The sequence below is a fragment of the Streptomyces sp. NPDC002742 genome (genome assembly GCF_042888885.1).
Lineage (GTDB): Bacteria > Actinomycetota > Actinomycetes > Streptomycetales > Streptomycetaceae > Streptomyces.
This window is the reverse complement of sequence record NZ_JBIAQF010000006.1, coordinates 57,672-285,556: the sequence shown is the minus strand read 5'-3', so window position 1 is coordinate 285,556 and position 227,885 is coordinate 57,672. Positions and strand designations below refer to the sequence as shown.

The window sequence follows — 227,885 nt, the reverse complement described above, 5'->3', positions numbered from 1 at the left end:
CCACTGCCAGGACGAGCACGAGTGAGACCAGCGCCTTCACCCAAACGCTCCCCGGCAGATGCCGCCAGATCCAGCCGTACATGCCGTCCCTTCCGTCGCCGTACGCCAACAGACTAACGGCGCAGAGCCTCCGGTTTCCCTGCCTCCACAGGCTGTGTGGAATCAAGGTGTGCCCAGACGATCAACCGATGACTGTGCCCCCACTCCGGATCGCATGTGGTCAGCGTGAGATAGCGTCCCGGACGCGTATACCCGGACTTACGTGGCACAGGGTCGATCACCTCAACGTCGGAGGGAACGGTTTTGTATGGGCCTTTGTCGATCCGATACGTGAACCAGGTCGTCCCGTCCGTCAGCACCACCGCGTCGCCCCGGCGCAGCTCGGGAAAGTCCTTGAACGGATCCCCGTAGGTGCGCCGGTGACCGGCGACCGAGAAGTTGCCCTCCTGGCCGAGCTGGGCGGTGCCCCGGTAGTGGCCGAGCCCCTTCTTCAGGACCTGCGTGGCGGTGCCTTCCAGCACGGGCTTGTTCCACGTGGAACCGAGCCGCGGGATGTACATGACCGCGAACGGACCGCCGTACTTGTAGGGGCCGGGCGCCTTCGGGCTCTCGGTGGCCGTGCCGCCGGCGCCACCCGTGGCCCCCGAAGAACCCGCGGAGCCGGAGGAACCCGAAGAGCCCGGCGGGGGCTGCGGTGCCCGGGTCAGCGCTTCCCTCGACCACTGTTTCTGCAGTACGTCGATCTGGTGGTTCATCGCGCTGTCGGCCTGGAGTCCCGTCCAGAACAACACGTGGACCACGAAGAGCACGATCAGCGTGCCGACGGTGAGGCACAGCTCACTGATCGTCCTGACGACCACTCGCACCGACACAAGGACCCCCCGGCGGCAGCTCGCTCACAGGCTTCGCCCACTGCTCCGCGAAATCCGGCACCTACTCCACGGGCTTCGCGTAGTGGAGATCCACTGTGCCCGAGTAGCCGGGAAGAGTCACCGCCCCGTCCTCCTCGACTTTCCAGCCGAGCCCGTAGACGTTGACGTACACCATGTAGTTCTGGATCGCCGGAGAGGCGGCGAGCGACTTCTGGAGCTTCTGAGGGTCGCCGATGGCGGTGATCTTGTACGGGGGCGAGTAGACGCGGCCCTGGAGGATCAGGGTGTTGCCGACACAGCGCACGGCGCTGGTCGAGATCAGCCGCTGGTCCATCACCTTGATGCCCCGGGCTCCGCCCTGCCACAGGGCGTTCACGACCGCCTGAAGGTCCTGCTGGTGGATGACGAGGTAGTCGGGCTGCGGCTCGGGGTATCCCGGAAGCTTCGCCGTCGCGTTGGGCGGGGCGTCGTTGAGCGTGACCGTGACGGCCTCGCCCTTGAGCTTCTGGGTGCCCGCGTTCTTCTCCAGCGCCGCGAGCCTGGCGTCCCTGGCGGCGCTGCTGCCGTCCTCGCTGCCGGCGAGGGTGTCCACGTCGCGGCGCAGGGCGCCGTTGGACTCGTCCAGCGTCGCGTTCTTGTGGCTGCGCTCCTGAATCAGGTCGGAGAGCTTGAGCATGGACGCATCCGTACGGATGTTCGTACCCTTGGCCGTATCGAAGCTCGTGAAGAAGATGAGGCCCGCGAGGGCGAAGACGGCCACCGTGAGGACACGTACGGGCCGGAAACGGTGCGTACCGCCAGGACTGGAATCCGTCCCGGGGGAGTCGGCAGAATTGCTCAACGTACCCTTATCTCCTTCGGCGCCGCGGAAGCACTACGCTAACGGACGCCCGGGGGAGCACTCAGTGTCCCCTTGTACGCTGCCCCGGAGCCCGCCCAAGTTCCCTGCGCGGCCACGCAGCGCATCGACAGGAGAGACCCTCGTGCCGAAGTCACGTATCCGCAAGAAGGCCGACTACACGCCGCCCCCGGCGAAGCAGGCGACCAACATCAAGCTGACCAGCAACACCTGGGTGGCACCGGCCATGCTGGCCATGTTCCTCATCGGTCTCGCGTGGATCGTCCTCTTCTACGTTACGGACGGCTCCCTGCCGATCGACGCGCTGGACAACTGGAACATCGTGGTCGGCTTCGGCTTCATCGCGGCCGGATTCGGCGTTTCCACTCAGTGGAAGTGACCGTTTTCACTCACATGGAAACGCTCAGGGCGGTAGCTCTGCCCACAGCTGTCCACTGAGTTATCCACAATAGTTATCCACAGGTGGAAAAGAAAGACGATCTGTGGATAACTCATCCGCGGTTGACGCCGGTATGACTGGTCCACCGACATCCGTAAACCTGTTCGCCCCCTGCCCGACCTGGGAAAACTCGGGTCAGTGACAGGGGGCACAGCTGTTCCCGCACAGCGTGCACAAGATCCGCGACCGTCTGTGGACAACATCACTTCTCAGGTGAGCCGAAGGGGCTCTCAAGTGAGCAGGACAGTGGTCCCGACCAGCCGGGTCTCAGGTGAGCTGAGCGGTTCTGAGCAGCGTCGTGGCGACCACCGCGACCAGCATCAGCCCGGCGACCCCGTACTGGACGAGGTTCCTCCGCTCACGCGGCGCGTGAACCATCGCGTAACCGACCACCACACCGCCGACCAGGCCGCCGATGTGTGCCTGCCAGGCGATGTTGCTCCAGCCGAAGGTGATGACCAGGTTGATCACCAGCAGGGCGATGACCGGGCGCATGTCGTAGTTGAGCCGGCGCATCAGGACCGCGGTGGCGCCGAACAGGCCGAAGATCGCACCCGAGGCGCCGAGCGACTGCTGGTTGGGGGCGGCGAGCAGATAGGTGAGGGCACTGCCCGCGAGACCCGAGACGAAGTAGAGGGTGATGTAGCGGGCGCGGCCGAGGGCCGCCTCCAGCGGGCCGCCGACCCACCACAGGCTGAGCATGTTGAAAATGATGTGCATGTAGCTGCTGGGGCTGTGCAGGAACATCGACGTCAGCATCCGGTACCACTGGCCTTCGGCCACGCCCTGGACATCGCCGGAGAGCACGGCGCGGCCGAAGAGGGTGTAGCTGCTGGTGAAGGCCTCGCCCACCGAGAGCTGGACGAGGTAGATCGCCACGTTGAGGCCGATCAGCACCTTGGTGGCCAGCCGGGGGTCCGCCGCGACGGTGCCGCCCGCGAGAGTGCGGGGCCGGCTGTCCGCCGGGGCGTGGCCGGTGCCGGAGCCGCCGCGGACGCAGTCGGGGCACTGGAAGCCGACGGAGGCGCTGACCATGCACTCCGGGCAGATCGGGCGCTCGCAGCGGGTGCAGTGGACACCCGTCTCGATGTCCGGGTGCCGGTAGCAACCGGGCAGGCTCCGGGCGTCCTGCGGTCCCTGATCCCGCGGGCCCTGCGGGCTGCCGGGAGGCTGGTCCATGGGGTCCCCTCAATCTCCGTACGGCGGCTCGCACACGGTCATAGCGGTTCCGGGCGCGACGCACCGCCCCGTCCATCCTTACGGATGAACGGGGCGTTTGGTTCCCAGCGGGAGTCTTCGGGCTCAAGGGCAGGGAGCCCGGCGCGGGCTCAGCGCTCGCGGTTCTCGACGACGACCGACTCGATGACCACGTCGTTGACCGGTCGATGGGTGCGCGCGTTGGTCTCGGTGCCGACGATGGTGTCCACGACCTTCTGGCTGGCCGCGTCCGTGACCTCACCGAAGATGGTGTGTTTGCGGGTCAGCCAGGCTGTCGGGGCGACGGTGATGAAGAACTGCGAGCCGTTGGTGTTCGGGCCTGCGTTGGCCATGGCCAGCAGGTAGGGCCTGTCGAAGCGAAGGTCCGGGTGGAACTCGTCCTCGAACTGGTAGCCCGGACCACCGGTGCCGTTACCCAGCGGATCGCCGCCCTGGATCATGAAGCCGCTGATCACCCGGTGGAAGGCCGTGCCGTCGTACAGCTTGTCCGTGGACTTCACACCCGTTGTCGGGTTGACCCACTCACGTTCACCCTTGGCGAGTTCGACGAAGTTCCGAACCGTCTTGGGCGCGTGGTTCGGCAGGAGCCGGATGTCGATGTCACCTTGGCTGGTCCTCAGGGTGGCGTAAAGCTGCTCGGCCACGATGTGCCCTCCGTTGCCTTCTTTTGACTGCCCGATCCTCGCACGGACCGGGGCGCCGGGCCCCCGACCGCCACCTACGGACGCACGTGCGGACGCGGGGTCCGCAGAAAACCGGTCGAGCCTGCCCGGGACGGGAGCGAGCCGAGGCGATCCGTGGCATTGTCGACGACAAGCTCCCGTTGCCCCGTATTAATCCGCTATCCCACTTGATCGACACCTGACCGGCTCCGTCTCGGGAGTCCCCGGGAGTCGGCACCCGTGACACGGATGCCCGCCCTCACATGCCTCGGGCCCCTTGGGCGGGCATGATCCCCATAGGGGTGGAAAGGTGAACTGTGTGTCTTTGGGGGTACCTGGTATCCCCGACGTACGCCACCGAGGAGGAGGAACCCCGTGACCCGCATCGACAGCGTGCGCGCCGCGACCGGCTCGGCGAAGGACAGCGTGCTGCACGCCGCGGAAGTGGTGGCGCCTTACGCCGACACGGCCAAGGACAGGGCCTCGTACTACGCGAGCGAAGCGCGCGTACGGCTCGCGCCGAAGGTGTCGCAGGCCGCTGAACAGGCCCGCGTCCAGTACGACGTCCATCTCGCGCCGCGCCTTGAGCAGGCCCGTACCCATGTGCCACCGAAGGTCGACCAGGCCGCCCAGGAGGCGGCCGTCCGCACCCGCAGGGCGGCTCGTCAGGCCGCCGACTATTCCAAGCCGAGGATCGAACAGGCGGTGGCCGCGGCCCAGCCCGTTCGGGACGAGGCCGCGGCGCGTGGCGTGGCGGCCATCGCCGCTCTGCGCGGCCAGGTCACGCCGCAGGAGATCCAGAAGCTGCTCCGCAAGCACGAGCGGCGGGCGCGGACCGGCCGGTTCGTGAAGGGGCTGGCCGTGCTGGGGATTCTGGCCGGCGGTGCTTTCGCCGCTTGGAAGTGGTGGGACAAGCAGGCCAACCCCGACTGGCTCGTCGAACCGCCGGCCGCGACCGAGGTGCCCGAGACCGGACGCCTCACGTCGGTCGACGGCAGCGGCCAGTCCGACCTGGACCCGGAGGTCCAGGTCAAGGAAGCCGAGGAAGAGGCCGCCGAGCGCGACGACCTCCGCTGAACCCACCCCAACATCGCCGCGGGGCAGGAGACTTGACGGTCTCCTGCCCCGCGGCGATGTTTCACGTGGAACATCCGCAGGAGGGACCGAGAACGCCCTGCGGATGATTTACCCGAACAGCCCGCGATGACGTTTGCAACGGTCCTTGTGTGCAGCATCCATGGAGATGTTGTTAACGGAATGCGCCGAAACGATCACGCGATGGCCTGGGTGGCAACTAACACAAGGGTCCCGGCCGGGCATGCGGCCCGCCGACGCCACGTCGGCCGCCCGCACGGCGAAGCGGTGGACCCCGCCGTCACCGTCCCGTTTGCGCAAAGAACTGCAACGCCTGCAAAGCCACTCCTTGTGATGCACGTCACTGGCGACGCTCAGGTCGGCCCAGTTCCACCCAGGAGCTTTCCTCACCAGGGCCCGCGCGCGGGCCAAAGGGGGACATACGAAAACCGGCCAGCCGCCACTATCGGGCGTCTGGCCGGTTCGGAGTGTGGAGCCTAGGGGAGTCGAACCCCTGACATCTGCCATGCAAAGACAGCGCTCTACCAACTGAGCTAAGGCCCCGTAAGAGGAGCGTCCGACCACAGGAACCATCTGTCGACGGGCGCCGCAGACCAGAGTACCGGGTCATCCAGGGGATCTCGCAAAATATTGGGGGTCCCCGTGGACGACCACTCTCCGTAAGATGCTCGACGTGGTTCGCTGTCGCGAACCGCGGTACTTGGGGAAGCGATGGGGAGACGCAATGGACGCCGCACAGCAGGAAGCAACCGCGAGAGCCCGGGAGCTGCAGCGGAACTGGTACGGGGAGCCGTTGGGGGCGCTCTTCCGTAGGCTCATAGAGGACCTGGGCCTGAACCAGGCGCGTCTTGCCGGGGTGCTGGGGCTGTCCGCGCCCATGTTGTCGCAGCTGATGAGCGGTCAACGGGCCAAGATCGGCAATCCCGCGGTGGTCCAGCGTGTCCAGCTCCTGCAGGACCTGGCGGGGCAGGTCGCCGACGGAAGCGTCAGCGCCGCCGAGGCCACCGAGCGGATGGACGAGATCAAGAAGTCCCAGGGGGGATCGGTGCTCAGCAACACCACGCAGTCCACGACCAGTTCGGGGGCCCCGACGGTCAAGCGGGTGGTCCGCGAGATCCAGTCGCTGCTGCGCTCGGTGGCCGCCGCCGGCGACATCATCGACGCGGCGGACACCCTCGCCCCGACCCACCCGGAACTGGCAGAGTTCCTCCGGGTCTACGGTGCGGGCCGTACGTCCGACGCGGTCGCGCACTACCAGTCCCACCAGAGCTGAGCCGAGCCCGGCCGCCGACCGCCCGGCGCTGGAGGCCGTGACACCTTCCAGCCGCCGCACGTCATGCAGCCGGGACCTCGGAAGAGGTCTCCGGGCCGACCGTCGAAGGGGAGCGACGTACGACCATGGGTGAGGTCTTCGCAGGCCGGTACGAACTGGTCGACCCGATCGGGCGCGGGGGAGTCGGTGCGGTGTGGCGCGCCTGGGACCACCGGCGGCGCCGCTATGTGGCGGCCAAGGTGCTCCAGCAGAGCGACGCCCACGCCCTGCTTCGGTTCGTTCGGGAACAGGCTCTGCGGATCGACCATCCTCATGTACTGGCTCCGGCCAGCTGGGCCGCCGACGACGACAAGGTCCTGTTCACCATGGATCTGGTCGCCGGGGGTTCCCTGGTCCACCTGGTCAACGATTACGGCCCACTGCCTCCTTCCTTCGTCTGCACGCTGGTCGACCAGCTCCTCGCGGGTCTCGCCGCGGTGCACGCGGAGGGGGTCGTGCACCGCGACATCAAGCCCGCCAACGTGCTCCTCGAAGCGAGCGGCACGGGCCGGCCTCGGTTGCGTCTGTCCGACTTCGGTATCGCCATGCGGCTGGGCGAACCGCGGCTCACCGAGACCAACTACGTGGTGGGGACGCCGGGTTACTTCGCGCCCGAGCAGATGCTGGGTTGCGAACCGGATTTTCCCTCCGACCTCTTCGCCGTCGGCCTGGTCGCCCTTTACCTCCTGGAAGGCACCAAGCCCGACGCCAAGGCGCTGATCGAACACTTCGCCGATCACGGCACGCCGTCCGCTCCGCAGGGCATACCCGAGCCTCTGTGGCAGGTCTTGGCGATGCTCCTCCAGCCGGATCCGAACGCTCGCTTCCGCACCGCCACAGGGGCGCGCAAGGCCCTTGCCGCAGCCGTCGAGTTGCTGCCCGAGCCCGGTCCCGAAGACGAACTGATCGAGGTCTTCGACCAACTCGGGCCGCTGCCCGAGGGGTTCGGCCCTGAGGGTCCCCTGAATCCGGGGAACGGTTCGGACGGGGGTCCACGGACCCTGTCCTCCCGCGGACATCCGGACACCACAGCCGCTCACCCCGGACTCGACTCCGACGCAAGCTCCGGATCGGCCTTCGGCCTCGGGGCCGGCCTTGGCCTCCGTTCCGATTCCGGTTCCGATTCCGGCCCCGACTCCGGTTCGAGACACAGCTCGGGAGGCACCGGTGTCTTTTCCGCCCCGGCTCCTGTGCCCGCCCCCGGTGAGGGCTCCGGTCCCGAACCCGGCACGGGAGCGCGGGGGCCGCAGGGCTCCGTTGCGGGGGGCGTCCGGCCCGCGTCCGGCGCCGACAGCGGGCATCGCGACCTCGGCACCGGGGACGTACTCCCGAAATCCCGTCCCTCTGACGTGGAGCGGGGTTCTGCCCAGGGGCCCGTAGGGCAGTGGCACGCTCAGGACGGTGTGCGATCTCAACCCGCCGCCGGGGAAACGGGAGTTCAGCCCGACCCCGAACCCTTGCGACCTCCGTCCGCCTCCGACGGCGTACAGGATCGGCCCGTCTCCGAGGACGCTCGGGCTCTCGGCGCCCCCGCCGGCACATCTCAGGACCCCGTCCCCGGGACCTCTCCCCGACCGTCCTCGATGTCGGACACCGGCAGCTTCCATCTGCCACCGCCGAGCCCCACGAGCGGTGCCGCCTCCCAGCGACAACCACGGACCGGGTATCCCCCGCACCAGCCCCAGTACCCGCCGACGCAGCAGCCCCGGCAGGCCTGGCCGCAGGCTCAGACGCCCACTCCACCCGCTTCTGTCCCGCTGCCGCAGCCGGTGTCCGCGCCGCTCTACCCTCCGCCGTTCGACCCGACCCCGACACCTACTCCCCCCACCGCGCCGATTCCTGCGCAGGGGCCCTCCGCCCATCGGTCCCCGGCCCCGTCCGCCGGGATGCCGCAGCACGCGTACGCCTCCACCGCCTCGTACACCGCTCGGTCCGTTCAGGTTCCGCCCCGGACGTCGGCGGTTCCCGAACGCCGGGGAAGGCGCGCCCGGCCGCGTCCGGGGCCGTCCGCCAAGGTCGCGGTGCCGATGCTGGTGCTCGCGCTGGCCTGTTTCGCGGTGGGGTTCTGGGCACTGACCCAGGTCTGATGGACGCGGGACGCGGGCGCGACCGGCCGCGCAGCCCGCCCGAGAGAAGCCGCGCGCTGCTCTGTCGGCCTCCGCCCGGCCCTCGGGTCCGAGCGAGGAAGCTACGAGCCCCGTGTCGCGCCGTGCTCCCAAGGTGCCGATGCCGATGCCGGCGCCGGTGCCGACGCGGGCAGCGAGGCCGACGCCGTGTCCGCGTCCTGCGGCGCGGGCCCGAGGGTCCGTGGCGCACGGCGGCGCGCGACCACGGTCCACATGCCGAGCGTCAGCATCAGCAGGCTTCCCGTGCCGATGCCACCCGCGGCGACCAGTTTCATGGTTCCGCTCCGGCCGGCGTCACCGCTGCCCACGTGCCCGGTGCCCGCCGCGCCGTCGTCGGTCGCGCCGTCGGAGCCCCCCGCCGGAACGGTGAACGCGTCCCGGGGCGTCGCCCGCCCCGCATAGGCAGGCCCCGCCTGCGCCTCTCCGGTCACGCGTACCCGCAGTGTCAGCCCGAACGGCCCCTCGCCGAAGCTGTCGGCGACCTGCGCCGCGAGATGGACCACGAGGTAGTAGGAACCGGCGAACCGCATCCCGCTCACATGGTCGTTGAGGGCATAGCGGTTCTCGTAGGCGACGGGAGGAAGGGGGTCGAGCGCTGCCGAGCGCTGGCTGCCGTCGTATCCGGAGCCGACGTCGTCGACGAAGCCGCGAACGGGGTTGTAGAGGGACATGACGAGGGCGGTGCCCAGATGCCCCTCGCCGGCACTCGAACTTCCCAGGTCCGCGGTGGCGTAGAACTGCTGTCCCCAGTCGACCGGCACCTTGTAGAAGCGGGTCTGCCCGGGGCTGATGCCGTCCTTCCAGACTCCCTGCCCGAGCGCGACGGCCCCGCTGAAACCGGCGCCGCCGCTGCGGTGCTCCGGGGCCCCCACGAGGGCGTCGGGCGACGCGGATTTCCAGACTTCCGGGGCACTCGTGGAACCGGGCGCGTTCTTCAGGCCTGGCTCCGACACGTGGCTGATCTCCAGGTCCCACCCGCGGGACGAAGAAGGCGCCGAACCGGCCGAACCCGTCGTACCGCCCGTCGTCCCCGCCGCTCCCGTGCGTTCGACGACCACGTAGTACGTTCCCGCCGTCTGACAGACGTACTGCTCACCGCTGGTTTCACGGGACGCCCAGGCGGTGATGGGGTGCGGGCTCTGGGTGGCGCCGAAGTGGACTGTGCCGGAGAAGGAGCAGTCGCGCCCGTTGCCGTCCTGCAGGGAGACCTTGAGGCCGTCCGAGTAGGAGACCGTCGCGCCGGGCCTGGGGACGGCGGTGGCGGCGACGTACGCGTTGGAGACGGCATCGAGTTCGAGTCGGTAGTAGAGCCTGCCGGCCTTTCCCGCGACTCCGACGGAACTCTTGTACGTACGGCCCGGCTCAAGCCGTACGGCGTCGGTCGTGTCCGCCGTGCCCTCGACGGTGGTGGCGTCCTCGGCGAAGGCGTACGGCTCGGACGTTCCGTCGGCGGCCGTCCTCGCGACTTCGGCGGTGGTCCGCACACCGGCGGTCGCGGGAGTGGCCGCTTCGGCCCGGCCCGAGGGCATGAGGGGCATGAGGGGCATGAGGGGCATGCACAACGCGGCCGCCGCGGCCGTGGCCACGAGAATCCGGCCGTGCCACGACCTCGCACACCGGCCCCCTGCCCGTCGGCCCTCCGTGCGCCGCCCCATCACGCGCCACCCCTCGTCGTAGCCCCCTGGCGCCGACCATCCTGCCTCGTCGGCCACCGCGGCACCCGCGCTATCAGTGGGAGCGGCCGAAAGGGAGCGGCCGTACGACCGTCGACACCGCCCCCGCGACCGCTTCGCCCGTCTTCGTGACGCGGTCACCGGGCTCCGGGCTCCGGGCTCCGGGCTCCGGGAAACACAAAACCCCGACCGCGAGGCGGCCGGGGTCTGCTCCAAGACTGTTGTCGGTACTCACGAACCCGTGGGCACGGAGTCAGTCGCCTCCGTCCACAGATCCTGCTCGGCGCGATCCGCCTGGATCTGGCGGTACACGAGGAGCCCGCCGATGGCGGCCAGTGCGACCAGGAGAAGCTTCTTCACCGCGCGACCTCGTCTTTCGTTGACGTAGGGGACTTCTGGCGCCCGACTATACACACCGACCGATATCGATCGGTGACCTGGATCGGTCCTCAACTGCGGCCCCCCGCAAAGCGATCGGACGGGATCCGGGCGCCCCGATCTCAGGGTGATCACACGTAACAGACAGTGACTTTCGGTGGCATCTATGGACTTTCCCGGTCACTTGCAGCCATCCGGGTGGTGTTCATCTGAACATCAACGCGCCACGAGCCAAGATCCACCACTTCGCGGCCCACATACACATCATGAGGAAAGTACGCAAATCGCCCGACCCGAAAGTGAGGGGCCGTGACCCAGAACAAGGTCATGAAGCTGTGGACCGCGATCGTCACCGCCTTCCTGGCGCTGTGCACGACGCTCGGACTCATCACGACCACCGCGGCCGCCGCGGTACCGCAGGCCGGCTCGGCCCGCAACACCGAGACCTCGGTGACCGCCACGGCGATCACCCCGGCCGCGGCCTCCCGGGCCTGGTCCTACAGTCGGGCCCTGCCCCCCACGATGAAGCAACGCATCCGCGCCGAGGCCCATGGTTCCTCGCCGAGCTGCCGCCACCGCGCACCGGCGGACGACGACACGGCCGACCCGGCCGCTCCCGGCGGCCTGGAAGGCCCCGCGGACGCCGCCACCTGTTCCGGGCCCGAGACCCTCGCGGCGCCCGACACAGAGCCCCTGGGGGCCCTCGCACCCGCGGTACCGCTCCAGCGATGAGAAGCGCGCCGAGACAGGCACGGAGCACCTACGAGGACTCGTGACGACACAAAGCCCGGGACACCGTCCCCGGCCGGCCACTTCCCGAGCCTCACGGGCCCCGGCCATCCCCTGGACCCCGCGGTCCTGCTCCTCCTCGAACCTCGCGGTATCCGGCCGTTTCTCGGACCTCGCGGCCCCCGAGCCGCTCCCCCTTGGGCAGCTGCCCCATGACGCGGCCTTTCGCGAAACCCATGGCCCGTAACCCATAACCCCTCACAGACACCCTGACGTAGCGGCGAACTTGCGTACAAAGCACCCAGGGCAAAGGCCCGGCGACTCGGAAGAGTCGCCGGGCCTTCGACTTCGCGCCGCCGTGAGCGTTCCTGCGCGCCACGCTCACCGGCTCCTTCGGCAGGATGCCGGCCCGTCACACCGCCCGTGCCGCGACCACCGGCGTACCACGACCGTCGACGCCCGCACGGGCCCACGTGACCGAAGGCTCCCTCGCACCACCCGGAGCCGACGCCGATGGTGATGGCGGACCCGTCCGGCTTTCCCCGCTCACCGGTCCGCCTTTCCCGCCTCAAGGGGATCGGCCCGGCGACAGTGGTCTCATCGGATCGCCGAAATTCCGTGGTGGCGCCCTCAGCCCCCCTCGGCCTCGTGGAGCCCCCGTCACAGGGCACGCGAAAGGCCCCCAACCGTGAACGGTCGAGGGCCTTCATACTGTGGGGCTAACAGGATTTGAACCTGTGGCCTCATCCTTATCAGGGATGCGCTCTAACCAACTGAGCTATAGCCCCGCCGCGCTTTGCGGTGTGTGTCCCGCGCGCTGACCTCTGAAGATTAGCGCACGACGCGGCCAGTCCCAAAATCGATAGTCAGAGGGCGTTTGAACGGACCCTCACTCGTCCTCGGCGAGGGTCAGCTCCACACCGCCGACGAAGCCCGCGGAGAGGTTGTAGATGAACGCTCCGAGGGTCGCCAGGGCCGTCGCGAGGACCACGTCGATGACCGCGATGATCGACGTGAACATCAGCACGTGCGGGAGCGAGAGGAACGACTGCAGATCGAAGCCGTTGGATTCGTTCGAGCCCGTCGCCTCGGAGATCGTGCCGCCGACGGTCGAGAAGACACCCATCGCGTCCATGACCATCCACAGCACCGCGGCCGCCACGATCGTGCAGATGCCGAGCGCGATGGAGAGCAGGAAACTGACCTTCATCACCGACCACGGGTCGGCCTTGGACACCCGCAGCCGCGCCTTGCGCGTTCGCGGCGTCGTCCGCGCACCGGTGCGCGGACGGCGGACCGCCCCCGACGGCGGCTGCGCCGGATACGCCTGCGGCGGGTGATACGGCTGCGCCGCGGGCTGCTGCCCCTGCCGTTCGCCCGGCAGCGGCGATGCCGCCGCCGGGGGCGATACCGGCGGCGCGCTCGGGGTCACAGGCGCCCCGGCCGGGGCCGCCTGCCCGCCCGCGTACTGCTGGGCCTGCTGGCCTCGGGTGTCCGTCACAGTTCCCCCCTGGGATCCATGAGAGTCATGGGAGTCGGTCTCATTCATGGCGGTGCCACGGCCGCCGTCCGTTTCCGTACCGGTCGATCCGGCGCCCGTGGCTCCGCTCACGACGACTCACTCCTCGCGCTACTCGGCCGAGGACGGCTCGCCCTCTTCCGTACCGATGGCCTCGACGACTTCGGCGGTCTCGTCCACGACGACGTCGCCGTCGACTTCCTCCGCCTCACGACCGGCCTCGGCGTTACGAGCGATGCCGACCACGGCATCGCGCTTGCCCAGGTTGATCAGTTGGACGCCCATGGTGTCACGGCCCGTCTCCCTGACCTCGTTGACTCGCGTACGAATCACACCACCGGACAGTGTGATGGCGAGGATCTCGTCGGTCTCCTCGACCACCAGCGCGCCGACGAGGGAGCCGCGGTCCTCGACGATCTTGGCGGCCTTGATACCGAGGCCGCCACGACCCTGGACGCGGTACTCGTCGACGGCGGTCCGCTTCGCGTACCCACCGTCTGTGGCAGTGAACACGAACGTACCGGGTCGAACAACATTCATCGAGAGCAGCTCGTCGCTCTCGCGGAAGCTCATGCCCTTGACGCCCGAGGTCGCACGGCCCATCGGTCGCAAAGCGTCATCCGTCGCGGTGAACCTGATCGACTGCGCCTTCTTGCTGATCAGGAGCAGATCATCCTCCGCCGATACGAGTTCGGCTCCGATCAGTTCGTCGTCGGATCCGTCCTCCGTCTCCCGAAGGTTGATCGCGATGACGCCACCCGCGCGGGGCGAATCGTAATCCTTGAGCGGCGTCTTCTTGACCAGTCCGCCCTTCGTGGCCAGCACCAGGTAGGGCGCCGCCTCGTAGTCGCGGATCGCGAGGATCTCGGCGATCGCCTCGTCCGGCTGGAAGGCCAGCAGGTTGGCGACGTGCTGGCCGCGCGCGTCACGGCCGGCGTCCGGGAGCTCGTAGGCCTTGGCGCGGTAGACACGGCCCTTGTTGGTGAAGAACAGCAGCCAGTGGTGCGTCGTCGACACGAAGAAGTGGTCGACGATGTCGTCCTGCTTCAGTTTCGTGCCGCGTACGCCCTTGCCGCCCCGCTTCTGCGAGCGGTAGTCCTCCGTCTTGGTGCGCTTGATGTAGCCGCCCCGGGTGATGGTGACGACGATGTCCTCTTCGGCGATGAGGTCCTCGATGGACATGTCACCGTCGAAGGGCACCAGCTTGGAGCGGCGGTCGTCGCCGAACTTCTCGACGATCGCGGCGAGCTCCTCGCTGATGATGCCGCGCTGACGCACCGGCGAGGCGAGGATCTCGTTGTACTCGCGGATCTTGGCCTGGAGCTCGTCGTGCTCCTGGATGATCTTCTGGCGCTCCAGGGCGGCGAGCCGGCGAAGCTGCATCTCGAGGATCGCGTTGGCCTGGATCTCGTCGATCTCCAGGAGGCCCATCAGGCCCTCTCGAGCGATCTCCACGGTGTCGCTGCGCCGGATGAGGGCGATGACCTCGTCGATGGCGTCCAGGGCCTTCAGGAGGCCGCGCAGGATGTGCGCGCGCTCCTCGGCCTTGCGCAGCCGGAACTTCGTACGGCGGACGATGACCTCGATCTGGTGCGTCACCCAGTGGCGGATGAACGCGTCCAGGGAGAGGGTGCGCGGCACACCGTCGACGAGCGCCAGCATGTTCGCGCCGAAGTTCGTCTGCAGGTCGGTGTGCTTGTAGAGGTTGTTCAGGACGACCTTGGCGACGGCGTCCCTCTTGAGCACGATCACGAGCCGCTGGCCGGTACGTGAGCTGGTCTCGTCCCGCACGTCCGCGATGCCGCCGACCTTGCCGTCCTTGACCAGGTCGGCGATCTTCTGGGCGAGGTTGTCGGGGTTGACCTGGTACGGGAGTTCGGTCACCACCAGGCACTGGCGGTTCTGGATCTCCTCGACGTCGACGACCGCGCGCATCGTGATGGAGCCACGGCCCGTGCGGTACGCCTCCTCGATGCCCTTGCGGCCCACCACCAGGGCGCCGCTCGGGAAGTCGGGGCCCTTGATGCGCTCGATCAGGGCGTCCAGGAGCTCCTCGTGGGAGGCCTCGGGGTTCTCCAGGTACCACTGGGCGCCGGCCGCGACCTCGCGCAGGTTGTGCGGCGGGATGTTGGTGGCCATACCGACCGCGATGCCCGCCGAGCCGTTGATCAGCAGGTTCGGGAAGCGGGCCGGCAGGACCGTCGGCTCCTGGTTGCGGCCGTCGTAGTTGTCCGTGAAATCGACGGTCTCCTCGTCGATGTCGCGGACCATCTCCATGGACAGCGGCTTCAGCTTGCACTCGGTGTACCGCATGGCGGCGGCCGGGTCGTTGCCGGGAGAGCCGAAGTTGCCGTTGGAGTCCACCAGCGGCATCCGCATCGACCAGGGCTGCGCGAGGCGGACCAGCGCGTCGTAGATCGAGGAGTCGCCGTGCGGGTGGTAGGTGCCCATGACGTCGCCGACGACGCGGGCGCACTTGTAGAAGCCCTTCTCGGGCCGGTAGCCGCCGTCGTACATGGCGTACAGGACACGGCGGTGGACGGGCTTGAGACCGTCCCGCACGTCGGGCAGCGCGCGCGACACGATGACGGACATCGCGTAGTCGAGGTACGAGCGCTGCATCTCGGTCTCGAGCCCGACGGGCTCGATACGCATGGCGATGTCGCCCGCTTCAGGATTGCTCGGTGTGTTCTCGTCGGTCATTGCTGGTGAAGATCCTTTCTGACGCGGTCAGCTGAGACCGACTCAGATGTCGAGGAAGCGGACGTCCTTGGCATTGCGCTGGATGAACGCGCGGCGCGCCTCGACGTCCTCGCCCATGAGGACCGAGAACAGGTCGTCGGCCTGGGCGGCGTCGTCGAGCGTGACCTGGCCGAGGACTCGGTGCTCCTGGTCCATGGTCGTGATGCGCAGTTCCTCGGCGTTCATCTCACCGAGACCCTTGAAGCGCTGGATCGAGTCCTCGCGGACGCGCTTGCCCGCCTGGCGGCCGAGCTCGATCAGCGCGTCGCGCTCGCGGTCCGAGTACGCGTACTCGAAGTCGTCCCGGCCCCACTTGATCTTGTAGAGCGGCGGGCGCGACAGGAACACGTGCCCGGCCTCGACCAGGGGCCGCATGAAGCGGAACAGGAAGGTCAGCAGCAGGGTGTTGATGTGCTGGCCGTCGACGTCGGCGTCCGCCATCAGAATGATCTTGTGATAGCGGAGCTTCGCGATGTCGAAGTCCTCGTGGACTCCGGTGCCGAAGGCGGAGATCAGTGCCTGGATCTCCTGGTTCTGCAGGATCTTGTCGATCCGCGCCTTCTCGACGTTGAGGATCTTTCCTCGGATCGGGAGGATCGCCTGGTACTGCGGATTGCGGCCGGACTTGGCCGAACCGCCGGCGGAGTCACCCTCGACGATGAAGATCTCGCACTTGATGGGGTCGTTCGACTGGCAGTCGGAGAGCTTGCCCGGCAGGGACGCCGACTCCAGAAGGCCCTTGCGACGGGTGAGGTCACGCGCCTTGCGGGCCGCCACGCGCGCGGTGGCCGCCTGGATGGACTTGCGGATGATGTCCGCGGCCTCGACCGGGTTGCGGTCCAGCCAGTCGTTGAGGTGCTCGTAGACCGCCTTCTGGACGAAGGTCTTCGCCTCCGTGTTGCCCAGCTTGGTCTTGGTCTGGCCCTCGAACTGAGGCTCGCTCAGCTTGACCGAGATGATCGCGGTCAGACCCTCGCGGATGTCGTCGCCCGTGAGGTTGTCGTCCTTCTCGCGGAGCAGCTTCTTGTCGCGCGCGTACTTGTTGATGAGCGAGGTCAGTGCCGCACGGAAGCCTTCCTCGTGCGTACCGCCCTCGTGGGTGTGGATGATGTTGGCGAAGGAGTACACGCCCTCGCTGTAGCCGCTGTTCCACTGCATCGCGACCTCGAGGGACAGGCTCTTGTCCTTGTCCTCGGCTTCGAGGTCGATGACGGTGGGGTGCACCGCTTCTCCCTTGCGGGAGTTGAGGTACTTCACGAAGTCGACGATGCCGCCTTCGTAGTGGTACGTGACGGTCTTGACTTCGTCCTTCTCGTCGGCGCCCGCCTCGTCCGCCCCGGCAACGGCCTTCGCCGAATCGCGCTCATCAGTGAGTTTGATAGTCAAACCCTTGTTGAGGAACGCCATCTCCTGGAAACGCCGCGAGAGCGTCTCGAAGGAGTACTCCGTGGTCTCGAAGATGTCCGCGTCGGCCCAGAAGGTGACCGACGTTCCGGTCTCGTCCGTGGCCTCGTGCTTGGACAGAGGAGCCGTCGGGACGCCCAGCTTGTAGTCCTGCGTCCACCGGTGGCCGTCCGTCTTGACCTCGACGGAGATCTTGCTCGACAGGGCGTTCACGACGGAGACGCCGACGCCGTGCAGACCGCCGGAGACCGCGTAGCCGCCGCCGCCGAACTTGCCGCCCGCGTGCAGCACGGTCAGCACGACCTCGAGGGCCGGCTTGCCCTCGGACGCGACGATGCCCACCGGGATGCCGCGGCCGTTGTCGACGACGCGTACGCCGCCGTCCGGAAGGATCGTGATGTCGATCGTGTCCGCGTGGCCGGCGAGCGCCTCGTCGACCGAGTTGTCCACCACCTCGTACACGAGGTGGTGGAGTCCACGCTCACCGGTGGAACCGATGTACATGCCGGGTCGCTTGCGGACCGCGTCCAGACCCTCGAGGACGGTGATGGCACTGGCGTCGTACGAGGCTGTGACCTCGCCGTTTGCGCCGATGTCGGTGGACGGGATGTTCTCGTTGGGGTTGCCGGAATCGGCCACGAAGCGCCCTTTCTGGCACAGCACAAGCCGAACTCCCGGCGGGTGGCCGGAGCGGCTGCGGCGTGTTGCGTTGGTAAGCCTTGGTCAGCGTTGCTCGGTGCGTCCCACTAGTGGGGCGGGATTAGCTTCCAGTCTACCGGTAGCGCCGACAGTGATGGGGGTTTGCCGGTACCTGAGTCCGCATGTGCCGCCCTGAACCGGTCTCGTCCGACTCCCCATATGCGGACCAGGGCCCAAAGAGGCTTACAGCGGCACTCAGCGCTTCGGGGTGTCAACCCTTGGCTACTGACGAGTCAGGTCGACTTTCGCCATTGCGCGCGGCTGGCCGCGGCGGTCGGCGGGAGCCCGTCGCGAAGCGTCCTTCCGGGCGGCCGACGCGGACGCCGGAGAACGCCGGAAATACCTCTGACCTGGGATTATCGATGCTCTGCCAGATCAGTGGGCAGGGGTGGCCAGGTGCGGCGCGGCCCATGGACCGCCGTCATGTCGGCGAGGGAACCGCGAGTCACCCACCAACAGGGTCCTGGAGGGGGGCTGGTAACGCGCGGCGAGCGGTCGCCGACTCCGACGCACGGCGGCCGCGCGCACCACGGTCACGAGCGTCACAAGGCCGCGTTCCGCCGGGAGGGACGGCCAGAAATCCGTTCGCTGTCAGCTGGATCCGCGCCCGGCGTGGTCTCGATCACCGGGCCGACGGGCCCGCCGCCGCATGGATCGGCCACGAGCGGCGGTCCGTCGTGGTGGCGGTCCGTCGTGGATGACGGATCAGCCGCAGTCCGGACAGGCGCGACCGACGGCCCGGAATCCGTCACGACCAGCCGCGGCCGACATCCGGGACGACGGCTTGGACGTCATCCGCGGGTGTCGCGGCATCGGTCACCGGCAGGGCTGAGCGGCGTCCGCGCGGGGCCGCCGTCCACAGCCCGACCGTCGTGGAACGGTCATCCGTAGGTGTCGCCGGGACCCGTACTGCCCGGAGCACGCAGCGGACCGTAGCGGCGCGGGGGGCCCGTCGGCCCCTGGACCTTGAGCAGGCGCACCGTGCCGTGGCCGAGGTCCTGGTTCAGCCGCGCGACCAACTGCGGTGCCAGCAGACGCAGCTGGGTCGCCCAGGCGGTCGAGTCGCACTGCACCGTCAGCACCCGTTCGGCCGGGTCGTCGTCGTAGCGCAGCGGAACGCAGTGGTTGGCCAGGTCGTCGCCGACGATCTGCGGCCAGCGCCCCATCACACCGCCCACCGCGGCCGGGGCCTCCCAGCCGCGTTCACTGAGCAGCCGGTTGATGGCGGCGCCGAGCGCCATGGGGTCGCGTCCGTCGGCACCCGAGCCGGAGCGCAGGCCGCCGCCGCGCCGCGCCTGCTTCTTCTGCTGGGCCGCGTCCCCACGCGCGCGTGCCTGCTCCTTCGCGGCACGCAGCGCCACGCGTGCGAGGTCGACACCGGACGGCTCGGGGGTCTGCTTGCGTGGTGCGGCGCCGGACGTGCCCTCGGCACCCGTTCCCGATGTGTTCTCCGTCATACGCGCTCCACCCTGCCCTCGGACACGGCGTACCGCGTCCCGGCCAGTACGTCCGGTACGTCGTCGTCCACGGCGGCCGTCACGAGCACCTGCTCGCCGGGCGCGACGAGCTCCGCCAGCCGCTCCCGCCTGCGGCTGTCCAACTCCGCGAAGACGTCGTCGAGGACCAGCACCGGCTCGTTGCCCTCGGCCCTGAGCAGGTCGTACGAGGCCAGGCGCAGCGCCAGCGCGTAGGACCAGGACTCGCCGTGGGAGGCGTATCCCTTGGCGGGCAGCTGACCGAGTTTGAGCACCAGATCGTCCCGATGGGGCCCTACGAGGGTCACACCCCGCTCGATCTCCGGCTTGCGGGCCTCTTCCATGGCGGCCATCAGCTGCGCGTAGAGCTCCTCGCGGGCGTGGCCCGTGATGCCGGGCGAGGACGCCTTGTACTCCAGGGCGACGGGTCCACCGCCCGGTGCCAGCTGCTCGTAGGCCTTGTCGGCCAGCGGCTGGAGCGCGGCGACCAGGTCGAGCCGCTGGGCCAGCAGTTCGGCGCCCACGCGCGCGAGGTGCTGGTCCCACACGTCGAGCGTGGACAGGTCCATGGTGCGGCCGCCGTGCCTGCGGGCCAGCGCGGCCGACTTCAGGAGGGTGTTGCGCTGCTTGAGGACCCGGTCGTAGTCGGAGCGGACGCCCGCCATGCGCGGGGAGCGGGCGGTGATCAGCTCGTCGAGGAACCGGCGTCGCTCTCCGGGGTCGCCCTTGACCAGGGCGAGATCCTCGGGGGCGAACAGGACGGTTCGTACGATGCCGAGTACGTCACGTGGTCTGACCTGGGAGGACCTGTTGATGCGGGCGCGGTTGGCCTTGCCGGGGTTCAGCTCCAGCTCGATGAGCTGCTGGCGCTCTCCCTGGCGGACGTTGGCCCGGATGATCGCCCGGTCGGCGCCCATGCGGACGAGCGGCGCGTCGGAGGAGACGCGGTGACTGCCCAGGGTCGCGAGATAGCCGACGGCCTCGACCAGGTTCGTCTTGCCCTGTCCGTTGGGACCCACGAACGCGGTGACGCCCGGGTCCAGCGGGACCTCGACCCGGGCGTACGAGCGGTAGTCGGCCAGCGACAGATGCGTGACGTGCATGATCGTTCGCCGACCTCCCCCAGCGTGGTGTTCCGGTTCTCCCCGGGGTCCGGGTGGGCCCGGTCCTCAGGTTTCTTCCCCGGCTGTGGACAACCGGGTCACCCCGGGTGTGGAGAACCCGGGGCGTCGATCAGGCCTTCTCGACGGCGTGGCCGCCGAACTGGTTGCGCAGCGCCGCGATCATCTTCATCTGCGGCGAGTCGTCCTGCCGCGAGGCGAAGCGGGCGAAGAGCGACGCGGTGATCGCGGGAAGCGGCACCGCGTGGTCGATGGCAGCCTCCACGGTCCACCGGCCCTCGCCGGAGTCCTGTGCGTAGCCCTTGAGCTTCTCCAGGTGCTCGTCCTCGTCCAGCGCGTTGACGGCGAGGTCGAGCAGCCAGGAGCGGATGACCGTGCCTTCCTGCCAGGAGCGGAAGACCTCACGCACGTCCGTGACGGAGTCGGCCTTCTCCAGGAGCTCCCAGCCCTCGGCGTAGGCCTGCATCATGGCGTACTCGATGCCGTTGTGGACCATCTTCGCGAAGTGGCCCGCGCCGACCTTGCCGGCGTGCACCGCTCCGAAGTCGCCCTCGGGCTTGAGCGCGTCGAAGATCGGCTGCACCAGGGCGACATGCTCGGCGCGGCCGCCGTACATCAGCGCATAGCCGTTCTCCAGGCCCCAGACGCCGCCGGAGACGCCGCAGTCGACGAAACCGATGCCCTTGATGCCCAGCTCGACGGCGTGCTTCTCGTCGTCCGTCCAGCGAGAGTTGCCACCGTCCACGACGATGTCGCCGGGCTCCAGCAGGGCGGCCAGCTCGTCGACGGTGGACTGGGTCGCGGCGCCCGCGGGGACCATGACCCACACCACGCGCGGCCCCTTGAGCTTGCCCACGAGTTCTTCCAGGCTGTGGACATCGGCGAGGTCCGGGTTGCGGTCGTATCCGATGACGGTGTGACCTGCGCGGCGGATCCGCTCGCGCATGTTGCCGCCCATCTTGCCGAGGCCGACGAGACCGAGCTCCATCAGTTGTTCCTTAGGGGTTGCGACGTGGCGTGAGGGCACTCTCGTACCTGGTCCGAGCCTAGACCTGGGGGTACCACCCACGCCTTTCGGGCACCGGGGGAACTCACGCACATCTGTGGGCATACCCGCTCAGACGCATGCCCCACCCGCGGTGCGGCCCGCCGGGCCCTGGGGACCGGCGGGCTCCGGGGTCAGCCGGACAGACGCACCGGCATGATCAGGTACTTGTAGGCCTCGTCCGCCTCCGCGTCCACGGCGGGCCTGCCGCTCAGCAGCGCGGGCTTCGTGGACGTCGTGAAGGAGAGCTGGGCCACCGGCGAGTCGATGGCGCTGAGGCCGTCGAGCAGGAACGTCGGGTTGAAGGCGATCGAGACGTCGTCGCCCTCCAGCTGGGCGTCGACCCTTTCCACAGCCTGTGCGTCGTCGCTGGAGCCGGCCTCCAGGATCAGCACGCCCTGCTCGAAGCTCAGCCGCACGGGAGTGTTCCGCTCGGCGACCAGGGCCACACGCTTGACGGCCTCCACGAAGGGGGCGGTCTCGATGACGGCGATGGAGTTGAACTCCGTCGGGAACAGCGAGCGGTACTTCGGGAGGTCGCCTTCGAGCAGCCGGGTGGTCGTACGCCGCCCGGCACCCTCGAAGCCGATCAGGCCCTCGCCCGCGCCGGAGCCGGACAGCGCCAGGATCACGCTGTCGCCGCCCGTGAGGGCCTTGGCGGTGTCCAGGAGCGTCTTGGCGGGCACCAGGGCGACCGCGGACGCCTCCGGGTTCTCCGGCTTCCACAGGAACTCGCGGACCGCGAAGCGGTAGCGGTCGGTGGACGCCAGGGTGACCTTGTCGCCCTCGATCTCGATGCGGACACCGGTGAGCACGGGGAGCGTGTCGTCGCGCCCGGCTGCGATGGCCACCTGTGCTGCGGCCGAGGCGAAGACCTCACCGGGAACGGTGCCGGTGGCCGAAGGCATCTGGGGCAGTGCCGGGTACTCCTCCACAGGCAGGGTGTGGAGTGTGAACCGGGAAGAGCCGCAGACCACGGTCGCCCGTACACCGTCTGTGGAAATCTCCACCGGCCGGTTGGGGAGCGCCCGGCAGATGTCCGCGAGGAGGCGACCGGACACGAGGACCGTGCCCTCCTCGTCGATCTCCGCGTCCACGGAGACCCGCGCCGAGACCTCGTAGTCGAAGCTGGAGAGGCTCAGTGCGCCCTCCTCGGCCTTCAGAAGGAGGCCGGCGAGCACAGGCGCCGGTGGACGGGCCGGGAGGCTGCGTGCCGCCCAGGCCACTGCCTCCGCGAGTACGTCGCGTTCCACCCGGATCTTCACCGTTGCCGCCTCCGTCTGTTGCCGGCGCTCTCGCCCTGCAGGCCTTCGTCGTCTGACTCGGTGTCGCTCGGACCGCTGAGGGGAAGGACACCGGGGACCAGTCTGACGCACGGCGCTGACAGTCGGTGCCTCTCGGGGTCAAGTCGTACCGGGCGGCACTTGAGCCTCCGAGGGCGAGTTGTGCACAGCCCCCACTTCGAAACGGTTCTCAGGCTCTCTCTAGTTGGTCTTAGTAGTAGGGCCTGTGGAAACCGTGGATAACCCCGTTTTCGCAGCTCAGACGCGCTTTTTTGTCCACCGAGCCTGTGGGTGGAGGCGGTGGACAACCGGGGGTATCTGTGGACGGCGAAAAGTTCTGCACACTCGATCCACAGGTTGAGGTCACTTCTCCCCAGGGCTGTCCCCAGCTTTACCCACGTTCCCCACAGCCCAATCCGGCACCTTGATGTGACGCCTTTCACTCGACGCGGTGAGATGGCGCGGCGCGTTGCCGAACAGTGGACAGAGGTGTGGAGAAGCTGGGGATCACTGGGGACAACCGACCCCGGCCTGTGGGTCACCGGTGGACAACTTCGCGTACAGCCTGTGGATCCTTCCTTCATCCACAGGCTGTGGAGAGTTTTTGTCCACGAATCCACAGGCGGTTGACCTGGTCTGATGGTCTTTCAACAATGCTTCCTGTGGAAAAGATCTGGACAACTTCCCAGTCCCCAGGATGTGGACGGAAGAAAGTCGCCACATCTGTGGAGAGTGGCCGTAACCCGGCTCGGATTCGAACAGCAGGTGTCGGGTCGGTAGCGGTGAAAACATGGCGGGAGCGCTCGGAACGGGGGCCCGAAGCCCTCAAGAAGCGTGTCCGCGGCCCTCGGAGGAGGTTTTCGGACCTCTCCGAGCGTGCGGCTGGGCCGCTTCGAGCGCGTGCCAGGACCCGTCGGCGCATCGGCCGAGCCGGCTCCGAGCGCCGAGCTGGGGACAAGGTCCGCGCCCGGTCCCGGGTCCTTCGGCGCGTGCCGACATCTCTGGGTGCGGGTGCGGGAACGGGAACGGGAACGGCGAAGGGCGCCCCGGGAAGTCGTCCCAGGGCGCCCTCAGGCACGTACAGCCGCTTCTGGATCCGGCCGGTCACCGCTGGCCGACCGCTGACCGACGACCGCTGACCTCTGGCCCGACCACCGCTGACCGACGACCGCTGACCTTCGAGCGAGCGGGCCGATCGCGATGTCGGAGCGGGCGTCGCGGTCGGTTTTGAAGCCGAAGCGAGTGTCGCGGTCGGTTCCGAAGCCGAAGCGAGTGTCGGTGCCGGTACCGAAGCCGGTCTCCGTCAACCGTTCTTGATGCGGTTCGTGAGTTCGGTGACCTGGTTGTAGATGGAGCGGCGTTCGGCCATCAGCGCGCGGATCTTGCGGTCGGCGTGCATCACCGTCGTGTGGTCGCGGCCGCCGAACTGTGCCCCGATCTTCGGCAGCGACAGATCGGTGAGCTCGCGGCACAGGTACATGGCGATCTGCCGTGCCGTCACCAGGACGCGGCTGCGTGAGGAGCCGCACAGGTCGTCCACCGTGAGCCCGAAGTAGTCGGCGGTGGCCGCCATGATCGCGGTCGCGGTGATCTCGGGGGCCGAGTCCTCGCCGCCGGGGATCAGATCCTTGAGGACGATCTCCGTCAGACCGAGGTCCACCGGCTGCCGGTTGAGCGACGCGAACGCCGTCACCCGGATCAGCGCGCCCTCCAGCTCGCGGATGTTGCGCGAGATCCGGGACGCGATGAACTCCAGCACCTCCGGCGGGGCGTTGAGCTGTTCCTGCACCGCCTTCTTGCGGAGGATGGCGATACGGGTCTCCAGCTCGGGCGGCTGGACGTCGGTGATCAGACCCCACTCGAAGCGGTTCCGCAGCCGGTCCTCCAGCGTGACCAGCTGCTTGGGCGGCCGGTCGCTGGAGAGCACGATCTGCTTGTTCGCGTTGTGGAGCGTGTTGAACGTGTGGAAGAACTCCTCCTGTGTCGACTCCTTGTCCGCGAGGAACTGGATGTCGTCGACGAGCAGGATGTCCATCTCCCGGTACCGCTTGCGGAAGCTGTCACCCTTGCCGTCACGGATGGAGTTGATGAACTCGTTGGTGAACTCCTCCGAGCTCACGTAACGCACTCGTGTACCCGGGTAGAGACTGCGCGCGTAGTGCCCGATCGCGTGCAGCAGGTGCGTCTTGCCGAGTCCCGACTCCCCGTAGATGAAGAGGGGGTTGTACGCCTTCGCCGGGGCCTCGGCGACGGCCACGGCGGCTGCGTGCGCGAAGCGGTTCGAGGCGCCGATCACGAACGTGTCGAAGAGGTACTTCGGGTTCAGCCGCGCGGTGGGTTCGCCCGGACCAGAGGCCGGCGCGGGCTGCGTGGCCTTCGACCCGGGGGCACCGCCCGCGGACGGCAGAGAGGGGCCGCCCCTGCGTCCCTGGCCGCCGCCGGAGGGGTCCTGCAGATCACGGCGGTCGGAACGCTGGTCGTAGTCCTGGCGCTGCTGCTCGTAGGGCGAGCGGTCCATCGACTGCGGCCGGTAGTCCTGGGGCGGCGAGGCGTAGGGGTCCCGCTCGGGGAAGCCGAGGCGCTGCTGCTGCCAGCCGTAGTCGTCCTGGGAGTGGCGCGGCCAGGCACCCGGCTCCGGGCGCTGGTAGTCCGGGTACGCGGGACGGGCGGTCGGCAACTGGTCGCCCGGTGCCCCGGGCAGCGGTTCGGCGCGGCCGCCGCGGTGGTCGTCGGCGCGGTGGCGGCCGTACCCCTCGTATCCGTCGCGACGGGAGTCGTAAGGACCGCGGTCCTCGCGCCCCTGCGGCTCGTACGCGCCACCCCGGTCGTCACGGCCCTGACCGCCGCTCTCGTAACCGCCGCGGTCCTCGCGGCCCTGGCCGTCGTAGGTGCCGCGTTCGTCCCGTCCCTGGCCCTCGTACGGGTTCCGGTCGTCGCGGCCCTGGCCGCTGTCGTACGCACCTCGGTCTTCTCGGCCCTGGTTCTCGTAGGGGTCACGGCCCTGGCCCGGTCCGGCCGGGAGCTCGGGCTCCTCGTAGCGGGGAGGGGCGGGCTCGCCGGCGGAGTCGTCCACGGTGATGGCGATACGGATGGGACGGCCGCACTCACGGCTCAGTGTCTCGCTGACGATCGGCGCGAGACGGCCCTCCAGTACGTTCTTCGCGAACTCGTTGGGGACGGCGAGCAGAGCGGTGTCCGCGACCAGCGCCAGGGGCTGGCAGCGCTTGATCCAGTGTTCGTCCTTCGCCTCGACACCCTGCCCGCGGCCCTCGCCCAGAAGTTGTTCCAGTACGCGTGGCCACACTGCGGCAAGATCGGCAGGTACGTCAGCCACGGGGCACGCTCTCTCATGGGTCCCACGAACGTGTGGTTCTGGGAACAGGTTGGGATGTCAGTCGCTTGGGGCGGGGGGAACAAATCCGCTGGGGCGGTGAGAAGGGAACGAATCGGAGTTCAGCCACGGTAGTCAGGGCGACGGGTGCGGTTCAAGTTGTTGTCCCCAGCCTGTGGATAGTGTCTCCTGTCAGGGGCTGGTTTGACCGGATGGCGCAGCCGCGCGTACCGTAACCAGGTCGAGTTGTCGATGGCTGCTGCCGCCTGCCTCCGATGGGCACAGATCGCGAAGAGTGATCGGGAAGCGGTGCACTCGGGCGTAATACGAGTTTCCTCGTGGGCGCACGGTGACAGCCAGGGCGGCACCCCGCCACCACCGATTCTTTCTGGAGCCCCCTAGTGAGCAAGCGCACCTTCCAGCCGAACAACCGTCGTCGCGCCAAGACCCACGGCTTCCGCCTGCGGATGCGCACCCGTGCCGGCCGCGCGATTCTCGCGAACCGCCGTGGCAAGGGTCGCGCCAGCCTGTCCGCCTGATTACTTACAGGTCATGATCTCGTGCTGCCTACCGAGCATCGGCTGAGGCGGCGCGAAGACTTCGCGACCGCGGTACGCCGAGGACGCCGGGCCGGACGCCCGCTTCTCGTCGTCCATCTACGTAGCGGTGCACCGGACCCGCACGCGCCTGGGGAGAGCGCTCCCTCGACGCGTGCGGGTTTCGTCGTGAGCAAAGCCGTGGGCGGAGCGGTCGTTCGCAACAAGGTGAAGCGCAGGCTTCGCCATCTGATGCGCGACCGAGTCGCCCTGTTGCCCCCCGGTAGCCTGGTAGTCGTACGAGCGCTGCCCGGTGCGGGTGACGCCGACCATGAACAGCTGGCCCGAGACCTGGACGCCGCCCTGCAGCGGCTGCTGGGAGGGGGCGCGCGATGAAGTACCCACTGCTTGCACTCATCAAGCTGTACCAGTGGACGATCAGCCCGTTGCTCGGGCCGGTCTGCAAGTACTACCCGTCGTGCTCCCGCTACGGCTACACAGCCATCGACCGGCACGGTGCGATCAAGGGAACGGCACTTACCGCCTGGCGCATCCTCCGGTGCAATCCGTGGTCGCTGGGCGGTGTGGACCATGTTCCGCAACGCAAGCGTCCGCGGTGGCACGAATTGCTGCGTAACGCCTGGCGTGCACGCAAGGGCGGGACCTCCGCCGCCGAACCGGCCACCGGGGACACCACTGCCCCGGGCCCGGCCGCCGAGACCCCGTCCCATGCTCAAGGAGCTTGATTAGTGGACACGATTGCCGGCCTTTTCAGCTTCATCACGACACCTGTTTCCTGGGTCATCGTCCAGTTCCACGCCGTGTACGGGAAGATCTTCGGTCCCGATACGGGCTGGGCCTGGGGCTTGTCCATCGTTTCCCTGGTGATCTTGATCCGTATCTGCCTGATCCCGCTCTTTGTGAAGCAGATCAAGGCCACCCGGGCCATGCAGACGCTGCAGCCCGAGATGAAGAAGATCCAGGAGCGCTACAAGAACGACAAGCAGCGCCAGTCCGAAGAGATGATGAAGCTGTACAAGGAGACGGGTACCAACCCGCTCTCCTCGTGCCTTCCCATCCTGGCCCAGTCGCCGTTCTTCTTCGCCCTGTACCACGTGCTCAACGCCATCGCGACGGGCTCGACGATCGGTGTCATCAACGATTCGTTGCTGGCCAGTGCCCGTAAGGCGCACATCTTCGGTGCCCCCCTCGCAGCGAAGTTCACGGACAGCCAGAGCACGGTCGAAGCGCTCGGTGCTTCACTGACGGACGTCCGCGTCGTCACCGCGATCATGATCGTGATGATGTCGGCTTCGCAGTTCTACACCCAGCGTCAGCTGATGACGAAGAACGTCGACACCACGGTGAAGACGCCCTTCATGCAGCAGCAGAAGATGCTGATGTACGTGTTCCCGGTGATGTTCGCCGTCTTCGGCATCAACTTCCCGGTCGGTGTCCTCGTCTACTGGCTGACCACCAACGTGTGGACCATGGGCCAGCAGATGTACGTCATCCGCAACAACCCGACCCCGGGATCGAAGGCTCAGGCCGCTTACCTGGAGCGCTTGCAGAAGCACGTCACGCTCCACGGCAAGACGCGCCGCCGCAGTGAGAAGGCCATCATCAAGGCCATCGTCGCCAAGGGCCGTGACCGCAACGAGTTCGAGCGCAAGTTCATCAACAGCCTGACCAAGGCGGGCCTCGTGGCCCAGCCGGACGGTCTCGTGCTGAAGGGCGAGAGCGCGACGGTCGTCGAGTCCGAGGACGGCACCACGACCACCGCGGCCGCCGCCCCCAAGCGGCAGCAGCCGAAGCGGCAGTCCAAGTCGCAGCGCCAGTCGGGCGCGACGGCAGCCGGCACGCTCAAGGCGGAGGACGAGTCCGAGCCGAAGACCTCGCTGACCAAGTCCGACGAGCCGCAGGACGACAAGCCCTCCGCCGCACAGCGGGCTCCCGGAAGCGGGAACAAGCCCGGCGCCGGTACCCGCAGCAAGGCCCAGTCCGGACAGCGCAAGGGCCCACAGCGGCCCAAGTCCCCGTCCAAGAAGTAAGAAGGAGTCCATCCCGTGACGGAAGGCACCACCTCCGCCGCCGCTGAGGGCGACACCCTGACCCGCCTGGAGCAGGAGGGCGAGATCGCGGCGGACTACCTCGAGGGTCTGCTCGACATCGCCGATCTCGACGGCGACATCGACATGGACGTCGAGGCCGACCGCGCCGCTGTCTCGATCATCAGCGACTCGGGCGGCCGCGACCTGCACAAGCTGGTCGGCCGGGACGGCGAGGTGCTGGAGGCACTCCAGGAGCTCACGCGCCTGGCCGTGCACCGGGAGACCGGGGACCGCAGCCGGCTGATGCTGGACATCGCGGGATTCCGGGCCAAGAAGCGCGAAGAGCTCTCCGAGCTGGGTGCCAAGGCCGCCGCCGAGGTCAAGAGCTCCGGTGAGCCGGTCAGGATGGACCCGATGACGCCCTTCGAGCGCAAGGTGGTGCACGACGCGGTCAAGGCCGCGGGCCTGCGCAGCGAGTCCGAGGGCGAGGAGCCGCAGCGCTTCGTCGTCGTGCTCCCCGCCTGATCGGTACGTACGTTCCTTCGGCCCCGTCTGTTGCGCAGGCGGGGCCGAATTTTGTCAGCCTGGTAGTCCTGGTGATCAGCGCTCAGTGCGCTTAGGCAGTACGGAAGGACGGTCCCCCGTGACGGAGGCAGCGGAGCTTCCCCCGGCGCCCGAGCAGGCGCGCGAAGTATTCGGTGATCGCTTCGCGGACGCGGTCCGGTACGCGGAACTGCTGGCCGAGGCGGGTGTGCAGCGCGGGCTGATCGGCCCCCGTGAAGTGCCCCGGCTGTGGGAGCGGCACCTGCTGAACTGTGCGGTGCTCTCCGAGGTGGTGCCCGAGGGCGTGACCGTGTGCGACGTCGGCTCCGGTGCGGGGCTGCCCGGTATCCCGCTGGCACTCGTCCGGGAGGACATCAAGATCACGCTGCTTGAGCCTCTGCTGCGCCGGACGACCTTCCTCACCGAGGTCGTGGAGCTGCTCGGTCTTGACCATGTGACCGTCGTGCGCGGTCGCGCCGAGGAGGTCATGGGGAAGCTGCAGCCGGTTCATGTGGTGACTGCCAGGGCGGTTGCGCCGCTCGACCGGCTGGCGGCCTGGGGTATCCCCCTGCTGCGCCCGTACGGCGAGATGCTGGCCCTCAAGGGTGACACCGCGGAGGAGGAGCTGAAGGCCTCTGCCACGGCGCTGAGCAAGCTCGGTGCCGTGGAGACGTCCATCCTGCACGTCGGTGAGGGCATCGTGGACCCGCTGTCCACCGTGGTGCGGGTGGAGGTGGGCGAGAGCCCCGGTGGTGTGCGCTTCGCGGCGAAGCGAGCGAAGGCCGCCAGGACGGGCCGGACACGTCGCCGACGCTGATCTGGACGATGTGAGCATCGCTACTCCCGGTTCCCACGTGAGGGGGCCGGGAGTTTCTGCGTTCAGGGCCGGGAGTTATTTGTCACTCCCGCTGCATCAGCCCTGATGAGAGGACGCACTCCACGAATGCTGCCAAACCTGCATGTATCGGAGTGTCGCGCTGTGTTGGCCTGAGTGGCTGGGCATCGTGTTTCACGTGAAACGTCGCTCACTGTTGCACGGCATCATCAGTCGTGGCCGCGCCGCGGCCGAACCTCGGGACCGGAGGCCTCTCGGCTCACTCGGAAAGGGTGTGGAGTTGTCCACAGAGGTGGATTTCTCCACAGAACAACGGGCCTCGCTGGTTCACGACCCCGATGGCATGGGAGGCTCTGTTCATTGCGAGCCTGAAGTCGAGGAGAGTGAATCCTTGCGGTCCGACGCCAACATCGCGGGACCGATGACCGATCCGGTCCCCGGTCCCCGTACCGAGTCGATGGGGGAGGATGTTTCACGTGAAACACCGCCCCCGATGGACGACACTCCCATCGGTCGTGCTGCCCAGCTGGCTGTGGAGGCGCTAGGTCGCGCCGGTGAGGGCCTGCCACGGCCCGAGCAGACCCGAGTCATGGTGGTTGCCAACCAGAAGGGTGGGGTGGGTAAGACCACGACCACGGTCAACCTTGCTGCCTCGTTGGCCCTGCACGGTGGCCGGGTTCTGGTGATCGACCTCGACCCTCAGGGCAATGCCTCCACCGCGCTGGGTATCGACCACCACGCCGAGGTTCCATCGATCTACGACGTTCTGATCGACAGCAAGCCGCTATCCGAAGTCGTGCAGCCGGTCCCTGATGTCGAGGGTCTCTTCTGCGCCCCCGCCACGATTGATCTCGCCGGTGCGGAGATCGAGCTGGTGTCTTTGGTGGCGCGCGAGAGCCGGCTGGAGCGGGCGATCCTGGCGTACGAGCAGCCGCTGGACTACATCCTCATCGACTGCCCGCCGTCGCTCGGCCTGCTGACGGTCAACGCACTGGTCGCCGGCGCGGAAGTCCTCATCCCCATCCAGTGCGAGTACTACGCGCTGGAAGGCTTGGGACAGCTCCTGCGTAACGTCGACCTGGTACGAGGGCACCTCAACCCGGACCTCCACGTCTCGACGATTCTGCTCACCATGTATGACGGTCGGACGCGCCTCGCGTCCCAGGTCGCGGAGGAGGTGCGCAGCCACTTCGGTGAGGAGGTGCTGCGGACGAGCATTCCGCGCTCGGTCCGTATTTCGGAGGCTCCGAGCTATGGGCAGACGGTTCTGACCTACGATCCGGGTTCGAGCGGTGCTCTCTCGTATCTTGAGGCCGCCCGCGAAATCGCCCTCCGAGGAGTCGGAATGGCGTACGACGCGCAACAGGCCCATGTGGGCGGACAGAACGATCAGAACATGGTGGAGGGGATCCAGTGAGTGAGCGACGACGGGGTCTGGGGCGGGGCCTTGGCGCACTGATCCCTGCGGCTCCGACAGGTGAGCGTCCGGGTGTTTCGGCGAGTGGGGCGTCCGCCTCGCCTGCTGCCGGCCCCGTACTCACAGCGGAGCGTGGGGTGGCGGCGGCAAAGGTGACCACGCTGGCGCCTGTTTCACATGAAACAGAGGAGTTGTTGTCGAACGGAGCCCTGGAGACGCCTCAGGCGCCTGTCGGTGCTCACTTCGCCGAACTGCCCCTCGACTACATCACGCCGAACCCGCGACAGCCGCGCGAGGTCTTCGACGAGGACGCTCTCTCTGAGCTCGTCACCTCCATCAAGGAGGTCGGTCTTCTCCAGCCTGTCGTCGTACGCCAGGTGGGTCCGGCGCGCTACGAGCTCATCATGGGAGAGCGCCGCTTCCGGGCCTGTCGCGAGGCGGGACTTGAGGCCATCCCTGCGATCGTGCGAGCCACGGAGGACGAGAAGCTTCTCCTGGACGCGCTCCTTGAGAACCTTCACCGGGCTCAGCTGAACCCGCTGGAAGAGGCGGCGGCCTACGATCAGCTGCTCAAGGACTTCAACTGCACGCACGACCAGCTGGCGGACCGGATCGGACGGTCGCGTCCGCAGGTCTCCAACACCTTGCGTCTGCTGAAGCTCTCGCCGTCGGTTCAGCGCCGCGTTGCCGCCGGGGTTCTCTCAGCAGGGCATGCGCGGGCGCTCCTCGCCGTCGACGACTCGGAGGAGCAGGACCGCCTGGCTCACCGCATCGTCGCCGAGGGACTTTCGGTGCGGGCCGTGGAGGAGATCGTCACCCTCATGGGGTCGCGTCCGCAGACGGCCCAGCGCTCCAAGGGGCCGCGGGCCGGCAGCCGGGTCTCTCCGGCACTGAGCGATCTGGCGACACGTCTCTCGGACCGCTTCGAGACCCGAGTGAAGGTCGACCTGGGGCAGAAGAAGGGCAAGATCACTGTCGAGTTCGCTTCGATGGATGACCTTGAGCGCATCCTCGGCTCCCTCGCCCCGGGTGAGGGACCGGTCCTCCAGAAGAGCCTTCTGGACGACGACTCCGACGACTCGGAAGACTGAGTCGGCTTCCTGGGGGATCGACCTCTGCTCGGTTCACCGTGAAAGCGGGCCGTGTCCGGTGTGTACCGGACACGGCCCGCTCTTTGCTTTCTGGCAGTATCGATGGAATCGCATCGTCGATACGATGCGATTGGGTATGGCGCATCCACCTGGCAGCACCTTCATCGGGGAGGCAGGGGCCATGCAAACCGTGAGCCGTACCGGACTGGTGACCGCGGGTCTGGGCTTGGGAGCGGTCGGCGGATTCGTCGGCAGCCTGCTCAGAGAGCGGAGCCATCTGACAGCCGCCCGTGACGCTGCGGGCGAAGGAAGCGAGGAACAGCCTTCATGGGGCGTCGGCTCGTACCGCTCACGCTGGACAACCTTCCGGACCTTCCCCAGCGCTGTCGTGCGTGTGTCTTCTGGGAGCTGGACCCCGTCAGCAGTGAAGCCGCGGTAAAGGCAGGCAGACCCGGGCTGGAGAAGGAAGCGTGGATCTCTTCGGTTCTGCTGGACTGGGGATCCTGCGGCCGGGTTGCCTACGTGGACGATGTACCGGTGGGCTTCGTGCTCTACGCGCCGCCCGCCTACGTCCCCCGCTCCACGGCGTTCCCCACGAGCCCCGTGGCGCCGGACGCGGTTCAGCTCATGACCTCGTTCATCATGCCGGGCTATCAGGGGCAGGGCCTGGGACGGGTGATGGTGCAGACGGTGGCCAAGGATCTGCTCCGCCGGGGGTTCAAGGCCATCGAGGCGTTCGGAGACGCCCGGTGGAAGGAACCCGCCTGTGTGCTTCCCGCCGACCATCTGCTCGCGGTGGGCTTCAAGACCGTGCGGCCCCACCCCAGGTACCCCCGTCTGAGGCTGGAACTGCGGACGGCACTCTCCTGGAAGGAAGACGTGGAGATGGCGCTGGACCGTCTCCTTGGAGCGGTACAGAAGGAGCCTGCGCTTCGTCCTTTGTGACGGTCGGCTGACCGCACGCGTGGAGCTGGGACCGGCATCGGTGTCTCTCGGGTAAAGCGAATGGGCCACCCCCAATGGCAATGGGGTGGCCCATTCGTGTTTCACGTGAAACACACGCTGCCTGTGCGGCAGTCAACGACTACTCCGAGATGAAGTCCTCGAGGTCGCGCACGATGGCGGCCTTGGGCTTCGCACCGACGATGGTCTTGGCGACCTCGCCTCCCTGATAGACGTTCAGGGTCGGGATCGACATGACGCCGTACTTTGCGGCCGTGGCCGGGTTCTCGTCGATGTTGAGCTTGACGATCTCGATCTTGTCGCCGTGCTCGGCGGCGATCGCCTCCAACGAAGGGGCGATCTGACGGCAGGGACCGCACCAGGCGGCCCAGAAGTCCACCAGGACGGGCTTGTCGCTCTTGAGGACATCCTGCTCGAAGGAGTCGTCAGTCACGTTCTTGAGGGTGCCGGCCACGGCGGGCTCCTTAACTTGTTGGTGCGGTGGGGAGGGAGGGGGTGCGGATCAGACGGTGGCGGCCGCAGCGGCCGTCTCGCTGTCCGTGAGGGCGGCGAGGTAACGCTCGGCGTCGAGGGCGGCGGAGCAGCCGGTACCGGCTGCGGTGATCGCCTGGCGGTACGTGTGGTCGACGACGTCACCGGCGCCGAAGACACCGGTCAGGTTCGTGCGGGTCGAAGGTGCGGCGACCTTCAGGTAGCCCTCGCCGTCCAGGTCGAGCTGACCCTTGAAGAGCTCGGTGCGCGGGTCATGACCGATCGCGATGAACAGACCGGTCACCGGCAGCTCCGAGGTCTCGCCGGTCTTGAGGTTGCGCAGCGTCAGACCGGCCAGCTTGGGATCGCCCTTGATCTCGGCGACCTCGCTGTCCCAGATGAACTTGATCTTCGGGTCGGCGAAGGCACGCTCCTGCATCGCCTTGGAGGCGCGGAGGCTGTCCCGGCGGTGGACGATCGTCACGGACTTGGCGAAGCGCGAGAGGAAGGTGGCTTCCTCCATCGCGGTGTCGCCACCGCCGATCACGGCGATGTCATGGTCCTTGAAGAAGAAGCCGTCACAGGTCGCGCACCAGGAGACGCCACGCCCGGAGAGCGTGTCCTCGTTGGGCAGGCCCAGCTTGCGGTGCTGCGAGCCCGTCGTGACGATCACGGCCTTGGCGCGGTGCACCGTGCCGGCGGTGTCGGTGACGGTCTTGATCTCGCCCGTCAGGTCGACGGCGACGACATCGTCCGGGACCAGCTCGGCACCGAAGCGCTCGGCCTGGGCGCGCATGTTGTCCATGAGCTCGGGGCCCATGATGCCGTCCTGGAATCCGGGGAAGTTCTCGACTTCGGTGGTGTTCATCAGCGCACCGCCTGCGGTGACGGCGCCTTCGAAGACCAGCGGCTTCAGCGACGCGCGCGCGGTGTAGAGCGCCGCCGTGTAGCCGGCGGGCCCAGACCCGATGATGATCACGTTACGGACGTCGCTCACGGCTTGATTCCTCGTCTCTGGAGACTGCTGCGTACCGGTGGGAGCCTCTCTCAGTACTCTCACCCCACCCAACGGATCCTAAGGGGCTTCAATTCCCGCTGTGTCAGGGCACACGGAGACCGGGTATCGGACGGAGATGCCAAGTGGCGTCTGGGAAGCACACCGCTGGGCTTGGAAGCGTCAGGATGTACGAACGGGACGCTCGGGACACTGCCGGTCGATGTGCCCAGGAACCTGAAGCCGACGGGTTCAGGACCGCGCGTACGACCGTGTCAGCAGCAGCTTTCCGGGCGACGGAGAAGCTTGCTTCCCGCAGGAGGAATCGACGATGTAGGCCGTTACCTTCGTCCTGTCGGAGGCGTCGGCCACCACGAGAAGGTAGACGCCCGTTCCCCGGTACGAGCCCTCCTTGGCTGCGAGGAGTACTCCGGGGTCCCCGGTCCCCTGCTCGACACACTGGGGCACCGCGGGTGTGGGGGTGATCAAGGTCTTGACGCCGCCCGAGTCGGTTCCGCCGTCCTGCGACTCGGCGCCCCAGGGCTTCGCACTGGCCGAGCTGTCACCCGACGTCGTTTTCTTCGCGAGGAGGTCCGAGACCTCGCTCTTCAGCGTCTTCTCGGAAAAGGTGCTTGGCGACCCGGACTCTTGCCGGGTCGCTGTCTGGGAGCCCTTGCCGGAGCTGTCGCCGCCCAACGACTGCACGAGGATGGCGCCCAGTCCCAGGGCGGCGGCCGCGAAGGCGGTGGTGAGGAGGACCGTCCTGCGCCGCCCACGGCGCGTTCGGTGGGGACGCCCGGGTCCGGTGGCCGCACGAGGATGTCCCGAAGGGCTGCCGACAGCCGACGTTTCACGTGAAACAAGAGCGCGATCGCCGTCCGCTTCGGATGTCTCATCGGGAGCTGTGGCACTCAGCAAGGCTTCCGCGGCCAGGGCGGCATCGATACGCCCGGCTACATCGTCGGGCATGTGCGATGGTCCCGGGAGAGTACCCAGCAGGCTGCGGATCTCCTCCAGGGAGTCGTACACGTCGGTGCAGAGCACGCATCCATCGAGGTGCTGTCGTACGTCCTCGGTACGGGATGCCGAGAGCAGACCCTCGGTGAGGTCGGAGATCTCCGCGACGTCCGGGTGCCCGGCCTTGTCCGTCGTGGATGTCACGCTCGCCCACCTCCGCCCTTCACGGCAGCTGAATCGCCTGGCCCTGCGTCGCGGGGTCTTGATTCCTGCGGTCCCGCTGCGGGTGGGACGGATGTCCCCTGCGTCCGGTTCCGTCCGCCGCCCGACTTCTTGGTCCCCTCGCCACCAGAGTTCTCCGTGCGGAGATGGGTGAGGAGAGGAAGCAGTCTGGCTCTGCCGCGGGCACAGCGGCTCTTCACCGTGCCGGTCGGCACATCGAGGATGCGGGCTGCCTCGGCGACGGGGTAGCCCTGCATGTCCACCAGGACGAGGGCGGCGCGCTGGTCGGCCGGGAGAGTACCCAGTGCGCCTATGAGCTCGCGGTGGAGATCATTGCGCTCGGCCGGAGCGGCGGCAGACTCGTGTGGTTCGAGGAGCTGCTCCAAGTGCTGGGTGTCGTCGACGGGGGACGTCTTCCTGGACGCCGCCTTGCGGGCGCGGTCCAGGCAGGCGTTCACCGTGATGCGGTGCAGCCAGGTCGTGACGGCCGACTGGCCGCGGAAGGTGTGGGCGGCCCGGTAGGCCGAGACGAGCGCGTCCTGGACCGCGTCAGCGGCCTCCTCGCGGTCTCCCAGCGTTCGCAGGGCCACCGCCCACAGGCGGTCGCGATGGCGCCGCACAAGCTCACCGAAGGCCTCGGGATCGCCCCCGACATGGCGGGCAAGGAGGTCCTGATCGTTTGCTTCGCCATAAGCGGCTTCATCGGCCATCGGACCCCCTCCCCTCCGTCGACGATCGTCAGCCGGTGAACTTCACATCAGTGATGGCCAGGGTGTTCTAGCTGGTCACCTTGACGTCCACCACTCTGCCCCGGTACGTGCCGTCATCCGTTTGCGGTAGCTGTGTCAGCCAGACCAGCAAGTACCGTGTCTTGAGGGCTTTGGCGGGCTTGAGTGACACGGCCGTACCCGAGCCGTTGGCGACCTTGGTGTAGCTGTTGAAGGAGGGCGGCTCCGTAGCTGTGTCACCTGAGGCGGCGCGGAGTTCAACGGAAGTGGCCCCCACGAAGGAGACGGTCACCTTCCCGACCTGCTGGACCTTGCCGAGATCGAGGATGACGCCGAGCCCTGGCTTCAACCGTCCGAAGTCTGCGCTCTTGTAGAAGTCCGTCTGCCAGTACGTACCCGAAGCGCTGTCGTAGACCTTGTCTATGTCGGAAGGCTTTTCGGAACCGTCGCCGAACGGGTCGAAGTCGCGCGCACCGCTGATGGCGATCGACGTGCTGGTCGGCTTGGCCGGGCCCTTCTCGTTGCCGTCCGTCGTCTGGGTCTTCTTGGTGTCGTCGGACTTGCTGTGGTCCATCAGCGCGTCCGCCAACTGCCAACTCCCCAGGCCCAGTGCGGCGATGAGGAGAGCCGAGACGGCCCACTTCAGGGCTGTGCCGGTGCGGCTCTGCAGCGGGGGCGGTGGAGCCGGCACGGGCTGGGTGACACCCGGACGCGGCGACTGGCGGCCGTACGTGCCCTGCTGGTACGTCGTGCGCTGGTACTCGGGCGGTGCGGTGAACGTGGGCTCCGGCGGGCGGATGCGGGGCATCTCGCTGATCGCCTTCACGAGTTCCTCAGGCGTGGTGCACGGGGACTCGTGGCGGGAGGCGGTCGCACCGTCGTTGGCGAGCGCGCGCATGGCGAGCTCCGACAGGCCCCGGTGCACACCGGCCCGCACCTGGTCGGGTGCGATGAGACCAACGCCCTTGGGCAGCCCTGAAAGGCCGTAGGCGTCGTTGTCGTACGGCCAGCGCTGGGTCAGGGAGGCGTACAGGAGTGCGCCGATCGCTTCCGTGTCGGATCGCTGCGGGGTGTTCGAGCTGATGCCGCGCAGCGCCGCGTTCACGGCGAGCCCGCGGATACGCCACTGGCCGGACGACGTGCGCAGCAGGGCGCCCGGGGTCAGCTTCAGATGGGCGAGGCCTTCGCGGTGCGCGGCGGCCATGGCCTGGGAGACCTGGCTGACCATCTGGTAGGACTCGTGCACCTCGAGGGGACCCGAGGCGAGGAGCGCGGTGAGCTCGGTGGCGTCCGGCAGCCACTCGTGCACCACGTAGACGAGGTCGTTCTCCTCGACCGCGTCCAGGACCTGGACGAACCGGGGATCGCCCAGCAGGGCGGAGGAACGGGCCGCCGCCAGTACTGAGCGGGCCCGCGGATGATCGGCGGGCAGCAGGTGCACCCCGACGGCACGGCGGAGCTTCTCGTCCATCGCGCGCCAACTGCTGAAACCGTCCAGACGGGTGACGCACTCTTCGAGGCGGTAGCGCCTGGCGAGTTTGTGACCGCTGTGCAGTTCGGGCGGTGAGGCCTTTCCGGGACTCTCGGTCCCGCCGCTCCCCTGTGCCTCTTTGCTGTCCGTTTCCCGCTCCCGGTCCCGGTTGTGGGCCACCCCGTCGGACGTGGTCTGGTCCGCCTTGGCGGTCAGCGGCTCGTCACCGCTGTTGTCTGCCACGTCGACGGCAGCCGTGCTCCGTTCCGCCACCGTCGTCCCTGCCTCCCCATCCATTGCGCGCTGTCCGACGCAGAAACCAATTGTGCCCACAGTCCGACGCTATGCACGACACACGGCGACGGACGATGGTTGTGCGCGTACCCCCGACTCAGCGCCCCAGGCGCCCGCGGACCATTCCGACCATTGAATTGAGTTCTTCGATGCGCATCTTGCGCGCGGCGACGTAGAAGACACCGAGCAGGGCGATCGATCCGGCGACGAGCGCCGCGATCGAACCGATCACACCGTGTCCGAGAGCCTGGGTGATCGCGAAGCCTACGGCGCCGCCCACCACGGCGCCAGGGAGGGAGGCCAGGCAGAGACGCGCGTACGTGCGCAGCACGCGGGCGCCGTCCAGGTCGCCGCCGAGCCGCCTGCGCAGTCGCTGCCAGGCAACTCCGACGCCCACGGCGTATGCCAGTCCGTACGCGCCGGCCATGCCGACGACCGCCCACTGCGCGGGCAGCACCACGTAACAGACGGCCGACGCGGCAGCGTTGACGGCGGCCACGATGACCGTGTTGTAGAAGGGGGTGCGGGTGTCTTCGTAGGCGTAGAAGCCTCGCAGGACCACGTACTGCACCGAGAACGGGATCAGGCCGAGCGCGAAAGCCATGAGGACATAGCCCTGGGACTGCGCCGCCTCGACGCCGCTGGAGCCGAAGAGCAGGGTGCACATGGGGATGCCCAGGGCCACGAACATGAAGGCGACCGGGACGATCGCCACCGCGGAGGTCCGCAGACCCTGCGAGATGTCGTCGCGGACGGCTCCCGGGTCCCCGTCGTGGGCCGCTCGCGAGATCCGCGGAAGCATGGCGGCCATGACGGAGACCGTGATGATCGCCTGTGGCATGCCCCAGATCAGCTGGGCGTTGGCGTACGCCAGGATGCCCGCTCCGTCCTTGCCCGAGGCCTTGCCCGCCGCTGTCGCCAGCTGCGTGACGACGAGCACACCGGCCTGGTTGGCGAGAACGAAGAGCACGGTCCACTTGGCGAGCTTCACGGCCTTGCCGAGACCGTGGCCCCGCCAGTCGAAACGCGGACGGAACCGGAAGCCGGCCTCGCGCAGATACGGAACCATCGCCGTGGCCTGTACGACCAGGCCGAGCAGGGTGCCGATCCCCAGCAGACGGATGCCGTCCGGCGGGATGTTGGTCACCGTCATGCCGGAGTGGCGGGCGGTGCCGTAGACCCAGAGGAACATGCCGAACGTGAAGATCATGACGATGTTGTTGAGGACCGGAGTCCACATCATCGCGCCGAACTTCCCGCGGGCGTTGAGGATCTGGCCCATGACCACGTGCACGCCCATGAAGAAGATCGTGGGCAGGCAGTACCGGGCGAAGGAGACGGCCACGTTGTTCGACGCCGGGTCGCTCGCGATGGAGTCCGACATCAGCTGGATCAGCAGCGGCGCGATGAAGACCGCTGCGGTGACGATCACGCCGAGGGCGACCATGACGAGGGTCAGCAGGCGGTTGGCGTACGCCTCACCGCCGTCCTCGTCCTCCTTCATGGACCGCACGAGCTGGGGCACGAAGACCGAGTTGAGTCCGCCGCCGACGGTCAGGATGTAGATCATCGTCGGCAGGGTGTACGCGACGGTCCAGGCGTCACCGAGCGTGGCCGCTCCCAGAGCGGCCGTGATGATCATGGTGCGTACGAAGCCGGTGAGACGGGAAACCAGGGTGCCCGCCGCCATGACGGCACTGGACTTCAGCAAGCCGGAGGCACGGCCGCCGGACTTGGCCGGAGCGGCCGCGGGAGGCTGAGCGGCGGCCGGAGCCGGCTCAGGAGCCGGTGCCGGGACGGCGGGGGAGGCGTAAGCGTGACGGACGCCGCCCTGCTGCTGATCGCGGAAGAGGTGAGCGAAGGCGTCGGGCTCATGCTGCTCCTCGCCGGCCTGGGTGACCAGGTCGTCCACCCCCACGTACTGGGTGGTCCGGGCATCGTCCCCGTACGGCAGGTGGCGCGTCGGTCCGGCCGGTTCCGGAGGGGGCGTCTGCGCCCACATCCTCGGGTCGGGGGCGTACTGCGACGCGGGTGGCTGGGCGTAGAGCGGCTGCTGGGGGGCGTACGTTCCGGGCGCCGGCGGAGGGTGCGCGGCACGGTCGTAGAGCGCCTCCGCCACCGGATCCTGGGCGGAGAGGTCCTGCGCCCGGTAGGGATCCTGGTCGTAGGCGTCCTGGAGGTACATGTCCGCGGGAGACCCCGGCGGCATCTGAGCGGCTTCCGACATGCCCTCGGGGTAGCCGGAGCGACCCGCGGCCTGGTCCGGGTGGTCCTCGGGGTAGCCCGAGGAGCCCGCGCCCTGGCCGCGGTCACCGTCGTACGGCGCGTTCATGGTTGCCCCACCTCATCGTCCCCGGGCCCACCGGCCACGACATCGCTCAACGGTCCACTCTCTCACCCGTGCCGGACGGGTCGGCGCTTTCCGGTGCGGTGTCCGGTGTTGGGTCACTCGGGTGCTCCGGGTCGTCTGCCCCGGACTCCGAGCCAAAAGCCTGTTCGGGACCGGCCTCGGAGTCTTCGGTGGTGTCAGTGTCCACGGTGCCGTCCGTGCCCTTGCTCTCGCCCCCTCCCTCAGAACCGTTCTCCGCGTCCTCCTCGGCCTGCCGGGCGGCCGCGCGCTTACGCTGCGTGTACATCCGGAAACCGGCGAGCACGAGAAGCAGGACTCCGCCGCCGATGACGAGCATCACCGTGGAGGTGATCTCGGTGACCTTCACCTCGAAGGAAACCGGTGCTCCGTACGGCTGCCCGTCCTCCGTGTAGAGCTGGGCGATCACCTGCACCGGGCCGTTGGCCTTGGTGGACGTCGTGAACTTGACCGACTGACTGTGTTCGCCCGCGACCTGGATCGGCCGCTCGTCGTACGGGCCATTGCCGATCTTGAGCCGGGTGGGCTGCTGCGAAGTGAGGCGCAGCATCAGGTGGCCGACGCCTTGCACGAGGTTGTTCTGGACGGTCACGGGGATGGTGGCGCTGCGCCCGGAAAGCTTCGCGTCCGACTTCTTGATGAGGTGCACCAGGCCCATGAGGCTGTCGAGATACGTCTCAACGCCCTGCCGGAAGGCCGCCGCCTCAGTGGACCGACCGCGCCACGACGCTGACATCCCCCGGTCTATCGCCCGCCCGAACGGCGTGACCACACGGGACTCGTCGGTCAGGGTCATCCGGAACTTGTCGAGCTTGGCCTGTGTCGCCTGGATCCGCTCGAAGGCCGCGCGTGGCAGCTCCCGGTGGCGCAGTGACGAGGGGTACGAGGACGTGGGGGGCACCTTCGTGGTGGCGCCGGGATCCGGCTTGGCCTTGGCGGCCTCGATCAGACCCTGGGACTCCGACCAGTTCCCCTGCTGGAGCGCCCGCAGTCCCTCGGCCATCGACTGTGCCTGGCTGGCGGTGGGCATGCGCTGCGGAGCGACGACGATGCTGCGCGCGTCCTTCGACTCCTGGAGGTTGATCATCAGGCTCTGCGCGAGGAACTTCTGGACGGCGAGCGTGGAGTCGTCCGCCTTCATCATGTCGCCCTGGAACGCGGTCGACAGCCGCTGGTCGGCCACCACCGCCGTCGTTCCGCCGCCGATGGGGCGGGCGGCGCTGGGCGTGTAGGACAGGCCGCCCGTCTCGCGCAGGCTGTCGCTGCGGGCGATCACCTTGTCCGCGCCGGCCGACGTGGCCACCTTGACGATCGACGGGTCCACCGCACCGTCCGCCGGCCAGGCGAACTCCGTGTTCGGCTTCACGTGGACGATCGTCTCCACCGTGCCGGCCGCCACATCGGTGGCGTCCTTGAGGTGGCTCAGGGAACCGGTGACGTCCTTGCCGTGGTGGGCCAGCGACGCGAGGTCGGGGTCGGCGAAGGGGAGCGCTACGACGCTCTGGTCTCGGACCGTCTTCTCCAGCTTGTCGAGCCAGGCGTTGGCGACCGCCTGGTTCCTGCCGGCGATGGTCGTGCGGTTCTCCTGCTGGATCCGGTAGCCGCCCCGCATCGCGTCGACGGAGGCCAGCAGGTCCGGGTCGAGCACCCAGGTGACATCGAGCTGGCTGCCCAGCGACAGGAGCTGGTCCAGGCGCCCGCCCGGTGAGATCTCCTTGGCCAGGTCGTCGTTCTTGAAGACGGGCGTCTGCTGCGCGTCCGAACCGGTCTCCGCCGTGAGGTGGACGGTGGAGATGAGCGGCCAGAGGTACGTCGTCTTCGTCTTCGTGTCCGCTGCTGCGGGCTGCCAGGGCAGGAACGTCCGCTCGATACCGAGAACCTGGTCCCACGGCTGTGCGGTCGTCCGGCCCGTGAGCGAGACGCCGAGCTGGTAGACGCCGTCGGAGCCGAGGTCGAGGTCCTTGACGGGTACCGAGATGCTGAAGTGCTGCGAGCTGCCCGCGGCGAGTTCGGTGACCTTCGCGACATACTTGCCCCCGACCTCCAGCGCGTCGAGGCCCGGCTGGAAGCTGGTGCGCTTCGCGGCGGTGTCGATGGCGGAGCGGGTGTTCAGGGACGGTCCGACGCGGATGCCCACATGTCCGTCCGTGACCGTCTGCTTGCTCGTGTTGGTGACCGAGCCCGAGACCGTGATCGTGTCGCCGTCGGTGGGAACGCTGGGGCTCAGAGAGTCGAGGCTGATGTCGACGGGGCCGGAGGACCCCGTGGCGGCGGCCACGGCGGCCTTCTCCGCAGCCTGGGAGGGGGTGCTGAAGGGCAGCTGGAGCAGCCCGGCCAGCAACGGCGCCCCGGCCAGCAGTGCACCGCTGCGCCGGAGCCACCGGCGGGCAGGTGAGGGACTCGTCCCTTGGAAGTCTGCCGCCTCGGCCACGCGCTCGCCCGTCCCTCGTCGTCGTCAGTGGTCGTCGGAATGTGCGTCCAGGCATCGTAACGAGGTGCGCTGAGAGTAAGTGCCGCGGAGTGGTCCACAAGATCGGGGAAGGTGGCCGACTGTCCTGTATGTGCGCGTATTCTGCCCGCGAAAAAGATGTGGGCACGAGTGTGGGATTTATCCAGGCGCTCCCGGGGTGCTCGGCCACGTACCCTTTTCTGTTGTGCCGAACGCCAACGAAGACAATTCCAGTGCCCTGAGCCAGGTGCAGCGCCGCGCGGTGAGTGAACTGCTGCGGGTGTCTCCTGTCGCCGACGAGCTCGCCCGCTGTTTCCAGGAGGCCGGGTTCTCGCTCGCCCTGGTCGGCGGCTCGGTCCGGGACGCGCTCCTCGGCCGGCTCGGCAATGACCTGGACTTCACGACGGACGCCCGACCCGAGGACGTGCTGAAGATCGTCCGGCCCTGGGCGGACGCTGTCTGGGAGGTCGGGATCGCCTTCGGCACGGTGGGGGCGCAGAAGGATGCCCGCGTGGGCGATGCGGATCAGTCGTTCCAGATCGAGATCACGACCTACCGCTCCGAGGCGTACGACCGGACCTCGCGCAAGCCGGAGGTGTCCTACGGCGACTCCATCGAGGAAGACCTCGTGCGTCGTGACTTCACGGTGAACGCGATGGCCGTCGCGCTGCCGGAGAAGGAGTTCATCGACCCGTACGGCGGTCTGGACGACCTGTCCGCTCGCGTTCTGCGTACCCCGGGGACCCCGGAGGCGTCCTTCTCCGACGATCCGCTGCGGATGATGCGCGCCGCACGGTTCGCCGCCCAGCTCGATTTCGAGGTCGCACCCGAGGTCGTTGCCGCCATGACGGACATGGCCGGGCGTATCGAGATCGTCTCGGCGGAGCGGGTGCGGGAGGAGCTGAACAAGCTGATCCGGTCCGCCCACCCGCGCAAGGGCCTGACCCTGCTCGTGGACACCGGGCTCGCCGACCACGTGCTCCCCGAGCTTCCCGCGCTGCGGCTGGAGAGCGACGAGCACCACCGGCACAAGGACGTCTACGAACACACGCTGATCGTTCTGGAACAGGCGATGGCGTTGGAGGAGGACGGGCCCGATCTGGTTCTCAGGCTCGCCGCACTGCTCCACGACATCGGTAAGCCGCGAACGCGTCGCTTCGAGCAGGACGGGCGGGTCTCGTTCCACCACCACGAGATGGTGGGCGCCAAGATGACCAAGAAGCGGATGACGGCGCTCAAATACTCGAATGATCTCGTGAAGGATGTCTCACGTCTGGTCGAACTGCATCTGCGCTTCCACGGGTACGGCACCGGTGAGTGGACGGACTCCGCTGTCCGCCGCTACGTCCGTGACGCGGGTCCGCTCCTCGACCGTCTCCACAAGCTGACCCGCTCCGACTGCACCACCCGCAACAAGCGCAAGGCAGCCGCCCTCTCCCGTGCCTACGACGGACTGGAGGATCGCATCGCCCAGCTCAAGGAGCAGGAGGAGCTCGACGCGATCCGCCCCGACCTCGACGGCAACGAGATCATGGAGATCCTGGGCATCGGTCCGGGTCCCGCGATCGGTCAGGCGTACAAGTTCCTGCTGGAACTGAGACTGGAGAACGGTCCGATGGAGTACGACGCCGCGGTGACGGCGCTCAAGGAGTGGTGGGCCGAGCAGGGCTGAGGGGCAGTCGGGCAGCGATGTTTCACGTGAAACATCGCCCCGGGTGACGCGAAGGGCCGGTGTTTCACGTGAAACACCGGCCCCTGCTGTTGGTACCTCTGCGAGTTACTTGTTGGACCCAAGGCAGAGGGTGAAGGACTCCCCGGTTTCCTTCCACGTCAGCGTCGCCGTCGTATCCGTGACGTTCTGGCACGTCAGCGAGGGAAGCGAGGCGCCGTCCGCCTTCTTGAGTACCTTGTGCGTGGCCTTGGAATCGGCGCAGTCGACCTGGACGACATCCGGGTTGCTGCCGGTGCCCTTGTTGTACAGGCAGTCGCCCACGGCCAGCTTTTTGGCGTCGTCGTTGTCGTTGTTGATAACCCAGCCGCCCACGATGACGCCAAGGCCCGCCACGGCAAGGGCTATGCGCCCGTACTGGCGGAGGCCGCGCTTCGGGCGCTGCGGCGGGACGGCGGCGTACCCGGCGGCCGACTGCGGCGGGAACCCGGGCTGCCCCGGCTGCTGCGGGTATCCCTGCTGGGGCTGCTGGCCGTACGGGGCCTGGCCCTGGGGCGGCTGGCCCTGAGCGAACGGGTTCTGGCCCTGGGGCGGTGGAGTTGTCACTTGGGTCCCCCTGGAACATAGGCACGTGATGCGGAAGTAAGACGCACGTAAGTTATCGGGGCCCTCTGACAACGCAGTAGTCAGAAGTGGCTCTGTGGCACTGATGTGACACTTACTGGAGTTCAAAACGCCCCATAGCGACCGCAATTGATGCGTAGACCGTCGCCACGGTGACGACGAGGGCCACCGACCGTCCGTCAGGAGGCAGCATCAGAGCGGCTACTGCGGCCGCTCCGACGAAGGCGACGTTGAACAGGACGTCGTAAATGGAGAAGATCCGGCCGCGATAGACATCATCGACGGAGGACTGCACGATCGTGTCCGTGGCGATCTTCGCCCCCTGCGTGGTCACGCCCAGCACGAATGCGGCGGCCAGTGTGGGTATGGGGGCGAACGGCAGACAGAGCGCGGGTACCAGGACCGCGGCTGCGCCGGCGCAGACGGCGATCCAACGCCCCGGGCCCAGTCGTCCGGCCGCCCAGGGTGTCACCACGGCCGCGACGAAGAACCCGGCCCCCGAGACACCCACGGCCAGACCCAGGAACGCTAGCCCGTCGTCCGAGCCGGATGACCATGCGTAACGGCAGAGCATCAGCACCATGACGGTCAGGGCGCCGTAGCAGAAGCGCATCAGCGTCATCGTCAGCAGAGCCCAGGCCGCCTCCCGTCGTGGGCGCTCCGCAAGATGACGTACGCCGGCGGCAAGGCCTCGCGCGGTGCCGACGAGGGTCGTGGCCAGGTGGGGGTGGACCGGTTCCTGGTCAGGCCCGAGGAGTTCCGGGGCGATGCGCAGCGAGGCGAGGGCCGCGCAGAGATACAGAGCCGCTCCTACGAGGACCACCGCTGTGTCGGAGTCGGACAAGACCAGTCGTACGGCGAAAGCGAGAGCTCCGCCCATGGTCGCCGCGAGCGTTCCGGCGGTCGGTGAAAGCGAGTTGGCCAGTACCAGCCGGCCCGGGTCGACGACACGGGGCAGCGAGGCCGACAGCCCGGCCAGGACGAAGCGGTTGACCGCGGTGACGGAGAGGGCGGAGATGTAGAAGAGCCAGTCGGGTGCATGGCTCAGCATCAGGACGGCCGTCACACACGCCAGCGCCGTGCGCAGCAGATTGCCGTAGAGAAAGACCTGTCGGCGGCGCCATCGGTCCAGCAGGACCCCCGCGAAGGGGCCGATCAGGGAGTACGGGAGCAGCAGCACCGCCATCGCGGAGGCGATCGAGGCCGCCGAGGTCTGCTTCTCCGGTGAGAAGACCACGTAGGTGGCCAGCGCGACCTGATAGACGCCGTCAGCGCCCTGGGACAGCAGCCGTACGCCGAGCAGGCGTCTGAATCCCTGGAAGCGCAGGAGGACGCGCAGGTCACGCACGACGGCCATGGGGCACAGCCTCACATACGAGGAGGGTCCCCGGGCGGCAAGCCCGGGGACCCTCAACAGCAGGCACGAAATCGTGCTTAGCGCTCGACCTCGCCCTTGATGAACTTCTCGACGTTGGCGAAGGCCTCGTCGTCGAAGTACTGGACCGGCGGGGACTTCATGAAGTACGAGGACGCCGACAGGATCGGGCCGCCGATGCCGCGGTCCTTGGCGATCTTCGCGGCGCGCAGGGCGTCGATGATGACACCGGCCGAGTTCGGGGAGTCCCAGACCTCGAGCTTGTACTCCAGGTTCAGCGGGACGTCGCCGAAGGCACGGCCCTCGAGGCGGACGTACGCCCACTTGCGGTCGTCGAGCCAGGCCACGTAGTCCGAGGGACCGATGTGGACGTTCTTCTCGCCCATGTCGCGGTCGGGGATCTGCGAGGTGACGGCCTGCGTCTTCGAGATCTTCTTGGACTCGAGGCGGTCGCGCTCCAGCATGTTCTTGAAGTCCATGTTGCCGCCGACGTTGAGCTGCATGGTGCGCTCGAGACGGACACCGCGGTCCTCGAACAGCTTCGCCATCACACGGTGCGTGATGGTCGCGCCGACCTGCGACTTGATGTCGTCGCCGACGATCGGGACACCGGCCTCGGTGAACTTGTCCGCCCACTCCTTGGTGCCGGCGATGAAGACCGGGAGGGCGTTGACGAAGGCGACCTTGGCGTCGATGGCGCACTGGGCGTAGAACTTCGCCGCGGCCTCGGAACCGACGGGCAGGTAGCAGATCAGGACGTCGACCTGCTTGTCCTTCAGGACCTGGACCACGTCGACCGGGGTCTCGGCGGACTCCTCGATGGTCATGCGGTAGTACTTACCGAGACCGTCCAGGGTGTGACCGCGCTGGACCGTGACGCCCTTGCTCGGGACGTCGCAGATCTTGATGGTGTTGTTCTCGCTGGCACCGATGGCGTCGGAGAGGTCGAGGCCGACCTTCTTCGCGTCGACGTCGAACGCGGCGACGAACTCGACGTCACCGACGTGGTAGTCGCCGAACTGGACGTGCATCAGGCCGGGTACCTTGGCCGCCGGGTCGGCGTCCTTGTAGTACTCGACGCCCTGAACCAGCGAGGCGGCGCAGTTGCCCACGCCGACGATGGCTACGCGAACCGAACCCATTCCGGTTGCTCCCTGTGTGTATCGGTGAAACCCCGAATGGGCCTCACGTGGCGGTGTCGTCGGACGGATCCGGCCGGGTGCTGTCCCGGTGCCGGGGCAGGCCGCCCGTCTCTCCAGATGTGTTGTCCTGTTGAGCGGAGCCGTCGGTGGCGAGACGCTTGACGTCCCGTCCGGCTCGCTCACTCTCGATGAGCTCGTTCAGCCAGCGCACTTCGCGCTCCACGGACTCCATTCCGTGGCGCTGGAGCTCAAGCGTGTAGTCGTCGAGGCGCTCCCGGGTGCGCGCCAGCGAGGCGCGCATCTTCTCGAGGCGCTCCTCCAGACGGCTGCGGCGGCCCTCCAGTACGCGCATGCGTACGTCGCGTGACGTCTGCCCGAAGAAGGCGAAGCGAGCGGCGAAGTGTTCGTCCTCGTACGCGTCGGGACCCGTCTGCGCGAGAAGTTCCTCGAAGTGATCCTTACCTTCCGCCGTCAATCGGTAGACGATCTTGGCGCGACGTCCTGCGAGCGTTGCCGTCAGGGCGTCTTCGGGCGTGGATCCTGATTCCTCGATCAACCAGCCGTCGGTGACCAGCGTCTTGAGGCAGGGGTAGAGCGTTCCGTAGCTGAAGGCACGGAACACACCCAGTGACGTATTGAGTCGTTTGCGCAGCTCATAGCCGTGCATCGGGGACTCGCGGAGCAGGCCGAGGACAGCGAACTCGAGAATCCCGGAACGCCGGCTCATCGTCGCCTCCTCCCTGTCGCTGCCTCGTCGGCACGGCCTTTATGCCGTGCTGATGTATCGACTCGATACATCAGCACGATAGAACGACGTTGAGGATGCGACAAGAGGAAGCGGAGTGAACGGCGTCACATCACTGATTCATACGAAGCAAGTTGCCTGATTTGGGGTGAACTTAGGCGCTAGGTGGGTTTTGACGGTGCGTAGTCTGTGCGGCATGGACACCACCGGGAACCGAGTGACGTCTGAGAACGTCAACGTCTTTGGTGCAGTACGGGTGAATGCACGATCGACCGCATCCGTACTTCGGGGGGACCGGAAACCAGCCGCCGTTTCCAGGCGCGCAAAGGTGCGCCTGCCCGAGGAGTAATCGTTCGATGAGCGAGCACCGTCGCAAACCGCCGCAGCCGCAGGGCGGCGGACGTGCCGCGGCCCGGCGCGGCCAGCCACAGACCGGCCCGTCCGCAGGCCGCCGCGAGGCACCGCGAGACGCCACCGGCTCTCCTTCCGATTCCTATGACTCGGGGGGTGAAGAGAGCCCGTTCGGCAGCCGTGCCGAGGCACGGCGGGCGACCCAGCGAGGAAACGGCGGAGGCCGACGCAGAGCCGCCGACGGCGCGGGACACGGTGACCCAGGTGGAGGGGGTGGCCGACGCGGTGGTCCCCCGGGCCCGGGTGGGCCGGGCCGCGGCCGAGGCCGCGCCCCCGAGCCTGCCAGAAAGCGAATCATCGACTACCCGCGCGCCGGTAAGTACGGCGCCGCGCGCTGGGTGCCGTCCTGGAAGCTCGTGACGGGCCTGTTCATCGGCTTCTTCGGCAGCATGGTCGCTGCGGCGGGCGTCGCATACGCCCTGGTGGGCATCCCGGACATCGGCAAGACCGCCAAGGCGCAGAACAACGTCTACTACTACGCCGACGGCAGCGAGATGGTCGCCACGGGTGGTGAGGCCAACCGCCAGATCATCAGCTACGCGCAGATCCCCAAGGAGATGCGGTGGGCGGTCATGTCGGCCGAGAACAAGACGTTCGAGACCGACAGTGGCGTCGACCCGATGGGTATCGCCCGTGCCTTCGTGAACATGGCCAAGGGCGGTCAGACGCAGGGTGGCTCCACCATCACCCAGCAGTACGTGAAGAACGCGATGCTTCAGGACCAGTCGCAGACGGTCTCCCGCAAGCTCAGGGAGCTGTTCGTCTCCATCAAGGTCGGGGCCAAACTGCCCAAGGACCAGATCATGGCCGGCTACCTGAACTCCGCGTACTACGGGCGCAACGCCTACGGCATCCAGGCCGCGGCGCATGCCTACTTCAACAAGGACGCCACGAAGCTGGACGCGAGTCAGTGCGCCTTCCTTGCGGCGGTGCTCAAGGGCGCCACGTACTACGACCCCGCGGGCGCCCCGTCGATCGACCCGGCCGCCACGCAGGAGGCCAACCGCAAGCGTGCCGAGGCCCGCTGGGGATGGATTCTCGACGAAGAGGTCAAGGACGGCCGTCTGAGCCAGGCGCGGCGGAACGAGTTCAAGACGTTCCCCAAGATCCAGTCTCCGCGGTCCAACGCCGCACTGAGCGGGCAGGTCGGCTATCTGGTCGACCTGGCCAACACGTACCTGATCAAGAACAGCGACACGACCAAGATCACCGAGACCAAGCTTCGGCAGGGTGGATATCAGATCCACACGACCTTCGACAAGACGAAGGTCAAGGCGCTCGAGGCCGCGGTGAAGAAGGTGCAGAAGGCCAATATCAAGCCCAATCTGCGTCCGAAGAACGACAAGTACGTCCAGTTCGGCGGGGCGTCCGTCAACCCGGACAGCGGTGCGATCGAGGCCATCTACGGCGGTGTGGACGCGACCAAGCACTTCACCGACAACGCCGACCAGACCGGTGCCCAGGTGGGTTCGACGTTCAAGCCCTTCGTGCTGGCGGCCGCCATGTCCTGGGGTGCCAGGGACCCCAAGGGCGGTCCGTCCCAGGCGCAGGACGAGCGCACCGTCGTCTCGCCGAAGAGCCTGTACAGCGGGAAGAACGGGCTCAAGATCCAGGACTACAACAAGACCGACTGGACGGACGACAAGGGCAAGGAGTGGCTGCAGCAGAACGACGGCCATCAGTCCCTCAACCCGCCCACCTACAAGATCGACCTGCGTGAGGCGATGCGCGAGTCCGTCAACTCCGCTTATGTCCAGCTGGGCATGGACGTCGGCCTGGACAAGGTGAAGGACGCCGTCCTGAGGGCAGGCATCAAGGAGTCCAGTCTCGCCAGTTCCAGGTTCCCGTCGTTCTCCCTGGGTACCTCCTCCCCGAGTGCGATCCGCATGGCCGGCGCGTACGCAACCTTCGCGGCCAGCGGTAAGCAGCGGGATCCGTACTCGGTCGAGAGCGTGACCAACGCGGACGGCAACGTCTTCCAGCACGACCGTGTCGCGAAGACCGTGGAAGCCTTCACCGCGAAGGTGGCCGACAACGTCACGGACGTCCTGAAGACCGTGGTCGAGAAGGGCACCGGTACCAACGCCCAGCTGAAGGGCCGTGAGGTGGCCGGCAAGACCGGTACCACCGACGGCAACAAGTCCGCTTGGTTCGTCGGGTACACCCCGCAGCTGGCCACGGCGATCGGCATGTACCGCCTGGACGACGACGAGACCAACAAGAACCGCGAGTTCCTGCCGATGTACGGCACGGGTGGCGAGCAGACCATCCACGGTGCGTCGTTCCCGTCCCAGATCTTCCGGGACTACATGGAGGTCGCGCTCAAGGATCAGAAGGCGGAGCCCTTCCCGGTACCCGAGGACATTGGTGTGGTCCTCAACGACACTCCGAGCCCGTCGCCGACCCCGTCCGCCACGGTGAGCGAGTCACCGAGCCCGACGCCGAGTCCGACCCCCAGTGAGACCCTGACATCTCCTTCGCCCTCGGCGAGCGAGACGTGCAGGAAGTTCGACTGGAACTGCAGCAACAACGGTGGGACCGATACCGGCGGTACCGGTACAGGTGGCACCGACGGTGGTGTGAGCGCCTCGCCGACGGAATCCACCACCAGCTCTACCAGTAGAGGCAACGGCAATGGCAACAGCAGCGGAACCATCCTCGGAGGGTCGAACGGCTAGCCGCCTCTGTGTGTGTTTCACGTGAAACACACCGTTTTATGTGAAACGAGGGCCGCCGCACCGACAAGGTGGGGCGGCCCTCGGCCTATTCCCAGACGCGTACGGCAGGATGTGCGGCATGCCCAGTGCAGAGACGACGCGAGTGAGCGTGCACGAGCCGGAGTTGGTGCGGCCGACCAAGGATGACGAGGTCGCCGCCAGCGGCAGTGAACTGATCGGCGGCCCCATCGGGCGGCGGGCCCTGCCCGGGACGTCCTGGTGGACGCCCGTGAGGGTCGTCGCGCTGGTGGCGATCGGCATGTTTGTCCTCGGTATGGTCCAGAAGCTGCCGTGCTACGACGGTGGCTGGTTCTTCGGGGCCAGCTCGCAGTACACGCACGCGTGCTACTCGGACATCCCGCACCTCTACCAGGGGCGGGGTTTCGCCGACGGCCTTGTGCCGTACTTCGACAAGATCCCCGGCGACATGGACTACCTCGAGTACCCGGTGCTGACCGGTGTGTTCATGGAGGTTGCGGCCTGGCTCACTCCGGGCAGCGGGAGCATCCAGCACCAGGAGCAGGTCTACTGGATGGTCAACGCGGGGATGCTGATGGTGTGCGCGGCGGTCATCGCCGTATGCACCGCGCGCACCCACCGCCGTCGCCCCTGGGACGGCCTCCTGGTCGCCCTGGCGCCCGCCTTCGCCCTCACCGCCACGATCAACTGGGATCTCCTTGCCGTGGCTCTGCTGGCCGCCGCGATGCTCATGTGGTCGCGGGGCCGCGTCCTGGCCTTCGGCATCCTGATCGGGCTTGCCACGGCCGCCAAGTTCTACCCGTTCCTGGTTCTCGGGCCGCTCTTCCTGCTGTGCTGGCGGGCCGGCAAGTGGCGTGAGTTCGGTACGGCGCTGCTCGGTGCCGTAGGTGCCTGGCTGGCCGTGAACCTTCCGGTCATGTACTTCGCCCCCGAGGGCTGGGCGAAGTTCTACACCTTCAGTCATGACCGCGGCGTCGACTTCGGTTCGGTCTTTCTGTTCATCTCGCAGTGGCTGAAGATCGCGATCACGCCCGACACGGCCAATGCCTGGGCGCTGATCATGATGCTGATCATCTGTGCGGGGCTGAGCGTCGTCACGCTCACCGCCCCCCGTCGCCCACGCTTCGCTCAGCTCGCGTTCCTGATCGTCGCGGCCTTCATCCTCACCAACAAGGTCTACTCGCCCCAGTACGTGCTGTGGCTCGTCCCGCTGGCGGTGCTGGCCCGGCCGCGCTGGCGGGACTTCCTGATCTGGCAGGCGTGCGAGGTCGTGTACTTCCTGGGTATCTGGATGTATCTCGCGTACACGACCAGCGGGGACGCCCACAAGGGACTGCCGACCGGCGGATATCAAGTCGCCATCGCCGTCCACCTGTTGGGGACGCTGTACTTGTGCGCGGTGGTCGTACGGGACGTCTTCATGCCGGAGCGCGACGTGGTGCGCCGAGAAGGGGACGACGACCCGTCGGGCGGGCGGCTGGACGGTGCCGAGGACGTCTTCGTCCTCGGCGCGGCCGCACATCCGCCCCGGCACGCCGCGCACTACGACGGGCTCCCCCAAGTCGACTGGGGTGCCGAGGACGCGGCATCCGGAGACCGTTCGCTCTGAGCGAACAGAACGCGGAAGAGTCACGCGAAAGGCCGTACACGGTGTCCGTGTACGGCCTTTCCGGTGGACCTGAGCGCGTGGAGAGCGGGGGTCAGCGTTCGACGACGCGGTCGAACTGCGTGGTGGTGTGCCGCAGATGGGCCACCAACTCGTCACCGACCTTCGGCTCCGTGGCGTCGTGCGGCACGAAGAGGATCGAGACCTGCATGTGCGGGGGCTCGGCGAACCAGCGCTGCTTGCCCGCCCAGACGAACGGAGAAAGGTTCCGGTTGACGGTCGCGAGGCCGGCGCGCGCGACGCCCTTGGCCCGGGGCATGACGCCGTGCAGCGCCTTGGGGGCCTCCAGGCCCACCCCGTGCGACGTACCGCCCGCCACGACCACGAGCCAGCCGTCCGAGGCCGCCTTCTGCTGCCGGTAGCCGAAGCGGTCGCCCTTGGAGACGCGTGTGACGTCCAGGACGGCCCCGCGGTACTCGGTGGCCTCGTGGTCCCCCAGCCACAGCCGCGTGCCGATACGGGCGCGGAAGTGGGTCTGCGGGAACTGCCGCTGAAGTCGCGCGAGTTCATCGGCCTTGAGGTGGCTGACGAACATCGTGTGCAGGGGCAGACGGGCCGCGCGGAGGCGGTCCATCCAGCCGATGACCTCCTCGACGGCGTCCGAACCGTCGGTGCGGTCCAACGGCAGATGGATCGCGAAGCCCTCCAGCCGGACGTTCTCGATGGCGGAGTGCAGATGCGGCAGATCCTGCTCGCTCACGCCGTGCCGCTTCATCGAGGACATCACCTCGATGACGACACGGGCGCCCACAAGGCCGTACACGCCGTCGATGGACGACACGGAGCGGATGACGCGGTCGGGCAGCGGCACGGGCTCCTCGCCGCGCCTGAACGGCGTCAGGACCAGCAGATCGCCGCCGAACCAGTCCTTGATCCGGGCGGCCTCGTACGTGGTGCCGACGGCGAGGATGTCCGAGCCCAGACGGGTGGCCTCGTCCGCGAGCCGTTCGTGGCCGAAGCCGTAGCCGTTGCCCTTGCAGACGGGGACGAGCCCCGGGAACTGCTCGGACACCTGCTTGTGGTGTGCCCGCCAGCGCGCGGTGTCGACGTAGAGCGTGAGCGCCATGGCCGGTCCCGGAACCTTTCTTGTGGCTGCGGTGTATCAGGGGTATGAAACGGAATTGTCGCTGATTCGCGGGACCGATGGGGCGATGCCGGGCTGGTTCAGCGGCCCGGCATGCGATTCGGGGCGGCTCAGCGGCGTGACATGTAGATGTCGAGTGCCTTGTGGAGCAGCTTGTTGAGCGGGAAGTCCCACTCGCCGAGGTACTCGGCGGCCTCTCCGCCCGTGCCCACCTTGAACTGGATCAGACCGAAGAGGTGATCGGTCTCGTCCAGCGAGTCGGAGATGCCGCGCAGGTCGTAGACCGTGGCTCCCAGGGCGTACGAGTCGCGCAGCATGCGCCACTGCATCGCGTTGGAGGGCCGGACCTCACGTCCGATGTTGTCCGAGGCGCCGTAGGAGTACCAGACGTGTCCGCCGACCACGAGCATCGTCGCGGCCGACAGGTTCACGCCCTCGTGGCGTGCGAAGTAGAGCCGCATGCGGTTGGGGTCCTCGGTGTTGAGGGCCGTCCACATGCGCTGGAAGTACGACAGCGGGCGGGGCCGGAAGTGGTCGCGCACGGCGGTGATCTCGTACAGCCGCTGCCACTCCTCCAGGTCCTGGTAGCCGCCCTGGACGACCTCGACGCCCGCCTTCTCGGCCTTCTTGATGTTGCGGCGCCACAGCTGGTTGAAGTTCCGGTGGACCTCTTCGAGGGAACGGTTGGCCAGCGGCACCTGGAAGACATAGCGGGGCTGGACGTCGCCGAAGCCGGCACCGCCGTCCTCGCCCTGCTGCCAGCCCATGCGGCGCAGCTTGTCCGCGACCTCGAAGGCGCGCGGTTCGATGAAGTCGGCCTCGATGTCGCGCAGGCGCTTCACGTCCGGGTTCTGGATGCCGCCCTTGATGGACGTGGCTTCCCAGCGCCGGATGATCACCGGCGGACCCATCTTCACCGAGAAGGCGCCCTGGTGCTTGAGGTGCGCGAGCATCGGCTGCAGCCAGTCGTCGAGGTTCGGCGCGAACCAGTTGATGACCGGTCCCTCGGGCAGATAGGCGAGATAGCGCTTGATCTTGGGCAGCTGGCGGTACAGCACCAGGCCCGCGCCGACCATCTGGCCGGTCCTGTCGTCGAACCATCCGAGGTTCTCGGAGCGCCACTCGGCCTTTACGTCTGCCCAGGCGGGGACCTGCATGTGACTGGCCGCGGGCAGGCTCTGGATGTATGCCAGATGCTGCTCTCGGCTGATGGTCCTCAGGGTCAGGCTCATTCGGGGCGCTCCTCGGGCTGGTGTGTCCCCATGGGTACAGGGGCTCCGGCTCTCGCGCCGAAGCCTACTGCGCCCTGCGAGCGCCCCGACTGGCCGTATGGAACCTGGACCCCGCAGACGCGGCGTGGAGCGTCCCGAGGCCAGGGGAAAACGGACGTTCGACTCAGATCACACCACCGAAGAGGCCGCCGTGGGCCAGTCCGAGGTAGAAGCCGACGCCCGAGAGACCGAGTCCCACGATCAGTCCGAAGCGCTCTCGGGTCGTCTCGGAGATGAACTGGCCGTAGGCGCCGGCGAGGATCCCGACGAGGCCGGCCCAGGAGCTGAGCAGATGGAGGCTGTGGAACATCGACGTGGCGAAGGCCAGGACTCCGCACACCAGAGTCACCACGAGCAAGGTGTCCTGGAGCGGATGAGGCTTGCCGTCCGTGGCGAAGAGTGAGCCGGTCGTGCTGGGTCGCAATACCTGTGCCATAAGGCACCTCCTGCGGAAGGCGGCGCATCGTAGCGCCATACACACCCGATGTGTACAGATTGACGGCCAACCCGGTCGGATTTCAACCGGAAGCCGGTGTGCAGGTACTCTGTACCCTCTGCACCGGTGTCTGCCCAGGCTCAAAGCCAGGTCACGACAGGGATTGCCGCTCGGTTCGCCGATCGGCGGTCCGATTGTCAGTGGCGGCCGATACCGTTGCGTACGCATCACAACCCTCCTGCCACGGAACGACCGTGGCCGTTGAGTCCAAAGGAGGTGGGTTCCACATGCGTCACTACGAAGTGATGGTCATCCTCGACCCCGATCTGGAAGAGCGCGCCGTCGCCCCCCTGATCGAGAACTTCCTCTCCGTCGTCCGTGAGGGCAGCGGAAAGGTCGAAAAGGTCGACACCTGGGGCCGTCGTCGTCTCTCGTACGAGATCAAGAAGAAGCCCGAGGGCATCTACTCGGTCATCGACCTGCAGGCCGAGCCTGCGGTCGTCAAGGAGCTCGACCGCCAGATGAACCTGAACGAGTCGGTCCTCCGGACCAAGGTCCTCCGTCCCGAGACCCACTGAGCTCTCCAGCTCAGTTGATCTCGGGCATCGAGTAGCAGCACCAGCAGCCAGCAGCAAACCCGCCGAGAGGTTCCCCCATGGCAGGCGAGACCGTCATCACGGTCGTCGGCAATCTTGTCGACGACCCCGAGCTGCGCTTCACCCCTTCCGGTGCGGCGGTCGCGAAGTTCCGTGTCGCGTCCACCCCCCGCACCTTCGACCGGCAGACCAATGAGTGGAAGGACGGCGAGAGCCTGTTCCTGACCTGCTCGGTCTGGCGACAGGCGGCGGAGAACGTCGCCGAGTCGCTCCAGCGCGGCATGCGCGTCATCGTGCAGGGCCGCCTGAAGCAGCGGTCCTACGAGGACAACCAGGGCGTCAAGCGCACGGTCTACGAACTGGACGTCGAGGAAGTCGGCGCCAGCCTGAAGAACGCCACGGCCAAGGTCACCAAGACCACGGGCCGAGGCGGCCAGGGCGGCCAGGGCGGTTACGGCGGCGGTGGCGGTGGCGGCCAGCAGGGCGGCAGCTGGGGCGGAAGCTCCGGCGGCGCTCCGCAGGGCGGCGGCGCTCCTGGCGACGACCCCTGGGCGACCAGCGCTCCCGCTGGTGGCAACCAGGGCGGCGGCGGTGGCGGTGGCGGCTGGGGCGGAAGCTCCGGCGGCTCCGGCGGTTCCGGCGGCGGCTACTCGGACGAGCCCCCCTTCTAGGCCTCATGGCCGAGGGTGGGCCGTACTCCCACTTCTTGATCACACAGGAGATACACCATGGCGAAGCCGCCTGTGCGCAAGCCGAAGAAGAAGGTCTGCGCGTTCTGCAAGGACAAGGTCACGTACGTGGACTACAAGGACACGAACATGCTGCGGAAGTTCATTTCCGACCGCGGCAAGATCCGTGCCCGCCGCGTGACCGGCAACTGCACGCAGCACCAGCGTGACGTCGCCACGGCTGTGAAGAACAGCCGTGAGATGGCGCTGCTGCCCTACACGTCCACTGCGCGATAAAGGAAGGGTGACCGACACATGAAGATCATCCTTACCCACGAGGTCTCCGGCCTCGGTGCCGCGGGCGACGTCGTTGACGTCAAGGACGGTTACGCTCGCAACTACCTGATCCCGCGGAACTTTGCGATCCGCTGGACCAAGGGTGGCGAGAAGGACGTCGAGCAGATCCGTCGTGCTCGCAAGATCCACGAGATCGCGACCATCGAGCAGGCCAACGAGATCAAGGCCCGCCTCGAGGGCGTCAAGGTTCGTCTGGCCGTTCGCTCCGGCGACGCCGGTCGTCTCTTCGGTTCCGTCACCCAGGCCGACGTCGCTTCGGCGATCAAGGCTTCCGGTGGCCCCGAGGTCGACAAGCGCCGCATTGAGCTGGGCTCGCCCATCAAGACCCTGGGCGCCCACGAGACGTCCGTGCGTCTGCACCCCGAGGTTGCCGCCAAGGTCAACATCGAGGTTGTCGCTGCCTGAGTGCAGCGCTCGGCATAGCTGAGAGAAGGGCCGTACCCCCTCGGGGTGCGGCCCTTCCGCTTCTCCTGACCGTGCTTCTCCACCGTGCTTCTTCCGAGCGTGTCTGCGACGTCTCTTCGCGGATGCCGGAGGTCGTCACTTCGTCGTTTCACGTGAAACCTTCGTTTCCCGTGGAACGGTCGGCCCGTTTCAGCGCGTCGCCCCCGTGACGACCCAGCGGCCCGAGCGAGAGCGCAGCCACAGGGTCACCATCCGCATCGTCATCATCAGCGTCATCGCTCCCCAGAGCGCGGTCAGCCCGCCTCCGAGAAGGGGAACGAGCAGGGCGACAGGGGTGAAGACCGCCAGCGTGAGCAGCATTGCCCAGGCCAGGTACGGCCCGTCCCCCGCGCCCATCAGCACGCCGTCCAGGACGAAGACGATCCCGCAGATCGGCTGGGAGACAGCGACCATCACCAGGGCCGGCAGTGCCGCGTTCTGTACGCCCGAGTCGCCGCTGAACAGCGGAAGGAACAGGGGGCGAGTCGCGATGACCAGCAGACCGAGTGCGATCCCGGTGACGAGACCCCACTGCACCATGCGACGGCATGCCTCACGGGCACCCTGAGCGTCGTCCGCACCGAGATATCGCCCGATGATGGCCTGTCCCGCGATGGCGATGGCGTCGAGCGCGAAGGCGAGCAGACTCCACAGTGACAGGATGATCTGGTGTGCCGCCATGTCGGCATCCCCGAGCCGGGCGGCGACAGTCGTGGCGATGAGGAGGATCGCGCGTAGCGACAGCGTACGGACGAGCAGCGGCGTGCCGGCCTGGGCGCAGGCCCGGATGCCGGTGACGTCCGGCCGCAGGGAAGCGCCGTACTCCCGGGCTCCGCGAGCGACGACGTACAGATAGACGGCGGCCATACCGCACTGAGCGATGACCGTGCCCCAGGCGGAGCCGGCGATACCGAGGCCCACGCCGTAGACAAGGACGACGTTGAGGACCGCGTTGGCTACGAAGCCTCCGACGGCGACGTACAGCGGGGTCTTCGTGTCCTGGAGCCCGCGCAGTATTCCGGTGGCGGCCAGCACGACGAGCATGGCGGGGATGCCGAATACCGAGATCCGCAGATAGGTCGTCGCGTACGAGGCCGCGGTGTCGGAGGCGCCCAGGAATTCCATGAGGGAGGGTGCGGTGGGCAGGGCGACGGCGATCACGGCCGCGCCGATGAGCAGGGCGAGCCAGATGCCGTCCATGCCCTGACGGATCGCTGATCGCATATCGCCGGCTCCGACTCGGCGGGCGACCGCCGCCGTAGTGGCGTAGGCGAGGAACACGAAGACACCGACGGCTGTCATGAGAAGGGCCGAGGCGACGCCGAGTCCAGCCAGTTGCGCGGTGCCGAGATGGCCGACGATGGCGCTGTCGGCCAGCACGAAAAGAGGCTCGGCGACGAGTGCGCCGAACGCCGGAAGGGCCAGAGCGACGATCTCTCGGTCGTGCCGGCGCCGGGTGGCCCCGGGCGCCGCGGAAGCCTGTGTCATGAGCATCAATCTAATCTTCCACAGGTAAGAGATGCAATGCGGGGTGGACCCTTACTTTCGGTCGCACGGAGTGTGTCGTGGCGCACTGTTTGCCGAGATCTTGATCCGACTGGGGAAGTTTTTCTTCTGCACAGCCGGTGGATGGGAAAACGCCAGGTCAGAGCATGTTCATCTGAAGGGCTGAGGGCTTGTTCACAGGGCTGTCCACCGGGTCGTGCACAGGTTTCGTGGAGTTCTCCACAGCATCGGGGCCGTCGTCCACATGGCCTGTGGATAACCAGATTGGCTGACGGTGCCCGCGGGCCTAACGTGGTGCGTCGCCCGTTCTCTCCTCCGTCCTCGGAAAGCACGCAAAACCGACGCGCGAGAACCGGAGTTGGGCAGCTCACTTGTCAGTGCCGTGCCGTAGAAATTGAAGGCACTGCTAGGTCCGCTCTGCGGACGGGAGGAGGTGGCTCGGTGACTATTTCCGAGCCCTTGGACGACCCCTGGGCGGACAGTGGTCCCAGTGATCGTCTGCCCTCGTCCCGTCGGCGTGGGAGCGGTGGCCGAGGCCGCGACGAGCAGCACGACCGGGACAACGGGTCATGGGAAAGCGGCGGTTCGTCCTTCGAACGGGTACCGCCGCAGGACCTCGACGCCGAGCAGTCCGTCCTCGGTGGCATGCTCCTGTCGAAGGACGCCATCGCCGACGTCGTCGAGGTGCTGAAGGGCCACGATTTCTACCGGCCCGCGCACGAGACCATCTACGGTGCGATCCTCGACCTGTACGCGAAGGGCGAGCCGGCCGACCCGATCACGGTCGCGGCCGAGCTCACCAAGCGTGGCGAGATCACCAAGGTCGGCGGCCCGCCGTATCTGCACACGCTGGTCCAGACGGTCCCGACCGCGGCGAACGCCGAGTACTACGCGGAGATCGTGCACGAGCGCGCGGTTCTGCGCCGCCTGGTCGAGGCGGGTACGCGGATCACACAGATGGGGTACGCGGCCGACGGGGACGTCGATGAGATCGTCAACAGCGCCCAGGCGGAGATCTACGCGGTCACCGAGCAGCGGACCACCGAGGACTATCTGCCGCTCGGCGACATCATGGAGGGCGCGCTCGACGAGATCGAGGCGATCGGATCGCGTTCGGGGGAGATGACCGGCGTACCGACCGGCTTCACCGACCTCGACTCGCTGACCAACGGCCTGCACCCCGGGCAGATGATCATCATTGCGGCTCGTCCCGCCATGGGTAAGTCGACGCTGGCGCTGGACTTCGCCCGTGCTTGTTCGATCAAGCACAACATGCCCAGCGTGATCTTCTCGCTCGAAATGGGCCGCAACGAGATCGCGATGCGCCTGCTGTCCGCCGAGGCGCGTGTGGCCCTGCACCACATGCGGTCCGGCACCATGACCGATGAGGACTGGACCCGGCTCGCCCGCCGTATGCCGGACGTCTCGGCGGCTCCCCTCTACATCGACGATTCCCCGAACCTGTCGATGATGGAGATCCGTGCCAAGTGCCGCCGCCTCAAGCAGCGCGCCGATCTGAAGCTCGTCGTCATCGACTATCTGCAGCTGATGCAGTCCGGCGGCAAGCGGTCCGAGAGCCGTCAGCAGGAGGTCTCCGACATGTCGCGAAACCTGAAGTTGCTGGCCAAGGAGCTGGAACTGCCGGTGATCGCGCTGTCGCAGCTCAACCGTGGTCCCGAGCAGCGCACGGACAAGAAGCCCATGGTCTCCGACCTGCGTGAATCCGGGTCGATCGAGCAGGACGCGGACATGGTCATCCTGCTCCACCGCGAGGACGCGTACGAGAAGGAGTCCCCCCGTGCCGGCGAGGCCGACATCATCGTCGGCAAGCACCGTAACGGTCCGACAGCCACGATCACGGTGGCCTTCCAGGGTCATTACTCGCGCTTCGTGGACATGGCACAGACCTGATCCGGCGCCCGTCGGGTCTCAAAGGCCTTGGCGGAATCTCACGGCAGTCGGCAGATGGATGGCAGCATTGCCACTGTCATGAGACTTGCAGTTCAGGGGCTTCACTCGTTCGGGTGGCTCGGGCGATAGTCCGGGTCACCCAGGGCGGGTGCGTGACTCCCGGACGGGCGCTCAGCGCCTCGTCTCGTACCTGGTCAGAATCACGCCGCAGGGAAACGCCTGCGTCTCCACCAGGTTCAGGTTCACCCAGTTGTCCAGAGCGGCGAAGAACGGCGTGCCGCCGCCCACCAGGACCGGTGCGGTGGCCAGCACGTACTCGTCAATCAGCCCGGCCCGCATGGCCGCCCCGGCGAGCGTCGCGCCGCCGATGTCCATCGGGCCGCCGTCCTCGGCCTTGAGCCGGGTGATCTCGGCGACCGCGTCACCGGTGACCAGGCGGGTGTTCCAGTCGACCTTGTCGGTCGTCGAGGAGAACACCACCTTCGACATGTCCCGCCAGCGGCGCGCGAACTCGATCTCCGCCGGGGTGGCGTTGGGCTGCTGGTCGCCGGTCGGCCAGTAGGAGCTCATCGTCTGCCACAGCTTGCGCCCGTACAGCGACAGGTCGGTCGCCTGCAACTGGCCGGACCAAAACTGGAACAGCTCCTCGCTCGGCACGCTCCAGCCGATGTCGTCGCCGGGCGCGGCGATGTAGCCGTCCAGGGTCAGGTTCATGCCGTAGATCAGTTTCCGCATGGCACCAGCCTTCCGTGAGTCGGTCTCACGCGTACAGACCGGCGCGGCGCGGGAAACTCATCGGTGCGCGATCTGAGCTCACATGCCGCTCGACGTTCGGCGCCGGGGCGGGTGGACTGGTGCCATGACGACACCCCACGATGATCTGCTTCCCGGCACGCGCCGGGCCCTGCTGCACCGCATTGCCGTCGCGCAGAGCGACGGGCGGGCGCCGTCGCTCGTGGCGACGGTGGTCCGGGGCGGGAAAACCGTATGGAACGGAGCGCGCACCTCGGTGGAGGGTCACGGACCGGACGAGAACGTCCAGTACCGGATCGGCTCCATCACCAAGACCTTCACCGCCGTTCTCGTGCTGCGGCTGCGCGACGAGGGTCTCCTGGACCTCGGTGACCCGCTGGAGAAGCACGTGCCCGGCACCGGCGTGGGCGAGGTCACCATCTCCCAACTGCTGTCCCACACCGGAGGGTTGGCCGCCGAGTCACCCGCGCCCTGGTGGGAGCGCACACCAGGCTGGCTGCGTCCCGAACTGGCCGACGTGCTGGGCGAGCAGCCCTTCCGGCATCCGGTCGGACGCCGATACCACTACTCGAACCCCGGCTATACGTTGCTCGGAGCACTCGTCGAGGAATTGCGAGGCGCACCCTGGGAGGAAGTGCTGCGCCGCGAGGTCCTCGAACCGCTCGGCCTGCACCGCACGAGCGCTCGCGCGCACGCGCCCCACGCGGGGGGATGGGCGGTCCACCCATGGGCGGACGCGATGATGCCCGAGCCCGCCGAGGACCTCGGACGGATGGCTCCGGCAGGGCAGCTCTGGTCCACCACAGGTGACCTGGCCCGCTTCGCCGTCTTTCTCGCCCAGGGTGACGATCGGGTGCTGAGTGCGGAGTCCGTCAGGGAGATGCACGTGCCTGCCGCGCCTCCCGAGGCCGCGGAACTGGCCTCGGGCTTCGCTTACGGGCTCGCCCTGCAGATCATGCACCGTGACGGCCGAACCCTCGTAGGGCACTCCGGTTCCCTGCCGGGCTTCCTCGCCGGATTGGTGATCAGTGTCGAGGACGACGTGGCAGCGGTGGTGCTGTCCAATTGCACCTCGGGGCCGCCTGTGTTCACCGTGGCCGCCGATCTGGTGCGGATCGTCGCGGAGGCGGAGCCGCGTATCCCCGAACCCTGGCGCCCGATGACTGAAGTCGACCAGGAAGCGCTGGAGTTGGCAGGGGAGTGGCACTGGGGGACTCAGGTCTTCGGGCTGCGGCTGCCGGCCGATGGGGGGCTGGTGCTGGGCCCGCTTTCGGGCGCCGGCCGGGGTGCTCGCTTCCGGGCGAACGGCGACGGGACGTGGACGGGGCTCGACGGCTACTACGCCGGCGAGCTTCTGCGGCCCGTACGACGGCCCGACGGCGCGGTGAGTCATCTGGACCTCGGGTCGTTCGTGTTCACACGGCAGCCGTACGACGAGCAGGCTCCTGTGCCCGGTGGGGTGGATCCGGGAGGCTGGCGAGGAGTCCAGTAGGAGCCACCGGACCGGGTCTGCGGCCCGTTTCACGTGAAACAGGCCGCAGACGAGCCTCTCCCGCCCGACGGAGCGAACGTGGCCGCGTCAGAGCTGGAGCTTGAAACCGACGTGTGAGGCCTCGAAGCCGAGTCGCTCGTAGAAGCGATGCGCGTCTGTGCGGGAGGCGTCGGAGGTCAACTGGACCAACTGGCAGTCCTGGCGGCGCGATTCCGCGACCGCCCACTCGATGAGCTCCGTCCCGAGACCACTGCCGCGCTCGTCGGCGTGGATGCGTACGGCCTCGATGACGGAACGCGTCGCTCCTTTGCGGGACAGTCCGGGAATCACGGTGAGCTGCAGGGTGCCGACGACACGGCCTTCGCGCACGGCGACCACCAGGTGCTGGTTCGGGTCACGGATGAGACGGTCCAGGGCGCTCAGGTACGGGGTCAGATCGCCGGGTGATTCCCGTTGAGCACCCAGCGGGTCGTCGGCCAGCATCGCGACAATCGCGGGCACGTCGTCGGCGACAGCGGCTCGCATTTCAAGATCTGCCATGAGCGCACTCTACGAGGGCACGCCCACTGAGGGCATGGCGTGCGCAGGCGCGCTCGCCGACTCCACGACCCGGACCAGCGGCGCCAGTTCAGGGCTCTTCGCCGCGTCGTCGAGTGCCTCGCGCAGGGCGGCGTCATTGGTGGGCCGTGCCTGGGCGAGGAGCTTCAGTCCCGCCTCGCTGACATTCGTGTAGATGCCGCGCCGGTCGGTCGGGCAGAGATACCTGGCGAGCAGGCCTCGGTCCTCGAGGCGGGTCACCAGGCGTGTGGTGGCGCTCTGGCTGAGCACGACCGCGTCAGCGACCTGTTTCATCTGGAGATGGCCGCCGTCGCCGTCGTGCTGTCGGCTGAGCACGTCGAGCAGAGAGTACTCGCGCACGCTGAGCCCGTGCTCGGACTGCAGGGCCCGCTCGATATGGGCCTCGATCCTCCCGTGGAGCAAGGAGAGGGCGCACCAGCCCTGAGCTAGGGCGGTGAGCGCGGGGTCCGTGGCTGTCATGGCATTTCCTCCGTCCCGGAGCGGCTGAGAACCAGGATAGAGCACGGGCGCAATAGCCCGCAGTTGCATGTAGCCCGCGTCTGCAACTATTGTGAACGCAGGCAAAGCGCCTCTGCAATCTTCTGGAAGGTGTACCCCACCATGCCTCTCGCGCTTCTGGCCCTCGCGATCGGGGCCTTCGGAATCGGAACGACCGAGTTCGTGATCATGGGCGTCCTGCCCGAGGTCGCCGGTGACTTCGGGGTCTCCATCCCCACAGCCGGACTGCTGGTGACCGGCTATGCCCTCGGTGTGGTGATCGGCGCGCCGATCATGACCGCGCTCGGCACGAAGGTGTCCCGCAAGCGGATGCTCATGGTGTTGATGGGGCTGTTCGTCCTCGGCAATCTGATCTCCGCCGTCGCCCCGGTCTTCTGGCTGATGTTCGCGGGCCGGGTGGTGACCTCCCTCGCACACGGCGCCTTCTTCGGCATCGGGTCGGTGGCCGCCGCCGAGCTGGTCGCACCGGAGAAGAAGGCCGGCGCCATCGCGATGATGTTCAGCGGGCTCACGATCGCCAATGTCGTGGGTGTCCCGCTGGGCACGCTGATCGGACAGTCCGCCGGTTGGCGCGTCACGTTCGCGGGAGTCGCCGCACTCGGGGTCATCGGGCTGCTGGGCATCGCCAGGCTGGTCCCGGAGACGCCGAAGCCGGAGGGAGTGCGTCTGCGCCACGAACTGGCCGTCTTCAAGAACGTCCAGGTCCTGCTCGCGATGGGGATGACCGTGCTCGGTTTCGGCGGCGTCTTCGCGGCCGTCACATACATCGCGCCGATGATGACCCACGTCGCCGGTTTCGCCGACGGATCCGTCACGTGGCTGCTGGTCCTCTTCGGCCTCGGCATGGTGGGAGGGAATCTGATCGGCGGCAAGTTCGCCGACCGCGCGCTGATGCCGATGCTGTACGTGTCTCTGGGCGGTCTCGCCGTCGTGCTCGCCCTCTTCACCGTCACAGCGCACAACAAGATCCTGGCGGCTGTCACGATCGCCCTGATCGGCGCTCTGGGCTTCGCGACCGTGCCTCCCCTGCAGAAGCGCGTTCTCGACCAGGCGCACGGCGCCCCCACTCTGGCCTCGGCCGTGAACATCGGTGCCTTCAACCTCGGAAATGCCCTCTCGGCCTGGCTCGGCGGCGTCGTCATCGCGGCCGGTCTCGGCTACACCGCTCCCGACTGGGTCGGTGCGGCCCTCGCCGCGAGCGCACTCGTCCTGGCCGTCCTCTCGGCCGCTCTGGAGCGCCGCACGGCTCGGCCCAGCGCCGTGGTCGCCGGGGGTGCCCCCGCCGAACAGCGGACCGCCGTCCATCACTGACCGGGATCGGTCCGCTGCGGAACCAAGGGCGGTTTCCGCAGCGCCTCGATCCAGCACGTCCCCGACTCGACACCGCACGCCCCCACAAGGAGAAACCCTGATGAGCAGCACCACCGCCGTTGCCCCCCTGACCATCGAGGACGCCGAGGTTCTCGTCACCGCGGCCCGTCGGGCCGCCGAAGCCGCCGGTGTCCGGATCAGCGCCACCGTCCTTGACGCGGGCGGCCACCTGCTCGCCTTCCGGCGCGACGACCAGGCTGTGCTGATATCGGGAGAGACCAGCACGCGCAAGGCGTACACGGCACTCCAGTTGAATTCGGCCACTGCCGATCTCGTCGACGCCGTGCAGCCCGGCGGTCTCTTCCACACCTTGCCCACCGCGCTCGACCGCCCCCTGCTGTTCATCGCGGGCGGCGTTCCGGTTCGCCGCGACGGCCGTCTGATCGGTGCGATCGGGGTCGGTGGCGGTATGCCGGACCAGGACCACGGCTTCGCCCTCGCCGCTGTCGAATCGCTCGTCTGACGCTCGGCGGTCGCGGCGTCCGCCAGGAGTAGGACAGTCCAGGAGCGCCGGTCCCCCACGTGCCGCGGGGACCGGCGCTTCTTCCGTGGAAGCCGTCGGGAGCCCTGGGACAGCCCTTAGCCTGCGGCCACGGTCAGCGGCGCGAAGCGGCGGGTCCAGTCGCCGGGCAGTTCCGGGATCCCGTACGTCATGACCGTGTTGAACCCGGTGGAGGCCAGCCCGCGTTGCTTCAGCCAGATCAGCAGGTCTTCGTGGCGCATGTCGACGTCGGTGCGCAGTCGACGGTCGGTGTGGGCGGCGAGCGAGGACACGAGAGCCTTCGCCGTGTCCGTGTCCCGGGCGATCAGTGGGCCCACGACCTGGTCGGCCATGTTGGGCCAGGCGGCCGCGTAGCCGATGATCTGGCTGTTCTCCTCGGCCACGCACAGCTGGTCCGCGAAGGCGGGCAGCCGCGTGATCATGTGAGTGCGGTCGGTGCCGAAGACCTCTTCGTCCAGCTGGAGGATGGGGACGAGATCCTCCGCGGTCGCCGGCCGGATGAAGACCTCGGGGTCAGGGCCGCCGGGAGCGAACACCCCACGGACCGTCTCGGCCCGGCCGGTGACCTTGAATCCCAATTCCTCGTAGAGCGGGCGCCCGTACACGGTCGCGTGCAGGGTCAGCGGGGTGGTGCCCATCTCCTCGACGACGTGCCGCATCAGACGGCGGCCGACGCCCTGGCGGGCGTGCCGCTCGGCGACGAGGACCATGCCGATCGCACCCAGTTCGGGGCACTCACTCGGTCCGTATTCGGTCACCACACATGCGGCGACGAGACCACCGGCCGGGTCATCGATCCCGTATCCGGTCCCTGCGGCGAGCAGTAGACCCCACTTGTACTCCTCGCGGGGCCAGCCCCGGTCCTGGGACAGGTCGGCGCAGTCGGCGAGGTCGCGAGGCGTCAGACGGCGGACGGGCAGAGCGATGAGGGAAGGTGTCGACACGCAGGTCAGGCTGTCCGACACGGGCCCCTGCCGTCCACCGCTTTCCCGGCAGTGCTATCAGCTTTCGGCCAGGTTCTGCGGCGGCAGCAGTGAAGCGGACGCTGTTTCACGTGAAACCTCGCCCTTGAGCGTCGGCTGCCCCAGTAGCCTCGACGGACATGGCGAGACTTCATCTCTTCGATCTCGACGGGACGTTGATCCACCGCAGCACCGCGCCGTTGGAGATTTCCCGGCAGCTTGGGCTGGAAGCCGAGACCATGGCGCTCGAAAGGGCCATCTCCCTGGGGCACATAGGCCCCCCGGAGTATGCGACGCAGGTGCATGCGCTCTGGACGAAACTCACCGAGGCGCATGTGGCGGCGGCTTTTGAAGGTGCGCCCTGGATGTCAGGGATCGAAGATGTCTGGAGGGAGATCCGGCGTAACGGCGACTACTGTGCCGTGGTCTCACTGTCGCCCTCCTTCTTTGTGGAGCGCCTGATCTCGTGGGGTGCGCACGCGGCCCATGGCTCGCACTTTCCCGCCGTCCCGTTCACGGAGCCGTTGGACCCGGCAGGCGTTCTCAGTGCCGCGGCGAAGGTACAGATCGCGGACCGGCTCTGTACAGAGTTCGGGGTGAGTCGGGGCGACTGTGTCGCCTATGGCGACTCCCTCTCGGACAAGGATCTTTTCGGCGTTGTACCGGTGTCCGTCGCGGTCAATGCGGACCGGCATCTGCGCGGCCTCGCCACCCACTCCTACGTGGGGCGGGACCTCTGCGCCGCCTATCAATTGGCATGTCGCACCCGGTGATTGAGGATTCGGCGAGCTGGTCTCCCGGTCTTTCGCCCTGAGGGAAGAGGGCACCGGTGCCGAGAGCTACTGCCGGGCCGTTCGACTCCGGTTCGCGTCGGCCGAGATGCGGTCACGTCATGCATGGTTCGGGTGAATGGCAACGCAGGCCATAGCAGCGTAACGGGACGGGAAGATCGAAAACCCGCATTTTCCGTTATGCGGCCGGGCGTCGACCCGGACTGCGATGCTCGAAGAGGGCGCCGCGGCGAATGCCGCACTCTCGCCTCACATGTTCGTACGCGGTGGGCATCGGCTTCAACGTGGGCCGCATTGGGGCTGTCGAGGACTGAATCGGAAGGGAAGCAGAGCGGCTGCGGGGGAAAGCAGGCATCTTCCGACCGAGGAGGTGCGCAGACGGACCGAAAGATGTTCGAGGCGAGGCAGACCATGGACGCTCCGACCACCACGTCGGCCGGCAACGGTATTTCAGGCGGCAACGACGGGGGCGGCTGGTTCACGCCGCGCAACGAGCCGCCGACTCCTGTCGGGGACCAGGAGTCGTCGGACGGCCGGAGACTGGCCGCGATGCGCCCGGTGGGACGCTCGTCCAGGGCGCAGGGGCAGCCGGGCCAAGCCGTCCGCGAGCAAGCGGCTTCCGGACAGGGAACCCCCGAGGAGGCCGAACAGCGAACACCCCAGCAGGAACGAATATCCCCGGTCGCCGAAGCACCCATGGCCCCTGGTGGGGCGGCACCGGTGCTGCACGGGACAGCCCTCACGGAGACGGGGACTCATGGGACAACAGCCGGCGAGATGCGCCCGCACGAGGCGGCGTCCCCTGGAACGCGGTTTCCCGAGCCCCTGCGGGCCGAGCCGGTATCGCCCGTGACTCGCTTTCTTCCGCCGGCGCCGTCCGAGATGCGGCACTTCGAGCCGGAGCCCGCCCACGAAGCCGTGCGTCCTCGATCGAGCCCCGGACAGACGGAGTTCGGCTCTCTGCGGGCTTCAGGGGCCTCCGCGCCCGAGCACAGGTCCCCGCAGCCCCACCATGGTCCTCCTCGGCCTGACGCCCCTCCTGAGCCTCTTGTGACGGGCCGGCAGCCCGTGCCCGCTCCCGAGGTGTCCGCCGACGCCGTGCTGGTCCGCAGGACCATGGCCGAGATCGCTCACATCGCCGACAAAGTCACCTCCTACTTCTACGCTCTGCTTTTCGTGCGGCACCCGGAACTGCGCCCGCTCTTCCCCGCCGCGATGGACATCCAGCGGGACCGGCTGCTCAAGGCGCTGCTGACCGCGGCCGAGCACATCGACAACACCGAGGTCCTCGTCGCGTATCTGGAGAACCTCGGCCGGGGACACCGCAAGTACGGCACCCGGCCCGAGCACTACCCGGCTGTCGGTGAGTGTCTCGTCGGCTCGCTCGGCCGGTATGCCCCGGCGGTCTGGGACGCCGAGACGGAAGCGGCCTGGGTCCGCACGTACACGACGATCTCCCAGGTCATGATCAACGCGGCTGCCGCCGACGAGCTGCGCGCTCCGGCCTGGTGGTTCGCCGAGGTGGTGTCCCACGACCTGAGGACGCCGGACGTCGCGGTCATCACGGTCCGGCCCGACCAGCCGTACCCGTTTCTCGCCGGGCAGTACACAAGCCTGGAGACGCCATGGTGGCCACGGATCTGGCGGCACTACTCCTTCGCTTCGGCGCCCCGCCCGGACGGGCTGCTGGCGCTCCATGTGAAGGCGGTTCCAGCGGGCTGGGTCTCCAACGCGCTGGTGCACCGCGCCCGGCCCGGCGATGTCATCCGGCTCGGTCCGCCGTCCGGCTCGATGACCGTCGACCACGCCAGCGACAGCGGTCTGCTCTGTCTGGGCGGCGGCACCGGCATCGCCCCCATCAAGGCACTGGTCGAGGACGTCGCCGAGCACGGGGAGCGTCGCCCCGTCGAGGTCTTTTACGGGGCTCGCACCGATCTCGACCTCTACGACATCGACACCATGCTGCGGCTCCAGCGGAGCCACCCCTGGCTCTCGGTGCGCCCTGTCGTCGACCGGCGGGCCCATATCCAGCTGCCGGACGCCGTACGGGAGTACGGGCCGTGGAACGAGTATGACGCGTATCTCTCGGGGCCGCCGGGCATGATCCGCAGCGCTGTCGACGCACTCAGGGACATAGGCATCCCGTCGGACCGGATCCGCCATGACTCGGTGGAAGAACTCGTCACGACAGGCGACTGACCCCCCGGCGATTTCTCTTCGCGTCAGCCCAGGTCGGGTGCGTGCATGGCCCGTACGCCCTCGATGTTCCCGTCGAGGTAGTGCCTCAGCGACAGCGGTACGAGGTGCACGGAGGCGATCCCGACCCGGGTGAACGGGACGCGGACGATCTCGTACTCACCGCACGGCTCGTCCATCTCGGGACCGTGCCGCAGGGCGGGATCCATGGACTCCAGCCGGCAGACGAAGAAGTGCTGGACCTTCACCCCGGTCGCTCCGCCGTCGTCGCCGATGTGCTCGACCGTGTCGACGAAGCAGGGCACCACATCGACGATCTTGGCGCCGAGTTCTTCGTGCACCTCGCGATGGAGTGCTTCGACGACGGTCGTGTCCTCCGGTTCGACCCCGCCACCCGGTGTCAGCCAGTAGGGATCGACGCCGGGCTTGGTGCGCTTGATCAAGATCAGGTCGTCACCATCGAGCAGAACGGCGCGGGCGGTGCGCTTGACCACGGGTCGGACGGTCATGGGAGAAATGTGGCCCGGCTGGTTCCACGTGAAACATCGTGCAGCCGCGATTCTGCGCGAAACGTCCCGAAGCCCGTGCTGGACGCCGAGAAACCGGGGCCGGCTTCGCCCGAACCGCCGCCGTTCGGTTCTCGTCGGCGGGCATTGCCGCATTGGCGCACGCGCTTCCGGTTCGCGCCGCCCTCAGCTCCAGTCGGCGGCCGCGCGCAGCAGCCATTCGTGGGCTCGGGCGATGTGCGGCATCGCCAGCGTTCCGGTCCGGACGACAAGGAAGTACGTACGCAGCGGGGGCACCGCGGGGTCGAGGAGCGCCACGACGTCTCCGCGCTCGATGGCGTCGAAGCAGAGATATTTGGGCAGGACGGCGAGGCCGGCGCCCGCAGTGGCGCAGGCGAGGACCGCCCGCAGATCCGGGACGACAACCGTCCCGGCGGCGGCCGGCCGGCAGTCGAAGACCGAGGCCCAGTAGCGGGCGACGAGCGGCAGCGACTCATGGACCTCGACGATGGGGAAGTCCTCGAGAGCGTTGGCACCCTTGCGGCGGAGTTTGCCGGGACCGATTTCGGCGGCCCAGCGCGGAGCGGCGACCAGCACATGTTCTTCGTCGCAGAGCGGAGTCGCGGTGAGAAGCGCACCGCGTGGCTGGGCCGTCGTCATGGCCAGATCATGATGTCCGGCGGCGAGTCCCTCCATCGTCTCCTCCGCGTTGCCGAAGGAGGCTCGCAGCGCGAAGCCCTGCCCGTCGTCGCCGGTCAGCTCGGTGAGAGCGGGCAAGGCCCGTTCCGCGGTGAACTCGGGTGGCCCCGCGAGATGCAGTGTGCGAAAGGAAGAGTCCTCGTCGAGCCCGGTCTCGGCTATCTCCACGAGGGCATCGAGATGCGGCGCCGCCTTGTGGGCGAGTTCGTCGCCCATGGTCGTGGGGGTCACCCCGCGCGCCTGGCGCAGAAACAGGGGCCGCCCCAACTGGCGCTCCAGCGTACGGATCTGTGAGGTGACGGCCGGCTGGGACAGGCCGAGCAGCGCGGCGGCACGAGTGAAGGAACCGGCCCGGTGCACAGTCACAAAAGTGCGCAGCAAGGCCAAGTCCATGGTGCCCCTCCCCTGTCAGCACCCCCGCGCGAGCCCTAACTATAAATAAGTCGATAGGTCGCTGTCGCTACTGTGATTGGACACTGACACATAGTCAACTAGCCTTGTTCGCGCGGTTCTTCGCGCGCGGAACCGGGACGGTCCGAGCCACGAGGGGGGAGGCTCGGACCGTCCGCTATACGTAGCGGAGGTACTGATCCCGCTGCCGTGACCGCCTCATTCCGCGGATACGTCGAGTGCCCGCAGCACGTCCGCCACCAGGTCCTCGGGGTCCTCGGCGCCGGCGGAGAAGCGGATGAAGCCTTCCGGGACGGCGTCCCCGCCCCAACGGCCGCGCCGCTCCGCCGTGGACCGCACCCCGCCGAAGCTGGTGGCGTCGTCCACCAGGCGCAGCGCGTCGAGAAAACGCTCGGCACGCTCGCGCGAGGGCAGCGTGAAGGAGACCACGCATCCGAAGCGACGCATCTGCTGCGAAGCGATCTTGTACGAGGGGTCGTCGGGCAGGCCCGGGTAGCGCAGCCCCGTCACCTCGGGCCGGTCCCGCAGGACCTCGGCGATCGTCCTCGCGGTGGCGGTCTGCCGGTCGGCCCTGAGCTGGAGCGTGGCGAGCGAGCGGTGGGCCAGCCAGGCCTCCATCGGGCCTGGGATGGCGCCGACGACCTTGCGCCAACGCCGTACGGGAGCCATCAGAGCGGCGTCCCGCCCTGTGACGTACCCCAGGAGGATGTCGCCGTGCCCGGTGAGCATCTTGGTGCCGCTGGCCACGGAGAAGTCGGCGCCCAGCTCCAGCGGGCGCTGTCCGAGCGGGGTGGCCAGGGTGTTGTCCACGGCGACCAGCGTGCCCTGCGCGTGTGCGGCGGCGACGAGGCGTCGCAGGTCGCAGACATCGAGACCCGGGTTGGACGGCGTCTCGATCCACAACAGCTTCGCTCCGTCGAGAACCTCCAGCTGGGCATCGCCGGCGGTGGGAGCCGTGCGCACTTCGATGCCGTACGCGGTCAGCTGCTCGCGCACCAGCGGCAGCACCTGATAGCCGTCGTCGGGAAGGACGACGATGTCGCCGGCCCGCAGCTGCGAGAAGAGCACCGCGGAGATGGCGGCCATGCCGGAGGGGAAGGAGAGCGTCTCGACGGAGTCCTGCCCGGGTGCCTCCAGCTCGCCGATGGCGCGCTCCAGGAGCGTCCAGGTCGGGTTCTCGTCGCGGCCGTAGGTGTACGGGCCGGTGGGCTCACCGGGCAGATGGAAGTGCGCGGCGAAGACCGGGCCGGGAAGAGTCGGCTCGTACTTGACGGGCTCGGGCAGCCCGGCACGCACCGCCCGTGTGCCGTCGCCCGGCTCCGCCACCCGCGTGCCCTCGCTCTCTCCCGAGGGGCCCGTGCCCTCACCGTTCGCCGTGACGAAATCCCCTGACGTCATGCCGCTCGTCCTCCCACTTGCTCTCGTACCGCGGCGAGCAGACCTGGGCTCGCCGCCTCCACCATCTCAAGACATTCCTCGAAGCCGTCCATATGTCCGTAATACGGATCGGGGACGTCCAGGTCGTCGCATGCGGCCGGGTCGTACGAGCGCAACAGCCGGACCTTGCCCGCGTCCTCGGCACTGGTCGCGAGGCGGCGCAGGGCCTTGAAGTGGCCGGTGTCGAGGGCGATGACGAGATCGAGCCGGGAGAACCACGAGGCCTGGAACCGCCGGGCCGCGTGGTCGCTCTCGTAGCCGCCCGCTTCCAGCACGGCGACGGTGCGCTCGTCGGCGCCGTCGCCCTCGTGCCAGCCGTCCGTGCCCGCGCTGTCGACCTCGACCAGGTCACCGAGTCCGGCTTCCGCGACATGGGCGCGGAACACGGACTCGGCCATCGGCGAGCGGCAGATGTTGCCGGTGCAGACGAAGCAGACGCGGTAGGTCATCGGACTCTCTCAGTCGTTGTCGGGCAGGACGACATTGAGCGCCCAGGAGACGACCGAGATGATCAGGCCGCCCAGGACGGCGGTCCAGAAGCCCTCCACGTGGAAGCTCAGGTCGAGTTTGTCGGAGAGCCACGAGGTCAGCAGCAGCATCAAGGCGTTCACCACAAGGGTGATCAGGCCGAGCGTGAGGATGAAGAGCGGGAAGGTCAGCACCTTCACGACCGGCTTGACCAGGAAGTTCACCAGTCCGAAGACCAGTGCGACGAGGAGGAGCGTGGCTATCTTCTTGCCCGTGCTGTCGCCCGTCAGGGTGATCTTGTCGAGCAGCCAGACGGCGACGGCCAGGGCCCCCGCGTTGGCGAGCGTCTTGACTACGAAATTCTTCATGTGTCTGATCGTGGCAGAGAGATCGACTGGCAAGAAGGGGCTGTGGACACAGCCTGCGGTGCACAAGAGCGGACGAGGGCGATGAAGGCATTCCGACTGGATGAACTGGAGGCGGAACGCGCCGCCAACGACGGCGCCTACCTGCAGTTTCTGCGTGAGCGGAACATGTCGGTCGGGCTGTACGCGCTCGACGCGGGAGGCCTCGATCCGCAGAAGCCGCACGCTCAGGACGAGGTGTACTTCGTGGTGAGCGGGCGTGCGTCGATCACGGTCGGCCTGGAGACCACCCAGGTTGCGCGGGGCAGCGTCGTCTACGTACCCGCGGGGGTCGCCCACAAGTTCCACCACATCACGGAGGACCTGCGGGTCCTGGTGGTGTTCTCTCCGCCCGAGAGCTGACCCGCGTCTCAGGGTTCCCTAGGGGGACGGTCAGGGGAGGACAAGGGGTGCGAGGCCACCGCACCTCCCCCTCTCCGGCCTAGCATCGGATGCGAGACATCAGAGAACCCGGAATCAGTGTCCCGGCGTCGGGGCCACGGGCTAGGAGAGGTAAGGACAGGGCGATGCGAGAGATCTTCAACGGTATGCCGTGGTGGGTGAAGTGGGTCGCGGTGCCGGTCATCGCCCTGGTGGTGTTCGGCACTCTGATAGCGAGCGTCGTCGGCTTCCTCATCGGCCTGCTCTTCAAGCTGCTCATCTTCGTCGCGCTGGTCGGCGGGCTGATCTACATCGTGCGGAAGTTCATGTCGAGTTCCTCCTCGCACAGCGACTGGTGAGGCGCGAGAGGGTGGGCGGGAGGTAACGGAAAAAGGGGAAAGGGAACCCAAGGTTCCCTCGGGCGGGGGAAGTTTTCCGGCGAGGCCGTATGCGAGCGGTGACTGGCGGTTAGAGTCCGGAACCCGCGGGGTCGACCCCGCGGGCAGCGCACAGCCCCCTCCCGTGTCTCCCCGCACGGGCGGTCCTCCTCGCGCTACGGAGTGCCCCTTGGCCATGGTTCACACCGCACCCGCACCATCAGTCGCTCCACCCTTCCGGCGATCGGGCACGCCCGCGGCGGCACGCGTTGCACCGCTCCAGCCGCGTACCTCGCCGGGGGAGCCGCCGCTTTCACGCACCTCGCCGGCCCCGCCCAGGGAGCCGGCGCCTCCTCGAACTCCGACGGTGGAGGCCCCCGCTCGGCGCATCTCGCCGACGGAAGGGCTCACCGGGGGCAGCAGGCCGTCGGTGACTCGCGGTTCGCCCTCCCCGGTCGCGGGGACGGCACGGCTCGCCCGCACCCCTCCCGCGGAGCCCGAGGCCGGTCCTCTGGACTCTCACCCGACCACCCTGATCGGCTCGGTCCAGCGGGCGATGCGTCTGCTGGAGGCCGTCGCCTCGCGTGAGCAGGGCGCGCCCGCCAAGCAGCTCGCCCGGGAGGCGGGACTCGCGTTGCCGACCGCGTACCACCTGCTGCGCACTCTGGTTCACGAGGGCTATCTGCGCCGTGACAGAGGGCTGTTCTTCCTCGGCGAGGCCGCTGAGCGGCTGAGCAGCAGCGGAGCCCAGCAGAAACGTCGCAGCACGGTGAGGGACACGCTCGCGCACTGGCGCGATGCGCTCGGCGCACCCGTGTACTACGCGGTCTACCGCGACGGCGAGATCGAGGTCATGTGTGTCGCCGACACCCCGGCGAACCCCGCGGTCAAGGAGTGGGCCGACTTCCGTGAGACCGGGCACGCCCACGCCATCGGCCAGTGTCTGCTGGCCCAGCTGGACGACGAGTCCCGGCGTGACCACCTCGACCGCTACCCGGTGCAGCCGATCACTCCTTACACGGTGCGTGACAAGGATCGGCTGCTGCGACGCCTGGAACGGACGGGGCGGATGGAACCGGTGACTGAGCGCCAGGAGTACGCGCTGGGCACGGTCTGTGCCGCGATCCCGGTCACCGCGGGCAGCTCGGCAGCGGCCGTGGCGCTTTCCCTCCCTTCCCACCAGGTCGACCGACTGCTGCCCGCGGCACGGAAGTTGCAGAGCGAAGTCGGCAGGCTGCTAGGAACACTCGCCATCTCTATCAGTATCTGAAAACTCACTCCTTGTAATGCGGCATGCACGTTGAGCAAGATTTCCAGCAGTGTCAGGGGGATGATTCCTGGCCAGGCGATGGCAAACGACGGGGTAGGCGATGCGCGAGTCGGTGCAGGCAGAGGTCATGATGAGCTTCCTCGTGTCCGAGGAGCTGTCCTTCCGCATTCCGGTCGAGCTGCGATACGAGACCGGTGATCCGTACGCCGTGCGGCTGACCTTCCACTTGCCCGGCGACGCGCCCGTGACCTGGGTGTTCGGGCGGGAGCTGCTGATCGACGGAGTCGGCAGGCCGTGCGGTGACGGCGATGTGCACATCGCTCCGGCCGACCCGGAGGCGTTCGGCGAGGTGCTGATCCGGCTTCAGGTCGGTGGGGACCACGCGCTGTTCCGGTCCGGGGCCGCGCCGCTCGTCGCGTTTCTCGACCGGACGGACAAGCTGGTGCCGCTCGGTCAGGAGCGCTCCCTCGCGGGTTTCGACACCTCCCTCGACGAGGCGCTCGACCGCATCCTCGCGGAGGAGCAGAGCGCGGGCTGAAGCCTCGGCAGTCCGGAGCGGAGTAACGCTTCCTCACAAGGGGCGTCCATGCAGGATGGTTTCAGCGCTTCCGGTGGACGGCTCAGTGCTTGCGGCGGCGTCCCTTCCCGCTCCGTGCCGGCGTCCTGGCGGCCGAGGGCTGAACGGGGACGGGTTCGGCCCCTTCACGGTCCGCGGCGACCACCAGGGCGGCCAGCGCGGTCGTCACCGGCACCGCTGCGACCAGACCGATCGATCCGACCAGGGTGCGCACGATCTCCTCAGCGACCAGTTCGCTGTTGGCGACGGTTCCTACGCTGCTCTGTGCGATCGAGAAGAGCAGCATCAGCGGCAGCGCGGCGCCCGCGTATGCCAGGACGAGCGTGTTGACGACCGACGCGATGTGGTCGCGGCCGATACGGATGCCCGCGCGGTACAGGCCACGCCGGCCCATCGTGGGATTCGCCTCGTGCAGTTCCCAGACCGCCGACGTCTGCGTCACCGTCACGTCGTCGAGGACGCCGAGCGAGCCGATGATGACTCCGGCCAGCAGCAGGCCGCTCATGTCGATGGACGGGTACAGACCGTGGATCAGGCCGGTGCTGTCGTCGGTGTTGCCGGTCAGTACGGCCCAGTCGATGAAGACCGAGCCCAGGAGACCGATCAGCACCAGTGAGAGAAGGGTGCCGACCACCGCCACGGATGTCCGGGCCGACAGACCATGACACATGTAGAGCGCGATCAGCATGATCGCGCTGGATCCGACAACGGCCACGAGCAGCGGGTTCGAACCCTGCAGGATCGCGGGCAGGATGAAGAAGTTCAGGATCATGAAACTGATGGCCAGGGCGACCAGCGCCATGACGCCGCGCATCCGACCGATCACCACGACCACCACGGCGAAGATCAGGGCGAGCAGCGCCAGGGGCAGCTTCCGGTTCGCGTCCGTGACCGAGTACTGGAGATCCTTGGGAGCCGAGGGCTCGTACGCGACGACGACCTTCTCGCTCTGATGCAACTGCCGTGACTGATCCGGCTGAACGATCTCGAAGAACGTACGGCCCTTGTCCTTGCCGGTGTCGATCCGGACCGTCGCCTTCTTGCATCTACCCGCTGCCTGCCGCTGAGCGGAGGATCCCTCGGCGGTGGAGGTGTCGCCCGTCGGGGTTTCCGCGGAGGCGTTCACGGACTTGCAGTCCACCTGGTCGATCCTGGTGACAGTCGCCTGCTGGGTCTGCCGGTCGAATCCGACACCGGTGCGCTGGTGGGAAGGCGCGCCGCCGGGCCACAGCACCACGAGACCCACCGCCACCGCGGCTGCGAAGGGGATGAGCACCGCGGCGATGACCTTGCGCAGATGCTTGGAGACCGGCGCGGCGGGACCGTGGCTGTGCGAGTGCCCGTGCCCGGCGCTCGGACCCTCCCCATGGCCACCGACGGGATCCGGCCCGTGTCCGCCGCCGGGACCGTGGTGATCACTGCCCGGTCCGGGACCAGGTCCACCACCCGGCCCGTGTCCATGACCATGCCCGTTGCCGGAGCCGTGCCCATGGCCGTCGTCGGAGCCCGGGCGCCGCGGCGGCTCGGGCGGCGGGAACGGGTGCTGCTGGGTGGTTGTCACCGCCCGATCATCGCAAGGACGGCAAGGGCCCTCTGTTCACCGCGCCAAATATGACGCTAGCGTGGAGGCACCTTTGCACACGCGGGAGCTCGGAGCACCGGGCTGAGAGGGCGCTGACCTCCGTCTTCGCGATGTTTCACATGAAACATCGACGAACGGAAGCCGCTGCGTCGACCGCTGAACCTGTTACCGGGTAATGCCGGCGTAGGGAGTAGGTCTCATGACCAACAAAGATGTACGCACGTCTGCCTCCAGTCAGACGGACGGGGCTTCGCCGCCGTCCCCGAACGGCGAGGCCGGGAAGTCCATCGGCTGGCACAAGGCGTACCTCGGGGGCACGCGTTCCGATCTGCGGGTGCCGGTTCGCCAGGTGCACCTCACCAACGGTCAGTCCGTGACTCTGTACGACACCTCCGGCCCGTACACCGATCCGACCGTCGACACCGAGGTGCGCAGGGGACTGGCTCCGCTGCGCGAGAGCTGGATCATCGCCCGCGGAGACACCGAGGAGTACGCGGGCCGTCCTGTCCGCCCCGAGGACGACGGGATCAAGCACACATCCCCGCGCGGGGGCTTGCGCAACCTCGACGCCGTTTTCCCCGGGAGGCCGCGCCAGCCGCGCCGGGGACGTGCCGGGCAGGCGGTCACCCAGCTCGCGTACGCGCGACGCGGCGAGATCACGCCCGAGATGGAGTTCGTGGCGATCCGCGAGAACGTCGACACCGAGGTCGTACGGGAGGAGATCGCCGCCGGCCGGGCGGTGCTGCCGGTGAACGTCAACCACCCGGAGATCGAGCCGATGATCATCGGCAAGCGGTTCCTGGTGAAGGTCAACGCCAACATCGGCAATTCCGCGGTCACTTCCTCCATCGAGGAGGAGGTCGAGAAGATGACCTGGGCGACCCGCTGGGGCGCCGACACGGTCATGGACCTGTCGACCGGACGCAACATCCACACCACGCGCGAATGGGTGCTGCGCAACTCCCCCGTCCCCATCGGTACGGTGCCGCTCTATCAGGCGCTGGAAAAGGTCGACGGCCGGGCCGAGGAGCTGACCTGGGAGATCTACAAGGACACGGTCATCGAGCAGGCCGAGCAGGGCGTGGACTACATGACGGTCCACGCGGGCGTTCGCCTGGCATACGTGCCGCTCACCGCCAACCGAAAGACCGGCATCGTCTCGCGTGGCGGCTCGATCATGGCGGCATGGTGCCTCGCGCACCACAAGGAGTCGTTCCTGTACGAGAACTTCGAGGAGCTCTGCGAGATCCTCGCCGCGTACGACGTCACCTACTCGCTCGGCGACGGTCTGCGGCCCGGCTCCATCGCGGACGCCAACGACGCAGCGCAATTCGCGGAGTTGAGGACGCTCGGGGAACTCAACACGATCGCGAAGCGTTTTCAGGTACAGACGATGATCGAAGGCCCGGGGCATGTCCCGATGCACAAGATCAAGGAGAACATCGACCTTCAGCAGGAGATCTGTGATGAAGCTCCGTTCTATACGCTCGGCCCGCTGACGACGGACGTCGCGCCGGCGTACGACCACATCACTTCCGGCATCGGTGCCGCGATGATCGCCTGGTGGGGCACGGCCATGCTCTGCTACGTCACGCCCAAGGAGCACTTGGGCCTGCCCGATCGTGACGACGTCAAGACCGGCGTCATCACCTACAAGATCGCCGCCCACGCAGCCGACCTCGCCAAGGGGCACCCAGGTGCACAGGATTGGGATGACGCGCTCTCCGACGCCCGCTTCGAGTTCCGGTGGGAGGACCAGTTCAACCTGGCTCTCGATCCGGACACGGCAAGGGAGTTCCACGACCAGACCCTGCCGGCCGAACCTGCCAAGACGGCCCACTTCTGCTCCATGTGCGGGCCGAAGTTCTGCTCGATGAAGATCAGCCAAAGCATCACGGAGCGGTTCGGTGGTGCGGCGACTGAGGGGGTATCAGCCGACGAGATCGCTGAGGGGATGCTCCAGAAATCCAAGGAGTTCGCCGAGGCGGGCAACCGCGTGTACCTGCCACTGGCCGACTGAGCCGCTCCACAGGGACGTGGTCCGGGGCGCACACCCGGACCACGTCCCTCGGCCGGTCATGGCGCGGTGTCCTGCGGGTACCAACGCAGTTCCACCGTGTTGCCGTCGGGGTCCTGGACGTAGACCGAGGTGGCGGTGCCCCGCGCGCCGAAGCGTTCCACGGGGCCCTGAATCACCGTGAACGAACCCGACGCGATGACCTCGTTCCAGTCCAGTGGTTCCACGGTGAGACAGATGTGGTCGACGTTGGACTCCCCGCGGGCATGGGCGACCAGGTCGATGATGGTTTCCGCGGTGATTCTCACCGACGGGAACGGGGCCTGGCCGCCCCGCCACTCGGCGACGCGTACGGGTGCCAGGCCGAGCAGTCCGGTGTAGAAGGCCAGGGACCGTTCGACGTCCTCGACGTTGAGCACCAGATGGTCGAACGCCTTGACACGCACGGTGGTCACTTCGTCTCCAGGGCGACGGCGAGGCGAAGCCACTCGCTGAACAGGGCGGGATCGACGTCGGCGGACCTGCTGAGCTTCACGGAGGCCATGTGGCGGGCTCCGGCGACCAGCCGGCCCGATGGATCGGCCACTTCCTGGCCACGCCAGAGGCCGAAGGTGACGTAGGACTTGTAGGCCTTGAGCAGGCAGATCGGGGTCTGACCCGGCTTGTCTCCGAGGCTCCAGGTGGGATGGCCGTGCCACAGCGCACCGGAGCCGTCTGGGAGGGCCGAGTCGATGACAGACCTGGTCCTCTCGCCGACGTCGCGCAGCGGGCCGTCGAGATCGTTCAGGTAGGAGGTGATGTCCGAGGAGTTCATGCGGGTCCCGTTCAGGAGGGGTGCGGTGGGTGGGTGGATGCGAGCTCCGATGTGCCTTTGTGTCTGTGCGCGACCGCATTGGGCCTGCCTGCCCGTGTCGCTGCGTTCGGACGTCTCGGCGGCCGTGTGCTCGGGTGTCCGTGGGACTCGTCGGCTCTTCTCCGAGGGCCGGGTGGACGTGTTCCAGGATCCGCCGCAGGGCAGGCGCCATCAAGGCGTGATCGTCATACAATCGTTGAGCCAGATTTAACGCTGGGGGTTTCATGCTGGAGCGACTGGAGGTCGAGGCCTTCCTGACGCTGACCGAGGAACTGCACTTCGGCCGGACCGCCGAGCGGTTGCTGATCACGACCGGGCGGGTCAGCCAGGTGATCAAGAAACTGGAACGCAGAGTCGGCGGCTCGCTGTTCGAACGTAACAGTCGTTCCGTCGTGCTCACCCCGATCGGCAGACAACTGGCGGACGATCTGACGCCGTTGGTCGCCGGGATGGAGGCGGCGCTGCGAAGGGCGGCCGACGCGAGTCGTGGGGTCACCGGGGAACTGCGGGTCGCCTTCCTCGGCGAGTGGACGGCCCCCGCACTGCTCAGGGCGGTCGGTCTGTTCGGCGAGCGCCATCCCGACTGCCGGGTCGACGTGCGGGAGGTTCAGCTGTCCAACTCCCGCGCGAGTCTGCTGGACGGTTCGATCGACGTCCTGCTCGCCTCGTTCCCCTTCGACGGAATGGCCTGCGGCCCCGCGCTGCTGCGGGAGAGACGCGTGCTGGCCGTGGCGGCCGGTCATCCGCTGGCCGGCGAGGAGCGGGTGTCCGTCGAGGTGCTCGCGGAACATCCCGTGGTGCAGTACCCCCAGGTGACCTCGGCGGGGTTCAAGCGGGACCGCACACCGGACCGCACCCCCTCGGGCAGGTCCGTTCCGAAGGGCCCGGTCGGCGGGTCGTTCTCCGAAATGCTGACTCTGGTCGCGATGGGCCGGGGCGTCCTCCCGGTCGGAGAGCACTCGCGGCAGTACTACCCCCGGCCCGATGTCGCCTACGTGCCCCTTCACGACGCGCAGCCGATCGAACGGGGACTGGTGTGGATGGAGGGCAACACCACCGAGCGGCTTCGGGAGTTCGTACGGGCGGCGACCGACGCGGCCGGATCTCCCTGAGTCGGTGCCTGATGCCCGCGTCCGGCGCTCGGTGGTGTTCACCGGGTCCGCCGTCTTCGGCGGCGTGGGGAGTGGGGCGTGGGGTGTGATGCAAGAGCCACGCGGCACGCGAGTGTGGCGTGCGCGTGTGGCGTGCGGGCGTAGGCACCAGGGCCGCCCGGTGTGCGTGTAGGCGTATAGGTCGGTTCCGGTGGCGGGTTCTCTAGGCAGACTGGGCTCATGACACCGACATCGATGAGCAAGGGCGCCAACATTCCAGTTGCCGCGCAGGAGGTGCAGGTCGTGCTCGGCTGGTCCGGGGGCCCCGGTACGCCGGACGCCGACGCCTCGGCTCTGCTGCTCCGCGCGGACGGACGGGTGCGGGACGACGGTGACTTCGTCTTCTACAACCAGCCCAGGCACGCCTCCGGTGCCGTTCGTCACCTGGGGAAGCGGAGGGAAGGCGACGCAACGACGGACACCGTCGGAGTGGACCTGCGTGCCCTGGAGCCGGAGATCCAGCGGGTCGTCCTGGGCGCCTCCGCCGACGGGGGCACCTTCGGCCGGCTGTCGGGCCTGCGGCTGAGGCTGCTCGACGCCGGGACCGGGCTGGAGCTGGCGCTCTTCGAGATGGAGGCGACGACGGAGACCGCGTTCATCGGGGGTGAACTGTATCTGCGGGGCGGTCGGTGGAAGTTCCGCGCGGTGGGTCAGGGGTACGACTCCGGACTCGCGGGCCTGGCCACCGACTTCGGGATCAGCGTGGACGAGGAGCCGAACGCGTCCGGGAGCGCCGGCTCCACGGGCGCGGGCTCCATGGGCGCGGTCTCCCGAGCCGCGGGCTCCGGAGATGCCTCGTCCGGGGCAGCGGCACCTTACGCGGCCCCGCCTGCCGTTCCACCCCGGCCCAAGGTGACGCCGGCTTCCGCATCGATGCCCCCGTCCGCATCGGCACCCCCGCCCGCACCGATGCCGGCGCCGGCGCCTGCCCCTGCCCCTGCCCCTGCCCCTGCGACCGTGCCCGTCCCGACGGCTCCCTCCGCACCTCCGGCCCCGGTCGTCGGCTCGGCTCCTCGTCTCATCAAGGGCGAGGACCGGTTGCCCGTGGACATGCGCAAGCGGCTCTCCCTGCGCAAGGAGCAGGTGGCGGTCAGTCTGCGCAAGCACGGGGCGGTGGGTGTGACGGCGCGCGTCATCCTCGTTCTGGACGCCTCCGGGTCGATGTCGTTCCTGTATTCGAGGGGTGTCGTGGCCGATGTGGTGGAGCGCATGGCCGCGGTGGCCGCGCAGTTGGACGACGACGGAGAGATGCAGGCGTGGACCTTCGCGTCGAACCCGGCCCGGTTGCCCGACCTTGCCCTGGGGGACCTGCCGGAGTGGCTGGAGCGCCATGTCCGGGTCGGTGAGCTGACCTTGTTCCGGCGGAGCAGGAAGCCGCGCAAGGGGCTGTTGCCGGGGCAGGTGGACATGAGGGCGGTCGGGATCCAGAACGAGGAGCAGAAGGTGATCGCCGAGGTCCGGACGTATGTCCGCGAGCATCCGGCCGCCGATCCCACGCTGGTGCTCTTCTTCTCCGACGGCGGTGTCTACCGCAACAAGGAGATCGAGAAGGAACTGCTGGAGGCGGTGGACGAGCCGGTCTTCTGGCAGTTCGTCGGACTGGGGCGGTCCAACTACGGCGTTCTGGAGCGGTTCGACACGCTGCCGGGCCGACGCGTCGACAACGTGGGCTTCTTCGCGGTCGACGACATCGGCGACGTACCGGATCCGGAGCTCTACGACCGGCTGCTGTCCGAGTTCCCTTCGTGGACGAGGGAGGCGCGGCGGCTGGGCATCATCTGAGACGGTCCGAGGCAGCGGATGACCCCCGCGGGACCGCCTCAGCGCGGCCGTACAGGCTCCGCTTCCGTGACGGATGTACTGGCTCGCACCCGCGACGGCCGTACGGGCCCGCACCCGTGGCAGCCTTACTGGCCCGTATCTGTGACGGACGCGCAGGCTCGCACAGGTGACGCCCGTCGGGCCCGCGCGCCCGCGCGGGACCCGATTCTCCCTCGAGCCCGGCCGTCGGCCGACCGGGTCACTCGGGCTGGTGTTCCGGCCCCCCGAAGTCCGGGCTGGTGAAGTCCGGGCTGGAGAAGCTCGGGCGCGGGCCGGCCGCGGGTCCGCCGTCGGGGCTGCTGAACCCCGGCCGGTCGTAGCCGAGGTGGGGAATCCGGCTCGGAGCCGGTGCCGGGCGACCCAGTGCCGCCGAGCCCGGGTCCGCGAGGGCTTCCCGGAGAAACGGCAGGATGCCGTGCTCCAGCAGGGCGTCGCGCCAGGCTTCCCTGGCCCGCTCGACCTGTTCGGTCAGTTCGCCGCCCGCTCCGGCCCGGAGCGACGACGAGCTGTTGCGCAGTGCGGTCAGCAGCAGTCCGGTCGCGGCGACGAGAATCGCGGCCGCCGTGACCGCGCCGAAGACCCATCCGGTGGTCAGGAGGGTCCTGGCGATGGCAGGCGCGGGATCGAGCATCTTCAGGACGTAACCCACGAGCAGGAAGATCACCGCGGCTGTCCCGGCGAGGACGGGGGCGAGCACCGCGACGACGGCGACCGCGCCGGCACCGGCCGTCTCGGTGACCTCTCCCACGGTGGCGGCGAGCCCCATCGCGGTCGTGTCCGGCTCCGTGGAGCCGACTTCCTCGTCGACGACCGGGGTGGACCGCACCGGGCGGCGCAGTTCCTCGCGGACCTTCACATAGTGCGTGTACTCGTCCGACGCGGCCGTCGTGATGAGAACTGTGGCGTTGAGCGCCATGGTGCGCAGTTGTTCGAGGTTGAGCCGCTGGCCGACAGCGGCGAGTTCCGGGCGGTGTGGTGCGGAGCGCAGCGCCTCATCGAGGATCCGCTCGTAGTCCTGGCGGTCCTCGCTCAGCAGGTGCTGCGGAACGCTGTTCATCTGCATCCCCCGATGCTCCGTAGGGCTGATGGCTCGCACGCTGACGAGCCGTTGGGCAGAAACGGAGGGGAGCCTGCTACGGATAAGCCGATGGTAGAGCGGTGACGGCACGCCGTGACAGGGGGTTTCCGGAAATTGGCCCCCGGCCGATGTGATCCGTCCGCGGGACGCCTGCCCGGTGAACGCTCAGATATCCAGCGGAAGTTGCTGGACCAGCAGCTTTCCGGCCATGGTCACTCCGCCGTCCATCGCGATGGCCAGCCCGTCGGCGTAGAGGTGCGGTCCTTCGACCACGGGGCCCGCACCCGCCTCGCCGTCCTCCGGGCCGACCTCTCCGAGAAGGTACGGGATGGGGCTGTGACCGTGGACGACGCGCGTGCCGCCGTATACGTCGAGCAGTTCGCGGACGGCCTCGGCGCCGTCGTCGCGGAAGGCGAAGCGGCGGGTGAACTTGCGGAAGAGGTCCCAGCATTCGTCCGCGTCGTTGCGGGTGAGGGTTTCGCGGACGGTGTCGTTGACCGCTTCGATGGAGTCGCCGTAGTCGAGATAGGCGGTGGTGTCGGAGTGCACCAGGAGGTGCCCGTCGACCTGTTCCATGGCGTCGAGGCGAGCCATCCACTGCAGGTGGTGGTCCTGGAGGCGGTCCATGTCCGTTTTTTGGCCGCCGTTGAGCAGCCAGGCGGCCTGGAAGGTGGCGGTACCCGCGCCGGAGCTGACGGGGGCGTCGCCGAACCTCTTGGCGCCGAGCAGCAGCAGCTCGTGGTTGCCCATGAGTGCCTTGCAGTAGCCACCGGCCGCGGCCGCCTCGGCGGACAGCCGCATCACGAGGTCGATCACGCCGATGCCGTCCGGGCCGCGGTCCGTGAAGTCGCCGAGGAACCACAGCCGCGAGGTGCCGGCCGACCAGTTGCCCGCGGGGTCGACGAGGCCCTTCTCCCGGAGCGCGTCGACGAGCTGGTCGAGATAGCCGTGCACATCCCCGACGACGTACAGCGGGCCGGGGCCCGCGCCGGGTGCCGGGGCGTGGATGCCGGCGGGGTCGACGGCGACCTGGAGGGTGTCACCCCGATTGATGACCGGCAGATCGCGCTGTGTGGGGGTGTACCCCTCGGAGAACTCTCCCGGAAACTCCGCGGGAGACTCCCCGGACATGTACGGCGAGGACTCTCCCGACGCGTACCGCGCGGTCCCCCCGACGGGTCCGGCGCCCTCGCCCTGAGGCGTGTCCTGCGCATACGGACCGGTCTCATGGACGTACCCGGGTACCCGGAAGTCGCGCAACGTCGCCGTCCGCGTCACCTCGGGTCCCTGACCGGCCCCCTGAGTCATCGACCCCTCCACCACGATCGCGCCGCATCTGCACCGGTTCGGACTGCCTGGTCGCAGCGGCCCGCGGTGTCGTCCGCCCATCATAGGAATGCGGATCGCGCCATGTGATGACCCAGGGGTGGTGAATCGGAACAGGAGCCCAGTTCACCGCGGTTTTCGCCCGAATTGGGCGGGGCTGGTCCCGCCCTTGTCGTATCGGGCGTCAACCCTGCTCGGGTGATCGGGGCGGACTGACGGTCGTACGGGGCGGACGACGCTGCGACGAGGTCCTCACGATCAGCTCCGTCGGTATCACCTGCTCGACCGGTTGGTCCGATTCGACCCCCTCGATGGCGTCGATCAGCAGCTGGACGACGGCTGTGCCGATTCTGCGCGGTTTGAGGGAGAGGGTCGTGACGGGAGGCTCGGTGCTGGCGTAGACCGTCGACTCGCTGCAGCAGACCAGCAGCAGGTCGTCGGGTACGCGCAGACCGTAGCGGCGGGCCGCGGCCAGCAGGTCGGTGCCGTTCGGGTCGAAGAGGCCGTAGACGGCGTCCGGGCGGTCGGGCCGGGCGAGGAGGCGATCGGCGGCGACGGCTCCCGCGCACGGATCGTGTGCCGGATAGGCCTCGTACACCGGATCCTGGCCCACGCTCTCGCACCAGCGCAGGTATGCGGTGGTGGAGAGGTGGGTGTACGTGTCCGTGGTGGTGCCGGTGAGGAGGCCGATGCGGCGGGCTCCCGCGGCGGCGAGGTGGTCGAGGATGCCGAGGACGGCGGCCTCGTGGTCGTTGTCCACCCAGGCGGTGACCGGGAGCGATCCCGCGGGCCGGCCGTCGGAGACGACCGGCAGCCCCTGGCGGACCAGTTCGCTGACGACCGGATCCTGGTCGGACGGGTCGATGACCACGGTTCCGTCCAGGGCGACGTTCGACCACACGTCGTGGCGGGAGGTCGCGGGAAGGATGACCAGGGCGTATCCCCGGGCGAGCGCGGCCGAGGTGGCGGCTCTGGCCATCTCGGCGAAGTACGCGAACTCGGTGAAGGTGAAAGGTTCATCCCCGTACGTGGTGACGGTCAGGCCGATCAGACCCGACTTGCCGGTTCGGAGGGTTCGGGCCGCGGCCGACGGGCGATAGCCCAGCCGGTCGGCGACCTCGCGGACATGGCGTCGGGTGGCGTCCGGGAGCCGGCCCTTGCCGTTGAGGGCATCGGACACGGTTGTGATGGAGACCCCTGCTGCCGCGGCCACGTCTCTGATGCCCGCCCGGCCCGGCCGACCGCCTCGGCGGGAGGTCTCCGCCCGGCTCACCTGGTGCTTCCCTGCTGCTGTCATGGCGAGCCGATAGTAGGGCTCATACGGTGGGGTAGTGCGGACGCATATGCACGCGTTGACAGACACGTTTCTGCATGGTCCAAAGTACCTAACTTCCTTTGAAGCGAAGGTAGTTGGATAATCCAACCCCCGTACGTGACTTGTCGGCGCGCATGGGCCTGCCAAGTGGGCCATGTTTCGAAGAGGTCTCAACTCACCTGTACGAGGGATGCGCGCCACGGCGTGAGCCACCGGCGCATGTGGAGCCTGTCGACGCGCCCCCTTTTCGTACGACTTCGTAGGAGGAAGGCCGCGGCTCGTGCGACGGCGATGGCCGGGCCCGCGTACGCGGATGATCACCCGGCCGGACACGAGGTGGTGTCCGGTTGTCCACAGGCCATTCGCAGCGGCGCCGAATCCTCATAAGGTGAGAAGCATTGGTAGCCGGTGGTGGTCATGAGCCGCTGGTGGTCGCGAGGAGGACTGCGGTGAGCGAGACGAACCCCAAGCTGCGTGCGGAGCTGGCGGGTATCCCCACCTACAAGCCGGGCAAGCCCGCCGCGGCCGGTGCCGTGGCGTACAAGCTGTCCTCCAACGAGAACCCGTATCCGCCGCTGCCCGGGGTGGTCGAGAGCCTGGCCGCGGCGACCGGGTCGTTCAACCGCTACCCGGATATGGCGTGCACCGGCCTGATGAACGAGCTGTCGGACCGGTTCGGCGTCCCGGTCTCCCACCTGGCGACCGGCACCGGCTCGGTCGGCGTCGCGCAGTCGCTGCTGCAGGCGACGAGCGGTCCCGGTGACGAGGTCATCTACGCCTGGCGGTCCTTCGAGGCGTACCCGATCATCACGCAGATCAGCGGGGCCACCTCGGTGCAGGTGCCGCTGACCCCGGGTGAGGTCCACGACCTGGACGCGATGGCCGACGCCATCACCGACCGGACCCGGCTGATCTTCCTCTGCAACCCGAACAACCCGACCGGCACCGTGGTGCGCCGGGCCGAGCTGGAGCGGTTCCTGGACCGGGTCCCGAGCGATGTGCTGGTCGTCCTGGACGAGGCGTACCGCGAGTTCATCCGTGACGTCGAGGTGCCGGACGGTGTGGCGATCTACCGTGACCGGCCCAACGTCTGTGTGCTGCGCACCTTCTCCAAGGCGTACGGGCTGGCCGGTCTCCGGGTCGGTTTCGCGATCGCTCACGAGCCGGTGGCGGCGGCCCTGCGCAAGACGGCGGTGCCGTTCGGTGTGAGCCAACTGGCCCAGGACGCCGCGGTGGCGAGCCTGCGCGCCGAGGACGAACTGCTCGGCCGGGTCGGCTCCCTGGTGTCCGAGCGCACCCGGGTGGTCGACGCCCTGCGCGGTCAGGGCTGGACGGTGCCCGAGACCCAGGCCAACTTCGTGTGGCTGCGGCTGGGGGAGCGCACCCTCGACTTCGCCGCCCACTGCGAGCAGGCCGGTGTCGTCGTGCGTCCGTTCGCGGGCGAGGGCGTCCGCGTCACCATCGGCGAGACCGAGGCGAACGACATCTTCCTGAAGGCGACCGAGGGATTCCGCGAGGAGCTGTAGTCGTCCGGCGGAACACCGGCGCGCCGGAACACCTGCCCGCCGGAACACCTGCCCGCCGGACAGTACCTGTCCAGCGGGTGACGCCTGCCTGTCAGGCCGGGCTGCTCATCTGGCGGCGCCTGCCCATCGTCCCGCGCCTGTTCGCGGGCCGGCCTGTTCACCGGGCAGCGCCTGTGGGCGGCGCGGGCATCCGTCTGCGAGCCATGACCGAGGCCCCGTACGCGTTCACCGTGTACGGGGCCTCGGCGCGCGCGGCACGCTCGGGATGGGTGCGGGGCGGGGACAGGGAGCGGGCCCGGGAACCACTCGCGCACCAGGGGCCACCGTTCCCTCCCGTCGGGGGTCCATCGGTCCCGCTTAGGGACCCCCCACCCCTCATCCTTCGAACGGGCATGCGTCATAATTGCTTGTGAATGTGAACGCGTTCACAAGCGTGTCCTGTTGCTCCCGTGATGTCTGCGATAAAGCGGGCAAACTGCCGCTGTGACCACGGCGACGTAAGGAGACTGACGACGTGGAATTGGCTTTGGCGCCGGAGACTCTGGCGCGATGGCAGTTCGGCATTATCACCGTCTACCACTTCTTCTTCGTCCCCCTGACGATCTCGCTCGCGGCGCTCGTCGCCGGCCTGCAGACGGCCTGGGTACGTACGGAGAACCAGAAGTACCTCAGGGCCACCAAGTTCTGGGGCAAGCTCTTCCTGATCAACATCGCGATGGGCGTCGTCACCGGCATCGTCCAGGAGTTCCAGTTCGGCATGAACTGGTCCGCCTACTCACGCTTCGTCGGCGACATCTTCGGTGCGCCGCTCGCCTTCGAGGCTCTGATCGCCTTCTTCTTCGAGTCCACCTTCATCGGGCTGTGGATCTTCGGCTGGGACAGGCTCCCGAAGAAGCTCCATCTCGCCTGCATCTGGATGGTCTCGATCGGCACCGTCCTGTCTGCGTACTTCATCCTCGCGGCCAACTCGTGGATGCAGCACCCCGTCGGCTACCGGATCAACAAAGCGAAGGGGCGCGCGGAACTCACCGACTTCTGGCACGTGCTGACCCAGAACACCGCGCTCGCGCAGGCGTTCCACACCCTCACGGCGGCCTTCCTGACCGGCGGCGCCTTCATGGTGGGCATCGCCGCGATCCACCTGGTCCGCAAGAGGCACATCGCCATCATGAAGACCTCGCTGCGGCTCGGCCTGGTCACCGTCGTCATCGCCGGCCTGCTCACGGCGATCAGCGGTGACACCCTCGGCAAGGTCATGTTCAAGCAGCAGCCGATGAAGATGGCCGCCGCCGAGGCGCTGTGGGACGGCCAGGAATCCGCACCCTTCTCGATCTTCGCGTACGGGGACGTCAGCAAGGGGCACAACACCGTCGAGCTGTCGATCCCGGGGATACTGTCGTTCCTCGCCAACGACGACTTCAACTCGTATGTCCCCGGCATCAACGACACGAACAAGGCCGAGCAGGCGAAGTACGGTCCCGGTGACTACCGCCCCATCATCCCGGTCACCTTCTGGGCGTTCCGCTGGATGATCGGCTTCGGCATGGCGTCCTTCGTGATCGGCATCATCGGACTCTGGCTGACCCGCAAGAAGTTCATGCTGCCGCAGCACCTGAGGGTCGGTGAGGACGAGGCGCCGCACCTGGTCCTGTTCAAGAACAAGGCACTCGGCCCGACGCTCACCAAGTGGGGCTGGCGCATCGCCATCTGGACCCTGGCCTTCCCGCTGATCGCCAACTCCTGGGGCTGGATCTTCACCGAGATGGGCCGTCAGCCGTGGGTCGTCTACGGGGTTCTGCAGACCCGGTTCGGGGTCTCCCCCACCGTCTCGCAGGGCGAGGTCATCACATCGATGACCGTCTACACGGCGATCTACGCGATCCTCGCCGTCGTCGAGGTCAAGCTGCTCGCGAAGTACGTCAAGGCAGGGCCGCCCGAGCTCACCGACTCCGATCTCAACCCGCCCACCAAGATCGGCGGCGACTCGAGTGACGCCGACAAGCCGATGGCCTTCTCCTACTAGGCTCAGGGAGCTGCTGAGTCATGGAACTTCACAACGTCTGGTTCGTACTCATCGCGGTCCTCTGGATCGGCTACTTCTTCCTGGAGGGCTTTGATTTCGGAGTCGGCATCCTCACCAAGCTGCTGGCCCACGACCGCACCGAGAAGCGGGTGCTGATCAACACGATCGGTCCCGTGTGGGACGGCAACGAGGTGTGGCTGCTCACGGCGGGCGGTGCGACCTTCGCGGCCTTCCCCGAGTGGTACGCCACGCTCTTCTCGGGCTTCTATCTGCCTCTGCTGATCATCCTGGTCTGTCTGATCGTGCGTGGCGTCGCCTTCGAGTACCGGGCGAAGCGGCCCGAGGAGCACTGGCAGCGCAACTGGGAGACAGCCATCTTCTGGACCTCGCTGATCCCGGCGTTCCTGTGGGGTGTGGCCTTCGGCAACATCGTGCGCGGAGTGAAGATCGACCGGAACTTCGAGTACGTGGGCAACTTCTGGGACCTGCTCAACCCGTACGCGATCCTCGGTGGTCTGGTCACGCTGACCTTGTTCACCTTCCACGGGACGGTGTTCGTCGGACTCAAGACGGTCGGGGACATCCGGGAGCGGTCACGGAAGCTGGCGCTGCAACTCGGCTTGGCAACGGCCGTGTTGGCGCTGATCTTTCTGATCTGGACTCAGATGGACAACGGTGACGGCGCCTCGCTGGTCGCGCTGATCGTGGCCGTGGTCGCCCTCGTCGCGGCACTGGTGGCGGTCAACGGGGGTCGGGAAGGCTGGGCCTTCATGCTCTCGGGGCTCACCATCGTGGCCGCTGTCGCGATGCTCTTCCTGTCGCTCTTCCCGGACGTGATGCCGTCCTCGCTCAACGCGGACTGGAGCCTCACGGTCACCAATGCCTCGTCGAGCCACTACACCCTGAAGATCATGACCTGGTGTGCCGCGATCGCCACGCCGATCGTCCTGCTCTACCAGAGCTGGACCTACTGGGTGTTCCGCAAGCGCATCGGCACGCAGCACATCGCCGTGGACGTGTCGCACTGAATCCGATGTAATGGCATGTTTCACGTGAAACATGCCTGATGAGCCAGGGGTGTGTTTCACGTGAAACCAATCGATCCGCGTCTGCTCCGGTACGCCCGAGCCACCCGCCTCTTCCTTGTGGCGGTCGTGGGTCTCGGTGCCGTCGGAGCGTCGCTGGTCATCGCCCAAGCGATGCTCATCGCCGAAGTGGTGGTCGGTGCCTTCCAGCACGGTTCCTCTGTCGCTGAACTCCGCACCCCTCTGCTGCTGTTGGCGGCCGTCGCGGCTGGGCGCGCGATGGTGGCCTGGCTCACCGAGCTCGCCGCACACCGGGCGAGCGCCGCGGTCAAGTCGGAGTTGAGGGGCCGGCTGCTGGAGCGGGCCGCGTCCCTCGGGCCCGGGTGGCTCAGCGGCCAGCGCACGGGCTCACTGGTCGCCCTCGCGACGCGGGGGGTCGACGCCCTGGACGACTACTTCGCGCGCTATCTGCCGCAGCTGGGGCTCGCGGTGGTCGTCCCGGTGGCCGTACTGGCGCGGATCGTCACCGAGGACTGGGTGTCGGCGGCGATCATCGTCTGCACCCTGCCGCTGATCCCCTTGTTCATGATGCTGATCGGCTGGGCCACGCGCAGCCAGATGGACCGCCAATGGCGGATGCTGTCCCGGCTGTCCGGACACTTCCTGGACGTCGTCGCTGGACTGCCCACGCTCAAGGTGTTCGGCCGGGCCAAGGCGCAGGCCGAGTCGATCCGGAAGATCACCGGCGAGTACCGGCAGGCGACCATGCGGACGCTCCGGATCGCCTTCCTGTCGTCCTTCGCCCTGGAACTGCTCGCCACCATCTCGGTCGCACTGGTCGCGGTGACCATCGGGATGCGGCTCGTCCGCGGCGAGATGGACCTGTACGTGGGGCTCGTCATCCTCGTGCTGGCGCCCGAGGCCTATCTGCCGCTGCGGCAGGTGGGAGCCCAGTACCACGCCGCCGCCGAGGGGCTCGCGGCCGCCGAGGAGATCTTCGCGGTGCTGGAGACCCCGGCGCCGAAGTCCGGATCGCTGCGCGTGCCCGTGGGGGAGATCAGCTTCGAGGGTGTGACCGTGCGGTACCCGGGGCGCTCCGCGGACGCGCTCTCGGCCGCCTCCCTCACGGTCGAACCCGGTGAGACGGTGGCACTGGTCGGACCCAGCGGCGTGGGCAAGTCGACGCTGCTGAACGTCCTGCTCGGGTTCGTCGAGCCCACCGCGGGCCGGGTCCGGGCCGGGGGAGCCGATCTCGCCGAGGCCGACCTCACGGAGTGGCGCTCACGGATCGCATGGGTGCCGCAACGGCCGCACCTGTACGCCGGATCCATCGCCGAGAACGTACGGCTGGCGCGACCCGAGGCGGACGACGCGGCGCTGCGCAGGGCCCTCGTCGACGCCGGCGCGGCCGGATTCGTCGACGCGCTGCCCGCCGGGGCCGACACGGTCCTCGGCGAGGACGGAGCCGGGCTGTCGGCCGGCCAGCGTCAGCGCCTCGCACTCGCCCGGGCGTTTCTCGCGGACCGGCCCGTGCTCCTGCTCGACGAGCCGACCGCCTCGCTCGACGGGGCGACCGAGGCGGAGGTCGTCGCAGCGGTACGGCGGCTCGCCGTGGGGCGGACCGTCCTCTTGGTCGTGCATCGACCGGCCCTGCTGGAAGTGGCGGACCGGGTGGTGCGCCTGGAAGCCGCGGCGGTCGGCGACCCGCAGACGGCACTCGCGGCCGCCGTCGAGGTTTCCGGCCTCCCGCGGCCGGGCCGCACGCAGTCGCCCGTGGGCGGCGAGCCGGAAGGCGCGCTCTCGGACGACGGCGAAGGGCTCGCCCCGGCGTCCCGGAGCCGGGGTGGCTTGCTCGCCCGTGTGCGGGCCATGGCACTTCCCCGCCGTGGGCCGCTCGCCCTCGCCCTGCTCCTCGGCAGCCTCGCGCTCGGGAGCGCCGTCGGCCTGATGGCGACCTCCGGGTGGCTCATCTCGCGGGCCTCCCAGCAGCCGCCGGTGTTCTATCTGATGGTGGCCGTGACAGCGACCCGGACCTTCGGAATCGGACGGGCGGTGTTCCGGTACGCGGAACGGCTCGTGTCGCACGACGCCGTGCTGCGGATGCTGGCCGACACACGGGTCGCCGTCTACCGCCGTCTGGAACGGCTCGCACCCGCCGGGCTGCGGACCACCCGGCGCGGCGATCTGCTGTCGCGGCTCGTCGCCGACGTGGACGCCCTCCAGGACTACTGGCTGCGGTGGCTGCTGCCGGCCGGAGCCGCGCTCCTGGTGTCCGCCGCCACCGTCGCGTTCACCGCCTGGCTGCTGCCCGAGGCCGGCGCCGCTCTCGCCGCCGGTCTGCTGGCGGCCGGTCTCGGCGTTCCCCTGGTGACCGGCGCCGTGGCGCGCCGCGCCGAGCGACGGCTGGCTCCCGCGCGCGGCGTGCTGGCGACCCGGGTCGCCGATCTGCTCACGGGGACCGCCGAGTTGACCGTCGCGGGTGCGCTGCCCGCCCGTACGGCGGAGACGCGCCGGGCCGACGCCGTCCTCACCCGCATCGCCTCGCGAGCCGCGACCGCCACCGCGCTCGGCGACGGACTCACGGCCCTCGTGTCCGGTCTCACCGTCACGGCCACCGGTCTTGTCAGCGCTCAGGCGGTCGCCGCCGGACGTCTGCACGGCGTGCTGCTGGCTGTCGTCGTCCTCACCCCCCTCGCCGCCTTCGAGGCCGTCATGGGACTGCCGCTCGCCGTCCAGTACCGGCAGCGGGTGCGCAAGAGCGCGGAGCGCGTGTACGAGGTGCTGGACGCCACCGATCCCGTACGCGAACCCGAGCAGCCGCGGCCGGCGCCCGCGTCGCCGTTCCCGCTCCGGGTGGAGGGGCTGCGGGCCCGGCACGCGGGACAGGACCGGGACGCGCTGGCCGGCCTCGATCTGACCCTCGAAGAGGGCCGCAGGATCGCTGTGGTCGGCACGTCCGGAGCCGGCAAGACCACGCTCGCGCAGGTGCTGCTGAGGTTCCTGGACGCGGGAGCGGGGACGTACACGCTGGGAGGGGCGGACGCGTACGGGATGGACGGGGACGAGGTGCGCAGGCTGGTCGGGCTGTGCGCCCAGGACGCGCATCTCTTCGACAGCACCGTGCGCGAGAACCTGCTGCTCGCCCGCAAGGACGCGACCGAGGCCACATTGCGCGACGCGCTCGGGCGGGCCAGGCTCCTCGACTGGGTGGACGGACTGCCCGACGGGCTCGACACCCTGATCGGTGAGCACGGGGCCCGGCTGTCCGGGGGCCAGCGCCAGCGACTCGCGCTGGCCCGTGCGCTGCTCGCCGATTTCCCCGTACTCGTTCTCGACGAACCGGCGGAACACCTCGACCTGCCGACGGCCGACGCGCTCACCGCCGATCTGCTGGCCGCGACGGCGGGCCGTACGACCCTGCTGATCACACACCGGCTGGCAGGTCTTGACGCGGTGGACGAGGTGGTCGTCCTCGCAGGGGGACGGGTGGTCCAGCGCGGGGCGTTCGCGGAGCTGTCGGCCGTCGAGGGACCGCTGCGGGAGATGGTGGAACGGGAGACCGCGGGAGATCTGCTGGCGGGCGCGGTGGCGCGCTGAGCGCCGCGCGGGCGGGCGGGGCGTAAGTGGTGGGTCCGGTGGCGTACTGCGGGCTGTGCGGGCTGGGCCTGGTGGCGTGGTGAGGGCTGTGCGGGCGGGCCGTGAGGGCCGGGCCCGGTGGCGTGCTGAGGGCCATGTGGGCAAGGGTATGGGCGGGTCGTGGCTGGGCCCGTGGGACGTGGTGGGTCCCGGATTCCGTTTCCGTCCTCTCCCCTGACTCGACTTTCCCTTACAAAGGGGACTAATTAGGCTCAAGGCGTGTCAGCAGCGCCGACCTCCCCCGTCCCGGACGGCGACTCGGCTGCGGTGGCTCCGGCGGCTCCTGTGGCCCCGGCGGACCGTGGTCCGGGAGGGCTGCCCGACGAGTCGGCCGCACGGGTGCCGCCCTTGCTGGAGGCCATGCGGTCGGTCGGATCGGGGCTGGAGCTGCATTCCACGCTGGACCGGATCTGCGAGACAGCGGCCGAGCTCACGGACGCGCGGTACGCGGCCATCGGGGTCGTGGCCGAGAGTGGGGAGGGACTCTCGGACTTCGTTCAGCACGGCGTCGACGAGGCGACCGTCCGGCGGATCGGTCGGATGCCCGACGGGCACCAGGGGCTGTTGGGGGCGCTCATCCGCGACCCCGATCCGGTGCGTCTCGCGAACCTAAGGAACGACCCGCGTTCCTGCGGGTTCCCGCCCGGCCATCCGCCGATGCGCAGCTTCCTCGGATTGCCGATCCGGGTGCAGGGGGAGATCTTCGGGAACCTGTACCTCACGGAGAAGCGCGGCAGCGGGACGTTCGGCGACGAAGACCTCAGCATGGTCCGGGTGCTGGCCACGGAAGCGGGAATCGCGATAGGCAATGCCCGCCTGTACGAGGCGGCGAAGCAGCGCGAGCGCTGGATCGACGGCTCGGTGGCCGTCACCACCGCGCTGCTGGCGGGCGGCCACGCCGAGGACGCGTTGCAGGTCGTCGCCGAACAGGCCCGTCGGCTCTCCGGTTCCGCGGCCGGGCTGGTGCTGCTGCCCGCCGAAGAAGGCGGCCTGGAGGTCGTCGCGGTGGCAGCCGAACACCCTTCGAAGCTGCTCGGTGTGGTCGTTCCGCCGGAGAGCGAACTGGTCGCCGAACTCTGCGACGGGAAGCCGGTGTTCTTGGAGGACGCGGCTGTCGACCCGCGCCTGCGTACGGATCTGACCCGCGACTACGGGCCCGTCATGATGCTTCCCCTGCAGAGCGACGGCCGCGTCCTCGGGGCCCTCGTCACCCCGCGGACGCGCGAAGGACGCCCGTTCACGGAGACCGAGCGGTCCCTCGCGACGCAGTTCGCCTCGCAGGCCGCGCTGGCACTGATGATGGCCGAGACACAGCGCGACAGGGAACGGCTGGCGGTGTACGAGGACCGCGATCGGATCGCCCGTGACCTGCACGATCTGGTCATCCAGCGGCTCTTCGCCACCGGAATGATGCTGGAGAGCGCGCAGCGCCGGTCGAACGTGCCCGAGGTGCGGCGGGGCGTCGGCAAGGCGGTCGACGAACTCGACGTCACCATCCAGGAGATCCGCACCGCGATCTTCGCGCTCCGGCAGGGTCCCGCCGAAGTGCCGTCCGGGCTGCGCACCCGCGTCCTGCGCGAGATCAGCATGGCCGCCGTCCCCCTCGGTTTCCGGCCCGGTCACCACTTCACCGGCCCCGTCGACACGCTGGTCGGCGAACTCACGGGCAAGAACCTCATCGCCGCGCTGCGTGAAGCCCTCTCCAACGCCTTCCGGCACGCGGGATCCTCCCGCATCGAGGTATCCGTCGACGCGAACGTCCTCCTGTCGGACGGGCGGCCGGGCGTGCGCCTCGCCGTGGCGGACGACGGCGTCGGCATCCCCGACGGCGGCCGGCGCAGCGGCCTGAAGAACCTCAAGCGGCGTGCCGAGTCGCTGGGCGGAGCCAGTTGGTACGGGCCGGGGATCGGTGAGGGCGGAGGCGGCACGACGGTGGTGTGGCAGGTTCCGCACTGAATCGCCTTGTGCGGGAGACCTGTTCGCGGGTCACCGCGCCGGTACGGGGCCGTTCGGTCCCGCCGATGGGCCATTCGTGACGTCCCGTCCCCCAGGTGTACCCCTTGAACAGGCCGGGTCCGTAGACGCGGGCCACGATCGCTGTCATGCGCTCATCTCGTCGCCATCCCCTTTTCGTACCGGCGCTGTTGTGCGCGCTCGTGGTCCTCGCGGCCCGGCCGGCGGTGGCAGAGGACGACGGCGACAGCGCGGACCTCGACATCAGTGCCCAGGTGGCGCGGCTGTACGAGGACGCCTCCGTGGCGACGAGGCAGTACGAGGCGGGGCGCCAGGACGCCGAGGCGCAGCGTGGCCGGGCGGAGCGCGCTGAGCGGCTTCTGGTTCAGGAGCGTCAGGAGATCGCGGCCCTGCACGAGGACCTGGGCCGGATCGCGAGCGCCCAGTACCGGCAGGGCGGCGGCCTGCCGTACACGGCGCAGATCCTGTTCGCGAAGGATCCCGACGATCTGATGCGTGGTCAGCGTGCCGTGCGGCGGGCCGATCTGGCTGTCGTCAATGCCGTCGCGAAGAGCCGGCGTGCCGAGGGCCGGCTCGCCGCAGACGAGGGGAAGGCCCGGTCCGTGTGGGAGGCGCTGGAGAAGCGGAACGGGGAACTCGCCGGGATCAAGCGGACCATCGAGGCCAAGCTCGACGAGGCGCGGTCGGCGTTGCAGAGCCGGGCGGACGCCTCGGTGGCGGCGGGTTCCTGTCGTGGTGCGGTCCGTCTCGACCAGCCGCCCACGGACTTCACGCGCGCGTGGGTCGCGCCGGTGGAGACGTACGAGCTCTCCGCGGGTTTCGGCAGCGGGGGCGAGCACTGGGCGCATCGGCACACCGGCCAGGACTTCGCGGTGCCCATCGGCAGCCCGGTCAGGGCGGTCGGAGCGGGCCGGGTGGTGAAGGTGTCCTGTGGCGGTGCCTTCGGGATCGAGGTCGTGGTCGAGCACCCCGACGGCTACTACACGCAGTACGCGCATCTGGCGTCCGTCGCCGTCGACCAGGGGCAGCGGGTCTCGACCGGGGAGTGGATCGGGCAGTCGGGCACGAGCGGCAACTCGACCGGCCCGCATCTGCACTTCGAGGTGCGGGTGACGCCGGACATGGGATCGGCGATCGACCCGGTGCCGTGGCTGGCGGAGCACGGGGTCGTTGTGTAGGCCCGCCGGCGGCTCACAGCGGCTGTGGCGAGGCGACCGGCACGACCGGCCGTACGACGGCTGTGGGGGTCCGCCGAAGGCCCTGCGGGAGGACCGGCGGCAATACCCGCGGGGCCTTGGGCACGTACGCCGGAGGCCCCGCGGGTATTGCCGCCGGGTGGTCCGGAAGCCCAGCGGCCGTGCTGTCGGGTTGGTTACGAGCGCTCTGCCAGGATCCGCTCGATCACGACCGCCACCCCGTCCTCGTTGTTCGCGACCGTGCGCCCGGAGGCGGCCGCGATCACAGCGGGGTGGGCGTTGCCCATCGCGTACGAACGGCCGGCCCAGGTGAGCATCTCGACGTCGTTCGGCATGTCGCCGAAGGCGACGACCTCCTCGGCGGAGATACCGCGCTCGGCGCAGCACAGCGCGAGGGTGCTGGCCTTGGAGATGCCGGGGCCGCTGATCTCCAGAAGGGCACTGGGGCTCGACCGGGTCACATTGGCCCGGTCGCCGATGGCCGGGCGGGCGACGGCGAGGAACTCGTCAGGGTCCATCTCCGGGTGGTACGCGAGCACCTTCAGCACCGGCTGGTCGGCGTCGAGAGCGTCCTCGGCGAGAAGTTTCTCGGCGGGCGCGACGATCTCCGGGGGCTCCATGTGCATGAGGGGGTAACCCGGTTCGAGGTGGAGGCCGTACGTGCGCTCGACGGCGCACACCGTGCCGGGAGCGGCGGAACGCAGCACCTGGATGACGTCCAGGGCGTTGTCGGGCGTCAGTTCCCGGATCTTGACGAAGCGGTGGGCGCCGGGGCCGCCGTGCAGATCGACCACGGCGGCTCCGTTTCCGCAGATGGCCAGGCCGTGCCCGTGGACGTGGTCGCTGACGACGTCCATCCAGCGGGCCGGGCGGCCGGTGACGAAGAAGACCTCGATGCCGGCCTGTTCGGCGGCTGCGAGGGCGGCGATCGTGCGGTCGGACACCGATTTGTCGTCGCGCAACAAGGTGCCGTCGAGGTCCGTGGCGATCAGCCGGGGCGGGACGGTGGAGGCCGGAGTCTCGGGCCGGCGAGTCGCTGAGGTCACGTGCTCATTCTCCCGCATATATGCGCACGGCCGTGCGGCGGTCCGCACACTTGAGTGGTTACCGTCCTCATCGGTGCCGTTACGCCCTGTCCGGAAGTCCGGCGCCACGACTTCGGGCCTCTGGACAGGGCGTCGGTCTCAGGACAGCTGGGCGACCGCTTCCATGGCGATCCGCTCGAAGACCTTCTCGTCGGCGGCGAAGTCCGAGTCGGGGATCGGCCAGTGGATCACGATGTCGGTGAAGCCCAGCTCGACGTGCCGGCCCGCGAAGTCGACGAACGCGTCGAGGGACTCAAGTGGGCGGCTCCGGTCGGGCGTGAAGCCGGTGAGCAGGACCTTGTCGAGCTCCGCCACGTCCCTGCCGATCTCGGCGCACGCGTCGGCCAGCTTGGCGACCTGCCCGCGAATGGCTTGAACCGACTGCTCGGGGGTGCCCGTCTCGAACAGCTTCGGGTCGCCTGTCGTCACCCACGCCTGCCCGTGACGGGCGGCGAGCCTCAGCCCGCGCGGGCCGGTGGCGGCCACCGCGAACGGCAGCCGGGGGCGCTGGACACAGCCCGGGATGTTGCGCGCCTCGTGCGCCGAGTAGAAATTGCCGTCGTACGAGACGGAGTCCTCGGTGAGGAGCCGGTCGAGCAGCGGGACGAACTCACCGAAGCGGTCGGCGCGCTCCCGCGGGGTCCACGGGTCCTGGCCGAGCGCGGTGGCGTCGAAACCGGTGCCGCCCGCGCCGATGCCCAGGGTGAACCGGCCGTTCGAGATGTCGTCGAGGGAGATCAGGTCCTTGGCGAGGGTGACCGGGTGCCGGAAGTTCGGCGAGGTCACGAGCGTGCCGAGGCGCAGCCGGTCGGTGACGGCGGCCGCCGCGGTCAGTGTCGGCACGGCCCCGAACCACGGGCCGTCGCGGAAGGTCCGCCAGGACAGATGGTCGTAGGTGTACGCCGTCCGGAAGCCGAGCGCCTCGGCCCGGCGCCAGACCGACCGGCCTTCGGCCCAGGGGTATACCGGCAGGATGACCGTGCTCAGATGCATATGGTCGACCCTAACCGGCCGTGGAATCGTTCCGCGTCGGCCCCGCGCGGACCGGCGATGCGTTCGGTGTCCTCAGCAGGCGGGTGGTTCCACAGGGCCCGGTTCCCCGTGGATCATCGGTGCCAGGACTCCGTACGGCCGAGCGCTGCGGTGTCATCAGGCGGTGGCGTCCGGGTCGTAGCCGCGGAGAATGCCTACGAACCGGTCGAGCAGGACCGTGGCCGCGTCGTCCGGATATCCGCTGTTGAAGTGCATGACCCCGTTACGGACGTCTTTCACGCGGCGGAGCAGGCCGACGAAGTGCCCACGATCCACCCCTGGCCAGTTGAGCTTCTTCCAGCGTTCCTCGTCGTCGAGCAGCCGGATGTACTCGCCGAACATCAACTGATCGACCTGTCTGCGGCGTCGGTCCTTGTGGACCCTCCGCACGTCGTCCTCGCCGTACACCCGGCTGAGACAGCGACGGAGGCGCCGTTCGATCTCACCGAGCACGAAGAACGGGCGCGCGATGGCCACGAACTGGTCGGCGAGGTCCGCCGTGGTGACGATGCCGGTCACGGATCCCGCGGCGCTGCGCACCAGGACGAAGCCATATGCCTGGATCATGGGAACTACCGGTAGGAGGTAGGCGGTCGACTCAACGGCGTGGTATTCGCTGGTGAGGGCGTTCCGAACGGTGGCCTCCCGCCCGGTGGCGTGCATATGGGCGATGGAAGCCCAGGTGACGACGCCTTGCAGGGTGCCCAGGCCGTCGAGGACGGGCAACTGGGAGAAGCCGCGTTCGGCCATGATGCTCATGGCCTTGGGCAGCGTGTCGTCGGGCGTGATGGAGACAGCTCCGCCGTCGGCCGAGGGGAACACACTGACGCGCAGCGCGGTCTGTGGCAGCAGGCCGACGGGATCCTCTCCGGGCGCCCCGTCCGGTGCCCCGTCGGAGTCCGGTGTGGCGCCTGTGTCCGCCGCCTGAGGCGGGTCCTGGGCGACCTCGTCCGGGGCCTCGACGGTGACAGCCCGGTGTGCGCCCGGGTCGGGGTCACCTGGCGGGTGCGCCTGTGCAGGAACGGCGTTGCCGCTGGGCAGAGACACCACACGGATCTCGCCGTCGATGGGGCCGACGGCGAGATCCGGCACCGTGGTGAGCCCGGCGTTGCTCAGGGCGAGCGAGATGCGTGACACGGCAGCATGGTTGCGGAACCGGATGTCCCATCGCGCCAGCAGTTGGCGTCGGCTCAGCGTGGCACCGGCCAGGCCCGCTACGTCGAGTTCACCCGAGGCTGACATCTGCTTCTCCTCAGACCGTCGCTTTGCCCATGGCACGCTCCACCAGGCTCAGCAGGCGCGCGGCTCGGTCCCGGTAGAACGCGTCGAAGTCGTCGTCGCGGAGGGTTTTCGGGCTGATGTGGTGGGTTTCAACCACGTCGTCAAGCCAGTCCCCGCTGATTCCCGCCGCCTTCTCCAACGCGGCGAGGTAGACGGAGGGAGAGTTGCCGCCGATCGTCTGGTACGACTGGAACGACAGTGCGGTCTTGTTGACGATGCTGGTCATCCGTGCGCTGTCAGCCTTATTGCGGTCGAACCACGCCTTGGGGAAGACCTGCCGGATGTCGACGGACCAGCCTGTCAGGTTCTGCTCGCTGATCGCCTCGTCCGGGAAGTGCCAGTCCGCTGCGCCCTCCTTCATCAGCAGCGCGTAGATGCCCTTGTAGGCGGCACTGTTGCGTGATGTCAGCCGGTGCAGGCGCTGCTCCTGGAAGGAGGCCTCGGTGATCGTGTCCGGCTCCGGGCCGTCGTCCGTCAGCCAGGTGATGACCTGTTCCACGTCACGGACGAAGCGCGTGTCAGTGACCCCTCCGTACAGCTCGCCGAGCACGCCGCACCAGTACCAGCGGGACAGTCCGTCCTTGATCGTCGACTTCTCGCACGTCTCCCTGCCGAGGAGTGCGGCGATCGCTGCGAGCGGCACCAACTGCGAGCCGTACGACAGGTCCCTCTCCTTGAAGACATGCTGCGAGGCGAGGAACTTGCCGACCCAGGCGAAGGCACCTGTGACCTTGGGGGCGAGTGCGCTGTAGTCGGCCAGCGGCAGGTGCAGCAGGTCACGGCGCTTACAGCTGACCGCGGGCGGACTGGCTGCTCCCGGGTTGTCCGCCATGTACCGCTGCTTGCGCTGCCAGGTCTGCACGAGGGCGATCGTCTGGAGGAAGTCCAGGCTGGTGAGTCCGGTCTCATGCCGGCTGTCGGCGTCGATGGAACCGAGAACCGGATACGCGGTGCTGAGCATCTGCTTGGTCGTCCTCCAGTCCTCACTGAGGCTGAAGTCCCGGCCGTGTTCACGGGTGTACCGGTCGTCTCCGGCGTACGTCGCGGTGAGCAGTTCGAACACGTTGAGTACCACGCCACCGGTGTTGACCCGCTCGAAAACCGAGCAGACGGCGTCCTTCTGGGTCTCCTTGGGCAAACGGATCAGCGGCACCTTGAAGCCCTTGACCGTGTCGATGACTTTCGCCTGGAACGCGGACCAGGTGTCCCAGCGGTCCTCGGACGCGCTGACATAGGTGCGTTGCCACCTGCCGGTGGCATCTGCGTCGAATATCAGGTTCAGCGGGAAGAATCCGGCTGAACATTCGGCGTCCCTGCTCGTCAGGTCCAGGAGAATCCGCCCGAAGGAGCCGCGCAGCAGGCGATCCGCGGGGACGGACCGGATCGCCTCGTCCCGGTCGGACTCCTCGTCCACCGCCAGTGAGATGTCGATGTAGTACCAGCGTTGGTCGGGCTTGTTCCGTGTGTCGCTCGTCTCCACCGGCCGGTCCGACCGCAGTGCCTGGAACAGCGACGTCAGCCGCTGTTGCCCGTCCAGCAGAAGCTGCTCGGGAACGGTGCCGGGCCGTACCACCGTTCCGTGCAGCGGTCGGGCCTTGAACTGCGCCTCGCCTCCCGTGTCCAGTGTCATCGCCACGCCCAACGGATAGTCGAGCGTCACTGTGGCCAGCAGAGCACGGATCCGGTCGTCGTCCCATTTCCACTGACGCTGGAAGTCGGGCAGCTGAATCTTTCCGGCCGCGACGTCATCCAACATTCTGCCCAGGCTCGGGCCATCCAGCGCCACCACGTGTACTCCCAGGCTCGTACTGGTGCCGCCTCGTGCCGCCGCGCGAGTTCTGGCGCGCGGGCGTACTGCCGACGGACACGTTCCATCGGATCATGCCCGAAGCGCGACCATCGGCGGAGCCGTTTCCCACAATCGCCGACCTTCCTGGTTAGTGCGGTCGGTCGGTGACGGCGGCCGGGATCAGCGCGGACCGGGAAACCGCAGGTAGCGCGGGGGTACGGCCTCTGTCAGCCAGACGCCGTTGGCGCTGACCCGGAAGACGTGGCCGTCGCGGTGCATGGCGGCGGCGTCCAGGCTGAGCACGACCGGACGGCCGCGGCGGGCGCCGACGCGGGTGGCCGTCTCCCGGTCCGCCGAGAGGTGCACGTCGTGCCGGTTCATCGGCTTCAGACCCTCGGCGCGGATCGCGTCCAGGTTGCGTGCCACGGTCCCGTGGTAGAGGTACGCCGGCGGGGTCGCCGGGGGCAGTCCGAGGTCGACCTCGACGGAGTGACCCTGGCTGGCCCGGATCCGGGTCCCCTCGACGGCGAAGCGCCGCTTGTCGTTGTCGGCCACCACGTGATCGAGCTCGGCGCGGGTGAACCGGAAGCCGTGCGCGGCCGCCGCGGAGATCAGCGCGTCGATCTCGACCCAGCCGCCCTCGCCGAGCGTGAGTCCGATCCGCTCGGGCTGATGCCGCAGATGCTTCGAGAGGTACTTCGACACCTTCACGGTGCGCTTTTCATCCATCCGCTCATCCGCCTGCACTTCTGTCGGACCATCCGTCCGCTCGTGCGTCTCGTCGCGCGTCTGGTCACGAGTCCGTCCATGCGTCCGGGCATCCGTCTCTTCCCTCATCCTCCCAGCGTGCCTGGTGAGAGACGGATCACGCACTTTATTTCGGCTCGGAGGTTTGATCCACAGCCAAGTCTTGTTATCCACAGGCGAATTGACGAATCTGTGGACAACGAGGTTGCCCTTTAAGGCATTTCGTCAACAATGCCGTGATGGACGCCGTTTGCGGTGAGGTGGTCCAACACACGTGCCTGCAGCTCTCGTTCGGTGGCCGCCGTGACGAAAGCCGCCGCGTTATCGGCGCCAACCAGGCGCTCCACGGCCCGCATTGTCCCGGCGGCCACTTCCACCGCGCGCACGCTTTCCGACTTCTCCGGGAGCTGCCCGGCCGCGAGGTGCCGGCTCAGATGGCGGGTGGCGAAGAGCCGCATGGCACGGGCCAGTTCGGCATCCACCGTCTGCTGCGCGAGCGGTCGCAGCCGCCGCACGAGCGAGGCCGCCTCGGCCGCTTCCGCGTCACTCGGCGGGTGCTCCCCCAGATAGCGCGCGAAGACGTGCTCCGTGGTGAACTCCAGGAAGCGTGAGGCGATGTGTTCGACCTGCCCCCTCAACTCCCGCAGATGGCAGGCGATCGCGGACAGGGGCACACCCGCCGCGTACAACTCGACGGCCGCGGAAAGCTCTTGAGGGCTCGGAACGAGGAAGGCGTCCGCATCGCCCGGAACGGGCTCCAGCACACCGAGCTGGACGGCGACCGCCACCGCCACGGCGTCGGGACGACCGCCGAACCGCTCCTCCAGTTCGGCCCGGGAGATCCGGGCGGCCTCCTCGTCGGTCCACGGCCCGTCGACCTCCGCGACCAGACCGAGTATCCCGCCGAGGCCCCGGCCCGCGTCCCAGGCCTCCAGAAGCTCCTTGATCGAGGCCAGTGTGTAGCCGCGGTCGAGGAGTTCGGCGATCTGCCGCAGCCGCGCCAGATGGGCGTCCGCGTACACATTGGCGCGACCCCGCCGCTCGGGGCGGGGCAGCAGCCCGCGGTCCTGATAGGCGCGGATCGTCCGGACCGTGGCGCCGCTGCGGTGTGCCAGGTCCTCGATGCGGTACGCGACCCCGCCCGACTCGTCGTTCATCTCTCCCGCCCTCCCGGCCCGGGCCCTAGGAAGCCGCAGCCCGCCCGGTCGCCCCCACCGCCGACCGCGCCGCGGGTGACTGCGCCAGATACTCGACGGCCCTGAGCAAAGAGCCTTCCTTCGACGGATGGTACGACCGCCGCAGATAGCGGGGTATGGCCGCGCCGAGCTCCTTCCAGCTGGGCAACAGCCCTTTGCGGACCGCCTTGTCGTGGGCGGCGAGCGAATAGCGCAGCCGGCCGGCGAGCCGGGGGTCGTGGCGGATCAGATAGGCGGCGCCCCACACCCACAGGTAGAGCATCATCGGCGCGGTGACGGCCATGCCCGCGACCCGCCGGGCGTACCGGGGCGCGCCGTCGCCGCCGCAGTGCTGGTACAGGTCGAAGGCCACCGAACGGTGCTCGACCTCCTCCGCTCCGTGCCAGCGCAGCAGATCGAGCATGACCTCGTCGGCGTCGGCGAGGTCCAGGCCCTCGGCCGTCAGCACCCAGTCGCCCAGCACCGCCGTGAACTGCTCGATCGCCGCGACCATCGACAGCCGGAAGCGCAGCCACTCCCGGGCCGGGACCGGCACGCCCAGGGGCGGCTCCTCGCCGAGCAGCTTCTCGAAGAGGAAGTCGACGTGCCGGGTGAAGGCGGAGGTGTCGAGCCGCTGGGCGGCGAGGTGGTCGAGGACGTACGCGTGCTGCACGCTGTGTGTGGCCTCCTGGCCCATGAACCCCTTGACGTCCTTGCGGAGTTCGGGGTCGCGGATCAGTGGCAGAGCTTCCTTGAGGACCCGCACGAACCACCGTTCCCCGGCCGGGAGCAGCAGATGCAGCACATTGATGACGTGGGTGGCGGTGGGCTCCTCCGGGATCCAGTGCAGCGGGGTGTCCTGCCAGTCGAAGGACACCCGTCTGGGGAGGATCGCGTAGTGGCCCTCGCTCAGGGAACCGCCGGGCGGGCCGTCTCCCGGCGGTCCTGTCCGGCTGTCTTCCAGCGGTCCTGTCGGACCGTCCGCCGCGTCGCCCGGTCGTTCGCTCACAGGGGTGGCTCCATTCGTGCGATCGCGCGCAGTGCCCTGGGCGCGAAGCGGTGCATGAGGTGGAGGCCGCGCGCTTCCGGGCTGACCGGCACGACCGCCTCGTTGCGTACGACCGCGCGCAGGATCGCGTCGGCGACCTTCTCCGGCGGGTAGTTGCGCAGCCCGTACAGCCGGGCCGACTTCTTCTGGCGGCGCTTCTCCTCGGCCGCGTCGACGCCGGCGAAACGCGCGGTCGAGGTGATGTTGGTGTTGACGAAGCCGGGGCAGATCGCCGAGACGCCGATGTCCTGTCCGGCCAGCTCCGCGCGCAGACACTCGCTGAGCATGAGGACGGCCGCCTTGGAGGTGCTGTAGGCGGGCAGCGCCTTCGAGGGCTGGTACGCCGCCGCCGACGCGGTGTTGACGATGTGGCCGCCCTGGCCGCGCTCGGCCATGTGCTTCCCGAAGAGCCGACAGCCGTGGATCACGCCCCACAGATTGACGTCGAGGACCTTCCTCCAGTCCTCCGGGGTGGTGTCGAAGAAGGACCCGGACAGTCCGATACCGGCGTTGTTCACCAGCACGTCCACCACGCCGTACTCGGTGAGGACCTTGTCGGCGAGCTTCTCCATGGCCTGCTCGTCACAGACGTCGACCGTCTCGGCCCAGGCCGCGGGGGCGCCGATCAGCCGGGACATCTCCGCGGTGCGGGCCGCCGCCTCGGCGTCCCTGTCGACGGCCACCACGCGCGCGCCGGCCTCGGCGAACGCGAACGCGGTGGCCCGTCCGATGCCGCTGCCGGCGCCGGTGACCAGCACCAGCTGCCCGCCGAACCGGTCGGCGTACCTGCCGGTGGCCGCCGGCCCGGGTGCGGGCATCCCGGCCTCGCGGCCCTCGTTGGCCGTCACGAACTCGGATATCCAGGCGGCCAGTTGGTCGGGGCGGGTCCGCGGGACCCAGTGCTTGGCAGGGAGGGTGCGGCGCACCAGCCGCGGGGCCCATGTCTCCAGTTCGTCGTAGAGCCGCTCGGAGAGGAAGGCGTCCCCCAGGGGCGTGACGAGCTGCACGGGCGCGTGCGCGTACGCGTCCTCGCGGGGGCGGCCGAGCCGGGAGCGCACGTTGTCGCGGTACAGCCACGCGCCGTGCGCCGCGTCCGAGGGCAACGACGGGGTCGGGTAGTCGCCCGCGGGCACCTTCTCGATCCGCTGCAGGATCTTCGGCCACCGCCTGCCCAGAGGGCCGCGCCAGGCCAGCTCGGGCAGCACCGGCGTGTGCAGCATGTACACGTACCAGGACTTGGCGCCCTGGCCGAGGAGCTGGCCGATCCTTCGCGGGGTGGGCCGCCTCACGCGCCGCTTGATCCAGTGGCCGAAATGGTCGAGGGACGGACCGGACATCGACGTGAAGGACGCGATCCGGCCCTCGGCGCGCGCGACCGTGACGAACTCCCACGACTGCACGGAACCCCAGTCGTGACCCACCAGGTGCACGGGCTCGTCGGGACTCACCGCGTCGACGACCGCCAGGAAGTCGTCGGTCAGCTTCTCCAGCGTGAACCCGCCGCGCAGGGGCCGCGGCGCCGTCGAACGGCCGTGTCCCCGTACGTCGTACAACACGACATGGAAGCGGTCGGCGAGCCGGACGGCGACCTCGGACCACACTTCCTTGGAGTCCGGATAGCCGTGCACGAGGACCACGGTCGGCTGCCCGTCGTCGCCCAGCTCGGCGACGCACAGCTCGATTCCGCCCGTCCGCACCCAGCGCTCGCGCGCGCCCACGATGCTCATTCGTCCTCCGCCCAGCGCCGCACGTGCGGCAGATCGTCGTCGAGCCAGAACGCGCTCTGTTCGGGGTCCGCGGAGTCCGTGACGACCAGGATCTCCTCGAACTTCGCGCCCGTACCCCGGAAGCCGAGGTGCGGTTCGACCGCCCACAGTCCCGGCCGGGGCGGATGGCCGGAGAATCCGTACGGCGACCACAGGGGGGACCAGCCCTCCCGGTGCCCGCGCAGCGCGTCGCTCGCCAGCCCCTTCAGGGACCGGGTGCCGAACCCGAACAGACGCGGCGACCAGGACCGCTCCCGCACCCGGTCCACCTTGTGCGCGATCACGCCGAACGGATACGCGCGGTGCCGGTTGGCGCAGCCCTGGCGGGTCATGAGCCGGTCGACGTCCTCGTAGATCTCCCGCAGCGGCCGCCGCTCGCGCACCTCGCGCAGGATCAGCTCGCGGTGCGCCTCCAGATCGGCGAGCAGCCTGTCCTGCACCGGGTTCGGCCCGAGCGAGCCCGAGTAGCCGATGTCCGCCGTGAAGCCCTTGTGCACCGGGGCCATGTCGAGGATGAAGGGCATCCCCGGCTCCAGCCGGCGGTCGGTGGGGAAGAACTGCAGCGGGATCCGGAAGCCGGCGAAGGCCGTGCGATCGCCGAACCAGGCGAACGGCAGATGGAACCAGTCCCGCACCCCGCGCTCGCGCAGCCACACCCGCTGCATGCGCGCGGCCTCACGCTCGGTGACGCCGGGCTTCAGCTGTGCCGCGACCGCCTCCGCGCACTCGTACGCGAGGCGCTGGACCTCTCTGAACCCCCGCAGCTCCGCCGCGAGTTCGCCCGCCACTGCCGTCGTCATGCCACCGTCCCACCCTGTCCGCACCGATTGCGGTACGTGCCCGTAACGTGACACTGGCGAATGTGACAGTTGTTAGAGGCTGCGTCAATAGGACCGCCGGTGGCCTGTGGACAACCGGCCGGCCGTGGATCGCCGGCTCCCGGCGGCCCGTACCTGAGGGTGACCCCTACGGGCCCGTACGACTGGAGGCTGACGCGGATCCACCTCCGTGGGCTGACGACCGCTGTGGTGTGCGCCACTACCTTCGAATCGTGACTGTGATCGCGACCGAAAGCCTGAGCAAGCGGTACCCCCGGGTGACCGCGCTTGACCGGCTCTCCGTGGACGTCGGGCCCGGTGTGACCGGACTCGTCGGAGCCAATGGAGCCGGCAAGTCCACACTGATCAAGATCCTGCTGGGTCTGTCCCCCGCCACGGAGGGCAGCGCACGCGTGCTCGGCCTCGACGTCGCCACCGAAGGCGGCGCCATCCGCGAGCGGGTCGGTTACATGCCCGAGCACGACTGCCTGCCGCCCGACGTCTCGGCCACCGAGTTCGTCGTCCACATGGCGCGGATGTCCGGGCTGCCGCCGGCCGCGGCCCGCGAACGCACCGCGGACACCCTGCGCCATGTCGGACTGTACGAGGAGCGCTACCGCCCCATCGGCGGCTACTCGACGGGCATGAAGCAGCGCGTCAAACTCGCGCAGGCCCTCGTCCACGACCCCCAGCTGGTCTTCCTGGACGAACCGACCAACGGCCTGGACCCGGTCGGCCGCGACGACATGCTCGGACTGATCCGCCGTATCCACACGGACTTCGGCATCTCGGTCCTGGTCACCTCGCACCTCCTGGGCGAACTGGAACGCACCTGCGACCACGTCGTCGTCGTCGACGGCGGCAAGCTGCTGCGCTCCAGCTCCACCACGGACTTCACCAAGACCACCACGACCCTCGCCATCGAGGTCACCGACACCGACGAGCACCCGGACGGCACGAGCGCGGTGCGCGAGGTCCTCCACGCACGCGGGATCGAGACCCACGACGGCAGCGGACTGCCGGGCGCCGGACACATCCTGCTGCTCACCACCGAGAGCGAGGACACCTACGACCTCGTCCGCGACGTGGTCGCCGACCTCGGTCTCGGCCTGGTCCGCATGGAACAGCGCAGGCACCACATCGCCGAGGTCTTCGCCGACAGCGACGAGCAGCGGGCGAAGAACGAGCGAGCGGCGAGCGGCGAACCGCGGACCGGCGACGACCAGCGGAAGGAGGCGGTCGGCCATGGCAGTTGAGCACCCCCTCACCCAGCCGGGTGAGCAGACCCGTATCCACAACATCGGCTACCGCAACTACGACGGCCCCCGCCTCGGCCGCGGCTACGCCCGGCGCTCCCTCTACTCGCAGTCCCTGCGCGGCGCCTACGGACTCGGCCGCTCGGTCAAGTCCAAGGTCCTGCCGATGCTGCTCTTCGTGGTGATGTGCGTCCCCGCGCTGATCATGGTGGCCGTCGCGGTCGCCACCAAGGCGAAGGACCTGCCCGTCGACTACACGCGCTACGCGGTGATCATGCAGGCGGTCATCGGCCTGTACGTCGCCTCGCAGGGCCCCCAGGCCGTCTCCCGCGACCTGCGCTTCAAGACCGTGCCGCTGTACTTCTCACGCCCCATAGAGACCGGCGACTACGTGCGCGCCAAGTACGCGGCACTGGCCTCGGCACTGTTCATCCTCACGGCCGCCCCGCTGATCGTCCTCTACGTGGGGGCGCTGCTGGCCAAGCTCGACTTCTCCGACCAGAGCAAGGGCTTCGGACAGGGGCTGCTCTCCGTGGCACTGCTGTCGCTGCTCTTCGCCGGCATCGGCCTGGTCATCTCGGCGATCACCCCGCGCCGCGGCTTCGGCATCGCGGCCGTCATCGCCGCCCTGACCATCTCCTACGGAGCGGTCTCCACCGTCCAGGCCATCGCCTTCGAGCGGTCCAGCAGCGGAGCCGTCCCCTGGCTCGGGCTCTTCTCGCCGATCACGCTCATCGACGGAGTGCAGACGGCGTTCCTCGGCGCCACCTCCGCCTTCCCCGGCGAGGTGGGCCCCTCGTCCGGACAGGGAGTCGTCTACCTCGTCGTCGTCCTGGGCCTCATCGCGGGCTGCTACGGCCTGCTGATGCGCCGCTACCGAAAGGTCGGGCTGTGACCACGCTCAACATCGACCATGTCTCGCGCTGGTTCGGCAACGTGGTGGCGGTCAACGACATCACGATGACGATCGGCCCCGGCGTCACCGGCCTGCTCGGCCCGAACGGCGCCGGCAAGTCCACCCTCATCAACATGATGGGCGGCTTCCTCGCCCCCTCGACGGGCACCGTCACCCTCGACGGAAAGCCGACCTGGCGCAACGAGGACATCTACCGGCACATCGGCATCGTCCCCGAACGCGAGGCGATGTACGACTTCCTCACCGGGCGCGAATTCGTCGTCGCCAACGCCGAGTTGCACGGCCTCGGCGCGAAGGCCGCTCACCGGGCCCTCGCCACGGTCGAGATGGAGTACGCGCAGGACCGCAAGATCTCCACGTACTCCAAGGGCATGCGACAGCGAGTGAAGATGGCGTCCGCGCTGGTCCACGACCCGTCGCTGCTGCTGCTCGACGAGCCCTTCAACGGCATGGACCCGCGCCAGCGCATGCAGCTCATGGACCTGCTGCGCCGCATGGGCGACGAGGGCCGCACGGTGCTGTTCTCGTCCCACATCCTCGAAGAGGTGGAGCAACTCGCCGCCCACATCGAGGTGATCGTCGCCGGGCGGCACGCGGCGAGCGGCGACTTCCGGCGCATCCGCCGGCTGATGACCGACCGCCCGCACCGCTACCTGGTCCGCTCCAGCGACGACCGGGCGCTGGCCGCCGCACTGATCGCCGACCCGTCGACCTCCGGCATCGAAGTCGACCTCGCCGAGGGCGCGTTGCGCATCCAGGCGGTCGACTTCGGCCGGTTCACCGCACTGCTGCCGAAGGTCGCGCGTGAGCACGGCATCCGGCTGCTGACGGTGTCGCCGTCCGACGAGTCGCTGGAATCCGTCTTCTCGTATCTTGTCGCGGCGTAGGAGGCCGAAGATGTACGACCCCACAGTCGCCCGGCTCACCTATCGGGGCCTGCTCGGCCGCCGACGGGCGCTCATCCTCGGCGTCCTGCCCGTCCTGCTCATCGTGCTCTCCCTGGCCGTCCGGAGCTTCTCCGGGGCCGACGACCAGGTGGCCTCGGACCTGCTCGGCGGGTTCGCGCTGGCCACCATGGTGCCGATCATCGGTGTCATCGCCGGCACGGGAGCGATCGGTCCCGAGATCGACGACGGCTCGGTGGTGTATCTGCTGGCCAAGCCCCTGAAGCGGCCCACGATCATCTTCACCAAGCTGATCGTCGCGATCGCCGTCACCATGGCCTTCTCGGCGGTGCCGACGTTCATCGCGGGCATGATCCTGAACGGCAACGGCCAGCAGATCGCCGTCGCCTACACCGTGGCCGCCCTGGTCGCCTCGATCGCCTACGCCGCGATGTTCCTGCTCCTCGGGACCGTGACCCGGCACGCGGTGGTCTTCGGACTCGTCTACGCGCTCGTCTGGGAGGCCCTGTTCGGGTCCCTGGTGTCCGGCGCCCGCACGCTCAGCGTCCAGCAGTGGGCGCTCGCCGTGGGCCACAAGGTGACCGGCGGAGACCTCGTCACCTCGGACGTGAGCCTGCCGACCGCGACAGTCCTGCTGATCGTGGTCACCGTCCTCGCCACCTGGTACGCGGGGCAGCGGCTGCGGTCGCTGACGCTGGCCGGCGAGGAGTGAGCGAGGGCTCCCCGGGCGCGTGCCGACTGGTGGGCGGCACGCGTCCGGAGAGCCCCCTTTTTTCTTGACATCGGCTTCATCCCTGTCCGGGCACACTGGGCGAACGGGGACGCACGGCCAGGAGGAACGGGGATGGCAGGCGAGGAACCAAGGGGTGACGGCCGCGAACAGGCCGGGAACCGGTCCGTGGACAGGGCCGGGAACAGGTCGGGGGACGGGCTCGGGGACACGGCCGGGGAGCCGTGGGACGACCTCGTGCTCGACGAGAACTTCATACGGTCCGCCGAGACGACCGAGCCGTCGGCCCGCGCGCGCATGCTCGCCGCCCGCTGGCGCGAGGGAGGACCCGATCCGCAGCCCTGGCGCTCGGACGAGCCGCCCGCGGGGTGGTTCTTCAGCAAGGGGCGTCGGCGCAGGTGGCGCCGTAAGTGAGGCCACATGGGGGCGGCCCTTAATCCAGTGGCGCCCAAGTCGGCGTACGGGCACAGTGGTTGTGTTCACGCCGACGCGCAGAGCCGGCGCCACGTTCTGGGAGAGGAGCGCGACGATGTTCATCAGGAGCAGTACGTCGAGCTCCCGGCAGGGCAGCCCGCGGCGGGTTCCGGAGTAGTCACTCCTCCGAAGAACCCGCTCCGCAGGGGGAGTTGCCCGGGGCGGCCGCTTCGAGCGCGCGTCACGCGCGGGCCGCCCACCCGGAGGATTGGCCGAGTGGAAAGGCACCGGCTTGCTAAGCCGTGGTCGGGGGTGAAACCCCGCGCGCGTTCGATCCGCGCATCCTCCGCAAGACCTGGCCGGGAAACCCCGGCGAACACACCCGCCGACCCGTCGTCTGCCGACCAGCCGTCTGCCGACCAGCCATCCGGCGGCCTGCCATCCGACGAGGGCGATCACCGGCCCAGAACCCCGAGGGGGAGCGGCCCGGCAACCGCTACGGCTGCGTCAGCAACCGCTCCAGTACCACCGCGATACCGTCCTCCTCGTTCGAGGACGTCACCTCGTCCGCGATCGCCTTGAGGTCGTCGTGGGCGTTGGCCATGGCCACCCCGTGCTTCGCCCAGGCGAACATCGGGAGGTCGTTCGGCATGTCGCCGAAGGCGATCGTGTCCGCGGCCTTGACGCCGAGGCGCCGGGCGGCCAGGGACAGCCCCGTCGCCTTGGAGAGGCCGAGGGGGAGGAGTTCCACTATCCCCGCACCCGCCATCATGACGCCGACGAGTCCGCCCGCGACCTCCATGGCAACGGCCGCCAGTTCGTCGTCGGAGAGCGTCGGGTGCTGGACGTACACCTTGTTCAGAGGGGCCGACCAGAGGTCCGCCGCGTCCTTGATAGGGACGACCGGGAGCGGGCCGTCCAGCCTTCGGTAGCCGGGGCCGACCAGCACCTCGCCCTCGAGCCCGTCGCGGCTCGCCGCCAGCAGCAGCGGGCCGGCCTCCGCCTCGATCTTGGCGAGCGCGAGACCGGCCAGCTGCCGGTCCAGCGTCACCGAGGTGAGCAGCCGGTGCTCCCCCGCGTCATAGACCTGCGCGCCCTGACCGCAGACCGCCAGACCCCGGTAACCGAGGTCGTCGAGGATGTGCCGCGTCCAGGGAACCGCGCGCCCGGTGACGACGATGTGGGCCGCGCCCGCCTCGGTCACCGCGGCGAGCGCGTCACGCGTACGCGCCGAGACCGTCTCGTCGGAACGCAGCAGCGTCCCGTCGAGATCGGTCGCGACGAGCTTGTACGGAAAAGCCCCCGGCTCCATGGCCCCGGACGATCCCGTCGACCCGGTGGTGCTGGTCACTTGGAGATCGGCTCCAGAACCTCACGGCCGCCCAGGTAGGGCCGAAGGACCTCGGGAACCCGCACCGAACCGTCGGCGAGCTGGTGGTTCTCCAGGATCGCGACGATGGTGCGCGGGACGGCGCACAGCGTGCCGTTCAGCGTGGCGAGCGGCTGGACCTTCTTGCCGTCACGCATACGGACGGACAGGCGGCGGGCCTGGAAGCCGTCGCAGTTGGAGGCCGAGGTCAGCTCGCGGTACTTGCCCTGGGTCGGGATCCACGCCTCGCAGTCGAACTTGCGGGAGGCGGAGGAGCCCAGGTCGCCGCTCGCCACGTCGATCACCTGGAAGGGCAGTTCGAGGCCGGTCAGCCACTGCTTCTCCCATTCGAGGAGCCGCTGATGCTCGTTCTCGGCGTCCGCGGGGTCGACGTACGAGAACATCTCGACCTTGTCGAACTGGTGGACGCGGAAGATGCCGCGGGTGTCCTTGCCGTAGGTGCCGGCCTCACGGCGGAAGCACGGCGAGAAACCGGCGTAGCGCATCGGCAGCTTGTCCGCGTCGAGGATCTCGTCCATGTGGTACGCCGCGAGGGGGACCTCGGAGGTGCCGACCAGGTAGTAGTCGTCCTTCTCCAGGTGGTACACGTTCTCCGCGGCCTGGCCGAGGAAGCCGGTGCCCTCCATCGCGCGCGGGCGGACCAGGGCCGGGGTCAGCATCGGCGTGAAGCCGGCCTCGGTGGCCTGTGCGATCGCCGCGTTGACGAGGGCGAGCTCCAGGAGCGCGCCGACGCCCGTCAGGTAGTAGAAGCGCGAACCGGACACCTTGGCGCCACGCTCGACGTCGATGGCGCCAAGGGCCTCGCCGAGTTCCAGGTGGTCCTTGGGCTCGAAGCCCTCGGCGGCGAAGTCGCGGATGGTGCCGTGCGTCTCCAGGACGACGAAGTCCTCCTCGCCGCCGACCGGGACGTCGGGGTGCACCAGGTTCCCGAGCTGGAGGAGGAGCCGCTTGGCCGCCTCGTCCGCCTCGTTCTGTTCGGCCTCGGCGGCCTTGACGTCGGTCTTGAGCTGCTCGGCCTTCTTCAGCAGCTCGGCGCGCTCGTCCGGGGAGGCCTTGGGGATCAGCTTGCCGAGCGATTTCTGCTCGGAACGCAGCTCGTCGAAGCGGACGCCGGACGACCTGCGCCGCTCGTCGGCGGAGAGGAGGGAGTCGACGAGCGCGACATCCTCTCCACGGGCGCGCTGGGAGGCGCGAACACGGTCGGGGTCCTCACGGAGCAGGCGAAGGTCAATCACCCCTCAAGGCTACCGGTGCGGGCTTCCGGTCAACGACCCGATATTCCAGAGCGTGAGGGCTGTCACGGTATGAGTGAAATGCCGGACTGAATCCCTTGATCACCGAACGACGTCAAGGAAAGGGGCCTACTCCCCGAAACGGGGCAGACGGCTCTTCGTCGGTTGACTGGATTTCCTTGCGGGGGACGGGACTTGTGAGCCGGGTTGTCCACAGGGGGTGACCCCTTCGGATAGTTATCCACAGGGTGTGTGGAAGATCTGTGGATGCCGGAATTGATCATTCCGATCACCCTTCGCCGGCTGAGGAATTCCCGGTTCAAACCCTCCGTACACCCACTTTCGGGTGTAAATGATTCCCTCCATAGGGTTGATCAATGGAAAAGGGTAGACGAAGGGTGTCGTACGGGGTTGTGGAAGGACTTGGGTCCAGTAGCCGATTTGTCGATGATGTAGCACTTCGTTGTCGACTTGTCCCCAGGTCGAGAAGCGCACCTGTGGATAACATCTGTGGATGACGAAAATCAGCAGGTAGGACCGTGGGGAAACGCTCGGACGGCTGTGGATCCGCCGCTCAGAACCGGCCGTCCGCGCAGCGCGCCAGCCAGTCCGACGCGGCGGAGAACTCGTTGTCCGACGTCCCCGGCCGCAGCGGCCTTACGTCCTCCAGGGCGACACCGGCCCGCGGATAGGAACCGAGGAAGCGCACCTGGGGGCAGATCCGCTTCAGGCCCATCAGCGCTTCGCCCACCCGGCGGTCCGTGATGTGCCCCTCGGCGTCCACCGAGAAGCAGTAATTGCCGATGCCCTGTCCGGTGGGGCGGGATTCGATCCGCATCAGGTTGACGCCGCGCACGGCGAATTCCTGAAGCAGTTCGAGCAGCGCGCCGGGGTGGTCGTCGCCGAGCCAGATGACCACGGACGTCTTGTCGGCGCCGGTCGGCGCGGCGGGCCGGGCCGGGCGGCCGACCAGCACGAAGCGGGTCTCGGCGTTCGCCGCGTCGTGGATCTCGGTCACCAGCGGTTCGAGGCCGTACGTGGCCGCCGCGAACTCGCCCGCGAAGGCCGCGTCGAAACGGCCCTCCTGGACCAGCCGGGCACCGTCCGCGTTCGAGGCCGCCGACTCCCACAGGGCGTCCGGCAGGTGAGTGGCCAGCCAGTTGCGCACCTGGGGCTGGGCGACCGGGTGTCCGGTGACCGTCTTGACGTCCTTCAGTGTCGTGCCGGGCCTGACCAGCAGGGCGAAGGCGATCGGCAGCACGACCTCGCGGTAGATCATCAGCTGGTCGCCCTTGGCGAGCTCGTCGAGGGTGGCGGTGACACCGCCCTCGACGGAGTTCTCGATCGGGACGAGCGCGCCCGCCGCCTGGCCGCCGCGCACCGCGTCGAGCGCGGCCGGAACGGACACCATGGGCACCAGTTCCCGCGTCGCGGCCTCGGGAAGCGTGCGGAGGGCGGCCTCGGTGAACGTACCCTCGGGGCCGAGATAGGTGTAGCGCGTCGCCGACATACGGTCACCCTAATGGGCCTCGCCCGGCGCGGCTCACGCCCACGGAGCCCGGTTAGGAGCCCTGTGCCGGGCCGGGTACGGGCCCGGCACCAGGCTCATGCCCCCAGAGCTTCGGTACGGAGCCTCGCTCCGTGCCGGGTACGGAGCCCGGCACGGCGGGTCTTCACCCCTCCAGCAACCGCTGGCCCACGTACTCCCCCTCCGCCGCGCCGCCCGGCACCGCGAAGAGCCCGCTCGATTCATGGCGGATGAACGTCGAGAGCGCGTCGCCGCGGTCGAGTTTGCGCTGGACGGGGACGAAGCCGCGCACCGGATCGGCCTGCCAGCACACGAAGAGCAGGCCGGCGTCGGGTGTCCCGTCGGTGCCGATGCCGTCGTGGAAGGAGAACGGGCGGCGCAGCATCGCGGCGCCGCCGTTCTGGTCGGGCCGGGTGATGCGGGCGTGCGCGTTGACGGGCACGACCGGGTTGCCGCCGGCGTCGGTCTTGTCCAGGTCCATCGGGGTGGTCTCGGTGCCGCCGCTCAGGGGCGCCCCGGTGGACTTCTTCCGCCCGATGACGTCCTCCTGGGCCTTGCCCGAGAGCTTCTCCCAGTCGTCGAGAAGCATGCGGATACGGCGTACGACGGCGTACGAGCCGTTCGCCATCCATCCCGGGTCGCCGGAGGCGGGGACGAAGACGCGCCCGTCGAAGTCGGGCTCGGACGGCTTCGGATTGCGGGTGCCGTCGATCTGACCCATCAGGTTCCGCGCGGTCATCGGCTCGGCGGTGGCGCCCGGCGAGCGGTTGAAACCGTTCATCTGCCAGCGCACGCGCGCCGCGCCGCCCGCGTCCTTCTGGATCGCGCGCAGGGCGTGGAAGGCGACGAGGGCGTCGTTCGCGCCGATCTGCACCCACAGGTCGCCGTCGCTGCGCGCCTTGTCGAGCCGGTCGGAGGAGAAGTCGGGCAGCGGGTCCAGGGCGACCGGGCGCTGCTTCTCCAGGCCCGTACGCGCGAAGAAGCTGTGCCCGAAGCCGAAGGTGACGGTGAGGGACGACGGGCCGGCGTCACGCGCGACATCCGTGTCCTCGTGGGCCGCGGCCTCGCCGGACATCAGCCGCTGGGCCGTCACCGACCAGCGGCGCAGCAGGGCGGCGGCCTCCCTGCGTCCCGCGCCCGCCGTCAGGTCGAAGGAGACGAGGTGGCCGCGCGCCTGGAGCGCGGTGGTGATGCCGGGCTGATGTTTCCCGTGAAACATTGCCATGTCCGCGCCGACCGAGGTCAGCGGGATGGTTTTCCCCGGGGAGGGCGCCGCCGCGTAGCCGACGGCCGCCCCCGCAGCTCCGAGGGCGAGTCCGGTGGCGCCGGCGGTGCCGAGCAGCCGGCGCCGCGACATGACCCCGTTCGGGGAGTCGCCGGGCGACGCGATGCCGGGGGACGCCGGGGACGCCTCAGGGGAGGGTGCCGTCCGGGCGGAGGGGGAGGAGGTCCCGGGGGTGGACTGGTCAGCCATGGTCAGGGTCAGCCGATCTGCGCGTTCTTGTTCACGGTGGCCTGGTCGATGTCGGAGGTGCGCACGGTCACCGCGATCTTCCAGTCGCCCGCCAAGGGGATCTGAACTCCGCTCGCCGCCCAGTGTCCGGTGGAGACCCGGTCGGGGGTCACCGGCAGAGGGCCGACGTCCTTCGCCGCGAGCGTGAAGGCGACCTTCACCTCGGGGACGTCGAAGGCCCTGCCGTTCGGCCGGACCACGAAGACGTGCATCTCGTTGCCGCCGACGCGGGCCGGGTCGAGAGTGATCTCCACCGTGCCCTTGCCGTCCTCGCCGCCCGTGTCGAACGGGATCTTCAGGGAGAGCGGCCCGGAGCGTTGCGAGGCGGACGCGGTGGCCTGCCGCGCCGCCTCCGCCGTACGTCCCGGTTCGGTGGTCGTCAGCGCGGTGGTGACCGCGAGCAGGACGACCGCGACCCCGGCCTCGGCGAGTACCGAGCGGCGCAGCCCCGAGCGGTGCGGGTCGGCGTCGCGGACACGCTTCTCGCGGGTGGAGTCCACGGCGGCCTGCTGCCTGGCGAGTTGGGCGGCGCGCCTGGAGTCGGCGGGAACGGTGCCTGGCGTCCTCGGCGCGGAGCGCTGTTCCACGACGGCGGCGGCCTCGGGAGCCGTCGCCTCGGACAGCCGGGCCGTCCAGCGCCGCGAGATCCACGCGATGCCCACGAGGAGGGCGACCAGGCCGACCTTGACGAGCAGCAGCTGTCCGTACGTCGTGTCGGTGAGCGCCGACCAGGAGCCGAGCTGTCGCCACGACTGGTAGATCCCGGTGGCGACCAGCACGAGGACGGCGCCGAACGCGAGGCGGGAGAACCGGCGCACGGCGCTCGCCTCGATCTGCGTGTCCGCCGGCGCCCGGAAGAGGGCCACCACCAGCGTCGACAGACCGCCGAGCCAGACGGCGACGGCCAGCAGGTGCAGGACGTCGACGGGCATCGCGACGGCCGGCTGGATGCCGGTCGAGGCGTGCTCGGCCATGGCCCAGGTCGCGGCGAGACCGGCCGCGACGACCGCGCCGCCGATGGCGAGCCCGAAGGTGAGGTCGCTCTTCTCCGCGGCCAGGTGATCGGCGTCGGCGGCCAGGCCGTCGGCGTCCTCGGTGCCGTCAGGACCGCCGCCCGGCGCCTCGGCCCGTTCGCCGCGCGTCGCTTTCACACTGACCGTCCGCGCGGCGGCCGTGTTCCTGTCGGCCGTCTGTGCGGCGGCCGTCTTCGTGTCGGCCGTCTGTGCGGCGGCGGTCTTCGTTGCGACGGTCTTCGTGTCCGCCCCACCGGCGGATTCCTTCGTGCCGGCCGCTTCCGGGCCGGCTGTCTGCGCCGCGGTGGCGTCCCCGGCCAGGGCCGTGGCCGCCGCCCGTTCGTCCTCGTCGCGCTTGGCGTACGCGCCGAAGAGCACCGCGATGAACAGCGCCGCAGCGGCCAGCAGCAGCAGCCGCGACACCAGCGCCGCGCCCGACTTGGTCTGCAGCACCTCCCCGAGCAGGGTCAGGTCGAAGACGTCGCCGACGTCGCCGGACCCCACGTACGAACCGCGCAGGAGCAGCAGAGCGAGTGTGGAGGCGGTCAGCGTGAGCCATCCCGAGACCACGACCCGCTGCACCGGCCGGACGCCGGAGCCCCGCTGCCAGCAGCCCAGCACGAAGGCGGCCCCGCCGACGAGCAGGATGAATCCCGCGTACGAGAAGTAGCGCGCCGCTCCGTAGAGGAAGCCCACCACGCCGCCGCCCACCGCTTGGTCGGACAACGCGACGGAGGTCTGCGAGGGGGCGCCGATGGAGAAGGTGAAGGCGCCGGAGACGGGGTGGCTGTCCGCCGACACCACCTGGTAGGTGACGGTGTACGTGCCGTCGGGCAGCCCCGGGCGTAGTTTCAGGCCGTACGTGTCGCCGCCCAGGTCGCTCGCGCCGCCAGTGTCGACGCGCTTGCCCCTGGGGTCGAGCACTTGGAGCGAGCCGTCGTTCAGCGAGACCTGCTCGGAGAAGGTGAGCGAGACCTGGGTGGGTGCCTTGTCGACCACCGATCCCTGCGTCGGGTTGCTCCCGGTCAGCGCGGCGTGCGCGGAGGCGGGCGCGGCGCCTGCCAGGAGCGCGCCGAACACGGCGAGGAGCAGCAGCAGGAGGGTCCGGAAGCGGGGGGCGATGGTCAGTGTCACGGTGATGCCTCCCTCAGTGCCCGGTCTTCGGGTTGTAGGTCGCGGATTTCACCGGCATGGAGATCCTGACCGTGCCGGACTTGGCGAAGTGCAGTTCCACGGACACCTTCTCGCCCTGTTCGGGCTTGTGGGTGAGCTTTGCGAACATGAGGTGGTTGCCGCCGCTCGTGAAGTCCAGGGTGCCCCCGGCGGGCACGGCGAATGACTTCTTCTCCCGCATCGCGCCGTCCTCGGTCGTGTCCATCGTGACCTCGTCCGAGAGGTCGCTGGTGACCGCGGTGAGCGTGTCGGCGCCGCCGGAGCTGGTGACGGTGAAGAAGCCCGCCGCCATGGTCTCCGTGCTCGGGGCGGGCATGTAGGCGCCGGTGACCTGGAGTCCGGGCGTGGCCGGGGACGACGAGGAGGAGTCGCCCGAACCGCAGCCCGCCAGTGTTCCCGAGGCGGCTATGACCAGTGCGCCGACGGCGAGGAGCCTCGCGTGACGACTCGGACGGTGGTTCACGGGTTCTTCCCCTCGGCGATCTTGGGAAGGTCCTTGGTGTAGTCGTCGACGGTGGCGCTCTCGCCGTACAGCACGTAGCCCGCGTCGGTCTTCGGCGAGAAGGCGATGACCTGGGTGCCGTGCACGGAGACGACCTTGCCGTTCTTGTTCTTCGTGGTGGGCTCGATGGTGATGTGCAGGGAGCGGGCGCCGGCCTGGATCGTGGCGAAGTCGCCGGTCAGGCCGATGAAGTCCGGGTCGATGCCCTTGAGCCACGTACCGAGCGCGGCGGGGGTGTCGCGGGCCGGGTCGGTGGTGACGAACACGACGCGCAGCTTGTCCTGCTCGGCCTTCGGCAGCTGCTTCTTCGCGACCGCGAGGTTGTTCATCGTCAGGGGGCAGGCGTCGGGGCAGTGGGTGTAGCCGAAGTAGATGAGCGTCGGCCGACCCTTGGTCTCCGCGCGCAGGTCGTACTTCTTGCCGGCCGTGTCGGTCAGCACGAGGTCCGGCTTCTCGTACGGATTGTCGAGTACCGTCGCGGCCTTGGCGGAGCCCGCCTCGGCGGACACGTCGGTGACCGGCTTGTTGCTGTCGTCACCACCGCCGCAGGCGGAGAGGGTCAGCGCGGCGGCGGCGAACAGGGCGGCCATCGCGTACGTCTTCTTGCGCATAGAAAAATGTCCCAGATGTGAGCGCTCCGGTGCGCACCGGGGGTCGAACGAGGCCGAAGGGCCAGGTCGGACGTGACCGGGCGGGCCGGGCGGGCCGGGCCGGTCACGTCCGGGCCGGTCCGGGTCGTCCGAGCCGGAGAGCCGCGTCCGCGACCCTCCGGTGCGCACCGGGAGCGGTTGTGTCTCAGTACCTCAGGTGCTTGCCGGCAGCTCAGGCGTTCGTACGCCGACGGCCGGCCAGAACGCCGTACGCCACGCCCGCCAGGCCGACGGCGATGCCGACGACGCCGAGCACGCGCGCGGTGGTGTCGCTGCCGTCCGGGGAGGCGGCCGCCTCGGTGGTGTCCTTGGCGGTGTCCTTGGTGTCGGAGGCGTCCTCGGCGACGGCGGATCCGTGATGGCCCTCCTCGGTGGCGGCCGAGAGCGCGAGCACCGGAGCCGGGTTCTCGGGCTCCTCCGCGCCCTCCTTCTGCGGCTCGATCCAGCGCACCACATCCTTGTCGGAGTACGTCTGGACGGCCTTGAAGACGAGTTCGTCGGTGTCCTCGGGAAGCGCGCCGATGGAGAGCGGGAACTTCTGGAAGAAGCCCGGCTCGATGCCCTTGCCGTCGGCGGTCCAGGTGACCTTGGTGACGGCCTCGCCGATCTTCTCGCCGTGTGCGGTGACCGGCTTGTCCAGCTTGGACTTGGTGACCTTCACCGTCCAGCCGTCGAGCGGCTGCGGCATGACGGAGGCCAGCGGGTGGTCGGCCGGGAGGTTCACCTCGACCTGGGTGGTCGAGGCGTTGTCGCGCTCGTTGGGCACCTTGAAGTTCACGACGGCGTAGCCGCCCTTGGCGGCCGCGCCCTCGGGCTGCACGCTGACGTGCGCGAACGCGGGGGCGGACAGGGCGAGAACGGCCGTGGCGGCGACGGTGCCGACGGCGGCGAGACGAGAAGCCTTCATGGAAGGGAACACTCCACTTTCAGTCCAGTGACAAAGGGGACGCGCGTGCGCCTCGGTGTCCCGCGGAAGGGGCGAAGCGGCGCCCGGGGAGACCCGGCGGGCACGCGCGCGTGCGACACGGCCGCGTCCCCTTCGAGGAGGTCCGTGAAGCCCGTGAGGTCCATGAGGCGTGAAGTCGAGGACTCCGGGCTCGTGAACTCGGGGGATTCCGTGGATTCCGTGAAGCGGCGCGTCGTGTCAGGCGACGAGGACGAGTGCGGTGGAGACGGGCGGCCCGCGGCGGACGACGGTGTGCTGCAGGGTGGTCGTCCGTGGAGCGAGGGGCGCGAGCAGCGCGGTGCGAGGCGTGCGCGCGACTTCGGGCGCTCCGGGAAGTCCCGTACGCAGGGCGCGTACGAGTGTCAGTGCGGCGCGCAAGGACCGTACGAGCGCCGCTTCCGCGACTCCCTGCGCCGAGAGCCGCATGAGTCGCAGGAGGGCCAGGTCGCCGCGGCGCAGCACCCACCCGGCGGCGACGGCCGCGAGGAAGTGGCCGAGCAGCATCGGCAGGGAGGGCAGCACCGGCATCGGGGTGCCCGCGGCGGCCGGCAGGGCGTCCGCGGCATGGCGCATGGACGACGTCATGCCGGGCATGTCCGTCATGCCCGTGTCGATCCCCGCGTCGGCGAGGATCTTCTGGGCCTGCGCGGGGCTGATCGCCGCCGCGGCCGTACCGCACACCAGGTGGGCGGCCCGCGCCACGAGCGAGGCGTCGGACATCGACATCCCCGAGGCCATCGAGCCCATGGACCCGGTGGCCGTCGTACCGGCCTGCAGACCGAGTCCGAAGAGTGTGTGCAGCGCGGTCTGGCCGAACGCGAGGAGCGCCACGATGCCCGGCAGCGCGCGTTCGCGTCCCGCGAGCGCCGCGGCGACGGCGAAGACCGCGAGGAAGGCGGTGCCCAGCGTCCACAGGGGGACCGTGGCGCAGGAGGCGATCCCGTGACCTGCCGCGGCCAGCACGACGCAGACCGCGGCGAACACCGCGGCCCTCAGGGTCCGGAGGCCTGCTCCGGAACGCGCCGAACGCTGGTGGGGGGCAGTCATGGCGGGCTCATCATCGCACTGGGCGCCCGGGCCCCACGCGGCAGGTCCGATTGACGGCATGTGACCGGTCCGTCCGCAACGCGGCCTACCGCCGAAAGGCCGACGTCGTCCGACGTCGTCCGACGCCATCCGGCGTCAACTCGCGTGTGCATACACCGCCCCGTCATGCGAACGCATCGGCCGTATGGGCGGCATCACGTCGTGTATGCGATTGCGCACGGGTGGTTGCGGCAATACGTAACGGTATGTCGAGCCGCGGCCGGGAGGCTGGAGCATGAGCATCTGGTGGTCACTCCATTTGCGGCGCGAGGCTGCGAGTGTTCCGCTCGCCAGACGCCTGTTGCTCGGCACGATGGAGAGCGCGGGCGTCGACCCGGACATCTCGTACGACCTCTCCGTCGCGCTCACCGAGGCCTGTGCCAACGCAGTCGAGCACGGCGGGGACACCGTGCGGGGTGACTCCTGCGAGGCGTACCGCGTGACGGCCTACCTCGACGGTGATCAGTGCCGCATCGAGGTCGCCGACTCGGGTCCGGGTTTTCCCGCCGGTAACGCCCGCGCCCTGCTCCGCCAGGCGGGCGAGGACGCGGAGCACGGCAGAGGTCTGTGTCTGATCAGGGAGCTGGCCGACCACGTCCACATCGGCAACAAGCCGGGGCGCGGCGGCGCGGTGGTGAGCTTCGACAAGATCCTCAAGTGGCGGAAGGTCCCCTCGCTGCTGCCGGCTTGACGAGCTGAGCCGCAGCGCTCCGCCGTCCCGGAGTCCACAGGCCCGTCACAGGCTGCACCCAGGTTCTTGAGGGCTGAGGTGCCTAGCTTTCCTTCGCACGCAGCCGGTTCGTCTCCAGGTGCCTTCGCCGCCGGCGTCCTCATGGGAAGGGATACGCCGATGGGCAGCCGCGAGGACGACGAGGCGCTGGCGCGGGCCGCGGTGGCCGCGTTGACCCGTCAGCTGGAGCTGACGCCCAAACCCGGACTGCCCGACCCGCGTGACCTCCGGGCCCGGGTCACCCGGCGGGATCTGTGTTCCCTGCGCTGGTCCGCCAAGGCGCTCGCCCCCGGCCTCGCGGCCATGGCCGCCGCCGCCCGCCGCACCGGCCGCGCCACGCCCGAACTCCGCGCGGAGCTGGGCTCGATCGGCCGGTGCACCGAGCATTCGGTGGCCCTGACGGGCGGCGGCCACCGCGGTGCCCTGTGGGTTCTCGGACTGCTGGTCGCGGCGGCGGCGTTGGACCCCGGGGGCACTGGAGCTGATGTCACCGCGACGGCCAAGCGGATCGCGGCGCACGCCGACCGGCGGGCGCCGCGGCGGCCCTCCCGCGGCTCGTCCGTCTCGGCGACGTACGGCGCGGCCGGTGCGCGCGGTGAGGCGCGTGCCGGATTCCCGCACGTGAGAAGGGCGTTGGACGCGCTCGCCGGCGCCCGCTCGGCCGGCGTTCCCGAACCGTGCGCCCGTCTCGACGCCCTCCTCACGGTCATGTCCACGCTCCAGGACACCGAGTTGCTGTATAGCGCCGGTCCCCATGGACTCCGTCATGTCCAGGCGGGAGCCCGGGGTGTGCTGGAAGCGGGAGGTACGTCCACGGAGGCGGGGCGTTCGGGCCTGGCCGCCCTCGACGAGGATCTCCACGCGCGCGGGTGGAGCCCCCGGGGCAGCAGCGGCCTGCTCGCGGGCGCGCTGTTCGTGGACGCTCTGCCGGTCACGCGCCTCTGACGGGTCCGTCCAGGTCCCCTCCGGCACCGGACCGGAAGCCGGAGTCGGCGCAGGGCCGCCCTCGTGGTCACGCCGGAGTCAGGAGGCCGTCCAGGGCCGCCCTCGCGGTCACGCCGGAGTCCGGAGGCCGCCCCCGGACACACCGCCGGCCGGGCACCCTGGGGGGCACCCGGCCGGCAGTCTCGTATCAGCCCCAGCAGCCCTCGCGGGCACCGTGTCAGCCCTTGAGGGACGCCATCCACGCCTCGACCTCGTCCGAGCGGCGCGGCAGACCGGCCGACAGGTTGCGGTTGCCGTCCTCGGTGACGAGGAGGTCGTCCTCGATGCGGACGCCGATGCCGCGGTACTCCTCGGGCACGGTCAGGTCGTCCGCCTGGAAGTACAGGCCCGGCTCGACGGTCAGGCACATGCCCGGCTCCAGCGTGCCCTCGACATACGTCTCGGTGCGCGCGGCGGCGCAGTCGTGGACGTCCATGCCGAGCATGTGGCCGGTGCCGTGCAGGGTCCAGCGGCGCTGCAGGCCGAGCTCCAGGACGCGCTCGACCGGCCCCTCCACGAGGCCCCACTCGACGAGCTTCTCGGCCAGCACGTGCTGGGCGGCGTCGTGGAAGTCGCGGTACTTGGCGCCCGGCCGCACGGCCGCGATACCGGCCTCCTGGGCCTCGTACACGGCGTCGTAGATCTTCTTCTGGATCTCCGTGTACGTGCCGTCGACCGGGAGCGTGCGCGTGACGTCCGCGGTGTAGAGGGTGTGGGTCTCCACACCCGCGTCAAGCAGCAGCAGGTCGCCGGAGCGGACCGGGCCGTCGTTGCGCACCCAGTGCAGCGTGCAGGCGTGCGGTCCCGAGGCGCAGATCGAGCCGTAGCCGATGTCGTTGCCCTCGACCCGCGCGCGCAGGAAGAAGGTGCCCTCGATGAAGCGCTCGCTGGTGGCCTCGGCCTTGTCGAGGACCTTCACGACGTCCTCGAAGCCGCGCACGGTGGAGTCGACCGCCTTCTGCAGCTCGCCGGCCTCGAAGTCGTCCTTGACGAGCCGTGCCTCGGAGAGGAAGACGCGCAGTTCGTCGTCGTGCTCGCGGGTGACCTTGTCGGTGAGGGCGGCCTCGATCGCGGCGTCGTAGCCACGCACGACGCGGACGGGACCGGTGGCTTCCGTCAGCGCGGCCGGCAGCTCGCGGACGTCCGAGGCGGGGATGCCGTACAGCTGCTCGGCCTCGGCCAGGGAGTGGCGGCGGCCTACCCACAGCTCGCCCTGCCCGGAGAGCCAGAACTCGCCGTTCTCGCGGTTGGAGCGCGGCAGCAGGTAGATCGTCGCCTTGTGGCTGCCATTCCCGTTCGGGCCGTCGGCGGGCTCCAGCACGAGGACGCCGTCCTCGGTGAGGTTGCCGGTGAGGTAGGCGTACTCGACCGAGGCACGGAAGGGGTACTCCGTGTCGTTCGAGCGGGTCTTCAGGTTGCCCGCCGGGATCACCAGGCGCTCGCCCGGGAAGCGCGCGGACAGCGCGGCGCGGCGGGCCGCGGTGTACTCGGCCTGCGCGATGGGCTCAAGGCCCCGCAGCTCGGTGTCGGCCCAGCCGGACTTCATGTTCTCGGCCAGCTCGTCGGACACGCCCGGGTACAGGCCGTTCTTGCGCTGCTTGATCGGCTCTTCTTCGCCCGCTTCGTCAGCGGCTTCGTCGAGCACGGCTTCCGGGGTCTCCGGGGTGAGCGCCTCCGACACGGTCTGCCTCCTTGATACGACTCTGGACCTCCCCCATCGTACGGTCGTACTGAAGGGGGCCCAGGGCCGGAAGACCTGTTACACCGGGTATGCGCCCGCTCACTCGAACCGGGCCGCCAGCAGGACGACGTCCTCGTCGCTGTCCGCCTCGTCGAGACCGTCCGGCAGCACACAGCGCAGCACATGGTCGGCGATCGCGCCGGGGTCCTCGCGCAGCGCCCTCGGGACACTGGCCGCCGCCGCGTGCAGCCGGGCGAAGGCACGGTCCATCGGATCGCCGGTGCGGTGCAGCAGACCGTCGGTGTACATGAGCACGGTCTCGCCGGCGTCGGCGGTCAGTTCGACGCTCGGAGCCTCCCAGCAGGCGAGCATGCCCAGCGGAGCCGACAGCGAGGTCTCCACGAACTCGGTGCGCCGCGGACCGATCACCAGAGGCGGGCTGTGTCCGGCACCGGCGAGCGTGAGCTTGCGCAGGGCGGGCTCGCAGTACGCGAAGAGGGCGGTGGCCGAGCGTGCCGGTTCGGTGAGCCGCAGCAGCAGTTCGAGGTCGGAGAGCACGGCGACGGGGTCCTCGCCCTCCATGACCGCGTAGGCCCGCAGGGAGGCCCGCAGCCGGCCCATGGCGGCGACCGCGCTGGGACCGGACCCGGTGACGGAGCCGACCGCGAGGCCGAGCGCGGCGTCGGGCAGCGGCAGGGCGTCGTACCAGTCGCCGCCGCCGCGCGGGCCGGTGCGGTGCCGGGCGGCGAGCTGGACGCCGGGGACCCGGGGCAGCCGTGGGGGAAGCAGCTCCGCCGACATCGTCGTCACGCACGCACGCGCGCGCTCCAGCTCCAGCATCCGCGCCAGGTGCTCCGTCGCGTGGCGGACGTAGAGGCCGATGAGGTGGCGCTGACGCTCCACCGGTTCGGCGGGTTCGTCGTAGAGCCATACGGCGGCACCGAGGCGGCCCGCGGCCTCCGTGGACAGCGGCAGCGCGTAGCTCGCGGCGTAGCCGAGACGGGCGGCCACCTCGCGCTGGCGCGGGTCGAGCCCGTCCTCCGAGAGGAGGTCCGGCTGGGTGATCTCGCCCTCGCCGCCCGGCAGCCCGTCCAGGATCTTCCCGTACGACATGGAGCTGCGCGGCACCGTCTCGATGTGGCCGAGATCCGCTCGGGCGAGGCCGAGGCCGATCGTGGTGTCGGGGCCGAGGCCGTCGCCGGGCTCCATGACGACGAGACCGCGCCGGGCGCCCACGAGGGCGGCTCCGGCGCGCAGCAGTTCCTGCAGTGCGTCACTCAGTGTCGCGGTGCGTGCGAGGCGCTCGGTGAGTTCGTGGAGCGTGGTGAGATCCGAGACCCAGCCCGCGAGACGATCTTGGAGGGCGGCTCCCGGGCCTGCTGGAGGGATGGCCGAAGAGGCACCCGTGGGCGCGGGTGCCGGCGCGACAGTGTGTGCGGGCGAAGGAACCGTTGAATCGATTCCGGCCACTTTCGGAAGGTGAGGGGCGTTCATGACGTCCGGCTTTCCGACCGGTGCGTATTGCTCAATAGCATCGCAAACCCCCATGTCGTTCTGCGCCGCTAGCGGTGTCTCCACATGTACACGTACTCGTGAGGGGATGTCCAGCATTGTCCTGCTGGGATTCCTGGTGTCCGTGAGACCGGTGGTAACCCTTGCGGGAAATCCAAATTGGCCTAAAACTGACTCGGGCAACGGCTTATTGAGGTCGACTGGCCTCGTTCGACGGAGCGTCACAGCGGTCGTGATGGGTACGTACTCGGTGAAGGCCAGGGGTGGTTGAGATCCGCCCGGAACCTGGCGACGGACCCGGGCGTCTTAACCACCGACGACCGTGCCCCATCCTCCCGTGGCGGAGGCGGCAAGGAACACGCGGGACGTAAAACGCCAGGCGCCGCCACCCCACGCCATGCCCATGCTCTGGATACACGCAGTATGGGCGCGGACACAGCCACATGCTCGGCCCAGAGGGGTTCCCCTTGCCTCAAGCAGGGGTGTGATGCGCCAGCAGGTACGCACAGTGAAGTGATCGACACATGGTGTGATGTGATCCTCGGTGTTGCCAGGCGTGCAACGGAAAGGAACGAGCGCTCATGCGCGAGATCCTCGGAAGGCGACGCAGGCTCCTGTCCCGGCGGAACAACGGGAGGCCTGAGATGCTCAGCGCGGCCCTGACCTTCGCGACCGAATGGCGGTGGCCCGTACTCCCGGGTGTGGCGGCCGACCCGCAGGGGCGTGCCCGCTGCGGATGCCCCGACCCGGAGTGCACGGTGCCCGGCGCCCATCCCTTCGACCCCGGCCTTCTCGCGGCCACCACCGACCAGCGCATGGTGCGCTGGTGGTGGACCAACCGGCCGTCGGCCCCCATCGTGCTGGCCACCGGAGGCGGCGCCCCGTGCGCGGTGAGCCTGCCCGCCCTCGCGGCGGCGCGCGCCCTGGACGCCCTCGACCGCACGGGCATGCGCCTCGGCCCGGTCGTCGCGTCCCCCTCCCGCTGGGCGATCCTCGTCGCCCCGTACTCCATGGAGCAGCTCGGCGAGCTGCTCTACGCCAAGGACTTCGTTCCCGGCTCCCTGCGCTTCCACGGAGAGGGCGGCTACATCGCACTGCCGCCGTCCGAGACGGGCCAGGGCCAGATCCGCTGGGAGCGGGCTCCGCTGCCCGGTTCGGCCGCCCCCTGGGTGCCCGACGTGGAGGCCGTCGTGGATGCCGTCGTCGAGGCACTCACTCGTACGGGTGTGAGCGCGCCCGAGTTGTAGGGGCGTCGGGCCCGCGGCGGGCCGCGGGCCCGCCCGCGCTCGTTATCGTCGGCCTATGCAGCGTCATTCTCGGGGGCACAGGGCCTCGACGCCGCCGCGCGGCGGGCCGGACCCCCGAAGAGTTCGTCTGGTGGCGCTGGCGGGTGTCGTGGCGTTCGTCCTCGCCCTGCCGCTGGCCGTGGCGTCGGCGGGCTCCGTGGACGACGACTCCGCGGCCCTGCGCGGGGCGGCTCGCGCGGACGACCGGCCGACGGCGCCCGGACCCCGGCGGTCCCCCCGGGTGCTCGGCCTCGGTCTCGTCACCGCCGCCCGGTGCGGTCCCGAGCTCTCCTCGTCCGACGGGGTCGAGGCGCAGACCTGTGTCCTGACGCAGGGCGAGGAGACCTGGGCGCGCACCTACTACCGCAACGCGACAGGCGACGCGCTGAGCTCGATGCTGAGTCTGATGGGGCCCGGCGGACGCACGGTGCAGACGAACTGCGCGGTGGACGCGGAGGACGACCCGGGGGTGTGCGAGACGCCCAGGGAGCGTACGGCGGGGGATCCGGGGGCGTACTCGGCGGTCGCGGAGTACGCGAGGAGCGCCGGCTCGGACGGGCCTCTGCTGCTGCGTTCGGGGAGCAACTCGAGCCGTCAGTAAGGCGGTTGATGCCCTACGGGATTCCGCACATGGAAAGACCCGGTTGCTGGCGACGGGGGATGCACCAGCAACCGGGCTACTCGAACGGTAACAAGAGATCGGCGGTTCGCAAATTCGATCTCGGCTATTCGGACACGGATTTACCTGTCACAACGGGGAGTTGTGACAGGAGTCACCCTATTCCGAGGACCTGACCAGCTGACCGGTCGGTCAGTTTCCCGATCTGTGGTTCCGCTGTGGGTCAGCTGAGCGTCACCTGGCGGTTGGTGAGCCCCCCGCGCGCGCGGCGTTCGTCCGCCGTCAGCGGTGCGTCCATGGCCAGAGCGGTGGTGAGGCGCTCGGCGAACTCGGCCGCCGGCTTCTCGATGTCGTCCGCCGTGACCCCTGTCGGCAGGTCCCAGACCGGCACCGTCAGCCCGTGCGCGCGGAAGGAACCGACCAGCCGGGTGCCCTCCCCGAGGCTGGACCGGCCCTCGGCGTGCAGCCGCGCGAGGGCGTCCAGAAGCTGCTCCTCCGCGTACGGCATGACCCAGCGCAGGTGGTTCTTGTCCGGCGTCTCGCACCAGTAGGCGGCGTCGACCCCGGAGAGCTTCACGGTCGGAATGGCGGCGGCGTTGGCCCGCTCCAGCGAGGCGGTCACCTCGGCCGTCGCGTTCTCCGCGTCGGGGACCCAGAATTCGAAGCCGCTGTGCACAACTGGCTCGAAGGTGCCTTCGGGGTCGAGCAGGTCCTGGAGCCGCGGACCGCCGGCCGCGGCGCGCCGGCCCTCGACCGGGGTGCCGGGCGGCGCGACGAGCGCGCGCTGCAGGGTGTCGGCCAGGTCGCGGCTGATGTCGCCGGACGCCGTGTCGTTCTGCAGGCCGAGCAGCACCGAGCCGTCCTCGCGGCGCAGCGCGGGCCACGCCATCGGCAGGACGGTGGCGAGGGTGACCGAGGGAACGTCCTCGGGCAGGCTCTCCTTGAGCTTCAGCTCGACCGTCGCGGCGGGCACCAGCTCGCGCAGCGCGACCCAGTCCCCCTCGCCCTGCAGGCCTTCGAACGGGCGGTGCACCAGCTCGGTCACGGCGTGCGCGGCTGCCCGGCCGTGGCAGGCCTTGTAGCGGCGGCCGCTGCCGCAGGGGCAGGGCTCGCGAGCGCCGACAACCGGGATCTCGCCGCCGTCCTTCAACTGCGGCTGCTTGGCCTTCGTCTGGGGTCGCTTCTTGGCCATCGTGAGTGTCTCCCGATCACGGCTCGTCTCGTACTGGCGCGAGCCTAGCCGTTCGTACGGGGACCGACGGGATCCTGTGGACAACGCACCGCGTCGTCCACGAACCCGGCGGCCGGTCCGCGCGCCGCGGTCCGGCCCGCGGTCCGGCCTCAGTCGAGGTCGTCGAAGGCGTCCACGAAGTCCAGATCGGGTATCCCGGACACCCTCGGTGACGCGACGCGCGTAGCGAAGTCGTCGTGCCGGCGCGCCGTTTCCACGTCGTCCTGGATGACCACCCACACCGTGACCTCGCCGTGGATGCCGTCCCGTACGCCCCAGTCCTTGGCCAGCGCCCTGATGATGTTCAGCCCGCGGCCGCCCCGTGCGGTGACCGAGGGGGTGGCGGGAACGGGGCGGGTCGGGCCACCGCCGTCCGTCACCTCGACCGTCAGCCGTCCCGCCGGGTCGACCCGCCATGTCGCGCGCACGTCGCCGTCGCCCGCGAGGGCGTCCCCCAGGGGCCGGCCATGTCGGCAGGCATTGCTGAGCAGTTCGGAAAGGATCAGTACGGCATCGTCGATGACCGTTTCCGCCACACCGCCGGAACGCAGCTCATCGCGCATCCGGTGTCTTGCTTCCCCCACGCCCGCAGGGCCATGGGGCACGGCCATGCTCGACGACGTGGGCACCTCCCGTGCCACCACCAACGCCACCCCCGAGACCTCCTTTGCCCCACGCCACGGTGTGAATGCCCCTCTGGACTGGACCGGAAACCGGCCAATCGACGTCTGCTGACGCACTCGTAACGATCGAATGCGGAAAGAACGCGCCGGTGCACTCCCTGTGACCGGGTGTCCGGTTCCCGACGGTTTTGGAGGGGTGATCGTGGTGTTTTCCATGGGCGTCCCGGTCTGGACGAGACCAGGTCAGCGGCCCAGTTGACGCAGTACCGCGCGCGGGCGGTTGGTGATGATGGCGTCGATGCCCAGCTCAACGCAGAGATCGACGTCCTCGGGCTCGTTCACGGTCCAGACGTGCACCTGGTGTCCGGCGCGTTTCAGTCGCTCGATGTACCCGGGGTGACTGCGTACGATCCGCATCGACGGGCCCGCGATCCGGACACCCGCGGGCAGTCGTCCGTCCCGTAGCCGGGGCGAGACGAACTGGAGCAGATAGACCGTCGGCAAGGTCGGGGACGCGGCCCGGACGCGGTGCAGTGAGCGCGCCGAGAAGCTCATCACGCGCACCGAGGACTCGTCGGCGGACGCGGGGGCGTCCAGGCCGAAACGCTTCAGCAGGTGCATCAGCCGTTCCTCGACCTGGCCCGCCCAGCGGGTCGGGTGCTTCGTCTCGACGGCCAGCTCGACGCGGCGGCCGGCGTCGGCGACGAGTTCGAGCAGTGTCTCCAGGGTGAGGACGGAGGTGTCCTGGAGGCCCCCGGGAGCGTGTTCCCAGTCGGGCGACTCGTCGCGGTTCTTCCAGGAGCCGAAGTCCAGTGCGGCCAGTTCGGCGAGCTCCAGGGCGGAGACGGCTCCGCGGCCGTTGGACGTACGGTTCACGCGGCGGTCGTGGACACAGACGAGATGGCCGTCGGCGGTCAGCCGTACATCGCATTCAAGGGCGTCCGCACCGTCCTCGATCGCCTTCTTGTACGCGGCCAGGGTGTGCTCGGGGGCCTCTTCGGATGCGCCGCGGTGGGCGACGACCTGAATCGGGTGCTGTCGTGCGAGGGTCACCGCGTCATGGTGCCATCGTCGCGGGGCCGGTGTGAGGTGAGATGCGTCCCACTTCATTCCTTTTAGTACTAAAGGTCCGTTATAAAGGATGACCTCGGACGCACAGCCACCGCTTATGGTGCCCTGACGCCCTGTGGGAAAAGCTGTCGGCGTACAAAAGCACATGCACAGCTGAATCGCGCCGGGCCATCGACAAGTGTGAGTGGGCGTGACCGAGTGCGACCGAGAACAACAGCCGTGGATCGAGGAGAAGAGCTGTGAGCACCGAGAACGAGGGCACCGCAGTACCCCCGGCCCCGTCCGCACCTCCCGTGCCGGTGGAAACTCCTGCTGCTTCCGCGCAGGGCGCCTCGCACGCGGGGGGCGCGCCGACCGCCCCGATCCCCGCGGTGCCCGGCACCCCCGGCGCACCGGAGCACCCGTCGGCGCCCGCGGGCATGCCGGCGTACGCGTCGGCCGGAGCCGGGCAGGGGGCCGACCCCTACGGACAGGCCGCGACGCAGGGCTCCGCCCCGGAGGCGGGCTGGCCGCCTCCGCCGCCCGCCACCCCTTCGTACGCCGACGGCGGCGGTTCGGGAACCGGCGGCTGGGGTTCCTCCTACCAGCAGCCCGCTCCCAAGCCGAAGAACGGGCGCGGCGGCCTGGTCGCCGCGGTCCTGGTGGCCGCGCTGGTCGCCGGCGGCGTGGGCGGCGGCATCGGCTATTCGCTGGCCAAGAACAACGACGACTCGACCGGCTCGACGACGGTCTCCGCCCCGAGCACCAGCGGCGAGGTCCGGCGTGCCTCGGGCACGGTCGCGAACGTGGCGGCCAACGCGCTGCCGAGCACCGTCACCATCGAGGCCCAGAGCACCAGTGGCACGGGCGGCACCGGCACGGGCTTCGTCTTCGACACCCAGGGCCACATCCTCACCAACAACCACGTGGTGGCGGACGCGGTCGACGGCGGCAAGCTCACCGCGACCTTCCCGAGCGGCAAGAAGTACGACGCCGAGGTGGTCGGCCACGCGCAGGGGTACGACGTCGCGGTCATCAAGCTGAAGAACGCGCCCTCGGACCTGAAGCCGCTCGTCCTCGGCGACTCCGACAAGGTGGCCGTCGGCGATCCCACGATCGCGATCGGCGCGCCCTTCGGTCTCTCCAACACGGTGACCACGGGCATCATCAGCGCGAAGAACCGTCCGGTCGCCTCCAGTGACGGCAGCGCGAGCAGCAAGTCCTCCTACATGAGCGCCCTGCAGACGGACGCCTCGATCAACCCGGGCAACTCCGGAGGCCCCCTGCTCGACGCGTCGGGCGCGGTGATCGGCATCAACTCGGCGATCCAGTCGTCGACCAGCGGCGGTCTCGGCGGCTCCGGCCAGTCCGGTTCGATCGGCCTGGGCTTCGCGATCCCGGTCAACCAGGCCAAGTACGTCGCCCAGCAGCTGATCAAGACCGGCAAGCCGGTGTACGCGAAGATCGGCGCGTCGGTCTCCCTGGAGGACGGCACGGGCGGCGCGAAGATCACCCAGCAGGGTGCGAGCGGCTCGGCGGCGGTCGAGTCCGGCGGCCCCGCCGCCAAGGCGGGTCTCAAGCCCGGTGACGTCATCACCAAGCTCGACGGCATGGTGATCGACAGCGGCCCGACCCTCATCGGCGCGATCTGGACCCACAAGCCCGGCGACACCGTCCAGCTCACCTACACGCGCGACGGCAAGACCCACACGGTCGACGTCACCCTCGGCTCCCGAGAGGGCGACAGCTGACCCTCCGCTCCCGGCCCGGATCAGGTCGATCCGCAGGTCAGTGGGCGAGTAGGGCAGTAGGTCAGTAGACGTACACGCAGAAGGGGTGTCTCTCACGAGAGACACCCCTTCTGCGTGCCGGCTGTCCTTTCCCGGCCGCGAAGGCCCCAGGACGAATCAAGCGCGAGGCGTTTTCGCTGCGGCCGGACCCTTCTTGTCTTCGACGCGCTCCGAAGACGCCGCCGGGCAGGGGCGCTGCCGATGGCGGGACACGGTCTGGCGCGGCGGCCGGGTCAGCGTGATCTGACGGATCAGCTGCTGGAAGCAGCTCAAGGATGCGAGGGCCGGTACGAGGGCCGTGGCCACACCCGTGATGGTCTGGTGGGCGTCGGCCACGCAGAACATCATGGCGACGGAGGAGAACAGCAGAACGACGTACCACGAGTGCACGGCCCGGCGCTGGTGCAGGGCGGCTCTCAGAATGGAGAGCGAGGCCACCATCCAGGGGCCGTAGACCAGAAGGGGCCACCAAGGCCCCGTGCCGCTCTGCGCGTTGGACGCGATGTGCTGCAGGGGCGTGTAGGCCACCATGCCGCTGAAGACGCTCACCATCGACACGGTGGCGGCGGCGAGCGCGGCGATCACAAAGCTGACGGTCTGCAGCCAGTTGAAGCGGGGATTGCGGACTCGTACTTTCCGATGTCCGGTCGAGGACCGTCGGATGGGCGGCAACTCGGTAGTGAGCTGAACCAGGTTGTCCATCGGGTCACTGGTGAATTCGTCGGGGTACGTCGGCTCGCTGCGCGGTGGAGGCACGATGACCTCCTGCTCCGCCGCCGCGGCATCCTGCAGGAGGTAGGTGAGCTCCTCGACCGGGTCCCAGCCCTGTTCGTGCAGAGCGTCGACGGGATCGTCGTACCCGCCGGTCTCCGTCCCGGTGGGATATCCGGGGTGCTGTCCATACCGGGCGAAGGAGAGATTCGGATAGTCGTCATTCACGGAAATTCGTCCCCGTCACGTGAGGGATGTGGCGGCCGGAACGTCCCTGGCCGTTCCACCGCTGGTTGATCTCCTCTTGAACCGCGTCCAGTACCGTCAGGAAATCGCCGAGCAGCGACTCGGTGCCACGCGGTCCGATGCGCGCGCCGTCTCCGCGCAAGGTGCCGCGGGCGTCAGGCGATGTGTACGCGGCGGCAGGCGTGCAGGTGTATCGCCCGGTCGTCACGGCACGGGCCGCGGCCGGGCCCTGTGCCGTCGGTCCGGAGACGGGTGGAGCGAGAGAACTTACTTTCGCCATATTTCGCTAACGCCGCTCCCCCTCCTTCAGATGTGTGGCAATCGAGTGAGCGCAAGCCGGCGAAGTATTCACGAAAGCGGTTTTTCGTGAACCCGAAGCCGATGGGTTCCCGCACGTTGACGGGTGGGTTCGTGCTCCATGGGGGCGGCCAGGACAGCACGCGTGGAGGCCCTTCTCTCCGATCACACGGTTACGGCACCGGGCTTCAGCCGTCGGCACCGGACCGGTGACGTCGGTGAGCCCGCTCGGCGCTGGTGGACCCGGTGCGGACCGCGCCTCCGCGACACGCTTGGAGCCGGGTACGCTGTATCCGCTCCCACCCCAGGTGGGCGGGAGCGGGGTGGGTTGCCCGAGCGGCCTAAGGGAACGGTCTTGAAAACCGTCGTGGCGCGAGTCACCGTGGGTTCAAATCCCACACCCACCGCAGTTCATGGGTGTACTTGGCCGGATGGGGTGCCTCTCACTGAGGGGCACCCCATCCGTATGAGGCTTGTCCCGCGTCGATCAGGCTCCGCCATGGTGTCGATCGGTGGTGTGCCCCGAAGCCTGGCACGAGTTCTGTCCCAGACCCCTGTCCCAGGACCTTCGAGGAGCGCACCGCTCCTCGTGCCGGGCGCCGCGATGGGAGGCCGACACGGCCGCGGCGCCGGGGAACCGTCATCCGCTCCCCGTGGGCTTGTCGGGTCGGCCCCTGACGGCCGTGACGGAACCCGAAGAGAACGGCCCGGATCGTGACGGTCGTGACAGGCAGCCCGCGCCCGGCCGCCGTACGCGGGTCAGGAGCGCTCGCGGGCAGCCGGGTTGTTCAGGCAGAGCGCGATGTTCCGGACCGCGGCGGTGAGTTCCTCGATCACCCTGGCCGCCTGCTCCGCGTTGTGGAAGGCCGGGCGCTCTGCCAGGGACAGGCCCAGTTCCTGCGCCGCCTGGAGGGCTGCCTCGGCGCTCTCGGCAGGAGGGGGAGGCGAAGCGGCGGCGGGCGCTGAAGCCTCGGCCGGGGGAGGAGACCCCGGTGCGGCGGACCGGACCGGCACGGTCGGGTTTGCCGTGGGCACGCCGGAAGCCGCGGGGGTCGGCTGGTGCGTCGGCTCAGGAAAGGCAGGTGCCGACAGGCCGACCGGCATCGCGCCGGTCTCCGGCTCCCCTCGGTACCTGTCGAACGGGGGGTGGAAGGTGCCGGAGCCGCTGACCGGGGAGGTGCGTGCCTCCTCTTCCGGCCGGGACGGCAGAACCGGTGAGGGCTGTGCGGCGTACGGGCCATGGGAGATCTGCTGGACGTGCGGGATCAGGTCCGGCGCGCGACGCGTCCGGGGCAGTAGGAAGTGTTCGAAACCCGGGAACGCCAAGGTGGCGGAGTGCGTGGAGGCGCGGGGGCTGTACTGGGTCTGCCACTGCATGCGGTAGCAGTCGACCTGATCGGCGCAGGCGGTGCGGGTGTGGAAGACCGCGGTGTTCTCTCCCAGGTCCGGGTACCAGAGGTTCGGACCCGGGAAGTGAACGGTTCGTCCCCGGGGCTTGATCTGCTCGGCGCACCCCATGCAGCAGCCCTCCGGCACCATGAGCGGGATGCTGCCGCTCTGCTCCGGCCGGCGGGGACCGCCCTCCCAGCGGTACTCCCCGTGGTGGCAGGGCGGCAGCTCGCCGCAGGCGCGGCAGACGGCGTAGTGCTCCGGGAGGACCTGCCAGTCGTGGCTGGCGGGAGCGCACCAGTGCTTCGGCGCGGATCGGGGCAAGTTCTCGCTGCGCAGGACCAGGACCACTGGGCGCTTGTAGAACTCGGCGCGCTCGGGGGCCGGTTTGACCGCTTGGTTGTTGGCCCGCCGCAGTTCGTTGGCGTGCCACCACAACTCCACGTGTTCGCCCCATGCCTTCTCATAGGACTCCGGCCACCAGTCGCCCGCGTAGTCGTTGATCTCCAGGATCCGCCAGGCCTGCTGGTCGAGTACCACAATGGAGCCGGCCCGCAACCGCAGGTGTGTTGTGTCGTCGCCCTCGTCCGGCCAGTCGTGCCGACCGATATGTGTGGGTTGGCCTGGGAGCCACCTGCGAACCTGCATGCCACGCTCCTCGGCAGCGAAACTTCAAAGTTTCAAATGGGGCAGTTGGCAACATTCTGAACAATCGAGACGTTTGCTTCGGTGTAGACACGCTCACGCTGTTGACTCATGAGGACCGGAAACGCGTTCCGTGTCATCACTTCCTTCCGGAAACGCCGTTGTCACCGGGCGTTTTCGCCACTCGGGCCGTCACCGGACCAGACCCCTCCGCAGCTCCGAGCCAGTGACCCCATACCCGGCCGTCAGGTTCCGACGCTCACCCGTACGTGTGATGAAACCTGGTTTGCGGCACCCCGTACGTGTGCATCGTCCCGCAGTTCTGTTCACCGACCGCTGTGCGCCGACGGATGTGCCGACGGATGCGCGGACCGGGGCGGGCGGTGGGCGGGGCGGCGCCCCACCCGTCGCCCGCGCCGCCCGGAGCGGTCACCGGCCCACCGGGGTCCGTGGTCCCGCACCGCTTCCGGGCCCGAGGGCCGCTCTCCGGGCGGGGCGCCGACCGGCTCCGCGGGCTCCCGCGCCGACGGGGCGACTCCCCGTGCCGGCCCTGATCGGCGACGCCCTCGCCCCCGCCGCCGGGGTGAACACGGCCGTCACCCGTGTCGCCTGTCACCCGGCGACGTGGGCGACGGCGTCGCTTCAGTGCCGCCGGGACGAAGGAGCCGTCATCCGTGCCGCGGAGGCGATCGTCGAGCGGGCCTCTCGTTCGGTGAGGCCCGTGCGGACGGCGGCCTGGACAAGCGGGGTGATCAGTTGGGGGCCGATGTCGTTCTCGTAGGCGCGGCACGCGGCCCAGAAGAGGCGGGTGTTGCGCTGGCCCTCGTGCGCGGCGAGGACGAACTGGACGAGCCCCTGGCCCTGCCGGTCGGTCGCGGAGGGCGTGGGGTGGTGCGCGCGGGGCGCGGGCGGCGGCAGGAGCAGGCGCAGGAGTTCGGGCGGGCAGGGTGCGGGCGCGAGTCGAGCGGTGCCGGGGGCCGTCTCGTACACGCCGTGTTCGGTGCGTGAGCCGGGGCCGACGAGGTAGCCGCCCGCGCCGCGGATGTCGATGCCCGGGGCGAGCCGGCCGGCCGAGTTGGGGACGACGACGTCCGGCGGTCCGCTCAGCCACAGATGGCGGCCGCCGCTGGGGGTCAGGACGACGACCGTGTCAGGGATCGTGAAGAGGTGGCGCAGCGCCAGTTCGCGCAGGGCCGTCGAGGAGTCCGTATCGGATTTGGTGTCGAGGTCGACGCCGATGAGGTGGTGCGGATGCAGCCCGCAGGCGATGCCGTAGCCGGTGGTCCAGGGGGCGGCGGCGAAGAGTTCGCGGATGCGCCGGGGCTCGGTCGAGGCGTCGTACACGCCGTGCCCGAAGCGGCCGCATTCGCCGTGGCAGGGGAGGGGATCGGGGTCGTCGCGGTGGGGGGAGCGCAGGGCCGGGAGCTTCGTACGGGACAGCGGGATCACCGCCAGCCCGCGCTCGGCTGCGGACAGGGCGTGGGCCAGGGCCAGAGTGGTGGCCCGCCGGTCGATGGTGGCCATGCATCCATGTTCGTACGAGTGTTCGAAAAAGGGAAGGGCTCTCCGGGTGCGCGAGGGCGCGGGGTGGGTGATGGGCGAGATCGGCCGAAAGCATGCCGGAACGCTTCAGCTGTTGCGGCGCTTGGGGTTGAGCGGCCGACAGGTGGCTGAGCAGGGGCTTTGTGGGCGTGAAGGTGGTTTATCGATATGTCCTCACGCTTGAGGGGGAATTGCGGCTTCCGGGGTGGTTCGCCGGGGATGCGGTGGGCAACTCTGGACTCGCGACGTCGTGGACAGCGCCGAGGCGGTCGGCCAACCGCCTTGGAACAAGCCGTATTTCCCGTACGTCCCGGCTCACCGCCGGTGCGTACAACCGGTTCTGGAGGAATTCACATGGCAAACATCCGTACCGCTCGTGTCCTCGCCGCCGTCGCGGCGCTGCCCCTGACCGCCGCCCTCTTCTCCGGCGTCGCGGCGGCCGACAACGGCTCCTTCGCGGACACCGGATCGAACGCCGGAGTGGCGACCGTCAGCGGCAGCGGGGTCGGGCGTGACAACAGCGGCGACTCCTCCACCACTCAACAGCAGGCGGTCGGCTCCGGAGCCTCGAATCGGAGCGATACCGCCCAGGTGACGGGTTCAGCGGTCACGGCCGTCAACCAGGGCAACGAGAACGTCCTCATCAACTTCGTCAAGCTCTGGTGAGCCGGGGGCCGATGGTTCCCATCGGCCGGGGGTCTTCCGTATGGGGTAGTGCTCCGTGGGGGGTCGCAACGTCTGCGCGACGGTGCTTCGGCGTCGTCGCGCAGACGTGTTCGGAGGTGCTCGGATGACCCGCTCCAGGGTGTCGTGCGGACCCGTCGCGGGGGCGCGTAAGGACCCGTGACGGGGTGGCGTGCACGGGGTGTCGTGAGTGGGTGGCGCCGACGGTGGCGCCGGCGGTGGGGGTGTCGGAGGGGGTGTCGGAGGGGTCGCTCGGACGGTTGCGCGCGGGCGGTTCAGGGCGGTGTCCGTGACCTTGACAGGCAACAGTATCTGACGGACAGTCAGAAAACCTTGTTCGTACGAGGTCCGGGAGGGCCGCCGCCGTGCACCTCGCCCCCACCGAGCGCCAGCAGCGGCTGCGCGCCGAACTCCGCACGTACTTCCGGGATCTGATGCCGGACGGGCCACCGCCTGCCGACGACCCCGCGCGACGGCGGGCGCTGCTGCGCCGCATCGGAGCCGACGGTCTGCTCGGGCTCGGCTGGCCGGTCGCGTACGGAGGGCAGGGGCGCGGAGCGGACGAGCAGTTCGTCTTCTTCGACGAGGCCTACCGGGCCGGTGCGCCCGTCTCGATGGTCACGCTGAACACCGTCGGACCGACCCTCATGAAATACGGCAGCGAGGAACAGAAGGACTTCTTCCTGTCGCGCATCCTGAGCGGTGAACTCGTTTTCGCCATCGGGTACTCGGAGCCGTCAGCGGGCACGGACCTCGCCTCGCTGCGGACGCGCGCCGTCCGGGAGGCCGGGGCCGGGGGGAGTGCGGGAGGGGCCGGCGCCGAGGGCGGGACCGGGGAAAGCGCGGGAGGGGCCGGCGCCGAGGGCGGGCACTGGCGGATCGACGGACAGAAGATCTTCACGTCCAACGCCCAGAACGCCGACTGGATCTGGCTTGCCTGCCGGACCGACCCGGACGCGCCGAAGCACCAGGGCATCTCGATTCTGCTCGTCCCCACCGACGCTCCCGGCTTCTCGTGGACACCGATCGAGACGGTGGGCAGCCAGACCACCACGGCGACCTACTACGACGGGATCCGCGTCCCGGCCGGGAACCTGGTCGGCGAGGAGAACGGCGGCTGGGGACTGATCACCAGCCAGCTCAACCACGAGCGGGTCGCCCTCGCCGCGATCGGCATGCAGGCCGAGGACTTCTACGCGGCCGCGGTGGAGGCGGCCCGTACACCTGATCCGGTGACCGGGCGGCGAAGGGTTGACGAGCCGTGGGTGCGTTTCCAGCTCGCCGAAGCGCATGCGCGACTGGCGGCATCACGCCTGCTCAACTGGCGTTTGGTGGATCTGGCAGTCGGTGGACCGGCGCCCGGAGACGCGAGCGGCGTGAAGGTCATGGGAACCGAATCCGCGGTCGCGGTGTTCCGAATATGTCAGCACATCGTGGGAGCGGACGCATTGGTCCGCTCCGGTTCACCGGGGGCGTTCGGGGTCGGCGAGCTGGAGCGGATGAACAGGGCGGCGCAGATCAACACGTTCGGGGGCGGGGTGAGCGAGGTGCAGCGGGAGATCGTCGCGACGATGCGGCTCGGCATGAAGAGGGGGCGGCGGTGAGCGGCCGGGGAGCGGGTGGTGAGGGCGCCGCAGCGGGTGAGGGCGCCGCGCGTGACGGCGTCGTGCGTGGCGGCGCCGTGCCTGACGCTTCCCTGCCTGACGGCGCCGTGCGGGACGGGGACGGCCTGGCGGAGCGTTTGAAGGAGTATCAGGGGCGTGCGGCCACCGTCGGGGGTGTCGGCAGGGACCTGGTCAACGCGCCCATGATCCGGCACTGGTGCGAGGCCATGGGAGACACCAGTCCCGCGTACGAGGGGCCGGACGCCGTGGCCCCGCCCACCATGCTCCAGGCGTGGACGATGAGCGGCCTGTCCGGGCACGCGGACCGTCCCGGCCGCTCAGGGACGTACGACGAGCTGTTCGGCCTGCTCGACGGCGCCGGATACACCTCGGTGGTCGCCACCGACTGCGAACAGGAGTATCTGCGTCCGTTGCGCCCCGGGGACGAGATCACCTTCGACTCGATGATCGAGTCCGTGTCCGAGCGCAAGACGACCAAGCTGGGCACGGGGTACTTCGTCACCACGCGGATGGACATCCGAGCGGGCGGCGAACTCGCCGGGACGCACAGGTTCCGCATCCTCAAGTACGTTCCGGCGCACCGGAATCCGAAAGGCACCGGGGTGGCCAGGGGCCCGTCGGGCACCGCTGGGGCGAGCACCCCGGAGGCGAAGAGCAGGGGCTTGCGCCCGCGCCCGGTGATCAACCGGGACAACGCCGGGTTCTGGGAAGGCGTCGAGCGGCATCGGCTGCTGATCCAGCGCTGCACGGCGTGCGGGGCGCTGAGATTCCCGTGGCTGCCGGGGTGCGGCGCGTGCGGCTGCCCGGACTGGGACACCGTCGAGTCGCGCGGCGAGGGGACCGTCTATTCGTACGTCGTCATGCACCATCCGCCGTTCCCGGCCTTCGACCCTCCCTACGCTGTCGCTCTGATCGAACTCGCCGAGGGTGTGCGGATCGTGAGCAACGTGGTGGGCGTGCCGCACGACAAGGTGCGGATCGGGATGCCCGTACGGCTCGAATTCCAGCGGTACGACGAGGAGTTGGAGCTGCCGGTCTTCCGGGCGGAGGAGGGGTCCGGCGGCGACGGCGTTACCGGCGACTCGGCCGCGCGCTCGCCCGCCTCCTTCGCCGGTCGCTCGGGTGGGGGGAGCTGACATGGACTTCACGCCCACCGAGGAGCAGGCGGCCGCCCGGGACCTGGCCGCGCGTATCTTCGGCGACCTCTCCACCCACGAGCGGCTCACCGCCGCCGGGACGGGCAGTGACGCCGGACTGTGGAAGGAGCTGTGCGCCGCCGGGCTGGTCGGGGCCGTCGCGGACATCGGGCTCCTCGGGCTCGTCCTGCTGCTGGAGGAGCAGGGGCGCACCACGGCGCAGGTGCCGTTCGCGACGAGCTGCGTGTACGGACTGCTGGCGGTGGCGGCACACGGTTCGCCCGGACAACGCGAGCGTCTGCTGCCGGGTATCGCCGACGGGACGGTGGTGGTGGCCGGCGCGATATCCGGCTCGGACGCGAAAGCGATATCCGGCTCGGACGCGAAAGCGGGTTCCGCTTCGGGCTCCGCCTCCCGCTCCGGTCCCGCCTCCGCCCCCGGCTCGCCTTCCGGTTCCGTGCGGCTGTACGCCCCGGCGACGCGGGAGCCGGTGACGAGAGAGCCGGCGGCGACGCGGGAGCCGGCGTCCGGGAAGCTGACCGGGGTCGTCCCGGTCGTGCCCTGGCTGCGCGACGCCACGCATGTGCTCGTGGCCGACGACCGGCGTCGGCTCTGGCTGGTCCGCGCCGCGGAGGCGGCGGCGAGCGAGCCGGTCGAGCTGACGGCGCCCTGGTCCGCGGGGCGCCTGACGCTGGACGGGACGCCGGGCGAGGCACTCGGCGCCGCGAGGGCGTACGACGACCTGCTCGCCACGGCCCGCACCGCCTTCGCCGGACTCCAGGCCGGGGTGTGCGCCGGATCGCTGGCGCGGGCGGTGGAGCATACGAACGCGCGCGAGCAGTTCGGGCGGCCGCTCGCCGCCAAACAGGGCGTCCAACTGCGGGCCGCCGACGCGTACATGGACACCGAGGCGATCCGGGTGACGGCGTACGAGGCGGCATGGCGGCGTGACGAGGGGCTGCCTTACGCGACGCACGCCCTGACGGCCGCCTGGTGGGCGTCCGAGGCGGGGCAGCGGGTGGTGCACACGGGCCAGCATCTGCACGGCGGGGCCGGCGCCGACCTCGAACACCCCGTGCACCGGCACTTCCTGTGGGGCCGGCAGCTGGACGCGTATCTGGGATGCGGGGGCGAAGTGCTGCAGGAGCTCGGGGAGTTGATCGCGAACGGGGAGGCGGAGACATGAGGGTGGGCGACGTACTGCCACCGTTGGAGATCGAGATCACCCGCACGCTGATCGTGGCCGGGGCGATCGCCTCACGGGACTACCAGGACGTGCATCACGACGCGGATCTGGCGAGGGCGAAGGGCTCGCCGGACATCTTCATGAACATCCTGACGACCAACGGCCTGGTCGGACGGTACGTGACCGACCACTTCGGCCCGACCGCCGTGCTGCGCAAGGTGGCGATTCGGCTGGGCGCTCCCAACCACCCCGGGGACACCATGGTGTTGACCGGCTCGATCGAGGAGGTCGACGGTGGCACGGCCGTGGTGAGGATCCTCGGCGCCAACGGTATCGGCCGGCACGTCATGGGCACGGTGACGGTGACGGTCCCGACTCCGCGAGCCGCACCCGTCTCTTCCTCCGCACCCGTTTCTTCCTCCGCACCCGTCCCCGTCCCCGTCCCCGTCGACGCGCCGTCCGAAGGCGGTGTCGCATGAGCGTGCGCAGGCGGGACGGCCTCGGCGGACGGGCGGCGATCGTCGGCATCGGGGCGACCGAGTTCTCCAAGGACTCGGGGCGCAGTGAGCTGCGGCTCGCGGTGGAGGCGGTGCGGTCCGCGCTGGACGACGCGGGGCTGACGCCGGCGGACGTTGACGGGATGGTGACGTTCACGATGGACACCAGTCCGGAGATCACCGTGGCGCAGGCGGCCGGGATGGGGGAGCTGTCGTTCTTCTCGCGCATCCACTACGGCGGTGGGGCGGCCTGCGCGACCGTCCAGCAGGCGGCGCTCGCGGTGGCCACCGGGGTGGCCGAAGTCGTTGTCTGCTACCGGGCGTTCAACGAACGGTCGGGCCGAAGGTTCGGCTCGGGCGTGCAGCGGCGGGAGCCGTCGGCGGAGGGTGCGGCGCTGGGCTGGGCCCTGCCGTTCGGGCTGCTCACCCCGGCCTCCTGGGTGGCGATGGCGGCCCAGCGGTATCTGCACACCCACGGCCTGACTCCCGAGGCGTTCGGCCATGTCGCGGTGGTGGACCGGAAGTACGCGGCGACGAACCCGGCGGCGTACTTCCACGGCAGACCGATCACGCTCGCCGAGCACGCGGCCTCGCGGTGGATCGTGGAGCCGCTGCGGCTGCTGGACTGCTGCCAGGAGACCGACGGCGGCCAGGCCCTGGTGGTCACCTCCGTGGAGCGGGCCCGCGGTCTGCCGCGCCGCCCGGCGGTGATCCTGGCCGCCGCGCAGGGCGCGGGCCGGGCGCAGGAGCAGATGACCAGCTTCTACCGGGACGATCTGACGGGGCTCCCTGAGATGGGCGTGGTGGCCCGGCAGCTGTGGCGGACGGCGGGGATCGGCCCGGCGGAGATCGACGTGGGGATCCTGTACGACCACTTCACGCCGTTCGTGCTGATGCAGCTGGAGGAGTTCGGCTTCTGCGGGCCGGGGGAGGCCGCGGACTTCGTCGCCGAGGAGAGGCTGCCGCTGAACACGCACGGGGGGCAGCTCGGGGAGGCGTATCTGCACGGGATGAACGGGATAGCCGAGGGCGTACGGCAGCTGCGGGGCACGTCCGTGAACCAGATACCGGGCGCCGGGCGCGTCCTGGTGACCGCGGGAACCGGGGTTCCCACGTCGGGCCTGATCCTCGGGGCCGACGAATGAATCCCTCGATCCCCCCGCCTGAGTACTCCCCCGGCAGTCGTCTCTCAGGGGTGAACCCTCAGACGGCGGGCCCCGCTTGTCCACCTTCAGGAGGTGGGGCCCGCCCCAGTTCTACAACCTGAGGCGGACATGGCTCCGGGACCTGCGGCCGATCCGCCGGAGGAGGGGGCGAACCTAGCGTGGAGCCATGACCACACTCGTCTGCACGAGCGCCTCGGACGCCGCCACGAGGACGACGCGGCCCCGTTCGTACCCGTCGTTCTCGTCGTACGTGAAGGCGCGCCAGCCCGTGCTGCTGCGCACCGCCCGGTCACTCACCGCGAACCCGAGCGACGCGGAGGACCTGCTGCAGACGGCGCTGACGAAGACGTACGTCGCCTGGGACCGTATCGAGGACCACCGGGCGCTGGACGGCTATGTGCGGCGCGCTCTGCTGAACACGCGGACGTCGCAGTGGCGCAAGCGCAAGGTCGACGAGTTCGCCTGCGAGGAGCTGCCGGAGCCCGAGGGGCTGCCCGCCGCGGACCCCGCCGAGCAGCAGGCACTGCACGACGCGATGTGGCGGGCGATCACGAAGCTGCCGGCGCGGCAGCGGGCGATGGTGGTGCTGCGCTACTACGAGGATCTGAGCGAGGCCCAGACGGCGGAGGTCCTCGGGGTCTCCGTCGGCACGGTCAAGTCGGCGGTCTCCCGCGCGCTGGGCAAACTGCGCGAGGACCCCGAGCTGGTCCCCGTCCGCCGGGAAGGGCCCCGACCGGCCGCCGAGCAGGGCGTTGGCTGATCGATCATTCCTGCGCCTAGTGACATACCACGCGGTATGTGAGCAGAATCAGCGCACCATTACTACCGCGTAGGCAATGTCGCCCCCGGGAGGACGCCGTGCTGAGCACGATGCAGGACGTACCGCTGACTGTGACCCGCATTCTGGTGCACGGGGCGCTGGTGCACGGAGAGTCGCAGATCACGACCTGGACCGGCGAGGGCGAGCCGCACCGCCGCAGTTTCCGTGAGGCCGGGGAGCGCGCGAACCAGTTGGCCCACGCCCTGCGCGACGACCTCGGTGTGACAGGCGACGAGCGGGTCGCGACCCTGATGTGGAACAACGCCGAGCACGTCGAGGCGTACTACGCGATCCCCTCCATGGGCGCCGTCCTGCACACCCTGAACCTGCGCCTCCCGGCCGAGCAGCTCGTCTTCATCGTCAACCACGCGGCCGACCGCGTGGTCATCGCCAACGGTTCGCTGCTTCCGCTGCTCGCGCCGCTGCTCCCCCAGCTTCCGACGGTCGAGCACGTGGTGGTCTCGGGTCCCGGCGACCGTTCGCTGCTCGACGGGGCGAGCGTGCGGGTGCACGAGTACGAGGAGCTGCTCGCCGGGAAGTCGACGGTCTACGACTGGCCGGAGATCGACGAGCGGCAGGCCGCCGCCATGTGCTACACCTCCGGGACCACCGGCGACCCCAAGGGTGTCGTGTACTCCCACCGTTCGATCTACCTGCACTCCATGCAGGTGAACATGGCCCAGTCGATGGGGCTCACCGACCGTGACACGACCCTCGTCGTGGTCCCGCAGTTCCACGTCAACGCCTGGGGTCTGCCGCACGCGACCTTCATGTCCGGCATCAACATGCTGATGCCGGACCGCTTCCTGCAGCCCGCGCCCCTCGCCGAGATGATCGAGAGCGAGCGGCCGACGCACGCCGCCGCCGTTCCGACCATCTGGCAGGGCCTGCTCGCCGAGCTGACCGCCAAGCCCCGGGACGTCTCCTCCCTCACCCAGGTGACGATCGGCGGCTCGGCCTGCCCGCCCTCGCTGATGGCCGCCTTCGACGAGCTGGGCATGCACGTCTGCCACGCCTGGGGCATGACCGAGACCTCCCCGCTCGGCACCATCGCCCGCCCGCCGGCCCACGCCGTGGGCACGGACGAGGAGTTCGCGTACCGCCTCACCCAGGGCCGTTTCCCGGCGGGCGTCGAGGCCCGGCTCACCGGCCCCGGCGGCGAACGGCTCCCGTGGGACGGCGAGTCCGCCGGCGAGCTGGAGGTCCGCGGCCCGTGGATCGCCGGCGCCTACTACGGCGGCGACGGCGCCGAACCGCTGCGCCCCGCCGACAAGTTCAGCGAGGACGGCTGGCTCAAGACCGGTGACGTCGGCACGATCAGCGCCGACGGCTTCCTGACCCTCACCGACCGGGCCAAGGACGTCATCAAGTCGGGCGGCGAGTGGATCTCCTCGGTCGACCTGGAGAACGCCCTCATGTCCCACCCGGACGTGACCGAGGCCGCGGTCGTGGCCGTCCCCGACGAGAAGTGGGGCGAGCGGCCGCTGGCCACCGTCGTCCTCAAGGAGGGCTCCACCGCCGGCTTCGAGAGCCTGCGCGCCTTCCTCGCCGGCGAGGGCGGGATCGCCAAGTGGCAGCTCCCGGAGCGCTGGTCGATCGTCGAATCGGTCCCGAAGACGAGCGTCGGCAAGTTCGACAAGAAGGTCATCCGCAAGAAGTACGCGGAGGGCAGCCTGGACGTGACCAAGCTCTGACGCGCTCCGGGCGGCCACGGCCGGTCCCGGGGAGCCTCGCAACGTCACACGTGCGCCGGGCGGGGAGCCCCAGGGGTCCCCGCCCGGCGCACGCGCGGTTCACGGACGTACCGGCGCACGGACGGTACGTACGGCCGGGCGGTCGCCGGGACGCGTGTGCGACCGGCCGGGCGGCCACGACCCCCCGGGCGACCACGACCGGCTGGGCGCACGGCCCGGTCGGGCGGCCGGACAGGTCCTAGTTGGTACCGATGCGGGCCAGGAGGTCGACGATCCGGTCCTGGACCTCGGCGCTCGTGGAACGCTCGGCGAGGAACAGCACCGACTCCCCCGCGGCCAGCCGCGGCAGTTCGGCCGGGTCGAAGCCGGCGGTGTAGACGACGAGCGGTGTGCGGTTCAACTGCCCGTTCGCACGCAGCCAGTCGACGATCCCGGCGCGTCGGCGCCGTACCTGCATCAGGTCCATCACCACGAGGTTCGGACGCATCTGCGCGGCCAGCGTGACGGCGTCCTCGTCGGTCGAGGCGCGCGCGACCTGCATCCCGCGCCGCTCCAGCGTCGCCGTCAGCGCGAGCGCGATCTCCGCGTGCTCCTCGATGAGCAGCACGCGCGGCGGGTGCTGCTCGGAGTCGCGGGGCGCGAGCGCCTTCAGGAGTACGGCGGGGTCGGCTCCGTACGCCGCCTCGCGCGTCGCCTGTCCGAGTCCGGCCGTCACCAGGACGGGCACCTCGGCGGCGACGGCGGCCTGGCGCAGCGACTGCAACGCGGTGCGGGTGATCGGGCCGGTCAGCGGATCGACGAACAGCGCGGCCGGGAACGCGGCGATCTGCGCGTCGACCTCCTCGCGCGAGTTCACGATGACGGGCCGGTAGCCGCGGTCGCTGAGCGCCTGCTGGGTGGTGGCGTCGGGCGCCGGCCACACGAGCAGCCGCCGCGGGTTGTCCAGCGGCTCCGGGGGCAGTTCGTCGTCGACGGGCCGCGGCTGCGGCTGGTCGGCGACCTCGACGGCACCGCCGGGACCGTCGAGCGGCTCCGGGCCCTCGGCGGCGTTCTCGTCCGGTGCTCCTATGGCGTACGACCGTCCGGCGCCCTCGGTGGTGCCGGGCCGCCGGGGTCCGGCACCAGGCTGGCCACCCTGCGGAAGCGAGCGCGCCGCGGTCTCCGTGCGTTCGACGACGGGCTCGGGCGGAGTGCCGAGCTTGCGGCGGCGGCCCCCGCCGTTCGTCCCGTGCGGGGGAGGCGTCTGCGCCTGGACGCCGCCGCCCGGCTGGGCCGCCGCGACCTGGCGGGCGAACGGAACGCCCTGGCCGAGCGTGCGCACGCTTATGGCACGGCCCTGCGTCGAGTTGGGGTCGGCCGGGGCGGACGCGGGCGCCGCCTCGGCGGGCAGCGGCTGGGCGGCCCGCTGGACCGGGCGTTCCGGGGGGAGCGGGGCCGGAGCCGCCGTGTTCGCCGCCGGGAGCGCGGGCTGCGCACCGGCGCCGGAGGGCACCGGCCTGCCGGGGGCCCCGGCGGACGCGGTGCCCACGCCGGTGGTGGTGTTCGCGTCGGGCCAGGGCTGGGGTGCGGGGGCGGTACCGGCCTGCGCGACGGCGGGCAGCCCGGGGGGAACCGGCTGACCGGCGGCGGGCGTGCCAGGGACGCCCTGCCGGGGAAGCCCCTGCGCCGCAGCCGTCCGCCCCGGCGCGGGGACCGGCTGCCCGGCAACGCCCTGCGCCGGGAGTTCCTGCCCGGGTGCCCCGGCCGCCGTCACGGGCTGGCCCGGCGCGGCGACCTGACGGGCGCGTCGGCGGCCCGTCGGGGCGGAGGCGGGGTGTGGCTGCGGCGGGGTGTGATCGTCGTCGGGGTTGTGCGTCATCGCGTCGTGGCGGCCGTCGGGCTGCTGGGCCAGCGCGACCTGAGCCTGAGCCGCCTGGGCGGCCTGCGCCCGGGCGGCCTGGACCTCGGCGGCCTGGGCTTGAACGGCCTGCGCCTGGGCGGCCTGCGCCTGGGCCTCGGCCTGGACGTACTCCGGGGAGCGGTCCGCCTGTGCCGGCGGCAGCGCGAACACCGCGCGGGCGCCCGTCTCCTGCGCGGCGGCCCGCTCGGCCGCGGCGGCCAGCGCACGGCGGCGCCGCCCGTTCGGCCGGCCCGCGTCGTCGGTGGCACCGTCGTCCTCGGCGGGACCGTCGCCCGGCGCCGTCGCCGCCGGAGCGGCCTGCGCGACGGGCGCCGCCGGCAACGCCGCGGGCAGTGCGTTCTGTTCGCCGTCCCGGCGCGCGCGTCGTCCGGAGGGCACCGGCACCCCCTGCGGAGGCACCGTCCCGCCCAGCCCGGATCCCACGGCCGCGGTTCCCGCCCCGTGCTCGCCCGCCATCACGACCGCGCCCTCGGAGACCCCGTCGGGCGTCCCCTCGCCCGCGGCGTCGCCCGTGCCCTCGACGGAGCTGGGCCGGCCACGGCGTCGCCCGGTACCACCGGAGCCGTCGTCGGAGCCGTCGGCCGTCTGCTCCTGTGCCTGAACCGGCAGCTCGCCGGCCGTCTGCTCCTCGGCGGCGCGCCGACGACGGCGCCCGGTGGGAGCGGTCGCACCGGCCGCCTCGACGGCCTTCGGGCCGGACTCCCCCGTCTCCTCGCTCTCCAGGAAGGCGTCCACGGAGGACCGCCGGGCCCGCCGCCTGCCACCGCTCTGCTGCGCGGCCGGCTCGGCGAGGGCGACCTCGGTGGAGACCACCGGTCCGGTGCCGAGCGGAACCGAACCCGCCCCGCCCCCGATGGGCACCTCGAGGACGTACGCGCTGCCGCTCATCCCCGGCACCTCGTGCGTCTGGAGCACACCGCCGTGCGCGCGCACGATCCCGCGCACGATCGGCTCGTGCACCGGGTCTCCCCCGGCGTACGGCCCGCGCACCTCGATCCTGACGACCTCGCCGCGCTGTGCCGCCGCCACGACGACCGTGTTGTCCATGTAGCCGCCCGCCGACACCGGCGCGTTGCCGGTCGCGTCGACTCCGGCGACGTCCGCGATGAGGTGCGCGAGGGCGCCCGCGAGCCGCTGCGGGTCGACCTCGGCCTCGATGGGCGGGGCGTGCACGGCGAACTGCACACGTCCGGGCCCGATCAGGTCGACGGCCCCGTCGACACCCGCCGCGACCACGGCGTCGAGCATCACGTTCGTACGGAAGATCGTCTCGATGCCGGCGTCCAGCCGCTGGTAGCCGAGGACGTTGTCGACGAGGGTCGTGATGCGCGAGTAGCCGGCCGACAGGTGGTGGAGCACCTGGTTGGCCTCCGGCCACAGCTGCCCGGCGTCGTCGGCGGCGAGCTTGGCGAGTTCGCCGCGCAGCTGGTCGAGCGGCCCGCGCAGGGACTGGCCGAGGACGGCGAGCAGCTGCTCGTGCCGGGCGGTCAGCGCCTCGTAGCGGTCCTTCTCACGCTCGCCGAGCGCCGCGTAGCGCTCGTCGCCGGCGGCGATCTCCTCCTCGTGCCCCTCGGTCAGCTCGGTGAGCTCGGCGGTGTGCCGCTCGCGCAGCTCCTCCAGTTCGGCGGCGTGCTCCTCGCCGATCCGCTCCAGCTCCTCGGCGTGCCGGGTGGCGGCCGCGTCCTTCTCCTCGACCAGGGTGTCGTACGGCCGCCGGTCGGTGAAGGTCATGACGGCACCGACGAGCTGGTCCCCGTCCCGCACCGGAGAGGTCGTCAGGTCGACCGGCACCTGGTCCCCGGACTTCGACCACAGCACCTGCCCGCGCACCCGGTGCTTGCGCCCGGAGCGCAGGGTGTCGGCGAGCGGTGACTCCGTATAGGGGAAGGTCTCGCCGTCCGCCCGCGAGTGCAGGATGAGGGCGTGCAGGTCCTTGCCGCCGAGATCGCTGGCCCGGTATCCGAGGATCTGGGCGGCGGCGGGATTGACGAGAACGACCCGCCCCTCGGTGTCCGTCCCGACGACGCCCTCGGCCGCCGCGCGCAGGATCATCTCGGTCTGGCGTTGCGAACGCGCGAGTTCGGCCTCGGTGTCGACGGTGCCCGAAAGGTCGCGCACGACGAGCATGAGCAGCTCGTCAGGGGTGGGTCCGTGACTGTCGTAGGCCTGCTGGCCGTCCTCCAGATTCGCACTGGTGACCTCGACCGGGAACTCCGTCCCGTCGGTACGCCGCGCGATCATCCGGGTCGGCTTGGTCCGCCCGCGCTCGTCGGTGGTGTCCGGGCGCCGCATGGATCCGGGGATCAGCCGGGAGTCGAACTCGGGCAGCAGATCGAGCAGCCCGCGGCCCACCAGAGCCGTGCCCGGGGTCTCGAAGGCCTCCAGGGCGATGGTGTTGGCGTTGACCACGGTCCCGTTGGCGTTGACCAGGACCAGCGCATCGGGCAGCGCGTCCAGTATGGCTGCGAGGCGAGCAGCGCCTCGGGATGGCCTGCTGCTCACGAGACGCTTCCTCCCTGTTACCGCACCTTGCCGACCGCGGATGCCATCTTGCCAACCGGCCCGCGGCGTGTCACGCGAGGGAGTCTACGGGCAGTGGTTGCGCTCGCGATGCCGGATGAGAGGGAGGTCGCACACATATGAGACGCAGAACCGGCGTAGAACCTGTGACCACGCATTTCACCCGGCGGAACCGTGAGAGCACCGTGAGATCACCGTGACGTCGCCGTGTCCTCGCCCGGTCCGCGCTACGGGCGGGCGCCGGGCAGCAGCGGCACCAGGGCGTTCCAGCGCGAGATCTCGCACCCGTTCGAGCGGTCGTAGCGCGCGTCGACGGGGCGCCCCGCCCAGGTTCCGGTGACATGCGCGGTGGCCGGACCTCCGTACTGCATCGTGCAGAGGGTGTCCGGCGGCACCGGGGCGAAGGTGTCCTTGCCCCAGGTGGTCATCCGGTCCAGCCGGTCGCAGGCCTCCGCCGCGTGCGGATGGCCGCCGCCCGCCGGGTGGCACTCCAGCTCGAACGTCCCGTCCGCACCGCCGCCCACGTCGTGGACGGTCACGGTCAGCCGGTCCGTGGAGTCCTCGGGGCGGGCCGGCGGGGGCATGAGGGCGGGCAGGGCGACGCCGTACGCGGCGGCGGACAGAGAGGACGGTCCGGCGGGGAACAGCAGCGACGGCGGTCCGGCGGGGGAGGCCATGGGTACGGGGAACACCCCGGGGACGTCGGACACGGTTCCGGCGGTGGCGCTGGACACGGTCGAGAGCGCGGCGGTGGCGGACACGGCGGCGGTGAGGAGCAGTCGGCGCAACATGCCCTGCCTAACGCGAGGCGACCCGCCCGGTTGCGCGCCCGTAGGGGCTTTGCGGTGCGGCCCACCTGCCTAGTACCGTAGGGGGCGATTGGTGACACGGCGCTCGACTGTGTCATCATCTGCACGCACCACTCGCGCTCGCGTGAGCGGTTGTGCGGGAGGCGTCGCCTAGTCCGGTCTATGGCGCCGCACTGCTAATGCGGTTTGGGCCTTCAAGCCCATCGAGGGTTCAAATCCCTCCGCCTCCGCGCGAAGATCCGAAGCCCCGGTCCAGTGGACCGGGGCTTCGGCGTTCCGGGTGTCCCCGCGGGCCGTGGAACGCGCCGGTGTTCAGGGCGCTCGGGAGGGCTCAGAAGCGCGTTTGCCCAGCTCACAAGGGGTGAGGCAAACGGATTTCACATGGCGGCGGCAGTCATGTAATGTTCTTCCTGTCGCCGCGAGCGGGGCAAAAGCCCGGGAAGCGAAGACAGAAGCACAACAGAACAAGCACTCGTAGCTTAACGGATAGAGCATCTGACTACGGATCAGAAGGTTGCAGGTTCGAATCCTGCCGAGTGCACATAGGTCAAAGGCCCCGGAGTAATCCGGGGCCTTTGACGTTTCGGGGGCGTACGGCGGCGAAGTACAGCAACGGCCGATGTCAGGCGCCGATGTCAGCCCGCTTTGCCGCCGCCCGTGGCCGCGGACAGCTTGCCGAGCGCCGAGCGCACTGAGCGCACCTCCTCCTCGCTTGCTTCCGCGTAGACCTCCATCGTCATGGCGGTCTGCGAGTGCCGGAGGATGCGCCGAGCCACCTTGGGGTGGACCTTCAGTGCGACCAGGAGCGAGCTGCACGCGTGCCGGGTGTTCCGGAGCGGGATGACCCGGAGGCCGGCGCGGCGAGCACGCAGGGCGAACATTCGGGTCAGATTCCCCGGCTCGATGGGCGTCCCGTACTTCGTCGTGAAGACCAGGCCGCGCGTGTCCTGCCAGAGTTCACCGGCCGCCTCGCGGTCGCCGGTCTGCTGAGCGCGGCGCATCCGTAGAGCCTTCAGGCAGAACTCCGGCAGGGGCAGGAAGTCGTCGGACTCCTCGGTCTTCGTCTCCCGGTGGAGGATCTGACGCGGCCCGCCCGCTGGATCTGGTGATCCACGTACAGCTCACTCGTCTCGAAGTCGATCGACTTCCAGGTGAGGCCCGCTCCTCGCGTCCCCGCGCGTCGGAGACGGAGGCCACCCGTGCTGATGGACAAGCCGCAACGCGGTTACTGGTGCCAGTGCTGGGCCCGAGACCTCACCGACGACGCGGAACAGCCGGCACTCCGGGCATCCTTCGACGCCTGCACCGCCGCTCAGGCAGACCGATGGACCGCGGTGGCACTCCGCACCATCTCACCGGCACTCGACGCCGATGCACCCCAGGAAGCATGGACGTGGCTCTACGACGGCCGCATAGCGACGAGGAAGGCTCTCATCCGTGCCGAGCCCTGCGAGGTGTCAGTCACCCAGGCTGCTCGATGGCCACGGGGGCGGTCCACCGGAAAGGTGTCACATGGGCATCGGTGCACGGCACGCTTCGACCAGCGCTGCCACTGCTGCATTGCTTCTCTGCCTCGCTACTGCGGGCACCGCCAGCGCCGAGGAGGCGCCGACCGACGGTAATTCCGTTCCGGCCGACCAGACTACGGAAATCAACAACAGACAGGGCTGGGAGGATGAGACCGACCAGCCGATTGTCGAGGTGAGCCCGCGTCGATGTGACGGTCCGTCGACCTGGTACCAATTCAGCTCGAAGAAGGCGACCTTCGTACCTTCGTGGTGGAACGGCACGTCGTTCAAAGACGGACCGGGTGGGACCATGACAGTGTCGGTGCTCAAGAGTGGCACCATTTCGCTCGAAGTCTCGGGCACCGGCGAGTGGTCAGCCGGAGCGATCCTTGCGAAGGCCAAGACCACGATCTCCGTCAAGGTTGCCGGCAGCGTGTCCATCAGCACTGGTCACACCTATAGCCAGGACATCCCCAGGAACAAGTACGGTCACATGCAGTATGGCTCCTGGGGCTACAAGGCGAACTGGAAGAGGTACCGGACCTCGGGCAACGGCTGCGGCGCCGTCGAGATCGGCCACGGCACAACTACGCTGCCCACGAACGAAGTGGGCTGGAAGTGGTGGGTAACCTCGTCATGACCTCCTTGAATCCGCGGGTCTGCCTCGTCATGTGTGCAGTCGCGACGTCGGCGCTTCTGCTCACGTCCTGCACCTCTGACGACGGGAAGGACAAGGCGGGACACTCGTCGCCGTCGTCTGCACCAAGCACCTCGGCAACAGCATCTGGCCCGTCCGAGACGAAGGTCACCGAGCAGGCCCAGGCGGCCCTTGCCGCCGTACAGAGCGGCAAGTTCTTCGCGTCCGGCGCGGAGCGTGTGACCGACGGGGTTCACACCGAGACCATCCTGAGTGAGGGCAAGAACTACAAGCTCAACCTGGTGTGCATCGGCAGTGGTAGCGCGCAGTTGTCGTTCACACCGGCGAGCACCGGTTCGAAGGCCACGATCCCGTGCGATCAAGCGCTGGTCCAGCAGCGGATCACGGGGCACGGGTCGGTCCGCATCAACGTTGATGGCGCCAAGGGCGCGACTGGCGTGATCGCCTGGCAGGTCGACGCCGTCTGATCCACGCGCGCAGTGACCGTCCTTCAGCATCACCGCTGAGGGCGCTCACTGCGCGTAGTACAGCCCAACGTCAGCATCAACAGGGACCTTTGGCGTTCCACGCGTCTGACTGAGTTACAACTTTCTCTACTGATTCAAGCCCCGCCCGTTGGGCGGGGAGGGGGCCCTCCACCGCGCAGCCGGTGCCGTTCGGGAGCTCCCAGCCGTGGCGCACTTGAAATAACAGAACACCACCGCATCACCGCAGGACCTGCAGCTCCCCCATGCTTCATCAGCCCCAAGGCTTGTACCTCAGCCCCGGCATGCGGCCCACGGCCCCGCGGGCGAGGACAGGGGGCTCTTGCCTTCGGCATCCGGTGCGCCGGCCCTACGGCTTTCCGGTCGTCGCTGCGTGGATCACATCCCACCGGCCCGCACTGCGGGCCGGCGCGGACTCGGGGCTCGGGGCTCCGCTCCTGCCTTCGGCCCGCGCCGCCCCGGCCCCGGCCCCGCGCCACTCAACGTTGCCCCGGGGTGACCCCCGCTTCACGCTCTGACCCCGCCAAGGGCCGATACACCGGACCGAGCCTGATTCCCCACCCAGCCCACACGCCAGGACCCACCTTGGGCAGGCACTGCCCCAGGGCCATCACGCAGGATCCGCACGAACCCGACAAGACGCTCTGTGATCAAAAAGAGGGATCGGGCCCTGGGCGTGGCTGCGGGCGTGCGTGGCGGGACTGGCCCTGCCGGCCGTCTCCTCATCCCCTGCCTGGGCCGACCCATCCCCTAACGCGTACGTCACCAACAGCGGCTCGAGCGATGTGTCGGTGATCGACACCGCCGCCAACACCGTCGTAGGCAGCCCCATCCCCGTCGGCGCCAACCCGGCCGGTATCGCGATCACCAAGCCCGGCCACCACCGGTGACAGCAAAGAAGGCCCTGCTCGGGGGTTGCGGTACAGCAGCGAAGTACCGCAACCACAGCAACCGCCCCCACCCCGCAGCGTCCGTGTGAGGCCGTAGCGCAACCCGTCAGCGACTGATCCACACAGAGCTACGGATCAGTAGTTCCCCGTGCCACACCCGTGCCAGATCCAGCGGGGCGCCACGGGGAACGGCAGTGGCTGGCGGGCGGCTGCCCCTGGTCCACCCAGGTGGATATTTCGCAGGTCAGAGCCGCACTCGCCCCACCTCGCTCCTAAGGCGGTGCTCCACACCTGCGGGTGAGACCATCCGTGGATGGCAGACGCACAGCTACCCCCGGGATGGTCCCTTCAGCAGATCCGTGACGTATCCGGGGACCGTGAGGCTGTCGTCCTGGATCCGAACCGGGCGGTGAAGTGGGTAGGTCGTCCCGGAGGCCCCGACGAGGTGCTGTACCCAGAGATCGTTCTCGGATTCCACGACCTGTGCCTTGTGAAGCCTGTCCATGACGACGACTGGTACATGGGCAGCCTGTACGACGACGGCAGCATCATCTGCTGGGCAGCCTGTAACAATCTGTATGACGGGCTGCGCGGTTTGTAGCAGCATGCAGGCCTGTCCTGCACTCACGGGATTTCTTGGGGCGGCGGTACAGCATCGAAGTACAGCAACCACAGCAACCGCCCCCGTCTTGTAGCACCTCTCTAGCCCCGAAGAGTGGCCTGTATGACCGCCGCTGACCGATCTCTCTAGAGCTACGGATCAGAAGGCGTCGTGCCCCAACCGTGCCCGATCCAGCGGGCAACAACGGTGAACCGCGGGCACACGCGGGCAGCAGGCAACGCAACGGCCCCCGACCGATTCAGGCGCTTTCCAGGGGCCGTTCACCTGCGGTGGGTGTGGGATTTGAACCCACGGTGACTCGCGCCACGACGGTTTTCAGGACCGCTCGATCGGCGGGATCTACAGGGCGTCCGGCCTACGCACTCTCTGTAAGGGTCAGCCCGTGAGTGAGTGTCCTGGCCGGAGGGTGGCGGCAGGACGCTTATGCGCAAACCGTCAGGCGCAAAGCCGGTCGTCCGGATGCGCGTGCCAAGTTTCGCACCCCAGGGAAGATCCAAAAGACAGCCCCTGGGTGTTCCCCTTTTCGGTAGTCTCCCCGCGCCAAGGTCACTGCTCCCGAAGCCGGGTCCAGGCCGACTATGCAACGCGGCCATGCGACTTCGCAGCTCGCACCGCCTCACGGACTGGAGAACACCATGCCCCGATGGGCCGTCGTGGAAGCTCACGGACAGGCGGAATCCTCCTGGTACTGCATCCACAGTGAGCTCGAAGGGTCCGAAGCCGAGGCTCTGGCCGCGATGCTGCGCATCGTGGACAGTTTCGCAAGGGCCTACTCCGCGAAGGGGATCCAACGCCAGAAAAGACAGGTCTTCCGCGTCTCCGAACGCAGCTACTACGTCCGCGTCAAAGACAGGTGGTCGTCGGCTGTGGAAGCCCACTTCACCCTCGCCGAGCTCATAGCCGACACCCACGACGACGACCTGCCCGATGCTGCCGGCGAGCCGGCGGAGGAGTTGTGAATCCCCGGCTTCGGGTTGGCCGCACTCAAGGAGCGGGAAACGGGTCTTGTCGTCCGCCACGGTGAAGGCTCTGACTGGTAGAACGGGCTGACATCAGCGGCTGACACCAACAAGCGCGAATAGCGACGGCCCGCACCAGATCTCAGCGGATGCTCGATCGAAGCGCCGGGCTGGTCGACCGGCGTCGACAGCATCCCGTGATCGACCTGATAAAGATGGGCACCAAACGCAAAGCCTGCCTGCCCTCGTGCCCAATAGCCCGGCAGCCATGGCGACTCGCGCAGCCGGATGAACGGGCCGGAGGGACGGTCACGTCGTAGCCGTGGAGTACGTCTCCCAAGCGCTGGTCAGGCGGGTATCGAACCAGGCCACTGCGGTGGAATGTTGCTGGCCGGGCAGAGGCCGGAGTCGCCGGGATAGCCGTCCAGGGTGCCGGTGGTGGCGAAGAGCCACCACGCCAGCAAGATCGGGACGGAGACCACCAGCAGCGCCGGCACACACACGCGTACAACCGTCGGAGCGCGAAGCACCAGGAGACGCCCGATCGCCAACGCCCCAAGCCCAGCGAGGCCCCCGCCCGCTGTGGACAAAGGAAGCAGCATGTTGAGTTCGAAACGGCCGCCAGCTTCGTATCCCGCATCGCAGTACGCACGCGCCCAGACAGTCAGGGACCACCCGCCATAAGCCACCGCTCCGCCGAAGAACCAGGAGACCGCCCAGGGAAGCCAGGCGAAGGACCCGGACTTAAGAATGCGCATGACATGGTCACCCCCGTCGGGATCCTGCGGTACGGCAGCCAGATACCGCAACCTCAGCAGTCGCCCGCGTCCGGTAGCGGCCCTCCAGAGCCCGGTAGCGGCCGGAATGGCCGTCGCTGACCGCTCCGGCTAGAGCTACGGATCAGAAGGTTGCAGGTTCGAATCCTGCCGAGTGCACACAGCTCAAAGGCCCCGCCGGTTGAACCGGCGAGGCCTTTGACGTCAGCGGGTGACATCAACGCGGCTGAATCGGCGCCTCGCTGATTGCCTCGGGACGCGGTGCGAAGACGTCGCGAGTAGATGGCTACGACCGACTGACCACGGTGCGGGGTACTCGATAGCATCGCAATTCATGATCGCACTGGTTGCCACCATCGGACTGGCGTTCGCCGGGTACGTTGCTACCTATCTCAACGGCCTTCGTCTGGCACAGCGCCAAGAACGTCTCGTGCGCGTGAACCGCCAGCTCAGCGACTTCTACGGACCCCTGTTCGCTCTCACAGAGGCCAACAGCCGCAGCTTCCACGCGTTCAAGGAACGCAATGCCCGTCCCGGCGGCAGATCGCCGTTCGATGACGAGATACCTCCCACCGAAGAGGAACTAGTGAGCTGGTTGTGAGTTGGTTCGGCACCACGTGGGTTGCTTTACGTACCACTTCACGGGTTCGCATACCTGGTGCCGATTGGCTGCGGTCTGCTGTCGGGTGTGGGTGACAGCAGGCTGGAGCCGCTGGTGCTGAGTGAGACCGAGCGCCAGGTGTTGAAGAACTGGGTCAAGCGCCGTCAGACCGCGCAGGGGCTTGCCCTGCGAGCACGGATCGTGCTGGCGTGTGCGGAGGGCGGGCCGAACATGGCCGTGGCTGCCCGGCTGGGCGTGAACCGCGGCACCGTCGCCAAATGGCGCACCCGGTTCCTCCGTGACCGGCTGGACGGACTGTCGGACGAGCCAAGGCCCGGGGTGCCGCGGACCATCACCGATGCCCAGATCGAGGAAGTCGTGGTCCGCACCCTCGAAGAGGTACCCGAAGGCGGGACGCACTGGTCGAAGCGGGAGCTGGCCAAGGCTGTGGGGATGTCGCCGGCGAGCGTGTTGCGGATCTGGCACGCCTTCGGCCTGCAGCCGTGGCGGACGGAGACCTTCAAGATCTCCCCGGATCCGCTGCTGATCGACAAGGCCCGTGACGTCGTCGGTCCTACCTCGCCCCGCCGGCCAACGCGGCGGTGTTTGCAATGGACGAGAAACCGCAGATCCAGGCCCTTGAACGGACCGCACCCGTGCTGCCGATGCTGCCCGGAGTCCCCGAGCGGCGCAGCTTCGACTACGTCCGCCACGGCACCGTCGATCTGTTCGCCGCTCTGAACACCGCGACGGGCAAGGTGATCACGAAGCTGTCCGCACAGCACCGGGCCGTGGACTTCCGGGACTTCCTCGACGACATCGACCGCCAGACCGAGCCCGGCCTGGCGGTCCACGTGATCTGCGACAACCTCTCCGCCCACAAGGCACCGGCGGTGCACAAGTGGCTCCTCGCGCATCCTCGCTTCCACCTGCACTTCACCCCCACGTACTCGTCGTGGATCAATCAGGTCGAGCGGTGGTTCGCCGAGTTGCAGCGGCGCTGCCTGGAGCGCGGAGTGTTCTGCTCACTGGACAGCCTCAAGGCCGCACTTGAGGACTGGATCAAGGTCTGGAACGACGAGGCCCGGCCGTTCAAGTGGACCAAAACCGCCGACCAGATCCTCGACCGGATCTGCCGCTACTGCTCACGCATCTCCGAACCAGCTCACTAGCTGAGTGGCGGCTGTGGGTGACCACTGTGTTCCTACCGAGCATCCGGGCCATGCGCGATCTCGTCGTCAGACATGCAGATCTCTTGAGGGAACCGGAGATACCGCCGATCTTGCTTCAACTGTGTGCACATGTGTCGGGCTACGAGATCACGGCTGCCCGATGGGAGCAGGGCAGCTATGGCCAACACCAATCGGTGGTCACCTTCCCCAGCGAGGAGATCGCCGCGTATGCACGACAGGGGTTCGCCCATCTGAAGGGGGAGCAGGCCCGCCTGCTGGGGCAACGGAGCGTACGCTGACTAACGCGCGAGCCCTTTCCCATCCGATGCGGCTAGTCGGCTTCCGTCTCCCTCTCCGATTCCTCGTCGGGGTCGCCGAGATCGAGCGTGTCGTCCATCCGATCGGACGCGGCTCGCAGGGCCGTCCCCATCACATGCGCGTACGTGTCCAGCGTCATCGTGATCGTGCTGTGGCCCAGGGTCTCCATGAGGGTGCGGGTGTCGACTCCTTGAGCAAGCAGCAGGGACGCGCAGGTGTGCCGCAGGTCGTGCACCCGGACCCGCCGCACCCGTGCGTCGCGGCACAGGATGGTGAGCATCCGGTTCAGGCCCCGTGGGTCCGTCACCCCACCGGTCGTCGTGGTGAATACGAGTCCGACCGGCTGACCCGGCGTCGGCTTCCACTTCGCCCCGCGACCTTGCGCTCCCGGTCCTGCTGCTCCCGGTGTGCGGAGAGAGCCCGCACGCAGTGCTGAGGCAGCGAGATCGTGCGCACGGAACGCTTCGTCTTCGGGGTACCGAAGATGATTCCCGCCGGATGTGCTGCACGTTCCGCCGGACCCGGAGCGTTCCCGCCGCGAGATTGATGTCCGACCACGTGAGCGCGAGAGCCTCCCCCCGGCGTAAGCCCGTGGACACGAGCAATAGCCACAGCGCGTAGAGCCGGTGGGGCTGGGCCACCTTGAGCAGCATCCGGACTTCTGCCGGGTTCTGGCGGGCAGGGGCGGTCCCGGACTTCGGCGAGACGGGGACCGCCCTCGGGCTGTGGGATGCTGGGCGCTCGCGCCGGGCAAAGGCTGCGGGCGCTGGGGAATTGGGGGTGGCGGCGTGGGTCGCACAGTGCTGGTCAGGAACACGCTCCTTGCCTTGGCCGGGGCTGTGGGGGGCGCGTTGGCCAGCACGTTCCTCGACGACATGCCGTTGTGGTGGTCGGTGCGGACCGCCGTAGTGGTGTTCGTCGTCCTGATCGGGGCGTCAACGGTCCTGGCCTGGTGGCGTTCTCGCAGGTCTGAGCAGTAGTACTCCGCGGCCGCGACGTGATGTCTCGCGCACGGTGAGGGAGCGGCTCTCTCCCTTTATGGATCAGCCGTGGAAGTGGTTGCGCCTGAAGACCGCGCGGCTGATGTTCACCGTGGTCCCGGCCGTGTGGTGGCCCTTGGCGGTGAGCACCTGGACGGCGATGAACCCGCCGAACAGGACCGCCGCGAGCGTGATCGGTTGGGTGATGAGCGCGGTGAGCGCGGCGATGAACGTGGTGAGCATGAGCAGCCCGCCGCACACCGCGAGGAACCAGACCCCGCCGACGGCGATGTTCACCGCGGTACGGGAGACGGCCGGCTTCTGGGAAGGTTCTGGCCGGTGGGGTCCTGGGTGCCCTGCCACAGCAGCACGTTGACCGCCCGCCCCTGGTTGTGGATCTTCCTGGCCGCCATGAAGTACCGGGACGTGGCCTTGGAGCCGCCGTAGGGCCGCTTGTCCTCGTCCTTGGCCGGGCACATGAACGCGATCTGCGCCTCATCCACCAGCACGATCAGCGGCGGGAACGCGGTGCCCGCGTAGTCGGCGGTCAGCGTGTCGTCCGTGGTGAGCGGGGACGGGCCGATCGGCTCGTCCAGCGCCCCGGGGTCCGCGACCCACAGCCGGACGGTGCGAGCAGCGGCGGGGATGGTGATGAACACCTCGTGCTCGTGCCGGGTCAGGTTCTCGGCGAGCTTGCGCCGCCGGTTCTGCACCTCGTTGGTCGACACCCCCGAGGGCAGGGTGACGTCGACTTCCACGCCGCATCCGGCGATCCGGAGCGGACCGAGCATGGAAAATCTTGGCATGACCCTGACCTGCCTGGGAGGATTCCTGCTCATGGAGACCATGGGCGGGGATTCACCACAGCAGGACACGGACAGTGGCAGGGCAGTGGAGTTCATCTACCGGCCGACGGCTGCGGACTTCGAGGAAGCGCTCCGTGCGCGAGCCCGTCGGTCACCGGCGGGCCGGGCCCAGGTGCTTATCTCGCCGCTGATCGCGATAGTTGCCGTTTCCGTCTGCTCGATCCTCCAGGATGCCTCGCTGCCCGTGTGGATCTTCACGCTGGGGCTTTCCGTGGCAGCCACGTCCTGGGGCGCCGTACGAGGAAGGCGCATCGCGGCCCGCCGGATGTTCAGCTTCATGGAGTCGTACGGGCAGTGTCACGTGGTGGCCGACGACCGAGGCGCGGTCACCACCGGCGAGGGGGTGTCCCACACCACCGACTGGAGGGTATTCCGGGACTATCTGGAGACACCCGGGCTCTTCGTGCTGCTGAGCGGTGACCGCGCGGCCGGATTCGTGGTGCTGCCGAAGAGGGGTGCCCAGGGCCCCGCCGACGTGGACTGGCTTCGGGCGATCCTGGACCGGAACCTGAAGCGGCTTTAGGCGGCTCCAGGGACTCACCCGTACCGTGACCTTCCGGGGCGATTTGAACCGGACGAACTACGCGATCGGCGATCTGTCCGCCTGAAGTGAGAATGAGCCTCAGTGAGAATCACCCCCGCCCGACCGGGCGATGTGTCCAAGCTGCTGGCCTTCCGATCGGAGGCCGCAGCCTGGCTTTCTCGCCTCGGAACCGATCAGTGGCAACTCCCTTACCCGGCGGACAAGTTGTTGGACACCGTAGAGGACGGGACTGTCTTCATGGTCCTGGACGGTGCCGCGACGGTGGCGACCATCACCCTGACCTTCGAGGCGGATTCGGGCCTCTGGACGCAGCAAGAATTCTCCGTGCCTTCGATGTTCATCAGCAAACTCTCCGTCGCGCGAACGCACGCCGGGCAGAACGTCGGCGGCCGTCTGCTCGATTGGGCCGGAGACCGTGCCTGTCGAGCCGGCGCCAAATGGCTCCGGCTCGACGCGTGGACGACCAACGAGGATCTACAGGCGTACTACCTCCGTCAGGGGTTTGCGCACGTCCGCACGGTCTTGGAGGGGACAGCGATCAACGGAGGTCCTCGGGTGTCAGGTTGGCTGGCCCAGCGGCCGACACACCTGGCCGAGCACGGATTTGTGGACGAGACCCCGGAGCCGGCACGTCTTGGTGACGGCTAGCCCGATATGGCCGTGCCCCCGGGTCCCCCTACGAAACGGGTTGTCCCTGCGGGGGCAGGTTTCCGCTTGCTCCGACGGGAGTGACGGGCCGGCGTGGCGTCATTTTGCCGGCCAGCCATTCCAGGTTCTCCCACACGCGGGGCTCGCCGTGTATTTTTCGCTGCGTCTCCATCCAGGGACGGTAGTTGTTCCAGACAGCGATGATGAGACCTCCCCATGCCTCGTCGATGACTTCTCGGTCGAAGGCGTCCGACTGCGCGCCGACAGCCAGGAAGTTGAACGCTGTGAGGTAAGCCGTGATCAGTTTCGTCGTTGGCTCGTCACCTGTCAGCGAGAGGCTGATCAGGGCTGAAATGGCCTCGTGATCCCTCTCGTTGGGTATCCCCTCGTCGAACAGCACCTTTCGCCGCTCCATGTTGGCCGTGAGGTACTCCATGGTCGCCTGCTTGCGGCGCCTGTCGTGATCTTGACCTGTGCCGCGAGCCAGCAAGAGGAGCTGCCACGCCAGTGCGCCGAAGGCGACGACACTGACGAGCAGAGAGCCGAACGAAGCAATCAGGGACCACCGCTCATACGACGTCACGGCCCGATACCTTACGGAAGGCGCGCAGCCAGCGGGGCTGTTTCTGACATCAATATCGCGGCTCTCACGTGGGGAGCGTTACCGGCGATCACGTATGGGGCCGACACTCGCGGATCGCGATCACTAGAGTTCCCCCATGATGTCGACGTTCACCGACGCCCTTCTTCGTACCGCCGAGCGTCACGCCGCTTGGGGAGCTGAGCAACTCGAGGCCCTGGGACACAGGTTGCCGCGCGGCCCGTGGACTGCCGACCTGGACCGATGTGTTTACCAGCGCGCTGACCTCACGATGCGGATCGGACTCCTCGGCACCTACGACCTCGCCGAGCAGACCTGGCTCTGGGGATGGGCCAATCCGGGCCTGGGCGGGAGTGCGGTGGTGGCCGCCAGCGAGCGCATCGCCGAGTTCGGGCGGGACAACGGTGTGTCCGAGTTGCAGAACCCGGGTGTGGAACTGTCGGGTTTCGGCGATCCACGCCTGGCCGCCGAGACACTCGCGCTCGTCGGGATGGGTGTGCTGGGCGCGCCGGGCTACATAGGGGAACCGGCCGGGCCCGGGGCTCGCGTCTACTTCGCCCCGGACGACCCGCAGATCCAGCCTGCCGCGCTGGACCCGATCACCATGCCGCGCTTTCTGCTGACCGGCGCGGGAGTGTTGCAGCACTCCGCGCATGATGTGGTGATCGGCTACTTCGCTCACCATGGTGTGCCCGTCGAGGTAGCCGCCGACCGGATCCACGCACACTTGCCCGACGACAGCACGGCCGAGATCACCTTCGACGTACTCGGCCGGATCGCGGCGATCAACGCTACGGCGAGCAGGCGCTGAACCTCGGCAAGGCCGCGTCCTGCGGCTGACACCAGCGGCTGACACCAACAGGCACGATCGGCAGCGGTCGGCGCCGGACCCCGGCTGACGATCGAACTCCCGCCCCGTCGCAGCTCCAGCCCGAAGCCCCTCCGCATCGGCCGCGTGGCTCACTCACGGAGAGCCGTTGGTGAGGAGCAAGTAGCAGACGCGGTCACGGTGGATGAATGTCGCGGTATCGGAGTTGCCGCCGGCGAAGTACGTCGGACGCAGTGGCTCTTCGCCGCTGTAGTAGCCGGTCGAGCGCAAGAAGTCGGGCTCGACCGAAGCGAACAACCATGCGGAAGCGTTTTGACCGAGCAACTCGTGAACGAAATCGCGTACGAGCCGTTCGGCTTCCGCTGGTGAGCAGTGCTGCCCGTAGGGGCTGAAAGCCTCGCAGAGCATCCAGCGCATCCGAGCGAGGAAGCCCGCACAGCGGAGTGGGCTGGTCGTCGCGAGGAACCCCTCGCGGATGAGCGGGCGCTCGTTGGGGAGTCCGCCGAAGTCTTCGTCTTCGGACAGGTTGTACCAGTCGCGATGACGGTCGGCGGCAAGCATCATCTCCTCGAACAGCCCGCTGCGCAGGTAGGTGTGGAGGACGTGCTGCTGGTTCTCCGCCGTGACCGACAAGTCGGTGGCAACCTTGAGCAGCAGGGTGTTGCTGTTCATCGCCGAGTCCACAGCCGACAGGAACGCGTCGACGGCAGGACGGTCGAGATCGCCCGGCAGACCGGTGAATCTCACTGCATTCCTCTTGCCGGTTCTCCGATGACCGCGGCCGCCGGACTGGTGCACCGGGTGGTCTCCGGATAGCTGGTCGCGACGGTGTCGCAGTACGTCCGGCTGTCTGCCGACCAGTCTTCAGCGTTCATGCCCGGACACGGTAGCCGCTGCCAGAAGCACCGCACGCAGGCACGAGACGACGAGGAAGTCCAGCTCCTGCAGTTTGCGCCGGGGGTGGGTAGCCGAACTGCACTCCACCACGTACCGGTGGTGCTGGTCCGGGTGGCCGCCGGTGCCACCAGCTCAAGACAGCCACGGAGTTCGGGGCCGCCGGCCCGTCGTTCTGACACCACCCCGTATCGGCCCGGACTGGGCGCATGCCGCTCAGCGGTGGCCCAGTCGGAGCGAGGGGATGCGACTCAGCCGCCGAGGGGGAGCCCGCCGACCAGGGATGTCACAGGGGCGGTCAAGCCTTGAGTGGGCAGCTGGTCGACGCCGGGCACCTGGCCGAGGAACTTGAGAGCGCCGAGTCCGGAGGATCCCGGACCCCCCGTGGCGGGGCCGTTGTCGGCCTGGGCGACACCGGACAGGGACAGGGCAGCAGCCCCGGCGAGGGCGAGGGCGGCAAGTACGCGCTTGGTGTTGTTCATGTGCTGCCAACGATCTTGACCAGCTCGGGTCACGGCGGACTGCATGCCGGCTTTGTTCACGAGTTTCCGTGTTTCGGCAGCGGTTGTTCATCATCTCGGGGGGCAGCCGGATCTGCCCGCGCAGCCCTCCTCGCAGCCCTCCGCCACGCCGTCGAGCCCGGCCCGGAGCAGCAGCGCGGCCGCCGTGCCGAGTGCGAGCGGCGCCCCGACCCCCGCGGGCGGTGGCAGCGTCCTTGCAGAGACCGGTGCGGGTGGCGGCACCACCGTGATCGCCGGCACCGCCGCGGCCCTGGTCGTGACCGGCGGTGGCCTTGTCGTTGCGCTGCGCCGCCGAGCGGCACACCGCTCCTGACCGCTCCTGTCCCTGGCGCTGTGGGTCTTCCGGGCTGTGTCAGTGGAGGGCCCTACTGTCATTGCGGTGCGACAGGCGTGGACGTGTTCGGGATTGCGGTGGTCGGGGGACGGGCCCGTGCTGGAGTGGGGCGGGGGGCGGGGGAGTCCGCTGGCTCCGGGGCGGCGGGTCGCGTTCGGCGTTGTGGACGGGGCTGCGCGGACGTGTGTCGGTGCGCGGGGGAACGCCTGTCCGGTGCGGGCCGTCGTGTCGCCGCGCGGTACGGGAGCACGGTGCGAGGAGTGCGCGCGGCTGGACCGGGCGCACTCCGTGGCCGCCGACACGCTGGCGGGTGATCCGCGGCCGTACCACGTGTATCTCGCCTGGTTCGGGCCCGGCATGCTGAAGGTGGGGATCACTCGGGTCGAACGGGGTTCCGCGCGTCTCCTGGAGCAGGGTGCCGTCACCTTCAGCTGGCTGGGGCGGGGGCCGTTGATGGCGGCGCGCCGCGCCGAGGAGTTGTTGCGGGCCGCGCTCCGGGTGCCGGACCGGATTCCGTACGCCGACAAGCGGGCGGTGCGAGCGGCGCTGCCGGGGCCCGGGGAACGCGTCGCCGAGATCCGGGAACTGCACGCGCGCGTCGGGGATCTGGACGGCTGGCCGGAGTCGCTCCGGCGCGCGCCCTTCGAACCCGTCGACCACACGGACGTGTTCGGACTCGCCGGTCTTCCGCCCGCGCGGGGGGTCGTGCGCGAACTGGTCGCGGGAGGTGCGATCAGCGGTGAGCTGTGCGCCGCCGCGGGCCCCGATCTCCATCTCCTCACAGGACGCGGAGTCGTCGTTCTCGACACCCGGCTGATGACGGGGTGGGACCTGACCGGCGCCGGGGACGGGGGTGGGGACGGGGGCGGGGGTGGCGCCGCGGGCTCTGGAATCACCTTTCCCGTGCGGGAGACGCGGGCGGCGGACGCCGGTGTCCAGGAGGGGCTCTTCTGAGCGGGGCCGGGTGAGGGATGAAGGCGGGACCGGGCCGGCTGACGGAGGGGCGGGCCGGGCCCCCGAGGTCAAGACTTCGATCCCTTTCGGATCCCGTTCGGAAAGGCGCTGGACGACGGGGGATGCCCGGAAGGAGAGTGTCGGACATGAGCGATCACCTTCACGTGCCTGTCGCCGCCCATGAGCCGCCCTACTACGCCGCCGTGTTCACCTCCGTACGGCTGGATGACGACGCCGGTTACGGGGAGACCGCGCAGCGGATGGAGGAACTGGTGGAGCAGATCCCGGGCTATCTGGGGATGGACCACGCGCGGACGCCCGGCGGACTGGCCATCACCGTCGGATACTTCCGGGACGAGGACGCCATCAAGGAGTGGAGTGCGCATGCCGAGCACCGGGCGGCACAGCGGCGCGGCCGGGCCGAGTGGTACGAGCGGTACACCCTGCACATCGCCAAGGTCGAGCGGAGTCACGGGTTCGAGCGTGCCCGTGACTGAGCGGGAGGGCGTGACCGGCGCCGGGGAGACGCGTGACGGGGTGCCGAGCCGGGCGCCCCGGGAGGCGCGCGGCGAGGGGGCCGTGGTGGTGCGGGACGAAGCACGGGAGGTGCGCGGTTTCTGGGAGGGGCTCGGGCTGCCCGGACTCGTCGACGTCCACACGCACTTCATGCCCGAGCGGGTGCTGCGCAAGGTCTGGGACTACTTCGACGGACTCGGTCGGCTTCCCGGCGGTATCGAGTGGCCGATCACCTATCGCGCGGACGAGGACGAACGGCTGGCGCTGATCCGGGAGTTCGGGGTGCTCGCCTTCACGGCGATGCTCTACCCGCACAAGGCGGGCATGGCCGAGTGGCTCAACTCCTGGGCCGTCGGCTTCGCCCGCCGGACCCCGGACTGCCTGCACACCTCCACCCTCTTCCCCGAGCCGGGCGTCGAGCGGTACGTGCGTGAGGCGGTGGAGGCCGGGACGCGCGTCTTCAAGGCGCATGTGCAGGTGGGGGCGTACGACCCGGGGGACGAACTCCTCGATCCGGCCTGGGGGCTGCTCGCCGAGGCGGGCATTCCTGTCGTGATCCACTGCGGATCGGGGCCGTCGCCCGGCAAGTACACCGGGCCTGGACCGGTCGCGGGCGTCCTCGGCCGGCATCCCCGGCTGCGGTTCGTCTTCGCGCACATGGGGATGCCCGAGTACGAGGACTTCCTCGGCCTCGCCGAGCGGTACGACGAGGTGCGGCTCGACACGACCATGTCGTTCACCGACTTCAGCGAGCGGCTCGCGCCGTTTCCGCCCGGACTGCTGCCCCGGCTCGCGGACCTCGGGGACCGGGTGCTCCTCGGAACCGACTTCCCGAACATCCCGTACCCGTACGTCCACCAGCTGCGCGCGCTGGAACGGCTCGGGCTGGGGGACGACTGGCTGCGGGCGGTCTGTTACGAGAACGGCGCACGTCTCTTCGGCCGCCACTGACGTGGGCCCCTGCCCGGGAACCGCGTGATCTTCCCAGGAGTTCCCTGAGAGGCTCCTGTGTGTTTCTCAGGGAATTCACAGGTTGCGGAAAGGATGCTCTCAGCGGCGCCCACCAAGGTGTCCGCTATGACCACGACCTCGCCCCAGGGGCGCACCGAACTGCTGAGGCCGGACGGGAGCCCCGTCCGGGTGCTTGTGGTGGACGACGAGCTGTCGATCACCGAGCTGCTGTCCATGGCCCTTCGCTACGAGGGCTGGCAGATCCGCAGCGCGGGTGACGGCACGGGCGCGGTGCAGACCGCGCGCGAGTTCCGGCCCGACGCCGTCGTCCTCGACATGATGCTGCCGGACATGGACGGGCTGACGGTGCTCGGCCGGCTCCGCCGGGAGCTGCCCGACGTCCCGGTGCTGTTCCTCACGGCGAAGGACGCGGTCGAGGACCGGATCGCGGGGCTCACCGCCGGTGGCGACGACTACGTCACCAAGCCGTTCAGCCTGGAGGAGGTCGTGGCCCGGCTGCGCGGTCTCATCCGGCGTTCGGGCGCGGCCGACCGGCGGTCCGAGTCCGTTCTCGTCGTCGGGGACCTCACCCTGGACGAGGACAGCCACGAGGTGTCGCGGGGCGGCGACAACATCCACCTCACCGCGACAGAGTTCGAGCTGCTGCGCTTCCTGATGCGCAATCCGCGCCGGGTGCTGAGCAAGGCACAGATACTCGACCGCGTGTGGTCGTACGACTTCGGCGGGCAGGCCAATGTGGTCGAGCTCTACATCTCGTATCTGCGGCGCAAGATCGACGCCGGGCGTGAGCCGATGATCCACACCCGGCGTGGGGCCGGATACCTGATCAAGCCCGCCGTCTCATGAGCGGACGACGACGGCCGCGAGCGCAGAAGAGGCGAGGACGACAGCCGCGCACCCTGCGGACGCGGCTGGTCGTCTCGGCGGTCGCGCTCATCGCCGTGGTCTGCGCCGTGATCAGCACGGTGACGACCATCGCGCTGCGCCAGCATCTGTACGCGCAGTTGAGATCGCAGATCACCGACGCGGGCGGACGGCTCTCGGGTCCCCCCGCGAACCTCCGGGGCGCGAACCCGGGCAACGGAAGCCAGAATCTCGGCAAGCCGAACGGCGACGGGGCGCCGGCCTCCGCCGACGGTTCCCCCAGTGAGGACCGGCTCGCCAATTTCGTCCACATCGGCGGGACGCAGACGAAGACCATAGCGGCCGAAATCGGCACCAACGGTAGAGTCGGCGAGGCTGTCGTCGCCGCGGAGGAGTCCAGCACCAGCGCTGGATTCAAGGGGATGAAGGCCGTCCCGCTCACCGGTGCGCAGAAGGCCGGGCTCGCCTCCGTCCCCAAGGACGGCAACGCGCACACCGTGGACATCCCGGGCCTGGGCGACTACCGCGTCATGTATCTGACCGGCGTCCACGGCAGTTACTACGTCGCCCTGCCCACCGAGTCCGTCACGAACACCATCAACACCCTCATCCTCGTCGAGGTGAGCATCACCGGTGCCGGTCTCATCGCCGCCACCATCGCGGGCAGTGTGATCGTCGGCCTCGCCCTGCGTCCCCTGCGCAAGGTCGCCGCGACCGCCACCCGTGTCTCCGAACTCCCCCTGCACACCGGCGAGGTCACCCTCTACGAGCGCGTCTCGGAGGCCGAGTCCGATCCGCACACCGAGGTCGGGCAGGTCGGCGCGGCGCTGAACCGCATGCTCGACCACGTCCACGGCGCGCTGCACGCGCGGCAGCAGAGCGAGATGCGCGTCCGGCAGTTCGTCGCGGACGCCAGTCATGAGCTGCGGACGCCGCTGGCGTCGATCCGTGGGTACGCCGAGCTGACCCGGCGCGGACGCGAGGAGACCGGGCCCGACACCCGGCATGCCCTCGGACGGATCGAGTCCGAGGCCGGCCGGATGACGGGGCTGGTGGAGGACCTGCTGCTGCTCGCGCGGCTCGACGCCGGGCGGCCTTTGCAGTACGAGCAGACCGACCTCGTGCCCCTGGTGATCGACGCCGTGAGCGACGCGCGGGCCGCCGGGCGCGCTCACAACTGGCGGCTCGAACTGCCCGAGGAGCCCGCGCTGGTGTCGGCCGACGCCGCGCGCCTGCAACAGGTCATGGTCAACCTCTTCGCGAACGCCCGCACGCACACCCCGCCGGGGACGACCGTCACCGCACGGGTACACCGGCACGGCCCATGGCTGTGCGTGGACGTCCAGGACGACGGACCCGGCATTCCGGCCGATCTGCTGCCCCGCGTCTTCGAGCGGTTCGCGCGAGGCGACTCGTCGCGCTCCCGCGCCTCCGGCTCGACCGGTCTCGGGCTCGCCATCGTGCAGGCCGTCGCGGCCGCGCACGGCGGCGCGGTGACCGTGGACAGCGTCCCCGGCAGGACCGTGTTCACCCTGCATCTGCCCGCGCTCGCCCTCGAAACATCGTGGCAACCGCACTCACAGGCACAGCACAGCGCCACCACATGGGTGCAACAGGGCGCTTGACGAGAGTCGTTCCCATGCGAACCGACTCTTCTCCCGGCAACCTGCCGGCGCGGGAGCACCTCCCGGCCACAGCCGCCGGTACGCCTGTCCTGGACGTAGTGATCCCCGTCTACAACGAGGAGAAGGACCTCCAGCCATGTGTGCTCAGACTGCACGAGCACCTCAAGCGCACGTTCCCGTACGCGTTCCGCATCACGGTGGCGGACAACGCGTCCACGGACACCACTCCCCTGGTGGCGGCGCGGCTGGCGGCCCGGATCCCGGAGGTCACGTCCTTCCGGCTGGAGCAGAAAGGCCGCGGCCGGGCGCTGCGGACCGTGTGGTCGGCGTCCGACGCCCCGGTCCTCGCGTACATGGACGTGGACCTGTCCACCGATCTGAACGCGCTGCTGCCGCTGGTGGCCCCGCTGATCTCCGGTCACTCGGACCTCGCGATCGGCTCCCGGCTGTCCCGCTCCTCGCGGGTGGTGCGCGGCGCCAAGCGGGAGTTCATCAGCCGCACGTACAACCTGATCCTGCGCGGTTCGCTGCAGGCCCGCTTCTCGGACGCGCAGTGCGGCTTCAAGGCGATCCGCCGTGATGTCGCCCAGGCGCTGCTGCCCCTGGTCGAGGACACCGGCTGGTTCTTCGACACCGAGATGCTGGTGCTGGCCGAGCGGGCCGGACTGCGCATCCACGAGGTGCCGGTCGACTGGGTCGACGACCCGGACTCGACCGTCCACATCGTGCGGACCGCGACGGACGACCTCAAGGGGGTGTGGCGGGTGGGACGGGCCCTCGCCACCGGCTCGCTGTCGCTCGACCGGCTCACGCGGCCCTTCGGGGACGACCCGCGCGACCGCGAACTGGCCGACGTACCCAAGGGCCTGGCCCGCCAGCTCGTCGGCTTCTGTGTGGTGGGCGGCCTGTCCACACTCTTCTACCTGCTGCTCTACAGCGGCTTCCGCTCCTTCTCCGGGTCCCAGGTCGCCAACGCGCTCGCGCTGCTGGTGTCGGCGGTCGCCAACACGGCGGCCAACCGGCGGCTGACCTTCGGCGTACGCGGCCGGGGCGGCGCCGTCCGGCACCAGGCGCAGGGACTGGTCGTCTTCGGCATCGGGCTCGCGCTGACCAGCGGCTCCCTGGCCGCCCTGAGCGCGGGGACGAGCGATCCCGCGCACTCCACCGAGCTGGCGGTGCTCATCGCCGCCAACCTCGCGGCGACCGTGCTGCGCTTCCTGCTCTTCCGCGCCTGGGTCTTCCCCGACCGGCAGGGCGAGGCACCGTCGTCACCCGCGGTGGCCTCGCACCACCTCGCCACGCCGACCCGTCCGACGGCCGACCGGCAGGGCGTGGACGAGTATCCGCCGCTGCCGCAGCGCCCGGCGGGGTCCTCGTCCCCGTACGACACGGACCGGTTCCGCGCCGATGAGGCCGCGGACCGTTCCTGGCGGGATTCGACCATGCAGTTGCAGGCGGTGCGCCCGCACGATCACGATCCGAGGAACGCGCGATGACGACGCAGCCCGACACGAGTACCGATACCGGTGCCGGCACCGGTATCAGCACCCGCACGAGCACCGACAGCGGCACCGGCACGAGTACGAGCCCCGGCTCGGGTCACGGCTGGGGGCCGCCCGCCTCGACGCCTCCCCCGGAGCAGGCCCCGCCCGTGATCGGCCCCGGGGCCGGTGAGCCGGAGCAGCCCTTCTTCCGGCGGGTCCGGAGAGGCCGGCCGGAGGACCCGCGCTGGGCGCGTCCCGCCTTCCTCGGACTGCTGCTCGCGACCGCGGTGCTGTACCTGTACGGTCTGAGCGCCTCCGGGTACGCCAACTCCTTCTACTCCGCGGCGGTACAGGCCGGCAGCCAGAGCTGGAAGGCCTTCTTCTTCGGCTCGCTCGACTCGGCCAACGCCATCACCGTCGACAAGCCCCCGGCCTCGCTGTGGCCGATGGCCCTGTCGGTACGGATCTTCGGTCTCAGCTCCTGGGCGATCCTCGTCCCCGAGGTGCTCATGGGCGTGGCCACGGTCGGCGTCCTGTACGCGGCCCTGCGCCGCCGGTTCAGCCCTGCCGCGGGCCTGATCGCGGGCGCGGTGCTCGCGCTCACTCCCGTCGCCGCGCTGATGTTCCGGTTCAACAACCCGGACGCGATGCTCGCGCTGTTCATGACCGTCACGGTCTACTGCGTGATCCGCGGCCTGGAGGACGGCCGCACGAAGTGGCTGCTGTGGGCGGGCGTCGCGGTCGGCCTCGCCTTCCTCGCCAAGACGCTGCAGGCCTTCCTGATCCTGCCGCCGCTGGCCGTGCTGTACGCGGTCTGCGCGCCGGTGGCGGTGCGGAAGCGGTTCGCGCAGCTGGGCCTCTCGGCGGTCGCGATGGTCGTCGCCGGCGGCTGGTGGGTCGCGATCGTCGAACTGTGGCCCGCGTCCTCCCGCCCGTACATCGGCGGCTCGCAGAACAACTCCTTCCTGGAGCTGACCTTCGGCTACAACGGCCTCGGCCGCATCAACGGCGACGAGACCGGAAGTGTCGGCGGTGGTGGCGGCGGCACCGGGATGTGGGGCGAGACCGGCTGGAACCGGATGTTCAACTCCGAGATCGGCAGCCAGATCTCGTGGCTGCTCCCGGCGGCCCTGATCCTGCTGGTGGCCGGCGTCGTCCTCACCTGGAAGGCGAAGCGGACCGACCTGGCCCGTGGCTCCTTCCTCGCCTGGGGCGGCGCGCTGCTGATGACCACGCTGGTCTTCAGCTACATGGCCGGCATCTTCCACCAGTACTACACGGTGGCCCTGGCCCCCTACATCGCCGCCGTGGTCGGCATGGGCGCGACCGTGCTGTGGGAGGAGAGGGGCAAGGTGTGGGCGTCGCTCGTCCTCGCCGGTTCGGTCACCGCGACCGCGGTCTGGGGTTACGTCCTGCTCAACCGCACCTCCGACTACCTGCCGTGGCTCAAGTGGCTGGTCCTCGTCGGCGGTCTGGCGGGCGCGCTCGGCCTGGTCTTCGCGGGCAGGCTGGGCAGGCGACTCGCCCTCGCGGCCGTCGGGCTGAGCTTCGCGGCCTCGGTCGCGGGTCCGACGGCGTACACGCTCTCCACGGTGAGCACCGGGCACACCGGCTCCATCGTGACGGCCGGCCCGGCCGGGGCGAGCATGATGGGCGGCCGGGGCGGCGGTCCCGGCGGCGGCGGTGGCATGCGGGGCGGGTTCCCCGGCGGCGGCCAGAACCAGCAGAACGGCAACGGCGCCCCGCAGAACGGGCAGCAGGGCGGCGGGACGGGCCAGCCCCCGACGGGGGGCACCGGTGGCTTCCCCGGCCGGAACCAGCAGGGCAACGGCTCCACACAGGGCCGGAACCAGCAGGGTGGTATGCCCGGCGGCGGTATGGGTGAGGGCGGCATGGGCGGTGGTGGAGGTGCCGGGGGTCTGCTGAACGGCGCGACCGTCAGCTCCGCGGCCAGGACGCTGCTGTCGGAGAACGCGGCGGACTACACCTGGGCGGCCGCCGCGGTCGGTTCCCAGAACTCCGCGAGCTACCAACTGGCCACCGGCAAGCCGGTGATGGCGATCGGCGGCTTCAACGGCACCGACCCGTCCCCGACCCTGGCCCAGTTCAAGAAGTACGTGACGGACGGCAGGATCCACTACTTCATCTCCAGTGGGGGCGCCGGCGGAATGGGCGGCGGAATGGGTGGTGGCGCGGACGGTGGCGGAAGCTCCGGCACCACCTCCAGCTCCTCGCGGATCAGCTCGTGGGTCACGGCCAACTTCAAGAAGGTGACGGTGGGTTCGGCCACCTTCTACGACCTGACACAGCCGACGAACGGGAGCTGAGCGGCAGCTCAGCGGTGGCCCGGAGCGAACACGCTCCGGGCCACCGCTGTTTGCGGCGCCGCCCGGTATCCGGCGGGTGGTTCTCCGGGGAGGGCCCGCTTGGCATCATCGAGGAGGGCGGACCGGGGAGTTCCGGCCCGTTCCGGGGTTCGAGTTCCTAGGAAGGTGCGCCATGGTGAGGGCAGCCGACAGGGCGAAGCGACCGGAGCGGACCAGCGTCTGGCTGGAGGGCAGGGCACCCCGCGGCGGGGCGGCCCGGGGCGGTGGCCAGCCGTCCGGGCTCGACCGGGAGCGGATCACCGGGGCCACGGTGCGGCTGCTGGACGCGGAGGGCCTGGCGAGGTTCTCCATGCGGCGGCTGGCGGCGGAGCTGAACGTCACGGCGATGTCCGTGTACTGGTACGTCGACACCAAGGACGATCTGCTGGAGCTCGCGCTCGACGCCGTGTTCGGTGAACTGGAGCTGCCGGAAGCCGAGTCGGAGGAGGGCTGGCGGGACCGGCTGCGGGCGCTGGCCGCCGGGTACCGGGCGCTGCTCGTGCGCCACCCGTGGGTGTCGACGCTGATCGGGAGCTTCCTGAACATCGGGCCGTGTTCCGCGGCGTTCTCGTTGCGCGTGCAGGAGGTGATCCGCGACACCGGGCTGCCGCCGCACGGGCAGATGGGGGCGATGTCGGCGGTGTTCCAGTTCGTGTACGGGTTCGGCACGATCGAGGGGCACTTCGTGCAGCGGTCCGCCTCGGCGGGGATGTCGCAGGACGAGTACTTCCGGCAGGCCATGAGCGCCATCGGTGAACAGCCCCGGTTCGCGGCGCACTTCGAGAACGCGGCGGACCTCCTGGAGGCGCGGGGCGGGGACACCGTCTCGGAGATGCGGGAGCGGGACTTCTCGTTCGCCCTGGAGCTGCTGGTCGCGGGCATCGAGGCGATGGTGGCACGGGGCTGAGCCCCGTACCGCGGGAGATTCCGGCCCCTCGGCTAGTCCTGGGGGGCCAGATGGGCCGGGAAGCCGCCGGTCGCCACCGGGCCCCAGCGGGTCGGGGTGATCCGGATGATCGACTTGGCCTGCTTGCGCATCGCCTCGCGGTACTCGTCCCAGTCGGGGTGCTCACCGGCGATGTTCCGGTAGTACTCGACGAGCGGCTCGACGGAGTCGGGGGAGTCGAGGACCTCGGCGGTGCCGTCGATCTGGACCCAGGGGCCGTTCCACTCGTCGCTGAGGACGATCAGGGCGACCCGTTCGTCCCGCTTGGCGTTGCGGGTCTTGGCACGCTCGGGGTACGTCGACACGACGATGCGGCTCGAGTCGTCGACACCGCAGGTCAGCGGGGAGCCCTGGGGGCCGCCGTCGGCACGGCGGGTGAGCAGGACGGCCCGGTGGCGGGGGCGCACGAAGTCCAGCAACTCGTCCAGGGAGACAGCGGTGTTCGTCGCGATGTTGGGTGCCATGCGATCAGCCTAGGACGCGCGGCCCCCGATCGCCCGCGGGCTGGGCCGGTGGGCGTAGCGGACCTCATCGGAGCGGCTAAAGTGCTCTTCGTCCTGTGCTCGCAGTCGGGAATGTGCTGCGGAGCTCTCCTGCGCATGGCCGTTTGGCCGTGCATGCCGAAGAGGTTCGTGGTGGCTGCGTCCGAGTTTTCCGAATTGCACCGTTTCGCTACGGGTTTTGAGCTGGCCGAAAGCCTCACCGCCGCCGCTCAGCAGCTCCACGAGACATCGAGTCCCCATGCCACCCTGCGCACCGCCGTGCGGCTGGCCGTGCGTCTCCTGCCGGGGGCCGAGCACGCCGGGATCTCGGTCATCGAGCACAAGGCCCACCGGCAGACCCTGGCCTGGACGCACGAAGTCGTCCGCACCGCCGACACCCTGAACGCCGGCCGCGAGCATCACCCGTACTGGAACCGGCTGTGGACCGCGCCGGTGGCCCGGATCGAGGACAGCGCCTCGGCGGACGGGGACGGGGATCTCTCGCTGTCGGGCCTGGGGCTGCGGTCGGTGCTGTCGCTGCGGTTGCGGGCCGACCGGCGCCGGCTGACCGTCCTGACGGCGTACGCGCCGGGGCCGCGTGCCTTCGACGAGTCGGCCACCCGGATAGGCCGGCTGTTCACCGCCCACGTCGGCATCGCGCTGGACTCGGCGACCCTGCGCGAACAGCTCACCGAGGCCATGCGCACCCGGGATCTGATCGGACAGGCCACGGGCATCCTGATGGAGCGCCTCGACATCGACGCGTCCGAGGCCTTCGACAGCCTGGTCCGGACCTCCCAGCGGGAGAACGTCAAACTCCGCGACCTGGCCCGGCGGATCACCCACGCCGACGAGAGCGAGGAGGGCGAGTAGGGCCAGGGACGCGCGTGGGGGGAGTACGGCGTGCGCTCACGCCGCCGGCAGTGACTCCCCCCGCACCGCCTGGATGTCCAGCTCCACCTTCAGGGTCGTACCGATGGCGGAGATGCCCGCCTGGACGATCTGGTTGTACCGCAGGGCGAAGTCCTCGCGATGGAGTTCGGCGGTCGCGCGGAACGCGGCACGGGTGCCGCCCCAGGGGTCGGCGCCGGTGCCGAGGTGGGCGAGGTCGAGGTCGACGGGACGTACGACGCCGTGCAGGCTGAGCTCGCCGTGCACGGTCCAGCGGTCGGAGCCGGCCGGTGTCAGGTCCGTCGAGCGGTAGGTGATCAGCGGGTACTTCTCGACGTCCAGGAAGTCCGGCGACCTCAGATGTCCGTCACGCATGCCGTTGCCGGTGTCGATCGAGGCGGCCGTGATCGTCGCCTCGACCCGGGACGTGGCCACCTCGTCCGGGGCGATCTCGATACGGCCCGCGAAGTCCGTGAAGCGGCCGTGCACGCTGGAGATGCCCAGGTGCTGGGCGACCACGCCGATCGAGGAGTGCGCCGGGTCGATGGTCCAGGGTCCTGGCGGGGGCAGTTCGGTGCCGCCCCGGCGGGCCAGCGTCACCTGGCCGACCTCGGCCCGGCCGGCCGCCGTGACGATCGCGCCGGCCGCGGCGGGCGCGTATCCGAGCGCGGTCACGATCACCGTGTAGGCACCCGGCGCGAGGCCCGTGGTGTCGTGCACGGCTCCGTCGGTGTCCGCCTCGGCCCGCAGCACCTGCGCGCCGGTCGAGTCGGTCACCGTGACGACCGCGTGCGACACGGCCCAGCCGTCCCGCGTACGGATCTTCGCGGTCAGTCCCATGACAGTCACTCCTTGCGATGAAGCAATGAAAACCGGCCCGTGGGGGGCGCGCCTCCGCTCAGAGCGCGCGCATCCCACGGGCCGGGGCTCGGACTACTCGCCGGGGTGGGCGAGTTCGATGTGGTGGTCGTCCACGCCGCCGCCGCCGACGGTCAGCGCGGTCGCCACCGGCGGGTAGCCCGCCGCGATGACGGTGTACTCGCCGCCGTCCAGATCGGTGAAGGCGTACGCGCCGTCGCTGCCGGTCCTGGCCGTGCCGACCACGTTGCCGGCCGCGTCCACCAGCGTCACGCGGGCGTCCGACAGCGGGCCGTGCGGCGCCCGTACGACACCCTGGAGCTGGGCACCCGCGTCGAGGTCGACCTCGACCCGGGTGACCCCGGTGCCGCCGACCTCGACGGGCAGGGCCCGCGGCCGGTGGCCCGCGGCGTTCACCGCGACCGTCACGACGCCGGGCACCAGCTCGGCGAAGGCGAACTCGCCCTGCTCACCGGTGGCTCCGGAAGCCAGCACATCACCGCGGACGTCGGTCACGACGACCATCGCGTCCTTGACCGGGGTGGCGCCCTCGGCGGCCCGGACGACACCGCTCAGCCCGCTGGTGCCGCTCAGCAGGATGTCGTACGCGAGCGGCTCGTCGTTCACGACGATCGTCGAGGCCTGCGGCTGGAAGCCGTCGGCGGAGGCGATCAGGACGTACGAGCCCACACCGGGCGCGTCCACCGCGTAGGAGCCGTCGGCCTGCGCGACCGAGCGGCCGAGCTGGCGTCCCGCGGGTGAGATCAGCGTGACCGCTGCCTGCGGCACGGGCGCGCTCTCGGCGCCGCGGACCTGACCGTGCACCCTGATCCCGCCCGACGCGGGCTGCGGGGCGCTCTCCCGCGTCGCGGTGGCGACCGCGGCGAGCCGCTGCGTGCCCTCGGGGGCGGTCTCGAAGGCGGTCTCGAAGGCGGCTTCGGTGGTGGCGACGGCGGGGGCGAGGGCCGCCGTGGCCGCGGCCTCGACCGCTTCGGCGACGGGTGCCTCGGTGGCGGGAGCCTCGGTGACCGGGGTTCCGGCCCGCTCCGCGGCGGCCTGCGCCATCGCGCCGGACGTCCGCAGCGGGACCTCCTTGATGAACAGCACGATGAGGAAGGCGACCAGCGCCATGCCGGCGGCGATCAGGAAGACGTCCGCGATGCCGTGGCCGTACGCGCTCTCCATCACGGTGCGCAGCGGCGCGGGCAGCTTGTCCATGTCCGGGATGCTGGAGCTGGAGTCCGAACCGGAGCCCAGGGCCGCGTACTTGGGGCCGAGGTCGGTCAGCCCGTCCTTCACGTAGTGGGTGATCCGGTTGGCCATGACCGCGCCGAGCGCGGAGACACCGATCGCACCGCCGAGGGAACGGAAGAACGTCACCGTGGAGCTCGCCGAGCCCAGGTCGGACGGCGCCACCTGGTTCTGCGTGGAGAGCACCAGGTTCTGCATCATCATGCCGACGCCGAGGCCCAGCAGCGCCATGAAGATCGCGATGTGCCAGTACGTCGTGTCGTAGCGGATCGTGCCGAGCAGGCCGAGGCCGGCGGTGACCAGGAAGCCACCGCTGACGAGCCAGTACTTCCACCGTCCGGTCTTGGTGATGACCTGGCCGGAGACCGTGGAGGAGATGAACAGGCCACCGATCATCGGGATCGTCATGACGCCCGACATCGTCGGGGACTTGTCCCGCGCCAGCTGGAAGTACTGGCTGAAGAAGACCGTGCCGGTGAACATCGCGACACCCACGAAGAGCGAGGCGAGGGAGGAGAGGGTGATCGTGCGGTTGCGGAACAGCCGCAGCGGGATGATCGGCTCGCTGGCCCTGGACTCGACGAGGACGAACAGCAGACCGAGGACGATCGCGCCGGCGACCATCGTGTACGTCTGCCACGAGACCCAGTCGTACTTGTCACCGGCGAAGGTGACCCACAGGAGCAGCAGGGAGACCGCGGCGGAGATGAAGAACGCGCCGGCCCAGTCGACCTTCACGTCCCGCTTCACGACGGGCAGGTGCAGGGTCTTCTGCAGCACGATCAGCGCGATGACCGCGAACGGCACACCGACGTAGAAGCACCAGCGCCAGCCGAGCCAGCTCGTGTCGGTGATGACACCGCCGAGCAGCGGACCGCCGACGGTCGCGACGGCGAACGTCGCGCCCAGGTAGCCGGAGTAGCGCCCGCGCTCACGCGGGGAGATCATCGCGGCCATCACGATCTGCGCGAGGGCGGACAGACCGCCGACGCCGACGCCCTGGACCACACGGCACGCGATGAGCATGCCGGGGTTCTGGGACAGACCGGCGGCGGCCGATCCCAGCACGTAGATGATGAGCGCTATCTGTACGAGCGCCTTCTTGCTGTACAGGTCGGAGAGCTTGCCCCACAGGGGCGTGGTCGCGGTCATGGCCAGCAGAGAGGCCGTGACGACCCAGGTGTAGGCGGACTGGCCGCCGCCCAGGTCGCCGATGATCTCGGGGAGCGCGTTGGTGACGATCGTCGACGACAGGATCGCGACGAACATGCCGAGCAGCAGCCCGGAGAGCGCCTCCATGATCTGCCGGTGCGTCATCGGAGCGCCCTCGGCGGCTCCGTGCTTGGCGTGAGAGCCCCGCACACCGGCTGGTGTGGTCGTAGCCATGGGCTTCCTTTTCTTACGTGCTTACGCGGGTGTACGGGTGGTCGGTTCTGATACGTCTGTCTATGTCTGTCGCGTACGGGGGAGGGTGCGCGGGCGTCCGCTGCGGTGAGCGGCAGTCGCCGAAGCTCTCGCGCAGCCGGCCCATCAGCTCGATGAGCAGACCGACCTCGTGGTCGGACCAGTGGCTCAGCCGGTCGGCGAGCAGTCGCGACGTACGCAGGGAGAGCTCGTCGAGCTGCTCCTGGCCGGCGTCGGTGAGGCGCAGGATGCGTGAGCGCTTGTCGGCCGGGTCGGGGGACCGCTCTATCCAGCCCCGTTCGGCGACATGCGCGACATGGCGGCTGGTCACCGACATGTCCACGGAGAGCAGCTCCGCGAGCCTGCTCATCCGCATCTCGCCGTACCGGCCGAGCAGTGTGAGCACGGCCGCGGAGCCTCCGGGGCACTCCGGCGGCAGGATCCGCCCCATGTCCCTCTTCACGGCACCGATGGCGCTGAGCTGACGAGCCAGTTCCTCGTACTGCGCCTGCTCGGCCATCACACCCCCCGTATTCGTTGCTTAGGGCAACCATAAAGAAGTTGGTTGCCGCAGGCAAACGAGTTGAGGGCTCGGGTGATAAAAACTTGGCAAAGGCAAGTATTGGCGAACGTAAACTTGCAGGTGGGGATGGGAGTGCGATGAACGTGCGCGGTCATGTCACGACCGGTGTGTGATCGGTGCGATCGGCGCGAGGGGGCAGCCCGGCGCTCGGGCGGGCGATCGGTGTGAAGGGGCAGCCCGGGGCCAGGGCGGCCGATCGGTGAAGGGGGGCAGGGCGCCGGGCGGGTGATCGGTGTGAAGGGGGGCAGGGCGCCGGGGGCCGGGGAGGCGATCGGTGTGAAGGGGAGCCGGGTGCCGGGCGGGTGATCGGTGTGAAGGGGAACCCGGCACTTGGGCGGCTCCCGCGTATTCGCTAGGGTCCGGCCTATGGCAAACACCCAGGGCCCCGAGGGCAACTACGACCCCGCGGGCAGCACCCAAATGTTCCGTGCGTTCGTCGACGAGGCCCCCCAGGGCCGGCAGCAGCAGGCGGCCGCTCCCGCGGGTCCCCGCGTCGGCCTGATCGTCGGCATCGTTCTCGCCGTCGCGGTCGTCGCCGCGGTGGCCTGGCTCGCCCTCATGTAAGAGAGCGGGACCACGTGACCGGGCTGGGTCACGCGACCCGGCCGAGGTGCGCGACCCGGCAAGGGCGTGTAACCCGGTGGGGGCGCGTAACCCGGTAGGGCCACGGCTCTACTTCCACTGGACGGACACGTCCCGCGTCTCGATGTGCATTCCCAGCGGCACCCGCCACGCATCGACGCACACCGTCCAGGTCCCGCTCTTCTTCGCGCCGGCGGCTATCGGCGCGGGAAGGGCCTCGGCCGACCGGATCGTCGCCCAGTCGATCCCGAGCGCCCCGATGATGTGCGTCCCGAGCGTCACTGTGCCCGAACGCACCTCCGTACCACCGGTGTTGACGAAGGAGACGGTCACCTTCTCGCACCACCGCCGATCGGTGGCCGCGCGCGAGGGGGCACCGACGCCGAGCACGGCCGGCCCGGCACTCGCCGTCGCCCCGGGCGCGGTCGGTGACGCGGAGGAATCTCCCGAACTCCCGCCCGCACGGCCGGAGTCACCGCCGGAGGACGAACCGGAGGACGAAGAGGACCCGCCGCCGTCTCCGGCCCCGGTGTCTCCCGGACCACCCGTCCCGGCTCCGGGGCCGCCCTCGCCGGTACCCGAGCCTCCCGGGCCGGCGGTCCGCGCCGCCGAGGCTTCCGGGTCGCCTGCGCCGTCACCCCAGGACCCGCCCGGACCGGCGGTCGACATCGTCTTCCCGGTGCCGGAACTCCCCTTGCTTCCGGACGAGTCGGTGCCGCCCGTGGCAGTACCGTCCAGTGGCACCAGGGACACCTCGCCCGAAGGGGCCGCCACCCCCGACGCCGGTGGGGAGCCGCCCGCGGCCCCGACGGCGACGTAGCCGCCGCTTCCGCCGCTTCCGCACGAGGCCAGCGCTCCGCCCAGACACAGCACAACCGCCGAGGCGCCCACCAGGGCGCCTCGACGACCGCGTATCGACTCGTGACGCATCGCGCCAGTGTGGCTGACGACCCGTCAATTATGAACCCCGCGTGGGGCGGTCAGTCGGAGATGAGGCCTTCCCGTAGCTGGGCCAGGGTGCGGGTGAGGAGGCGGGAGACGTGCATCTGTGAGATGCCGACCTCCTCGCCGATCTGCGACTGGGTCATGTTCGCGAAGAAACGGAGCATGATGATCCGGCGTTCGCGGGGCGGCAGCTTGGCGAGCAGCGGCTTGAGCGACTCGCGGTACTCCACGCCCTCCAGCGCGGTGTCCTCGTAGCCGAGGCGGTCCGCGAGGGAGCCCTCGCCGCCGTCGTCCTCGAGCGCGGGCGAGTCGAGCGACGACGCCGTGTACGCGTTGCCGACGGCGAGGCCGTCGACCACGTCCTCCTCGGACACCCCGAGAACGGCGGCGAGTTCGGCGACCGTCGGAGAACGGTCGAGCTTCTGCGAGAGCTCGTCGCTGGCCTTGGTGAGGGCGAGTCGCAGCTCCTGGAGTCGGCGCGGAACGCGGACCGACCAGGAGGTGTCGCGGAAGAACCGCTTGATCTCGCCGACGACCGTCGGCATCGCGAAGGTCGGGAACTCGACGCCGCGCTCGCAGTCGAAGCGGTCGATCGCCTTGATCAGGCCGATGGTGCCGACCTGGACGATGTCCTCCATCGGCTCGTTGCGGGAGCGGAAGCGGGCCGCCGCGTACCGGACGAGCGGGAGGTTGAGCTCGATGAGGGTGTCCCGGACGTAGCCACGCTCCGGGCTGTTCTCGGCGAGTGCGGCGAGCCGCAGGAAGAGGGAGCGGGACAGGGTCCGGGTGTCGATGGCGCCCGAGGACTCGGGGACCAGAGCGGCTACCGGAGCCTCGGCGGCAGGGACATCGTGAAGCGCGGCGTGCGCCTCGGGCGCTGCGTCGCTCTTCGTGAGCGTGAGCACCTTCGAGCTGCCCTGATCTGCGGACATGCCACCCCCTTTGGGTCGCGGACGGTCGCGGCAGTCGCTCCCGTCGGAGGAACGCAGCCTCCACCTGAATACCGGAGGCGAGGCCGCGGCAAACGCGCTTCCGGCAGAATGTCACATGTCGGCAACACGCTGTAGAGACTTGTCGACATGTAGAGGGTGGATCAGCCCTGGAAGGAGGGGGTCTGACGGCGTTTCAGCGCTCAACTGCCGGAAAATGTGACCTTGAGCGATTCGCTCTTTTCGGTTACGCCTCGATCCTGTTTGCGGATCGAAGTCGCGCGAAGCTGCGGGCGAGCAGCCTTGACACATGCATCTGGGAGACTCCCAGCTCGGCGCTGATCTGTGACTGGGTGAGGTTGCTGTAGTAGCGGAGCAGCAGGATCCGCTGCTCGCGTTCGGGCAGTTGTACGAGCAAATGCCGTACGAGGTCGCGGTGTTCGACTCCGTCGAGCGCGGGGTCCTCGTAGCCCAGCCGGTCGAGCAGTCCTGGCAGGCCGTCACCCTCCTGGGCCGCTTCGAGGGAGGTCGCGTGGTACGACCGGCCCGCCTCGATGCAGGAGAGCACCTCCTCCTCGCCGATGCGCAGCCGTTCGGCGATCTCCGCGGTGGTGGGCGAGCGTCCGAAGGCGGTCGTCAGGTCCTCGGTCGCGCTGTTCACCTGCACCCACAGCTCGTGCAGCCGGCGCGGTACGTGGACGGTGCGAACGTTGTCACGGAAGTACCGTTTGATCTCGCCCACGACCGTCGGCATCGCGAAGGTCGGGAACTGCACGCCGCGGTCCGGGTCGAAGCGGTCGATGGCGTTGATCAGGCCGATGGTGCCGACCTGGACCACGTCCTCCATCGGCTCGTTGCGGGAGCGGAAGCGGGCCGCCGCGTACCGGACGAGCGGAAGGTTCGCCTCGATGAGGGCGCCGCGGACCCGGTTGTGCTCGGGGGTGCCCGGTTCCAGCACCTTGAGTTCACCGAAGAGCACCTGTGTGAGGGCCCGGGTGTCGGCACCGCGACGCCGTTCCTGCGTGACCTCCTGGACCGGTGCGGGGCCGGGTGTGGGGCCGGGCGCGGGGTCCTGCGCGGGGCTCGGTTCGAGGGTGGCCGCCGAAGTGGCGGTGGGGCCGGACTCGGGGCGGGGTGCGGGGCCGGGCGTGAGAGTGGCCGTGGAACCGGCTGTGTGGCCGCCTGCGGGGTTCGGAGCGCTCGGTGCGGTGATCGCTGCCGTGGACTGCGCCGGGGGCGAGGGGGAGGGCGGGACGGGCGTGAGGGCCGGTGCCTGGGCCTTGGCCGGGGCTTCCTCCTGGGGCGGCGCAGTACTGGCCGACACGGTCAACGCCACCTCTTCATTCGTCAACGATCCGTCAACGTATCTGTCAACTCATCCGTCAAAAGCGGTCATAGCATCACAAGACATGTGCACTGTGTGCAAGCACCGCATAACGCCGTGTTGGAGGTGAGTTGGAGGTGAGTTGGGGCGGAAGACGCCAAAAACCCCTGACCGGTTGCGGTCAAGGGCTTGGAAAAAGAGTGCGATCAAAAATGGTCAGAACGGGTAGTCGGCGATCACCCAAGTGGCGAACTCTCGCCAGAGCGCGACACCGGCCACATGTGCCGGGTGTTCCAGGTAACGCTTGAGGGCGTCGGCGTCATCGACGGCGGCGTTGATCGCGAAGTCCACCGCGACGGGCCGGTCGCTGATGTTCCACTCGCACTCCCAGACCCGCAGTTCGGGGATCCGGTCGCCGAGCGCACGGAAGGCGGCGACGCCCTCGACGACGCGGGGCTCGTCACGCCGGACACCGTCGTTGAGCTTGAAGAGGACCAGATGGCGGATCACGGGCACTCCCTGGTGGTGAGGTGGTTCTTCGCTCGGTCGCGTCCGTGTTCGGCCGCGCCGGGCTCCGTAGCGACTGTTCGGCGCCGGGTGTGCGGAATTCCCGGCGCGCGGATTCCTGACGCTCGGCTTCCCGGTGCGGGGATGCCTGGCGTGTGGATGCCTGACGTGCGGATTCCTGGCGGGCCGACGTCGGTGGTCGGCGTCAGTTCTTCGCCCCGTCGGCGATCCAGGTCATGAAGTCTCCGATCGCCCCGGCGGCGTTCGATATGCCCTCGAACGCTATCTGGACGTAGTCGGCGGCCTTGGCCGGATCGGTGATGATCACGTAGAGCGCGAAGACCACGAGCACGTAGATGGCGATCTTCTTCGTATTCACCGCCATGGCGGCCTCCCCTGTGACTGCTGTGCCCGTGGGCCCCCTGCTGCCGGCGGTGAGTGTAACCTTCACGCCGCCTTTGGGGACCAACGGCCCGCTGGTCGAGGACTTTTGCCGGGCCCGACCGGCGCTCCCGCGGTCCAGGATGGAAGGGAGCCCCGGCGGGATCCGACAAGGAGTCCACGGGGCGCGGAGGGCCCAGCTACGGGGTCCGCGCCGCCCGACTTTCCCCCGAGACGGCGACGTGGACCTACGGGCCCCTTCCAGGGGGAAGCGGTCGCCCCCGATGCGCCGCTTCCCCCTCCTCCGTGGGAGCGGTGAACCCTTTCGGGTGCGGATGAGCCCCGGCTGCCGAGCGGCGCCGGGGCTCATCCGCGTCCTGGCCCGGTACGCCACCCAGCCTTCCGGAACGCACGAAGGGCCGGGATCCGCGGTGGTGACGGGAGCGCCGTCGTCACGGCTGAAGCCGCGGAGGTCTCGGCAGTCCTCCAGTTGTCATCAAGTGTTCGAGAATTCTCAAGAATCCGTACAACCGTTCCTCGTTCTCGTGAGTCTCCGCACGCGGGTCAGACAGACTCCAACGAACCTTTGTGCCCACGTGGCCCCATTGAACGTGAGGCGCTCAGTCCGATTGAGGATCGCGCATGCGTATTCGTGCAAGCCTGGCCGCCGCGACCGTGTCCGGCGTCGTGGCGCTCACCGCTCTTGCCGCTCCGGCCGCACAGGCGACGGACGTCCCGTCGCACTTCACCTCGAAGATGTCGCCGTTCACGGGCAACGCGCCGGCCGACGACAGCCAGGGCGACACCCAGATCACCAAGGTCACGGTCAACGCCAACGCGGACATCGTCGCCGGCGTGTCCAAGAAGAGCTTCAACATCTACGTGACCGCCACCGACCCGTCCGGCATCAACACCGCCGACGCCATCCTGTGGCACGGCACGAGCCTGTCCGCGGAGAACTCCGACGTGGACGGTGCCCTGGTGGCGGACCAGGCCGCCACCTGCGACAACTGGAGCGCCACGTCCGCCACCTGCAAGATCACCATCACGGCCGAGCCCGGGGACTCCGACACGGCCACGCTGTACAACAGCTTCCTGGCCGGCAAGTGGAACGTGGCCGTGTACGCCGAGGGCAACGACGGCGACTACGTCGAGAAGGACGTCTACAAGAACAGCTGGGTGAAGCGGGCCGCGAACTTCAGCGGCTTCAACGCCAGCCCCGAGCCCGTCACCAAGGGCAAGGCCATCACGGTCACCGGCACGCTCAACCGCGCGAGCTGGACCTACCTGAAGTACTACGGCTACGGCAGCCAGAGCGTCCAGCTGCAGTTCAAGAAGGCCGGCGCCAGCACCTACAGCACCGTCAAGACGATCACGAGCTCGTCCACCGGCTACCTGAAGACCACGGTGACCGCCTCGGTGGACGGCACCTGGCGCTTCCACTACGCGGGCAACAGCACCTCGTCCGTCGCGGACGCCTACGACTACGTCGACGTCCGCTGACCGAACAGGTGAGCGAAGGCCCCGGATCACTCGGGGCCTGAACAGGCAGCAGAGGCCCCGGACCGCTCCGGGGCCTTTCCTGTGCGGGCCCGACGCCGCGCCCGGCCCGGCCCGGCTGATGGGCCGGGCCGTCGAACCGCGACGGAGCAGCACGAAGGGCCCGGTTCAATGAACCGGGCCCTTCGTCTACCTGCGGTAGCGGAGGGATTTGAACCCTCGGTGACTTGCGCCACACTCGCTTTCGAGGCGAGCTCCTTCGGCCGCTCGGACACGCTACCGAGGGAGACCCTACCCCAAGGTGGGCCGTGGTCTGAAATCCGTTTCTGCGTCCCCCGGACCTTCCGCGCGGGACGCGGGCAGACGCCCGGTGAGTGCTCGGCCGGGCATGCGCCAGTCATGCGCCGGGCATGCCCGGCGCCTCTGCCGGTGAACGGTGGATGCCCCCGGGGCGGTCCGGCGCAGTGAGGGGCGTGGCAGTGAGCGACGGTGCGCGGCGGCGGTCGGTCAGCGGTCGCGGAAGAAGTCGGTGAGCAGCGAGGCGCATTCCTCGGCCAGGACGCCCTCGATCACCTCGGGCCGGTGGTTGAGCCGCCGGTCGCGGACGACGTCCCAGACGGAGCCGGTCGCGCCCGCCTTCTCGTCGCGGGCGCCGTACACCACCCGCTCGACCCGGGACTGGACGAGCGCGCCCGCGCACATCGTGCAGGGCTCCAGGGTCACGACGAGCGTGCAGCCGGACAGCCGCCACTCACCGAGCCCGGCGGCGGCCCTGCGCAGCGCCAGGACCTCGGCGTGCGCCGTCGGGTCGCCGGTGGCCTCACGTTCGTTGTGCCCGGCCGCCAGCACGGTCGTACCGTCCGGGGACAGTACGACGGCACCGACGGGAACGTCCCCGCCCTGAACCGCCAGCCGTGCCTCGTCCAGGGCGAGCCGCATCGGGGCCCGCCACCGGTCACGTACGGGATCGGGCGGCCGGGGTGCCTGGTGCGAGGTGCTCACCAGGGGAACCTAGCGGAATCCCGCCGGGTCCGACGGCGGGGACCTGCGTGCGCAGTCCCCCGCCGTCCCACCGTCCAGGCGGGCGGCGGATGGCGAACGGCGGGCGAAGACCCGGCCCGCTGGATGGGGCCGGCTCGTCGGTATGGGGGTTGGCTCGCAGGTGAAGGGCACTGGGCCCACCGCTTTCGGGTCTAGCGAACGGTCTCCAGGACCTCTGCCGCTCCCAGAGCTTCGGCGATCGTGCTGAGCGCGTCGCCTTCGTCCAGGGCCAGCAGTTCCCTCTCGTTCACTCCGAGGTCCGCGAGGATGTGGCGGTCCCCGACGGGGCTGTGCGACACGGCGTCACCGGACACGCTCCCCTGTTCCTCCTCCTCGTCGTCGGAGTCCCGGGGTTCACCGTCCTCCGTGCCGTCCAGATCGAGGGAGTCCAGGTCGGCGTCGTCGTCGCCCGGCTCCCGTCCTAGTAGTTCGTCCGTGAGCAGGATCTCGCCGTACGAGCTACGGGCGGCCGCGGCGGCGTCCGAGACGTAGATACGAGGATCCTCCTCGCCGTCCACGCGGACGACGCCGAACCACGCGTCCTCCTGCTCGATGAGTACGAGCACCGTGTCCTCGTCCGAGACTTCACGGGCCAGGTCGGTCAGATCCGACAGGGTTTCCACATCGTCGAGCTCTGTATCGCTCGCTTCCCACCCGTCTTCGGTGCGCGCGAGCAGTGCGGCGAAGTACACCGTGACTCTCCCACTGGTCATAGGCGTGCCGGTTGGGGTTCCCCCCGGCGGAGGCTATGGGCGAGGAATGCTGCTCCGAGCCCCGCCCACTCGGAATCGTGGCAGAAACAGAGCGTTCAGGGGATGTCTTCGGCCTGCTGTGTCTGCCTCTTTTGATCGCTAACAGCGGATCGTACGCGGCTGCCCGCGCCGTGCAGGCGCCTCCCCGCCCGTCGCGTCCACCACACGGCCCCTCGCGACGCGGGCGTGGCCGGGCCCAACAGCGGCCCGGCGACCGGTTTTCCCCCGGCGTGCCGCCGACTGCCGTGCGGGCGAGTCCCCGCCTCACGGCGGCCGTGCCACCGGGGGCGGCGCGGGCGCACCGCCGATCTTCGCGCGGGCGTGGCGGCAACGGCCGTCTGGAGGAGTGCGGCCGACTCTCCCGTGGGCGTGTTGGCCACGGGGGCGGCGGGCTCGTCCGCGACGGTCCGTCGCCGGCGCCGCGGTCCTGCGTCACGGCGCCGCGGTCCTGACGACGGCGCTCCCGTGGCACTGGGACCAAGGTTCTGCGGTCCGACGATGGCGCTCCGGCGGCCCTGGGACCTCAGTCCTGTGGGCGGCCTCGGCCGAGGTCGCCCACTACCAGCGGAACGTGCGCATGCGCATCGCGTGGCGCAGCCGGGCGGTCTTGGCGCGGCGGGGCTGGACCCGGTCGCGCAGCTCGCGCGCCTCGGTCAGGTCGCGCAGGAACTGGGCCCGTCGCCTCCTGCGCTCGGCGTCGCTCTCCAGCCGCTCGGAGGTCTCCTCTTCCGGGTTCCGCATACGCACACCACCCCAGGTCCGTCCCTCCCACCTTCCCTCCGATGGACGGTTTGATGCCAGTGGACGGGTGATGCCGGACGGCGCCCCTTGCCGGGCGGGTCGGTGCCGGGCGGGTCAGTGGCAGGCGGCGGGAGCCCGGCTACTGTTGTGGACATGCGTCTTCACGTCGTCGACCACCCCTTGGTCGCCCATAAGCTCACCACCCTGCGCGACCAGCGCACCGACTCCGCGACCTTCCGGCGGCTGGCCGACGAGCTGGTCACCCTGCTCGCCTACGAGGCCACCCGTGACGTGCGCACGGAGCAGGTCGACATCGTGACCCCGGTCTCCCCGACCACTGGCGTCAAGCTCTCCTACCCGCGCCCGCTCGTGGTGCCGATCCTGCGCGCCGGCCTCGGCATGCTCGACGGAATGGTCCGGCTGCTGCCGACCGCCGAGGTGGGCTTCCTGGGCATGGTGCGCGACGAGGAGACGCTTCAGGCCTCCACGTACGCCACTCGTATGCCGGACGACCTGTCCGGCCGTCAGGTGTACGTCCTGGACCCGATGCTGGCCACCGGCGGCACGCTCGTCGCCGCGATCCAGGAGCTGATCAAGCGCGGCGCCGACGACGTCACCGCCGTGGTGCTGCTCGCCGCCCCGGAGGGTGTCGAGCTCATGGAGCGCGACCTGGCGGGCACGCCGGTCACCGTCGTCACGGCCTCGGTCGACGAGCGTCTGAACGAGCACGGCTACATCGTGCCGGGTCTCGGCGATGCCGGGGACCGGATGTACGGGGCCGCCGAGTAACTCCGCGGCGACGGTGCAGCCGCCCGCCGAGTGACTCCGCAGCCACTGCGGGGTCGCCCGGAGTCAGCGGTTCTCAGCGGTTCTTCCGCGAGCGCGACGGCGGAGCCGGCGGCTCCTGCCCGTGAGCGACCCCGGAGTCGGCGGCTCTTCCTTCGAGCCCGGCTCCGGGGGCAGCGGCTTCTTCCGGGAGCGGTCCCGGAGTCAGCAGCTCTTCTTCGAGGTGGTGGGTGCCGGTTCGGGCTGAGCCAGGACGGTCAGCGCCTTGTCGGCATCCGCCTTCTTCGTCAGCGTCTTGAAACCGGTGCCGATGATGAGGTCGACCGTGGTGGCCTGGGCGCGGCCGTCGGTCTTCAGCTGGGCACCGGGGAGCTGGGTGTTGAGGACGGGCAGCGCGGCCTGGTCGGCGGCCTTGGCGCCGAGCAGCAGCCCGGCGCCCGTGACCTTCTTGTCGTAGGCGGCCGTCGCGTTGCCCACGTCGCCGATCTTGAAGCCGCGCTTCTTCAGCTCGTCCGCCGTCTGCTTGGCGAGCCCGCTGCGGGGCGTCGCGTTGAAGACGTTCACTGTGATCTGGGCGGGCTTGGGCAGCGTGGCGGCCACGGCGGCGGCCGTGGAGGGCTTCGCCGAGGGCGTGACCTTCGTGGCGCAGTCCGCCTTGGTGCCCGCGGCAGAGGCCTTGCTGCCGCCCGTGTAGATGTCGATGAGTTGCAGGGTCCCCCACCCGACCAGACCGAGTGCGGTGACGGAAGCGACGCTCACCAACACGAACTTGCGACGCCCACGGGGTCGGCGCATCCGCGGGTACTTGTCCCCCGTGATCCGATACTGGCCACCCATGCCAGGGGGAGTAAGCATGCTCATGGGCGCAGCGTAGTGCGCCGGGGCGCCAATGCCTACTAGATGATCATTGCCCGGCGTTCAGTTCAACCCATTGGGGTCAAGCCGTGGCCATTAGTCCAGTTCAAGAACGCGCGCGTGCAGCACCTGACGCTGCTGGAGCGCGGCGCGGACGGCGCGGTGCAGGCCGTCCTCCAGGTACAGATCGCCCTGCCACTTGACGACGTGGGCGAAGAGGTCGCCGTAGAAGGTGGAGTCCTCGGCGAGGAGGGTCTCCAGGTCCAGCTGGCCCTTGGTCGTCACGAGCTGATCGAGGCGGACCGGGCGCGGCGCGACGTCCGCCCACTGCCGGGTGCTTTCCCGGCCGTGGTCGGGGTACGGCCGGCCGTTTCCGATGCGCTTGAAGATCACACGGAAAGCCTACCGGTCAAGACCTTCCGGGCGCAGCCATGGCGACGGAGTGCGACGCTGGAAAAGATGTCGTAAATCCTTGCAAATCGGGAACAGGGGTCTGATATGAGTGACAGCGAGACCATGCCGTCGGCTGCCGCTGAGACCGTTTCCGAGCGGGTGGCCGGCGCCCCCGCGCTCCCGCGTGAAGCCCTGGAGATCGCCGCCGGCTACGCCTTCGCGGGTCCGGCCCTCGATCTCGGCGCGCTGCTCTGGGACGGGACCTGCCTGCCCGACGCGCAGATCCGCATCCCGTTGCCGATGCTCAACCGGCACGGCCTGGTCGCGGGCGCCACCGGCACCGGCAAGACCAAGACGCTCCAGCTGATCGCCGAGCAGCTGTCGGCCCAGGGCGTCCCCGTCTTCCTCGCCGACGTCAAGGGTGACGTCTCCGGGATCTCGGCGCCGGGCGAGCCGGGGAAGAAGGTCCAGGAGCGGGCCCGGGAGGTCCACCAGGAATGGACACCGGGCGGCTGTCCGGCGGAGTTCTACGCGCTCGGCGGCCTCGGCCACGGCATTCCCGTACGCGCCACGGTCACCAGCTTCGGGCCGGTGCTGCTGTCCAAGGTGCTCCAGCTCAACCGGACCCAGGAGCAGTCGCTCGGCCTGATCTTCCACTACGCCGACCAGAAGGGCCTGGAACTGGTCGACCTCAAAGACCTGCGCGCGGTCGTCGCTTTTCTGACCTCGGACGAGGGCAAGCCGGAACTGAAGGGGATCGGCGGTCTTTCCACCGCCACGGCGGGCGTCATCCTGCGCTCCCTCACGGCCTTCGAGGCACAGGGCATGAGCCCCTTCTTCGGGGAGCCGGAGTTCGACACGAGCGAGCTGACGCGTACGACGCCGGACGCCCGGGGTGTGGTGTCGGTCCTCGAACTGCCCGCTGTACAGGACAGACCGCAGCTCTTCTCGACGTTCCTGATGTGGCTGCTCGCCGATCTCTTCCACGACCTCCCGGAAGTCGGCGACGTGGACAGGCCGAAGCTCGTCTTCTTCTTCGACGAGGCCCATCTGCTCTTCGGCGACGCGTCGAAGGCCTTCCTGGACTCGATCACGCAGACCGTCCGGCTCATTCGCTCGAAAGGGGTCGGCGTCTTCTTCGTGACGCAGACGCCGAAGGACGTTCCGGGGGATGTCCTCGCCCAGCTCGGCAACCGCGTCCAGCACGCGCTGCGCGCCTTCACCCCGGACGACCAGAAGGCGCTGAAGGCCACCGTGAAGACGTTCCCCGACTCCCCGTACGACCTCGAAGAGGTCCTCATGGGCCTGGGCACCGGCGAGGCCGTGGTCACCGTGCTGAGCGAGAAGGGTGCTCCGACGCCGGTCGCGGTGACCCGGCTGCGCGCGCCGCGGTCGCTGATGGGGCCGCTGGAGGCGGGCGCGCTCGATCAGGCGGTGAACGAGTCGCCGTTGTACGGGCGGTACGCGCACGCGGTGGACAGGGAGTCGGCGTACGAGAAGCTGACGGCGGGACGGACCGGCGACGGGCCGGCCCCCGGGGCGCGGGCACCCTCGTCGCCTCCGGCGCGGCCGGGGCCGGCGCCCGAGGCCGCCGGCCCCGGGGGCCGGAGCCGTCCCAGGGAGGACGCCTCCGTCGTCGAACAGGTCGTCGGCAGCGGGCTGTTCAAGTCCCTGGCCCGGTCGGTGGGTACGCAGATCGGGCGGGAGATCACCCGATCGATCTTCGGGACGGCACGGAAGCGGCGCTGATTCCAGCCTCTCGGGCGCTCGCGGAGCGAGGGTCCGGGGCGCTGGAGCGGCCTTGAGAGGGCGCCGCCCGCGCAGTGAGGGAGGGGTCCCCTGCCCGGGGAGGGAAGAGCCCGGCCGGGACAGGGGGACCTGTGTTCTGGCGGGTGGGAGCACGGTGCCGGGAGTGGGGGATCACCGGCCCCGCGAAGGCCCACTCCATAGGCACCTGCTGGTCCAGCAGCATGCCGACCAGGGCCGCGAGAGGGCTGCGGCCGAGCAGCTCGTCGGCCTCGGGCTGCTGGGAGAGGTGAAGCCTGACGTCCATGGATCGATGATCTCGCGTGCGGAGGCGGGACGCTCGGCCGTGGCCGCCCGGATTCACCGGTCCTCACCCCCGGAAGGACGATCCCGGAGAGACTAAGTTAGGTTAGCCTAACCTGACGCGAGTGAGGATGGATCGTGACCGCCGAGATCTACCGTGACACCTGGGGCATCCCGCACCTGCGCGCCGGCAGCGCACGTGAACTCGCCCACGCCCAGGGCCGGGTCACGGCCCGGGACCGGGCCTGGCAGCTGGAAGTGGAACGGCACCGCTCCCAGGGCACCTCGGCCGCGTTCCTCGGCGCGGAGTCCGTCGGCTGGGACCGCTTCGCACGACAGGCCCGGCTCGACGACACCGCGCGACGCTGCTTCGAGGCACTGGAGGAGCGGGACCCCGAGACCGCCGCGTGGGTCGTCGCGTACGTCGACGGGGTCAACGCCGGACTGGCCGAAGGGGCCGCCCGCGCGCCCGGGTTCACGGCGAGCGGGCTCACTCCCGGACGCTGGGAACCGTGGAGTCCGCTGGGAGTCTGGCTCGGCACGCACATCCTCTTCGCCGGGTTCCCCGCCAAGCTGTGGCGCGAGGAGGCCGTACTGCGGCTGGGCCCGGAAGCGGTCGGCCTGTTCGCCATGGACGGGCCGGGCACGGCCGGGAGCAACGGATGGCTGGTGAGCGGGGAACGCACCGCCACCGGACAGGCGCTGATCGCCGGTGACCCGCACCGCTTCATCGAGGACCCCGGCGTCTACCAGCAGATCCACCTCTCCTGCCCGGAGTTCGACGTCGTCGGCCTCGCCGTCCCCGGCGTTCCCGGCATCGCCCACTTCGCCCACACCGGAACCGTCGCCTGGGCGATCACCAACGCGATGGCCGACTACCAGGACCTCTACCGGGAGCGGCTGCGACGCGTGGACGCCGGGGAAGGCGCCGGAGACGGACCGGCTGTCGAGGCCCTCGGTCCCGACGGCGTGTGGCGGGCCGCGGCACGGCACGTGGAGCGGGTGGAGGTGGCCGGCGGTGAACCCGTCGAGGTCGAGGTGATCGAGACGGCACGCGGTCCCGTGGTGATCGGGGGCGTCGGCGCCGAGGAGTCCGTCAGTCTCCGCTACCCGCCCCGCGTGACACGGGACCTCGGCTTCGGCGCGCTCCTCCCGCTGCTGCGCGCCCGCCGGGTCGCCGACGTGGACCGGGCGTTCGACGCCTGGGCCGAGCCGGTGAACGTCGTGCAGGCCGCCGACACCGAGGGCGGAGTGCTGCACCGCGTCGCGGGCAGGGTCCCGGTCCGCGCCACGGCCGGCCGCACCCGGGTGGTGCCCGCCTGGGAGGCCGGACACGAGTGGACCGGATGGCACGAGATGCCGTACGGCCCGGTCGACGACGGCCTCGCCGTGATGGCGAACCAACGCGGTCCCGCGGCCCCGCTCGGCGTCGAGTTCGCGCCGCCGCACCGCGCCGCCCGCATCCGACAACTGCTCGACGCGGGCACGAAGTGGTCGGCGCGGGACATGCGGGCCATCCACATGGACACCCATCTCGCCTCCGCAGCAGCCCTGTTGGACCGATTGCCCGCACTGGAACTCTCCGCTGCCGCCGCCGGGATCAGGGACCGACTCCTGCGCTGGAACCGCCACATGGACGCCGACAGCCGCACGGCGGCGCTGTACGCGCGAGTACGCGGCGCCGTCGTACGACGGCTCGCGGCCCACCCCGCCCTGGCCGTGCTGGCCGAGCCGCCCGCCCACCCGGCCGTCTTCCTGCCCTGGCTCGCCCTCACCCCGCGCGTCGCATTCGCCCTCGAAAATCTGCTGACCGCACGGGAGTTGTACGGCGTCGACCGCGACGACGTGCTGCGCGCGGCCGTCGAGGAGGTGGCCGCCCGGCCCGGGGCAAGCACCTGGGGCGACACCCATCGCCTCGCCCCCTGGCGAGCGCTCACCGACACCGCGTACGACGAACCGGCCCTGTCCGGCGACAACGACTGCGTCCTGTCCACCTCGTCGGTGCCCGGACTGACCGACCTGAGCGCCCGCGGATCCGCCGCCCGGTACGTCTGGGACCTCGCCGAACGGGACAACAGCCTCTGGGTGGTCCCGTTCGGGGCCGACGGCGTTCCCGGAACGGCCCACCACCGCGACCAACTCCCCTTGTGGCTCAAGGGAGATCTCGCCCCGGTGATCACCGACTGGAACACGCTGACCAAGGAGAGCGATGAGAGCGACGAGAGCGACGAGAGCTATGGCCACCGCGACGTACGGCGGCGCCCGTGAGGCCGTTCACGAGCGGCGGGTCGACGGGTTCGGCACGGTCCGGGTGCTGCCCGTGGACCCGCACGCCGACCTCGACGTCCTGCACGGCTGGGTCACCGAGGAGCGGGCCGCCTACTGGGGCATGACCGGGTTCACGAAGCAGCAGGTACTGGAGACCTATCTCCACCTCGACTCGCTCGACACCCACCACGCCTTCCTCACCGTCAAGGACGGCGTACCCGCCGCGCTCTTCCAGACCTACGAGCCCGAGGCCGACCGGGTCTCCGAGTGCTACGAGGTCCTGCCCGGCGACATCGGCGTCCACCTGCTGATCGGACCCCCGGCACCCGGCGCCGCAGAGAGGCCGGGCTGGTCCTCCACGCTGCTGGCGGCGTTCCTGACGTACGCCCTGACCGGACTCGACCGGCAGCGGGCCGTGGTGGAACCCGACGCCCGCAACGCCAAGGCCATCGCCCGTCTGACCCGGCAGGGTTTCGTCCCCGCCGGGGACATCGTGCTCCCCGAGATCGACCTGCCCGAGGTCCACCTCCCCGAGAAGCACGCCCGGCTCGCCTTCCTGACACGGGAGGCCTTCGAGAAGGGTCCGACAGCGCCGAGGTGAGCCGGACGCGGCCCCCGTCCGTACGTAACCGAGACTCTGCACATGCGGATACGGAGACGGCGTGTGAACGGAAGCGGGCAGCGAGACCGGCGACGGCTCGGCGCACGGGTGCTGGCCCTGCTGGGCAGCGTGCTGGTGCTGGTGCTCTTCGGGGGCGTGGGCGGCGCGTCCGCCCACGCGGCGCTCACGGGCACCGACCCGCAGGACGGCAGCGTGCTGAAGTCGGCGCCACGCCAGGTGACCCTGACGTTCAGTGAGTCGATCGGCCTGCTCGACGACTCCTTCCGCGTGCTCACCCCGGAGAACCGGCGCGTCCACACCGGCGAACCGAGCCACGCGGACGGCCGCTCCGACACCGCACGCGTCACCTTGCCGCGCGGCCTGGGCACCGGCACGTTCACCGTGGCCTGGCGGGTCGTCTCGGCGGACAGCCACCCGGTCTCCGGCGCCTTCACCTTCTCCATCGGCAAACCCTCCACGACCCCCGCGCCACTGCCGCCGACCGGCGGGAACCCCGCTTCCGCCGCTCTCTACGACATCGCCCGCTACGCCGCGTACAGCGGACTCGCCCTGCTCATCGGCACAGCCACCTTCGTCCTGGCCTGCGGCTTCCCCGGATCCGTACGCCGTCTGCTGGTCACCGGCTGGTGGACCCTGCTCGGCTCCACGTTCGCGCTGCTCCTGCTGCGCGGTCCCTACGAGCGCGGCACAGGTGTGGGCGGGGCCTTCGACCCGGCGATCCTGAGCGAAACCCTGACGAGCCGGCCCGGAATCGTGCTGGTGGCGCGGCTGGCGCTGCTCGCCGCTGCGGCCTTCGTGCCCCTGCGTGCGCCGGTACGCGACCGGGAGTCGGGCCGTGGCGTCCTCGTGCTCGGCGGACTGTTCTCGCTGGCCCTCGCGGTCACCTGGGCCGCCGCCGAGCACGCCTCCGCCGGGATCCAGGTCCCCGTGGCGATGGTCTCCGCCGTGCTGCATCTGCTCGCCATGGCGGTGTGGCTCGGCGGCCTGGCCGCTCTGCTGACCGTCCTCCACCGCCCCGCCGAACCGATCCCCCCGGCCGTCGTCACCCGCTTCTCCCGGCTCGCCCTCACCTCGGTCGCGGTCCTCGCGATCACCGGCGTCTACCAGTCCTGGCGCGGCCTCGGTTCCTGGGACGCCCTGACCTCGACGTCGTACGGCAGGCTCCTGGTCGTCAAACTCGCCGGCGTCTCGCTGCTGCTGGCGGCGGCCGCGTTCTCGCGCCGCTGGACGGCCCGGATGGCGATGACGGAGACCTCCGCCACCGTCCCCGCCGAACGTGTCGCGGTCGCGGTGACGGCCGGGGCGCCGGCGGACACGGTCGCGCTCACCGGCGACGTACAGGAGAAGCACGGAAGCGAGGACGCGGGCGCCCGGAAGGACGCCCCGGGAGAGGAACCAAGGGGAGAGGGCCGAACGGGAGACGGATCGGCCGGAGACGGATCGGCGGGACGCGCCTCGGAGGGAGGCGCCTCGGCGGAAGGCGGGCCGACGGATGCTCCGGGGGGTACCGCGCATCACCGGGGTCTGCGCCGCTCCGTGCTCGCGGAGGTCGCCATCGGCATCCTGGTGCTGATGATCACGACGATGCTGACCGGGACCCAGCCGGGCCGCGCGGCCACGGAGACCGCCGCCGCAGTCGTGGCCGCGGACCGGCCGACCTCGACGACGACACTCGTGCCCTTCGACGTCGGCACCCCCGGCGGCCACGGCAAGGTCCAGATCGAGCTGTCCCCGGGCCGGGTGGGCGAGAACTCCGTGCAGGCCGTGATCATCGGCCCCGACGGCGGCTTCGTGACCGTCCCCGAACTGCGCCTCACCTTCACCCTGGAATCCCAGAAGGTCGGCCCGATCGACGCGGAGATCACCGACAAGGGCGGCTACTGGACATCGGACGGCCTCACTCTTCCGCTCCCCGGCACCTGGACCATGAAGGTCACGGTCCGCACCACCGACATCGACGAGGTCACGGTCTCGAAGACAGTGAAGATCGGCTGAGGCGCCGACGGAGGATTCCCTGTTTGGTGAGGGCTTCCCGGACCTGCCGGGCGCGGTCGTAGGCGCGGTCGTCGACGGGAACCCGACCGAAGACCAGTCGCATGTCCTCGATGCCGCGCGCCCTGTCGGCGGCCGACCGGGCGCTGTGCCCGCGCTGTGCCCGCGAGGTGGCACGCCCGGGTACCCGGCTTGGCCGCCGAGTCCTACGCGGGCATCACGCCGTGGATGCGGGAGAGAGTGAAGACGCGTTCCGCTTCGCGCAGGTGGCACCAGGCGTCGAGGTAGGGCGGGTCGAGTTCCAGGTCGCTGAGGGTGCGTACGGTCCGGTTGCCCGAGGTGGCGATGTACTCGACCGTGATGGCGCCGCCGGTGTCGATGGCATGGGCGACCTGGCGGACGTCGCTGTACGACAGGTGCTTCGCGTATCCGGCGACGATCTCCTCGGTGTCCGTCGCGAAAGGCACTCCGCTGCCGAACGGGTCGGGTTCCGGCGCTGTCGGCGGGGCCTTGAGCAGCCGGTCGGCCAGGACGTCCATCCCGGCGTCGGTGGGCATGTCCGAGGCACGGGTTGTGGTGGCCCGGGGGCCGCGCCGCCCCACGTTCCTTCGCGGGGGCGGGACGGCAGCGGCGGCCCTCTGTGGCAGGCTCTTTTCGATGCGTACCGTTCCCCCGGCTGTCTCGGAGACCGGGGCGTAGCCCGCGGCACGGAGAGCGGCGAGAGTCGTCGCGGGTTGGCTGCCGCTGACCAGCACCGTCGGGGCGAGCTGCCGTAGGGAGAGCTTGGACAGCGCTCGGTGGGCGGCGAGTTCGGCGAGGAGCGCGGGTTCGTCGCCGTGGATGACGCAGGCCGCGGGGGCGATGCGGACCCGTCCGTGACCTCGTGCGGTGTCGGCGATGAGATAGGTCAGCGGCTGCGGCAGGGCTGTGGCGGAGCCGGCTGCCAGGTCGGCTGTGATGTCGTCCGGGGTGCGGCCGGCGTCCAGGGCCCGGCGGATACTGCCGGCACTGAAGCGCCATACCGAGGCCGTGCCACTGGTCTCCCGGTCGGCCGTCGAATCCAGCAGCGTTGCGAGTCGCGCGGACGGAGTGCCGGTGACGACGGCAGTGAGGTCGGCGCCGATCCGGGCCGTCGTGGTCGCGGGGGGCAGCAACCGCCGGGCCGTGCTGTCGAGCTCTTCGTCGGCGTGGGCCGCCAGGTGGGCACCGAGTGGGGACAGCGCACCCCGTGCCAGCACGCCCAGCAGTTCGCCTTCGCGGATCACGGTGCTGAACGGCGCCGTGTCGGGGGGCGAGGCGTCGTCGGCGAGCGGACGGTGCCAGGCCACGAGCGGCCCCAGCTCCGAGGCGGCCTTCACCCCTTGTCCTGCCGGGAGCCCCGCTGCCGCCGTGAGCAGCCCGTGGCGGGCCTGCAGGCAGCCGCCGCAGCCAGGCGCACCGGCGAGCGCGGGAAGCGCCTTGCTGTCTTCGTCGCGCGCCCGGGTGGGGGTGAGCGGCAGGTCCCGCCATGCCCGGAGCAGTACGGCGAGCTGTTCTGCGGGTTCCTGCTCGGCCCAGGCGTCGTACGCCTCGGTGGGAGGTACGCGATCGCCGTCGCGGGCAAGCAGTCCGGCGGCGTACGCGGTCTCCAGGACGATGCGTACGACGGCGTCGTCCGCTTGGGCGGCCTTGCCGAGCCGGGCCAGTTCACGCGCGCCGACCCCGCCCGACTTCAGCCGGGTCGGTGGAGCGGTCGCGCATGCCGAAAGGACGGAGGCGGCATGGGCCGCGAACGCGGTGGCGGCCACCGCGGCCTCCCGCTCCACCTCGGAGGAGGTGATGGGCACCGACCGTGTGACGGGCGGCAGAGGTTCGAACGGAGCGTGCCAATCGGGGCCCCGCAGAGCCAAGGCCACCTCGACCGGCATCCGGACGGGCCCGTACCGGTGACGGTCCTGGAGCAGAAGCCCGCGGTCGAGTGCCCATCGGGCGCCTGGTTGGAGGTCGCGGCCAGGAGCCCCGAACACGACGAACAGTGACTGGCGCGGCATGGACCCGGCGCTCTGCTCAAGCAACTTCCGTGTGGCCGCCGGCGCTTGAGCCACCAACGCGGCGACCCGTTCCGCGTCACTGTGATGCTCGACCAGAGCCGCGAGTCGCTGCTGCTTGGTGCCGGGTGGCTTGATATCCAGGACCGCCAGCATGCCGCGCAGTTCCTCCGAGGTGGTGCCGGCCAGCAGCTCTTCCAGCGGGGCGTCAAGTCCCAGGGGCGTGCTCCACGCCTGCCGCAAGGGCGTAGGCATGTGGAGTGCCTCGTTGCCGTCGTGCCACACGAGCGCCCGATCCGACAGTGCCTCCAGGGTCGCGTCCAGCGCGTGCACCCCCGCAGGGGATGTCGAGCCGAGCAACTCCGCGAGGGTGTCCCGGGTCGCTCGGGCTCCCAGGGCTGCCAGCGCCTCGGCGGCCTGCAAGCACGGCAGCGTGAGTTGCGGCAGGACGAGTGCCACGGACCCCGGACGTTGGAGACGGTCCGCCAGTTCCCCCACCGAGCGTGGTTCCGGAGAGGAGGCCGCGTCCTTCCGCATGGCGAGTACGCGTGCCAGGCGGGAACGGTCGAGTTCGCTCAGCCAAGTCGCAAGCGTCGATCGGGACTTCATGAGGGTGCACCTCGACAGACAGGGAACGTTACAGGCGGGCCGAAGCTGCTTCGGTGCCAAGGTCAAGGATGGCGCAGTTCCATGATCCGCGGATGCCGTACGAAGACAGAGCCTGGGGTGCATCCCCACCTCGTGAGGGGTTGCCCCCAACACGCTTTCCAAAAGTTCGTCCGGGGGTTCCGGGGCATGTGGGGGTGTTCTGACCTGCGGTGGAACCGGCAGTGGTGGAGCTTTCGGACGGCGCTGGACGGAGGCGAATGCAACCAGAACTGCAACCATGGGAGTCCAGCCTCTGCTCACACCCTGCGCCAGGCGCTGAGCAGTTCCTCCGGGCCGTACGCCGCCTGGAGCCCGAAACAGCTGACTCCGTTGCGGGAGACCGCGACCAGCGGTACGGGCTCGTCGGTGATCGCCGCCCGGTGCTTGTGCAGCGCGGCCAGGTCGTGGCTGTCGAACGCGGAGTTCTCCAGCCACTTGACCGAGCCGAGGAAGAGCAACTGCTTGGCCACAGGCTGCCGGTCGGCGCCGACCAGGTCGATTTCCACATCGTTGCTGCGGGTCCAGTAGCCGCCGATCGCCGGGGTTGCGGGCAGGAACTCGTCGGGCAGGAGGCGGGCGAGGGATTCCCGGACCAGCGGCTCGATTGCACGCCCCCGCCAACTCGTCCACTGCTCCTTGATCCGGCTCAGGGTGAGATCCCCGCGCATTCGCTCGATCTCCGCCATGTGCGGATCCAGGAACGCGAGCCAGAACCGCAGGTAAGGGTCGGCCACGCGGTAGCGGCGTTCCTTCGACGGCCGCAGTGAGAGTGGCAACTCGGCGGCCACGACACGTTTCTCGGTCAGGACATCAGTGGCCCGGGTGAGAGTGGTGTGGGCGATGCCGCCCGCGGCACGCGCGATGTTGGTGAAGGTCCGCTCCCCGCTTCCGATGGCCCGCAGGACCTCCCCGCTCGTCGCCCGCGGTGGAAACTCGGCGGCCAGTGAGCGCTCTGCCGAGACCAGTAGCGCCGAGATCGGGTTGTCCAGCGAGTCGCGGAGGAACTCCCAGACGTCCGCTTCCGGCCGCCACTCGGCACAGATCAGTGGCAGCCCGCCCGTGATCAGGGCAGCATCGAAGGCGGCTGCCGGCTCCAGCCCGAGCATCTCGCCGATGTCGGCAGGGTTCAGCGGCCCTATGACCATCTCGCGGCCGCGCTGATGGAAGGGGCGGTCGTAGCTGTTCAGCGCCTCCATCATCGACAGGTCGGATCCGACCAGGAGGAGCAGTACGGGTTTGCGGCAGAGCAGACGGTCCCATGCCCGCTGGAGCATGCCCTCGAAGGCGTCGATGCGGTCCATGAGATACGGAACCTCATCAATGACGACCACGCTCGGGCTGTCGTCGGGCAGGATCTCCGCAAGGAGCCTGAAGGCGGCATTCCACTGCTCCGGAGTCTCCTCCGAGAACAGTTCCCGCTCCGGCAGAGTGGATCTGGCGACGGCGTCGAGCAGCTCCGTCAGTTCGTCCTCTGCCGTGCCGCCCGCCGCGGTGAAGAAGAGGTACGGCGTCCCGGCGCGTCGGAGGAACTCCTCGACGAGGCTGGACTTGCCGACCCGCCGCCTTCCGCGCATGAGAACGCACTGACCGGGTTTCGCCGATCCGACAGCATTGTCAACCGCCTGCAAGGCGTTGCCGAGCACGTTCAACTCGAGGTCCCGCCCGATGAAACGACGCATGCCAAACCTCCCGCCAGGGATAGTATCGATGAAGATACTATCCCTAGCGATACTGTCATCCTCTTCATTCGGGTATACCGCTGTGGATCCGGGAGACAGTGAAAAACGAGCTCGGCGTCCCGCACATGGCACCAGGCGTCGAGGCAGGGCGGGTCGAGTTCCAGGTCGCTGAGGGTGCGTACGGTCCGGCTGCCCGAGGCGGCGATGTCTCGACCGTGATGGCCGCACCGGTGTCGATGGCGTGTGTCAGCCGACGGGGTGGTCCTGGGCGAGGGCGGAACGGCGCCCGGTGGATGTCGGCGCTCGCGCTCGGACTGCGGCAGGGCGAGACGCTCGGACTGCGCTGGTCTGACGCCGACCTCGCCAACGAGTACCTGAAGCTGCGGCGGAACCGTCTGCGTCCCAGGTGCGAGCAAGGGTGCCCGGATGCCGCGCCGTGCGACCGGAAGGCGGGGTACTGCCCGGACAAGGTCCAGGTCCGGCGCGAGACCAAGAACACTAAGTCCCGAGCCGGTCGGCGTGCCGTTCCCCTGCCAGGCCCGATGGTCTCGATGCTTCGCGCGCATGCCAAGACGCAAGCCCGTGAGCGCAAGGCGGCCGGTGATCTGTGGACCGAGTCGGACTATGTGTTCACCCGGGCGTCAGGGGGCCCGCTGAGTCCGAACACGGACTGTCGCGGCTGGAAGCGGCTCCTGGCGGCCGGCTCCACGACGCCCGGCACACCGCCGCCACCGTGCTCATGCTGCTCGGTGTCCCGGCCCGGGTCATCGACCGGATCATGGGATGGGAGCCGGGCGCGTCGGCCCGTATGCGGGCGCGGTACCTCCACGTTCCGGACGCCATGCTCAAGGACGTCGCCCGGAAGATCGCCGATGCGATCTGGGGACCCTCGGCACCCCTTGTGGACAAAAACCAGGACAACGAGGGCTGAGGACAACGAAGCAGGGCCCCACCTTGCGGTGGGGCCCTGCGACATCGTGCCCGGTGAGGCACTGGCGGAGGATACGAGATTCGAACTCGTGAGGGGTTGCCCCCAACACGCTTTCCAAGCGTGCGCCCTAGGCCACTAGGCGAATCCTCCGGGGCAAACAATACAAGACGTTGAGGAGTGCTCGCGAACTCGTTCCCCACCCCCGGCATCCTGTACTCTTTGCGGAGCCCCTCACGTGGCGCTATCTGACTGAACTCCCCCAGGGCCGGAAGGCAGCAAGGGTAGGTTGGCTCTGGCGGGTGCGTGGGGGGCGCTTGCGTTCCCGGAACGGCCGCTGGACGGCCGTCGAAGCGTTGCCGGAGGGCCGCCGGGACGGATGTCGGGCCGGCCGGGGACCGGATGCCGCCGGGGTCGCGCCCGGGATGCGCTCAGGACGGTCCTCGTTGTCGGTGGGCGCCTATAACCTCGTAGACGTGTCGTCTCTCGCGCTGTACCGCCGCTATCGCCCGGAGTCGTTCGCCGAGGTCATCGGGCAGGAGCATGTCACCGACCCGTTGCAGCAGGCGCTGCGGAACAACCGGGTCAATCACGCGTACCTGTTCAGCGGTCCGCGCGGATGCGGCAAGACCACGAGCGCGCGCATCCTCGCCCGCTGTCTGAACTGTGAGCAGGGGCCCACGCCGACCCCGTGCGGGAAGTGTCAGTCCTGTCAGGACCTCGCCCGCAACGGCCGGGGATCCATCGACGTCATCGAGATCGACGCCGCTTCGCACGGTGGTGTGGACGACGCCCGTGACCTGCGGGAAAAGGCCTTCTTCGGGCCCGCGAGCAGCCGGTACAAGATCTACATCATCGACGAGGCCCACATGGTCACGTCGGCCGGTTTCAACGCGCTGCTCAAGGTCGTCGAGGAACCGCCGGAGCACCTCAAGTTCATCTTCGCCACGACCGAGCCCGAGAAGGTCATCGGGACGATCCGGTCGCGGACCCACCACTACCCGTTCCGGCTGGTGCCGCCGGGCACCCTGCGCCATTACCTGGGCGAGGTCTGCGGGCAGGAGGGGATCCCCGTCGAGGACGGCGTGCTTCCCCTGGTCGTACGGGCGGGAGCGGGGTCCGTGCGTGACTCCATGTCCGTGATGGACCAGCTGCTCGCGGGTGCCGCCGAGGCCGGTGTGACGTATGCCATGGCGACCTCGCTGCTCGGGTACACGGAAGGCTCCCTGCTGGACGCCGTCGTCGAGGCGTTCGCGGCGGGGGACGGCGCCGCCGCGTTCGAAGTGGTGGACACCGTCATCGAAGGCGGTAACGACCCGAGGCGGTTCGTCGCCGACCTGCTGGAGCGGCTGCGGGACCTGGTGATCCTGGCGGCCGTCCCGGACGCGGCGGAGAAGGGCCTCATCGACGCCCCGGTCGAGGTCGTGGAGCGCATGCAGGCGCAGGCCGGGGTATTCGGCGCCGCCGAGCTGAGCCGCGCCGCCGACCTCGTCAACGACGGGCTGACGGAGATGCGCGGAGCCACCTCGCCACGCCTCCAGCTCGAACTCATCTGCGCGCGCGTCCTGTTGCCCGCCGCCTACGGGGACGAGCGGTCCCTCATGGCCCGGCTCGACCGGATCGAGCGCGGAGTGAACTTCTCCGGCGGTGGTGCGGCGCCCGCCATGGGCTACGTGCCCGGACCCGAGGCGCACGGCGCGGTGCCGGTCCCGCAGGCCGGGCCGGCGGTTCCTCCCGGCGGCGGCCCCGCGGCGGCCCGTGCCGCGGCCCGGGGAGCGGGACAGGGCCCAGGGCACGGAGCGGGGTACGGAGCTGAGCCCGCGGCAGCCGGTGAGGGTGCCGGAGCCGTGCCGGGAGCGGCACCCGTGACGCCCGCTCCCGTGGGTCCCGTGACGCCCGCTCCCGTGACGCCCGCGACCGCCCCGGCTCGGACGAGTGCGCCTTCGTACGCCCCCGTGGCACCCGAGCAGCCCACGGCACCGCCGGCCGGTGCTCCCGCGGCGGCCGCGCCCGGTGCCTGGCCCACCACGACCGCCGCCGGCAGCGGGCGGCGCCCCGGCGGCTGGCCCACGGCGACGCCCGCGGGAAGCGGGCAGGCTCCCGCGCAATCCGCACCGGCGCCCGCCGCCTCCCCCGCTCCCGCAGCCGCCGCGCACGGAGCACCCCAGGCTCCCGCTCCGGCGGCGCCACCGGCCTCGGGGGGCCTGGACCCCCGCATGCTGTGGCCGAACATTCTTGAGGCGGTGAAGAACCGCCGCCGGTTCACCTGGATCCTGCTCAGCCAGAACGCGCAGGTCACGGCCTTCGACGGTACGACCCTCCAGATCGGCTTCGTCAACGCCGGGGCGCGGGACAACTTCGCGAGCAGCGGCAGCGAGGACGTGCTGCGGCAGGCGCTCGCCGAGCAGTTCAACGTGCAGTGGAAGGTCGAGGCGATCGTGGACGCCTCGGGCGGTTCGGCACCGCCGACCGCTCCGCCGGGCGGCGGGTTCGGTGGCGGAGGCGGGTACGGCGTCGGCGGCGCTGGAGGAGGCGGTGGTTACGGCGGGGCTCCGGCCGGCCAGCGCCCCGCCTCCCAGCAGTCGTCCGCTCCGGCCCCGGGGCCCTCGGCCCCGCAGTCCGGCCAGTCCGCGGGCCGCGCCCAGGGCCAGGGCATGTCCGCGCCCGCGTCCGCTCCGGCCCCTGCGTACGAGCCGCCGCCGGTCGCCCCCGAGGACGACACCCCGGAGGACGACGATCCCGACCTGGACGAGTCCGCCCTCTCGGGCCACGAGCTGATCGTCCGCGAGCTCGGGGCGACGGTGGTCGAGGAGATCACGAACGAGTGAGGCGCCTGGTCACGGACGCCGCCTCCCGGTTCTTGGGACCCGCAGCTGACGGCTGACGGCTGACGGCTCTCGGTTTCTGGGACCCCGGCTGACGCGTGCCGGTTCTCGGGACCCGCGGACGGCCGCCTCCCGGTTCCTCGGACCCGCGGACGCCGCCCCGACGGAGGACCCAAGCGCCTGATGTGAGTCGAGTGCCTCAGAAGTGCGCCAGACGTGCCTCGGAAGCACCTCTCGGTGACGCTCCCGGCGCATCCGGGACCCTGCTTCTTGGAGGATCGCACCAGCGTCGTACCCCCTCTGCTTCGGAAGCCCCCACAAGGGCACCCGCCCGCGGCGGTTAGGCTGACCCCGTGAAGGTCCTTGTCATCGGTGGTGGCGCCCGCGAACACGCCCTGTGCCGCTCCCTGTCCCTCGACCCCGACGTCACCGCCCTGTACTGCGCTCCCGGCAACGCCGGGATCGCGGAGGTGGCGGAGCTGCACGCGGTCGACGCCCTCGACGGCGCCGCCGTGGCCGCGCTGGCCACGGAGCTCGGCGCCGAGCTGGTGATCGTGGGTCCGGAGGCCCCGCTGGTCGCCGGTGCCGCCGACGCCGTGCGCGCGGCGGGCATCCCCTGCTTCGGCCCCTCCGGGGAGGCCGCGCAGCTGGAGGGTTCCAAGGCGTTCGCGAAAGACGTGATGGCGGGTGCCGGCGTCCCCACGGCACGCTCCTACGTCTGCGCGACGCCGGAGGAGGTCGAGGAGGCGCTCGACGCGTTCGGAGCGCCGTACGTCGTGAAGGACGACGGACTGGCGGCAGGCAAGGGCGTCGTCGTGACCGACGACCTCGAAGCGGCGCGGGCGCACGCCAACGCCTGCGACCGCGTCGTGATCGAGGAGTTCCTCGACGGTCCCGAGGTCTCCCTCTTCGCGATCACCGACGGCACGACCGTCGTCCCGCTCCAGCCGGCCCAGGACTTCAAGCGCGCGCTGGACGGCGACGAGGGCCCGAACACCGGCGGCATGGGCGCGTACTCGCCGCTGCCCTGGGCGGACCCGAAGCTCGTCGAGGAGGTCATGGAGACGGTCCTCCAGCCGACCGTCGACGAACTGCGCCGCCGCGGCACCCCGTTCTCCGGACTTCTGTACGCCGGTCTGGCGATCACCAGCCGTGGTGTGCGGGTCATCGAGTTCAACGCCCGCTTCGGCGACCCCGAGACCCAGGTGGTCCTCGCCCGGCTGAAGACCCCGCTCGCCGGTGTCCTGCTGGCGTCCGCGAACGGCACCCTCGCCGATCTGGAACCGCTGCGCTGGAGCGAGAACGCGGCGGTCACCGTGGTCGTGGCCTCGCACAACTACCCGGAAACCCCGCGTACCGGCGACCCGATCACCGGGCTCGACGCGGTGGCCGCCGAGGACGCCCCGCACGCGTACGTCCTGCACGCCGGCACCCGGAACGAGGGTGGAGCCGTGGTCAGCGCGGGCGGCCGCGTCCTGTCCGTCACGGCGATCGGATCCGGTCTCACCGAGGCCCGCGAGCGCGCCTACGCGGCGGTCGCCCGCATCGGCCTGGACGGTTCGCAGCACCGCACGGACATCGCGGCCAAGGCGGCGGCAGAGGCGGCCGAGGCGTAGCCCGGCCCCCATAGCATCACCGGGCCCCGGATTCCGCACGGAATCCGGGGCTTTGTCGCGTCACGCCCGGCCCCTCCACCTGCGGGTTTCTGTACGGAACCGGGGGTCGGCCCGAGGCCCGCCGTCATTCACCTTTCCCCAGAGCCATTCCATCGAGTGACCGATGGCCTATCCGGCTGACTGTGGCCGGGGCCCCAACTAGGGTGCGGCGAAAGCATTCCGGCACTTGGCCCACCGGCATTGCGATGTCGGCGGCGGGTGCCACAGTGGGGGAGTGACCAACGCCAGGGCATCCGCCGGCACCGGCAGCGACAAGACCGGGGCCCGGCGGACAATAGGGGGTGACGTCCGGTCGTGACCGGTATGGGTGTGGAGGTGGGCGCGCAGACCGCGCGCTCCCGGGCTCTCGCTGTGCTGCGCGTCCGCAGCAGGGCGCTGGCCGTCGCCCTGCTGCCCGCGGCCGTGGCCGTCGTGCTGCTCGTCGGTGGCTCCACCGGCCGCATGACCGGCGGGCCCTGGGGGATCGCGCGGTGGATCGTGACGGTCCTCGCCGTCGTCGTCCTTCTCGCTGCGGCAGGCATCGCGCTCGTCGTGGCCCGCGCCAGGCCCGCGATGAGCCCCACGGTCCCGATCTCCGAGGAGTCGGCCCCCGATCTCTACCGGATGGTCCGTGACCTGGCCGACCGTCTCGACGTTCCGGCCCCCTCGGCGATAGCGCTCACTCCCGACTGCGACAGCTGGCTCGAGGACCGCACCCATCGGGCGCACGGCCGGTTCTCGTCGGGCGGCGTGGACGGCCCGGACGGCCGGACCGGAAGTCCGGTCGGAGGCCGCCCGGTCCCCGTGTCGGCGAACCGCGCCCGCCGGGTCTGTGCCGCTCCCGTCCTCGTCATCGGTTCCCCCTTCCTGTGGTGGATGCGGGTCGGCGAGCTGCGGGCGGTCCTCGCCCCGGTCGTCGCCGGTACGGGACCGTCGGCGCAGCCGGACATAGCAGCGGCCCGCCGTTTCGTCCGGGGTCTGGACGCGGCCGTGGCCGTGGCCTCGGCCCCCGGCCGGGACCCGCTGTCCCGCACGGTCCTGGCCGGCGTGGGCTCGGTGACCCGCCTCCTGCTGCGCGGCTGCCGTGTCCACGCGGCCGAGATGGAGCGAGGGGTGGCGTCCGCGGCGGCCGAGCGCGCACAGGCTGTGGACTACGGCGTGCGGATCGTCGCCCAGGAACAGGTGGGCCTGGCGTACGCGGGCTGGGACCGCCTGCTGACCCGCGTCGCCCTGCCCGCCTGGCGGATGGGCCGCTGGCCCTCCCGACTGGACGTCGGCGTCGTCGCCGCGCTGACCGAGCTGTCCCGCCGCGACCGGCTGGCCGAGGGCTTCACCTCCCGTCTCGGCGAACGCCCGGCCTGCGACCTGCTCGAAGAGCCCGGCGCCGTGGACGAGGCGGCCTCTCTGCTCGCCGCCCGGCTCTTCCACGGCGGTCCGGCGGAGGCGGGCCCCGACTGGGCGCCGGTCGACTGGCAGGACTATCCGGACGAGGTCGTCGACCGCAAGTGGCGCATCGACGCGGCCCGCCTCCACCGTGTCCTGGACGCGCTGGGCGTCCGGCACCCCGCCGACCCCGCGCTGCCCGAGGCGGACGGACCGACCCTGGCACGCGTGCTGGATCACCTGTCCTCGCCGCCGGGAGCCACTCCTGCCCCGGACCCGGAACCGGGGGCCGTCCTCGCGGTCCACCGCACGGACGCGTACGGGGAGATGGGGATCGCCGAGAGCGACGATCCGGACCTCGCCGTGGGCAACGAGCGGTCGGCCGCCCTCGCGGCCGGGATCACCGCGGAGGTGGCCCGCGAGGAGGCGTCCGCTCCGGCGGCGCCCCCGCCCGCCGGCGGTGCCGAGCAGCAGGGCCCCGACCACGCTCTCTGGGACGACCGGATGCTCCCGCTGTTCCCCCTCCAGCCGCCCAGGACCGGCCGTGAGCTGCTGGCAGACCATGTCACGGCCATGGTCTGCTGCGCCGCGATGGACACCGCCGGGGCGGCCCCCGGACTCGACTGGCTGGACGGTCCGTCCCTCCTCGTCGCCGGTGAACGGGCCGCCGACCTCGGCCCCCGGGTCCTCACCCTGATAGAGACCGGGGACCCCACTCCCCTGCGGGACTGGCTCCGCCATCTCGGCGTCCGCCCGGAGAAACCGGTCCGCCTGGTCTGACGGCTGTCCGAAGGCCGGCCCCACCCGGCCCCACCCACACGTGGTCGGCTCCGCCCAATCGGAGCCATCCGTTCCACTCACGTCAATTCGCGACGAACGGTGACGGACCGCGTGCGTAATGTGATGTGCTGGGACCGATGGCGCACAGCGCAAGGGCTTACCAGTACGACGGGGGCACGAGGGAGGGGAGCACGCATGGCATCGGAGCAGATCCGCCGCTGGGAGTCGGGGGCACTCGCGCACGCCGTCACGGATCCCTTCGGCCAGGGCCCGGTTCCCTGGCTCCGCGGCAGTGAGACCTATTTCGACGACACCGGCCATGTCGTCCCCTGGTACCTGGACACCGACGCGCCCCAGGCGCCTCACCAGGTGACCGGCGCCTCCCGGATCCCGGCCCCGCGCTCCACCTCCGGCACCCGTCCGCGCACCGGTCCCGGAGGTCCCCGCTCCGCGGACGACGTCCACCGCCAGATCAAGGGCTTCACCGCCACCGGTGCCGCCGCTCCCGGTGAGTCCATCGACTTCCATGTGACGGTCGACCCGCCGCAGGAGTTCAGCGTCGACATCTACCGCATCGGCCACTACGGCGGCGACGGCGCCAGCAAGATCACCACGAGCCCCCGGCTCTCCGGCATCGTCCAGCCGCCGCCGCTCACCGCCGACCGCACGGTCTCCTGTCACCACTGGTGGCTGTCCTGGCGTCTGCAGGTTCCGTCCTACTGGAGCGTCGGCGCCTATGTCGCCGTCCTCACCACCGTCGACGGCTACCGCTCCCACGTTCCCTTCACCGTCCGCAACCACCAGACGGCCGACCTGCTCCTCCTGCTCCCGGACATCACCTGGCAGGCGTACAACCTGTACCCGGAGGACGGCCACATCGGCGCCAGCCTCTACCACGCGTGGGACGAGAACGGCCGGCTGCTCGGTGAGGCCGACGCCGCGACGACCGTCTCGTTCGACCGTCCCTACGCGGGCGCGGGCCTCCCCCTCCATGTGGGCCACGCCTACGACTTCATCCGCTGGGCCGAGCGCTACGGATACGACCTCGCCTACGCCGACGCCCGCGATCTGCACGCCGGCCGCGTCGACCCCACCCGCTACCGGGGCCTGGTCTTCCCGGGCCACGACGAGTACTGGTCGCCGCAGATGCGCCGCACCACGGAACTCGCCCGCGAGCACGGCACCTCGCTCGTCTTCCTCTCCGCCAACACGATGTACTGGCAGGTGGAGCTGGGGCCTTCCCCGTCGGGCGTCGCCGACCGGCTGCTGACCTGCCGAAAGCGCCGGGGTCCGGGCAAGCCCGCCCTGTGGCGTGAGATCGACCGCCCGGAGCAGCAACTCATCGGCATCCAGTACGCGGGACGCGTCCCCGAGCCGCACCCCCTGATCGTGCGCAACGCCGACCACTGGCTGTGGGAGGCGACCGGCGCGCACGACGGCGACGAGGTGGAGGGCATGGTCGCCGGCGAGGCGGACCGTTACTTCCCGCGCACCCCGCTGCCGGAGCACCAGGACCGGATCCTGCTCGCGCACTCCCCGTACCCCGACAGCGAGGGCATTCCCCGCCATCAGGAGACCTCCCTGTACCGGGCTCCGTCCGGCGCACTGGTCTTCGCGTCCGGAACGTTCGCGTGGTCCCCGGCCCTCGACCGCCCCGGCCACGTGGACCCGCGTATCCAGCGGGCGACCGCCAATCTCCTCGACCGCATCTGCAAACACGACTGAGGAAGCCCCGTCGGCAGCTCCGCGACACACCGGTGCCGCGGGCACCCGCACCCGCTCGGCACGCCCCCTGTCCAAACGCGCTCGCCCCATACGGGAGAATCGAGGCAGTTGGACATAACCACGGGGAGGAACCGTGTCCGGATTCGTCGAAAAGCCCGAGCCCCTCCAGGTGCCGGGTCTGGTACATCTGCACACCGGCAAGGTGCGCGATCTGTACCAGAACGAGGCGGGCGACCTCGTGATGGTCGCCAGCGACCGCATCTCCGCCTACGACTGGGTTCTCCCCACCGAGATCCCCGACAAGGGCCGCACACTGACCCGGCTCTCCCTGTGGTGGTTCGACCAGCTCTCCGAGCTGGCGCCCAACCACGTGCTGAGCACCGAACTCCCGCCGGGCGCCCCGGCCGACTGGGCCGGCCGCACCCTGATCTGCAAATCGCTGCGGATGGCTCCCGTCGAGTGCGTCGCCCGCGGCTATCTGACCGGCTCGGGCCTCGTCGAGTACAACGAGTCCCGCACGGTCTGCGGCCTCGCGCTCCCCGAGGGTCTCGTCGACGGCTCGGAACTCCCCGCGCCGATCTTCACCCCGGCCACCAAGGCCGCGGTCGGCGAGCACGACGAGAACGTCTCGTACGAGGAGGTCGCCCGTCAGGTCGGCGCCGACACCGCGGCCGAGCTGCGTCAGGCGACGCTCGCCGTCTACGGTCGCGCCCGTGACATCGCCCGCGACCGGGGCATCATCCTCGCGGACACCAAGTTCGAGTTCGGCTACGACGGCGACACGCTCGTCCTCGCCGACGAGGTGCTGACCCCGGACTCCTCGCGCTTCTGGCCCGCCGACGCGTGGGAGCCGGGCCACGCGCAGCCGTCCTTCGACAAGCAGTACGTCCGCGACTGGCTGACCTCCGCGGAGTCGGGCTGGGACCGCAAGAGCGAGCAGCCGCCGCCCGCCCTGCCCGAGCGGGTCGTGGAGGCCACCCGCGCCAAGTACATCGAGGCGTACGAGCGTCTGACGGGCGTCAGCTGGACCTGACCGCGTCCCGGGCCCGGCTGTCTGCCGGGCCCGGCAGTCCGTCCGAGCCGGACGGTCCGAAGGATGTCCGGCCCCGGCCGGCGCACACGAAGAAGCCCCCGACCTGAGGTCAGGGGCTTCTTTCTGGAGCGGACGACCAGGTTCGAACTGGCGACCTCAACCTTGGCAAGGTTGCGCTCTACCAACTGAGCTACGTCCGCATGCGCCGTGGTGCGACAGCCACTATACCCAACCTCGCTCCCGCGCGAGACGCACTGCGGCGTGACGATTCTCGGCGCCCAGTTTGGACGCGGCCGACGACAGGTAGTTCCGTACGGTCCCCTGGGACAGCGCGGCCCGCTCCGCGATCTCCGCCACGGGTGCCCCGTCGGCGGCGAATTCGAGCACCTCGGCCTCGCGAGCGGTCAGCGGCGAGTCCCCGGCGGAGATCGCGTCGGCGGCCAACTCCGGGTCCACGTAACGGTTTCCCGCGTGCACGGTGCGGATGATCTCCGCGAGCCGCCGCGCGCTGACCGTCTTGGGAACGAACCCGCGCACACCCGCCGCAAGCGCCCTCTTCAGGTGCCCCGGCCGCCCGTGACTCGTCACGATCAGCACCTGACAGCCCGGCAGTTCGGTCCGCAGGGATGTGGCCACGCTCACACCGTCCGCTCCCGGCATCTGAAGATCCAGGACGGCGACGTCGGGCACATGCGCCAGCGCCATCGCCAGCGCCTCCGGTCCGGTCGCCGCCTCGGCCACCACGACGAGGTCGTCCTCCAGTCCGAGCAGCGCGGCCAGTGCTCCCCGGATCAGATGCTCGTCGTCGGCGAGCAGCAGTCGTACGGGGGACCCGGGCGTCGGCGCGCAGGGCGATACGGACGTCATGGGGTGGCCTCTCTCGCGTGGTGCGGAAGGGACGAGGGCGACGGCCTCCGACGCGGCTCGTAGTTCCCCGAATCCGGGTTCCTGTCCCCCGGGCTCTCTCCGGGTCCGTCTCCCGGGCCGCCCCCCAGACCGTCTCCGGGGCGGTCTCCGCGGGGATGTCCCGGGCAGTCTCCGGGGCCGCCTGCCAGGCCGCCTCCGGGTCTGGCCCTGTCCCGGCCCCTGCCCCTGGCCCTGTCTCTGTCCGGTGAGGCCGGCAGCGGCACCTCCGCCGCCAGCCGGAACACTCCATCGCTCGCGCCGGCCCGAAGTACCCCGTTCACCTCCCCCAATCGTTCCCGCAGCCCCACGAGTCCGGTCCCTCTCCGCCGCCCGGAGTCGCCGTCCGGTCCGGGGTCCGGTCCCGCCCCGTCCGGCACCCCGTCGTTCTCGACGGTGAGCGTCACCCGCTCCTCCGTCACCCGCAGGCCCAGCGCGCACCTCTTGGCGTTCCCGTGCCGCAGAACATTCGTGGTCGCCTCCCGGACGACCCAGCCGAGCGCCGACTGCACCTGCGCGGGCAGCTCCGCGGCGGTGCCGATGATGTCGCAGTCGATGCCCGCGGCGGTCAACACGCCCTGGGCACCCGCCAGCTCGTTGGCCAGATCGGCCTCGCGGTAGCCCCGTACGACCTCCCGTACCTCCCGCTGGGACTCCCGGGCGATCCGCTGCACCTCGGTCATCTGGTCCACGGCCTCGGCCCGCCCGCGCCTGGCCAGCTGCACGGCGAGTTCGCTCTTGAGGGCGATAACCGCGAGGTTGCGGCCCATCACGTCGTGCAGATCGCGGCCGAAGCGCAGCCGCTCCTCGGCGACGGCGAGCCGGGCGCGGTTCTCGCGGGCCTCGTCGAGTTCGTAGACGGCGTCGAGCAGCCAGACGGAGAAGGCCGCGGTGAACGTGAGGAACCCGGCGGTCAGCAGGACCAGGACGGCGGTGACCAGCGCGGCCGGGCCGGGGAAGCCGAGGGGGAGGGACAGGACGCCGGCACCCGCCGCCGCGCCGAGGACGGCGTACGTCATCCGGCGTTTGTGGCGCGTCCCGAGCGCGACCGTGCCCGTACCGAACGCTGTGACACCGACGAGCACCGAGGAGGCGACCAGGTAGGCGTCGTCGTTCGCCGGGCGCCACGGGGTGCCCGAGACGACGGCCCCCGCGACGGCCACGACGCAGGTGCTCACGACCAGCACGAGCAGTGTCCGCCTGGGTTGTTCGCGGGTGCCGCGCGTCCAGTCCAGCGCCCGCGAGGCGGTCACCGCGCAGAGCACGGAGTGCCCGCACACCAGCAGGAACAGCGTCCAGGACCGCCCCGTCGACATGTTCCCGAAGAGGGGCAGTCCGATCGAGGCGGCTTCGAGCACGGTGAAGAAGTGGAACGACCACCGCGTGTACGTCTCGACCTTCGCCGGTGTGCTCTTGCCCCGCCACCAGCCGGACGTTCTGCTCATGCCCACCCCCGTGTCCATGGTCAACGCCGAGGCTCCCAGCGGAACCACCGTCGTACAGCAAACACCGCGATCACGGTCCAGGCCAACGCCGTGAAGAGGGCACCCGCGGTGTCGTGCGCCGAGAGGTGCCCGGTCCAGCCGCCGCGGATCAGGGTGATCACCGGGGTGAGGGGCAGCAGTTCGCAGAACGGGGCCATGCCGTCGGGCAGCATCTCCAGGGGGATGAAGGTCCCCGAGCCGACCAGCGACACCAGTGTCAGGGGCGTGGCCGCGACCTGGGCGCCCTCGACGCTTCTGCTGAAGCTCGCGGTGACGGCGGCGAGCGCCGGCCAGGTGATGAGCGCCAGCAGCAGTCCCAGCAGGACGAGTTGCGGTTCCTCGGGGGTTCCGACGCCGAGGGTCACCCGGTAGGCGAAGGTCAGGAGCAGGCACTGGGCGAGTCCGATCGCCACCGAGGGCAGCGCGGCGCCCGCGAGGATCTCCACGTCCCGCAGCTCCCCGGTGCGCAGCCGCTTGAGGACGAGTTCCTCGCGGCGGGCCGCGTACACGCTCACCAGGGAGCTGTAGACGGCGAAGAGGAGCGAGAAGCCGATGGAGGAGGGGAGCAGGATCGACCCGACGGTGAGTCCGGTGCCCTTCAGGTTCATCGTGTCGACGGTCGAGCGGAGCATGAACGGCATGGCCAGCGGTACGAACACCGCTGCGGCGAGTGTCGCCTTGGTGCGGCCCAGCAGCGTCAGCTCGGCGCGTGCCAGTGCTCGCGTCCGGCCGGCGGCCGTGGTTCTGGCCGTGTCGGCGCCGGTGGTGACGGCCGTTCCGCTCATGCCGCTGTTCCCCTCTTCCGCGCTTTCGCGGCGGTCCTGTCGTTCCGGGCGTTCCCGGCCGTCGCCTTCCGGGTGGGTCCGGCCGTCTTCCGGGCGTCCGAGGCCGGTTCCGCCGTCCCCGGCCCGTTCGCGTCCTGTGCCGCCGCCTCCCGCGCGATCCGCAGGAACGCCTCCTCCAGTGAGGCCGGGCGCACATCGAGCCCCCGCAGCTCGACCCGCGCCCGGTCGGCCCACACCAGCAGGGCGGTGGCCGTCCGTTGCAGCTCTTCGGTGCGCAGCCTGATCGTCCGGCCCGCGGTCTCGTGGCTGCTCACGCCGAGTTCCGGCAGTGGGGGCAGATCTCCGGGAAAGTAGCCGTCGGGCAGTTCGAAGGAGATGTGCGAGGGCTGGGAGGCGGTCACCTCGGCCGGGGTGCCGAGGGCCGCGACACGTCCTTCGTGGAGGATCGCCAGCCGGTCGGCGAGCACCTCCGCCTCTTCCAGATAGTGGGTGGTGAGCAGGACCGTGGTCCCGCCGTCGCGCAGTTCGCGCACCAACTCCCAGGTGCTCCGGCGGCCTTCCACGTCGAGTCCGGTCGTGGGCTCGTCGAGGAAGAGGACCTCGGGGCCGCCGAGGAGCGCGAGCGCCAGGTCGAGGCGCCGCTTCTCCCCGCCGGACAACTGCTTCACACGGACGTCGCGGCGGTGCGCGAGACCGACCCTGTCCAGCGCCTGCTCCGGGGGCCGGGCCCCGCTGGTGCACGCCGCCCACATCCGTGCGGTCTCCGCGACCGTGAGTTCGGAAGGGAAGCCGCCTTCCTGGAGCATCACGCCGATACGGGGCCGTACAGCGGCCCGGTCCGTGTACGGATCGTGCCCGAGGACCCGCACGCGTCCGCCGGCCGGGGGAGCGAGCCCTTCGATCAGCTCGACGGTGGATGTCTTTCCGGCGCCGTTGGTGCCGAGAAGGGCGAAGAGCTCACCGCGGCGCACGGAGAAGGTGATTCCGCGCACCGCTTCGAAATCTCTTCCGTCGCCCCCGTACACACGCCGCAGATCAGTGACCTCGATCACGTCATCTTGCTCGTTCGTGTTCATGGAATCAGCGTCCAGGCGGACGGGTCCCGGCAGCAGTGCGCGTTGTCATCACTCCGCATGACAAATGTCAGACGGCGTCCGGACATGATTGGTCGGCGCACACGAAGAAGCCCCCGACCTCAGGTCAGGGGCTTCTTTCTGGAGCGGACGACCAGGTTCGAACTGGCGACCTCAACCTTGGCAAGGTTGCGCTCTACCAACTGAGCTACGTCCGCATTGCCTCCGACCGGCTTCCACCGATCGGCGCGAGCACCACCCTACCTGATCGACAACTGTGATCGGTAAGCGATGCAGAGCGGGTGACAGGAATTGCACACTGCGCCTTCCCCCTGGAAGGGGGATGTTCTGCTACTGAACTACACCCGCACGACCTTGGGGTTCCGGCTTTTTCGGCCTGGCCCCTCGGCGTGTTCCAGACTCTAGCTGATCAGGCGGGGGTCAGCGCAAGTCGGTTGTTCCAGGGGCCGGTGGAGGGGGCTCGCGGTCCCCGGCTCGGGGTGCCCGTCCGGCGCGGCGGCTCAGTGCGACTCGGCGAACGCCTCGTAGACCCTCTTGGGGATCCGGCCGCGCGGCGGCACGTCCATCTTGTTGGAGCGGGCCCAGGCGCGGACCGCGGCCGGGTCGGGCGTCAGCGCGGTGTGCGTGTACGCCTTCCCGGACTTCGACTGCTTGCGGCCCGCCTCGACGTACGGCTCGAGCGCCTTACGCAGTTCCTTGGCATTGTCTGGGTTGAGGTCGATCTCGTACGACTTGCCGTCGAGTCCGAAGGCGATCGTCTCCGCCGCTTCCGAGCCGTCGATGTCGTCAAAGAGAGTGACCACGACACGCTGCGCCACGAATATCGGTCCCTTCGTGCGGCACCTTCGCGATCAACGGTCATGACGTGCGCGGACGCCACGGAGTTGTCGGAGAGATGTCGACTGTCCGGCTGTTATTGAGCAAAGTATCGGCTATTGCCAATTCCTTTGTACAGTGCCCGGCATTGCATTGTGAAGCCCGACTAAAACCCCCAGCGTGTCCGAAGGCAATGGTGTCCTGCCGTTCTTCTGCGGTTTTTCCCAGGATTTTCCGTCGACGCCCCCGCGCCGATGCGCGATCGTGATCGGGGTCACGTAGGATTCTACGAATCTACGCGAGTAGAAATTTCGTACGGGTAGTCTGAAGGGACCTGCTCAGCACCACACACCGGGAGTGCCAGTGGCACGCGTCGTAGTCGACGTCATGCTCAAGCCGGAGATCCTCGACCCCCAGGGCCAGGCGGTGCAGCGTGCACTGCCGCGCCTCGGTTTCGAAGGTGTCTCCGACGTCCGTCAGGGAAAGCGATTCGAACTGGAAGTGGACGGACCGGTGGACGACGCCGCGCTCGCCCGCATCCATGAACTGGCGGAATCCTTCCTCGCCAACACCGTGATCGAGGACTTCACCGTCAAGGTCGAGGAAGTCGCGGAGGCCGGAAAGTGACCGCTCGTATTGGAGTCGTCACCTTTCCCGGCAGCCTCGACGACCGCGACACCCAGCGCGCGATCCGGCTGGCGGGCGCCGAACCCGTAGCTCTCTGGCACAAGGACAAGGACCTCAAGCAGGTCGACGCCGTGGTGCTGCCCGGCGGTTTCTCGTACGGCGACTATCTGCGGGCGGGTGCCATCTCGCGCTTCTCGCCGGTGATGGAGACCGTCATCGAGCAGGCGAAGTCCGGAATGCCGGTTCTCGGCATCTGCAACGGCTTCCAGGTCCTCACCGAGGCGCACCTCCTCCCGGGCGCGATGCTCGGCAACAACCACCTCCACTTCATCTGCCGCGACCAGAAGCTGCGGGTGGAGAACGCGGGGACCGCCTGGACCACCGACTACACGGCCGGCCAGGAGATCCACATCCCGCTGAAGAACATGGACGGGCGGTACGTCGCCGACGAGCACACGCTCGACATGCTGGAGGCCGAGGGCCGGGTCGCGTTCCGCTACCTGGACGTCAATCCCAACGGCTCGCTGCGCGACATCGCCGGCATCACGAACGAGGCGGGCAACGTCGTCGGTCTGATGCCGCACCCGGAGCACGCCGTCGAGCCCCTGGTCGGGTCCGGCCGCACCGACGGCCTCCCCTTCTTCACCTCGATCCTCAAGAAGCTGGTCAACGCATGAGCCGCACGCCTCTGGACACGGTCGAGAACGCGGCCGCGACCCCCGACGTCGAGCTGCCCTGGGCCGAACTGGGCCTGAAGAAGGACGAGTACGAGCGCGTCGTCGAGATCCTCGGCCGCCGCCCGACCGGCGCCGAGCTCGCCATGTACTCCGTCATGTGGTCCGAGCACTGCTCCTACAAGTCCTCGAAGGTCCACCTCCGCCAGTTCGGCGAGAAGGCCCCGCAGTCCGACGCGCTGCTCGTCGGCATCGGCGAGAACGCCGGTGTCGTCGACGTCGGCCAGGGCTACGCGGTCACCTTCAAGGTCGAGTCGCACAACCACCCGTCGTACGTCGAGCCCTACCAGGGCGCGGCCACCGGCGTCGGCGGCATCGTGCGCGACATCATCGCCATGGGCGCCCGCCCGGTCGCGGTCGTCGACCCGCTGCGCTTCGGCGCGGCCGACCACCCCGACACCAAGCGCGTCCTGCCGGGCGTCGTCGCGGGCATCGGCGGCTACGGCAACTGCCTGGGCCTGCCCAACATCGGCGGCGAGGTCGTCTTCGACGCCTGCTACCAGGGCAACCCGCTGGTCAACGCCGGCGCCATCGGCGTCATGCGGCACGAGGACATCCACCTCGCGAAGGCGTCGGGCACGGGCAACAAGGTCATCCTCTACGGGGCCCGCACGGGCGGCGACGGCATCGGCGGCGCGTCGATCCTCGCCTCGGAGACCTTCGACGACGCCAAGCCGTCCAAGCGTCCGGCCGTCCAGGTCGGTGACCCCTTCCAGGAGAAGCTCCTCATCGAGTGCACCCTGGAGGCCTTCGCCGAGAAGCTGGTCGTCGGCATCCAGGACCTCGGCGCGGCCGGACTGTCCTGCGCCACCAGCGAGCTCGCCTCCAACGGCTCCGGCGGCATGCGCGTCACCCTGGACGACGTACCGCTGCGCGACTCCACGCTCTCGCCCGAGGAGATCCTCATGAGCGAGTCGCAGGAACGCATGTGCGCGGTCGTCGAGCCGGAGAAGGTCGACCGGTTCCTGGAGATCTGCGACAAGTGGGACGTCATCGCCACCGTCATCGGTGAGGTCACCGACGGCGACCGCCTGGAGATCTTCTGGCACGGCGGCAAGATCGTCGACGTCGACCCGCGCACGGTCGCGCACGACGGCCCCGTCTACGAGCGCCCCTACGCGCGCCCCGAGTGGCAGGACGCGCTCCAGGCCGACGACGCGAACAAGCTGCCCCGCCCGGCGACCGGCGAGGAACTGAAGGACCAGGTCCTGAGGCTCGTCTCCTCCCCGAACCAGGCCTCCAAGTCCTGGATCACCTCCCAGTACGACCACTTCGTGCAGGGCAACACGGTGCTGGCGCAGCCCGAGGACTCGGGCATGATCCGCATCGACGAGGAGACCGGGCTCGGCGTCGCCATCGCGACCGACGGCAACGGCCGCTACGCCAAGCTCGACCCGTACGCCGGTGCGCAGCTCGCCCTCTCCGAGGCCTACCGCAACGTCGCGACGACCGGTGCCAAGCCGCTCGCCGTGTCCGACTGCCTGAACTTCGGCTCGCCCGAGGACCCGGCCGTCATGTGGCAGTTCGCCGAGGCGATCCGCGGGCTGGCCGACGCCTGCCAGCAGCTCGGCACCCCGGTGACCGGCGGCAACGTCTCGCTGTACAACCAGACCGGTGACGTCGCCATCCACCCGACCCCGGTCGTGGCCGTGCTCGGCGTCATCGACGACGTCGCCCGCCGCACCCCGGTCGCCTTCCAGGAAGAGGGCCAGCTCCTCTACCTGCTCGGTGACACCCACGAGGAGTTCGGCGGCTCGGCCTGGTCGCAGGTCGTCCACGACCACCTCGGCGGTCTGCCGCCGAAGGTCGACCTGGAGCGCGAGCGGCTGCTCGCCGAGATCCTCATCTCGGCCTCCCGCGACGGCATGATCGACTCCGCGCACGACCTGTCAGACGGCGGTCTGGTCCAGGCCGTGGTCGAGTCGGCGCTGCAGGGCCGCAAGGGCGCGCGCCTGATCGTCCCCGACGGTCTCGACGCGTTCACCTTCCTCTTCTCGGAGTCGGCGGGCCGCGCGGTCGTCGCCGTCCCGCGCTCGGAGGAGCTCCGCTTCAACGACATGTGCGGTGCCCGGGGTCTGCCCGTCACCCGTATCGGTGTCGTCGACGGCACCGAGTCCGACGCGACCGCGGTGATCGACGTCCAGGGCGAGTTCGTACTCTCCCTGACCGAGCTGCGCACGGCGCACGAGGCGACGATCCCGGCGCTGCTGGCGTAGTCGGTTCAGCCCCTATGGGCTTGTACGGCTCTACGGCTCTACGGCTCTACGGCGAAGTCCCCGCCCGGATGCAGATCCGGGCGGGGACTTCTTGATTCATCGGACGTAGCTCTTGAGGATCTCCGTGTCGATTTCGATGCCGATCGGGTCGGGGACGGACACCGTCTCGCCGAACTTCGCCGTGTGAAGGGTGCGGTAGCCCCCGACCTTCCGGTCCGGGGCGCTGTGCACGGTGATGGTGCAGGAGTCCCGGTCGATCAGTAGATACACCGGGATTCCGGCCTGCCCGTAGGCGGCCGGCTTCTCGTGCCGGTCCCGTCGGTCGGTGTCGGAGTCGTACGAGGTGACCTCGACGACCATGAGCGTTCCGTCCGGATCGGCCCATTCACCCGCACCCGCGAAGTGGGCTTCGGGCGTGAGCACCGCGTCCGGTTTCGCCCTGCCCTCTCGATACGCCTCCACCCGGAGCCCTTGCCCCTGATACAGGTCCAGGTCGGACCTGGTCCGCATACAGCGCCGGGCCAGCCAGGCCACGATGGTGTTGTGGTCCCCGTCGGTCACCTTCTTGACCCCGATCCGTCCGTTGACGAACTCCAACGTGACGGTCTCGGGAGCGGCGGAGGCGATCGTTTCGAACTCCTCCACCGACATCTGAGACGTGCGCTCGGCCATAACCGTCATGTTGCACCTCCTTCCAGGCACAGGCCAGTGTTGTCCGCGTCCGGCGGCGCCGGGTGGCTTCCCCCGCCGTTCACGCTCACGGGTGACCGCCCCCGCCCACCGGGTTCCTGCAGGCCAGGCACGCGTACTCGCTCCGGCACGGCCCGGCGCCCCGGTCCACGACGCTCAGAGGGACGAGTCGGTGCCGGGTCGTGGGAAGTCCCGCCCGTAGGCAGCCGCTGCGACGGGTCGCTCCAGCGCGAAGCGTCACGCTCC

194 protein-coding genes, 11 tRNA genes, 1 other RNA gene, 9 pseudogenes and 1 riboswitch (1 of these 216 only partly in view) are annotated in these 227,885 nt (G+C 69.5%); of the genes and pseudogenes, 102 read left to right on the top strand and 113 right to left on the bottom strand.

Annotation, left to right across the window (positions count from 1 at the left end):
- The 3 genes from ACFYW8_RS12955 to ACFYW8_RS12945 all read right to left on the bottom strand — a co-directional run.
- Positions 1-82, bottom strand: partial view of a hypothetical protein gene (locus tag ACFYW8_RS12955; RefSeq protein ID WP_266760637.1) — the 5' portion only. The gene continues 80 nt to the left of window position 1, outside the view; 82 of the gene's 162 nt are visible here — the first part of the coding sequence; its start codon is at positions 80-82; its stop codon lies beyond the left edge, outside the window.
- Positions 83-113: 31 nt separating this feature from the next.
- Positions 114-866: a class E sortase gene (locus ACFYW8_RS12950; protein ID WP_365869579.1), complete on the bottom strand. Its 753-nt coding sequence runs from the start codon at positions 864-866 to the stop codon at positions 114-116.
- Positions 867-933: 67 nt separating this feature from the next.
- Positions 934-1,713 carry a DUF881 domain-containing protein gene (locus ACFYW8_RS12945; RefSeq protein WP_389071955.1) on the bottom strand — a complete coding sequence of 260 codons (780 nt, stop codon included), beginning with the start codon at positions 1,711-1,713 and terminating at the stop codon, positions 934-936.
- Positions 1,714-1,855: 142 nt separating this feature from the next.
- Here ACFYW8_RS12945 and crgA point away from each other — a divergent pair, with 142 nt between their 5' ends.
- A complete protein-coding gene (crgA, locus tag ACFYW8_RS12940; RefSeq protein WP_261703712.1) occupies positions 1,856-2,110 on the top strand; it encodes a cell division protein CrgA in 255 nt (84 codons plus the stop codon).
- A gap of 327 nt (positions 2,111-2,437) precedes the next feature.
- On the opposite strand, the gene ACFYW8_RS12935 is transcribed toward crgA, so the two are convergent.
- Positions 2,438-3,349, bottom strand: coding sequence for a rhomboid family intramembrane serine protease (locus ACFYW8_RS12935; protein WP_389071947.1), 912 nt, complete (start codon positions 3,347-3,349; stop codon positions 2,438-2,440).
- A 149-nt stretch (positions 3,350-3,498) separates the two neighbouring features.
- On the bottom strand, positions 3,499-4,032 hold the full coding sequence (locus tag ACFYW8_RS12930; RefSeq protein WP_389071942.1) for a peptidylprolyl isomerase: 534 nt from the start codon (positions 4,030-4,032) through the stop codon (positions 3,499-3,501).
- 393 nt (positions 4,033-4,425) lie between these two features.
- On the opposite strand from ACFYW8_RS12930, the gene ACFYW8_RS12925 reads away from it, so the two are divergent.
- Positions 4,426-5,127 (top strand): DUF5324 family protein, encoded by a 702-nt coding sequence (locus tag ACFYW8_RS12925; protein ID WP_365869328.1) that lies wholly within the window; start codon positions 4,426-4,428, stop codon positions 5,125-5,127.
- 488 nt (positions 5,128-5,615) lie between these two features.
- Here ACFYW8_RS12925 and ACFYW8_RS12920 read toward each other — a convergent pair.
- Positions 5,616-5,688: transfer RNA gene (locus ACFYW8_RS12920), tRNA-Ala, on the bottom strand.
- Between the two features lie 181 nt (positions 5,689-5,869).
- On the opposite strand from ACFYW8_RS12920, the gene ACFYW8_RS12915 reads away from it, so the two are divergent.
- Entirely contained in the window at positions 5,870-6,418 is a 549-nt protein-coding gene (locus ACFYW8_RS12915; protein ID WP_037614940.1) for a transcriptional regulator, read from the top strand.
- A 125-nt stretch (positions 6,419-6,543) separates the two neighbouring features.
- A complete protein-coding gene (locus tag ACFYW8_RS12910; protein WP_389071933.1) occupies positions 6,544-8,544 on the top strand; it encodes a protein kinase in 2,001 nt (666 codons plus the stop codon).
- A gap of 101 nt (positions 8,545-8,645) precedes the next feature.
- Here the strand turns inward: ACFYW8_RS12910 and ACFYW8_RS12905 are convergent, their stop codons facing one another.
- Positions 8,646-10,130: a hypothetical protein gene (locus tag ACFYW8_RS12905; RefSeq protein ID WP_389071928.1), complete on the bottom strand. Its 1,485-nt coding sequence runs from the start codon at positions 10,128-10,130 to the stop codon at positions 8,646-8,648.
- Between the two features lie 357 nt (positions 10,131-10,487).
- Positions 10,488-10,616 (bottom strand): DLW-39 family protein, encoded by a 129-nt coding sequence (locus ACFYW8_RS12900; RefSeq protein ID WP_003999697.1) that lies wholly within the window; start codon positions 10,614-10,616, stop codon positions 10,488-10,490.
- A gap of 327 nt (positions 10,617-10,943) precedes the next feature.
- On the opposite strand from ACFYW8_RS12900, the gene ACFYW8_RS12895 reads away from it, so the two are divergent.
- The gene (locus ACFYW8_RS12895; RefSeq protein ID WP_389071923.1) at positions 10,944-11,366 is read left to right on the top strand and encodes a DUF6344 domain-containing protein; all 423 of its coding nucleotides are present in this window, start codon (positions 10,944-10,946) and stop codon (positions 11,364-11,366) included.
- A 711-nt stretch (positions 11,367-12,077) separates the two neighbouring features.
- Here ACFYW8_RS12895 and ACFYW8_RS12890 read toward each other — a convergent pair.
- The 9 genes from ACFYW8_RS12890 to dnaA all read right to left on the bottom strand — a co-directional run bounded on the left by ACFYW8_RS12890 (position 12,078) and on the right by dnaA (position 25,985).
- A tRNA-Ile gene (locus ACFYW8_RS12890) sits at positions 12,078-12,151 on the bottom strand.
- 101 nt (positions 12,152-12,252) lie between these two features.
- Positions 12,253-12,975, bottom strand: a complete 723-nt coding sequence (locus tag ACFYW8_RS12885) for a DUF3566 domain-containing protein (RefSeq protein WP_365869332.1) — start codon at positions 12,973-12,975, stop codon at positions 12,253-12,255.
- Positions 12,976-12,993: 18 nt separating this feature from the next.
- Complete coding sequence (gene gyrA, locus ACFYW8_RS12880; RefSeq protein WP_365869333.1) at positions 12,994-15,585, bottom strand: DNA gyrase subunit A; 2,592 nt, start codon at positions 15,583-15,585, stop codon at positions 12,994-12,996.
- Positions 15,586-15,627: 42 nt separating this feature from the next.
- Positions 15,628-17,691 (bottom strand): DNA topoisomerase (ATP-hydrolyzing) subunit B, encoded by a 2,064-nt coding sequence (gene gyrB / locus ACFYW8_RS12875; protein ID WP_365869334.1) that lies wholly within the window; start codon positions 17,689-17,691, stop codon positions 15,628-15,630.
- A gap of 917 nt (positions 17,692-18,608) precedes the next feature.
- Positions 18,609-19,184 (bottom strand): DUF721 domain-containing protein, encoded by a 576-nt coding sequence (locus ACFYW8_RS12870; protein ID WP_389071913.1) that lies wholly within the window; start codon positions 19,182-19,184, stop codon positions 18,609-18,611.
- On the bottom strand, positions 19,181-20,305 hold the full coding sequence (gene recF / locus ACFYW8_RS12865) for a DNA replication/repair protein RecF (RefSeq protein WP_365869336.1): 1,125 nt from the start codon (positions 20,303-20,305) through the stop codon (positions 19,181-19,183). The genes ACFYW8_RS12870 and recF overlap by 4 nt, the downstream gene beginning before the upstream one ends.
- A 130-nt stretch (positions 20,306-20,435) precedes the next feature.
- Positions 20,436-21,311, bottom strand: coding sequence for a phosphogluconate dehydrogenase (NAD(+)-dependent, decarboxylating) (gene gnd, locus ACFYW8_RS12860; RefSeq protein WP_389071905.1), 876 nt, complete (start codon positions 21,309-21,311; stop codon positions 20,436-20,438).
- A 191-nt stretch (positions 21,312-21,502) separates the two neighbouring features.
- The gene (gene dnaN, locus ACFYW8_RS12855; RefSeq protein WP_351124219.1) at positions 21,503-22,633 is read right to left on the bottom strand and encodes a DNA polymerase III subunit beta; all 1,131 of its coding nucleotides are present in this window, start codon (positions 22,631-22,633) and stop codon (positions 21,503-21,505) included.
- A 1,321-nt stretch (positions 22,634-23,954) separates the two neighbouring features.
- Complete coding sequence (dnaA, locus tag ACFYW8_RS12850) at positions 23,955-25,985, bottom strand: chromosomal replication initiator protein DnaA (protein ID WP_365869338.1); 2,031 nt, start codon at positions 25,983-25,985, stop codon at positions 23,955-23,957.
- A gap of 398 nt (positions 25,986-26,383) precedes the next feature.
- Here dnaA and rpmH point away from each other — a divergent pair, with 398 nt between their 5' ends.
- From rpmH to ACFYW8_RS12805, 9 genes are all read left to right on the top strand, one after another.
- The gene (gene rpmH, locus ACFYW8_RS12845) at positions 26,384-26,521 is read left to right on the top strand and encodes a 50S ribosomal protein L34 (protein WP_006381191.1); all 138 of its coding nucleotides are present in this window, start codon (positions 26,384-26,386) and stop codon (positions 26,519-26,521) included.
- 21 nt (positions 26,522-26,542) lie between these two features.
- Positions 26,543-26,914, top strand: coding sequence for a ribonuclease P protein component (gene rnpA / locus ACFYW8_RS12840; protein WP_078942937.1), 372 nt, complete (start codon positions 26,543-26,545; stop codon positions 26,912-26,914).
- Entirely contained in the window at positions 26,911-27,264 is a 354-nt protein-coding gene (yidD, locus tag ACFYW8_RS12835; protein WP_261703725.1) for a membrane protein insertion efficiency factor YidD, read from the top strand. The genes rnpA and yidD overlap by 4 nt, the downstream gene beginning before the upstream one ends.
- A gap of 3 nt (positions 27,265-27,267) precedes the next feature.
- Positions 27,268-28,569 (top strand): membrane protein insertase YidC, encoded by a 1,302-nt coding sequence (yidC, locus tag ACFYW8_RS12830; protein WP_389071890.1) that lies wholly within the window; start codon positions 27,268-27,270, stop codon positions 28,567-28,569.
- 15 nt (positions 28,570-28,584) lie between these two features.
- Positions 28,585-29,094 carry a R3H domain-containing nucleic acid-binding protein gene (locus ACFYW8_RS12825; RefSeq protein WP_365869340.1) on the top strand — a complete coding sequence of 170 codons (510 nt, stop codon included), beginning with the start codon at positions 28,585-28,587 and terminating at the stop codon, positions 29,092-29,094.
- A 118-nt stretch (positions 29,095-29,212) separates the two neighbouring features.
- Complete coding sequence (gene rsmG, locus ACFYW8_RS12820; protein ID WP_261703728.1) at positions 29,213-29,929, top strand: 16S rRNA (guanine(527)-N(7))-methyltransferase RsmG; 717 nt, start codon at positions 29,213-29,215, stop codon at positions 29,927-29,929.
- Positions 29,930-30,290: 361 nt separating this feature from the next.
- Positions 30,291-31,364, top strand: coding sequence for a ParA family protein (locus tag ACFYW8_RS12815; RefSeq protein ID WP_365869580.1), 1,074 nt, complete (start codon positions 30,291-30,293; stop codon positions 31,362-31,364).
- A complete protein-coding gene (locus ACFYW8_RS12810; RefSeq protein WP_389071880.1) occupies positions 31,361-32,455 on the top strand; it encodes a ParB/RepB/Spo0J family partition protein in 1,095 nt (364 codons plus the stop codon). The genes ACFYW8_RS12815 and ACFYW8_RS12810 overlap by 4 nt, the downstream gene beginning before the upstream one ends.
- A 327-nt stretch (positions 32,456-32,782) precedes the next feature.
- On the top strand, positions 32,783-33,400 hold the full coding sequence (locus ACFYW8_RS12805; protein ID WP_365869342.1) for a GNAT family N-acetyltransferase: 618 nt from the start codon (positions 32,783-32,785) through the stop codon (positions 33,398-33,400).
- Positions 33,401-33,539: 139 nt separating this feature from the next.
- Here ACFYW8_RS12805 and trxA read toward each other — a convergent pair whose 3' ends face one another.
- From trxA to ACFYW8_RS12770, 7 genes are all read right to left on the bottom strand, one after another.
- Entirely contained in the window at positions 33,540-33,872 is a 333-nt protein-coding gene (trxA, locus tag ACFYW8_RS12800) for a thioredoxin (protein ID WP_351869333.1), read from the bottom strand.
- Between the two features lie 48 nt (positions 33,873-33,920).
- Entirely contained in the window at positions 33,921-34,886 is a 966-nt protein-coding gene (gene trxB, locus ACFYW8_RS12795) for a thioredoxin-disulfide reductase (protein ID WP_365869343.1), read from the bottom strand.
- Positions 34,887-35,135: 249 nt separating this feature from the next.
- Complete coding sequence (locus ACFYW8_RS12790; protein ID WP_389071870.1) at positions 35,136-36,044, bottom strand: hypothetical protein; 909 nt, start codon at positions 36,042-36,044, stop codon at positions 35,136-35,138.
- Complete coding sequence (gene sigM / locus ACFYW8_RS12785; RefSeq protein WP_365869345.1) at positions 36,041-36,772, bottom strand: RNA polymerase sigma factor SigM; 732 nt, start codon at positions 36,770-36,772, stop codon at positions 36,041-36,043. Before sigM ends, ACFYW8_RS12790 begins: the two co-directional genes overlap by 4 nt.
- Before the next feature lie 67 nt (positions 36,773-36,839).
- Positions 36,840-38,534: a protein kinase family protein gene (locus ACFYW8_RS12780; protein WP_389071863.1), complete on the bottom strand. Its 1,695-nt coding sequence runs from the start codon at positions 38,532-38,534 to the stop codon at positions 36,840-36,842.
- Positions 38,535-38,652: 118 nt separating this feature from the next.
- On the bottom strand, positions 38,653-40,887 hold the full coding sequence (gene murJ, locus ACFYW8_RS12775) for a murein biosynthesis integral membrane protein MurJ (RefSeq protein WP_389071860.1): 2,235 nt from the start codon (positions 40,885-40,887) through the stop codon (positions 38,653-38,655).
- Positions 40,888-40,933: 46 nt separating this feature from the next.
- Positions 40,934-43,354, bottom strand: a complete 2,421-nt coding sequence (locus ACFYW8_RS12770) for a DUF6049 family protein (protein ID WP_389071855.1) — start codon at positions 43,352-43,354, stop codon at positions 40,934-40,936.
- A 223-nt stretch (positions 43,355-43,577) separates the two neighbouring features.
- Here ACFYW8_RS12770 and ACFYW8_RS12765 point away from each other — a divergent pair, with 223 nt between their 5' ends.
- Positions 43,578-45,044 (top strand): CCA tRNA nucleotidyltransferase, encoded by a 1,467-nt coding sequence (locus ACFYW8_RS12765; RefSeq protein WP_389071850.1) that lies wholly within the window; start codon positions 43,578-43,580, stop codon positions 45,042-45,044.
- 105 nt (positions 45,045-45,149) lie between these two features.
- On the opposite strand, the gene ACFYW8_RS12760 is transcribed toward ACFYW8_RS12765, so the two are convergent.
- The 4 genes from ACFYW8_RS12760 to ACFYW8_RS12745 all read right to left on the bottom strand — a co-directional run bounded on the left by ACFYW8_RS12760 (position 45,150) and on the right by ACFYW8_RS12745 (position 48,909).
- The gene (locus ACFYW8_RS12760) at positions 45,150-45,647 is read right to left on the bottom strand and encodes a hypothetical protein (RefSeq protein ID WP_389071846.1); all 498 of its coding nucleotides are present in this window, start codon (positions 45,645-45,647) and stop codon (positions 45,150-45,152) included.
- A 112-nt stretch (positions 45,648-45,759) separates the two neighbouring features.
- Positions 45,760-47,022 carry an MFS transporter gene (locus ACFYW8_RS12755; protein WP_389071841.1) on the bottom strand — a complete coding sequence of 421 codons (1,263 nt, stop codon included), beginning with the start codon at positions 47,020-47,022 and terminating at the stop codon, positions 45,760-45,762.
- 77 nt (positions 47,023-47,099) lie between these two features.
- Positions 47,100-48,182, bottom strand: coding sequence for an inositol-3-phosphate synthase (locus tag ACFYW8_RS12750; RefSeq protein WP_351124268.1), 1,083 nt, complete (start codon positions 48,180-48,182; stop codon positions 47,100-47,102).
- Positions 48,183-48,225: 43 nt separating this feature from the next.
- Positions 48,226-48,909: a PadR family transcriptional regulator gene (locus tag ACFYW8_RS12745; RefSeq protein ID WP_389071833.1), complete on the bottom strand. Its 684-nt coding sequence runs from the start codon at positions 48,907-48,909 to the stop codon at positions 48,226-48,228.
- A 374-nt stretch (positions 48,910-49,283) separates the two neighbouring features.
- On the opposite strand from ACFYW8_RS12745, the gene ACFYW8_RS12740 reads away from it, so the two are divergent.
- Positions 49,284-52,016 (top strand): transglycosylase domain-containing protein, encoded by a 2,733-nt coding sequence (locus tag ACFYW8_RS12740; protein ID WP_389071828.1) that lies wholly within the window; start codon positions 49,284-49,286, stop codon positions 52,014-52,016.
- 118 nt (positions 52,017-52,134) lie between these two features.
- Positions 52,135-53,643, top strand: coding sequence for a glycosyltransferase family 87 protein (locus ACFYW8_RS12735; protein WP_389071825.1), 1,509 nt, complete (start codon positions 52,135-52,137; stop codon positions 53,641-53,643).
- A 91-nt stretch (positions 53,644-53,734) separates the two neighbouring features.
- Here ACFYW8_RS12735 and ACFYW8_RS12730 read toward each other — a convergent pair whose 3' ends face one another.
- From ACFYW8_RS12730 to ACFYW8_RS12720, 3 genes are all read right to left on the bottom strand, one after another.
- Positions 53,735-54,766: an alanine racemase gene (locus ACFYW8_RS12730; protein ID WP_365869356.1), complete on the bottom strand. Its 1,032-nt coding sequence runs from the start codon at positions 54,764-54,766 to the stop codon at positions 53,735-53,737.
- 128 nt (positions 54,767-54,894) lie between these two features.
- The gene (gene femX, locus ACFYW8_RS12725) at positions 54,895-56,016 is read right to left on the bottom strand and encodes a peptidoglycan bridge formation glycyltransferase FemX (protein ID WP_365869357.1); all 1,122 of its coding nucleotides are present in this window, start codon (positions 56,014-56,016) and stop codon (positions 54,895-54,897) included.
- Positions 56,017-56,179: 163 nt separating this feature from the next.
- Positions 56,180-56,491, bottom strand: coding sequence for a hypothetical protein (locus ACFYW8_RS12720; RefSeq protein ID WP_365869358.1), 312 nt, complete (start codon positions 56,489-56,491; stop codon positions 56,180-56,182).
- A gap of 287 nt (positions 56,492-56,778) precedes the next feature.
- On the opposite strand from ACFYW8_RS12720, the gene rpsF reads away from it, so the two are divergent.
- The 4 genes from rpsF to rplI all read left to right on the top strand — a co-directional run bounded on the left by rpsF (position 56,779) and on the right by rplI (position 58,517).
- Entirely contained in the window at positions 56,779-57,069 is a 291-nt protein-coding gene (gene rpsF / locus ACFYW8_RS12715; protein WP_261703747.1) for a 30S ribosomal protein S6, read from the top strand.
- A 77-nt stretch (positions 57,070-57,146) separates the two neighbouring features.
- A complete protein-coding gene (locus ACFYW8_RS12710) occupies positions 57,147-57,758 on the top strand; it encodes a single-stranded DNA-binding protein (RefSeq protein WP_389071812.1) in 612 nt (203 codons plus the stop codon).
- Between the two features lie 57 nt (positions 57,759-57,815).
- Positions 57,816-58,052: a 30S ribosomal protein S18 gene (gene rpsR / locus ACFYW8_RS12705; RefSeq protein ID WP_003949403.1), complete on the top strand. Its 237-nt coding sequence runs from the start codon at positions 57,816-57,818 to the stop codon at positions 58,050-58,052.
- 18 nt (positions 58,053-58,070) lie between these two features.
- Positions 58,071-58,517, top strand: coding sequence for a 50S ribosomal protein L9 (gene rplI, locus ACFYW8_RS12700; RefSeq protein WP_266760569.1), 447 nt, complete (start codon positions 58,071-58,073; stop codon positions 58,515-58,517).
- Between the two features lie 189 nt (positions 58,518-58,706).
- On the opposite strand, the gene ACFYW8_RS12695 is transcribed toward rplI, so the two are convergent.
- Entirely contained in the window at positions 58,707-60,044 is a 1,338-nt protein-coding gene (locus ACFYW8_RS12695) for an MATE family efflux transporter (protein ID WP_389071806.1), read from the bottom strand.
- 459 nt (positions 60,045-60,503) lie between these two features.
- On the opposite strand from ACFYW8_RS12695, the gene dnaB reads away from it, so the two are divergent.
- A complete protein-coding gene (gene dnaB / locus ACFYW8_RS12690) occupies positions 60,504-61,973 on the top strand; it encodes a replicative DNA helicase (RefSeq protein ID WP_365869362.1) in 1,470 nt (489 codons plus the stop codon).
- 171 nt (positions 61,974-62,144) lie between these two features.
- On the opposite strand, the gene ACFYW8_RS12685 is transcribed toward dnaB, so the two are convergent.
- On the bottom strand, positions 62,145-62,708 hold the full coding sequence (locus ACFYW8_RS12685; RefSeq protein ID WP_389071801.1) for a dihydrofolate reductase family protein: 564 nt from the start codon (positions 62,706-62,708) through the stop codon (positions 62,145-62,147).
- Positions 62,709-62,832: 124 nt separating this feature from the next.
- On the opposite strand from ACFYW8_RS12685, the gene ACFYW8_RS12680 reads away from it, so the two are divergent.
- Positions 62,833-64,218 carry a serine hydrolase domain-containing protein gene (locus ACFYW8_RS12680; protein ID WP_389071797.1) on the top strand — a complete coding sequence of 462 codons (1,386 nt, stop codon included), beginning with the start codon at positions 62,833-62,835 and terminating at the stop codon, positions 64,216-64,218.
- 87 nt (positions 64,219-64,305) lie between these two features.
- Here ACFYW8_RS12680 and ACFYW8_RS12675 read toward each other — a convergent pair whose 3' ends face one another.
- Together ACFYW8_RS12675 and ACFYW8_RS12670 are read right to left on the bottom strand one after the other, a co-directional pair.
- Complete coding sequence (locus ACFYW8_RS12675) at positions 64,306-64,758, bottom strand: GNAT family N-acetyltransferase (RefSeq protein WP_365869365.1); 453 nt, start codon at positions 64,756-64,758, stop codon at positions 64,306-64,308.
- Positions 64,759-64,767: 9 nt separating this feature from the next.
- On the bottom strand, positions 64,768-65,256 hold the full coding sequence (locus tag ACFYW8_RS12670; RefSeq protein WP_389071789.1) for a MarR family winged helix-turn-helix transcriptional regulator: 489 nt from the start codon (positions 65,254-65,256) through the stop codon (positions 64,768-64,770).
- A gap of 141 nt (positions 65,257-65,397) precedes the next feature.
- Here ACFYW8_RS12670 and ACFYW8_RS12665 point away from each other — a divergent pair, with 141 nt between their 5' ends.
- Both ACFYW8_RS12665 and ACFYW8_RS12660 read left to right on the top strand, forming a co-directional pair.
- Entirely contained in the window at positions 65,398-66,606 is a 1,209-nt protein-coding gene (locus ACFYW8_RS12665) for an MFS transporter (protein WP_389071784.1), read from the top strand.
- A 100-nt stretch (positions 66,607-66,706) separates the two neighbouring features.
- Positions 66,707-67,129 carry a heme-binding protein gene (locus ACFYW8_RS12660; protein WP_365869368.1) on the top strand — a complete coding sequence of 141 codons (423 nt, stop codon included), beginning with the start codon at positions 66,707-66,709 and terminating at the stop codon, positions 67,127-67,129.
- Positions 67,130-67,245: 116 nt separating this feature from the next.
- Here ACFYW8_RS12660 and ACFYW8_RS12655 read toward each other — a convergent pair whose 3' ends face one another.
- Positions 67,246-68,112, bottom strand: a complete 867-nt coding sequence (locus ACFYW8_RS12655; RefSeq protein WP_389071779.1) for a GNAT family N-acetyltransferase — start codon at positions 68,110-68,112, stop codon at positions 67,246-67,248.
- A gap of 158 nt (positions 68,113-68,270) precedes the next feature.
- Here ACFYW8_RS12655 and ACFYW8_RS12650 point away from each other — a divergent pair, with 158 nt between their 5' ends.
- Together ACFYW8_RS12650 and ACFYW8_RS12645 are read left to right on the top strand one after the other, a co-directional pair.
- Positions 68,271-68,903: an HAD family hydrolase gene (locus ACFYW8_RS12650; protein ID WP_389071774.1), complete on the top strand. Its 633-nt coding sequence runs from the start codon at positions 68,271-68,273 to the stop codon at positions 68,901-68,903.
- A gap of 429 nt (positions 68,904-69,332) precedes the next feature.
- A complete protein-coding gene (locus ACFYW8_RS12645; RefSeq protein ID WP_389072534.1) occupies positions 69,333-71,120 on the top strand; it encodes a globin domain-containing protein in 1,788 nt (595 codons plus the stop codon).
- 23 nt (positions 71,121-71,143) lie between these two features.
- On the opposite strand, the gene ACFYW8_RS12640 is transcribed toward ACFYW8_RS12645, so the two are convergent.
- The 5 genes from ACFYW8_RS12640 to ACFYW8_RS12620 all read right to left on the bottom strand — a co-directional run bounded on the left by ACFYW8_RS12640 (position 71,144) and on the right by ACFYW8_RS12620 (position 75,006).
- Positions 71,144-71,626, bottom strand: coding sequence for an NUDIX hydrolase (locus ACFYW8_RS12640; protein ID WP_365869371.1), 483 nt, complete (start codon positions 71,624-71,626; stop codon positions 71,144-71,146).
- Positions 71,627-71,809: 183 nt separating this feature from the next.
- Positions 71,810-72,715, bottom strand: a complete 906-nt coding sequence (locus ACFYW8_RS12635; RefSeq protein ID WP_389071767.1) for a LysR family transcriptional regulator — start codon at positions 72,713-72,715, stop codon at positions 71,810-71,812.
- A gap of 216 nt (positions 72,716-72,931) precedes the next feature.
- Positions 72,932-74,131 (bottom strand): cystathionine gamma-lyase, encoded by a 1,200-nt coding sequence (locus tag ACFYW8_RS12630; RefSeq protein ID WP_365869373.1) that lies wholly within the window; start codon positions 74,129-74,131, stop codon positions 72,932-72,934.
- Complete coding sequence (locus ACFYW8_RS12625) at positions 74,128-74,619, bottom strand: low molecular weight protein-tyrosine-phosphatase (RefSeq protein WP_365869374.1); 492 nt, start codon at positions 74,617-74,619, stop codon at positions 74,128-74,130. Before ACFYW8_RS12625 ends, ACFYW8_RS12630 begins: the two co-directional genes overlap by 4 nt.
- 9 nt (positions 74,620-74,628) lie before the next feature.
- The gene (locus ACFYW8_RS12620) at positions 74,629-75,006 is read right to left on the bottom strand and encodes a phage holin family protein (protein ID WP_389071762.1); all 378 of its coding nucleotides are present in this window, start codon (positions 75,004-75,006) and stop codon (positions 74,629-74,631) included.
- Positions 75,007-75,087: 81 nt separating this feature from the next.
- Between ACFYW8_RS12620 and ACFYW8_RS12615 the strand changes: the two genes are divergently transcribed.
- The 4 genes from ACFYW8_RS12615 (at position 75,088) to ACFYW8_RS12600 (ending at position 77,608) form a co-directional block, all read left to right on the top strand.
- Complete coding sequence (locus ACFYW8_RS12615) at positions 75,088-75,405, top strand: cupin domain-containing protein (protein WP_261703765.1); 318 nt, start codon at positions 75,088-75,090, stop codon at positions 75,403-75,405.
- Positions 75,406-75,569: 164 nt separating this feature from the next.
- Entirely contained in the window at positions 75,570-75,782 is a 213-nt protein-coding gene (locus tag ACFYW8_RS12610; RefSeq protein ID WP_365869376.1) for a DUF5326 family protein, read from the top strand.
- Positions 75,783-76,332: 550 nt separating this feature from the next.
- On the top strand, positions 76,333-77,070 hold the full coding sequence (locus tag ACFYW8_RS12605) for an IclR family transcriptional regulator (protein WP_389072528.1): 738 nt from the start codon (positions 76,333-76,335) through the stop codon (positions 77,068-77,070).
- A gap of 100 nt (positions 77,071-77,170) precedes the next feature.
- Entirely contained in the window at positions 77,171-77,608 is a 438-nt protein-coding gene (locus tag ACFYW8_RS12600) for an SsgA family sporulation/cell division regulator (RefSeq protein ID WP_261703767.1), read from the top strand.
- Positions 77,609-77,690: 82 nt separating this feature from the next.
- On the opposite strand, the gene ACFYW8_RS12595 is transcribed toward ACFYW8_RS12600, so the two are convergent.
- On the bottom strand, positions 77,691-79,208 hold the full coding sequence (locus ACFYW8_RS12595; protein WP_389071750.1) for a YibE/F family protein: 1,518 nt from the start codon (positions 79,206-79,208) through the stop codon (positions 77,691-77,693).
- A gap of 71 nt (positions 79,209-79,279) precedes the next feature.
- A riboswitch (TPP riboswitch) is annotated at positions 79,280-79,436 on the top strand.
- Here ACFYW8_RS12595 and thiC point away from each other — a divergent pair.
- Positions 79,429-81,249, top strand: coding sequence for a phosphomethylpyrimidine synthase ThiC (gene thiC / locus ACFYW8_RS12590; RefSeq protein WP_389071745.1), 1,821 nt, complete (start codon positions 79,429-79,431; stop codon positions 81,247-81,249). It overlaps the preceding riboswitch by 8 nt.
- A gap of 56 nt (positions 81,250-81,305) precedes the next feature.
- On the opposite strand, the gene ACFYW8_RS12585 is transcribed toward thiC, so the two are convergent.
- The gene (locus tag ACFYW8_RS12585; protein WP_365869583.1) at positions 81,306-81,692 is read right to left on the bottom strand and encodes a VOC family protein; all 387 of its coding nucleotides are present in this window, start codon (positions 81,690-81,692) and stop codon (positions 81,306-81,308) included.
- A 5-nt stretch (positions 81,693-81,697) separates the two neighbouring features.
- Positions 81,698-82,060, bottom strand: coding sequence for a DUF1801 domain-containing protein (locus tag ACFYW8_RS12580; protein ID WP_389071742.1), 363 nt, complete (start codon positions 82,058-82,060; stop codon positions 81,698-81,700).
- Positions 82,061-82,323: 263 nt separating this feature from the next.
- On the opposite strand from ACFYW8_RS12580, the gene ACFYW8_RS12575 reads away from it, so the two are divergent.
- Together ACFYW8_RS12575 and ACFYW8_RS12570 are read left to right on the top strand one after the other, a co-directional pair.
- On the top strand, positions 82,324-83,211 hold the full coding sequence (locus tag ACFYW8_RS12575) for a LysR family transcriptional regulator (RefSeq protein ID WP_389071738.1): 888 nt from the start codon (positions 82,324-82,326) through the stop codon (positions 83,209-83,211).
- 219 nt (positions 83,212-83,430) lie between these two features.
- Positions 83,431-85,032 carry a VWA domain-containing protein gene (locus tag ACFYW8_RS12570; protein WP_389071733.1) on the top strand — a complete coding sequence of 534 codons (1,602 nt, stop codon included), beginning with the start codon at positions 83,431-83,433 and terminating at the stop codon, positions 85,030-85,032.
- A 238-nt stretch (positions 85,033-85,270) separates the two neighbouring features.
- Here ACFYW8_RS12570 and ACFYW8_RS12565 read toward each other — a convergent pair whose 3' ends face one another.
- From ACFYW8_RS12565 to ACFYW8_RS12555, 3 genes are all read right to left on the bottom strand, one after another.
- Positions 85,271-86,134, bottom strand: coding sequence for a hypothetical protein (locus tag ACFYW8_RS12565; RefSeq protein WP_365869382.1), 864 nt, complete (start codon positions 86,132-86,134; stop codon positions 85,271-85,273).
- Positions 86,135-86,314: 180 nt separating this feature from the next.
- Positions 86,315-87,457, bottom strand: coding sequence for a metallophosphoesterase (locus tag ACFYW8_RS12560; protein ID WP_389071727.1), 1,143 nt, complete (start codon positions 87,455-87,457; stop codon positions 86,315-86,317).
- Between the two features lie 202 nt (positions 87,458-87,659).
- Positions 87,660-88,772 carry a LacI family DNA-binding transcriptional regulator gene (locus ACFYW8_RS12555; RefSeq protein ID WP_365869384.1) on the bottom strand — a complete coding sequence of 371 codons (1,113 nt, stop codon included), beginning with the start codon at positions 88,770-88,772 and terminating at the stop codon, positions 87,660-87,662.
- A 467-nt stretch (positions 88,773-89,239) separates the two neighbouring features.
- Between ACFYW8_RS12555 and hisC the strand changes: the two genes are divergently transcribed.
- The 6 genes from hisC (at position 89,240) to ACFYW8_RS12525 (ending at position 100,152) form a co-directional block, all read left to right on the top strand.
- Complete coding sequence (hisC, locus tag ACFYW8_RS12550) at positions 89,240-90,316, top strand: histidinol-phosphate transaminase (RefSeq protein WP_365869385.1); 1,077 nt, start codon at positions 89,240-89,242, stop codon at positions 90,314-90,316.
- Between the two features lie 514 nt (positions 90,317-90,830).
- Positions 90,831-92,339, top strand: a complete 1,509-nt coding sequence (locus ACFYW8_RS12545; protein ID WP_365869386.1) for a cytochrome ubiquinol oxidase subunit I — start codon at positions 90,831-90,833, stop codon at positions 92,337-92,339.
- A gap of 20 nt (positions 92,340-92,359) precedes the next feature.
- Positions 92,360-93,367 carry a cytochrome d ubiquinol oxidase subunit II gene (cydB, locus tag ACFYW8_RS12540; RefSeq protein WP_365869387.1) on the top strand — a complete coding sequence of 336 codons (1,008 nt, stop codon included), beginning with the start codon at positions 92,360-92,362 and terminating at the stop codon, positions 93,365-93,367.
- A gap of 51 nt (positions 93,368-93,418) precedes the next feature.
- Positions 93,419-96,961, top strand: coding sequence for a thiol reductant ABC exporter subunit CydD (gene cydD / locus ACFYW8_RS12535; protein WP_389071716.1), 3,543 nt, complete (start codon positions 93,419-93,421; stop codon positions 96,959-96,961).
- A 306-nt stretch (positions 96,962-97,267) separates the two neighbouring features.
- Positions 97,268-98,956: a GAF domain-containing protein gene (locus ACFYW8_RS12530; protein WP_389072520.1), complete on the top strand. Its 1,689-nt coding sequence runs from the start codon at positions 97,268-97,270 to the stop codon at positions 98,954-98,956.
- Positions 98,957-99,102: 146 nt separating this feature from the next.
- Positions 99,103-100,152 carry a M23 family metallopeptidase gene (locus ACFYW8_RS12525; protein ID WP_389071711.1) on the top strand — a complete coding sequence of 350 codons (1,050 nt, stop codon included), beginning with the start codon at positions 99,103-99,105 and terminating at the stop codon, positions 100,150-100,152.
- 194 nt (positions 100,153-100,346) lie between these two features.
- Here ACFYW8_RS12525 and ACFYW8_RS12520 read toward each other — a convergent pair whose 3' ends face one another.
- From ACFYW8_RS12520 to ACFYW8_RS12480, 9 genes are all read right to left on the bottom strand, one after another.
- Positions 100,347-101,234: a Cof-type HAD-IIB family hydrolase gene (locus ACFYW8_RS12520; protein WP_365869390.1), complete on the bottom strand. Its 888-nt coding sequence runs from the start codon at positions 101,232-101,234 to the stop codon at positions 100,347-100,349.
- Positions 101,235-101,354: 120 nt separating this feature from the next.
- Positions 101,355-102,248 carry an LLM class flavin-dependent oxidoreductase gene (locus ACFYW8_RS12515; protein ID WP_365869391.1) on the bottom strand — a complete coding sequence of 298 codons (894 nt, stop codon included), beginning with the start codon at positions 102,246-102,248 and terminating at the stop codon, positions 101,355-101,357.
- 156 nt (positions 102,249-102,404) lie between these two features.
- Positions 102,405-103,529 carry a CBS domain-containing protein gene (locus tag ACFYW8_RS12510; RefSeq protein WP_389071705.1) on the bottom strand — a complete coding sequence of 375 codons (1,125 nt, stop codon included), beginning with the start codon at positions 103,527-103,529 and terminating at the stop codon, positions 102,405-102,407.
- Between the two features lie 10 nt (positions 103,530-103,539).
- Complete coding sequence (locus ACFYW8_RS12505; RefSeq protein ID WP_365869393.1) at positions 103,540-105,324, bottom strand: DUF262 domain-containing protein; 1,785 nt, start codon at positions 105,322-105,324, stop codon at positions 103,540-103,542.
- A 213-nt stretch (positions 105,325-105,537) separates the two neighbouring features.
- Positions 105,538-106,086: an RNA 2'-phosphotransferase gene (locus ACFYW8_RS12500; protein ID WP_389071698.1), complete on the bottom strand. Its 549-nt coding sequence runs from the start codon at positions 106,084-106,086 to the stop codon at positions 105,538-105,540.
- A gap of 230 nt (positions 106,087-106,316) precedes the next feature.
- Positions 106,317-107,261 (bottom strand): MerR family transcriptional regulator, encoded by a 945-nt coding sequence (locus tag ACFYW8_RS12495; RefSeq protein ID WP_389071693.1) that lies wholly within the window; start codon positions 107,259-107,261, stop codon positions 106,317-106,319.
- 25 nt (positions 107,262-107,286) lie between these two features.
- Positions 107,287-108,192: a metal-dependent hydrolase gene (locus ACFYW8_RS12490; protein ID WP_389072515.1), complete on the bottom strand. Its 906-nt coding sequence runs from the start codon at positions 108,190-108,192 to the stop codon at positions 107,287-107,289.
- Between the two features lie 92 nt (positions 108,193-108,284).
- Positions 108,285-110,054, bottom strand: coding sequence for an SDR family oxidoreductase (locus ACFYW8_RS12485; RefSeq protein ID WP_389071688.1), 1,770 nt, complete (start codon positions 110,052-110,054; stop codon positions 108,285-108,287).
- Entirely contained in the window at positions 110,051-110,893 is an 843-nt protein-coding gene (locus ACFYW8_RS12480) for a M24 family metallopeptidase (protein WP_389071682.1), read from the bottom strand. Before ACFYW8_RS12480 ends, ACFYW8_RS12485 begins: the two co-directional genes overlap by 4 nt.
- 257 nt (positions 110,894-111,150) lie before the next feature.
- Here ACFYW8_RS12480 and ACFYW8_RS12475 point away from each other — a divergent pair, with 257 nt between their 5' ends.
- From ACFYW8_RS12475 to ACFYW8_RS12450, 6 genes are all read left to right on the top strand, one after another.
- Positions 111,151-112,167: an ABC transporter ATP-binding protein gene (locus tag ACFYW8_RS12475; RefSeq protein WP_365869586.1), complete on the top strand. Its 1,017-nt coding sequence runs from the start codon at positions 111,151-111,153 to the stop codon at positions 112,165-112,167.
- A complete protein-coding gene (locus tag ACFYW8_RS12470) occupies positions 112,157-113,062 on the top strand; it encodes an ABC transporter permease (protein ID WP_389071677.1) in 906 nt (301 codons plus the stop codon). The genes ACFYW8_RS12475 and ACFYW8_RS12470 overlap by 11 nt, the downstream gene beginning before the upstream one ends.
- Positions 113,059-113,970 carry an ABC transporter ATP-binding protein gene (locus ACFYW8_RS12465; RefSeq protein WP_328554598.1) on the top strand — a complete coding sequence of 304 codons (912 nt, stop codon included), beginning with the start codon at positions 113,059-113,061 and terminating at the stop codon, positions 113,968-113,970. Before ACFYW8_RS12470 ends, ACFYW8_RS12465 begins: the two co-directional genes overlap by 4 nt.
- Before the next feature lie 10 nt (positions 113,971-113,980).
- Complete coding sequence (locus ACFYW8_RS12460; protein ID WP_389071670.1) at positions 113,981-114,700, top strand: ABC transporter permease; 720 nt, start codon at positions 113,981-113,983, stop codon at positions 114,698-114,700.
- A gap of 132 nt (positions 114,701-114,832) precedes the next feature.
- The gene (locus tag ACFYW8_RS12455; protein WP_365869399.1) at positions 114,833-115,132 is read left to right on the top strand and encodes a hypothetical protein; all 300 of its coding nucleotides are present in this window, start codon (positions 114,833-114,835) and stop codon (positions 115,130-115,132) included.
- Positions 115,133-115,394: 262 nt separating this feature from the next.
- Positions 115,395-115,481, top strand: a tRNA-Ser gene (locus ACFYW8_RS12450).
- A gap of 147 nt (positions 115,482-115,628) precedes the next feature.
- Here ACFYW8_RS12450 and ACFYW8_RS12445 read toward each other — a convergent pair.
- The 9 genes from ACFYW8_RS12445 to ACFYW8_RS12405 form a co-directional block, all read right to left on the bottom strand.
- On the bottom strand, positions 115,629-116,444 hold the full coding sequence (locus ACFYW8_RS12445; RefSeq protein WP_365869587.1) for an HAD family hydrolase: 816 nt from the start codon (positions 116,442-116,444) through the stop codon (positions 115,629-115,631).
- Positions 116,445-116,479: 35 nt separating this feature from the next.
- Complete coding sequence (gene serS, locus ACFYW8_RS12440) at positions 116,480-117,757, bottom strand: serine--tRNA ligase (protein WP_365869400.1); 1,278 nt, start codon at positions 117,755-117,757, stop codon at positions 116,480-116,482.
- 571 nt (positions 117,758-118,328) lie between these two features.
- Positions 118,329-119,264, bottom strand: coding sequence for a prephenate dehydratase (gene pheA / locus ACFYW8_RS12435; protein WP_365869401.1), 936 nt, complete (start codon positions 119,262-119,264; stop codon positions 118,329-118,331).
- Positions 119,265-119,427: 163 nt separating this feature from the next.
- Complete coding sequence (efeB, locus tag ACFYW8_RS12430) at positions 119,428-120,756, bottom strand: iron uptake transporter deferrochelatase/peroxidase subunit (RefSeq protein WP_389071656.1); 1,329 nt, start codon at positions 120,754-120,756, stop codon at positions 119,428-119,430.
- A gap of 8 nt (positions 120,757-120,764) precedes the next feature.
- Positions 120,765-122,942, bottom strand: coding sequence for a copper resistance CopC/CopD family protein (locus ACFYW8_RS12425; protein ID WP_389071653.1), 2,178 nt, complete (start codon positions 122,940-122,942; stop codon positions 120,765-120,767).
- Positions 122,943-122,955: 13 nt separating this feature from the next.
- Positions 122,956-123,444 (bottom strand): copper chaperone PCu(A)C, encoded by a 489-nt coding sequence (locus tag ACFYW8_RS12420; RefSeq protein ID WP_389071650.1) that lies wholly within the window; start codon positions 123,442-123,444, stop codon positions 122,956-122,958.
- Complete coding sequence (locus ACFYW8_RS12415; protein WP_389071647.1) at positions 123,441-124,094, bottom strand: SCO family protein; 654 nt, start codon at positions 124,092-124,094, stop codon at positions 123,441-123,443. Before ACFYW8_RS12415 ends, ACFYW8_RS12420 begins: the two co-directional genes overlap by 4 nt.
- Positions 124,095-124,305: 211 nt before the next feature.
- Positions 124,306-125,040: a YcnI family protein gene (locus ACFYW8_RS12410; protein ID WP_389071643.1), complete on the bottom strand. Its 735-nt coding sequence runs from the start codon at positions 125,038-125,040 to the stop codon at positions 124,306-124,308.
- Positions 125,041-125,277: 237 nt separating this feature from the next.
- Complete coding sequence (locus ACFYW8_RS12405) at positions 125,278-126,126, bottom strand: hypothetical protein (protein ID WP_389071638.1); 849 nt, start codon at positions 126,124-126,126, stop codon at positions 125,278-125,280.
- Positions 126,127-126,400: 274 nt separating this feature from the next.
- Here ACFYW8_RS12405 and ACFYW8_RS12400 point away from each other — a divergent pair, with 274 nt between their 5' ends.
- Positions 126,401-126,856, top strand: coding sequence for an ATP-binding protein (locus ACFYW8_RS12400; RefSeq protein WP_365869409.1), 456 nt, complete (start codon positions 126,401-126,403; stop codon positions 126,854-126,856).
- A 159-nt stretch (positions 126,857-127,015) separates the two neighbouring features.
- The gene (locus ACFYW8_RS12395) at positions 127,016-127,840 is read left to right on the top strand and encodes a triphosphoribosyl-dephospho-CoA synthase (RefSeq protein ID WP_389071631.1); all 825 of its coding nucleotides are present in this window, start codon (positions 127,016-127,018) and stop codon (positions 127,838-127,840) included.
- A gap of 217 nt (positions 127,841-128,057) precedes the next feature.
- Here ACFYW8_RS12395 and ACFYW8_RS12390 read toward each other — a convergent pair whose 3' ends face one another.
- The gene (locus ACFYW8_RS12390; protein ID WP_389071626.1) at positions 128,058-129,560 is read right to left on the bottom strand and encodes an aminopeptidase P family protein; all 1,503 of its coding nucleotides are present in this window, start codon (positions 129,558-129,560) and stop codon (positions 128,058-128,060) included.
- A 99-nt stretch (positions 129,561-129,659) separates the two neighbouring features.
- Positions 129,660-131,171 carry a PP2C family protein-serine/threonine phosphatase gene (locus tag ACFYW8_RS12385; RefSeq protein WP_365869589.1) on the bottom strand — a complete coding sequence of 504 codons (1,512 nt, stop codon included), beginning with the start codon at positions 131,169-131,171 and terminating at the stop codon, positions 129,660-129,662.
- Between the two features lie 482 nt (positions 131,172-131,653).
- Here ACFYW8_RS12385 and ACFYW8_RS12380 point away from each other — a divergent pair, with 482 nt between their 5' ends.
- Both ACFYW8_RS12380 and ACFYW8_RS12375 read left to right on the top strand, forming a co-directional pair.
- Positions 131,654-132,319: a bifunctional DNA primase/polymerase gene (locus ACFYW8_RS12380; RefSeq protein WP_261703807.1), complete on the top strand. Its 666-nt coding sequence runs from the start codon at positions 131,654-131,656 to the stop codon at positions 132,317-132,319.
- A 55-nt stretch (positions 132,320-132,374) separates the two neighbouring features.
- Positions 132,375-132,959 carry a hypothetical protein gene (locus ACFYW8_RS12375; RefSeq protein ID WP_389071616.1) on the top strand — a complete coding sequence of 195 codons (585 nt, stop codon included), beginning with the start codon at positions 132,375-132,377 and terminating at the stop codon, positions 132,957-132,959.
- A gap of 241 nt (positions 132,960-133,200) precedes the next feature.
- Here the strand turns inward: ACFYW8_RS12375 and ACFYW8_RS12370 are convergent, their stop codons facing one another.
- The 3 genes from ACFYW8_RS12370 to ACFYW8_RS12360 all read right to left on the bottom strand — a co-directional run bounded on the left by ACFYW8_RS12370 (position 133,201) and on the right by ACFYW8_RS12360 (position 135,884).
- On the bottom strand, positions 133,201-134,169 hold the full coding sequence (locus ACFYW8_RS12370; protein WP_389071613.1) for a DUF5926 family protein: 969 nt from the start codon (positions 134,167-134,169) through the stop codon (positions 133,201-133,203).
- A gap of 149 nt (positions 134,170-134,318) precedes the next feature.
- On the bottom strand, positions 134,319-134,948 hold the full coding sequence (locus ACFYW8_RS12365; protein ID WP_389071608.1) for an ATP-binding protein: 630 nt from the start codon (positions 134,946-134,948) through the stop codon (positions 134,319-134,321).
- A gap of 126 nt (positions 134,949-135,074) precedes the next feature.
- A complete protein-coding gene (locus ACFYW8_RS12360; RefSeq protein WP_389071603.1) occupies positions 135,075-135,884 on the bottom strand; it encodes a glycerophosphodiester phosphodiesterase family protein in 810 nt (269 codons plus the stop codon).
- Between the two features lie 257 nt (positions 135,885-136,141).
- Between ACFYW8_RS12360 and ACFYW8_RS12355 the strand changes: the two genes are divergently transcribed.
- A complete protein-coding gene (locus ACFYW8_RS12355; RefSeq protein ID WP_389071598.1) occupies positions 136,142-137,632 on the top strand; it encodes a S1C family serine protease in 1,491 nt (496 codons plus the stop codon).
- A 156-nt stretch (positions 137,633-137,788) separates the two neighbouring features.
- On the opposite strand, the gene ACFYW8_RS12350 is transcribed toward ACFYW8_RS12355, so the two are convergent.
- A complete protein-coding gene (locus ACFYW8_RS12350) occupies positions 137,789-138,610 on the bottom strand; it encodes a DUF2637 domain-containing protein (protein WP_365869417.1) in 822 nt (273 codons plus the stop codon).
- 637 nt (positions 138,611-139,247) lie between these two features.
- Between ACFYW8_RS12350 and ACFYW8_RS12345 the strand changes: the two genes are divergently transcribed.
- Positions 139,248-139,332, top strand: a tRNA-Ser gene (locus tag ACFYW8_RS12345).
- A 352-nt stretch (positions 139,333-139,684) separates the two neighbouring features.
- Here ACFYW8_RS12345 and ACFYW8_RS12340 read toward each other — a convergent pair.
- Positions 139,685-140,962, bottom strand: coding sequence for a hypothetical protein (locus ACFYW8_RS12340; protein ID WP_389071593.1), 1,278 nt, complete (start codon positions 140,960-140,962; stop codon positions 139,685-139,687).
- Between the two features lie 639 nt (positions 140,963-141,601).
- Positions 141,602-142,483: a bifunctional DNA primase/polymerase gene (locus tag ACFYW8_RS12335; protein ID WP_365869421.1), complete on the bottom strand. Its 882-nt coding sequence runs from the start codon at positions 142,481-142,483 to the stop codon at positions 141,602-141,604.
- A 372-nt stretch (positions 142,484-142,855) separates the two neighbouring features.
- Between ACFYW8_RS12335 and ACFYW8_RS12330 the strand changes: the two genes are divergently transcribed.
- From ACFYW8_RS12330 to ACFYW8_RS12295, 8 genes are all read left to right on the top strand, one after another.
- A complete protein-coding gene (locus ACFYW8_RS12330) occupies positions 142,856-143,167 on the top strand; it encodes a hypothetical protein (RefSeq protein WP_389071586.1) in 312 nt (103 codons plus the stop codon).
- Positions 143,168-143,550: 383 nt separating this feature from the next.
- Positions 143,551-144,789 carry an acyl-CoA dehydrogenase family protein gene (locus tag ACFYW8_RS12325; RefSeq protein ID WP_389071581.1) on the top strand — a complete coding sequence of 413 codons (1,239 nt, stop codon included), beginning with the start codon at positions 143,551-143,553 and terminating at the stop codon, positions 144,787-144,789.
- Positions 144,790-144,866: 77 nt separating this feature from the next.
- Complete coding sequence (locus ACFYW8_RS12320; RefSeq protein WP_389071576.1) at positions 144,867-145,946, top strand: bifunctional MaoC family dehydratase N-terminal/OB-fold nucleic acid binding domain-containing protein; 1,080 nt, start codon at positions 144,867-144,869, stop codon at positions 145,944-145,946.
- Position 145,947: 1 nt separating this feature from the next.
- Positions 145,948-147,132 (top strand): acyl-CoA dehydrogenase family protein, encoded by a 1,185-nt coding sequence (locus ACFYW8_RS12315; protein WP_389071569.1) that lies wholly within the window; start codon positions 145,948-145,950, stop codon positions 147,130-147,132.
- A complete protein-coding gene (locus tag ACFYW8_RS12310; RefSeq protein ID WP_389071564.1) occupies positions 147,129-147,611 on the top strand; it encodes a MaoC family dehydratase in 483 nt (160 codons plus the stop codon). Before ACFYW8_RS12315 ends, ACFYW8_RS12310 begins: the two co-directional genes overlap by 4 nt.
- On the top strand, positions 147,608-148,774 hold the full coding sequence (locus tag ACFYW8_RS12305) for a lipid-transfer protein (RefSeq protein ID WP_389071559.1): 1,167 nt from the start codon (positions 147,608-147,610) through the stop codon (positions 148,772-148,774). The genes ACFYW8_RS12310 and ACFYW8_RS12305 overlap by 4 nt, the downstream gene beginning before the upstream one ends.
- A gap of 187 nt (positions 148,775-148,961) precedes the next feature.
- Positions 148,962-149,555: a SigE family RNA polymerase sigma factor gene (locus ACFYW8_RS12300; RefSeq protein ID WP_389071554.1), complete on the top strand. Its 594-nt coding sequence runs from the start codon at positions 148,962-148,964 to the stop codon at positions 149,553-149,555.
- Positions 149,556-149,653: 98 nt separating this feature from the next.
- Positions 149,654-151,309 carry a long-chain fatty acid--CoA ligase gene (locus tag ACFYW8_RS12295; RefSeq protein ID WP_389071549.1) on the top strand — a complete coding sequence of 552 codons (1,656 nt, stop codon included), beginning with the start codon at positions 149,654-149,656 and terminating at the stop codon, positions 151,307-151,309.
- 238 nt (positions 151,310-151,547) lie between these two features.
- Here ACFYW8_RS12295 and ACFYW8_RS12290 read toward each other — a convergent pair whose 3' ends face one another.
- On the bottom strand, positions 151,548-155,711 hold the full coding sequence (locus ACFYW8_RS12290) for a PAS domain-containing protein (protein ID WP_389071543.1): 4,164 nt from the start codon (positions 155,709-155,711) through the stop codon (positions 151,548-151,550).
- A gap of 245 nt (positions 155,712-155,956) precedes the next feature.
- Positions 155,957-156,520, bottom strand: a complete 564-nt coding sequence (locus tag ACFYW8_RS12285; RefSeq protein ID WP_389071538.1) for an SSI family serine proteinase inhibitor — start codon at positions 156,518-156,520, stop codon at positions 155,957-155,959.
- 157 nt (positions 156,521-156,677) lie between these two features.
- Here ACFYW8_RS12285 and ACFYW8_RS12280 point away from each other — a divergent pair.
- Positions 156,678-156,768: transfer RNA gene (locus ACFYW8_RS12280), tRNA-Ser, on the top strand.
- 238 nt (positions 156,769-157,006) lie between these two features.
- Positions 157,007-157,079, top strand: a tRNA-Arg gene (locus ACFYW8_RS12275).
- A 94-nt stretch (positions 157,080-157,173) separates the two neighbouring features.
- Here ACFYW8_RS12275 and ACFYW8_RS12270 read toward each other — a convergent pair.
- Positions 157,174-157,697 (bottom strand): annotated as a pseudogene (locus tag ACFYW8_RS12270) (tyrosine-type recombinase/integrase); the annotation flags it as partial.
- A gap of 46 nt (positions 157,698-157,743) precedes the next feature.
- Here ACFYW8_RS12270 and ACFYW8_RS12265 point away from each other — a divergent pair.
- The 6 genes and pseudogenes from ACFYW8_RS12265 to ACFYW8_RS12240 form a co-directional block, all read left to right on the top strand.
- Positions 157,744-158,010 (top strand): annotated as a pseudogene (locus ACFYW8_RS12265) (hypothetical protein); the annotation flags it as partial.
- 40 nt (positions 158,011-158,050) lie between these two features.
- Entirely contained in the window at positions 158,051-158,686 is a 636-nt protein-coding gene (locus ACFYW8_RS12260; protein WP_389071534.1) for a hypothetical protein, read from the top strand.
- On the top strand, positions 158,668-159,171 hold the full coding sequence (locus ACFYW8_RS12255) for a hypothetical protein (protein WP_389071530.1): 504 nt from the start codon (positions 158,668-158,670) through the stop codon (positions 159,169-159,171). The genes ACFYW8_RS12260 and ACFYW8_RS12255 overlap by 19 nt, the downstream gene beginning before the upstream one ends.
- Before the next feature lie 710 nt (positions 159,172-159,881).
- Positions 159,882-160,079 (top strand): hypothetical protein, encoded by a 198-nt coding sequence (locus ACFYW8_RS12250; protein ID WP_389071525.1) that lies wholly within the window; start codon positions 159,882-159,884, stop codon positions 160,077-160,079.
- A gap of 313 nt (positions 160,080-160,392) precedes the next feature.
- On the top strand, positions 160,393-160,680 hold the full coding sequence (locus ACFYW8_RS12245) for a hypothetical protein (protein WP_365869437.1): 288 nt from the start codon (positions 160,393-160,395) through the stop codon (positions 160,678-160,680).
- A 656-nt stretch (positions 160,681-161,336) separates the two neighbouring features.
- Positions 161,337-161,660, top strand: a complete 324-nt coding sequence (locus ACFYW8_RS12240) for a hypothetical protein (RefSeq protein ID WP_365869438.1) — start codon at positions 161,337-161,339, stop codon at positions 161,658-161,660.
- Positions 161,661-162,007: 347 nt separating this feature from the next.
- Here ACFYW8_RS12240 and ACFYW8_RS12235 read toward each other — a convergent pair whose 3' ends face one another.
- Positions 162,008-162,418, bottom strand: coding sequence for a hypothetical protein (locus ACFYW8_RS12235; protein ID WP_389071515.1), 411 nt, complete (start codon positions 162,416-162,418; stop codon positions 162,008-162,010).
- 352 nt (positions 162,419-162,770) lie between these two features.
- Here ACFYW8_RS12235 and ACFYW8_RS12230 point away from each other — a divergent pair.
- From ACFYW8_RS12230 to ACFYW8_RS12220, 3 pseudogenes are all read left to right on the top strand, one after another.
- A pseudogene (locus ACFYW8_RS12230) lies at positions 162,771-163,031 on the top strand (hypothetical protein); the annotation flags it as partial.
- Positions 163,032-163,124: 93 nt separating this feature from the next.
- Positions 163,125-164,209 (top strand): annotated as a pseudogene (locus ACFYW8_RS12225) (IS630 family transposase).
- Positions 164,140-164,508: pseudogene (locus ACFYW8_RS12220) on the top strand (hypothetical protein); the annotation flags it as partial. The pseudogenes ACFYW8_RS12225 and ACFYW8_RS12220, both read left to right, overlap by 70 nt.
- Positions 164,509-164,540: 32 nt before the next feature.
- Here the strand turns inward: ACFYW8_RS12220 and ACFYW8_RS12215 are convergent.
- Together ACFYW8_RS12215 and ACFYW8_RS12210 are read right to left on the bottom strand one after the other, a co-directional pair.
- The gene (locus ACFYW8_RS12215) at positions 164,541-164,834 is read right to left on the bottom strand and encodes a tyrosine-type recombinase/integrase (protein WP_389071511.1); all 294 of its coding nucleotides are present in this window, start codon (positions 164,832-164,834) and stop codon (positions 164,541-164,543) included.
- Positions 164,835-165,096: 262 nt separating this feature from the next.
- A pseudogene (locus ACFYW8_RS12210) lies at positions 165,097-165,180 on the bottom strand (hypothetical protein); the annotation flags it as partial.
- Positions 165,181-165,378: 198 nt separating this feature from the next.
- Between ACFYW8_RS12210 and ACFYW8_RS12205 the strand changes: the two are divergent.
- Positions 165,379-165,507: a hypothetical protein gene (locus ACFYW8_RS12205; protein ID WP_389071507.1), complete on the top strand. Its 129-nt coding sequence runs from the start codon at positions 165,379-165,381 to the stop codon at positions 165,505-165,507.
- A 63-nt stretch (positions 165,508-165,570) separates the two neighbouring features.
- Here the strand turns inward: ACFYW8_RS12205 and ACFYW8_RS12200 are convergent, their stop codons facing one another.
- The gene (locus ACFYW8_RS12200) at positions 165,571-165,984 is read right to left on the bottom strand and encodes a hypothetical protein (RefSeq protein WP_389071503.1); all 414 of its coding nucleotides are present in this window, start codon (positions 165,982-165,984) and stop codon (positions 165,571-165,573) included.
- Between the two features lie 327 nt (positions 165,985-166,311).
- Between ACFYW8_RS12200 and ACFYW8_RS12195 the strand changes: the two genes are divergently transcribed.
- The gene (locus ACFYW8_RS12195) at positions 166,312-166,896 is read left to right on the top strand and encodes a YcxB family protein (RefSeq protein ID WP_389071498.1); all 585 of its coding nucleotides are present in this window, start codon (positions 166,312-166,314) and stop codon (positions 166,894-166,896) included.
- Positions 166,897-166,998: 102 nt separating this feature from the next.
- Positions 166,999-167,565, top strand: coding sequence for a GNAT family N-acetyltransferase (locus ACFYW8_RS12190; RefSeq protein WP_389071494.1), 567 nt, complete (start codon positions 166,999-167,001; stop codon positions 167,563-167,565).
- Positions 167,566-167,593: 28 nt separating this feature from the next.
- Here the strand turns inward: ACFYW8_RS12190 and ACFYW8_RS12185 are convergent, their stop codons facing one another.
- Positions 167,594-168,148 carry a DUF4760 domain-containing protein gene (locus ACFYW8_RS12185; RefSeq protein ID WP_389071488.1) on the bottom strand — a complete coding sequence of 185 codons (555 nt, stop codon included), beginning with the start codon at positions 168,146-168,148 and terminating at the stop codon, positions 167,594-167,596.
- A gap of 136 nt (positions 168,149-168,284) precedes the next feature.
- On the opposite strand from ACFYW8_RS12185, the gene ACFYW8_RS12180 reads away from it, so the two are divergent.
- Entirely contained in the window at positions 168,285-168,977 is a 693-nt protein-coding gene (locus tag ACFYW8_RS12180; protein WP_389071483.1) for a DUF6882 domain-containing protein, read from the top strand.
- Between the two features lie 153 nt (positions 168,978-169,130).
- On the opposite strand, the gene ACFYW8_RS12175 is transcribed toward ACFYW8_RS12180, so the two are convergent.
- From ACFYW8_RS12175 to ACFYW8_RS12165, 3 genes are all read right to left on the bottom strand, one after another.
- A complete protein-coding gene (locus ACFYW8_RS12175) occupies positions 169,131-169,667 on the bottom strand; it encodes a hypothetical protein (protein WP_389071479.1) in 537 nt (178 codons plus the stop codon).
- Between the two features lie 71 nt (positions 169,668-169,738).
- A complete protein-coding gene (locus ACFYW8_RS12170) occupies positions 169,739-169,870 on the bottom strand; it encodes a hypothetical protein (RefSeq protein WP_389071474.1) in 132 nt (43 codons plus the stop codon).
- 270 nt (positions 169,871-170,140) lie between these two features.
- Entirely contained in the window at positions 170,141-170,371 is a 231-nt protein-coding gene (locus tag ACFYW8_RS12165; protein ID WP_365869445.1) for a hypothetical protein, read from the bottom strand.
- A 184-nt stretch (positions 170,372-170,555) separates the two neighbouring features.
- Here ACFYW8_RS12165 and ACFYW8_RS12160 point away from each other — a divergent pair, with 184 nt between their 5' ends.
- The 9 genes from ACFYW8_RS12160 to ACFYW8_RS12120 all read left to right on the top strand — a co-directional run bounded on the left by ACFYW8_RS12160 (position 170,556) and on the right by ACFYW8_RS12120 (position 180,432).
- Entirely contained in the window at positions 170,556-170,723 is a 168-nt protein-coding gene (locus ACFYW8_RS12160; RefSeq protein ID WP_389071466.1) for an LAETG motif-containing sortase-dependent surface protein, read from the top strand.
- Positions 170,724-170,789: 66 nt separating this feature from the next.
- Positions 170,790-171,698, top strand: coding sequence for a DUF2797 domain-containing protein (locus tag ACFYW8_RS12155; RefSeq protein ID WP_389071463.1), 909 nt, complete (start codon positions 170,790-170,792; stop codon positions 171,696-171,698).
- 146 nt (positions 171,699-171,844) lie between these two features.
- Positions 171,845-172,195 (top strand): antibiotic biosynthesis monooxygenase, encoded by a 351-nt coding sequence (locus tag ACFYW8_RS12150; protein ID WP_365869447.1) that lies wholly within the window; start codon positions 171,845-171,847, stop codon positions 172,193-172,195.
- A gap of 85 nt (positions 172,196-172,280) precedes the next feature.
- Positions 172,281-173,165 carry an amidohydrolase family protein gene (locus ACFYW8_RS12145; RefSeq protein WP_389072507.1) on the top strand — a complete coding sequence of 295 codons (885 nt, stop codon included), beginning with the start codon at positions 172,281-172,283 and terminating at the stop codon, positions 173,163-173,165.
- Positions 173,166-173,291: 126 nt separating this feature from the next.
- On the top strand, positions 173,292-174,032 hold the full coding sequence (locus ACFYW8_RS12140) for a response regulator transcription factor (protein ID WP_261703843.1): 741 nt from the start codon (positions 173,292-173,294) through the stop codon (positions 174,030-174,032).
- Positions 174,029-175,675: a sensor histidine kinase gene (locus ACFYW8_RS12135; RefSeq protein ID WP_389071452.1), complete on the top strand. Its 1,647-nt coding sequence runs from the start codon at positions 174,029-174,031 to the stop codon at positions 175,673-175,675. Before ACFYW8_RS12140 ends, ACFYW8_RS12135 begins: the two co-directional genes overlap by 4 nt.
- A 14-nt stretch (positions 175,676-175,689) precedes the next feature.
- Positions 175,690-177,171: a glycosyltransferase gene (locus ACFYW8_RS12130; protein WP_389071448.1), complete on the top strand. Its 1,482-nt coding sequence runs from the start codon at positions 175,690-175,692 to the stop codon at positions 177,169-177,171.
- Positions 177,168-179,486, top strand: a complete 2,319-nt coding sequence (locus ACFYW8_RS12125; RefSeq protein ID WP_389071443.1) for an ArnT family glycosyltransferase — start codon at positions 177,168-177,170, stop codon at positions 179,484-179,486. The genes ACFYW8_RS12130 and ACFYW8_RS12125 overlap by 4 nt, the downstream gene beginning before the upstream one ends.
- Positions 179,487-179,658: 172 nt before the next feature.
- Entirely contained in the window at positions 179,659-180,432 is a 774-nt protein-coding gene (locus tag ACFYW8_RS12120; RefSeq protein WP_389071439.1) for a TetR/AcrR family transcriptional regulator, read from the top strand.
- Between the two features lie 32 nt (positions 180,433-180,464).
- Here ACFYW8_RS12120 and ACFYW8_RS12115 read toward each other — a convergent pair whose 3' ends face one another.
- Positions 180,465-180,935 carry a PPOX class F420-dependent oxidoreductase gene (locus ACFYW8_RS12115; RefSeq protein ID WP_389071435.1) on the bottom strand — a complete coding sequence of 157 codons (471 nt, stop codon included), beginning with the start codon at positions 180,933-180,935 and terminating at the stop codon, positions 180,465-180,467.
- Positions 180,936-181,088: 153 nt separating this feature from the next.
- Here ACFYW8_RS12115 and ACFYW8_RS12110 point away from each other — a divergent pair, with 153 nt between their 5' ends.
- Positions 181,089-181,826 (top strand): ANTAR domain-containing protein, encoded by a 738-nt coding sequence (locus ACFYW8_RS12110; protein WP_389072503.1) that lies wholly within the window; start codon positions 181,089-181,091, stop codon positions 181,824-181,826.
- Between the two features lie 36 nt (positions 181,827-181,862).
- Here the strand turns inward: ACFYW8_RS12110 and ACFYW8_RS12105 are convergent, their stop codons facing one another.
- The 3 genes from ACFYW8_RS12105 to ACFYW8_RS12095 all read right to left on the bottom strand — a co-directional run bounded on the left by ACFYW8_RS12105 (position 181,863) and on the right by ACFYW8_RS12095 (position 185,877).
- Complete coding sequence (locus tag ACFYW8_RS12105; protein WP_389071431.1) at positions 181,863-182,684, bottom strand: YceI family protein; 822 nt, start codon at positions 182,682-182,684, stop codon at positions 181,863-181,865.
- Between the two features lie 93 nt (positions 182,685-182,777).
- Entirely contained in the window at positions 182,778-185,339 is a 2,562-nt protein-coding gene (locus ACFYW8_RS12100; RefSeq protein ID WP_389071426.1) for an MFS transporter, read from the bottom strand.
- 13 nt (positions 185,340-185,352) lie between these two features.
- Positions 185,353-185,877, bottom strand: a complete 525-nt coding sequence (locus tag ACFYW8_RS12095; RefSeq protein ID WP_365869454.1) for a MarR family transcriptional regulator — start codon at positions 185,875-185,877, stop codon at positions 185,353-185,355.
- A gap of 429 nt (positions 185,878-186,306) precedes the next feature.
- On the opposite strand from ACFYW8_RS12095, the gene ACFYW8_RS12090 reads away from it, so the two are divergent.
- Positions 186,307-186,504: a hypothetical protein gene (locus tag ACFYW8_RS12090; protein WP_365869455.1), complete on the top strand. Its 198-nt coding sequence runs from the start codon at positions 186,307-186,309 to the stop codon at positions 186,502-186,504.
- 108 nt (positions 186,505-186,612) lie between these two features.
- Here ACFYW8_RS12090 and ACFYW8_RS12085 read toward each other — a convergent pair whose 3' ends face one another.
- The 5 genes from ACFYW8_RS12085 to ACFYW8_RS12065 all read right to left on the bottom strand — a co-directional run bounded on the left by ACFYW8_RS12085 (position 186,613) and on the right by ACFYW8_RS12065 (position 190,612).
- A complete protein-coding gene (locus ACFYW8_RS12085) occupies positions 186,613-187,452 on the bottom strand; it encodes a hypothetical protein (RefSeq protein WP_389071417.1) in 840 nt (279 codons plus the stop codon).
- Positions 187,453-187,502: 50 nt separating this feature from the next.
- Positions 187,503-188,399 carry an RNA polymerase sigma factor SigF gene (locus ACFYW8_RS12080; protein WP_365869457.1) on the bottom strand — a complete coding sequence of 299 codons (897 nt, stop codon included), beginning with the start codon at positions 188,397-188,399 and terminating at the stop codon, positions 187,503-187,505.
- 244 nt (positions 188,400-188,643) lie between these two features.
- The gene (locus ACFYW8_RS12075) at positions 188,644-189,720 is read right to left on the bottom strand and encodes a SigB/SigF/SigG family RNA polymerase sigma factor (RefSeq protein WP_389071411.1); all 1,077 of its coding nucleotides are present in this window, start codon (positions 189,718-189,720) and stop codon (positions 188,644-188,646) included.
- A gap of 216 nt (positions 189,721-189,936) precedes the next feature.
- Positions 189,937-190,230 (bottom strand): Dabb family protein, encoded by a 294-nt coding sequence (locus ACFYW8_RS12070; protein WP_365869459.1) that lies wholly within the window; start codon positions 190,228-190,230, stop codon positions 189,937-189,939.
- A 202-nt stretch (positions 190,231-190,432) separates the two neighbouring features.
- Positions 190,433-190,612, bottom strand: coding sequence for a hypothetical protein (locus ACFYW8_RS12065; protein WP_365869460.1), 180 nt, complete (start codon positions 190,610-190,612; stop codon positions 190,433-190,435).
- 638 nt (positions 190,613-191,250) lie between these two features.
- Between ACFYW8_RS12065 and ACFYW8_RS12060 the strand changes: the two genes are divergently transcribed.
- Complete coding sequence (locus tag ACFYW8_RS12060) at positions 191,251-192,111, top strand: DUF5707 domain-containing protein (RefSeq protein ID WP_365869461.1); 861 nt, start codon at positions 191,251-191,253, stop codon at positions 192,109-192,111.
- A gap of 193 nt (positions 192,112-192,304) precedes the next feature.
- Here ACFYW8_RS12060 and ACFYW8_RS12055 read toward each other — a convergent pair.
- From ACFYW8_RS12055 to ACFYW8_RS12040, 4 genes are all read right to left on the bottom strand, one after another.
- Positions 192,305-192,389, bottom strand: a tRNA-Ser gene (locus tag ACFYW8_RS12055).
- Positions 192,390-192,615: 226 nt separating this feature from the next.
- Positions 192,616-193,047: a tRNA adenosine(34) deaminase TadA gene (tadA, locus tag ACFYW8_RS12050; RefSeq protein WP_365869594.1), complete on the bottom strand. Its 432-nt coding sequence runs from the start codon at positions 193,045-193,047 to the stop codon at positions 192,616-192,618.
- 254 nt (positions 193,048-193,301) lie between these two features.
- Positions 193,302-193,841 carry a hypothetical protein gene (locus ACFYW8_RS12045; protein ID WP_389072498.1) on the bottom strand — a complete coding sequence of 180 codons (540 nt, stop codon included), beginning with the start codon at positions 193,839-193,841 and terminating at the stop codon, positions 193,302-193,304.
- Positions 193,842-194,459: 618 nt separating this feature from the next.
- On the bottom strand, positions 194,460-194,642 hold the full coding sequence (locus ACFYW8_RS12040; protein WP_351551613.1) for a hypothetical protein: 183 nt from the start codon (positions 194,640-194,642) through the stop codon (positions 194,460-194,462).
- 153 nt (positions 194,643-194,795) lie between these two features.
- Between ACFYW8_RS12040 and upp the strand changes: the two genes are divergently transcribed.
- A complete protein-coding gene (gene upp, locus ACFYW8_RS12035) occupies positions 194,796-195,431 on the top strand; it encodes a uracil phosphoribosyltransferase (protein ID WP_389071401.1) in 636 nt (211 codons plus the stop codon).
- A 201-nt stretch (positions 195,432-195,632) separates the two neighbouring features.
- On the opposite strand, the gene ACFYW8_RS12030 is transcribed toward upp, so the two are convergent.
- Complete coding sequence (locus tag ACFYW8_RS12030; protein ID WP_389071398.1) at positions 195,633-196,289, bottom strand: LytR C-terminal domain-containing protein; 657 nt, start codon at positions 196,287-196,289, stop codon at positions 195,633-195,635.
- A 90-nt stretch (positions 196,290-196,379) separates the two neighbouring features.
- Positions 196,380-196,676: a type II toxin-antitoxin system VapB family antitoxin gene (locus tag ACFYW8_RS12025; RefSeq protein ID WP_003999914.1), complete on the bottom strand. Its 297-nt coding sequence runs from the start codon at positions 196,674-196,676 to the stop codon at positions 196,380-196,382.
- Positions 196,677-196,781: 105 nt separating this feature from the next.
- Here ACFYW8_RS12025 and ACFYW8_RS12020 point away from each other — a divergent pair, with 105 nt between their 5' ends.
- Positions 196,782-198,425: a helicase HerA-like domain-containing protein gene (locus ACFYW8_RS12020; RefSeq protein ID WP_389071391.1), complete on the top strand. Its 1,644-nt coding sequence runs from the start codon at positions 196,782-196,784 to the stop codon at positions 198,423-198,425.
- A gap of 175 nt (positions 198,426-198,600) precedes the next feature.
- Here the strand turns inward: ACFYW8_RS12020 and ACFYW8_RS12015 are convergent.
- Positions 198,601-198,729: pseudogene (locus ACFYW8_RS12015) on the bottom strand (Fe-S cluster assembly protein HesB); the annotation flags it as partial.
- A gap of 134 nt (positions 198,730-198,863) precedes the next feature.
- Between ACFYW8_RS12015 and ACFYW8_RS12010 the strand changes: the two are divergent.
- Genes ACFYW8_RS12010 through ACFYW8_RS12000 form a run of 3 tightly spaced genes read left to right on the top strand, consistent with a single transcriptional unit; the run spans position 198,864 to position 203,610 of the window.
- Positions 198,864-200,993, top strand: a complete 2,130-nt coding sequence (locus tag ACFYW8_RS12010) for a penicillin acylase family protein (RefSeq protein ID WP_389071388.1) — start codon at positions 198,864-198,866, stop codon at positions 200,991-200,993.
- Positions 200,962-201,594: a GNAT family N-acetyltransferase gene (locus tag ACFYW8_RS12005; RefSeq protein WP_389071383.1), complete on the top strand. Its 633-nt coding sequence runs from the start codon at positions 200,962-200,964 to the stop codon at positions 201,592-201,594. The genes ACFYW8_RS12010 and ACFYW8_RS12005 overlap by 32 nt, the downstream gene beginning before the upstream one ends.
- A 42-nt stretch (positions 201,595-201,636) precedes the next feature.
- Entirely contained in the window at positions 201,637-203,610 is a 1,974-nt protein-coding gene (locus ACFYW8_RS12000; protein WP_389071378.1) for a copper resistance CopC/CopD family protein, read from the top strand.
- Positions 203,611-203,626: 16 nt separating this feature from the next.
- On the opposite strand, the pseudogene ACFYW8_RS11995 reads toward ACFYW8_RS12000, so the two are convergent.
- The 3 genes and pseudogenes from ACFYW8_RS11995 to ACFYW8_RS11985 form a co-directional block, all read right to left on the bottom strand.
- Positions 203,627-203,758 (bottom strand): annotated as a pseudogene (locus ACFYW8_RS11995) (VapC toxin family PIN domain ribonuclease); the annotation flags it as partial.
- A 55-nt stretch (positions 203,759-203,813) separates the two neighbouring features.
- Positions 203,814-206,243, bottom strand: a complete 2,430-nt coding sequence (locus ACFYW8_RS11990) for a helicase-associated domain-containing protein (RefSeq protein WP_389071375.1) — start codon at positions 206,241-206,243, stop codon at positions 203,814-203,816.
- Between the two features lie 296 nt (positions 206,244-206,539).
- Entirely contained in the window at positions 206,540-207,961 is a 1,422-nt protein-coding gene (locus ACFYW8_RS11985) for an ATP-binding protein (RefSeq protein ID WP_389071370.1), read from the bottom strand.
- 275 nt (positions 207,962-208,236) lie between these two features.
- On the opposite strand from ACFYW8_RS11985, the pseudogene ACFYW8_RS11980 reads away from it, so the two are divergent.
- Positions 208,237-208,892 (top strand): annotated as a pseudogene (locus ACFYW8_RS11980) (tyrosine-type recombinase/integrase); the annotation flags it as partial.
- 62 nt (positions 208,893-208,954) lie between these two features.
- Here ACFYW8_RS11980 and ACFYW8_RS11975 read toward each other — a convergent pair.
- Positions 208,955-209,042, bottom strand: a tRNA-Ser gene (locus ACFYW8_RS11975).
- 72 nt (positions 209,043-209,114) lie between these two features.
- Here ACFYW8_RS11975 and ffs point away from each other — a divergent pair.
- The 6 genes from ffs to ACFYW8_RS11945 all read left to right on the top strand — a co-directional run bounded on the left by ffs (position 209,115) and on the right by ACFYW8_RS11945 (position 218,290).
- Positions 209,115-209,213: signal recognition particle sRNA small type (gene ffs / locus ACFYW8_RS11970), an RNA gene on the top strand.
- Between the two features lie 152 nt (positions 209,214-209,365).
- Positions 209,366-211,717 (top strand): DNA polymerase III subunit gamma and tau, encoded by a 2,352-nt coding sequence (locus tag ACFYW8_RS11965; RefSeq protein ID WP_389071365.1) that lies wholly within the window; start codon positions 209,366-209,368, stop codon positions 211,715-211,717.
- 350 nt (positions 211,718-212,067) lie between these two features.
- Positions 212,068-213,330, top strand: a complete 1,263-nt coding sequence (gene purD / locus ACFYW8_RS11960) for a phosphoribosylamine--glycine ligase (protein ID WP_389071360.1) — start codon at positions 212,068-212,070, stop codon at positions 213,328-213,330.
- 363 nt (positions 213,331-213,693) lie between these two features.
- Complete coding sequence (locus tag ACFYW8_RS11955; RefSeq protein WP_389072493.1) at positions 213,694-215,532, top strand: hypothetical protein; 1,839 nt, start codon at positions 213,694-213,696, stop codon at positions 215,530-215,532.
- 195 nt (positions 215,533-215,727) lie between these two features.
- Positions 215,728-217,257 (top strand): N,N-dimethylformamidase beta subunit family domain-containing protein, encoded by a 1,530-nt coding sequence (locus ACFYW8_RS11950; RefSeq protein WP_389071355.1) that lies wholly within the window; start codon positions 215,728-215,730, stop codon positions 217,255-217,257.
- A 133-nt stretch (positions 217,258-217,390) separates the two neighbouring features.
- Positions 217,391-218,290, top strand: a complete 900-nt coding sequence (locus ACFYW8_RS11945) for a phosphoribosylaminoimidazolesuccinocarboxamide synthase (RefSeq protein ID WP_365869472.1) — start codon at positions 217,391-217,393, stop codon at positions 218,288-218,290.
- Between the two features lie 124 nt (positions 218,291-218,414).
- Here the strand turns inward: ACFYW8_RS11945 and ACFYW8_RS11940 are convergent.
- From ACFYW8_RS11940 to ACFYW8_RS11905, 8 genes are all read right to left on the bottom strand, one after another.
- Positions 218,415-218,490: transfer RNA gene (locus tag ACFYW8_RS11940), tRNA-Gly, on the bottom strand.
- Between the two features lie 22 nt (positions 218,491-218,512).
- The gene (locus tag ACFYW8_RS11935) at positions 218,513-219,157 is read right to left on the bottom strand and encodes a response regulator (protein WP_389071350.1); all 645 of its coding nucleotides are present in this window, start codon (positions 219,155-219,157) and stop codon (positions 218,513-218,515) included.
- Entirely contained in the window at positions 219,154-220,638 is a 1,485-nt protein-coding gene (locus ACFYW8_RS11930) for a sensor histidine kinase (RefSeq protein WP_389071347.1), read from the bottom strand. Before ACFYW8_RS11930 ends, ACFYW8_RS11935 begins: the two co-directional genes overlap by 4 nt.
- Before the next feature lie 20 nt (positions 220,639-220,658).
- A complete protein-coding gene (locus ACFYW8_RS11925; RefSeq protein ID WP_365869475.1) occupies positions 220,659-221,462 on the bottom strand; it encodes an ABC transporter permease in 804 nt (267 codons plus the stop codon).
- On the bottom strand, positions 221,459-222,538 hold the full coding sequence (locus ACFYW8_RS11920) for an ABC transporter ATP-binding protein (RefSeq protein ID WP_389071343.1): 1,080 nt from the start codon (positions 222,536-222,538) through the stop codon (positions 221,459-221,461). The genes ACFYW8_RS11925 and ACFYW8_RS11920 overlap by 4 nt, the downstream gene beginning before the upstream one ends.
- A gap of 139 nt (positions 222,539-222,677) precedes the next feature.
- Positions 222,678-222,753, bottom strand: a tRNA-Gly gene (locus tag ACFYW8_RS11915).
- A gap of 79 nt (positions 222,754-222,832) precedes the next feature.
- A tRNA-Gly gene (locus ACFYW8_RS11910) sits at positions 222,833-222,904 on the bottom strand.
- A gap of 152 nt (positions 222,905-223,056) precedes the next feature.
- Positions 223,057-223,374: an Lsr2 family protein gene (locus tag ACFYW8_RS11905; protein WP_365869477.1), complete on the bottom strand. Its 318-nt coding sequence runs from the start codon at positions 223,372-223,374 to the stop codon at positions 223,057-223,059.
- 361 nt (positions 223,375-223,735) lie between these two features.
- Between ACFYW8_RS11905 and purS the strand changes: the two genes are divergently transcribed.
- The 3 genes from purS to purL are packed head-to-tail and all read left to right on the top strand — an operon-like array spanning position 223,736 to position 226,949.
- The gene (purS, locus tag ACFYW8_RS11900) at positions 223,736-223,999 is read left to right on the top strand and encodes a phosphoribosylformylglycinamidine synthase subunit PurS (protein WP_005482678.1); all 264 of its coding nucleotides are present in this window, start codon (positions 223,736-223,738) and stop codon (positions 223,997-223,999) included.
- Positions 223,996-224,676, top strand: a complete 681-nt coding sequence (purQ, locus tag ACFYW8_RS11895; protein ID WP_389071336.1) for a phosphoribosylformylglycinamidine synthase subunit PurQ — start codon at positions 223,996-223,998, stop codon at positions 224,674-224,676. Before purS ends, purQ begins: the two co-directional genes overlap by 4 nt.
- On the top strand, positions 224,673-226,949 hold the full coding sequence (gene purL, locus ACFYW8_RS11890) for a phosphoribosylformylglycinamidine synthase subunit PurL (RefSeq protein ID WP_389071332.1): 2,277 nt from the start codon (positions 224,673-224,675) through the stop codon (positions 226,947-226,949). Before purQ ends, purL begins: the two co-directional genes overlap by 4 nt.
- A gap of 96 nt (positions 226,950-227,045) precedes the next feature.
- Here the strand turns inward: purL and ACFYW8_RS11885 are convergent, their stop codons facing one another.
- The gene (locus ACFYW8_RS11885; protein ID WP_389071328.1) at positions 227,046-227,630 is read right to left on the bottom strand and encodes a Uma2 family endonuclease; all 585 of its coding nucleotides are present in this window, start codon (positions 227,628-227,630) and stop codon (positions 227,046-227,048) included.
- Positions 227,631-227,885: the final 255 nt, after the last annotated feature.

Excerpts from the sequence above, each read along its gene's own strand:
- ACFYW8_RS12935 (WP_389071947.1), bottom strand. The coding sequence starts at position 3,349 with ATGGACCAGCCTCCCGGCAGCCCGCAGGGCCCGCGGGATCAGGGACCG.
- ACFYW8_RS12915 (WP_037614940.1), top strand. The coding sequence starts at position 5,870 with ATGGACGCCGCACAGCAGGAAGCAACCGCGAGAGCCCGGGAGCTGCAG.
- ACFYW8_RS12910 (WP_389071933.1), top strand. The coding sequence starts at position 6,544 with ATGGGTGAGGTCTTCGCAGGCCGGTACGAACTGGTCGACCCGATCGGG.
- ACFYW8_RS12905 (WP_389071928.1), bottom strand. The coding sequence starts at position 10,130 with ATGCCCCTCATGCCCCTCATGCCCTCGGGCCGGGCCGAAGCGGCCACT.
- gyrA (WP_365869333.1), bottom strand. The coding sequence starts at position 15,585 with ATGACCGACGAGAACACACCGAGCAATCCTGAAGCGGGCGACATCGCC.
- ACFYW8_RS12870 (WP_389071913.1), bottom strand. The coding sequence starts at position 19,184 with ATGACGGAGAACACATCGGGAACGGGTGCCGAGGGCACGTCCGGCGCC.
- recF (WP_365869336.1), bottom strand. The coding sequence starts at position 20,305 with ATGCACGTCACGCATCTGTCGCTGGCCGACTACCGCTCGTACGCCCGG.
- gnd (WP_389071905.1), bottom strand. The coding sequence starts at position 21,311 with ATGGAGCTCGGTCTCGTCGGCCTCGGCAAGATGGGCGGCAACATGCGC.
- yidD (WP_261703725.1), top strand. The coding sequence starts at position 26,911 with ATGAAGTACCCACTGCTTGCACTCATCAAGCTGTACCAGTGGACGATC.
- ACFYW8_RS12815 (WP_365869580.1), top strand. The coding sequence starts at position 30,291 with ATGGGAGGCTCTGTTCATTGCGAGCCTGAAGTCGAGGAGAGTGAATCC.
- ACFYW8_RS12805 (WP_365869342.1), top strand. The coding sequence starts at position 32,783 with ATGGGGCGTCGGCTCGTACCGCTCACGCTGGACAACCTTCCGGACCTT.
- sigM (WP_365869345.1), bottom strand. The coding sequence starts at position 36,772 with ATGGCCGATGAAGCCGCTTATGGCGAAGCAAACGATCAGGACCTCCTT.
- murJ (WP_389071860.1), bottom strand. The coding sequence starts at position 40,887 with ATGAACGCGCCGTACGACGGTGACCGCGGCCAGGGCGCGGGCTCCTCG.
- ACFYW8_RS12755 (WP_389071841.1), bottom strand. The coding sequence starts at position 47,022 with ATGGCCGTCGTGCGTGACCTGCGCGTCCTCCTGCGCTTCCAGGGATTC.
- ACFYW8_RS12750 (WP_351124268.1), bottom strand. The coding sequence starts at position 48,182 with ATGGGTTCGGTTCGCGTAGCCATCGTCGGCGTGGGCAACTGCGCCGCC.
- ACFYW8_RS12745 (WP_389071833.1), bottom strand. The coding sequence starts at position 48,909 with ATGAGCCGGCGTTCCGGGATTCTCGAGTTCGCTGTCCTCGGCCTGCTC.
- ACFYW8_RS12740 (WP_389071828.1), top strand. The coding sequence starts at position 49,284 with ATGAGCGAGCACCGTCGCAAACCGCCGCAGCCGCAGGGCGGCGGACGT.
- ACFYW8_RS12735 (WP_389071825.1), top strand. The coding sequence starts at position 52,135 with ATGCCCAGTGCAGAGACGACGCGAGTGAGCGTGCACGAGCCGGAGTTG.
- ACFYW8_RS12730 (WP_365869356.1), bottom strand. The coding sequence starts at position 54,766 with ATGGCGCTCACGCTCTACGTCGACACCGCGCGCTGGCGGGCACACCAC.
- femX (WP_365869357.1), bottom strand. The coding sequence starts at position 56,016 with ATGAGCCTGACCCTGAGGACCATCAGCCGAGAGCAGCATCTGGCATAC.
- ACFYW8_RS12720 (WP_365869358.1), bottom strand. The coding sequence starts at position 56,491 with ATGGCACAGGTATTGCGACCCAGCACGACCGGCTCACTCTTCGCCACG.
- rpsF (WP_261703747.1), top strand. The coding sequence starts at position 56,779 with ATGCGTCACTACGAAGTGATGGTCATCCTCGACCCCGATCTGGAAGAG.
- ACFYW8_RS12710 (WP_389071812.1), top strand. The coding sequence starts at position 57,147 with ATGGCAGGCGAGACCGTCATCACGGTCGTCGGCAATCTTGTCGACGAC.
- rpsR (WP_003949403.1), top strand. The coding sequence starts at position 57,816 with ATGGCGAAGCCGCCTGTGCGCAAGCCGAAGAAGAAGGTCTGCGCGTTC.
- rplI (WP_266760569.1), top strand. The coding sequence starts at position 58,071 with ATGAAGATCATCCTTACCCACGAGGTCTCCGGCCTCGGTGCCGCGGGC.
- ACFYW8_RS12695 (WP_389071806.1), bottom strand. The coding sequence starts at position 60,044 with ATGACACAGGCTTCCGCGGCGCCCGGGGCCACCCGGCGCCGGCACGAC.
- ACFYW8_RS12685 (WP_389071801.1), bottom strand. The coding sequence starts at position 62,708 with ATGCGGAAACTGATCTACGGCATGAACCTGACCCTGGACGGCTACATC.
- ACFYW8_RS12680 (WP_389071797.1), top strand. The coding sequence starts at position 62,833 with ATGACGACACCCCACGATGATCTGCTTCCCGGCACGCGCCGGGCCCTG.
- ACFYW8_RS12675 (WP_365869365.1), bottom strand. The coding sequence starts at position 64,758 with ATGGCAGATCTTGAAATGCGAGCCGCTGTCGCCGACGACGTGCCCGCG.
- ACFYW8_RS12670 (WP_389071789.1), bottom strand. The coding sequence starts at position 65,256 with ATGACAGCCACGGACCCCGCGCTCACCGCCCTAGCTCAGGGCTGGTGC.
- ACFYW8_RS12665 (WP_389071784.1), top strand. The coding sequence starts at position 65,398 with ATGCCTCTCGCGCTTCTGGCCCTCGCGATCGGGGCCTTCGGAATCGGA.
- ACFYW8_RS12660 (WP_365869368.1), top strand. The coding sequence starts at position 66,707 with ATGAGCAGCACCACCGCCGTTGCCCCCCTGACCATCGAGGACGCCGAG.
- ACFYW8_RS12650 (WP_389071774.1), top strand. The coding sequence starts at position 68,271 with ATGGCGAGACTTCATCTCTTCGATCTCGACGGGACGTTGATCCACCGC.
- ACFYW8_RS12645 (WP_389072534.1), top strand. The coding sequence starts at position 69,333 with ATGGACGCTCCGACCACCACGTCGGCCGGCAACGGTATTTCAGGCGGC.
- ACFYW8_RS12640 (WP_365869371.1), bottom strand. The coding sequence starts at position 71,626 with ATGACCGTCCGACCCGTGGTCAAGCGCACCGCCCGCGCCGTTCTGCTC.
- ACFYW8_RS12635 (WP_389071767.1), bottom strand. The coding sequence starts at position 72,715 with ATGGACTTGGCCTTGCTGCGCACTTTTGTGACTGTGCACCGGGCCGGT.
- ACFYW8_RS12630 (WP_365869373.1), bottom strand. The coding sequence starts at position 74,131 with ATGACGTCAGGGGATTTCGTCACGGCGAACGGTGAGGGCACGGGCCCC.
- ACFYW8_RS12625 (WP_365869374.1), bottom strand. The coding sequence starts at position 74,619 with ATGACCTACCGCGTCTGCTTCGTCTGCACCGGCAACATCTGCCGCTCG.
- ACFYW8_RS12620 (WP_389071762.1), bottom strand. The coding sequence starts at position 75,006 with ATGAAGAATTTCGTAGTCAAGACGCTCGCCAACGCGGGGGCCCTGGCC.
- ACFYW8_RS12615 (WP_261703765.1), top strand. The coding sequence starts at position 75,088 with ATGAAGGCATTCCGACTGGATGAACTGGAGGCGGAACGCGCCGCCAAC.
- ACFYW8_RS12610 (WP_365869376.1), top strand. The coding sequence starts at position 75,570 with ATGCGAGAGATCTTCAACGGTATGCCGTGGTGGGTGAAGTGGGTCGCG.
- ACFYW8_RS12600 (WP_261703767.1), top strand. The coding sequence starts at position 77,171 with ATGCGCGAGTCGGTGCAGGCAGAGGTCATGATGAGCTTCCTCGTGTCC.
- thiC (WP_389071745.1), top strand. The coding sequence starts at position 79,429 with ATGACCAACAAAGATGTACGCACGTCTGCCTCCAGTCAGACGGACGGG.
- ACFYW8_RS12580 (WP_389071742.1), bottom strand. The coding sequence starts at position 82,060 with ATGAACTCCTCGGACATCACCTCCTACCTGAACGATCTCGACGGCCCG.
- ACFYW8_RS12575 (WP_389071738.1), top strand. The coding sequence starts at position 82,324 with ATGCTGGAGCGACTGGAGGTCGAGGCCTTCCTGACGCTGACCGAGGAA.
- ACFYW8_RS12570 (WP_389071733.1), top strand. The coding sequence starts at position 83,431 with ATGACACCGACATCGATGAGCAAGGGCGCCAACATTCCAGTTGCCGCG.
- ACFYW8_RS12565 (WP_365869382.1), bottom strand. The coding sequence starts at position 86,134 with ATGCAGATGAACAGCGTTCCGCAGCACCTGCTGAGCGAGGACCGCCAG.
- ACFYW8_RS12560 (WP_389071727.1), bottom strand. The coding sequence starts at position 87,457 with ATGACTCAGGGGGCCGGTCAGGGACCCGAGGTGACGCGGACGGCGACG.
- ACFYW8_RS12555 (WP_365869384.1), bottom strand. The coding sequence starts at position 88,772 with ATGACAGCAGCAGGGAAGCACCAGGTGAGCCGGGCGGAGACCTCCCGC.
- cydB (WP_365869387.1), top strand. The coding sequence starts at position 92,360 with ATGGAACTTCACAACGTCTGGTTCGTACTCATCGCGGTCCTCTGGATC.
- ACFYW8_RS12525 (WP_389071711.1), top strand. The coding sequence starts at position 99,103 with ATGCGCTCATCTCGTCGCCATCCCCTTTTCGTACCGGCGCTGTTGTGC.
- ACFYW8_RS12520 (WP_365869390.1), bottom strand. The coding sequence starts at position 101,234 with ATGCGGGAGAATGAGCACGTGACCTCAGCGACTCGCCGGCCCGAGACT.
- ACFYW8_RS12515 (WP_365869391.1), bottom strand. The coding sequence starts at position 102,248 with ATGCATCTGAGCACGGTCATCCTGCCGGTATACCCCTGGGCCGAAGGC.
- ACFYW8_RS12510 (WP_389071705.1), bottom strand. The coding sequence starts at position 103,529 with ATGTCAGCCTCGGGTGAACTCGACGTAGCGGGCCTGGCCGGTGCCACG.
- ACFYW8_RS12505 (WP_365869393.1), bottom strand. The coding sequence starts at position 105,324 with ATGTTGGATGACGTCGCGGCCGGAAAGATTCAGCTGCCCGACTTCCAG.
- ACFYW8_RS12500 (WP_389071698.1), bottom strand. The coding sequence starts at position 106,086 with ATGGATGAAAAGCGCACCGTGAAGGTGTCGAAGTACCTCTCGAAGCAT.
- ACFYW8_RS12495 (WP_389071693.1), bottom strand. The coding sequence starts at position 107,261 with ATGAACGACGAGTCGGGCGGGGTCGCGTACCGCATCGAGGACCTGGCA.
- ACFYW8_RS12485 (WP_389071688.1), bottom strand. The coding sequence starts at position 110,054 with ATGAGCATCGTGGGCGCGCGCGAGCGCTGGGTGCGGACGGGCGGAATC.
- ACFYW8_RS12480 (WP_389071682.1), bottom strand. The coding sequence starts at position 110,893 with ATGACGACGGCAGTGGCGGGCGAACTCGCGGCGGAGCTGCGGGGGTTC.
- ACFYW8_RS12470 (WP_389071677.1), top strand. The coding sequence starts at position 112,157 with ATGGCAGTTGAGCACCCCCTCACCCAGCCGGGTGAGCAGACCCGTATC.
- ACFYW8_RS12460 (WP_389071670.1), top strand. The coding sequence starts at position 113,981 with ATGTACGACCCCACAGTCGCCCGGCTCACCTATCGGGGCCTGCTCGGC.
- ACFYW8_RS12455 (WP_365869399.1), top strand. The coding sequence starts at position 114,833 with ATGGCAGGCGAGGAACCAAGGGGTGACGGCCGCGAACAGGCCGGGAAC.
- ACFYW8_RS12445 (WP_365869587.1), bottom strand. The coding sequence starts at position 116,444 with ATGGAGCCGGGGGCTTTTCCGTACAAGCTCGTCGCGACCGATCTCGAC.
- pheA (WP_365869401.1), bottom strand. The coding sequence starts at position 119,264 with ATGTCGGCGACGCGCTACACCTATCTCGGCCCCGAGGGTACGTTCACC.
- efeB (WP_389071656.1), bottom strand. The coding sequence starts at position 120,756 with ATGGCTGACCAGTCCACCCCCGGGACCTCCTCCCCCTCCGCCCGGACG.
- ACFYW8_RS12415 (WP_389071647.1), bottom strand. The coding sequence starts at position 124,094 with ATGCGCAAGAAGACGTACGCGATGGCCGCCCTGTTCGCCGCCGCCGCG.
- ACFYW8_RS12410 (WP_389071643.1), bottom strand. The coding sequence starts at position 125,040 with ATGAAGGCTTCTCGTCTCGCCGCCGTCGGCACCGTCGCCGCCACGGCC.
- ACFYW8_RS12405 (WP_389071638.1), bottom strand. The coding sequence starts at position 126,126 with ATGACTGCCCCCCACCAGCGTTCGGCGCGTTCCGGAGCAGGCCTCCGG.
- ACFYW8_RS12400 (WP_365869409.1), top strand. The coding sequence starts at position 126,401 with ATGAGCATCTGGTGGTCACTCCATTTGCGGCGCGAGGCTGCGAGTGTT.
- ACFYW8_RS12395 (WP_389071631.1), top strand. The coding sequence starts at position 127,016 with ATGGGCAGCCGCGAGGACGACGAGGCGCTGGCGCGGGCCGCGGTGGCC.
- ACFYW8_RS12385 (WP_365869589.1), bottom strand. The coding sequence starts at position 131,171 with ATGCTGGACATCCCCTCACGAGTACGTGTACATGTGGAGACACCGCTA.
- ACFYW8_RS12380 (WP_261703807.1), top strand. The coding sequence starts at position 131,654 with ATGCGCGAGATCCTCGGAAGGCGACGCAGGCTCCTGTCCCGGCGGAAC.
- ACFYW8_RS12375 (WP_389071616.1), top strand. The coding sequence starts at position 132,375 with ATGCAGCGTCATTCTCGGGGGCACAGGGCCTCGACGCCGCCGCGCGGC.
- ACFYW8_RS12370 (WP_389071613.1), bottom strand. The coding sequence starts at position 134,169 with ATGGCCAAGAAGCGACCCCAGACGAAGGCCAAGCAGCCGCAGTTGAAG.
- ACFYW8_RS12340 (WP_389071593.1), bottom strand. The coding sequence starts at position 140,962 with ATGCAGGTTCGCAGGTGGCTCCCAGGCCAACCCACACATATCGGTCGG.
- ACFYW8_RS12335 (WP_365869421.1), bottom strand. The coding sequence starts at position 142,483 with ATGGCCACCATCGACCGGCGGGCCACCACTCTGGCCCTGGCCCACGCC.
- ACFYW8_RS12330 (WP_389071586.1), top strand. The coding sequence starts at position 142,856 with ATGGCAAACATCCGTACCGCTCGTGTCCTCGCCGCCGTCGCGGCGCTG.
- ACFYW8_RS12315 (WP_389071569.1), top strand. The coding sequence starts at position 145,948 with ATGGACTTCACGCCCACCGAGGAGCAGGCGGCCGCCCGGGACCTGGCC.
- ACFYW8_RS12310 (WP_389071564.1), top strand. The coding sequence starts at position 147,129 with ATGAGGGTGGGCGACGTACTGCCACCGTTGGAGATCGAGATCACCCGC.
- ACFYW8_RS12305 (WP_389071559.1), top strand. The coding sequence starts at position 147,608 with ATGAGCGTGCGCAGGCGGGACGGCCTCGGCGGACGGGCGGCGATCGTC.
- ACFYW8_RS12300 (WP_389071554.1), top strand. The coding sequence starts at position 148,962 with ATGACCACACTCGTCTGCACGAGCGCCTCGGACGCCGCCACGAGGACG.
- ACFYW8_RS12285 (WP_389071538.1), bottom strand. The coding sequence starts at position 156,520 with ATGTTGCGCCGACTGCTCCTCACCGCCGCCGTGTCCGCCACCGCCGCG.
- ACFYW8_RS12260 (WP_389071534.1), top strand. The coding sequence starts at position 158,051 with ATGGGCATCGGTGCACGGCACGCTTCGACCAGCGCTGCCACTGCTGCA.
- ACFYW8_RS12245 (WP_365869437.1), top strand. The coding sequence starts at position 160,393 with ATGGCAGACGCACAGCTACCCCCGGGATGGTCCCTTCAGCAGATCCGT.
- ACFYW8_RS12240 (WP_365869438.1), top strand. The coding sequence starts at position 161,337 with ATGCCCCGATGGGCCGTCGTGGAAGCTCACGGACAGGCGGAATCCTCC.
- ACFYW8_RS12235 (WP_389071515.1), bottom strand. The coding sequence starts at position 162,418 with ATGCGCATTCTTAAGTCCGGGTCCTTCGCCTGGCTTCCCTGGGCGGTC.
- ACFYW8_RS12195 (WP_389071498.1), top strand. The coding sequence starts at position 166,312 with ATGACCCTGACCTGCCTGGGAGGATTCCTGCTCATGGAGACCATGGGC.
- ACFYW8_RS12180 (WP_389071483.1), top strand. The coding sequence starts at position 168,285 with ATGATGTCGACGTTCACCGACGCCCTTCTTCGTACCGCCGAGCGTCAC.
- ACFYW8_RS12175 (WP_389071479.1), bottom strand. The coding sequence starts at position 169,667 with ATGAACAGCAACACCCTGCTGCTCAAGGTTGCCACCGACTTGTCGGTC.
- ACFYW8_RS12170 (WP_389071474.1), bottom strand. The coding sequence starts at position 169,870 with ATGAACGCTGAAGACTGGTCGGCAGACAGCCGGACGTACTGCGACACC.
- ACFYW8_RS12165 (WP_365869445.1), bottom strand. The coding sequence starts at position 170,371 with ATGAACAACACCAAGCGCGTACTTGCCGCCCTCGCCCTCGCCGGGGCT.
- ACFYW8_RS12150 (WP_365869447.1), top strand. The coding sequence starts at position 171,845 with ATGAGCGATCACCTTCACGTGCCTGTCGCCGCCCATGAGCCGCCCTAC.
- ACFYW8_RS12140 (WP_261703843.1), top strand. The coding sequence starts at position 173,292 with ATGACCACGACCTCGCCCCAGGGGCGCACCGAACTGCTGAGGCCGGAC.
- ACFYW8_RS12135 (WP_389071452.1), top strand. The coding sequence starts at position 174,029 with ATGAGCGGACGACGACGGCCGCGAGCGCAGAAGAGGCGAGGACGACAG.
- ACFYW8_RS12130 (WP_389071448.1), top strand. The coding sequence starts at position 175,690 with ATGCGAACCGACTCTTCTCCCGGCAACCTGCCGGCGCGGGAGCACCTC.
- ACFYW8_RS12125 (WP_389071443.1), top strand. The coding sequence starts at position 177,168 with ATGACGACGCAGCCCGACACGAGTACCGATACCGGTGCCGGCACCGGT.
- ACFYW8_RS12120 (WP_389071439.1), top strand. The coding sequence starts at position 179,659 with ATGGTGAGGGCAGCCGACAGGGCGAAGCGACCGGAGCGGACCAGCGTC.
- ACFYW8_RS12115 (WP_389071435.1), bottom strand. The coding sequence starts at position 180,935 with ATGGCACCCAACATCGCGACGAACACCGCTGTCTCCCTGGACGAGTTG.
- ACFYW8_RS12110 (WP_389072503.1), top strand. The coding sequence starts at position 181,089 with ATGCCGAAGAGGTTCGTGGTGGCTGCGTCCGAGTTTTCCGAATTGCAC.
- ACFYW8_RS12105 (WP_389071431.1), bottom strand. The coding sequence starts at position 182,684 with ATGGGACTGACCGCGAAGATCCGTACGCGGGACGGCTGGGCCGTGTCG.
- ACFYW8_RS12100 (WP_389071426.1), bottom strand. The coding sequence starts at position 185,339 with ATGGCTACGACCACACCAGCCGGTGTGCGGGGCTCTCACGCCAAGCAC.
- ACFYW8_RS12095 (WP_365869454.1), bottom strand. The coding sequence starts at position 185,877 with ATGGCCGAGCAGGCGCAGTACGAGGAACTGGCTCGTCAGCTCAGCGCC.
- ACFYW8_RS12090 (WP_365869455.1), top strand. The coding sequence starts at position 186,307 with ATGGCAAACACCCAGGGCCCCGAGGGCAACTACGACCCCGCGGGCAGC.
- ACFYW8_RS12085 (WP_389071417.1), bottom strand. The coding sequence starts at position 187,452 with ATGCGTCACGAGTCGATACGCGGTCGTCGAGGCGCCCTGGTGGGCGCC.
- ACFYW8_RS12080 (WP_365869457.1), bottom strand. The coding sequence starts at position 188,399 with ATGTCCGCAGATCAGGGCAGCTCGAAGGTGCTCACGCTCACGAAGAGC.
- ACFYW8_RS12065 (WP_365869460.1), bottom strand. The coding sequence starts at position 190,612 with ATGGCGGTGAATACGAAGAAGATCGCCATCTACGTGCTCGTGGTCTTC.
- ACFYW8_RS12060 (WP_365869461.1), top strand. The coding sequence starts at position 191,251 with ATGCGTATTCGTGCAAGCCTGGCCGCCGCGACCGTGTCCGGCGTCGTG.
- tadA (WP_365869594.1), bottom strand. The coding sequence starts at position 193,047 with ATGCGGCTCGCCCTGGACGAGGCACGGCTGGCGGTTCAGGGCGGGGAC.
- ACFYW8_RS12040 (WP_351551613.1), bottom strand. The coding sequence starts at position 194,642 with ATGCGGAACCCGGAAGAGGAGACCTCCGAGCGGCTGGAGAGCGACGCC.
- upp (WP_389071401.1), top strand. The coding sequence starts at position 194,796 with ATGCGTCTTCACGTCGTCGACCACCCCTTGGTCGCCCATAAGCTCACC.
- ACFYW8_RS12030 (WP_389071398.1), bottom strand. The coding sequence starts at position 196,289 with ATGAGCATGCTTACTCCCCCTGGCATGGGTGGCCAGTATCGGATCACG.
- ACFYW8_RS12020 (WP_389071391.1), top strand. The coding sequence starts at position 196,782 with ATGAGTGACAGCGAGACCATGCCGTCGGCTGCCGCTGAGACCGTTTCC.
- ACFYW8_RS12005 (WP_389071383.1), top strand. The coding sequence starts at position 200,962 with ATGGCCACCGCGACGTACGGCGGCGCCCGTGAGGCCGTTCACGAGCGG.
- ACFYW8_RS12000 (WP_389071378.1), top strand. The coding sequence starts at position 201,637 with ATGCGGATACGGAGACGGCGTGTGAACGGAAGCGGGCAGCGAGACCGG.
- ACFYW8_RS11990 (WP_389071375.1), bottom strand. The coding sequence starts at position 206,243 with ATGAAGTCCCGATCGACGCTTGCGACTTGGCTGAGCGAACTCGACCGT.
- ACFYW8_RS11985 (WP_389071370.1), bottom strand. The coding sequence starts at position 207,961 with ATGCGTCGTTTCATCGGGCGGGACCTCGAGTTGAACGTGCTCGGCAAC.
- ACFYW8_RS11955 (WP_389072493.1), top strand. The coding sequence starts at position 213,694 with ATGGGTGTGGAGGTGGGCGCGCAGACCGCGCGCTCCCGGGCTCTCGCT.
- ACFYW8_RS11950 (WP_389071355.1), top strand. The coding sequence starts at position 215,728 with ATGGCATCGGAGCAGATCCGCCGCTGGGAGTCGGGGGCACTCGCGCAC.
- ACFYW8_RS11935 (WP_389071350.1), bottom strand. The coding sequence starts at position 219,157 with ATGACGTCCGTATCGCCCTGCGCGCCGACGCCCGGGTCCCCCGTACGA.
- ACFYW8_RS11930 (WP_389071347.1), bottom strand. The coding sequence starts at position 220,638 with ATGAGCAGAACGTCCGGCTGGTGGCGGGGCAAGAGCACACCGGCGAAG.
- ACFYW8_RS11925 (WP_365869475.1), bottom strand. The coding sequence starts at position 221,462 with ATGAGCGGAACGGCCGTCACCACCGGCGCCGACACGGCCAGAACCACG.
- ACFYW8_RS11920 (WP_389071343.1), bottom strand. The coding sequence starts at position 222,538 with ATGAACACGAACGAGCAAGATGACGTGATCGAGGTCACTGATCTGCGG.
- purL (WP_389071332.1), top strand. The coding sequence starts at position 224,673 with ATGAGCCGCACGCCTCTGGACACGGTCGAGAACGCGGCCGCGACCCCC.
- ACFYW8_RS11885 (WP_389071328.1), bottom strand. The coding sequence starts at position 227,630 with ATGACGGTTATGGCCGAGCGCACGTCTCAGATGTCGGTGGAGGAGTTC.